Source organism: Duganella sp. AC237 (genome assembly GCF_979254035.1).
Genome location: NZ_CEEDEW010000003.1, coordinates 342439 through 571017 on the forward strand (window position 1 = coordinate 342439; position 228579 = coordinate 571017).

Sequence of the window (228579 nt, forward strand, 5' to 3'; positions counted from 1 at the left end):
GCTGGTGATCGACAAGGTGCTCACGCACCAGAGCGTGACGACCCTGCAGGTGCTGGCCGTGGGCATCATCATGGCGCTGGTGTTCGACGCCACCTTCGGCTTCCTGCGCCAGACCCTGACCCTGGCCGCGTCCAACAAGATCGACATGCGCCTGACGCGGCGCGTGTTCGCCCACCTGCTGTCGCTGCCGATCGACTTCTTCGAGACCACCAGCGCCGGCGTGGTCACGCGCCACATGCAGCAGCTGGAAAAGATCCGCAGCTTCCTGACCGGGCGCCTGTTCTTCACCGCGCTCGACCTGATCGCGCTGCTGGTGTTCGTGCCTATCCTGTTCAGCTATTCCTTCAAGCTGGCGATGATCGTGCTGCTATTTGCGGCCATGATCGGCGGCATCGTGCTGGCCATGGTGCCGACCTTCCAGCGCCGCCTCAACGCGCTGTACTCGGCCGAGGGCCAGCGCCAGGGCATGCTGGTCGAGACCATCCACGGCATGCGCACGGTCAAGGCGCTGGCGATCGAGCCGTCGCAGCGCCGCATCTGGGACCAGCGCTCGGCCGAGGCCATCACCATGCACTTCCGCGTCGGCCAGATCTCGATCGCCGGCAACGCCGTCACCGATTTCCTCGGCAAGCTGCTGCCGGTCACCCTGATCGTGGTCGGCGCCGCCGACGTGTTCGACTCGACCCTGTCGGTCGGCGGCCTGATCGCCTTCCAGATGCTGGCCGGACGCGTCACCGGTCCGCTGATCTCGCTCGTCGGCCTGGTCAACGAGTACCAGGAGACGGCGCTGTCGGTCAAGATGCTGGGCGAAGTCATGAACCGCGCGCCGGAAGGCCGCGCCGGCGCCAACGGCCTGCGCCCGGTGCTGGACGGCGAAATCAAGTTCGACGCCGTCACCTTCCGCTATCCGGGCGCGCAGGCGATGGCGCTCAACAAGGCCAGCTTCACCATCGAGCAGGGCACCGTGGTCGGCATCGTCGGCCGCAGCGGCTCGGGCAAGACCACCCTGACCAAGTTGATCCAGGGCTTGTATCCGGTGCAGGAGGGGATCGTCCGCTTCGACGGCATCGACGCCCGCGAGATCGAGTTGTCGCACCTGCGCCGCCAGATCGGCGTGGTGTTGCAGGAGAACTTCCTGTTCCGCGGCACCGTGCGCGAGAACCTGTCCGTCACCAAGCCCGACGCCACGTTCGAGGAACTGGTGGCGGCGGCGGTGGCGGCTGGCGCCGACGAATTCATCGAACGCCTGCCGATGGGCTACGACACCGTATTGGAAGAGAACGCGTCGAACCTGTCGGGCGGCCAAAAGCAGCGCCTGTCGATCGCCCGTACCCTGGTGGCGCGGCCGCGCATCCTGATCCTCGACGAGGCGGCCAGCGCGCTGGACCCGGAAAGCGAGGCCATTTTCATCGGCAACCTGTCGAAGATCGCCGTCGGCCGCACGGTGGTGATGATTTCGCACCGCCTGTCGACCTTGGTCAACGCCGACAAAATCATGGTCATGCAGCAGGGTAGCCTGATGGATGCGGGCCGTCACGAAGAACTGCTTACACGTAGCGAAACTTACCAGCACCTATGGAACCAGCAAACAAGTCACCTTTAAGCTTCAAGCGCCGCAAGGACGAGACCGAGATCGAGTTCCTGCCGGACGCGGACGCCATCGAGCGCGGTCCGCTGCCGCGGTTCGTGCGCGTCACCCTGCACGTGCTGCTGCTGGCCTTCGTCTCGTTCATCCTGTGGGCCTGCTTCTCGCCGGTCGAGAAGATCGTCGTCGCCCACGGCCGGCTGGTCAACCCGCTGCCCAACATCGTGGTGCAGCCGCTCGAGACGTCCATCATCCAGAGCATCGACGTGCGCGTCGGCCAGATCGTCAAGAAGGGCCAGGTGCTGGCCACGCTGGACCCGACCTTCAGCGCCGCCGACGAGTCGCAGCTGCGCATCCGGCTGCAAAGCCTGGACACCCAGGCCGCCGGCCTGCGCGCCGAGCTGTCGGGCCAGGCCGGCGCCGACGTCGCCAGCGGCGCGAGCGCCGATACACAGCTGCAGTCGCAGTTGTCGAGCGAGCGCAAGGCCAACTTCGCGGCGCAAAAAACCAAGATGGACCAGAACATCGCGCGCCTGCGCGCCGGCCTGGAGACCAACAAGCACGACCAGGTGATCCTGGCCCAGCGCGTCAAGGCGCTGCGCGAGGTCGAGGCCATGCAGGAGCAGTTGATGGCCGAGCAGTTCGGCGCCAAGATGCACCTGCTGGAGGCGCGCGACCGCCGCCTCGGCGTCGAGCGCGACATGGACATGCAGCGCAACAAGGCAATCGAGATGGCCAGCGAGCTGGCCTCGGCCGAAGCCGAGCGCTCGGCCTTCGACAAGAGCTGGCGGCAGAAGGCGATGGAGGATTTGCTGACCGCCTCGCGCGACCGCGACGGCATCAACGAGCAGCTGGCCAAGGCCGACAAGCGGCTGAAGATGATCCAGATGGTGGCGCCGGCCGACGGCGTGGTGCTGGAGATCGGCAAGCTGTCGGTGGGTTCCATCGTACGCGAGGCCGAGGCGCTGTTCACCCTGGTGCCGCTGGGCGCCGAGCTGGAGGCCGAAGTGCAGATCGATTCGCTCGACATCGGCTACATCAAGCCGGGCGCCGTCACCCATTTGAAGGTCGATGCCTTCTCGTTCATGAAACACGGCATGTTGGAGGGCAAAGTACGCACCATCAGCCAGGATTCGTTCAAGCGCGACGCGGCCGACAAGAACGGCGGCGGCATGGACGCCTACTACCTGAGCCGCATCCAGTACAAGGGCGAGCTGAAGAAAATGACCGAGGGCACGCGCCTGCTGCCCGGCATGACCGTTTCGGCCGAGATCGTCGTCGGCCACCGCACGGTGATGTCCTACCTGCTGTATCCGCTCACGCGCGCGCTGGACGAATCGATCCGCGAACCCTGACGCCGGCGCTTTTCTTCTTCGCCAATAAAAACGGGCGGCACGCGCCGCCCGTTTTCACTTCCCGAGCACTACATCAGAAGCGGTAACCGACACCGACGCCCAGCATCAGCGGATCGGCCTTGACGCGGCTGGCCTTGACGCCGCCGATCATGACATCGCTGCGGATCTGCACTTTCTTGATGTCGAAGTTGAGCGACCAGTTCTTGTTGATCGCGTAGTCGACACCCGCCTGCAGCGCCAGGCCGACGCTGTCGTGTTCCAGGTCGGCGCCGCCGTTGAGCAGCTTGACCTTCGAGAATACCGTGTAGTTCAAGCCGGCGCCGAGATACGGCTTGAACGGCGAATCCAGCACAAAGTGGTACTGGACCATCAGCGTCGGCGGCAGGTGCTTGAAGCTGCCGATGTTGCGGCCGTCGAGCATGACGTCGTGCTTTTGCGGATAGGTCAACACCAGCTCGGCCGCCCAGTTCGGCGTGAAGAAATAGGAGACGTCGAATTCCGGAATGGTCTTGTCGCTGATGGTGAGGCGGTCCGACGCGCCGGCGCCGCCGATCGGATCGGACTTGTTGGCCAGGTCCAGGTTGACGGCGCGCGCGCGCACCAGCCACGGCGTTTCCTGCGCCACGGCGTTGCCGGCGACGGCGCCCATGCTACCGATTGCTGCGAATATCAATGCTGCCAGATGCTTGCTCATTTCACTTCCTTGTGTCGTGGTGGTGTCCCGGATGTCTGCGAATTTTCTCGGCGCTGGGGGATGACGCGAGGTGCGCAGTGTGCCTTGGCGCGCTGGCGCCCGCTATCGGGAGAACTTGATTGTTTGGTAGGGCAATCCCTACCGGACGGCGACACGGGGTGGCCGGGGATGGCGGCGGCGTCCCGCCCTACGGCAGTTTCAGGATTTCCTGAGGGTTAACAGCACGCTTTCCTGATGGTGCCGTTGACTGTTAGCAATGATACTTCGGTCCATCGCCATACGTCTTGGCGCCCTATCTCTCTATTGGACTACGTAATGAAAAAATTCCTGACCCTCGCAGCGCTGGTAATCTGCATGCCCCTGACCACCCTGGCGGCCAACAAGACAAACGTCAACGGCACCCCGGCGACCGCCGACGCCGGCGCCCGCGTCATCAATATCCTGGCCAAGACCAAGCACGTCAACGTCACCCAGGGCGAGACCGTGAAGTTCGTCATCGGCGACAAATCGTTCGCATGGCACTTCGACACCCTGCGCGGCAGCACCAGCTTCGCGCTGTCGAAGATCGCTCCGAAAGAGATCGATACCCACCGCGTGCGCGTGTTCGTCGCGCCGAATCCGCTGTACCACGGCGGCTAAGCACGGCCGGGCCAAGATCGTCCCATCCATCCCTTATCAAGGAATACCATGCGCAACTGGACCATCCTGCCACTCGCTTGCCTCGTCCTGGCGGGCAATACCTACGCCGCCGGCAGCGAAGACTGCCACCCATCGTCGGAAAAAGAAATCGCCGGCCTGTTCGACCGCTGGAACGCGTCGCTGCAAACCGGCGATCCGGACAAGGTCGTCGCCAACTACGCCGAAAACTCGGTGCTGCTGCCGACCGTGTCGAACACGCCGCGCATGACGGTGGACGAAAAGAAGGATTACTTCGAGCACTTCCTGAAGAGCAAGCCGGTCGGCACCATCAACAGCCGCCGCATCCAGATCAAGTGTAACAGCGCGGTCGATGCCGGCCTGTACACGTTTAAATTTGCGGATGGCAAGCAAGTCAAGGCGCGCTATACCTACACCTACAAGTGGTACGGTACCGAATGGCTGATCACCAGCCACCACTCGTCGGCCATGCCTGAAAAAGAGTAAGCGCGGTTGGCTTGCTTCAAGAATCCGACCCGGGCGACCAGGTCGGATTTTTTTTGTTCAGCCGCCCATCAGGCTGGCGATGACGGCGTCGACGTTGTCGGCCGTCAGCGGCTGATACAGCACCTCGCGATGCCGCACGAGGGCCTCGTCGGTGACCTTCGAATAGTCCAGCTTGACCATCTTCTCCACCACTTCCGGCGCGTAGCGCTGCTTGATCACCTTCGCCGGATTGCCGCCGACGATGGTGTACGGCGCCACGTTCTTGGTCACCACGCTGCCGGCCGCGATCACCGCGCCCTGGCCGATGGTGATGCCCGACATGATCAGCACCTGCATGCCGATCCAGACATCGTCGCCGACCACGATCGCGCCCTTGGTGGTCGATTCCAGCGCCTCGCCGAAAAACTTGACCCGGAACGGGAAGGTGGACACGCCCTCGTAAGGATGGTTGCCGCCCAACATGAACGTGACCTCGTCGGCCAGCGAGACGAAGCTGCCGATGCTCAGGCTTTCGTCCGGGTGGCCGTAGGCGATCACGCGCAGCGGACCGTAGCTGCGCCGTCCCACCGTCACCTTGCTGAAATCGAACGGGCCGGCCGACAGCGTCAGGTCGGTGTGGTTGTGCGGATTGAGCGCGCGCCAGTAGGCGCGCTTCTGGTCTTCATAGGACGGCTGCGGGGCTGGCGGCGCGGCCGGCGCGGGCGCCGGGGCAGGTGCAGGTGCAGGGGCTGTCCTCGGCGGCACGTCGTGCGGCACGTTGCGGATTGCCTCGTAGAAGTAATCGTCGTCGACGTAGTCCTGCATGTGCTCGAAGAAACCGGTCTTCTGGTAGTCGTTCTCGGGGTCGAAATAGTAGGGGATGATATGCTGGATCAGCAGCGCCTTCTTTTCGTGCTCGTAGACCATGCGGTCGAGCTGGCCGGCGACCACGTAGGGCTTGAGCAGGGTCAGGTAATTTTTGCCGAACACCTCGGCGATGTTGTAGCCGCCCTTTTTGTAGCCGCCCTTGCGGCCGGTGGGCACGCCGCTGAAATACGGCTGGAACAGCACGATGGCGCGCTTGCCCGTGCTGAGCAAGCGCAGCAGCACGTCGGTCTGCACCAGCCGCAGGTGCTGGTTGCGGGCGAAGTCGGGTAGCGCCAGGAACTCGGCGCGCCACATGCCGAAGCCGCCGATCCAGGTCGAGATGAACGACACGCGGCGCACGAAATCGCTCATGCTGGTGATCACCTCGAGCGCGTTGCCCTGGAAGTGGTTGCCGTTGGTGAAGAACACGATCGGCATCTCGGCGGCGGTGGCGCTGTAGACCTTGAGCATCTCCGGCAGGCTGCCAGGATTGAACATCAAGTTGTCGTTGTGCAGCTTCAGGTACAGCCCGCGCCCCTGTTCCATGACGAATTTGAAGTTCATGTCCGGCGAGATGGTCTCGGCGTGGCGGTGGTAGCGGATCTTGCCCGGATGGGCGGCGACGAACTGCGCGGCGACCTGCTCGGTGTCGTCCTCCGAACCGTTGTCGGAGATGACGACTTCGACCTCGCCGCCGTCGCTGAAGGCGGGCTGGCTTACGATGCTGTCGAGCGTCTGCCGCAGGAACGGCGCGCGGTTGTATGTCGGGATGCAGATCGACAGGATGACCTGGTTGGATTCCATAGGTGTGGTGTGGGTTCCGTGTTCGCGGTGGTCGGGCGCTCAGGCGCGGCGGTAGCGGCGCAGCTGCTCGGCGTGCGCCTCCGGGTGCAGGAAGAAGTAGTTGGTCGGGATGGTGTTTTCGTCCATCTCGCCGAACTCCACCAGGCGGCCTTCCTCGGCCGTGTAGACCTGGTAGCCGACGCCGCGGAACAGCGCGAAGATCTCGTTCGGGTTGTAACCGAATTTAGCCGACCATTTGCGCAGGATTTCCGACAGCACGATCGGCTTGTCGCGGGTGATGGTGTCGATGCCGCCCTTGAACACCAGCAGCTCGGCGCCCTCGACGTCGCACTTGATGAAGTCCACCCGCACGCCGGTTTCGGCGGTGTAGGCGTCCAGCGTGCGCACTTCGCACTGCGCGGTGCGCACGTCGTCGCGCCCGGTCAGGTTGACGGCCGAGGCGTTGCCCGAGCCCTCCGGCGGGTAGTAGAAGGTGAACTCGCCCGCCTGTTCGGACAGGCCGAAGTTGTGCGGCTTGATGTTGGCGCTGGCGTTGAGCGCCAGGTTGGTCGTCAGGTGGCCGTAGGTGGTAGGAATCGGCTCGAACGCGTATACCGTCGTGGCGCGGCGCGAGGCGGCGATGTTGAGCGCGTACCAGCCGATGTTGGCGCCGATGTCGAAGAAGTTGTCGCCGTCGGCCACCAGGTTTTCCATCATGGTCGCCTCTTCCTTCTCGTAGTCGAAGAAGTTGAGCGTTTCCATCGGCGCCACGCGGTAGTCGCCCGGCGTGCAGGCGATGCGGATGCCGCGGTCGCGCGAGGTCATGACGACCTTGCCGTCTTCGACTTCGATCTTGCGCACGTTGGTGCGGCCGATGTAGGCGGCGTAGTCGAAAAACACCGCGTGGTGCTCTTCGTACATGGTCTTGATGAAGCTTGGCTTGTCGATCGCGCCCTGCTCGAATTGCGCCAGCGTCGTTTGGATGGAAATCATGTCAGCACTTTCGGTAAGGTTTCAGGACAGGGTGGCGTGCCAGTCGTCCAGACGCAGGCCCATTTTCTCGCGCAGGAATTCCTGCGAGCCGGCGCTGCTGACGAAGGCGTTGGGGATGGCGATGCGGCGCACCGCCGGCAGCCTGGCCAGCGCGCCGTCGGACAGCAGGTCGTGCAGCCGCTCCAGGATGGCCGAGCCGAAGCCGCCGTTGGCCTGGTGTTCCTCGATGGTGGCGACGTGCGTGTAGCGCACCGCCAGCGCAGCCAGCTGCGCGCTGTCGATCGGATTGACGAACGGGAAACTGTATAAATCGATGTGCGGCGCGGCCTGCTCCAGGTAGCGCGCGGCGTAGCCGACCATGTCGCCGGTGGCGAAGACGGCGGCGGTGCTTTCAGCATTGACGCGCACCGGCACGATGCCGCCCAGGGTCAGCGCCGGCGGCTGCGCGTGCAGGCGCGGTTCGCCGGCCTTGTTCAGGCGCATATAGCACGGGCCGCGGTGCTGCGCGATGAAGGCGGTCATGGCGTCCACCTCGGCCGGGTCGCCGGGCGCCGTCACCACCATGCCCGGGATGGTGCGCAGCATGCCCAGTTCCTCGGTGGTGTGGTGCGAGGTGCTCAGCGGGCCGTAGGCGTAGCCGCCGCCGACGGCGATGATCTTGACGTTGGCGTCGTGGTAGGCGACGTCGTAGCGGATCTGCTCCATCGCCCGCAAGGTCGGGAAGTTACCGATCGAGTAGCAGAACACCGTGTAGCCTTCGAGGCTCAGGCCCGCCGCAAGGCCGACCATGTTCTGTTCGGCGATGCCGACGTTGATAAAGCGGTCCGGGAAGGCTTCGGCGAACGGTTCCAGCACCGAGTAGCCAAGGTCACCGCACAGCAGGAAGATGCGCTCGTCCTGGCGCGCCTGCTCCATCAGGGTCTTGATAAAACTGTTTCTCATGCTTGATCCTTGGATTCTTGCAGCAGTTCGGCGCGCGCGGCGGCGAATTGCGCGGCGTCCGGCGACTTGTAGTGCCAGGCCAGCTGGTTTTCCATGAAGCTTACGCCCTTGCCCTTAACGGTGTGGGCGATCACCACGCGCGGCTTGCCGGCGCGGCCTTCCTTGGATAGCGCGGCCGCCAGCGCGGCGTGGTCGTGGCCATCGACTTCGATGGTCTCCCAGTTGAAGGCCTTGAACTTGTCGGCCAGCGGATCGAGATTGAGCACGTCGGCGGTGCTGCCGAAGCTCTGGATCTTGTTGTAGTCGACCACCAGGGTCAGGTTGTCGAGCCGGTGGTGCGGCGCGAACAGGATCGCCTCCCAATTGGAGCCTTCGTCAAGCTCGCCGTCGCTGACGATGGCGTAGGTGTGCCACGCGGCCTTGCGGCGCTTGCCGGCCAGCGCGACGCCGGCGGCCACCGACAGCGCGTGTCCCAGGCTGCCGGTCGACAGTTCGACGCCCGGCACCTTGTGGTTGACGTGCGAGGTGAAGTCGCTGCCGTTGTCGGTGAAGGTGTCAAGCGCGGCGCGGTCGTAGTAGCCGGTTTCGGCCAGGGTCGCGTACAGCGCGGTGCAGGCGTGGCCCTTGCTGTAGAACAGGCGGTCGCGGTCGGGCGACTTCGGTTGCGCCGGGTCGGCCGTCATCAGGCCGCCGTACAGCACCGCCAGCACGTCGGCCACGGAGAAGGCGCCGCCCAGGTGCGAGGCGCGCTTCGTGTGGCACATGTGCAGGCATTGCAGCCGGATGCGGCGCGCCAGCGCGGTGGTGGAGGCGGCGTCGAAGGTGTCGGCGATTTTGTCGATCATCACAAATAGCTTTCTATGGTGCGGCGGAAGCCGTCGGCCAGGCTCGTGGCCGGGGTCCAGCCCAGTGCTTGCGCCTTGGCGATGTCGGGGGCGCCGCGCTGGACGGCGCTGGCCAGGTAGTTGTCGCCTTGCGGGCGCTCGACGTAGCTCAGGGTCAGGCCTTTTTCAGGATACATCCCGACCAGCAGCTGGCCCAGGCCGCGCATGCTGATCTCGCCGTCCGGGTTGCCGATGTTGTAGGCCTGGCCGTCGGCGCCGTCGAACAGCACTTTCCAGAAGCCGGCGACGGCGTCGGCCGAATAGCAGAACGAGCGCGTGGCCAGGCCGTCGCTTTTGAGCGCGATCGGCTCGCCGCGCAGGATGCAGGCGACGAAGTCGGCGTAGACGCGACCGTCGTCGAGCAGCATGCGCGGGCCGTAGGTGTGGAACGGGCGCACGATCTTGACCGGCACGCCGTACTGGTGGCTCCACGACACGCACATGTTTTCGCCCATCCGTTTGCTCTCGGCGTAGCAGGCGCGCACCGAGGTTGGATCGACTACGCCGTAGTCGCCTTCGGCCGTCGGCACCTTGGCGGCGGCGCCATACACTTCGCTGCTGCTGAAGTACAGGAAGCCCAGGCTCCCGCTGGCGCGGGCCAGCTGCAGCAGGGCGGCCGTGCCCAGGGTGTTGGCGCTGAGCGTGCCGACCGGATCGGTCGCGTAGTATTTGGGGCTGGCCTGGCTGGCCGCGTGGATGATGTAGTGCGGCTGTTCGTCAAGCGTGAACGGCGCGTTGATGTCCTGATCGATGCAGACCAGGTCGGGCCGGCCGCCATCGCCCAAGTGGTGGGCGTAGCGGCGCTCGAAGCCGGCGCGGTTGCGCACCATGGCGAGCACGCGAATATTTAAGTCGCGCGTTTCGTTCAGGTACAGCATGGTCTCGACCATGTACGACGGCAGGAAGCCGGAGGCGCCGGTGATGCAGACGGTGCGTCCGCGCAGCAGCTCCCAGTTCAGTCCCGGCGTGGCCACGATCGCCGCCATGTCGGCGGTTTCGATCGGGTGGCGGCTTGCGTTGGTCATGGCGCGCCTCAGAAACCGACGCCGAAGAATTCCTCCAGCTTGGCGACGGTGAAGTCCAGCATTTCACGGGTCAGGCCCGGGAAGACGCCGATCCAGAAGGTGTCGTTCATCACGCGGTCGGTGTTGGTCAGGTCCCCCGAGACGCGGTAGTTACGGCCGATCATGTACGGCTGGCGCGTCAGGTTACCGGCGAACAGCAGGCGGGTGCCTATCTTGTGCTGGTCCAGGTAGGTCAGCAAATCGACCCGCGCGACGTTGGCCTCCGGCTTGAGCGTCATCGGGAAGCCGAACCACGACGGGTCGGAATTCTCGGTCGCCACCGGCAGGATCAGGAACTCGGCGCACGACTGCAGCCGCTCCGTCAGATACGCGAAGTTGTCCTTGCGGGCCTGGATGAAACCTGCCGCGCGGTCGATCTGCGCGAGGCCGCAGGCGGCCTGCATGTCGGTGATCTTCAGGTTGTAGCCCAGGTGGCTGTAGGTGTACTTGTGGTCATAGCCGGCCGGCAGGGTGCCGAAGCACTGGCAGAAACGCTTGCCGCAGGTGTTGTCCTTGCCCGGCGGGCAGTAGCAATCGCGGCCCCAGTCGCGGAACGACTCGGCGATCATTTTCAGTTCGGCGTTGTTGGTGAAGACGGCGCCGCCTTCGCCCATCGTGATGTGGTGGGCCGGGTAGAACGACATGGTGCCGATGTCGCCGAAGGTGCCGACCATCTTGCCGTCGTAGGTGGAGCCGAGGGCGTCGCAGCAATCCTCGATCAGCCACAGGTTGTGCTTTTTGCAGATCGCGACGATCACGTCCAGGTTGTACGGATTGCCCAAGGTGTGGGCCAGCATGATCGCTTTGGTTTTAGGCGAGATCGCCGCTTCCAGCTTGGTGACGTCGATGTTGTAGGTGCCCAGCTCCACGTCCACGAACACCGGAATCGCGCCGAACTGGATGATCGGGTTGACGGTGGTGGGGAAGCCGGCGGCCACGCCGATCACTTCATCGCCCGGCTGGATCGCGCGCGGTCCCAGCTTCGGCGAGGTCAGCGTGTTGAACGCCACCAGGTTGGCCGAGGAGCCGGAATTGACGGTGATGAGGAATTCCACGCCGATCATCTTGGCCAGCTTGGCCTCGAACTGGTCGTTGAAGCGGCCCGTGGTCAGCCAGGCGTCGAGCGAAGCTTCGACCATCAGTTCCATTTCCGGCGCGCCGACCACTTTGCCGGCCGGCGGGATCACCGTCACGCCGGGCTCGAAGGCCTTCGGCACGCTGGCCAGCGCGCCGTATTCGGCCACCAGCTTGTTGATCTCCGCGCGGAGTTGTTCTTTGGTTTTTGCTTCGCTCATGGTTGCTGCCTTAGATGTGTGCGGTGTTTTGATAGGTGTCGATTTGCGCCAGCGTGAAGGCGCGCATGTCGGCTTTGGCGGCGTGCGCCTTGTGCCAGCCGACGATCATGTCGATGGTGTGGCCCAGGTGCCAGCGCGGTTGCCAATGCAGACGGCCGCGCGCCTTGGAGCAATCGAGCTTGAGGTAGTGCGCCTCGTGCGGTTGCGGCGCCTGGTCCAGCTCCCAGCCGGCGCCATCGCCCCAGCTCTCGCACAGGCGCGAGATGATCCATTCGACCGGGCGGGCGTCGATGTCGTGCGGCCCGAAGTTGAAGCCTTCGGCGTAGGCCGTGCCGTGCGAGTAGAGGTGTTCGGCCAGCGCCAGGTAGCCCGACAACGGCTCCAGCACGTGCTGCCACGGGCGGATCGCGTGCGGGCTGCGGATGCGCACCGGCTTGCCGGCGGCGATGGCGCGCACCATGTCGGGGATCAAACGGTCCTCGGCCCAGTCGCCACCGCCGATCACATTGCCGGCGCGGCCCGAGGCCAGCGCCACGCCATGCTCGGCGTATTTTTCGGGATTGAAGAACGACGAGCGGTAGCCGGCCGTCACCAGTTCGGCGCAGGCCTTGCTGTTGCTGTATGGGTCGTAGCCGCCGAAGGCTTCGTTCTCGCGGTAGCCCCAGGCCCACTCCTTGTTTTCGTAGCACTTGTCGCTGGTGACGTTGACCACCGCCTTGATGCCCGGCGTGTTGCGCACCGCTTCGAAGAAGTTCACCAGGCCCATGACGTTGGTGGCGTAGGTCTCGACCGGATTGGCGTACGAGTAGCGCACCAGCGCCTGCGCCGCCATGTGGATGACGATCTCCGGCCGCGCTTCCAGCATGGCGTCGCGCAGCGCGGCGCCGTCGCGGATGTCGCCGATGATGGAGGTCATGCCGGCGCCCACCTGGGCGGTGTCGAACAGGCTCGGTCGGCTCGGCGCCAGCGCGAAGCCGGTGACGTGCGCGCCCAGTTGCTGGAGCCACAGGCTAAGCCAGCTGCCTTTGAAGCCGGTGTGACCGGTCAGGAATACCCGTTTGCCCTGCCAGAAGGACGGGGTCATGGCCACCGCTTCCACGGCGCCTTACCGCTTTGCCACAGGTCTTCGAGCAGCACCTTGTCGCGCAGCGTGTCCATCGGCTGCCAGAAGCCGTGGTGGTGGAAGGCGTCCAGCTGGCCTTCGCCGGCCAGCTGCTCCATCGGTTCTTTTTCCCAGGTGGTGCTGTCGCCGTCGATGTAGTCGATGACTTTCGGCGAGAGCACGAAGTAGCCGCCGTTGATCCAGGCGCCGTCGCCTTGCGGTTTTTCCTTGAAGCTCACGATGCGCTGGCCGTCGATGTCGATGGCGCCGAAGCGGCCGGGCGGCTGCACCGCCGTCATGGTGGCCAGCTTGCCGTGCTTTTTGTGGAAGGCGACCGAGGCGCCGATGTCGATGTCGGACACGCCGTCGCCGTAGGTGAAGCAGAACGCCTCGTCGTGTTCGACGTGCTGGCGCACGCGCTTCAGGCGGCCGCCGGTCAGGGTGTCGCTGCCGGTGTCGATCAGGGTGACCTTCCATGGCTCGGCGTGGCGCTCGTGCACTTCCATGCTGTTCTTTTGCAGGTCGAACGTGACGTCCGAGGTGTGCAGGAAGTAGTTGGCGAAGAATTCCTTGATCACGTAGCCGCGATAGCCGCAGCAGATGACGAAGTCGTTGATGCCGTGGGCGGAATAGCTTTTCAGGATATGCCAGAGGATCGGCTTGCCGCCGACTTCGACCATCGGCTTCGGCTTGACAGTCGTCTCTTCGCTGAGCCGTGTGCCCAGCCCGCCCGCCAATATGACTGCTTTCATGCTATCCCCGAATTGTTATGTTGACGCAGATCATATTATCTATTGCGCCCGGGCTATTTTAAAGGAAAAGAACAGGCATTTTGCTGCCGCAGACTCAGCGATGGAGGATTTACCACACTATGGCGTGAGCAAAAGTTGGTAGCCGATTCGCATGGTGCGCTGCACCGCATCGAGACGGTGTGCGGCGCTTGTCGCAAGGTGTAGATGATGTGTGGAAATGAGTGTGTTCATTTCGGAAAGACGTGCCGACAACAGTTGTTTGAAGGCGCCGGGCGCGCCGAAGTTGTGGCCCTGCTCGTGGGCTTGATACAGCAGTTGCAGGCCTTCGAGCGCGGCGTCCAGCGCGGCCGCCGGCGCCGTTGGCGCAGCCGGTGCGAGGCGGAAGCTGGACAGCGCGCGGGGCAGATAAACGTAATGGCCCGCCTGCAGCGCGGTGAGGGCTGTGGCGACGTTGGCGCGTTCGGGGAAGGCGCGGTCGCGGTAGCGGCCGAACGCGAGGCCCAGCGTGGCGCGTTTGAGCAGCAGCGCGCCGGGCGCGCACATGGCCGCCGCACCACCACCGTCGCCGCCCAGCAGCATGTTGGCCAGCGAGACGCCGTCGATCACGATGTCGGAGGCGAACAGCGGCGCCGCCGGCAGCGCCTGGCCATCCGGTGCGAGCGGCTGGCGCCAGCAGGCCACCACGCCGATGTGCGGATGGTCGACAAAGCAGGGCAGCATGACGGCGATTTTTTCCGGCGCCAGCGTGTCGCCGGGCGGGGCGACGGCGATGTATTCGCCCAGGGCCAGGGCCAGGCAGTGATTCAGGTTGTCGAGCGCGCCGAGGCCGGGCGCGTGGCTGTAGCGCAGGCGCCGGTGGGCTTTCAGATAGGGCTTGAGCAGCGCGCGGCAGGCGCCGTGCGGGCTGGCGTCGCTAACGATCACTTCGCAGTTGGCGTGGGTTTGCGCCAGCGCGCTGGCCAGGGTGGCTTCCAGCGGCGCCGGATCGTCGGCCGGGATCAGTATGCTCACCAGCGGCGGGGCGGCGTGGGCGGCTTGCGTTGGCGCGAGTTGCAGGGTTTTGCGGCGGCCGCGTTTCAGCGTGCCGCGCGCCACGCGCAGGTAAAGCAGTTCCAGGTCGCGCGCCAGCGTCGGGGTGTCGAACAGCGGCGCGCTGGCGCGGTTTTTCACGAGGCGGTTGCGCAGGCGGGCCAGCTCCTTCGGGTGCGTGGCGAGGCGGATCGCCTTGGTGGCGTACTGTTTTTCCGTGCTCGCGATCAGCTCCGGCAAGCCTGCCGCCTGCAGCAGGCTGCCGCATACCCGGCTGGCGAAGGTCGGGCCGGCGCGGGTCAGCAGCGGCAGGCCGGCCCACAGCACGTCGCCGGCGACGGCGCCGGCGTTGTGCGGGCCGGTGTCGAGGAACAGGTCGGCCGCCTGGTAGCGGTCCATCGCCGGGTCGCCCGCTGCGGCGGTGTTCATGGCGGCGAAGCACAGCCGGTCGCTGGCGATGTCGTGCCGCAGCGCGGCCAGGCGCAGGTTGTCGCGTACCTGTTCGCTGTCGGTTTGCAGCCACAGTACGCTGCCCGGCACCGCGTGCAAAATACCCATCCAGGTCGCGAAGCGCTCCGGGACGATGTGGCCGGCGGCGGCGAAGCAGCAGAACACGAAGGCGTCGTCGGGCAGGCCGAATTCGGCGCGCGCGCCAGCCGCCGGCACGGGGAGGGCGCGCCGGCGGTCCTGCGGCTGGAAGCAGTGCGGAAGATACAGCGGTTTTTCGGTGTGGTAGCCGGCCAGTTCGGGTGGCAACACGAAACTGTCGGCCAAAACGTAATCGATGCGGCTGTTGCCGCTGGTGCCGGCCTGTCCGAGCCAGCCGATTTGCACCGGCGCGGGACGATGGCCCAGGATGCCGGGCCGTCCGCCCGGCAGCACGCCGTGCAGGTCGACCAGGATGTCGATTTCGTGGGCGCGGATCGCCTGCGCCGCCTGCAAATCGCTTAGTGGGCCGATCGGCACGTGCAGGTCGAAGGCGCGCAGCAGGCGTTGGCGCAGGGCCGAGTTGTCCTCTCCGCTCCAGCAGAAGCCATACACTTCCACCTGGCCGCGGTCGTGCAGCTCCAGCAGCTCGGCGATCATGCGGCCGGTCGGCTGCGCGCCGAAACCGCACGACAGGTAGCCGACGCGAAGCTTGCGGTGGGCATAGCCATCCTGGTCGGACAGCGCGGTGGACGGCGGCGGGAAGTGCAGCGCCGCCTCGCGCCGCGCGCAGGCCAGCTGGCGCGCCGGATCTTCGCCCAAACTAAGCATCGCCAGCGCCGACGTGTGGTGCTGCAAGGCCGTTTCGCTGAGGCCCGGCACGAAGCCGTGAACCGGCCACGCGCACAACTTCAGGCGCAGGTCGAGCCAGCGCGGCACGATCAGTTTTTGTTTGGGATCGAGTTGGAGGCTGCGCAGCAGCGCGTCCTCGGCTTGCGCGGGATCGCCCTGCGCCTCCGCCAGCCTGCCGATGTTGTTCAGCAGGCGGACCTGCAGCGAAGCCGCCGCCGGCGGTGCGCCCGGCGGCACCGTCTCCAGCAGATCGAGCGCCTCGCGCCACAGGGCCAGCGCCGCTTCCGGTTGGCGTTTGCGCTCCAGCAGCACGCCAAGTCCGAGTTGGCTTTCGGTGAAACCGGGTCGCAGCTTGAGCGATTTGCGGTAGGCGCTTTCGGCGCCGGCGTCGTCCTGCCCCTGTACCTGCACCACGGCCAGGTTGTACCAGGCGACATATTCGAGGGGGAGTCGCAGTGTTTCAGCCACAGCGAATACAAGGCGATGGTCTGTTCGGTCTTGCCTTGCGCCGCCAGCAGGCCGGCCACGCCGATCAAATCCATGACGGACAGTTCGCCCAGTCCCGCCAGCGCCATCGCCAGGGTGCCAGCTTCCGACAGGTTACCGGCGGCCATGGCTGCGTGAAGTGGGCGGGTCATGGGCGTCCGTTCGGTGGTGGGCTAGGCCGAGGGACCTGCGTCCCAGCCGTCGGTGATATCCGCCGGGTAGCCCCGTTTGAAGTGGGTGGTCCACGGATAGGCCGGCGCGCCGGTGCCGTCCTTGAGCCGTATTTTGCTGGCGTCGCACAGGAAGGCGGCCGGATTGCCGGCGACGACGGTGCCGGTGGCGACGTCACGGTGCACCTTGCTGTGCGCCGCCACCAGCGCGCGTTCGCCGACCTTCACGCCCGGCAGGATCACCGACATGGCGGCGATGCCCGCGTAATCGCCGATCTCGACGCCCATCAACACGTTGCTGGGCGGGTGGGGATCGTTGGTCAGCACCACATACGGCAGCAGCCAGACGAAGTTGCCGACCTTGGACATTTTGCCGATGAAGACATTCGACTGGCAGCGCACGTAGTCACCGATCTGGCAGTCGCCCTGGATGTCGTTCATGGTACCGATCTGGAAGGCGATACCGGCCACGGTTTTTTCGCGCACCACCACGCGGTGGCCCGTCACCAGCTTGTCGCCGAAGCGCGAACCCTCGTAGAACACCGAGTGGGATCGGATGCGCGCGCCCTTGCCGAACACCAGCGGCTGGCCGTCGGCAAGCGGCGTTGGATAGCCGATCTCGCAGTAACCGTCTATGACCGAGCCGTCGCCGATCTCCACGTTGTCGTGAATGATGGTGAAGGGGCCGACGCTGACGTCTGCGCCCAGTCTGGCTTTCGGAGAAATGATGGCGCTGGGATGGATCATACGGTGCAGAATTTACGCACGGCGGCCGCCACTTCGAGCGCCTGCTCGTCGCTCATCGTCGGGCCGATCGGCAGGCTCAGAACCTCGCGGTGGATCGCCTCGGCCAGCGGGAACGCGCCCTCGGCGTAACCCAGGTCGGCGTACGCCGGCTGCAGATGCGGCGGCACCGGATAATGCACGATGGTGCCGATGCCTTGTTCGGCCAGCGCCTTGGCCAGCGCGTCGCGCTGCGCGTGGCGCACCACGTACAGATGCCATACCGGTTCCGCCCAATCCGGGACGAACGGCAGCGCCAGTCCGGCGATGCCGGCCAGTTCGCGGTCGTAGATGGCGGCGATGGCGCGGCGGCGGGCGTTGTCCGCGTTCAGCTTGGGCAGCTTGACGCTCAACAGCGCCGACTGCACCTCGTCCAGGCGCGAGTTATAGCCGGGCACCTCGTTGTAGTATTTGACCTTGGAGCCGTAGTTGCGCAAGGTGCGGATCTTGTCGGCCAGGTCGTCGTCGCTGGTGGTGACGGCGCCGCCATCACCCAGCGCGCCCAGGTTTTTGCCTGGGTAGAAGCTGAAGGCCGCCGCGTCGCCCAACTGGCCGGCCACGCCGCGGCGATACAGCGCGCCGTGCGCCTGCGCGGCGTCTTCGATCAGTTTCAGATTGTGTTTAGCCGCCAGCGCCTTGAGCGGATCCATGTCGGCGGTCTGGCCGTACAGGTGGACCGCCAGAATGGCTTTGGTGCGCGGCGTGATGGCCGCTTCCACCAGCGCTGGATCGATATTGAAACCGTCGGCGGTCGGCTCGACCGGAATCGGCACGGCGCCGCAATCGCTGACCGCCAGCCAGGTGGCGATGAAGGTATTGGACGGCACGATCACCTCGTCGCCGGGACCGACGCCGTAGGCCTTGAGGATCATGAAGATCGCATCGAGGCCATTGGCCACGCCGATGGCGTGCTTGCTCTTGCAGTAGGTGGCGAAGCTGGCTTCGAAGGCCGACGTCTCGGCGCCCAGCACATACCAGCCGGAGTGCAGCACGCGCTTGAACGCCGCTTCCAGTTCGTCGGCTTGCGACAGGTTGATGGCTTTTAGGTCGAGGAAGGGGACGCTCATGGTGAGACTCGCTTATGGTGGTTTGCCGCGGCCACGAATTCGTCGTAGTCGTGATAGTAGTCCTTGGGGTCATACAGCGTCGAGGCCATCACCACGCACACCGCGCCGGAGGAGAAGTTCTCGACTTCGCGCCACATCATGCCGGGCACGTACAGACCGTAATAGGATCGGTTGAGCTGGAATTTCTTGCGCTCGAAGCCATCGTCGACGATGACGTCGAAGCTCCCCGACATGGCCACGAACAGCTGCTGCAGCTCGATGTGGCCATGGCCGGCGCGCGCCGATCCGCCCGGCACGTCGTACAGGTAGTAAACACGCTTGATATCGAACGGGATATGCACGCCGCCCTCGATCACCGACAGGTTGCCGCGAACGTCGTGGTGTGGCGGCAGGTCGATCATCCGGCACTGGTCCATCATGACGGCGTCCCCTTGCGGTTGGCCGCCACCGCCGCGTGGAAGCGTTGCTGCGACGTGGCCATCATCGGGAACACGCCGCCCAGGCGCGCCGCCACGTCATCGACGGTCGGCGCCATCACCTCCAGCTCCTCCGGACCGACGATGCCGATGTCGGCCGACTCGATCAGCAGGTCGATGTAGTCCGAGAAGCAGTAGCCGAAGTTCGGATTGCTGTTCGGGTTGGAGTTCGATTCCAGCCGGCGGTCGTGGCGGAAGTAGGACAGCTCTTCGTCGATATAAAACACCTTGCCGTCGCGCGCCAGGTTGAAATAGGCGGCGACATCGGCCAGCCCCAGCGTGCAATCGTGGTTGTGGTATTTGAACAGGTGGCGGCCGATTTCCCACAGCCGCTCGCGGCGGAACATGATCGAGCTGAATTCGCCGACGAAATTGCGCATGCCCAGCACCATGCTGCGCTGCATATCGCGCGCCGGCATGCTGCCGCTGGCCTCATACGGGCGGCGCGTTTCGGTGCGCTCGTTGTCGACGTTGATCACCTGCGAGGCCGAGAACACCAGCTGGATCTCCGGGTCCATGTTCATGGTCGCGACCATCCGCTCGATGCAGAACGGGTGCAGCACGTCGTCGTCGAACAGCGGCTTGATCAACTTGCCCTTGGCCGCGAACAGCGCGGTCAGCACGTTCTGCTCGCGGATCGCCGAATTGCGCTGGTAGATCAGGTGGCCGGCGTACCTGGCGCAGATCTCCTTGATCGCCTCGGTCGGGCAGTTGTCGCTGACGAGGATCTCGATGTTCGGATAGCTCTGGCCCAGCGCGGAGCGCAGGCAGGTCTCGAAATGGCCGGTCTTGTACGACGGGATGACGATGCTAACTAATGGCAAACTCATAGTGCGTTCCCTGCTCAGGCGGCGACTGCCGTTACGATGTACTGCCACGGCAGCGCGTCTTCGACCGCCACCACCGGATCGATGCCGCTGGCGCCGGCCATCAGGCGGATCGCCGGCAGGTATTTTTCACGCGCCGGTTCGTCGACGATGCGCGCGCTGCCGCCGCTGATCTGGAAGCCGGCCTGCTGGAACATCTCCAGCATGGCGCCGCGCGTGAAAATGCGCTTGCGCGATTTCTCCAGGCCCGCCGGGCCGTAGCGCAGGTCGCCGGCGTTCATGCGCGCCTGGATGCTCCAGTGCTGGAAGTTGCGGATGGTGGCCACGATCTTGCCGCCCGGCGCGATGCTGGTGCGGATTTTCTGCAGCAGGGTCCATGGATCGTCGATCATCTCCAGCGCCTCGTCGAGCACCCAGCAATCGGCGCCGCGCACGTGGTCCCACAAATCCGGGCCGGCGTGTTCGATCTCCACGTTGAAGACGAAATCGCAATGCGGGCGTGCCGCCTGGGCCGGCGCCGGATCGGCCTCGATGCCGGTGTAGTCGACGATGGCGTTGCGCGCCTTGTAGGCCTTGGCGAAGGCGCCGTCGCGGCAGTGCACCTCGACGATCTTGCGCGCCTCGGACGGCACGAACTGCAGCAGGTCGGTGTTGACCACGGTGGTGGCGCTGGGGAGGTCGTAGTGATAGCCGCCGGTGCGGATCACGGTGCCCTGCCAGTCGTGCTTGATGTAGTTGCGCTTGGGCGGCTTGGGCGCGAAGTCCTCGCGCACCCACTCGATGCTCTCGATCAGATGGTGGGCGCCGGCCTGGTGGATCGCCAGCATGGTGGAGATCATCGGCGCGCCGTGCTTGATCGGCATCGGCCACTGGCGCACCACCTCGATATTGGTCAGCATGCAGGCCGGATGCAGGTAGCGCACGGCGCCGTCGGCGCGGTCGTAGCCTTGCTCGTTGACCGGCTGGATGGTGCCGACGCCGTACATGCCGGGACGCAGATGGCTGTGCAGCGATTCGATGAAACCGCCCTTGAGGATCTCGACGTCGGAGTCGAGGAACAGCACCTCGCCGGACAGGCCCAGATGGTTGATCGCCCAGCTCAGGCCCGGACCGTGGTGGATGTTGTAGCCGAACGGGATGAACTCGACGTTCTCGAAGCCGTCGGTGATGGCGCGGATCTTCTCGGCCACGTCCGGGTTGGAGCCGTCGATGATGTAGACGCGGTTGGTGTAGAACTGGCGCAGGGTGCGCAGCAGCGCCTCGATCAGGTCCGGCGAATTGTAGGACACGCTGACGATCGGGATCTGGTCGATGCGCACCGGTTCTGTCGGCGGTTCGTCTGAAGGGCGCACCGCGTGCTGCGGCGCGGGCATGCGCGGCGCGGCCGGCTTGGCCACCTGCTGCAGCACCGTCTCCAGGTTGCGCACAAAGCGCGGCGTGTCGAACAGCGCGCAGGTCATGCGGTTGGCCACCAGCTGGCGCTTCATCGACGCGATGCGGTTAGGATCGTTGGCCAGCGCCACCGCCTTCTCTTCGTAATCGGCGAAGTTATAGGTGATCAGCTGCGGCAGGTCGACCGCGCGCAGCAGGCTGCCGGCCATGCGCGACGAGAAGGTGTGGCCGGCGCAGGTGAGCAGCGGCAGGCCGGCCCACAGCGCGTCGCTGGCGGTGGTGCCGGCGTTGAACGGGAAGGTGTCGAGGAACAGGTCGGCCAGCTGGTAGCGCGCCAGGTACTCGGCCGGCACGGCGCGGGTATTGAAGATCAGACGGTTGCGGTCGATGCCCGCTTGCTCGGCGTAGCGGTAAAGGTTTTCGCGCACTTCCGGATAATCGGCCACCAGCCACAGGACGCTGTTCGGCACGCGGCGCAGGATGTTCATCCAGGTGCCGAACATGTCGGGCGTGAACTTGAAGTTGTTATTGAACGAGCAGAAGACGAAGGCGTCGTCCGGCAGATTGACGCTGGCGCGGGTCGGCTTGGCGGCGATGGCGCGCTGGCGGTCGTTGATCTGGAAGGTGTCGGGCAGGTACAGCGGCTTCTCGGTGAAGTCCTTGGTCATCTCGGGCGTGATGAGGAATTCGTCGGCCAGCACGTAATCGACGCCGGGCAGGCCGGTGCTGCCCGGGAAACCGAGATAGGTCAGCTGCACCGGCGCCGGACGGTAGGCCAGGATGTTCGGACGCGCGCCCAGGGTCAGGCCGTGCAGGTCGACCAGGATATCGATTTCGTGGGCGCGGATGGTGCGCGCGGCCTGTTCGTCGGTCTGCGCGTCGATGCGGATGTAATGGTCCATCGCCTTGACCACGCGGGCGCGGATCGGCGAGCCGTCCTCGCGGCTCCAGCTGAAGGCATAGACTTCGAACTTGCTGCGGTCGTGCAGCTCATACAGTTCGGCGGTCAGGATCGAGACCGCGTGCGAGCAGAAGTCGGACGACAGGTAGCCGATGCGCAGGCGGCTGTGGCCATAGCCATGGGCGCCGGTCAGCGGCGCGACGGCGGCGTTGACCTTCTCGTTGACGAAGCGCCGCGCGGCGGCCAGCTGCTGCGCGGGATCGTCGGAGGCGCTCAACATCGCCAGCGCCGAGGTGCCGTCGATCATGGTGGTAACCGAGATGTGTTCCAGGCCGCTGTAGACGGGCCACTCGCACTGCTTCTGGCGCAGGTGGACCCAATGGGTCATCACATTGGCCTGCTGCGGATCGACGCCCAGGCTCAGGGCCAGCATCTTCTCGGCCTCGGGGTAGCGTTTGCGGATCTCCAGCAGGCGACCGAGGTTGTTCAGGGTCTGCACGTGCAGGGTTGGATTGGTCTTGATATCCGGCTGGACGTCGGTCAGCACCGAGTTCCACATCGCCAGCGCCTCCTCGGGGCGGCCGACCCGTTCGAGCAAGGTGCCCAGATTGAGGCGGGCCTCGACGAAGTTGGGATTTTGCGCGATCGCCTGGCGCAGCACTTTCTCGGCGCCGGCATCGTCGCCGCTATTGGACAGCACCACGGCCAGGTTGAAGCAGGCCGCGTAGACCAGCGGCGACGGCGTGTTCAGGATCCAGGCTTGATACAGGCCGATGGCGGCGGGCAGCTGGCCGCTTTCCTGCAGCACGGCGGCGGCGCCGAACAGATCGCCGATGGAAAGCGACCCGCTGGCGGCCAGCGCCATCACATTGCCCAGCGGGCTGGTATCGGAGGGAGCGGATGCGGCGGGAGCTTGAGCGGTCATGGCTGGGCTTAAAGTTGGGTCGATCCGGCACGCGGCGAACGGCCCGCGGAGCCACAAAAGGTAGGCACCATCATACCTTTTGTCGCTGGCTACGGGGCAACTTTTGGCTCAGGAGCAAGAATGTAAAACCACCTCTGCTCAAGCGATCACAACCCTCGGGGTCAGTGCCGACATTCGGACACAAGCCCTTCCGTATCATGCAGATACGGTTGTGAGCGTGTCCGAATGACAGACTTGACCCCGGGTTGGGTTAGCGGTTGGGGACGCTAAACCAGCTGGTGGCGCTGTGGCCGGCCTGCTCGCGGTGGGTGCCGATGAGCGCGCCGGCGGCGCCTCGCAGACCCTGCCCGGCGTGGTATTGCTTGAGCGCGTCGGTCATCGCTTGCACGCTGTTTTCGCCGGCCAAACCGGTGGCTTGCAATGCGGTCAGCTGTTGCGTTTGTGCCGCATTGTTGACGCCGGTCGTTGCCGGATTGGCAGCGGTAAAGCTCGACAGGGCGTTGCTCAGGCCACTGACTTGCTGTTGCAAGGAGGTCGCTGGCGCTGCCGATGCCGTCGCTTTTTGCGCCAGGAACCAGACGTCGGCGCTGTCGTGCACGCTGCCGTCGGTGCCCGTGTAGCTCGATGTCAAACCGATCATGTTGCCATTTTGTTGCGTCAGCGCGCTGCCGGCGCCGGTGGCGATCGTGGCAATGCCCAGTTGCGCCAAGGTCTTGAGCTCGCCGGCCTGGCTGACGCCGTCCGAGTTGCCGTCGACCCAGACGCGCAGCGCGCCGAACGCGTCGTCGGCATCGCTGATGCGGCCGTCGCCGTTGCTGTCGAGCGCGGCCAGCGCGGCGTAACCGTCGGCCGCTTTGCTGCCGTCGGCCAGGGTCGTGGCGCTGCCGAACAGCTCGCCGCCGTCGTTGATGACGCCGTCGCCGTTGCGGTCCAGGGCCAGCAGGCCGTCCTTGCTGTCGACCCAGCCGGTGTTGACGGCCTGGCCGTCGCCGCGGATGTCGAACCGGACGCCCGCCGCGATACTGAGGGTGCGCACGCCGTTGCCGTCGAGGTCGAGCACCAGCGGCGTGGCGTAGTTGACCGACGCGGCGTTGAGCGCCATCGTTTGCGTGACCGACATGGACGCCACCTGGGCGCCGGTGAAGGCGTTCGCCTGCGCGACGCTGAGCGCGGTCAGGCCGGTGGTGGTCAGCGACGGGATCTGCCCGGCCGTGAACGCGGCGATCTGGTCGGTGGTGAAGACCTGCAACTGGCTCGCCTTGAGGCCGGTCACCTGCGTGTTGGTCAGGCCGGCGATCTGCGTGGTCGACAGGTAGCCGATCTGCGTCACCGTCAGCGAACCGAGCTGGCTGGTGGTCCAGGCCGCCAGTTGCGTCGGCGTAAAGGCGTTGATCTGGTCGATCGTCAGCGCGGCGATCTGGGCGTTTTTCAGCGCGGCCATCTGCACCGTGGTCAGCGCGGCGGCCTGGTTGCCGGTCAGCGCGTTCAGTTGCGTCGACGTCAGCGCCTGGATTTGCGCCGTGGTCAGCGCTTGCAGCTGGCTGGTGTCGAAGGCGGCGACCTGGTCGACCGTCAGCGCGGTGACCTGGCTGAGCTTGATGCTGGCGACCTGCTCCGTCGTGAGGGCCTGGATCTGGCCGTTCGATAGCGCCGACAGTTGCGTGGTGTTGAGGTAACCGATCTGCGCGGTGCGCAGGGCGCTGATCTGGCCGGTGCTCAGGGCGAAAAGCTGGTCGGCCGTCAGCGCGCCGAGCTGGGCGCTGGTGAGCGCCTGCACCTGGGTGGTGTTCAGGCCCGGCAGTTGCGTGACTTCGAGGCTGGCAATTTGCAAGGTGCCCAGCGCGGCGACGCTGGCGGTGGCGAGCGCGCCGAGCTGTCCGGTCGACAGCGCGAGCACGGCGGTGACGCCGAGCGCGGCCGCTTGCGCGGTACCCAACGCGGCGATCTGGTCGGTGCTGAAGACGGTGATCTGGGCGCCGTCGATGGCGGCGACCTGCGCCGTCTTCAGGCCGCGCACCTGGCTGGTGGTCAGCGCCACCGTCTGGGCGGTGCTCAGGCAGATGAACTGGCCGGCCGTCAACGCGGCGACGTCCTGGGTGTCGAGCGCGGCGACCTGGGCGGTGCTGAGCGCGGCCAGCTGGTCGGCGGTCAGCCACTGCATTTGCGCGGTGGACAGGCCGGTCATTTGCGCCGTGGCCAGCGCGGCGATCTGGTCGGTGCTCAGGCTGCTGGCCTGGGCGGTGGTCAGGGCGGCGAGCTGGGTGGTGCCCAGCGCGCGGATCTGGTCGGTGGTCAGGGCCAGCAGGTTGTCGGTGCTCAGGCCGAGGGCCAGCTGGGCGGTGGTCAGCGCGGCGATGTGGGCGCTGTCGAGCGCGGCCACCTGCACCGTTTGCAGGCCGTTGGCCAGCTGGCTGGTGCCGAAGGCGGCCAGTTGCGCCAGGGTCAGCGAATTGAGCTGCCCTGCGGCCAGCGCGGCGACCTGCGCCGTGTTGATGGCGGCGATCTGGCGTGTGCTCAGCGCGACCAGGTCGTCCGTTTCCATGGCGACGATCTGATCCGTCGTCAACGCGGTGACTTGCTGCGTGGTCAGGGTCGACGCTTGCGCGGTGCTCAGCGCGACGATCTGGTCGGTGGTCAACGCCTGCACCTGATTGCTGCCCAGGACGGAGGTCTGCGCGGTGCGCAATGCCAGTAACTGGCTGGTGGTCAGCGCGGCGATGCTGTCGCTGCTCAGGCCATGGACCAGTTGCGCGGTGGTCAGGGAACTGACGTGGTCGGCGTCCAGCGCGGCCAGTTGGGCCGTGTTCAGGCCGCTGCTGAGTTGGCTGGTGGTCAAGGCCGCCAATTGGGTGGTGGCGAGGCCGTTGAGCTGGTCGCTGTTGAGTGCGCCGATCTGGTCGTTGGTGAGCGCGACCATCTGGCGCGTGGTGAAGGACGACAGGTCGGCCGTTTCCAGCGCGACGATCTGGTCCGTCGTCAGCGCCGCCACCTGTTTGGTGGCCAGCGACGCGGCTTGCGCCGTGGTCAACGCGGCGATCTGGTCGGTGTTGAGGCCGGCGGCGATCTGGTCGGTGGTCAGCGCGGCGATTTGCCCCGTGCCCAGCGAGGCCAGCTGGTCGGTCAGCAGGGCTTGCAACTGGTCCGTGCCCAGCACCGCCACTTGCGCGGTGGACAGCGCGGCCAGGTCGACCGTCTCCAGCGCGGCCACCTGATCGCTGCCCAGCGCGGTCAGCTGCGTGCTGCCGAGCGCGCGCATCTGGGCGGTGGTCAGGGCGACGATCTGGTCGGTGGTCAACGCGGCGAATTGCGCGGCTTGCAAGTTCTTGAGGGCGACGGTGTTGATCGCGGCGAACTGGTCGGTGTTCAACGCGGCGAGCTGGGCCGTGCTCAGCGATGGCAGCTGGACCGAGGTCAAGGCCGCCACGTGGGCGGTTTCGAGCAGGCTCAATTGCAAGGTCGTCAGCGCGCCCAGCAGTTGCGTGGTCAGGCCGGTGACGGCGCTGGTCGACAGCGCGTTGAGCTGCTCGGCGGTCAACGCGCCGAGCTGGTCGGTGTTGAAGGCGGCTAGCTGGTTGCTGTGCAGGGCGACGAAGTCCATTGTGCTGAGTGCGGCGATCTGGTCGGTGCTGAGCACGCCGATCTGCGCGGTGTTCAGCACGCCGACCTGCGCCGTGCCCAGCGCCATGATCTGGTCGGTGTTGAAGGCGGCGATCTGATCGGTGCTGAGGCCGCCGATTTGCGCGGTGCCCAGGGTACTAATCAGGCCGGTTGTCAGCGCGGCGACGTTGGCGGTGGTCAGGGCGGCGATCTGCGCCGTCCTGAGCGCTGCGAAGTCGGCCGTCTCCAGCGCGTTGAGCTGGTCGCTGCCGAGCGCGGCCACTTGCGCGGTGCCCAGCGCGGCCGTTTGCGCGCTGCTCAGCGCGACGATCTGGTCGGTCGTGATCGCCGCGAACTGGGCGGCATTGAGCGCGGCCAGTTGCGTGCTCGACAGGGTGGCGAAGTTGTCGGTGCCGATGGCGGCGATCTGGTCGCTGCCGAGCGCGCCCAACTGGCGGGTGGCCAGGTTGTCCATCTGCAAGGTGGTCAGCGCGGCGATCTGGTCCGTGGTCAGCGAGGCCGCCTGCGCCGACGTCAATGCGTCGAGCTGGGCGGTGGTCAGGTTTTGCAGCTGGTCGATGGTCAGCGCGGTCAGCTGGACGGTGGTCAGCGCCTGCACCTGCGACGTTTTGAGCGCTTGCAGGTCGTCGGTGGCGATCGCCCGCAGCTGGTCGGTGCCGAGCGCGACCAGCTGGTTGCTGGTCAGCGCGGCCACTTGCGCGGTGGTCAGGTTGTCGATCTGGGTCAGGCCGAGTAGGCTGACTTGCAAGGTGCCCAGCGCGGCGATCTGGTTGCCCACCAGCGCGGCCAGGTCTTCCAATTCCATCGCGTTCAGCTGGGCGGTGCCCAGCGCGGCGATCTGGGCGGTCGCCAGTTGCGAGAATTGCAGCGTCGTCAACTGGATGATCTGGTCGTTGCTGAGCGACTGGAACTGGGCCGGGGTCAGCGCGTTCAGTTGCGCCGAGCCCAGGCTTTGCCACTGGTCGGCCAGCAGCGCGTTGAGCTGGTCGGTGCCGAGGGCGGCGATTTGCGAGCTCTTGAGGGCGAGCAATTCGTCGGTGGTCAGCGCCTGGATTTGCGTCGTGGTCAGGGCCAGCAATTGATTGCTGCTGAGCGCCTGGGTCTGCGCGGTGGTCAGCGCGGCGATGCGGTCGACCGTCAGCGACTGGATCTGGTCGGTGCCGAGCGCGGCGATTTGCGCGGTCTTGAGCGCGGCCAGGTCTTCCAGTTCGATGGCGCCCAGCTGGTCCGTGCTGAGGGCGGCCACTTGCGCCGTGGCCAGCTGCGCGTATTGTTGCGTGGTGAGCTGGATGATCTGGTCGGCGGTCAGCGCGCGCAGCTGCGCGCTGCCGAGGGCGTTGAGCTGGCCGGAGCTCAGCACCTGCACCTGGTCGATGACGAGGGCGTTGAGCTGGTCGCTGCCGAGCGCGGCGATTTGCGCGGTTTTGAGCGACAGCACTTCGGCGGTGGTCAGCGCCTGCACTTGCGCGGTGGTCAGCGCGGCGATCTGGGCGGTCGCCAGGCTGCCGAGCTGCGCGGTGGTGAGCGACATGATCTGGTCGTTGGTCAGCTGGGTGACCTGCTCGGTGCTCAGCGCGGCGAGCTGCTGCACTTTCAACTGGGCCACGTCTTCCAGTTCGATCGCGCGCAACTGGTCGCTGCTCAAGGCGGCGATGCCGGCGGTGCTGAGGCTGCCGATCTGGCGCGTGGTCAGCGCGACGATCTGGTCGGTGGTGAGCGCGGCCACTTGCGCCGTGCTCAGGCCGCCGATCTGGTTCTGGGTCAGTGCCTGGATCTGGTCGGTGCCGAGGTTGGTCAGGCCGCCAAGCGCGGTCAATTGGGCGGCGCTCAGGGCGGCGAAATCTTCCGAGCTCAGCGCGTGGATCTGGTCCGAGTTCAGCGACGACAGCTGGCCGGTCGACATCGAGGCGACCTGCGGGCTGGTCAGCGCGGTGACCTGGTCGGTGCTCAGCAGCGAGATATGGCCGGTGTTGAACGCGGCGATCTGGGCGGCCTTGAGCGCCACGATCTCATCGGTGCTGAGCGCGGCCAGTTGATCGTTGGTCAGACTGGCGATCTGGCCGGTGGCCAGCGCGGCGACCTGCTGCGTGGTCAGCGAGGTGATCTGCGCGGTTAGCAGGCTCTGGAATTGCGAGGTGCTCAGCGACGCCAGCTGGGCGGCGGTCATGCCTTGCAGCTGGTCGGTGGTGATTGCGCCGAGCTGGTCGCTGCTAAACGTCTGCAATTGGGCGGTCCGCAACGCGGCCAGGTCGCGCGTTTCCAGCGCGACGATTTGGTCGGTGACCAGCGCGGCAAGGTGCTGGCTGGTCAGGTTGGCCACTTGGGGGACGGTCAGGCCGGCGATCTGGTCGCTGTTGAGCAGCACGAATTGGTCGGTGCTCAGCGCCGCCACTTGCTGGGTCTTGAGCGCGGCCAGGTCTTGCGTTTCCAGCGCGGCCAACTGGCCGGCGGTCAGCGCGCGCACCTGGACGGTGGTCAGGTTGCCCGCTTGCAGCATGCTCAGCGCGGCGATCTGGTCGCTGCCGAGCGCGCGGAACTGGTCGCTGGTGAGCGCCGCCATCTGGGCGGCGGTCAGCGAACGGAACTGGTCGCTGGTCAGCGCGGCGACCTGGTCGGTGGTCAGCGCCACGATCTGCACGGTTCTCAGCGCGGCGACGTCGCCGGTGGCGAAGGCTTGCAACTGGTCGGTGCCGAGCGCGACGAGCTGGGCCGTGCCCAGGCCGGCGACCTGGACGCTGGTTAGCGCGGCGGCCTGCGCGGTGCTCAGGCTGGCGATCATGGCGGTGCCCAGCGCGGCGATCTGCACCGTTCTGAGGGCGGCGAAGTCCTGGCTTTCCAGCGCGTTCAACTGGTCGCTGCCGAGGGCGGCGATTTGCTGCGTGGACAGGCCGCTCACTTGCGCGGTGGTCAGCGCGGTCAGCTGGTCGCTGTCCAGGGCGGCGATCTGGGCGGTTTTGATGGCGGCGATTTGCGCCGTTTTCATCCGCGCCAGCGCGTCCGTGCCGAGGGCCAGCAATTGCTCGCTGCTCAGCAAGGCGACTTGCACGGTGGACAGGCTGGCCACCTGCGCCGTGCTGAGGGCGGCGATTTGCGTGGTGTTCAGCGATTGCAGCTGGGCGCTGCCCAGGCCGTTCAATTGGGGACCGCTCAGCGCCCGGATCTGGTCGGCGCTCAGCGCGTTCAGGTTGGCGGTGCCCAGGGCGGCCACCTGCACGGTCCTCAGCGCGGCCAGGTCGCGCGTTTCCATCGCGGCGATCTGGTCGCTGGTCAACGCCTGCAGCTGGCGCGTGCCCAGGTTGTTGACCTGCTGGGTGGTCAGCGCGACGATCTGGTCGGTGCTCAGCAGGCTAATTTGCTCGGTGCCCAGCGCGGCCAGTTGTGCCGTCTTCAGCGCGGCCACGTCGGCGGTCTCGAGCGCGAGCAACTGGTCGCTCGACAAGGCGACCATCTGAGCGGTGCCCAGGTTGGCCGCTTGCGCGGTGGTCAGCGCGACGATCTGGTCGGTGGTCAGCGCCGCCAGCTGCTTGCTGGTCAAGGCGGCGATCTGCTGGGTTTTCAGCGCTTGCAGCTGGGCGGTGGTCAGCGCGGCGACATGCGAGGTGTCGAGGCCGGCGATTTGTTGCGTTCTGAGGGCGATCAGGTCGCGGGTTTCCATCGCCACCAGCTGGTCGGTCGACAGCAGCGCCAGTTGTTGGGTGGACAGCGCGCCGGTCTGCGCCGTGGTCAATGCGACGATCTGGTCGGTGGTGACGGCTGCCAGCTGGCTCGCGCTCAAGGCGTTGAGCTGCGACGATTTCAGCGCGGCCCAGTCGGCGGTGGTCAGCACGGCGATTTGCGCGGTCAGCAGGTAGCCGATCTGGACGGTGCTGAAGGCGTTCACTTGCGCCGTGGTCAGCGCGCCCAGCTGGGCCGAGTTCATGATCTGGATCTGGCCCGAAGTCAGCTGGGCGATTTGCGCGGTTTGCAGCCCGGCGACCTGGGTGGGGGTCAAGGTGGCGATGGCCTTGGTGCCCAGGCTGAGCAGCTGGCTGGTTTTGAGCGCGGCAAAGTCCTGTATTTCCATCGCTCCGAGCTGGTCGGTGGTGAGCGCCTGCAGCTGCAGGCCGGTCAAGGCGGCGGCCTGCTGGGTCGTCAGTGCGACGATCAGGTCGGTGTTGAGCGCGGCCACCTGGGACGGGGTCAGGGCGGCGATCTGCACGGTTTTCAGTGCGGCGAAATCGGCCGTTTGCAGCGCGTTGAGCTGGTCGGTCGACAGGGTGGCGATGGCGCGGGTGCTCAGCGCGGCGGCCTGGGCGGTGGTCAGTGCGACGATCTGGTCCGTCGTCAGCGCGGCGAGCTGGCTGTTGGTGAAATTGCTCAGCTGGGTGCTGGCCAGCGCGGCGAACTGGGTGGTCGTCAGGGCGGCGACGGCGTCGCTCGACAGCGCGGCCGCTTGTTGCGATTTGAGCGCCACCAGGTCCTGGGTTTCCATCGCGACGACCTGGGCGGTGCTGAGCGCCGCCACTTGCTGCGTCAGCAGCGATGCCGCCTGCAGCGAGGTCAGGCCTGCGACCTGTTCCGTGGTCAGCGCGCCGAACTGCCCGGTGCCGATGGCGGCGAGCTGGCTGGTTTTCATGACGGCCAGGTCGCGCGTTTCGATGGCGGCGATCTGATCGCTGCTGAGCGCGCCGATCTGGCGGCTGGTCAGCGCGGCGGCCTGGCCGCTGGTCAGGCCGGCGATCTGGGCCGTGCCGAGGGCGGCGATGTGGCCGGTCGACAGGGCCGCGACCTGGGCGGTGGTCAGCGCCTCGGCCAGGGCGGGGGCCAGCGCGGCGATATTGGCGGTGCCCAGGCCGGCGAGCTGCTGCGTGCGCAGCGCGGCCAGGTCCTGGGTATCCATGGCGTTCAGCTGATCGCTCGACAAGGCCGACAGCTGGAGAGAGCTCAGGGCCTGGGCCTGCGCGGTTTTCAGCGCGACGATCTGGTCGGTGCCGAGCGCTGCGATCAGGGCCGTGCCCATCGCGGCGATCTGCTGGGTCTTGAGCGAGGCCAGGTTGGCCGTGCTGAGCGCGCTCAACTGCAAGGTCGACAATGCGGCCACGTTTTGCGTGCTCAGTCCGTTGGCCTGGGCGGTGCCCAGCGCGGCGAACTGCGCCGTGTCCAGCGCCGCCAGTTGTGCGGTTTTCAGTGCGGCGATCTGCGCCGTCGTCATCGCGGCCACCTGGCCGGTTCCCAGCGCGGCGATGCCCTGGCTGGAGATCGCGGCGATTTGTTGGGTGCGCAGCGCGGCCAGGTCCTGGGTTTCCAGCGCGGCAAGCAGCGCGGTGCCCAGCGACGCCATCTGCGCCGTGGTCAGGCCGGCCGCTTGCGCGGTGGTCAGCGCGGCCAGCTGGTCGGCGCTCAGCGCGTTCAGCTGCGCGGTGGTGAAGGCGGCGACCTGCGCCGTTTTCATCGCGGCGATGTCGCGCGTTTCGATCGCGGCGACCTGGTCCGGGGTCAGCACGGCGACTTGCGCGGTGGTCAGGGCGGCCACTTGCTGGGTACCCAGCGCGACGATCTGGTCGGTGCTCAGGCCGCGCAACTGGGCGCTGCGCAGCGCCGTCACCTGGGCTGTCGTCAAGGCGGCGATCTGGTCGGTGCTGAGGACGCTGAAGGTGGCCGTGCCGAGCGCGGCCAGTTGCAGGCTCCTGAGCGCGGCGAAATCCTGGGTTTCCAGCGCGGCCAATTGGGCCGAGCTCATCTGGCCCAGTTGCAGCGTGGTCAGCGCGGCGGTTTGCGCGGTCGTCAATGCGACGATCTGGTCGGTGCTGAGCGCGGCGAACTGTTTGGTGGTCAGCGCGGCGATCTGCGCGGTTTTGAGCGTGGCGAAGCCGGCGGTGCCGAGCGCGGCCAGCTGTTCGCTGGCGAGGGCGCCGATTTGCGCGGTCGACAGGCTGCTGCTTTGCGCGGTGCGCAGCGCGGCGATCTGGTCGGTGCTCAGCGCGCCGAGCGCGGCGGTGCCGAGCGAGACCAGCTGTTGCGTGGTCATGGCGCCGATGTCGTCGGTGTCGATGCTGGCCAACTGGGTGGTGGTCAGCGCGGCCAGCTGGCGGGTCTGCAGGGCGGCGGTCTGGCTGGAAGTCAATGCGACGATCTGGGCGGTGCTGAGCGCGCGCAGTTGCGCCGTGTTCAGCGCGGCCACCTGGCGGGTTTGCAGCGCGGCGATGTCGTCGGCCTCGACCAGCGCGATCTGCGCGGTGGTCAGCGCGGCGACCTGCACCGTTGCCAGCGCGGCGAACTGGTCGGTGGTCAAGCCGTGGACCAATTGATCATTCGTCAGGCTGATCATTTGTCCGGTGGTCAGCGCCTGGATTTGCTTGGTGGTCAAGCCCTGGCCGATCTGGTCGGTGCTGAGCACGCGCAGATTTTGCGTCGATAGCGCCCGTAACTGGCTGGTGCCGATCGCGGCCAACTGCGCGCTCGACAGCACACTCATGTGCGTAGTCGTCAGCGCGGCGACGTCCGCCGTCGTCAGCAGTGCAATCTGGCTGGGTTGCAGGCTGATGATTTGGTCGGTGGTGAATCCAGGTACTATCGATGGCATAATTTATCTCCTGACGGAAATATATCTTACCGGCAATTAGTCTGATTGAGTGAGAAGACGCCTAAAAGCAGCGTAAATCTTGGTCTAAAAACAATCGCTTGGTGTTGCTTGTGTCATCACCTTGTCAAGACCGCGTGCCAGGCAAAAGAAGCAAATAAGAAACACTGTAAGATAAGGGTTCGCGCGTAACCTTTCTCGTTCCCTCTATGCTGCTCACGCCCGCCACATTTATTCCCCTGATTAATCCCGAACAGCACGACCGTGCGCTCACTTTCGTGTTCCATCGCGGTGAGTTGCTATTGCACAACGCCACCTTGGGCTTGCCGGACCCGGACAAGGTCGCGGCGCTCGATCTGCCGGCCGAACGCATCCACTCGCTGGGAACGTGGGAGGGGCGTTACTATCAGTTGGCATGGCTGGACCAGCCGCTGCCGGTGGATGCGGAGCACGGTTATCACGGGCTGCGCTCGCTGTTCGGCGCGGTCGACGATGGCTTCCTGGGGCTGGCGGGCAGGGCGTTCCAGCTGGCCGAATGGGCGCGCACGCATCGCTTTTGCGGCGCTTGCGGCACGCCGATGCAACGGCTCACGGGCGAGCGCTGCTACAAGTGCCTGAACTGCGGCATGACCGCGTATCCGCGCATCTCGCCGGCGATGATGGTGCTGATCCGCAAGGGCGACTCGGTGCTGCTGGCGATGCACACCAATTCGCCGGCCAAGCGTTACACGGCGCTGGCCGGCTTCCTGGAAGCGGGAGAATCGATCGAGGAGGCCATCCACCGCGAGGTGTTCGAGGAGGTCGGGCTGCGCGTGCACAACCTGCAGTACTTCGGCAGCCAGTCGTGGCCGTTCCCGCACTCGCTGATGATCGCCTACACCGCCGAGTATCTGGACGGCGAGATCCGCGTCGATCAAACGGAGATCTCCGACGCCCGCTGGTTCGGGCCGGATGATGTGTGGCCCGATTCGCCGGTGACCGTGTCGATCGCGGCCAAATTATTGAATACCTACCGTCCTAAAGCATGACCATCGCATGGAATGAAGTCCGGCACGCCGGCGAACTGGAGGCCGCCTTCGCGCTGGCGCGCTCGCAACAACGTCCGTTGTTCCTGTATTGGGGCGCGGTTTGGTGTCCGCCGTGCAATCGCGTAAAGGCCGAAATCTTTGCGCGCGATGAATTCGTGCGGCGCTCGGCGTCGGTGTTGTGTTGCCACCTTGACGGCGACACGCCCGGCGCCCAGGCGCTGGCCGCGCGTTACGGGCTGCGCAGCTATCCAACCCTGGTGCTGTTTGCGCCCGACGGCGGCGAGATCACGCGCCTGCCGTGCGAGCTCGATGGCGAACTGTTCGTTGCCGCCTTCGACACGGCGCTGGCAGTGCATGCATCCGGTTCCAGCGCCGCGATTGCGCTGGCGGCGGCGCTGGAACCGGACGGCGCGCGCAAGCCCGGCGCGGACGAGTGGTCGTTGCTGAGTCATTATTCCTGGGATACCGACGAGGGGCGTTTGCTGGGCGGGCGCGATCTGGCAGGCACCCTGCTGGCGCTGGTGCGCCTTTGCGACGATGCCGACGCGGCCGCGCGCCTGGGCCTGCATGCGCAGCTGGCCACTGCCGGCAAAGGCGCCGACGCTGCGGCCAACGCCGAAGTGTTGATGGCGATTTTTTCGGATGCGCGCCTGGCGCGCGCCAACATGGATATCCTGAGCAATAGCGGCGTCAATCTGATCAAGTTCGCCGGCCGCCGCGAGGAGTTGGCCGCGGTGCTCAGCGGCGCGGCTGCGCAATGGGCCGACGATTTCTGGCTCGGCGCGCCGGACCGCCTGGCGGCGGTGCGGCTGCAGATGCGGCTGACGCGCTTGCTCTCGTCGACGCAGGGCTTGCAGCAGCAGGTGCGCGATCGCGTGGAAGCGGCGCTGGCCGAATCGACCGATCCGTATGAGCGGCACACGCTGGTCAACACTGCGGTCAGCGCGTTGAACGACGCCGGGTTGTCGGCGCAGGCGGAGCAGGTGTTGCTGGCGGAGTTGCCGCGTTCGCATTCGCCCTACTATTTCATGCTGAGCCTGGCGACAGGAGCGAAGCGGCGCGGCGACATGACGGGCGCGCTCGACTGGTATGAAAAGGCGTGGAACGCGGCGGCCGGACCGGCGACGCGATTGCAATGGGCCGTGACGTATCTGAACAGTTTGATGGAGTTGTCGCCGCAGGACACCGCGCGCATCGATCAGGCCAGGCAAGGCCTGCGGGCGGATATCGCCGCGGCCGGCCCCGACGCCTTTAAGCAGCGCAACCACGCGCAGCTACAAAAGCTGGGCGCCGAATTTAATCAGGCAGCGTCGCGCAACTGAATTTCAACCTTTAGACCAGCCGCAGCCGCCATATTCACCAACGCATCGATGGCGAATAGGTTGATTTTGCCGCGCATCAGATCGGAGACACGCGGCTGGGTGACGTTGAAGAGCTTAGCTGCTTCGGTTTGATTGAGATCGGCACGCGCGATATAGTCTTGAAGTTGGACCATGAGGTGTGAGCGCAATTTCATGTTCTCGGCCTCAACAGGAGTGTCCTCTATGGCGTCCCAAACGCTAGCAAATTGTTGCTTGGTCATCTTCCCAACTCCGTTTTGAGTTCGCGGTAGCGTTGCGCCGCCAGATCGATATCCTGTTTGCGTATTTGCTGTGTTTTTTTCTGAAAGCAATGCAACACGTAGATGGCCTCCGCGAACTTCGCCACATAAATGACGCGGAAAGCGCCTGCGGCATCCCGAATCCGAATTTCTTTCACGCCCGGACCTATGCTCGTCATGGACTTCCAGTCGTTTGGATCATGTCCCTGTTGAACTCGATCTATCTGGTAGCCTGCTTCACGCCGCGCATCGACAGGGAACGCACGCAGATCGTCTAGGGAACTTCCTCGAAACTCCACAGGCTTTAGATCGCTCATCCCACTAATATACAAAAATTTGTATAGAGGTTCAAGTACGAAGTGTCATCACCCGCTAGGTTTTAACGGGAGCCTTGTTTGCGCCGGAACTCGGCGTTCGGCTTCCATTGCGGCACGTCCTTGTTTTGCGCGATGTGGTAGCCGGTCTGGAACAACAGCGCGATGTCCTCCACCGCGCCGCGCGTGTCCCACTTTGGATCGACCACATCGTTGACTGTGTGGTATTGCTGCGCGCTGTAGCGCATCAGCTTTTCGCGGCCGTAGCCGGCCGGCTTGCCGATGAAGTCGAGGCTGTCGCTGAGATACACCACCGGCACGCCGGCCTTGGCAAATTCGATCTGGTCGCCGCGGTAGAAATTGCCGTACTCGCCGTTGCTGTCCGGACGCACCGTGCGGCCCTGGCCGCGCGCCACTTTCACCACCACATCATCGGCCGTCGACTGGCCCATGCCGCGCAACTCCACGGTGCGCGTGCGGCCCCAGACGTTCATGCCCTGCAGGTTGATGTTGACCAGCGTTTTGTCGATCGGATACAGCGGGTTGCGCGTGTAGTATTTGGCGCCCAGCTGGCCGCGCTCCTTGCCGGTGGTCGCCAGGAACACGATGGTGCGCTTGGGGGCGAGCGGCAACGCCTTGTAGGCCTTGGCGATCTCCAGCAAGGTGGCGACGCCGGCGGCGTTGTCGAGCGCGCCATGGAAGATCTGCTGCGTGCGCGGACCGGGCAAGGTTTCATCGATGCCGAAATGGTCCCAGTGCGCGCTGTAGACGATGACTTCGTCCTTCAGCTGCGGGTCGGAGCCGGCGATCTTCGCCACGACATTGTGCGAGGCGATGTCGCGCCAGGCGTTGAGTTCGCTCACACTGATTTTGACACCCAGCGGAACCGGCTTGAATTCGCGCGCCAACGCCTGCTTTTTCAGCGCCTCGAAATCGAAGCCGCCGGCCTTGAAGACGTCGCGCGCGCGGTCGATCTGCAGCCATCCGGGCACGGCCGGGAAGTCCGGGTCCGGCGCCTTGTCGAAGATGGCGAAGTTTTCCCGGCTCCAGCTGTTGCGCACGACTTCGTACGGATAGGCGGCGGCCTTGGCTTCGTGCACGATCAGCGCGCCGGCCGCGCCCATCTTCGCGGCCATTTCATATTTGTAGGCCCAGCGGCCGTAGTAGGTCATCGCGGCGCCGCCGAACACGGCCGGGTCCAGCCGCTTGGGTTGCTTGGGGTCCGGCAACGGCGGGTCGTTGATCAGCATGACCAGGGTCTTGCCTTTCAGGTCCGCGCCCTTGTAGTCGTCCCAGCGATATTCCGGCGCCTGCACGCCGTAGCCGACGAACACCAGTTCAGAGTCGGTGACGTCGATTTGCCGTTCGGCACGCGCCGACCAGGCGACGTAGTCGTCGCCGAAGATCAGCTGGGTGGCCGGTCCGTCCTTGGCCACGTAGCTCATCGTCGGGTGGCTGGAGATGCCGACCGTCGGCACCTGCTGCAAATACGTGCCGTCCGGATTGCCCGGCTCCAGGCCCAGCTTCCTGAACTGCTGTTGCAAATAGTCGATGGTGAGCTGCTCGCCGCGCGTGCCGGGCGCGCGCCCCTCGAAGTCGTCCGACGAGAGCGTGGTGACGTGCTCGAGCCAACTGGCGGCGTCGATCCGCTGCTGGGCGCTGTGCAGCATCTTGGCCGTGGCCGTGCCGGGCGCTTGGGGCGCGGCCGCAACGCTGGCGCACGAGTAGGCAGCCAGCAGCGCCGTCGACAGGAGCAGTTTCATGAAAATAACTTTTGTTAAGGGACGATGGCCTCATTCTGACACATTTTGTTGCTCAATGACACTAATTAACCAGTCTACAAACATCCGCACCCTTGGCGACAGGTGGCGGTTGTGCGAATAGACGATGTTGATGGGCATCGGCGCGGGCCGCCACGCCGGCAGCACTTCCTCCAGCGCACCCGACGCGAGCAGCGGGATGATGGTCTGGCTTGGCAGCTGGATCAGGCCCAGGCCGGCGACACAGGCGGCGATATACGCCTCGGTACCGCTGACGGAGACCTGGCTGCGCATCGCCAGCGTGCGTCCGGCGCCGTCCGCGTCGACGTATTCCCAGTCCATGTCGCGGCCGGTCTGGCTGGAGAAGAAATTAACCGCGTAGTGGTGTTGTAAATCGTCCAGTGTTTGTGGTCGGCCGTGGCGTTGCAGATAGGCCGGGGAGGCCAGGTTGACCTGTTGCAGATGGCCGATGCGCCGCGCCACCAGGGTGGAGTCGCGCAAGGTGCCGCCGCGCACGGCGCAATCGATGCCTTCGCCGACCAGGTCGGCAAAGCGGTCGCCGGAGCCGAGCCGCACCTGGATGCCCGGGTGGCGCTGGAGGAAATCCGGCAGCGCGGGAATGACGATCAGGTGCGCCAACCGTTCCGGCAGGTCGACCCGCACCGTGCCGCTGAGCAGGCGGCCGTCGCCGGCGAACAGGCCGTTCATGTCCTCCAGGTCGTTGAGCAGGGCGGTGCAGCGCTCCAGATATTGCGCGCCCTCGGCCGTGAGGCTGACCTTGCGCGTGGTGCGCTGGAGCAGTCGCACGCCCAGTTGCTGTTCGATGGCCTGCACGGCGTTGGTGACGGTGGGCTTGGGCAGGTTGAGCCGCTCGGCCGCCTGCGTGAAGCTTTTGCAGTCGGCCACCGCCCGGAAGATCTGCATCACTTTGAACTGATCCATGATTGTTATCGTTTTTCGAATGAAGTAATGAATTTGCGCATATTTATTACTGCGATCGATAATAGCATAATGATTGCTCCGCTTACTCCCTCTGGAGCTTCATCATGCAAACACGCAAACTTGGCCGCACCGGCCCGCAAGTCTCGCAACTGGGCCTGGGACTGATGGGCATGTCCGATCTGTACGGCCCGGCCGACCGCGCCGAAAGCTTGGCCACCATCCACGCCGCGCTGGACGCCGGGGTCACCCTGCTCGACACCGGCGATTTCTACGGCATGGGCCACAACGAGTTGCTGCTGAGCGAGGCGCTGCAAGCCGGCGGCCGCGACAACGTCAATATCAGCGTCAAATTCGGCGCGATGCGCGATCCTGCCGGCAACTGGATCGGCTACGATGCGCGGCCGGCGGCCGTGAAGAGCTTTGCCGCCTACAGCCTCAAGCGGCTGGGTGTGGAGCACATCGACATTTACCGCCCGGCGCGGCTGGACCCGGCGGTGCCGATCGAGGACACCGTCGGCGCCATCGCCGAGCTGGTCAAAGCGGGCCACGTGCGCCACATCGGCCTGTCCGAAGTCGGCAGCGAGACCCTGCGCCGCGCCCACGCCGTCCATCCGATCAGCGATCTGCAAATCGAATATTCGATGATCTCGCGCGGCCTCGAGGACGGCATCCTGCAAACCTGCCGCGAACTGGGCATCGGCATCACCGCCTATGGCGTGTTGTCGCGCGGCCTGATCAGCGGGCATTGGAGCAAGCAGCGCGCCGGGGAGGCCGATTTCCGCGGCCTGGCCAGCCCGCGCTTCCAGGGCGAGAACCTGGACCACAACCTGGGGCTGGTGGAGAAAGTGCGCGCCATCGCCGACGAACTGGGCGTGTCGGTGGCGCAGGTGGCGATCGCGTGGGTGGCGGCGCAGGGCGAGGACATCGTGCCGCTGGTGGGCGCCCGCACCCGCGCCCGCTTCACGGAGGCGCTGGGCGCCAACGCGGTGCGGCTGTCGCCGGCCGACCTGGCCCGGCTGGCCGAGGCGGTGCCCGCCGATGCGGCCGCCGGCGACCGCTACAACGCCCATGCGTCCGTTGCGCTAGACAGCGAAAAGCGCTGATTCCGGCGTCGAGATCGGATAATCGGATGGATTTGACCGGAAAATTGAACTTTTTTATCTGAATTTTTAATACTAAGATGACTTATCGACAAACAACGCAGCACCAGCCGATAAGCCGCTCTCCGGAGCATTACGCTAATCAGATAAGGAGCAATAAAATGAACGTCAAATCCATCATCGCATCGGTTTCCCTGCTGGTTGCCGCCGGCGCCGCCTTCGCCCAAGGACCATCGGGCCAGCTGACCCGCGAAAAAGTCATCGCCGAGACCGTCGCCGCCCGCGCCGCCGGCCAGCTGGACCAGAACGAAGCCACCCTGAACGCCGCGCTGTTCAACGCACCGGCCAGCACGCTGACCAGGGAAGAAGTGAAAGCCCAGACCCTTGCCGCCCGCAACGCCGGTGAGCTGGACCGCAACGAGGCTTATGACGACGCCGCCTATATGGCGCCGCGCGCCAAAAACGCCAACGTAAAGGCGCAAATGGCTGCGAAAACCGTCAAAGGCGGCACCACGCAATAAGCACCCGCTCCATAAGGTGTCGGTCCGGCCACCGGCCGCCGGCACCATCAGTCAGCCAACGGGCGCGGCGATAAAGATCGCCGCGCCCGTTTTTTATTGTCGAGCTTACTATTGCCCATTCCCAAATAAACAACAGGGTAGCGTTATCACACCCGGAATTTAACATTTTTCGGTATAGTTTCCTGTAGCAAACAGGAGACCTCCATGAACAAATTGTCTTTCCAGCAGAAGCTTTGGGTGCCGCTCATTTGCAGCCTGCTCTGCATCACCGCGATTTTCCTGTATGAGACGATCCAGGCGCGCACGCTGCGCATCGAAGAACGCAGCAACGAATTGCGCCACATCGACGACGCCGGCCTGAGCATCGTCAAGCAGTTCGGCGACAAGGCCGCCAACGGCAGCATGACCAAGGAAGAGGCGCAAAAGCAAGCGATGGCGCTGATCAAGGGCCTGCGCTACGGCAAGGACGGCTACATCACCATCACCAGCGGCACCGTGTCCCTGATGAATCCGTTCAAGGCGGAAAACGACGGCAAGGACATGGTCGATTTCAAGGACCCGAACGGTACCTATCTGTACCGCGACATCCAGGCCGCCGGCGCCTCGCCGGACGGCGCGGGCTTCGTGCGCTACTGGTGGATACGGCCGAACACCACCACGCCGGTGCCCAAGCTGAGCCGCGTGGTGCACTACGCGCCGTGGAACTGGGACTTGACCACCGGCGTCTACATCGATGACGTCGACGCCGCCTTCCGCGCCTCGCTGCTCAAATCGGCGGGTTTGCTGGCCGGCGTGTGCCTGTTACTCTGGACCATCGTCAGCCTGGTCAACAAGAGCCTGCGCCACACCATCGGCGGCGACCCCGACTACGTCAGCAAGGTGGCGCTGCAGATCGCTGGCGGCGACCTGAGCTCGCCGATCAAGACCCATGCCACCGACGACGCCAGCATCCTGTTCGCGATGAAGTCGATGCAGGAGCGGCTGGCCGAGACCATCGGCGAGATCCGCCGCAGCGCCGACACCATCGCCACCGCGTCGGGCGAGATCGCCTCGGGCAATATGGATTTGTCGGCCCGCACCGAATCGCAGGCCAGCTCGCTGGAGGAGACGGCCGCGTCGATGGAGGAATTGACCTCGACCGTGACCCAGAACGCCGACAACGCGGTGCAGGCCAACCAGCTGGTCATGTCGGCCTCGGCGGTCGCGGAAAAAGGCGGCAAGGTGGTCTCGCAGGTGGTGCAGACGATGGACACGATCAACGCCTCGGCGACGCGGATCGTCGACATCATCAGCGTGATCGACGGCATCGCGTTCCAGACCAACATCCTGGCGTTGAACGCGGCGGTCGAAGCGGCGCGCGCGGGCGAGCAGGGCCGCGGCTTCGCGGTGGTGGCGTCCGAGGTGCGCAACCTGGCGCAGCGCTCGGCCGGCGCGGCCAAGGAGATCAAGGAGCTGATCAACGCGTCGGTCGACAGCATCAGCGCCGGCAGCGCGCTGGTGGCCGAAGCCGGCACGACGATGGACCAGGTGGTGGCCAGCGTCTCGCGCGTGACGCAGATCATGTCGGCGATCACGGCCGCGTCGAGCGAGCAGAGCACGGGGATCGGCCATGTGAACACGGCGATCACGGAGATGGATTCGGTCACGCAGCAGAACGCGGCGCTGGTGGAGCAGGCGGCCGCCGCGGCGGGCAGCATGCAGGAGCAGGCCGGCAATCTGGCCGAGCTGGTGAGCCGGTTCAAGTTGAGCGGCGATCAACCGCAGAGCGTGGCCAGCCATCAGCCGCGTCCGGCGGCCAGGCCGGCGCCGCGCCGGATGGCGCTGTCACGCTGAGATCGGCTCAGGGAGATACGTGTTTCATCCCCCGGGACAGACACGTTAATCCCCCGGGGAGATACGTAGGGCGGATTAGCGAAGCGTAATCCGCCATTGCATGCGCCGCTGGCGGCTCGTCGATGGCGGATTACGGCGTTCCGCCTAATCCGCCCTACGTGGATCCGTTGATATTCTTATTTCGCCGGTTCCAGCACGGCTTCTTCAAACACCAGCTTGTCCCCGTCCACGCGGAACACGCCGATCAATTCCCCGCCATCGCCTTTGACATCCGGATACCGGGTGCAGGTTTGCGTTTCGATCTGCCACATCTCGCTGCCGGCGCGCAAAGTCCACACATTATCCCCGCCCGACAGCAGCTCGATTTCGACATCGTCGGCCGGCATGTCCGACAGCTCGATCCTGCGCAGACACTGCGGCAGATGCTGCATGATCAATTCCACGCTGCTGTCGCTGCTCCAGAAATACTTCTGCGTCCGGTGCACGGTGATCACATGCTCGCTGTTGCCGCTCTGCGGGTAGTACGAGGCGCTATCGTCGACACACGCCGTCAGCATCAGGGACATCAGTACTATCGGTATCTTGCGCATGGGCGGGCTTCCGGTCGGTGCTATCGGGTTTGCAACATTATAGCCGTCCCCGGCGCCGCCACGCGCATGGCCGGCGCCGCCGCGCCCGTTTTGAAGAAACCGACCACCCTGGCCAGCGCCTCCGCCTGCTCCTGCATGCTCTGCGACGCGGCCGCCGCCTGCTCGACCAGCGCGGCGTTCTGCTGCGTGACCTCGTCCATCTGCGTGATGGCGACGTTGATTTGTTCGATGCCCATCGTCTGCTCCTGGCTGGCCGAGGTGATCTCGCCCATGATGTCGGTCACGCGCTGGATGCTGTCGACGATGTCGCCCATGGTTTGCCCGGCCTCGTTGACCAGCTTGGAGCCGTCGTCGACGTTGGCCACCGAGGCCGAGATCAATTCCTTGATTTCCCTGGCCGCCGCCGCCGAGCGTTGCGCCAGGTTGCGCACCTCCGACGCCACGACCGCGAAGCCGCGACCCTGCTCGCCGGCGCGCGCCGCCTCCACCGCCGCGTTGAGCGCGAGGATGTTGGTCTGGAAGGCGATGCCGTCGATGACCGAGATGATGTCGACGATCTTGCGCGACGAGGCGTTGATGGAGCCCATGGTGTCGACCACCTGCGCGACGATGGCGCCGCCCTTGCTGGCCACCTCGGACGCGCTGCGCGCCAGGGTGTTGGCCTGGCGCGCGTTGTCGGCGTTCTGCTTGACGGTGGAGGTGAGCTCCTCCATCGACGACGCGGTTTCCTCCAGCGAGCTGGCTTGCTGCTCGGTGCGCGAGGACAGGTCCATGTTACCGGCGGCGATTTCGTTGGAGGCGACGGTGATGGTGTCCGTGCCTTGCCGTACCTGGCCGACGACGTTGAGCAGGCTGTCGTTCATGGCCTTGAGCGCGTTAAGCAGGCGGCCCGTTTCGTCGGTGGCGGTGACTTCGATACGCGTCGACAGGTCGCCGGCGGCCACCGTCTCGGCCAGGTCGACGGCGGCGTAGAGCGGCACCGTGATCGAGCGCGTGATGAACCAGGCCACCGCCGCGCCCAGCGCCACGGCCAGCACGCCCAGGCCCACCAGCAGCAGCTTCGATGAGCGCAGCACCGCCGCCACTTCTTCGCCGGCCTGTTTGGCCTCCGCGCTTTCGTGGGCGACGATGTCGTTCAGTATTTTGAGCACGGCTTGCAGGCTTGGACCGGCCGTCTGCGTCAGATAGGCGGTGGCGTCCTGGATCTCGCCTTCCTTGCGTAGCTCGATCACCTTGTTGTTTTTTGCCGCGCCGTCGGCGATCAGCGCATCCAGCCTGGCCAGCATGGCCTTTTCCTTTTCGTCGCCGGCGCGGTCGGACAGGATTTTTTTCGATACGCCGTACTTCTGGCGCGCGTCGGCGATTTTCTGCAGCTCGGCGTTGACTTCCGGCGTGCTCGGGACGACCACGATATTGGTGAGATGTAGCGTGATGTCGCGGACGCTGTCGACCATGTGGTTGGCCGCCGCCATCTTGACGTTCTTGTCTTCGATGATGTCTTGCGTGCTGCTGCCAATGCGGCTCATTGAGCTCAGCCCCAGCACCAGAACTGCCACCAGGAGCGCCAGAACGATGGCGAAACCGGCGCCGAGGCGCGTTCCGATTTTTACGTGGTCGAGGCTCATGGCGGCATTCCTTTGATTCACATAGGCAAGTATCTCAATATACCCGTCCGTGCCGTTTAAAGGAATGCGCTGTCGTGGTGCCGCAACGTTAGCCGAATTTGACCAGGTTCAGCACCGGCAGCGGACCGCCGGGGAACTGCGCCAGACGTCCACCGCCATCGAGGGTGCCCAGATCGACGCCGGCGAATCCCAGTTGGTCGATCAACTGGCCGACGGTTTTCTTGGCGTCGGCGTCGTCGCCCGAGTAGAACAGCACGCGGCGCCCGCCCTCCGATTGCGGATCGCTTTGCAGCAGCGCGGCGCCCAGATGGTTGAAGGCTTTGACGACGCGGGCGCCGGGCAGCAGGTCGGCGATCACCAGGCTCGATGCGCGGCCCCCCAGGTCCACCGCTTTGAACGACGGCGCTTCGATCGCGTTGTTGGCGTCGACGACGATGCGGCCGTTCCAGGCGGGCAGATTGCGCACCGCCTCCGGGATGCGGCTCCACTGCACGGCGAGGAAGACCACGTCGGCCTTGGCCGCTTCCTCGATGGTGACGGGGCGGACGTTCGGCAGCTCCGCGTGCAGGGCGGCCAGCGATTCCGGGCCGCGGCTGTTGGCGATGGTGGCGGCGATGCCGGCCTTGGACAGGTTGCGTGCGATGGCGGAACCGATGGCGCCTGCGCCGATGATGGAGATGTTCATGATGTGTTTCCTTTCGTTGATTGGGTGTCGATGAGTTCAGTATGGCCGCCCGCACTTGCTACGGGTAGTCATAGCTTGGTAGTATCAGCTTCAAGCAAACGTTGAAAGCATCGCATTGGAAACCCTGTCCAACCTTGAGTCTTTCGTCCGCAGCGCGGAGTCGTCCAGCTTTTCGGCGGCGGCGCGTCGCCTGGCGCTGACGCCGGCCGCCGTCAGCCGCAATGTGGCGCAGCTGGAGCGCAACCTCGGCGTGCGGCTGTTCCAGCGCACCACGCGCGGGCTGACTCTGACCGAAGCCGGCGAGCGGTTCCTCAATTCCGTCGGCGCGGGTCTGGACGGCATCCAGGGCGCGATCGCGGAGGTCACTGCCAAGGCGGGCGAGCCGGCCGGCGTGCTGAAACTGAGCATGGCGCCGGGCTTCGGGTGCCGTCACGTGTTGCCGCTGATGCCGGCGTTTATGGCGCGCTATCCGGCGCTGACCCTGGACGTCCATGTGGAAAACCGGCGCGTCGATCTGGTGGCCGGCGGCTTCGATGCGGCGATCGGCGGCGGCTTCGAGCTGGCGCCGGGTGTGGTGGCGCGCGGGCTGATGCCGGTGCACGGCGTGCTGGTGGCATCGCCCGCGTATCTGAAGGGATGCAAGCCGCCGGTGACGCCGGCGGACCTGGCGGACCTCGACGCGATCGTCATGCGCTCGCCGCAGAGCGGCAGGGCCAAGACGTGGCAGATGCGCAATCGCGCCGGAGACGGCATGTCGGCGGTGCTGCGGCCGCGCGTGTTCCTGAACGATCCCGATGCGATCCGCACCGCTGCCTTGCTGGGCATGGGCGTGGCGATGCTGGCGATGACCGATCTGGGGACGCATCTGGACAGCGGCGAGCTGCAACGCGTGCTGCCCGACTGGTATCTTGATATCGGCGCGATCTCGCTATACTTCACCAGCCAAAAACTGATGCCCGCGAAGACGCGGGCGTTCGTGGATTTTATGACGGAAGCGTTCCGCGAACAGAAAATGGCGGAACGCTATTCGGCGGTTTAGAACCGCGTTTTAAAACCGATAGCCGACACCCACGCCGATCATCAGCGGATCGACCTTGACGCGGCTGGCCTTGGCGCCACCGATCATAACGTCGCTGCGGATCTGCGCTTTCTTGACGTCGAAGTTGAGCGACCATTGTTTGTCGATGGCGTAGTCGACGCCCGCCTGCACCACCAGTCCGACGCTGTCGTGTTCCAGGCTGGCCTGGCCGTTAAGCAGGCGCACCTTCGACAAGGTGGTGTAGTTGACGCCCGCGCCGAGATAGGGTTTGAGCGGCGCGTCCGGCGTGAAGTGGTACTGCAACAGCAGCGACGGCGGCAGGTGCTTGAAGGTGCCGATGTTGGACCCGTCAAGATAGACGTTATGCTTTTGCGGATAGGTCAGCACCAGCTCCGCCGCCAGGTTGGCGGTGAAGAAGTAGGCGACGTCGAATTCGGGGATGGTCTTGTCGCTGACGGTGATGCGGTCCGACGCGCCGACGCCGCCGACCGGGTCCGACTTGTCGGCCGTGTTCAGGTTCACCGCGCGCACGCGCACCAGCCATGGCGCTTTTGGCGACTCCTGCGCCACGGCGGTATCGATTGCGGCACCCGTCAGGCCCAGGGTGGCCATTACTGCTGCTGCGATTGCTTTGGTCTTGCTCATTTCACTTCCTCTTTGATGTCGTCATGGTTTAGTCACTCGGTAACGATTCAAAGTCTATTGATCTGGAGCACGAAAAACTTTGATCCAAGTCAAGAATGGAAATATTCCATACATGCTGCAGAGTTAATGTAGTGGGTGTAGTATCACCAGCGGTGTAATCGGCAACCAGAATCCAGGAGAAGTGCATGGCTAAATTGAACGTCAACGGCGCGGTGCGCGAATTCGAGGCGGAGGATGACACGCCGTTGTTGTGGGTCATACGCGAACAACTGGGGCTGACCGGCACCAAGTACGGCTGCGGCGTGGCGCAATGCGGCGCCTGCACCGTGCATATCGACGGCGAACCGACGCGCAGCTGCGTGCGGCCGGTGTCCACCGTCACCGCCGAACAAAAGATCACCACCATCGAGGGCTTGTCCAAGGACGGCTCGCACGCGATCCAGAAGGCCTGGGCCGCGCTGGACGTGCCGCAGTGCGGCTTCTGCCAGTCCGGCATGATCATGGCCGCCGCCGCGCTGATACGCGACAAGCCGAAGGCCACCGACGCCGACATCGATATGGCGATGACCAATATCTGCCGATGCGGCACTTACAACCGGGTGAGGGCGGCGATCCATGTGGTGGTCAAGGGCGGCGATCCGAAAAGCGCCGGCCTGAATATCCAGCACGTGGAAGGAGGCAAGGTATGAGCGGCGCACCTGTAAGTTCGGTCTCGCGTCGCGGCTTCCTCAAGGGCGCGGCCGTCGGCAGCCTGGTGGTGGCGTTTCATATTCCATTCGAGGCGGTGGCGCAGGGCGCGCCGGCCTCCAAGGGCACGCCCGAGGTCAACGCCTGGGTGGTCGTCAAGCCGGACGACACGATCGTGATCCGCATCGCCCGCTCCGAGATGGGCCAGGGCACGCTGACCGGCCTGGCGCAACTGGTGGCCGAGGAGCTGGACGCCGACTGGAGCAAAGTCACCACCGAATATCCGACCCCGGGGCAGAACCTGGCGCGCAAACGCGTCTGGGGCAGCTTCTCCACCGGCGGCAGCCGTGGCATCCGCGAATCGCACGACCTGGTACGCAAGGGCGGCGCCACCGCGCGCACCTTGTTGGTGCAGGCGGCCGCCGATGCGTGGAAGGTGCCCTCGTCCGAATGCGTGGCGGCCGTCAGCGTGATCACGCACGAGGCGAGCGGACGCTCCATCAGCTACGGCAAGGTGGCGGAGGCGGCGTCGAAGCTGAGCCCTCCGGCGGAGGTGATGCTGAAGGATCCGAAGGACTGGAAGCTGGTCGGCAAGCGCCTGGCGCGCCTGGACACGGTGGACAAGACCACCGGGGCGCAAATCTACGGCATGGACATCAAGATGCCCGGCCTGCTCAACGCGGCCATCAAGGATTGTCCGGTGTTCGGCGGCACCGTCAAGAGCTTCGACGCGAGCGCGATCGAAAAGCGTCCCGGCGTGAAGAAGGTGTTCAAGGTCGGCGACAGCGCGGTCGCGGTGGTGGCCGACACATGGTGGCGCGCCAAGTCGGCTTTGGATGCCTTGCCCATCGAATGGGACAAGGGGCCGAACGCGAATTTGTCGAGCAAGGACGTGGCGGCGACGTTGAAGGCGGCGCTCGACGCGCCCGACGCCGTGGTCGGCAATTCGAACGGCGACGCCAGGGCTGCGATCAAGTCGGCCGCGCGCACCATCGAGGCGGTGTATTCGTACCCGTGGCAGAACCACGCGACGATGGAGACCATGAACGCAACCGCGCTCTGGACGCCGGAGCGTTGCGAAGTGTGGACGCCGACGCAAAACGGCGAGGCCGCGCTGGCCGCGACGTCCGAGGCGGCCGGTCTGCCGGCGGCCAAGTGCGACGTCTACAAGATGCACCTGGGCGGCGGCTTCGGACGGCGCGGCGCCTCGCACGACTGGGTGACGCAGGCGGTGAAGATCGCCAGGGAGATGCCGGGCGTACCGGTGAAGCTGATCTGGACGCGCGAAGAGGACATGCTGCATGGCCGCTACCATCCGATCACGCAGTGCAAGCTGACCGCCGGCCTGGATGCCAAGGGCAATATCACCGGCCTGCACATGCGCATCGCCGGCCAGTCGATCCTCGCTTCGCTGGGCATGGCCATCAAGAATGGCAAGGACCCTGTGGTGTTCCAGGGGCTTAACGCGCCGGGGCCGGAGGCGTCGATCGGCTATTCGTTCCCGAATCTGCTGATCGATCACGCGATGCGCAATCCGCCGGTGCCTGCGGGCTTCTGGCGCGGCGTGAACCTGAACCAGAATACGATTTACCTGGAATGCTTCCTCGACGAGATAGCCTTCGCCACCAAGCAGGACCCGCTGGCGCTGCGCCGCAAGCTGATGGCCGAGCATCCCAAGCATCTGGCGGTGCTGAACGCGGTGGCCGAGAAGGCCGGCTGGGGCAAGCCGGCGAAAAAGGGCGTGTATCGCGGCCTGGCGCAGACGATGGGCTTCGGCAGCTACGTTGCCGCATGTGCCGAGGTGTCGGTCGATGCAAAAACCGGCAAGGTCAGGATTTTGCGCATCGTCGCCGCGACCGATCCGGGCTACGCGGTCAATCCGCAGCAGATCGAGGCGCAGATCGAAGGCTCGTTTGTGTATGGGTTGTCGGCGTCGTTGTACGGCGAGTGCACCTTGAAGGATGGGCAGATCGAGCAGTCCAACTTCGATACCTACCAGGTGCTCAAGCTCGACGAGATGCCGAAGGTGGAGACCATCATCATGCCGTCCGGTGGATTCTGGGGCGGCGTGGGCGAGCCGACCATCGCGGTGGCCGCGCCGGCCGTGCTGAATGCGATCTTCGCCGCCACCGGCAAGCGGATACGCGACCTGCCGCTGAAGAACCATAGCTTGAAGAAGGCGTAGGAAGAATGGCGGCGTGGCTGGCGCTGGCGGCCTGCATCGCCTTGGCGGCGGTTGCCGTCGCGCCGCCTGCCGCCGCCGATCCCGGTTACGTGATCTCCGGCGACGGCATCGCCGCGCCGCTGGCCGGCGCTGTCGCCGGCGATGCGGTGCGCGGCCGCGCGCTGGTGGCCAGCCGGCAGGCCAGCCTTTGTCTGTTGTGCCATACCGGTCCGATTCCCGAAGAACGCTTCCAGGGCAATCTGGCGCCCGACCTGCAAGGCGCGGGCCGTCGCTGGAACGAGGCACAGCTTCGCTTGCGCATCGTGGATGCCAGCCATTTCAACCCCGAGACGATCATGCCTTCCTATTACAAGCCCGCTGGCCTGAACCGCGTGGCGCCGGCCTTCCGGGACAAGACGATATTGACCGCGCAGCAGATCGAGGACGTCGTGGCCTGGCTGCTGACGCTGAAGGAGCAAACACCATGAAGCGTCGCGATATGCTGGCCGCCGCAGGAACCGGGCTGGCGATGCTGGCGCTGGTGCGCCCGGCCTTCGCCACCACCGAGGAGATGGCGGCGGCGATCGATACCTTCACCGGCGGCGCCAAGCCGACGGAGGGCAAGGTGACGTTCGAGATCGCGCAGCTGATCGATAACGGCAATGCGGTGCCGGTGACGATCGCCGTCGACAGCGCGATGACGGCCGCCGACCATGTCAGCGCGATCGCCATTTTCAACGAGCGCAATCCACAGACCGACGTGGCGGTGTTTACGCTTGGTCCGCGCGCCGGCAAGGCGCAGGTGTCGACGCGCATTCGGCTGGCGACCTCGCAGAAGCTGACGGCGGTGGCGCGCATGAGCGACGGCAGCTATCGGTCCAAATCCGTGAGCGTGATCGTGGCGCTGGCGGCCTGTATCGAAGGGGAGGCTCCCTGATGGCGCGAGCGTTGATCCATATGCCGGCAACGGCCAGGCGCGGCGAAGTGATCGAGATCCGCGCGCTGATCGGACATCCGATGGAGACCGGTTACCGTCCCGGCGCCGACGGCAAGCTTATCCCGCGCGACATCATCCGCAAGTTTGCATGCCGCTACAACGGTGAACAGGTCTTCGGCGCCGAGCTGCATCAGGCGGTGTCCGCCAATCCGTATATCAGCTTCTTCACGGTCGCCATGGAGACTGGGACCCTGGAGTTCACGTGGGAGGGCGATAACGGCTTCGCCCAGACGGAGAAGATGAATTTGACGGTGGGACCGGCATGAGCCGCAGGCTGGGCGGCGCGTTGTGCTGCCTCGCCGGGGCGTTGATGTTGGGCGCTGTCAGCGCCGACGATGCGCGCCGCTCCGGCAGTGAGTTCATGAGCGCTTCCACGCAGGCGATGCAGCGCGACGACACGCTCAATCCCGCGATGTTGTGGATCAGCGGTGGCGAGGCGCAGTGGGGCGCCGCGGCAGGCAAGAGCGGCAAGTCCTGCGCCAGCTGCCATGGCGAGGCGAATCAGAGCATGCGCGGCGTGGCGGCGCGTTATCCGGCCTTTCACGCCGGGAGCAAGATGACGATCAATCTCGGTCAGCGCATCAATGTATGCCGCCAGGAGAAGCAGCAGGCGCCGGCGCTGCGCGCCGAGAGCGAGGAGCTGCTTGGGCTGGAGGCGTATGTGGCGATGCAGTCGCGCGGCATGCCGGTGGAGCCGCCGCAGGATGCGGGGACCAAGGCGTCGGCCGCGCGCGGCAAGGAGCTGTATGTGCAGCGCATCGGGCAGTTGAATTTGTCGTGCGCGCAGTGTCACGATCAGCGAGCGGGCGGACGTTTGGCCGGCAGCATGATACCGCAGGCGCATGCCGCCGCGTATCCGATCTACCGGCTGGAGTGGCAGGCGATGGGATCTTTACAGCGTCGGCTGCGCAACTGCATGAGCGGCGTGCGCGCCGAGGTGCCGGCGTTCGGCGCGCAGGAGCTGGTGGATCTGGAAGCCTGGCTGGCCGTGCGCGACAAGGGTATGAAGATGGAGACGCCAGGCGTAAGGCCGTAGGACCCATTATTTTAAGGAGAGTGCCGATGCTATTGAAGATTCTCACGCTGGCGGGGCTGTCGCTGGTTGCCGCCGGTGCCGGCGCGACGACCATTTCCCCCGGCGCGCGCCTCGCCGCCAACTGCGCCGCATGCCACGGCACCAATGGCGACACCAAGAACGCGCCGAATTTCGCAACCCTGCCCGGCCTGGCCGGGCAGCCCCGCGAAAATCTGGCCGCCAGCCTGCGGGCCTTTAAATCCGGCGCCCGCCCGTCGACCATCATGACGCAAATCGCCAAGGGCTACACCGACGAACAGATCGAACTGCTGGCGGCCTTCTTCGCCGCGCAGAAGAAGGCGACGCCATGAAGCGCCGTCAATTCATCCAGGCCGCCGGCGCAGGCGCCTTGCTGGCATCGACGGCCGGTTGCGCCGGCATCGGCGGCAAGGCCAGGCCGCAGGTGGTGGTGGTCGGCGGCGGCTACGGCGGCGCCACCGCCGCCCGCTATGTGCGCATGTGGAGCGAAGGCGCGATCGACGTCACGCTGATCGAGCCGGATGCCGGCTTCATCTCTTGTCCGCTATCGAACCTGGTGCTGGGCGGATCGCGCGGCATCGCCGATTTGTCGCTGTCATATGACGCGCTGGCCGGCAAACACGGCGTGCGCATCCTGCGAGATACCGTGACGGCAATCGACGCCGACAAACGCACGCTGGCGCTGGCCGGCGGGCAGACGCTGTCCTACGACCGCTTGATCGTGTCGCCGGGCGTGGAGTTCATGTGGGACCAGCTGCCCGGCATGCTGAAGCCGGGCGCGCGCCAGACGGTGCTGCATGCGTGGAAGGCCGGGGCGCAAACTGTCGCGCTGCGAGCGCAGTTGGAGGCGATGCCCGACGGCGGCGTGTTCGCGATGACCATTCCGCCTGCGCCGTATCGCTGTCCTCCGGGACCGTATGAGCGCGCGTCGCAGATCGCCTTCTACTTCAGCCGCCACAAGCCGAAATCGAAGTTGCTGATCCTGGACGCCAATGACGATGTGGTGTCCAAGGGGCCGCTGTTCAAGAAGGTGTGGAAGGAGCGTTATGGCGGCATTATCGAATACCGGCCGTCCTTCAGAACCGCCGATATCGATGCGGCATCACGCACGGCGGTGTCGGAACTGGGGGATCGGGTGCGGGCGGATGTGCTCAATGTGATTCCGCCGCAGCGGGCCGGGGCGATCGCGGTGCAGAGTGGTTTGGCCAATGCCAACGGCCGATGGTGTGGCGTGGACTTCCTCGGTTTTGAATCGACGCAGGCGAAGAATATCCACGTGCTGGGGGATGCGATTCAGGTGTCGCCGTTGATGCCCAAGTCGGCGCACATGGCCAACCAGCATGCCAAGGTGTGCGCGGCGGCGGTGGTGGATTTGCTCAACGGCCGCGCGCCCGATCCGCATCCGATGCTGACCAATACCTGCTACAGCTTCGTGTCGGACAAGGACGTGATTCATGTCGCTTCCGTTCACGCGTACAACGCGGAGCAGAAGACGTTGCTGGTGGTGTCGGGCTCGGGAGGCGTATCGACGGGACCGAGCGCGCTGGAGGGCGAATATGCGATGAACTGGGCGCGCAACATCTGGGCCGATACCCTGGGCGCGTGATCGCTTACCGGTACCGCGCCAAAATCTGCTCGACGCTGCCATCCTTGAGCATGGTCTCTATGACACTATTGACCTGCTCGAAAGGCACCTGCGATTTGCGCGAGAATGCGCATTGCGCCTTGAAATTGATAAAAACCAGCTCCGGACGTAAATGCAGCGCCGGATACTGGCGCTGCAGGTAGGACATCGTGGTCTCGCCGATCACCGCATACTGCGTCTTGCCGGCCAAAATCTGCTGGACATTTTGATCGATCGTGAGCGCATCGACACGCGCGAATCCCTTGCCCAGCACCTGCTCGAGACGCGGATAGCGGTACCCCGTCACCGTGCCCACCGGCTTGTTGCGCAAGCCCCGCAACGAGCCGACCTGCGGCGCGTCGCCGCGCGCGACCACCATTTCGGTGTCCGGCAGCAGCGGCGTGCTCCAGTTGTAGTCGCCATCGATCCAGAACGGCATCACATAGCACATGCCGTCGGCGCGGCCGCTGGTCAGCACCTGCTTGACGTCCGGCACGTCGACGCTGATATAGACTGCGCGCCGCCCCAGTCGCCTGGCCATGGCGTCGCCCAGGTCCTTGAGGATGCCGCCCGTCAGGATGCCGTTCTCGAAGCGCACGATCGGCATGGCCTGGTCCAGCGGCGCGATCATGATGTATTCCCCCGGCGCGGCGTGCGCGGTGGTCGAGGCGCATAGCGGCAAGATCGTCAGCAACGTGGCCGCTATGCGCAGGGCGGTTTTCAGCATGTCCGGTTATCCTGAAGGAGGGTATTCCCCCATTATAAGGCGGACGAGGCCGCCTCAGGACGTCATGCGATCCCAGCCTTCGCGGACGGCCGCCTTGAACTTCTCCCATCCCGATTGCGGATAGCTGCTTTCCCAGTTGCTGCGCAGCTCGGGTTCGACGTCGTTCCACTGCCGGCCCCGGTAAGAGTCGTGGGACGCCATCGACGAACCGTAGCGGTAGGCCGGGTCGTAGTCCTCGTAGCTGCCGCCGCCGCTGGCGTAGTTGCTTTGCCAGTGGGTGCGGAAGTGGGTGTCGAGGTCGGGCGCGATTTGTTCGACCTCGACGCCGGTGCTGCGCACGGTGTCGCTGATCTGCTCCTGCCGCTGCGAGACCTCCTTGCCGACGACGACCTCCTCGACCACGCGCGCGGTCTTTTGCACCACCGCCTCCTCGGCGCTTTCGCGCAGTTCGAAGGATTTTTCCTGGAACGCCGGCACCTGGTCCGGCGCGATGGCCTGGTCCACCGGATGACGCTCGATCGTCACGTGTTCCTCGCGCAGGGTGACGTCTTCCCGCACCGGCGTTTCGATCACGCGCTGGTAGACGCGCACGCCGCCGCGCTGCACGGTGCGCTTGCCCACCTTGAGCTCCTCCTGGATGACGGGGATCGCCTGCTCCTCGGTGGTGGTGCGCTGCATCGAGGCGGCCTCGGCCGACGTGGCGCCGCCTTGCATGCCGCCCATGGCGCCTTGCATGGTGGCGGTGGTTGCCGACGGCGCGCCTTGCATCGAACCGGGGATGGCCGCCTGCGCGTCCTGCATCGAGCTGGAGGCGCTCGCCATGCCGCCCTGCTGCGCGCCCTGGTAGGCTTGCGGCGGCACTTGTCCCGACAAGCCCTGCTGCTCGTCGATGTCGAGCGGGCCGAAGCCTTCGAGGATGTCGGCGGCGCGTTCGATGTCGCCTTCGGTGCCGGCGTCCACCGTCAGCACGGTGTGGCCCCGGTTGATGGCGCTGCTGTAGGCCTGTTTATCGGCGTGCTCGTCGTTGCCGAATATGCTGCTGAAGAAATGCATGATGCTGCCGCCGATGCTGTCGTCGGTGCCCGCTGCCGTGCCCGTTTGAGTGCTCGCTTGTGTAAGCGTGCCGGTGCCCGAGGCCAGCCGTACTGCGCTGCTGCTAAAACCTGCGTTGAGCAGCTCTGCCTTGGCGCGGTCGGCATCGCCGCGTTGTTCGAATACTGCCGCCAGTGTGTGTGCCATGGTTGCTTCCTTGGTGAGTGTGAATGAAGGTTGCCCGCCGTCCCCGTTGTCGAAACGCTCGACCGTCACGTGCTCCGCGCGCAGTGGCACCGTTTCCTGGTGCCGGCTGGCGTGGCGCAGCCGCGTAATGTGCAGTTCCTCCTTGATCCGGTAGCGCTTTTCCACCACCAGTACTTCTTCCAGGACCGGAACGATGAAGGTGTCGCCCTCATAGCGCGCGGCGGGAGGCGCGCTGACGACGCGGTCGACCGGCACATGCCGGACGTCGATTTCGTCATGCCACAAGGTCTGATCGACTTGCTGCCGATGGCTGCGCACCCGCTTGTGCACTCGCACGCCACGGCCGGTGTCGGCCAGACGCGTGTCCACGTGCAGCTGCTCCTGGAACACGGGCAGCGTGACCGTCTCGCCTTCGGCGGCGTGCTGCGGTGGAATGTCGGATTCGTTGGCCATTTGGAGGTGCGCCGGCGCTAGCAACGGGATAGCCAGTCTACGTCCGCGCCGCGCGGGTGAGCGCCCGTTTGCCCGCTAGAAAAAAGGACGATTGGTTTTCCTGCAGGCAAGCGAGCGCTGAGTTTGCTGCTTACCACGTAGACTAATTTTTCGTATCGACCCCATCCGTTTAACCGAAGGAGCCCATCATGACCCACACACTGGCAGCCGTATTTGAAACCCGCGCCGAGGCCACCCAGGCTCAGGAAGAACTGATCTTGAATGGCTTCGATCGCGGCAGCATCCGGATCAGCGATTCCGGCAGCGCCGCCGGGCGCGCCCGCATCGACGACGACGCATCGATCCTTGGCAACGTCAAGCAGATGTTCAGCGAGCTGATCGGCCGCGAGCACGCCGACCGCCATGTCTACGCCGAAGCGCTGAATCGCGGGCACACCGTGCTGACCGTCGAATCCGAGGACCTGGCCAAGGCCGACCTGGCCGCCGACATCGTCGAAGATTTCAACCCGATCGACATCGACGAGCATGAAACGATGTGGCGCGCCAGCGGCTGGACCGGCGCGGAAATCCTGCGCAGCGGCACCGGCATGCAGCAAACCTCGATGGGCGCGCTGCAAAGCACCCCCGAGCCGGCGCTGCAAAGCGCACCCGAGCCGCACGGCATCCGTCCGCGCGAGGAGGCGGTCGAGTTCGTCCGCTCCGAGCAGGGCATGCTGACGCAGGGCTCGCTGCAGCGCGGCGAGATGATCTCGCCGGACGGCCCGTTCGCCGGCGATCCGCTGGCCGAGGGGCAGCGCACGGTGCAGCGCAGCGGCATGCGCATCTATCCGCGCGATGTCGCCGCCGGCGCCAACGAGGACAGCCTGAATATCCTGCGCGGCGAGCGCGTGGATGAGCTTGATAGCGGGGCGAACCAGGATAGTTTGAACATCCTGCGTGGCGACAGCGACGGCGATGAGTATTTCCGCTCGCACTGGGAGAAGACTTATACCGGCGGCACGTACCAGGAATACAACCCGGCGTATCAATATGGCGAGTCGATGGCCGGCAGCCCGGCGTATCAGGACAAGCCGTGGGAGCACGCCGAGCCCGAGCTGCGCACGACCTGGGAGAACACCTATCCGCAGTCGAACTGGGAAAAGTTCAAGGAGGCGGTGCGGGCCGGTTGGGATCGTGTGACGAAGTAAGTGTTATTGGGGCGCTTGGCGGATTACGGCGTGCCGCCTAATCCGCCCTACGTGGATCACGAACGGATCGACGGTCAACGGTCATCGCGATCGCCACCGCTTGTCACCGCCAAACGTTGGCCGTACCCACGAATGAACCACGGAGACACGTAGGGCGGATTAGCGTAGCGTAATCCGCCATGCTTGCGTTTCGGCGACGGCGTCTTTCAACGTCGGCCAAGCGAAATCCCAACCGATGCGCTCCTGCTCCAGCCGCGGCTTTTGCCCCCACGCATTTTCTGCAGCGCGGCATAAACGGCACGCTCTTCCATCGTCAACTCGGCAAAGTCATCCACCGCGTGCTGCGATCGTTCCTCCGTCCAATGCGTCGAAAATCGCAACATTGTTGTTTCATCCATCATCACCGACACCAGATGCGGAAACCGCTTGCGCGCTTGATGCAAAATGGCGTAGCCGTGCGTGTCGATGTCGCCCCAATAGATGCAAGCCGCGTTATTGATCCAATGTACCGCCGCCAGCGCCTCAACTGCATAACCCAGCCCCATGAAGGCCACCGCGCCAGGCAGATCCTCCAACGCCAGCCCGGTCTGCAGATTTTCCACGATGATCACGGTCGATGGCCGCCACGGAATACCGGCCAGAGATTCCACCGGTGCGCTGATGTCGCCCAAGCCACCGGCCATCGCCCTCAAAGTCGGATCGAGCACCCGCATGCGCACCAGCGACGGCGCGCGCTTGAGCCCGCACAACTGGTGGAAATCCTTGCCGCCGGCGTCGCCGTCCGCCGACGCGGCGACCAGCTCCGCCACCACACTCTTGCGCGGCTCCAGCCATTTGCTTTTAAGGCAAGCGGTGGGAGGTGGCGTGGCCGGGTGCTTGACCCGCTTCGTAGAGCGCAATACCGTCATCGATCATCGCTTGTTTGCGGGCCGGGTTGGTGGCCTGATGCCATAGCTCCACATCCAGTCTGAAGAGGATGGGCAGGTCGTCCAGCGCCATCCATACGATGGAGAATTCGCGGTCCGACATGGTTGGCGCGATAACGGCAAGGTCGATGTCCGACTGCGGGCGATACCTGCCCGCCGCGCGTGAGCCCTAGATCAGGACTCGTTCGATCTTTGGGAACCGGGCAAAAACCTCGCATAGCGAGTCGCGGATCGTTTCGCTCAGGCCGAAGAGGAGTTTTTCGGTAGTCCGCTTATTCATGTTTGCAGCTGGCGTGCGTTTTATCCTCGATACGTTTCCTTTAGCAGTGTTCCTAAAGTGTTCATTGCGAGCGGTAGTCGCCATGGTGGGAGTAGGTCAGGTCTGTCCTTCCTTCGGTGTAGCGGTCTTCTTTCCGTAATTTCCGCCCATAGTCCAGTAGATCTGTTGGGTAGACTATATGGCTGATCTGGCTGTCGTCCAGGTCGAGTATGTAGACGGCCGCAGCCGCTTCGAATGCCCAGTACCCGTAATAGCCTAGCTTGCTCTCTGTCAGATGTTCGTTGTACCAGCGCAAATGATCTTTCATGGCGGGATACCACTGCTTTAGATATGTTTGGAGAAGGCCGAGTGTCTTTTGTTCGTCCAGTTCGTAGAAAACTTGCAGCAGTGTGTCGTACGGTTCACCAAGCACGCAAGAATCAAGCGCCATTTCATCGTCGATGTACCCGCCGATTAGTTGCTCGACAAGGGCGTCTTCACCTCGATGGCTGCGCAGTATGTGGATTATGCGCATGACTGAGCGGCGGTCGCGCAGCAATATAGCAATGCTCAGGAGCTGGAGAGTGTTTTCGTAATCGCCCAAGGTCTTGAAATCCGGTGCCGCCGAGTACTCATATGGGCCGTATTCGGGGAATTCTAGTGAGGCCTCCTGTTGAAAGGTTTGCTCGACATCATTCCAGGTCTCAAAGGCGTCAACGATGTCGGCGATACGAGGCGCCAATTCATCAATAGGCGCCCCGGCCGTGTAATCGAGCATCCAAAGCCATAAAGCCTCTAAATGCAAGAAACGATGCACAGAGGAATTCTCGTGGGTTGAATCGGCCATTTCCTTGTTTTTGAGCTGACCATCAATCAACGCGAGTTGATTTGCGCGCGTCTTCTGATACATGTCTTCGTTAAGAAACTGCTGGCGGCGGCGCTCATGAAATGGCAAATTCTTCATAGTTGACTGTCCGCTAAAGGACGCCTGTTTTGCGCGGGATGCCGCGTGCGTAATCGACCAGATATTTAGGATATACCAGCTCGTCACGATAGCTGGAGTCATCGATGTCGTAGAGGTAAGTGAAGGCGCCAGCGCACATCGCCCAGTAGCCGTCGTAGGGAGTAAACGCTGGCTTGATTTTTTCATGCTGCCCCCAGAAGTGGGCCTGCCCTTCCATATCGGGGTACCAGCTTTGTACGTAGCTCTTCATTGCTGCTCGCATCTCGTCTTGCGTCTCGCTATCGATGGCATCGAGCAGTTTGCGGTATGGCTTCTCCCACAGCCATTGATCCAATTCGGGCCGACCCGGCAGGAAGAATTTGAACAGTTCCTCCAGCACTGCGTCGACGCCGTCAAAGTCTGTTCCTTCGTTCAACGCACATATCCTGCCTATCAGGTCCTCGCGCCTCAACAGAATAGCCACAGCGACGATGTTCAAGTAGCGCACATATGTATTGATGAGATCGTTCATGATGAAGGGCGGATGGTATTGGCTCTCCGGCAGCTGTCCGAGAGCGTCGACGTAGCGTTCGTAAGCCACTACCACCTCTTCGAGCGAGCTTGCGAGTATTGCTGGACTCTCGCCGGCTGTATACCTCAACTTGAATATGACCCAACTGTCAAACGCTCTCGCTCGCAGGTTTCTGCATAGCTCCTCTTGCGATAGGCCAGGAACTAAGGTCCCGCTGGTTTCAGCCTCAAGCTGAGCAATAGTGTTGTGGTAGCTCTCTTCATCGAGAAAGATTTGACGCCGCCTCTGTTTGAATTCTGAATTTTTCATTCGCGAAGTCCTGATCCTGGCCAGGGCTGGCCTTCCTCGCCGGGGGGCGGACTGAGACGCGGGATACCGGCTGGTGTAGCGCTCCTCCTCCCGCAATTTACGGCCATAGTCCAGCAGGTCTTTTGGATAGACCAAGTGGTTGATCTGACTGTCGTCCAAGTCCAGGAGGTAGACCGCCGCAGCCGCCTCGAATGCCCAGTAGCCGTAATAGCCGGCGTAGCCCTCCTTGCTGACATTCAGGTGCTCGTCATACCAGCGCGGATGATCCTTCATGGAGGGATACCGTTCCTTGAGATACTGCTGAACAAGGTCGAGCGTTTTCTGTTCGTCCTCTTCATAGAAGACTTGCAGCAGGATATTGTACGGGTCCTCAAGCACGCACGACGACAGCGCCATGCCATCTTCGATGTATCCGCCAATTAATTGTTCAAAGAGCCCATCTTCACCTCGGTGGCTTCGCAGTATGTGAATGATGCGTTTGACCGAGTGGAGATCACGCAGCAATATGGCGATGCTCACTAGCTGAAGGGTGTCCTCATAATCAAACAGGATTGAAAAGTCCGGTGCGGCGCGGTATTTGTACGGTCCGTATTCCGGGAACTCCAGCGCGGCCTCTTTTTGGAACGCTTGTTCGATATCGTTCCATTCCTCAAACGCGTCGACTATGCAAGCTATCCGTGGCGCTAATTCCGCAACCGGAACGCCTGCTGTGTAGTCGATCATCCAGATCCAGAAAGCTTCCAAATAGAGAAAGCGATGAGCGATGGACTGGTCCTCGGCCATTTCTGGAAATTGCTTGTTTTTAAGTTGGCCTTCAATCAGCAATATCTGATTCGCACGTGTTTTCTCATAAAGATCTTCGTTAAGAAACTGCTGACGGCGACGTTCATGAAATGGCAAATTCTTCATAGTTGATTTCGTTACAGGACGTCTGTTTTGCGCGGGATGCTGCGTGCGTAATCGACCAGGTCTTTGGGATATACCAACTCGTCACGGTAGCTGGAGTCATCTATGTCGTAAAGCTAGGTGAAGGCGCCAGCGCACATCGCCCAGTACCCGAAATACGGCGTGAATTCCGGTTTGATCTTTTCATGCTTCCCCCAGAAGTGAACTTTTCCTTTCATATGGCGACGGCTACCATGTTCAGATAGTCGACATAGGTGTCGATCATGTCGTTCATGATGAACGGAGGGTAGTCGTCGTCGTCTGGAACCTCATCCAGACAGGAAATCCAGCGCTCATAAGCGATCACGATGGTGTCCAGGGAATCCGCTAGCGCCGTTAGGCTTTCGCCAGCCGTATATTGCAGCTGGAAAATTATCCAGCTATCCAGGGCGGCGAATCGCATATCTTTACACCTGTCAATCAGAGGCAAATTTTGTGGGGACGCGAAAGCGTCCTCGGCCACCAACTGGGCGACCGTATTTCGGTAGCTCTGTTCGTCGAGGTAAATTTGGCGTCGATGATTGAAGTCGATCGGGGTCAGCACTTGTAGGCTATCGTCAACTATTAACCCTCTAGCCATTGCCAAATGGTCAGGCCGTACTCCGTATCGGGAAAGACTGGCATGACTGCCCCCTTGGAGAAGTGCGCCTGGCTTCCCGCTTTTGCCGGCGAAAACCACTGGCCGGACTTTGGACAGGGTTCACCACCCGCTACGCGTAACGGCTTAGTATTGGTCTGTTGCGTTGCATCGTTGCTCGGGATGCTGCGGGCGTAATCGACGAGGTCTTTGGGATACACCATCTCATTTCGGTATGACGCGTCGTCAATATTGTAGAGATAGGTGAAGGCTCCCGCGCACATGGCCCAATAGCCATTGTAAGGGGTAAATTCGGGCTTAATTTTTTCATGTTTGCCCCAGAAGATAGCCTGTCCCTTCATGTCGGCATACCATGTTTTTACGTAGGTTTTCATTTCCGCCGCCATCTCAGCCGCGTTATCGCTGTCGATGGCGTCGAGTAGTTTACGGTAAGGTTTATCCCACAGCCATTGGTCCAAATCGGGGCGGTCCGGAATGTAGAACTTGAACAGTTCTTCTAGCACAGCGTCGACTTCGTCAAAGTCCGTGCCTTCGTTCAACGCGCAGATTCTCCCGACCAAGTCTTCACGTCGCAATAAGATGGCGGTCGAAACGAGACTTAAGTAATCCACATATGTGTCAATGAGATCGTTCATGACGAACGGCGGATAATAATCTTCATCTGGTAGATTGTTCAATGCATCGACCCAACGTTCATACGCAACGACGATCTCGTCAAGGGTATTTGCCAAGTCCGTGAGGGACTCCCCTGCGGTATATTTGAGTTTGAATATCGTCCATGTGTCAATTGCGGTTAATTGTAGATCCCTACATGCATCAACCGCGGCCAGCCCTGGGCTGGACTCGACTGAATTTTCAGCTATAAGTTGGGCGACCGTATTACGATAGCTCTCTTCATCGAGATAGATTTGACGGCGTTTAGCTCTGAATTCTGAATTTTTCATTACTTGTTCTTTCTCATTTTTTTGGCTTTTTAGGTTTGCTCGGCTTGCCGCTAATCTTGTATTGGGCCTCTGCGGCATCAAGATCTTGTTCGCCAAACTCCTTCTGAATGTCGTGCCGGCTATGCTCGGGAGCGTATTTTTGGGCCGCAGCGGGCTTGCTGATCAGCCCTTCGCTAACAATCTTTTCCATCGCCATCATATGATCCGACGCTTGTAGCGGTGACACCAAGAACACATGTCGAGAATAGTTAGCGCCGCCTCTGGTCATCCTGGTTTTATATTGGCTGAATTCGTTATCGATGCGGTCTAGGATCCACTTCCTGCTCATTTGCATCACCATGCCCGGTTTGGCACTGGTACTACTGGGCTTAGAAGCGCCCGACGACTGATATTTCTTTCGACCCGTGCCGACTGGGGAAGATCCGCCTGCGCCCTTCGCTTCGCCCAACATCCCAAGGAGCTTCGCGGCCGGATTCATGTTGGCCTTTGCCTCGACGACGGCGAACTGATGCGGTCGCGCGCGATTGGTCAGCCATAACGAGTCTATCCCGTTGGTCAGTACATGCACGCTAGGCGTGCACAGATACAGCGGTACCTCATCGTCGTTCAATTTTTTGAATTCGCTTTGCCAACCGGCGGTCTTTTTTCCGGGGCCGCCGATCATGTCATGTCGGTTCCAGTCTAGACCCCAGCCTTTTTGTTCAATGATGTGATGATCTACAATATGCTCGCCCAGCAAACCTTTGGCGGCCTGATTTAGCCCCTGATAGGTCGCAAACGCAGTACGCTGCACCACGCTAGCAATTTTACCGGTGGTCGTGCGTCCATTCAGTCGCGGCTTGTCGGCCACCCGCAAATGGCTATTGGCGCTGGCGCCCCTGGCTCCCCTCGCCCCGGCACTCTGATGCCCACCACGCGGAATACTCCCGGCATTACTAGCCACCGTCATCACCACCGCCGCCGCATGCTCCCCCAACAGATCGGTGATGAACGCCTTGATGTACCCCGACGCCTCCCGTATCGGCGCAGCCAGCTGCCCGCGCATTTTCTTGATGCCCGGAGAAACGTCGCGCGCCAATTGCTCCAGGTGGTCCGGGCACCACCAATGCCCTTGGCCGATGTAGTCGAGCAGCGCGATGCAGCTCTCCAGCGCCATGTTCGCCTGCACGATCGCCGCCTGGGTGTTGCCGGCCCAGTCGAGCGCCTTGACCCACGCCAGCGCGCCGCCTTTTTTCTTCGACAGCATGCGCTCGATCATCGCCACGCCGCTGTTGACCGCGCCCTTGAGCGCCTTGCGTTCCTTGTAGAGCGGCTTGAACACGGTCTTGAACGCGCTGCCCACCTCCGGCACCACGCCAAAGGCGGCGAAGCCCAGATAAATCTTTTGATCGATGGTCGCCTTGGCAAAGCCGCCTTGCTTGTTGATCCGGTACAGGCTGCCTGAAACATCGCGCACGTCCATCACCTGGTCGACCACGGGGATCAACGAGATCAGGCCGCCGATGATCTGGGCCGATACCATCTGGTCCTCGTTGAAGTCGCCCATGATCAGGTCTTCGAGGAATTTCATGCAATCGTCGACGAGACTCATACCCACCCCTGACTTTGCTCGCGCAATTTGCGCTCGCGTTCCATCTCCGCGTCCATCGCGGCCTTGAAGTCCGGCTTTTTATACTCCGGCGTTTCTTCCTCAGGCGGCTTCCACGGACGCGGATCGTCGCCATACTCCACCACATACTCGCCCGGCGGCGTACCGGTCAGCAAGGCGTGCCCTTTGTCATCGAGCTTGCCTTCGCGCACGGTGCCATTATCGAACGTGACCTTGTAGGCGGCGCCGGGGATGGGCGCCAGATCGTCGTAATGGAACAAGATCTCGATCGAGTTATCGAGATCGGCCGCCTGCGGCAAGGCCGGCAGCGACGGTGTCGCACTCATCGGCCCCGCCAACTCCTTCATGCTGGCCTTGAACTCGATCTTGCCCGGTCCGTGCAGCTCGATGTTGCCGCCCTCAAGCTTGAGATGCGCGCCTTGCGCGGTCAGCCGCACATGCTCTTTGCCGGCCACGGTGAGGCCCTTGGCCGTGCTGGCGACGGTGAGCGCCTTGTCGGCCGTGAGCCTGGTCTCGTCGGCCTGGCTCTGGCTGCTGACCTTGCCGCTGGCCGCGTGCAGGCGGATGCCGACCTCCTGGTTCGGCTTCTGCGCATTGGTCGCCTTGCCGTAGGTGAATAACTTGATGCCGTCCTTCACGCTCGCGTAGCTGTTGCGTTGCGACGCCAAGTTGATATCGTGGCCGGCGGTCAAACTGGTGCCTGCTGCGCCTAGCACCGCGTTGGCCGGCGTGTTGGCCGCGATGCCCGCCGGCGAACTCAATTGCAGATGCGGCTCGCCGTAGGCCGGCACGTCCGATTCCACCGCGCCCAGAACGTCCATGCTGCGCTTGAGCTGGGCGATGGCGGGCAGCGGCGTTGCCTGCCCGGTTGCGGGGGCCTTGCCGCCGACCGTCAGCGTGCTGTGCTTCTGCGCCATCTCGTCGAGATCGGTTTGCAGCTGCACACTTTCCTCCAGCTGCGTGATGGCCTCTTTCGAATCCATCTGGCTGCCGGTGGCGCTGCCGCGCGCGTCGGTCGATAGCAGAACACCTTTGCCGGCCCGCACGGCGATGCTGTGCTCGGTCTTAAGCTCGGCGCCGAAGCCGGCCGCCTTCAGCCGCTGGTTGTCGCTTTGGTGTAGCAGGTGGCCGAGGTTCAACTCGGCCGTGCCTTGGTGCGCGGTCGCATGTCTCTGCAGACCAAGGCGCGATTGCCCCGGGCTGTCGTCGAACACCAGCTGGTTGTACGCGCCGCTGCCGCCCTGGCTGGACTGGATCGCCTGCGTCTTGATGCCCGATAGCGCCGCCGGGTGTGCGTGGCCGCCGGCCTCGCCGGGGAACCAGGCGGGCGCGTTGCCGGTCGCCGCGCCGGCGCCGCCGGCCACCTGATTGTGCTGCGCGTCGGCCTGGCCGCGACCGTTGTAGACGGTGCCGAGAATGACCGGCCGGTCGATGTTTCCTTCCAGGAAATCGATCAGCACTTCCTGGCCGATGCGGGGAAGGGCGCTGCTGCCCCAGTTGGCGCCGGCCACCGGCGCCATCGGCGTGGCCACGCGTACCCACGTGCCGGCCTGGTCGTCACCGGGCGCGCCGGTGTGACCGTCGGGCATCGGATGCGCCAAGCGGCTGTGGCTTTGCGCGCCGCGCTGCCAGTGGAACTGCACTTTCACGCGGTGGTCGCGGTCGGTGTGAATCGGCGCGCCGGGCGGGCCAACCACGATGGCGGTCTGCTGGCCGTGGATGGTCGGGCGCGGATGCAGCAATTGGCCGTGCGCGTCCGTCCCACTCGAACGATAAGGAATATTGCTGCGGATCGCATCGATACGGACGCGATACAAAGGCCGCTCGCCCATCGCTTTGCCTACCGCGTGCAGGCTGGTCTTCTCCTCTTTGCCGATCAGCGCGTCGAGTGCGCCTTCGCCAAACCGCTGCATCAGGGTCGACTTCAGCTCCGCGCTGAGATTGTTGTGCATCAGGTGCACGGTGCGCACCACCAGGAAGCTGCGCTCGTCGTCGCTGCCGGCCAGATCGAACTGGGCCTGGCCGGTGAGGGCGAACGTGGTGCCGGGCGCAAGCGTGCGCACGGTGCCGGCACCGACGTGGACTTCCTTGCTGGCCTCGAACGCCTGCAACTGGTTGTAGGCGATGCGCTGGCCTTGTTCGCGCGACTGGTAGGCGTAGGCGCCGGGCGCGTCGCGGCTGACCAGCGGAGATCCGTCGCCGCCGTCCGCGCTGGCGGCGCTGACGGCGCGCGTGTCGAGCGATCGGTAGTCCCAGCTGCTCAGTTCGACAGCGTTGGTTTGCAGGCGCAGCTCGGTGCGCCAGCGGTCCAGCGTGTCCTGTTTCATGGTCGCGCCGGGCTGGCTGAAGGCGATGCTGGCCTGTGCGTTGGGCTTGAAGCTGCCATTGTGGTCGGCGATGACCATCGTGTGGCTGCCCAGGCCGGGGCTGGCGGCATCGCCGCTGTGCTCGAAATAATCGAACAGGCCTTCCTCGTGCATCAGGCGTTTGGCGAAGGCGAGGTCGCTTTCCTGGTACTGGGTGGTGATGCTGCGCTTGGGATAGACGGCGCGGTCGAGGATGTCGAAGCGCCACGCCGGCACCAGCTTGCCCTGGCCCTGGTAGGCGTTAAAGACGGTGTCGAGAATGTCGAACACCGTCATGTCCTGGAAGATGCGGCTGTCGCGTCCGCGCGCGAGGAAGGCGGTCCAGGGTTCGACGGTGAGGTTGTAGCGGGCGAAGCCGCCGTTGGCGCCGGCCATGTCGATGGCGGTGACGTGGCCATGGAACGGCCGCAGCTGGTCGCGGCTGGCGGCGGTCATCAACTCCAGCAGCACCGGCTGGCCGATCAGCGACTTGAGCGAAATGGCGGCGTCGGTCGATAGCGCGGCGATCTTGAAGCTGAAGCCCGTGCCGATGCCTTCCTCGCCGCGCACGCATTCGGCCAGCAGCACGTCGCCGCCGAGCGGCGTGGTGAGCTTGAGCAGCCGCGTGCCCTGCGAAAAACCGGCGAGCAAGGCGAGCGGGTCGGACTCGCCTGACTGTGATGGAATCGGTTCTGACATGTGACTCACACTCCGATGCATGGCGCTGGGGAAACAGCGACTGACGTGATGCAATCCAAACAAGATTACACCCTAGAATTTGCATATTTACAAGAGTGATTTGAATCGTGCTCAGCTGTGCCTCGACGCTGGCGTGTTGCGTTTCCGCCGTTGACTCCGGCACATTGCGGCACCTCAAAAACTCCCCCTCGGCGCCATGACATGATCGACATCCTGTGCAGTCTGCTCGTTGCCTTCAGGCATTGAAGCTGCCCACTTTGCGATGGATGCCGCGATGGAAAAACTACTGCCGTACTTCGAACGGGAACTGAGCCAGCTGCGCCGCGCCGGCGCCGAGTTTGCCGGCCGTTATCCCCAACTGGCCGGCAGCCTGCAGATACGCGGCGAGACCTGCGCCGATCCCCAGGTGGAACGCCTGATCCAGTCCTCCGCCTTCCTCAACGCCAGCGTCGCCAAGCGGCTGGACGACGGCCACTCCGGCTTCACCGAAGCGCTGCTCGGCATGCTGTACCCGCACCACCTTCGGCCGATGCCATCGTGCTCGATCGCCCGCATCGACTACAGCGGCGCGCCGAAAAACTCGGTCAGCAGCGTTGCCGTGCTGCCGCGCGGCGCCGCCATGAAATCGCTGGCGCCCAACGCCGTCAGCTGCGGCTTTCGCACCGTCTACGACGCCACGGTCGCCCCGGTCGCCATCGGCGCGGCATGGTTCGAACCGCACATCCAGGTGCCGTCGACGATGGCGCTGCCGCCCGACGCCGGCGCCGCCATCTGCATCACGATCGACAGCACGGGCGTCGCGCGCGGCTTGGCGCTAGAGGGCCTGAGCACCCTACGCGTCTTCATCGACGCCGCTGCCACGCTGCGCGCCACCTTGCGCGACGCGCTGTTCATGCGCACCGCCTGCGCCTGCGTGGAGGCCTCCGGCCAATGGCGCATGCTGGCCAAGCCGCCCATCGCACCGGTGGGCTTTGCCGACGAAGAAGCGTTGCTGCCGGCCGCGCCGTCCGAACACGGCGCGTATCGTCTGCTTAGCGAGTACTTCGCCTTCCCCGAAAAATTCGACTTCTTCGACATCGACCTTGGCGCCCTGACCACCGCCATCCCCATCGACTGCACCCGGCTGACACTGCGCCTGGCGCTGGCCGGCGTCGGTCCCGCCACACAAGCCGCGCGCGTGCTGCGCACACTGACCGATGCGAATCTGGTGCTCGGCTGCACACCGATCGTCAACCTGTTCGACAAGGCGGCCAGGCCCATGTTGATCCGCGCTGTGGCCGCGCGCCGCAGCTACCCGGTGGTGCTGGACGCGGTACCGCCCGGCGACTGCGAGATTTACAGCGTCGACGCGGTGCAGCTGGTGAGGAAACTGCAGCAGGGCAGCAGCATCCAGGACTTCTCGCCGTACTACTCACTGCGCCAGGGATCGTCCAGCGGGAAAGGCCACTACTGGCTCGAGCAGCGTGACGATCTTGGCGGCGGTACCGACCACGGTGTATCGCTGACGCTGGTCGACCAGGAACTGGCGCCACTGCGGATGGAAGACGGCACGGCATCGGTACAAGTCACCTGCACCAACCGCAACCTGCCGCAAAATCTCCAGTACGGACGGACCGACGGCGACCTGCGCGCCGTCAAATCCACTGGCAACTTCCCGATCCGCATGCTGCGCCGCCCGACCATGTCGCATCCGCAGGCATCGCACGACAACAGGCTATGGGGACTGATCGCCCATCTGGCGCCGAACCACCGCACGCTCACGCAGGATGGCCTGCCCGCGCTGGCCGCGACGCTGCGGCTTTACGCGCAGCGCGACAACGCCATCGCGCAGCGTCAGATCGACGGCATCGCCGGCCTGTCGCACCGTCCGTCCTCGGCCTGGATGCGGACGGCCAGCGACAGCGCCTACCTGCGCGGGATCGAAGTGACGGTCACCCTGGACGAAGCGGCGTACCTGGACACCGGCGTCCACGTCTTCGCCCAGGTACTGGACCACCTGTTTAGCCTGACCGTCCACTTGAACAGCTACACCCAGCTGGTGATCGTCTCCCAAGCCAGCGGCAAGGAAGTGCTGCGATGCCCACCGCGCAGCGGCGCCTTGCCGCTGGCCTGACCTTCCGCCACATCCGCCGCATACCAGAGGAGCAAACGTGGAACGCGATAAAGACTTTTTCAGCTTCATGAGCATGCCCAAGGAGCTGGTCACCTTCAACCGGCCGATCCGGCTCAAGCTCGATCTGCCGGGTGGCGTCAACGACGACATGCTGCTGCCGCAGCGCGTGTTCGGCACCGAGACGCTGTGCGGCGGCATCGACTACCGGGTGCTGTGCGTCTCGTCCAACGCCACGCTGCCATTGAAGCAGCTGATCGCCGTGCCGGCCGCACTGCAATTCGTCACCGACCAGGGAGATTTGCGCAGCGTCTGCGGCATCGTCACCGAAGCCAGCTCCGGCGACAGCGACGGCGGCCTGGCCAGCTACCAGCTGGTGCTGCGCGACGCCCTGGCGATCCTGGAAAAGCGCATCAACACGCGCGTGTTCCGCCAAATGGATGAAGTTGAGATCGTGCGGCAGATTCTCCAGGAATGGCGGCAAAAAAGCTCCACGCTCGGCGTCTGCTTCATGGACGAAGTGGACGAGGCTTTCCATCTGCAGCAATACCCCAAGCGCGAATTCACCATGCAGCACAACGAATCGGACGCCGCTTTCATCCGGCGCCTGCTCAAGCGCAGCGGCATCGGCTGGTACGTGCGGGCCGAGGCCAATGGCGAGGTGCCGACGCACACGCTGGTGCTTTTCAATAGCGCCGACAGCCTGCGCCAGAACGTCGCCGGCACCATCCGCTACCACCGCGACGCCGGCACCGAGCAGCGCGACACGATCACCTCTTGGGGTGCGGTGCGCACCCTGCAACCGGGCGTGGTGACGCGGCATAGCTGGGACTACCGCCACCCCCAGGGATCGGACTACATGATGGCGCAGACCAGCAGCGGCGTCGATCAGGGCGTCAGCGGCAACGAGCTGGCCGCCAGCCTGGATGATTATCAGGTGATGATGCCGCACGCGGGCGACGACGTCGACGACTTGTGCCGCCTTGGCCGACTGCACATGACGCGCCACGATCTCGAATCGAAGTGCTTCCACGGCGAAGGCAGCGTGCGCGATCTGTGCGCCGGCGAGTACTTCACCTTGAGCGGGCATTCGGAGGTGGACCAGCACCCGCGCGAGGAACGCGACTTCGTCGTTACGGCCTTGCAGGTGAACGCGCAGAACAACCTGCCCAAGGCGTTGGCCGAACGCGTGGAACGCCTGTTCTCGCGCAGCCGCTGGACGCAGGGCGCGCAGGAGCCGCAGATGCAGAAGGACATAGCGGACAGGATGGCGTCGGGCGCGCTGCGCATGCACGTCCAGTTCACGGCGGTGCGGCGCGGCGTGAGAATCGTGCCGGCGTACGACGCGCGCACCGACCTGCCGCAGGCGCTGATGCAAAGCGCGATCGTCGTCGGGCCGAAGGGCGAGGAGGTGTATTGCGATCAGATGGGGAGGGTGAAGATCCGTTTTCCCGGTACGCGGGCGGCGGATCATGTGCATGCGGATGGTTCGGGGGTGTCGAATGACGATAGCGACTCGGCCTGGGTGCGCGTGGCGTCGAATTGGGCGGGGAACGGGCCGGGTAGCGTGGATCAGTGCGGGACCATCGGCCTACCGCGCGTGGGGACGGAGGTGCTGGTCAACTTCTTGGGTGGGGATCCAGACAAGCCGGTAATTGTGGGGCAGCTTTACAACCAACAGGCGCAGCCGCCGGCGCTAAGCAACCTTGATGACTTGCCTGGCAACAGGCATTTGTCAGGTATTAAAAGTCGGGAAATCAAAGGAGCTCGCGCAAATCAGCTGCGCCTCGACGACACGAATGGTCAGATCAGTGCGCAGCTGTCGAGTGACCACGCAAATAGTCAGGTAAATCTAGGATTTCTTACTGAATCTAAAACACACGGTCATGGAAGATTTCGCGGCGAGGGAGCTGAGCTACGCAGCGATATGCAGACTACGGTACGGGGTGGGCAAGGAGTATTGATTACCGCCGAGGCTACAGATGCCGACAAGGGGGTGCATCTGGAACGCAACGGACTCAACAATGTCTTGATGAGTCTGGAAAAGCTGGTCCAGGAACTGAATCAGGAGGCCACCAAGCACGCGGACGACAACACTCATGGTCCGGAGCTGGCCGCACTAGTTGAAAAACTTAAGAAGATGGACACCAGCGGCGCTCCAATCGTAGCCATCAGCGGGCCAGCAGGCTTAGTCGCGGGCAGCAAGCAGAACATAGCGATCGGTGCCGACAAGACGATCGACATTGTTAGCGTTGGTGCCACCTGCCTTTCATCCGGAGAAACAACATCGGTACGTGCTGCACAAGGTATGAGCCTTTTCGCTAACGAAGGCGGGTTGAAGGCTACCGCAGCTAGCGGCCAGGTCATGATCAAAGCCCATGATGATCAGATGATGCTCTTAGCTAAAAAGGTTTTAGAGATCATCAGTACGACTGACTGGATCACTATCAAGGCGAAGAAAGGCGTGCGAATAAACGGGGGCGGGACCGAGTTGGAGCTGAGTGCCAGCGGTATCAAGGGGTATACGGATGGCAAGCATGAAATGTATGCCGCAGACCATCAGACCTTTGGCGCGAAAGCGCGTCCAACCGGGTTTTCCGCAGATCCACAGCTCCACAAAATATGCATTCCCTGCCTGCTTATTGCAGCCGAGGCGCATAGCCCATTCGCAATTTCAAAGTGAGGTGTTCATGGATTCGACTTACGTACTTATCGATACGACCCTGTTGGGAGACCTGAAAACCAAGCCTTGGTTGCAGAAAAATCGCCGGCCAAGTTGGATTGCCGCGATCTACGGCCGCTACGCCGCTGATGTCAGCCCAGTCGTGGTTGATGTTGAGCGTGCGGTTCAGTGCACACGGATTCCCTCTCTGATGAATATTGTGAACGCGCGACGGCCACAATTGGGGGTCTCGTTTATTGAGACGAATCTGACACTCGAGAAGTTAGTCGAGCATCTGCGGCAATTTATCTGTGTGCTTACTCGAGGCAATGGAGAACTTACGCTGCGATTTGCAGATGGTGCTGTTCTTCCTAATCTTGCCTCTATTCTGACGCCGGATCAGTGGACTTTAATGACCGCGCCGTTCAAAAGTTGGAAGGTTCATGGCCGGGACGGAAACTTACTTTCATTGCCAATCGGGAATTCGCCTGGCTCGATAAAGCCTCCGTTGATGCTGTCCGCCGCTCAAATCCGCGCCCTGAAGGACGCCATGGGCGCAGATCAGTTATTGGTCAACCTTCGCATGTACCGCAGCGCGCCTCCGTCCACGTATCTCACTGCGAAGGCTTTGGCACATGCTACCCAAGCTCGCCGCATGTGGCATGCCGCTGGCCATTCTGATGATCAGGATCTCGTCCTTTTCGCGGCCGGGGTATTTGATACCGACGGCAGGTTGCTGAGTGTGCCAGGGCTCGAGGACGCATTGGCTGGATCAGATCGTGTGAAAACCCGCGAGAGCTTGCGTCGGTTGGTTGAACTCAACGCTACCGTTTGAACGAGTGAAACTTTGCAATGGAGGCTAGATGAAAAATAGTAAAGGTTTGGGTGTCATTCGCTTGGGCGACAAGACTTCTCATGGCGGCAAAGTGATCTCGGCACAGGCCACTTTCAAAGCCCTTGGCATAGCCGTGGCGGTGAATGGAGATTTAACCACTTGCCCTAAGTGCAAAGGAACATTTCCAATTCAGGTAGCTACGAGTGATCGCATCCATCAAGGGAAAGTAGTGGCTTATCACGGCGACAAGACTGCGTGTGGCGCCAAGTTGGTTTCATCGATTTAACTATAGTGGAACATCAAAATTAAAAATAAATTTCTTCGAAAGATGATTGGTTGAAGTGTAATGTTCGTCACGAACGTATGGATTAGCCGATGGCGATTGAAATTTTTTCGAAATGAAAAGGAATATTTTTGAAAATGGAAACTCCATTCTTTCGCGTTCTGCAGTCCTCGCCAAGACAACGATGGTATTTATTCATTGTCATAGTTGCGAGCATGCTTGTATTAATTTGTTTAGTAGCATACGGGAAAATAGGTTCTTTAAATGAGTCGAAAGACTCCCTTCCTGTTGGCCTAACAGGCGTGCAACATATGGGTCAATATTTCAACATATCAGAGTTTTACGTCGATGGTGCTAGCGGTGGCAACGTGGGAAGGAATGGTGGTGGTAGTGTTTTTTGTTGTGTCATGCTTCCTAAAGAATGGCGGCCAGGCCTGAGGGCAGAAGTGCGATGGTCCGTTACAAACTGGTCGATGGAAAATAAAGATGAAATTAAAATCGGCAACTATAAAAGTCTAACTTTTCGTAATTATAAAGCTGTTGTCCCAGTAGAAAAATATGATGAGCCTGGTGAGGTATATGTCCACTTTTTTAAGGATGGTCAAGTACGTATTGCAGTAAGTCTTTTTGGACCCAGTGGCAATAGCCACCCTATTAAAAAAAATGAGGCCTCTTCAACGAAAAATGCCACCGTAGGCATATTGGTGCCATCGCTGTTTTCACAGGCGGAACTTGATGAGATGCGAAAAAAATACTATGAAGATAGATCAAGCCGGGGGGTAAATTGGAAATGATGAATGTCAGTAAAATAGTTATAGCGCCAACCTTGACGGCGCCCGTAAAACTGATTCGATTCGTACGGCCAAAACACATCGCGGAACTTGTTAAATGCGAGTGTTATATCAACGCCGGATTTTTTTTCGATGGAACTAGAAATAATGTGGGTGTGGATAAACCGCTGTTCAAACATAGTAATATCGCTAGATTGTCAGCAGCATATAAAGACGATCCGGATCGTTGGTTTTACAATACTTATGTGGCGGGGGTTGGAACCAAGTTTGCATCCATTCGCGAGCCCAGTGACAGTTACTTAGGTTCAGGCTTTGGCGTAGGTTGCGAAGCCAGGGTTCTGTATGCGATGCTTAGATTTTTTAACATTCTTCACGCTACCGCGTTTGATAAGCAGTCATATTTTTCTCCGTCACAGGTTGAAGCGCTATGTTCGGTTCGCAATAGTGGAAGCGCGAATGACTACCTTGGGTTACGTGATTTAGGACTAGACTCTGGTTTACTATTACCGCACTTTTTTGGAGCAGGAATGAGGGAAGATTTTTTCCGGGATCATGTACAACGACTCAAATCAAAGTTGGCAGTAGCAGCAAAACCAAGGATAAAGGAGTGCTTCATTGATGTGTTTGGATTTTCACGCGGCGCAGCAGAAGCCAGGGTATTTTGTAATTGGCTTAGCCGTTTGATGCCTACTGGAAAATTTGCAGGGATTCCGGTTAGATTCAGATTTGTAGGGCTATTCGACACTGTTGCATCTGGGGGCTTCTGGTCTAGCGTTTCGGGCGCTATGCAAAAAGGCCCCACGGGGCACAGTGGTTGGGCTGCAAGTGAGTATCTGAGGGTACCACAGACTCTAGAGAACTGTATTCACATGGTAGCTATGCATGAGTTACGTCGAAATTTTCCTATAGATGGAATCAGCCTTGACGGGGTGCTGCCTCCAAACACATGGGAATTTGCGTATCCGGGGTCACATAGTGATGTAGGGGGAGGATACCTCCCAAATGAGCTCGGAGTCTCCTACAGCAACGACATGCAGGAGAGCGATTCTTTAAAGCTTTCACAAATTCCTTTGAATCATATGTTTGATTGTGCTGTCGCCGCTGGCGCCCCTTTGGACAAGAATTTAGCTTTCGATTTACAGAAAGGTGATCCGTTTCGGACTTCGCCGATTGTGACCGATGCTTACCAAAAGTTCTTGACTGCTTCGACCTTGGCACCACGTCCCATACACGCTTGGCTACAACCATATCTGAATTGGCGTTGGCAAAATCGTATAGGGTTTACTAAACTCAATCATGTTAATAAATCAGGTAAAGAAGATCGTGAAATTCTCGTAAAATTTAATGATATGCTTATGGCCGATGCAATGCTCATTAAAAGGATGACTGGGGTTAAAAAGAGCCGGCGTCCGCTGTTTGCCCTACCCAGCCCGCCCACTCGAGATGAAATAGCTTTTGGAGCGCTGGATTTGGAGGCTCGCACAGTTCTCAATGAAGCCGAATTAGCAGCTAAGTCTAAAGATGAATTAGCGAGTTTTTTTGATGGATTCGTGCACGACTCCCTTGCCGGTTTCGACGCAGCTTCGATCGAATTTACTGGCTATTGGCGGTATCGTAAGGGATTTGTTGGCAACGACGCCGGAGGAATTGTTTTTAACGAATCGGAGCAAAATGACGTGCAGTCAGTTTAGCCCTGCTCGTATTGACGACGGAGGACTTGGCGCCGGCGATGCTACTTCGTCCTGCCGGAACAATTCGAAATTCACGCTCGACCAAGACTCGGCTGCGGACGATCGCTGTCTATAAAGTGGTGAACCAAGCGAGCCGGCGCCATGCACGCTCCGGTGTGAGGTGAAACGACACTAGCCACGCGGCGATGAAGGCAAAGAAAAGCTGGAGCTTTCGCAGGATCATGCGCAGGTTGCGGCCGCATCCACTCAGCGGTGCGTTGAACGCGTCGCCATCAGTGTCTTCGAGTCAATTGCGTCGTAGTCTGCCGTCGTTCTCCATATGCCCAATCGCAGTCGCCCGGTGATGTCGCGCTTGAGCTTGTGGTGGTGGGACGCTGGTTCCGGCTTGCACGTCGGCGCCGCGATAGTCCAGGTCCACAAACACTTTCTTGGGCTGGTGCTCGGTGAGGATCGCCACCTGCTCCATGGTTTCCCCCGGCGAAGACCTCCGCGCCGGCAACAACTGCACCTCGGCCTCGAGCAAGTCACCGCCCAGCTGAAAAACGTCACCAACAAGCTCGAACCGGTGCTACGCCCGACGCCATATTCGACCCTACCGATCCGAACGCCTCCGGCTGCGTCGTCGCGCTCACCCTGGTCGCCCAAACGAGGCACCCGCTATCGAAGATCCCGAATTCTATGGCGCCGGCGTCTACGCCATCTACTACCGCCGCGACTTCGGCCCCTACGCGCCGCTCAAGGGCATGGACCATCCGGTCTACGTCGGCAAGGGCGATCCCGACAACCGAGCCGCTAAGGACGCGGTCAGCCAGGGCACCAAGTTGTCGGCCTGGCTCAACGAGCAAGCGCGTAACATCCGCAAAGCCGTCACCACGCTCGACATCGACGACGTTCGAATGTCGCTTCCTCATCGTGCAGACGAGCTTCCAGAAATCGGCCGAGGACTACCTGATTAACTTCTTCAAGTCGATCTGGAATTCGGAAACGTAGATACGCTTCGGCTTGGCCACGCACGGCGAGAGCTCGGAAACCCCGGTCCCCAAGCGTTCCCGGGCGGACACGCCGCATCTCGACCGCGAGTGGGCCGACGCGACTACGGACAACCAAAAGCCGCCGGCGACGATCATCGAACAGATCGGCGCCCACTTGGCGACGCACCGGCCTTTGCCAACTTCTACAGATCTTCGAGCGCTTCACCGAAGACGTGCATCAACTGAAGCTGAAGAGCTTCTCCACGCGGCGGGCGCAATGTCCAACTGGAGTTTGTCGGCGACGTTAGTCCTGAGCAGCTCGCATGCGTGATCGGTGATCATCGAGGCCAAGTCCATTGGCACAGCGTTACCATCGCTGTAGAAGGGCTATCTGAAACCACACGGAGTCGTTTGCGGCCAGAAGCGTAAGTGCAATTGCTGGGCCAGCTTGGTAAGCATTTTTTCGAAACAAAAGATTTTTTTTAGTTGAACTAAGGTCTAACCGATTTTGCTCTGCAAGGTAAAAGGTTGCCGATGTGGGGTCGCTGTCTCGGGAATCGTAGGTCACTAGGCCTTGGTTGTCCGCGATAGCGGCGCTACGTCATGTACCTTGCCTTCTCGGCTCATACATGGAGCAACTGATGACCAAGACCTGTATGCCCAAGTTGTGTTTAAACCACGATGAATTGTTAGCCATCGCTCTCCACGTCATGACGTCCCAAGCGGCAATCAAATACGAGCGCTTGTCAGGTGGGCAACTGCGCATCACAATTGATCAAAATGGTGTCGCATTGCTGAAAGAAAAATCAACGCCATCGTATGCCTACGTCCAGGAAGGCGGTTCGGCGTCGGAATTGTATTTGCACGAATATGAGACCAAGGTAGACGCGATGGCCGGTCGAGTTAAGTGCGCGTCAGCTGGGGCATACAAGACGGGTGGGATTGTCGAAATATCCCCATGTTTACGGTTATTTGGAGACGTTTTTCTCGCTACAGCGGAAGCGCTCGTCGGAACGGTCCCGGGCCTGTCTCTCTATGGAGGCGGGGAGGTCGGCGGCATTTGATCTCGACGTCCTCGGGCCGGGGCGACCGGTGGCGTGCGGCCACCTTGTGCCGCTCGCAATATTCCCCAGATGCCCATTGCGACCACAACAGCGCGTCGGCGCTGTGCGTCTCGGCGGGCGGCGTCCACAGCTTGTCCTTGTCCACGCGGAGGCCGACAAAGAACACGCGCATGCGCTTCTGCGGCACGCCGTAGTTGGCCGCGTTCACCAGCTTGAAGGTGACCCGCTACTCGCTCACGGCGCCCGGCTTGTTCTTCCATTTGCGCAAGCGGGCCAGATGGTCGCCCCATTGCTCCATCGGCTTGGCGGTCAGCGACGGAAACTCCAGCTGCAGCAGGATATAGTCGAAGTAGTCGGCGAAGGCGGCGCGGGTGAGGCCCTGCACGTTCTCGAAGACGAACGCGCGCGGACGGGCCTCGCGCACGGCGCGCACCGCCTCCGGAAACATGTCGCGCTCGTCCAGGAAGCCGCCGTGCTTGCCGCCCATGGAAAAGGGCTGAAAGGCTTGCTTGAGGGCGTTATTGCTGAAGGAAATGGAAACGCTTACGATCGCAATCAACGATATGATTGATTCTTTTGTTTAGCGCCTTTGCTGTTGTAAATCGATCTAATCAATTTCTGTCGAAACCACAGGTCAGCATTGAAGTGGTCCATCGTATGCTGCCATCCGAAATAGATTGATTTTAGTCAGGACAAGGTAACCACGCGCCGACGCGGACGCTGGCGAGACCAACACCCTTTTGCTTGCTAACTGAGTCATAGGCATCCGAGACAACATGATGAGCTTAAATCTGCTTGAGCTCATTGACGATCAGGCTGGCGGCGAGCCAGTCATGCGGCATCCTTAAGCGGGGTTGCTGGCTCGGACCGCGAGGCTTGTTCATACAGGCCCAATAGATCGCCTACGATTTCGCCGAGCGCAAGTCCCAGCAGTGGCGGGACCGCGTTGCCGACCTGTGTATATTGGGGTACCTCGTACTTTCGCTTTTTTCCTCCCGTCGTGGTCTTTGAGCGAAATACGAAGTTATCGGGGAAAGACTGGATTCTTGCCATTTCTCGAACCGTTAGCGTACGCAGGCACTTCGACCCCGGACTATCATCGTCGTGGTAATGGCACATATCGTCCGGTATCGATAGTGCCGCCGGTGCCGGCTCGCCAGATTTAAGTGCACGCTGCGACCGCTTGCCGGTCCGGTTCTCGACTAAGGATTTTTCGAGATCGTTCTTATGGTGAAATGAATAGAATTGACCGCCCTCGTTCATGTAAAACGCCTGTCGCGAAAGTTCTTGCCATGCCGTGTCTGAGAGAGTATGGCTCTTGCCTTTCAATATCGCGCGGGCCGACCCGGCCGCTTCACTCGACACGTTGTTGAGTACCTGATATATGCGAAACCTCCTTTGGACCTCGAAGCCATGTTCGCGGTAGACATGGTTTTTGGCCCCGCCGGAGCTGGACGCCCCTGGAGCGATTGGCTGTCCAAAGGGACCGAGTCGCGCATTGATCCGTTGCACATAGCTTGACTTACTTCTCCCCTCGTACAGGAGGTCGTCGATCGCCTCCTTGACGGAAGGGGTATGGTTCCCAACCAGGCGTGAAAGGAAAGTGCTTTCGAAGGCAGCTGCATTCTTTTCCGGGTCGTGGACTGGTAAGTCTTCCCGTCCTACGCTTTCCCCGACCTCGTCCGGTGGTAAAAGGCCTCTGAACGAATTAAGAGCTCGAGATCCTTGCCACCCAGACTTACCTTTAAGCGCTGAAGGACATCGTAGCGTATGGAGAGCATGACGAAGCGGCGGCGGTTTTGCGCCACGCCAGCGTGCTTGGCGTTGACATGCAGGCAGATCGGCACATAACCGTGCCTGGACGTACCCCGTTCATCCTTTTCGTTCAGGCCGAGCTCGACGAAGGCCTTGGCCACTTCAAGCCAGGCGAACACTTCCTTCCCGTCCACCTTGAACGGTCGAAGTATCCCGGTGACGTTCTCGAGCAGCGCGAATCTGGGCTGGACGAGGTCAACGAAGCGAGCGAATTCCCAGGGTAGGACGTTGCGCGAATTCGTGTATTCGCGCATACCCGCCATGCTAAAGCTTTGGCATGGCGGTCCGCCAGAGACCAAGTCGACGTGCCCGTGACCGAACCCGTTCTTCAGCTGCTCGAGTACGCTCATGTTACGCCCCTCTCCTAGCCAATGGTTCAGCTGTACGATGCTGCCAATGACGAGCGAGCGTTCGAGCACCAGGCCGTCCACCTCGAGGTCGCAGGTTGCTTTAACGGATAGGCACGCATGGGGGTTTTCCGTCAATCTGGCCGAGAGCGCATTTGTTCCATGCTGGCTCGACAGCCATTTGGTTTTGAGTTGGAGCGGTGTGGGTTGGAGCCCGTCTGCCATGGCCCGCAGGTCCTCGCCAAGGAGATTGTAGGCAAACGTTTCCCCGGCCATTGGCGAAAGCTCATTTGCAAGTAATAATTTCCCACCAGCAGCCCGAAGGCCCAACGATAGCCCCCCGCATCCCGCGAATAATTCTATATATTTCATATCTTTTGAAGGCTGATCGGCTTGTAACGCCGAGGCTGCATTTTAGCAAGGACAAGCTTACCTAGCGTTATTTTCTTTTCATCTTGCATGCCATACCCTTATAGTTACACATGAGGCCGCTAGCTTTTGGCAATAGTCCTGCCAACTCGTTTGCTGTGGCGGCCGGCTTGCCCCCGAATAGGCTGCATAACGGTGGCACAGCCGTGCTGCTCAATGCAATGTCGCGGTGGAGGGGCGCGCCCAACTACGATAGGGACGAAGATGCATCCATTTCATGTAGGTCGGGAATACCCCAGACGGGAGCTTCTCGAGTTCCTCGGCAGCAGGCAACAACAAGCAGGTGTGCTGTGGGGCGAACGCTCGCCCGGCTGCATGATCGTTACTTCCGGTGGCCGGCACGGTGCTAAGGTAGGATATTTCGACGAGCGCCGGAAGGATGGCTCGTGGTGGTATTTCGGGCAAGGCCGTTCGGGCGACCATGTCCTTACGAATGGCGCGAACCGGAGACTCGCTGCCGGTCGTCATACCATCCTGCTCTTTACCACGAGGGAGCCCACGGCTCAGGAGGTTCGGGAGCGCGGGAACTACCAAAAGCTTTTTTGCTTCGAAGGCATGTATAACACATGCAGCCACGAGGCCAAAGTCGCTGGACAGGGAGCAAGGGAGTCGGATGTGCTGCTGCGATTCTTGCTCACGCCAGTGGAGGATACCGCCTTGGACTCCGTCCCTGACGGAGAAGTGCCGGCTAGCCTGGCAGTGCTGCGCGAACGCGCTCTTGCAGCAGCCCAATCTGATTGCCCCGAGGTTAGGTTCTCTATTGCCCAGTACCGTCAGCGATGCAGACTCGTCAAGCAATACGCTATGGCGCGCGCAGCGGGCAGATGTGAGGCATGCGGCAATCCGCCGCCGTTCGTGAACGACGCAGGCAATGGATTCCTTGAAGTCCATCACATCCTCAGGTTGGCCGACGACGGGTTGGACGCATCGGAAAACGTCGCAGCGGTTTGCCCCAATTGCCATAGGCGTGCACACTATTCGGCCGATCGAGTCGCATTCCAGGCGAAGCTGCTCGCCGACATATGCGCGATTGAGCAGACCTTGTCCGCATTGAAGTGAGACGAGGACTGGTTGATCGAGAGCGAGGGCGCGCATTATGCCCCGGCTGGCCGTTTGATACGTGTCTGGAACCACTCTCTCGCTTCATCGCTCTTGGTTAGGACGGCAAGGCGCGCCGTGGGACGCGTGCATGCCACGTATAGGTCTTCCATCTGGAACGCAGAGTCCGGTTCGGCCGACGGGATGCCGGCATCGACCAGAATGATTGCTGGTGCCTCGATTCCCTTGAAACTGCGGATTGTCGAGAAGCAGACCTGACCGACGCCACCCATATTTAGTAGGTCTTCGGACAGGAACATCCCGTTTCCCTTTAGATGCTCGCTCATGCATGAATTCTTAAGCGCATACGGAGATAGGACGACGACGCCTCGCTCGTTGCTCCACTGGCGGGCGAGTTCCCAAGCCTTATTGGCCATAGCCTTTCGGTCGGTGCAGGAAACGACTAGCGGGACCTCGCCCTCGGGCATTCCTGGCATCGACAGGATGTCGCCGGCGCCGAGGAACCCATTGGTCGCGTTGTTGACCTTCATTGTATTTCGGCAATTATGGTAGAGCTTGAATATCACGTCGGCGCCGAACGCATCGCCGACACCTGCCCTAAAAAGATCCTGGCGCCGATCTGTGAAGATGGTCCACCCGGATCTAGGCTCGCGTAGGAGTTCGTGCAAAGCGTACAGCCGGAGTTCGTTGAAATCCTGCGCCTCGTCTACGATGATGGCGTCGTATTTCTCATCGTGGCCGCACTCCGCCGCTCGTCCGAAGGCTAGTTCAGGCAAGGTCTCCTTAAAATATTGGTCAAGTTCGCCGACAATCGCTGGTTGGCCGCACAGATCAATGAAGAGCTTGTCCACGCTTGCGATGCTTTCCGCAAGGCTTGGGTGACGTTTTCGCAGTGAACTGGCGAGCTTCTTGTTGAAGCATACATATAAGGCCCTTCTCCCTGACTCAACGAGCGCCTGTAGCCGCCACATGGCGAGCAATGTTTTGCCCGATCCCGCCGGACCCGTTACCGCCACCGTCGGGAATTCGAATACTCCACGCAGCGCCGCGAACTGCTGGCGCGTCAGCTTGTCGATGAGTTCCAAGTCCTGCTGGACGTCGACTTGCGTGTCCGCCTTAACGACGGTAAAGGGTTGGCTCGTCAAGATTGCTGCGATCGCCTCAATGGTTTGCATAGTAAAGTACTCAGACTTTCCATCCGAGCCCCGTTGCGTGAGTGCGTGCCGGATCCTCGATTCTAGTTCGTGCATGTTGCGACTAGTGACCATGGTGGAGGCGTCGAACATTGCGGGTACATTGCTCGCCACGCCGTTCGGATAAGCGACAAGCCAGGAATAGCGACCGGGGAATCTGGGCCACGCGCCTTTTTGCTCGACGATTCTGGCTAGCTTGTACATGTTCTTCATCGCTTGCTCGGGTGGGGATGGCGACACTAGGCTCGCCAAGCCATCCTGACCGCGTCGGTACCACAAGCCGTCTTCGCCGATAAATATTTCTCGCGATCCCTTTACCTCGACGATGACCATTCCAGCGCCGGGTACCAACACAACGAAGTCGCACTGGCCATCAGCTACCAATCCGCTTTCCTCTCGAATTGCCCAGGTTACGTTGACTAGTACTGTCCACGTGGCCGGCAGTTGCGCCTGTAACTTTTGCAGCATCATTCTTTCCGAGAAATCCGCGGGAATAGGGCCTAGTACGCGCGCCATTTAAGTGCCTCCTTTACTGCCGCTCGCTAGCCTTGCAATGACGATCAGGGCCGCAGCCTCGGCGTCCGCGAGCCTCCCCACGCCCACCATATGGACGAGAGGGGCGCTCGCCCCTGGGAGGCGTCGCACGATGACTTGTTGTTTCCGCCCGTCGCTCGTCTCGGCCAGCCAGGCACCTGGGCCTGCATCGTAGACGGGCATTGTTGCGATCTTTTGGTAGCGCGTACCCGCGTGCTCGAATTGTCCCACCGGCAGCACCTGGGTTAGGATAGGCGGGCCGCTGCCAGTCTCGCTAGCGGATGCCGACGATATTTCCAGCGTTACGAACTCATTCAGGTTCGCTCGTACCCATGCCATCCGGCGCGATAGATTAAACGAATCGACCAGCCGGATCGCCCTCACGTCGTTTTGCAGAGCCCACTGCTTGCATGCGGCGATCACGTTCTTTTCGCCGGGCTCATCTTCACACAGCGGATGGACAACTAAGCAGACGACACGTGCGTCGCCGGGCTCGCCCCAGCCTGGTAGCGGGGCGACCGAAGGTAGCGGAGAGCTCGGGAATGCTTCCCTGTAGCGCAGCGCGACTTCTTCGGCGAGATCCATCCATTCAGGCATAGGGGCGCTATTCCCTCTAGTGCCGACAATTACGGTGTCTAGGCCAGGGCGGTATGCCTTCCCATGCATCGTCGCCAGCATCTCCAGCCCCAGTTGCCAATCTAGCAGACCGTGGAGTGGACGATTGCGGTACCCGCGAAGCAGTGTTTCTGGGCCCCTCCAAGGCTCTTTCGTCGACCGCTCCCATGCGGCCCGAAGGTTGCCCCCCATTCTGGACGCCGGTCCATCGCCTAGAATGCAGCCTTCCAACAAATCTTCCCACTTATCATTTGCCCATTCGACCAGCCCCGCTCCGTTCGGATGGGCATCGGCTAGGTAGAGTTCTGCGCCGATCTCGGGGCCGCTCGTGTACCGGTGTACCGATGCGATCTCGATGTCTAGCGAATCGATGTCAAGTTCGAGCGCGATTGCACGTTGCAGGATCGTGGCGGCTGAATACCAGGCGGCGCGGCGCCGCACCAAGACATGCGAATCGTCGACGAACGACAGGCCGAGGTCGTCAGCCATGCGGATGCCGAGGACATCCGTCGTCTTTGGCGATGTTATTGCAACACGCCGATCTGTCGAAGCGGAATCGCTACGCCAAATCTGCCCGCCCAAGCCTTGGCTACCCGGTTTTTTTGAAAGCCAACCTGTTTCGGAAAAACCGAAGAGCTTGGAATTGTTGGTGTTCGTCCTGAATACTCTTGCCTGTCTGCCGAGTGCAACTTTGCTGTTTAGCCGGCTGGCATAGGTGGCGTCTCCTCCAAGCTCTGGGGACATCGTCGTGGGGAACCCCGGGCGATTTCGTGTTTCCTCCCATCGCTTGGCGCTTTTGGTGGTATCGAGGTCTGACACGAAGGCGCGCGGCGCTACCGCCATGTATGGCTGCGCCTTGTCGTAGCTACAACTGGGGCACACAACGAGGGCAGAGCCTTTGAGGAATTGAGAGTTCCACCAAGCAGTACTTGCTGTAGGTTCTAATGTGCTTGCAGATACGACCTGAACCTGCAATTGGCGGCAATCGGGACAGAACAATTGAACATAAGCGGTCCCGACCGGTGGCCCGCTCGCTTCCCAGCAGTTCTTCACACGATTGTATCTTGCCTCACCGCAGATGCCGTCTGGGGTGATCTGTCGCTTGTCCCAGGTCCGGTGGGACCCGGGCACGAATTCTGCGACTGCCTGATCGAACGGCCGGTCCAGCGTTTTTGCCTCCTGGCTATCGGGGAACGAAAAGTAGAGGTTACGGACGTTTGTCGGCATGCCATACATGGGCAGAATACCTGCCTCCGCCAGGCGCAGTGCGAGCGTCGTCTCGACGAAGACGGGGTCCGCTAGAGCGAACTCGATTCGATCTGGCAAATTGTTCGTTGCGGCGGCCAACATGCTGGCGGCGATGCGCGTTCCCACCGCGATTGCGCTTGCCACCTCGTTAACTTCGTGTTGGTGGCTGGAAAACCAGTCACGGATGCCAGCCATACGTGCTGGAGCCTGCTCCACCGTCCCGAATTCGCCGTGAATGTCTGGCCTGCCAGTGTCGGCCCAAGTCGTGCCCGCTTTGCGAAAGGCCCTGCGTAGTACTTCCTTGGCGACCAGACGCTCGGCAAGAATCCTTTGCTCCCTCCCAACAGCAACGCTGGGTTGGGGAGGGACTCCACCAGTCATCTCTGCTGGGTACTCAAAATGTATGCGATCGTGCGATTGTCCGCGGCAGAAAGTTAGCGCCGCCGAGAATGGCTGGTTCTTCCGACCGGCACGGCCGGCTCGCTGCTGGTAGTTGAATCGCTCCGGTGGCATATTGGCCTGCAGAATCGATTCCAACGAACCGATGTCGACGCCAACCTCCATCGTCGTGGTGACCGACAACAGGTCGATGGCGTCTACGTTTCGATACGCGGGTCGCGGTGCTATGTCGTGGATTTCGTCGTCCTCGAAAAAGATTCCGCGGAAGTGCCGTTGCCGCTGCGCCTGATTAATAGTTTGTCCGGTAAGTTCTTCCGCGTGGATCCGGAATTTTGCGCGCGAGTCTCCCGCCTCGTGCGCGTAGTAATGGTCGCTCGCGATCGCTGATGCGTTCCTGGACGCGTCGGCGTCCCTTGGCAGTCGCCGGTAGCATCGGCAGCAGACACCCGCTGAAGCATGCCAGTGGACTTGATTGCAGCCTGCGCACCTCCACGGATGTGATTCGGGCGAAACGACCCTGACCCAAAGCTGTTCTAACCTTACGATGCCCCATTCGCCACCACAATGGTGTTGTGCTGTTTTCAGCGCATCGCGCACGTTGCAGCGCAAAACCTCGGGGTCCACGGCGAATGTTTTGGCTACCGCTTCTATGTATCGAAATACGCGCTTCTTGGCGATACTCTTGGAATTAGCATTTGGCTGGTCATCGGCCCATCCAACGACCGCGAATGATCCCTGCGCGGGATCGGTCCGGCGTTCTTCGGTCAAGATACGAAGCACTGAATTACATGCATCCCGTAAGGCGGGTCCCATTGTGGGGATCATCCCATTTCTGGTTCCAGGCTCGATGCATAGGTACCCGAGGCCCTGAGCCTCGATATCGTACAGGAGACGGCCCGATAATGCGCGCCATGCAGCCGTCCTGAGGGCCAGCCCGAGCGCCGCGAGGTCGGCCAAATTAGACTCTGACTTGTCCGTAACGCAGGATAGCAGAGTGCCATTCCGCTTATCGAGGACCTGAGTCCAATCGCGCTGGTCCTTACCCGGCCGCACGGTACGCTGCTCGACCGATGGTCCGCCCGGATTTACGCCAGTCTCCACGAAGGCGCGCCACAGTGGCGTTAGCTCCTGACCTCCCCGTGGATCAGGGGTGCGGAGGATGTCGTCGATACGTACATAGCCTGAGCTGTGCTCCCGCGCTTCTTTGATCGCCTGGCGGGCCTCTAAGGTACTAAATTCATTGTCCTGTAACGCATCTTTCACTGAAAGGAGGAATGCTCGAGCGTGTCCGAACGATATCTCGTCGAGGTGCGCCCGACGTTCGAGTAGGATTTGCCTAGCACCTACTTCGTCGTCGGCCTCCATTGCGGCTAGCATTTCTTGCTTAAGTGCGCCCATGTCGGATAGGTTCGCCCGGCGTAGTTCCTCGTGGAGGAACACGCGCAATAGGTGGTTCCATTGTTGGTCCTCGACGCCCACCGCTAGGCTCGCGGCGGCTTCTCGGCTGTCGGAGAATGCGACGAGGCGTTTAGACTCGCCTTCCAGTGCGCCCATTAGGTGCTTTGCGAGCAGATGCGACATCACGCCAAGGCCTGTGACGAACGAACGGATCGGAGACCTCCGGCCAATTCTGTCGGAATAGTTGATCTGGCAGGCAGGGCACCTTTGCGGCATCGCTGAGTACTCCTCCTTAGCATCGCCGTCGGTCGCTGCCGCGAGGGAGAACCATAGGCATCGTACCTCATCGTTGCCCAGCTTTGGTCTGATGTGGACGATCCCAGTACGTGGGTTGATCACGGCGTGCGTCCAAGCGGCGCTGCGCTTCGCCTTCGGCTTTCTATTGTCGTCAAGTTCCTCCGACCCATGCTTCCAAACATAATCGTCTGGGTTATCCAACTTAAAATCAGGTGGCACCAGCCAGATTACGCCTAGATCCTTGTAGCGTTGGCTATCAGTTCGGTTTGCATGGCTCGACTCGGGCAGCCCTTGGATTTGGGTCGGTAGCGCGGTCAGCTCGTAGGCAACGGGTTGAGACGGGCGCCCGGGGAGCTGGCTTGGCGCCCGTACTCCCATGTCGGAAATTGCGATTGGTATCTTGTTACCACAGAGCAGTTGCGTCCCGCAGCACTCGCAGTAAAGGACCTCAAGCAGGCGTTGCCCACCCGCCGAAAGTGCCAGATCGGGATGCAAAGAACCTACTCGTCGTCGCTCGTCGCTAGGCTGTAAGGCTGGCGTGGCCCATAATCCATCGATGTTCTTGGCCATCCAGTGGAACCGAAGTCGCGGCAGACCGAGGTCCCTCGCTTCAGTCGCCCCCATCGCAAAGAACAAGCCTCGGGTGGCCAGCTTAGCATCTTCGGGATTAGCGAGTGTTGGGAACCACCGGCGCGTCAGAGTGGATAAGGACGTCGCCCTTACGCGGTCTGCTCGAAATCCGGCGACGATTTGGTCGCTGACGCTAGCGCGCGCCTTAAGAAGGGAGATCACGAATCGCGGGTCGGCCTCGGCCCTAGCACTCGCTGCGGCGAGCGTAGTTCCCAGCTGGAGGCATGCGTTGGACAGCTCGTCGTCCATGGACGCGGTAGCGTCATCGTCCCGGTGAAGCATTTTCCCTTCCTCGATGTGAAAGCGCTCTTTCGCTTGTTCTGGGGTGAGCCCGAAGAACCCGCCCAGGAATTCGAAGCTCTTGTCACCGCCGTCTAGCGAGGCGCTCGATGCCAGGATTTGCAGCTGGGGGCTGTCGGCGCGTAAGTTCAACCGAAGCAGCAATAGGCGAATGAGGTAAGCCACTTCCGTGCCGGAGGCGCCGCGGTACAGGTGGAGCTCGTCTATGACGAGCTGGAACACGCGTGACTCATCGCCTTCGAGCCATTCGCGAGTAATGTCAAACATCTGCGAGTCAGCGGTGTCCTGGGCCAAGGACGGATGCACGTGGCGCATGAGCATGATCGAGAGCATGCTCACGTTCGTGATCAGTAGGTCTGGCGGGGCGGTCTGCATCTCCCATCGGTGGAATAGCTCGCATGCGCCAGGTTCAAGGCGCGGAATGAAGCTGGCCTGCTCGAGGGCCTTCTCGAGGTCCTTTGTCAGTGCCTCGACCCCGACTCCGTTGCCGTCCGCCTTGGCAAGGTCGATGTCTTTATTAAGCTTTCTGATACGCTCGATGATCCCGTTAGACTCGCCGATGGCGTCGGAGAGCGTTCTCTTAAGCCGGTCATGTGCGTCGGCGCGTCGCGACCCGTCGACGTCGAAGGGATGGCCTGCAATTGGAGTCGTTCCATTGTAGCGGCCGAAGCGAATGCGATTGCCCGCAAGCGCGTCGTTCTGCGCCTCGTGCGCGCCATCAGTGTCAAGCGCGCTTCGTAGCCGCGAAAGTTGGTCTTCGACCAGCGCGTTCATGGGATAAAGCACCAAGGTGCGAAGGGCTGCGGGACGGGTCTCGCCCCGCAACTTGCGGTGTGTATCGTTCCAGCGAGGAGGGCTAGCCTTGGTCCAGGTAGTATTGCTCGGCTTAGCAGCTGGCCACCCCCTATAGGGCGCTTTCGCTTCCTTAATGAGGTTGGCAAGCACTGGCAATAGAAACGATTCCGTCTTGCCGGAACCCGTGCCAGTCACGACAACGCAATGCTTTCCCTCCAGCGCACGGCGCAACATGCGTTGCTGGTGGATGTACAGGGGATGGTCACCATTGAACAACCCCGCGCCGACGACCGCTTGAAAGGCTTCCACTGCCGCCGGTGACATTCCTGGCAAGTCCGCTCCCGAGAGCTCGTCGAGTGCTTTCCCGGACTCGTACGAGGGAATCGGTTCGACGTACGGCTCCTGGAACAGCACTGCATCCTTGTCGAGCAGCTGCTTCCGGTCGTGCTCAAAGGTTGGCGAGTTGGTCGCGAAGGCCGAAGTTATGTAGCGCTTGATTCCGGCCTGGATTTGCTCGAATGATTCTATTGGATCTCTCATATTGTTCTCGTCGATACCGGAAAAGTGCAACCTGCGACAGCCGCTTTCCGTGTTTGTGTCATGTTGTGGCCAGACTGGCGCCTAGTTTGCTAGCAATCATCTGCGCCACCTCCGGTGGCACAGATCGATATAGGAGCCATTTGCCAGCCGCCATACCGTTGTAAACCTGGCTGACTGCAGCGATACTTTTACCGTCTGCCTGCCGGACGATTACGCATCGCCCGTCGACTATACGCTCGGTGGTCTGAACAACCTCGGGGGCCACGCCACTACACAGCACTAAGGCGCGTTCGAGGACGATCGGTAAGCTCATGCGTGCTGGCAGAAATAGGACTCGCTCCCTAGCGGAATATGGGAGCGGCCAAGGACAAGCATCGTTGATATAGTGGTGCTGCTTCACCCAGCGGGCAAAAGCCTGCATTGCGATCCAGATACCCCACCGCGAGTCGCGTATAAATCCGTAGCGTGACTTGCCTTCTTTTCGCGTGGACAGCATGTAGACACGCCCACCTTCAATGTCCCGATCGTCCATGCGGAATAGGTCGCAGTCCGAACGTGGTGCCAGGCGCTCCATGGTGTGGAAGCATCCCGTGCCTGGGTGGAACCTTTGCGGATGATGTTCGAGGGCCCCAACGCTTTCAACCGCACCTTGTTCGACATCGACGCGCACTTCGTCGCAGGTTGCGGCCCAGGTAGCGACGCAATGCGCCTGCGCACCCAAGGAATGCATGTTGCAGGCAGCGGCGATACGTTCGATATCAGTGGGAGTACACCCCACGATCCTCCAAGCAGGAAGTAGCCCCGTAGTAGATGCAGGCTGATGAATGGCCCTTACTCCAACCCTTTCGTAAAGGGAGCGCCATTGTGATCGGGACAATGAGCCGAGAATGGTATGGACTGCCACGCCAGCGCGCGACATTGGCAGTGCGTAGATTGCCGGATGCACGGCATGAATGCGCGTGAAGTGACCTCTCGAATTGGTCTCTATTTCTAGATGCCCACGGCAGCGGAGATCCAGCAGGACCTTGTCGGCTTGCATGGTTCCCCCGACGCGGGCCAGCAGTCGCGCCACCTGCTCCTTTGCCGTGCCCCATGCCATGGAGCCATGCCTAGCCAAGCTATCTAGGAATAGGGTGGCGGGGTTCGAATCCATCTTCAGCACGCCTAGTGGATGAAGCTTATCTCCAAGAAGGTCGACCTCGACGGGGGGGGGCACGAGTGCAGTCGCCTTGGCTTCTAGTACATCTTCGGCCAGGCTTCCTCGCAGGCCGGCGCCTGTTCCTTGTGGATGACCTTGTCTGTCCAGACTAAACTCCCGGCCCAGCGAGATGTGCTGCCCGTTGTCTGGTGCGATCCTCAACGTCACGCTCGCGAGCTCGCGGATACCTTCAAATGCTGCTATCCGAAATGACTTTTGCGTTGTGTCCCGCAGCGATACCCTAAAGCGCCGCACCCCCGGCTTTCTTCCTTCTTGAAACGACGCAGTTTCCGCGAGGTCTACCATTGCGTCGGCGCGCAGGATTGTGCCTGGAGGAGCATCGAGCTCGAGTGACGGTAGGTCGTAGGATAGGTATTGCCGCTTACTAGCGCGCCGAACCGATCGCCCGCCAACGATGGCTAGTATGCGGCCGGTTCCGTCGGACGGAACGATGCCCGGCAAGGTATCGATCTTGGCCTTGCTCAGGCCCCCGCAGTCGGTGACGCAGGCCATAACCCAGCTAGGTGGCAAGCCGCTTGTGCCTACCAGCTGGTGCTCGACCTCATCAAGCCAACTCAGCAGCCGCTGAGCGAAACGCGGCGTTGCGAGAAGATATGCACATCCATATTTCGGCAGTGGATGCTCCTGGAGCTCCTCGCGTTGTGTAGCGTAGTCGAACCCCCAGACGAGGATCCGTAGGTCTGCCTTTGCCAACGCGAACTTGCCTAGATCTTCCGCCTCGCTGCCTTCCTCCTCCAGCCTCGCGTTGAATAATACGTCGTGCGCTGCGGAGTCGAGCAAGGCAGCGCGGGATGCCGCGATGGAGATATCGTTGGTAGCGGGTACAGTAGTGCACCGCTCGGTGCCCCACGCAGGTGCCCGCCATTGGTCTAGCCCCCGATGCAGCACGACCTCACTCCCTTCTCGAAATGGAGGAACCCGCCAGTGGACCTGCCAATTGAGTGCGGGTTCGACAGGCACCAGAGCGAGCTCGACGATTCCGCGGATCACATCCTCGCTCTGGTCCTTGCCGGCGCTGCGCAGGGCGCTAGCCGGCAAAGGGCCGTCCCATTCCTCGAACAGAGCCTTTAGGTTGGCCTGGATTGGGCCGCGTAGTTCTTTATACCCAACAGCGTCCCTGAAGCTCTTGGATAATTCTTCTGAGGCATAGGCGAGGACGTCGCTTTCGACCTGCCGGGACCAGACCTGACCCCGCCTTAACCCAGCAAGCTCGAATACGCTACCAATTGCCTCGCGATCCTGCCTGGACAAGAAGCATTGGGCACGCGGGAGGCCAACGTGCGCATGGCCGCCAAGGGTGCGCGGGACGAAGCGTCCGAATCGACCTTTCGTCTCGCTTGTCCACGACCCGAGGTCATACCATGCCGGGTCGAGCTGTGCGAGCTGTGTGCTGTTCCAGTGTTCTGGCAGGGAAAGCGCCTTGCGCAAGTGCTTATAGTAACCTTCCTTGTACAACGCAGAGGAGCGTACAAGAGCGGCAAGGTAGGGAAGGTATGTCGGGGCCTTGCAACCGTGGTAGGCCGGGCTTAGGGTGCCAGGGTCGACGTAATTACCAGGTTTGTCGGCAGGGTATAGGCGTTGGCGAACAAGTGCAGTTAACTTGGATACAAGTTCTGTTTGGTACGGGTGGTTCAGGCCTCCGCGCTTTGAGGACATCCAGACCGGCCCGATGCGCACCGCTTTGAGGAAACCTTCGTCACCCCCAAGCTCGGGACCAATAAGATCAAGCTCAGCGCTGTCGATTTGCAGCCAGACCTCGTCGCCTTGACCTGCACCCGAGAAGAATGTTTCGAGTAGCTTGATGTTCCAAAGGCTGAATTGGTCGACGCTAGCGGTTGTCGCGGTTACATCCAACGGGGACATCATCAATTTACTTTCGCTCAGTAGTCGGCCATTCGCCGAACCCATGTTGCCAAAAATTTAAATTTACCCATTTTATTATTGTTAGTCAACATATTTTGCTTGTTAATAAGCAGCGCAACGTCATAGAGACACATCGGTGAAGAGCAGTTCGAAGGTGTAATAATGCTGGAGAACTCACCTATATTAGCGATGGGGCCGCTCTGAGCAACAACTTATTGTGACAGCCGGTCCAGAATTTAGGAGCGTCGTCGATAGGCGAAACGGCAAGATTGATGACTAGAGGATGCGGGCGGGTCCGTCAAGCTAAATTTTCCTTAGCCACTTTGATCAATTCGATCCTATCGATCGAGACGTGAGGGCTGGCGGGAGACAATCCTTCGTCCTTCCTCTTTGGAAGAAAGATGGAGAATAGTACGTAGCACTTGGTCGACATCCACTTTCGAACCTCATCGTTAATCTCGATACGGGTCAATTTCCCGCGAATCTGCCTAATAGGCAAATGGGAGGAGGCTGAGTTATAGGGGGATGAATGAATTCCTAAATTTTTCCTAAATCCGCAAGTAACCTTAAATAAAAAGCGGCCCTAAGTTCGGGCCGCCATCCTGTCATATATTGCGATTCATTTCATGTATTTTGTAGTACCTAAAAACCTACGAAAATCAAACGTCAATATTCCCGGCCCGCAGCGCATTATTCTCAATAAAAGCCCGACGCGGCTCAACATCATCCCCCATCAACGTCGTGAAGATCTGATCCGCAGCAATCGCGTCCTCGATCTGCACCTTCAGCAAGCGCCGCACGGTTGGATCCATGGTGGTCTCCCACAGCTGATCTGGATTCATCTCACCCAGACCTTTGTAGCGCTGCTTCGACACCACCCGTTCCGCCTCGTCGCGCAGCCACTGCATCGCGTGGTGGAAGTCGACCACGGCCGATTCCTTGGTCCGCTCGCCTTCGCCACGGCTGACGACCGCGCCTTCGCCGATCAAGCCTTTGAACGTGGCCGCCGCACTGGCCAGCACGTTGTAGTCCGCGCCCTGCACGAAGTCGGCGTCGATCGAGCTGACCTTCACGTTACCGTGATGCATACGCTCGATGCGCAGCGCGTGCTTCTCCGACAGCTCGTCCGAAATCACCGTAACCTTGACGGCGATATCGTTGATCTCCTTCGACAGCGCGGCCGCCGACACCTCGGCCAGCTCCTGCGTGCTCAGATCCAGCGTCACGCCGGTCATGATGGCGGTCAGCGCGGCGCGGTCGATCACGCGCGTCAGGCGCATCATGATGACGTTGGCCAGGTTGAACTGACGCACCAGCTCGGCCAGCGGTTCGCCGACGATCGGGTCCGCACCCTCGCGCGGCGTCAGCACGGCGGTGTTGAGCGCGACGTTCATCATGTAGGTCGCTTCCTCGGCGTCATCCTTCAGATAACGCTCGTCGCGGCCGGCCTTGACCTTGTACAGCGGCGGTTGCGCGATGTAGATGTGGCCGCGCTCGACCAGTTGCGGCATCTGGCGGTAGAACAGGGTCAGCAGCAGCGTGCGGATGTGGGCGCCGTCGACGTCCGCATCGGTCATGATGATGATGCGGTGGTAGCGCAGCTTTTCGACGTTGAATTCGTCCGGGCCGATCGAGGTGCCGAGCGTGGCGATCAGGGTGGTGATCTGCTCCGACGACAGCATCTTTTCAAAGCGCGCCTTTTCCACGTTCAAGACCTTACCGCGCAGCGGTAAAATAGCCTGGAACTTGCGGTCGCGGCCCTGCTTGGCGGAGCCGCCTGCGGAGTCACCCTCGACGATGTACAGTTCGCACAGGGCCGGGTCTTTTTCCTGGCAGTCGGCCAGCTTGGCCGACAGGCCCAGGCCGTCCATGATGCCTTTGCGGCGGGTCAGGTCGCGGGCCTTGCGGGCCGCTTCGCGCGCGCGCGCCGCTTCGACGATCTTGCCGCAGATGATTTTGGCGTCGTTCGGTTTTTCCTGCAGGTAGTCGGCCAGGGTCTTGGCGACGATCTCTTCGACCGGGCCGCGCACTTCGGACGACACCAGCTTGTCCTTGGTCTGCGACGAGAATTTCGGCTCGGGCACCTTGACCGACAGCACGCAGGTCAGGCCTTCGCGCATGTCGTCGCCGGTGATTTCTACCTTGGCTTTCTTGGCGAATTCCTGCTCGTCGATGTATTTGTTGATGACGCGGGTCATCGCCGCGCGCAGCCCGGTCAGGTGGGTGCCGCCGTCGCGCTGCGGGATGTTGTTGGTGAAGCACAGCACCTGTTCGTTGTAGGCGTCGTTCCATTGCATCGAGACGTCGACCGAGATGTTGGTGTTCTGGTCCGACATGCGTTCGCCGGTGGCCTGGAACACGGTCGGGTGCAGCACCGTCTTGGCTTTGTTGATGTATTCGACGAAGCCGCGCGTGCCGCCTTCGAAGGCGAAGATTTCTTCCTTGCCGCTGCGTTGGTCGGTGAGCTTGATGTTGACGCCGTTATTCAGGAACGACAGCTCGCGGATGCGCTTGGCCAGGATTTCGTAGTGGAATTCAACGTGGTTGAAGATGGTTTCGTCGGCCCAGAAGTGGACGTCGGTGCCGCGCTTGTCGGTGTCGCCGATGACCTTGATCGGCGAGACGGCCACGCCGTCCACCATTTCCAGTTCGCGGTTTTGCGGCACGCCGCGGACGAATTCCATGTAGTGCACTTTGCCGTTGCGACGGATGGTCAGCTTGAGCAGCTTCGACAGCGCGTTGACGCACGATACGCCCACGCCGTGCAAACCGCCCGAGACCTTGTACGAGTTCTGGTCGAACTTGCCGCCGGCGTGCAGTTCGGTCATGACGATTTCGGCGGCCGAGCGCTTCGGCTCGTGCTTGTCGTCCATCTTCAGGCCGGTCGGTACGCCGCGGCCGTTGTCGGTGATCGAGATCGAGTTGTCCGAGTGGATGGTGACGTGGATTTCCGTGCAGTGCCCGGCCAGCGATTCGTCGATCGAGTTGTCCAGCACTTCGAACACCAGGTGGTGCAGGCCCGTGCCGTCCGAGGTGTCGCCGATGTACATGCCGGGACGTTTGCGTACTGCTTCCAGACCTTCGAGGATCTGGATCGATGCTGCGCCGTATTCTTCGGTCGGTACCACTGGGGCTGGATTCTCTGCTGGGATGGCGGACATGGACTGCTTTCTCTGATTATCTGTTGCTGGTGTTGATTGGGGCCTGCTGGTTTGGCGGATTACGCGCTTTGCGCTAATCCGCCCTACGTGGATCCGAGGTAGCTCGGCCGGAGTATTCCCCGCATGCCTTGCGACATCTGGCGGCTTGGTACGGCGGCGTGATCCGGAAAAACGTAGGGCGGATTAGCCGTCAGGCGTAATCCGCCACCTCTTAGATCCGCATCGGCATAACGACGTACTTGAAATCGGTGTTATCCGGGATCGAGATCAGCGCCGACGAGTTCGAATCGCCCAGGGCGACGTTGATCTGGTCGCACTTGAGGTTGTTGAGCACGTCGAGCAAATAGGTGACGTTGAAGCCGATGTCGACGCTGTCGCCGCCGTAGTCGATCTCCAGTTCCTCGACCGCTTCTTCCTGGTCGGCGTTGGTCGAGCTGATCTTCATGCTGCCCGGCGTGATGATGCAGCGCACGCCTTTGAACTTGTCGCTGGTCATGATGGCGGCGCGTTGCAGCGAACGCAGCAGCTCATCGCGGCCGATCGTGAATTCGTTCTTGTAGCCCTTCGGGATCACGCGCGTGTAGTCGGGGAACTTGCCCTCGACCAGCTTCGAGATCAGCTCGATGTCGGCAAAGGTGAGCTTGACCTGGTTGGCGGCGATGTCCAGTTGAACGGTCTCGTCGTTTTCTTCCAGCAGGCGCTGCAGTTCGATGATGGTCTTGCGCGGGATGATCACTTCCTGGCGCTCGAACGATTGCTCGGTCTCCACCTGGCAGAACGCCAGGCGGTGGCCGTCGGTGGCCACGGCGATGACGTTGTTGCCGTCCAGGACCAGCAGCAGGCCGTTCAGGTAGTAGCGGATGTCCTGCTGCGCCATCGAGAAGTGCACCATGTTGAACAGGTGCTTCAGGGTTTTTTGCGGCAGGGTCACGCTGGCGCTGTAGCTGTCGGCTTGCTGGACGGTCGGGAATTCCTCGGCGGCCAGGGTTTGCAGCGCGAAGCGCGATTTGCCCGTTTGCACTGTCAGGCGCTTGTTCAGCAGGGTCATCGTGACGTCGCCCGATTCCGGCAGCGCGCGCAGGATGTCGAGCAGCTTGCGGGCGGCGACGGTGGTGCCGGCCACTTCGGCGCCGGAGCCGATCTGGGCGTTCGTGGTGATCTGCACTTCGGTGTCGGTGGACAGGAAGGATACGTTTTCGCCGTCTTTGCGGATGAGGATATTGGCCAGAATCGGCATAGTGTGCCGACGCTCGACAATACCACTCACGATCTGCAGTGGCCGGAGAAGGGTATCTCGGGTGGTTTTGACCAATTGCATAGATTATCCTCAGTAGTAAAGATTAACGATATTTCAATATTAACTTGTGTGCAGCTCTGCAGTTCGACCAATCATAATGGCAAAACTAGCGTCCCGCTAGCCCTTCAGCGTTTGTTCCAGCACGTGCAGTTCGTGGTTGCATTCCGGGTTCTTGGTGCGGTCCAAAGCGATCTTGCGCACGGCATGCAAAACGGTCGTGTGGTCGCGTCCGCCGAACAGTTCGCCGATTTCCGGCAAGCTCTTTTGCGTCAGTTCCTTGGCCAGGTACATGGCGATCTGGCGCGGCCGGGCGATGTTGGCCGGACGGCGCTTGGAGTACATGTCGGCGACCTTGATGTTGAAGAAGTCGGCCACGGTCTTCTGGATGTTTTCCACGGAAATCTGGCGGTTCTGCACCGACAGCAAGTCCTTCAGCGCTTCCTTGACGATGTCGATCGTGATGTCCTTGCCGTGGAAGCGCGAGTACGCCAGGATCTTGCGCAGCGCGCCTTCCAGCTCGCGCACGTTCGAGCGCAGGTGCTTGGCGACGAAGAAGGCGACGTCGTCCGAGAAGGTGACGCCTTCCTGCTTGGCCTTCTTCAACAGAATGGCGACCCGCATTTCCAGCTCCGGCGGTTCGATCGCGACCGTGAGGCCCGAGTCGAAGCGCGAGATCAGGCGGTCGTCCATGCCGGTGATTTCCTTCGGATACGTGTCCGAGGTGATGATGATCTGCTTCTTGGCGGCGATCAGCGCTTCAAACGCGTAGAAGAACTCTTCCTGCGTGCGGCTTTTGCCCCCGAAGAATTGAATATCATCGATCAGCAGCATGTCGAGCGAGTGATAGTAATGCTTGAAGTCGTCGAAGCCCTTGCGCTGGTACGCCGTCACCACGTCGCGCACGTACTGCTCGGCGTGGATGTAGCGAATCTTGGCGCCCGGCTGGTCGGCCATGACCTGGTTGCCGATGGCGTGGATCAAGTGGGTCTTACCCAGGCCGACGCCGCCGTAGAAGAACAGCGGGTTGTACGACACGCCCGGGTTGTTGGCGACCTGGATGGCGGCGGCGCGCGCCAGCTGGTTGGCCTTACCGGTGACGAAACTGTCGAACGTCAGATCGGTGTTGATGCGGCTCTGCTCGCGGCGCGGCGCGGCCGAGGCCGGCAGCTCGGGCACCGAAGGCACCGGATCGGAATTGCGCGGGTGGTTGTTCGGGTTGCCGTCGTTGTAGTCCGGCGCCGGCACCACGGTGGCCGGCTTGCGCGGCATCGACAGGCGCGGGTCGAGCACGAACTGCACTTCGGTCGGCGCTTCCCAGTACTGGCTGGCCAGCGCAGTGATGCGGCTGGCGAACTGCGACTTGACCCAGTCCAGCTTGAAGCGGTTCGGTGCGGCCACACGCAACTTGCCCGCCTCGTAATCGAGTGGGATGAGCGGTTTTATCCACGCGCTAAATTGTTGCGGCGTCAGTTCCAACTCCAACTGTGCGGAGCAGGTCTGCCAGAAATTTTCCATGAATCTTATCTATTCTCTACTGCTGATGAGGGTGTGGACCGCGGCTGTTGCGCCGCGGGTTCGCCACACGTAACGCGCTATTCTACTCTCGCTCGCTAAAGTTATCCACAGGCACGCCGCTTATTTTCGTACTTTCGGCTGAGCTGGAATCGCCGGCAATCCGGATCTGTTGTTGACAAGCAGGGCCGAAATGCTGATAATTCAGGGTTCCCCGCCCGTATTCCGTGTTTATTCACTTGAACGTCAATATGGAGTAAGCGTGGATTAGCGGGCGATGAGATGGACCCAGCTGTGCCGGTAGCGTTGGCATGGGTGCGCGAAGTGTCATTGGCACCAAAAATTGACGGGCGCTGGCCCGATTTTGTATTTTTTTCTGCTTTTAGCGAGACCAACATGAAACGTACTTACCAACCTTCCGTCGTGCGTCGTAAACGCACCCACGGCTTCCGCGCTCGTATGGCTACCCGTGGTGGCCGTGATGTGCTCAACGCACGTCGCGCAAAAGGCCGCAAGCGTCTGGCTGTATAAGCCACCTGCTTGTTAGCTGATCGCGTGGAAAGCTGTATTTCAAGCGGCTCGACAGGCGAAGGTTCCCACGACTTCGCGCGCGTTCGGCGTATCGTTAAAACGGATGAATTTTCATCCGTTTTTCGTTTGCGCCCCACGCAAAAAAGCGCGCATTTCGTGCTCTACACCCGTCTGAACGAATTGCCGCATGCGCGGCTGGGCGTCGTGGTGGCCAAGCGCTTTGCGCCCCGGGCCGTCACGCGCAACACGATCAAGCGCGTCACCCGCGAGCTGTTCCGCGTGACCGGCCTGCCCGCCATCGATTGCGTGGTGCGCCTGGCCAAGCCGGTCAACAGCAAGGACGGTCCCGCCACCACTGCGGCGCTCAAGCGGGCGCTGCGGGTGGAATTGGCACGCCTGTTCGCCGCGCAGGCCAAATTGTCCGGCCGTCAGGCGGCGCAGGCGCAGACCTCCGCGCCCGCGCAGTCAGTTTCGGCGGCAGCGCCGACGGCGGCCTTGCCTTCGGTGGCCACGCCTCCACTTACGGCGTCATGACCAAAGTGCTCCGCTTCCTGCTGCGCGCCTACCAGCTGACCATCAGTCCGCTGCTGGGGCCGCGTTGCCGCTTCTATCCGAGCTGCTCGAATTACGCGCTGGAAGCGTTGCAGGTGCATGGGGCGGGCAAGGGCAGCTGGCTGGCCGCCAAACGCGTGTGCCGCTGCCATCCGTTCAACGACGGCGGCTTCGATCCGGTGCCTCCCAAGGATGCGCCGGATGCCAAGAATTCCTCTTCAACGACCGCTTGCGGTTGCAACCACTCCTGATAAATACCCTAATGGATATCAATAAACGTACCATCCTGTGGATCGTGTTTGCCGTGTCGCTGGTAGTTCTATGGAACAACTGGATGGTCTCGACCGGCCAGCCTTCCATGTTCGCCCCGGCACCGGCCCAAACCGCCAAGGCGCCCGAGGCGAAGAAATCGGAACTGCCGACCGCCGCCACAGCGACGACCGCCGGCGCCGCCGCATTGCCGGGCGCGCCCGCAGCCGACGCGCCGTTCAAGAGTGAGCGCATCACCGTAACGACCGACCTGTTCAAGGTCGACATCGACACCCTGGGCGGCACCATCCGCCGCCTTGAGCTGCTCAACTACAAAGACGGCGTCGACACCCACAAGAACCAGGTGCTGTTCGACGTCGACAGCGCCACCGGCAAAACCTATCTGGGCCAGACCGGCCTGATCGGCGCGGCCGGCCTGCCGAACCACACGACCGGCTTCGTCGCCCGTCCAGGTCCGCGCGTGCTCGACGGTTCGAACCAGATCCAGCTGGTGCTCGATTCGGAGCAGGGCGGCGTCAAGCTGACCAAGACCTACACGTTCAAGCGCGGCGACTACGTCATCGATGTGCGCCACGACGTCACCAACGTCGGCACCGCGCCGGTCAAGCCCGAGCTGTACATGCAGCTGGTCCACGACGGCAACAAGCCGGCCGGCGACTCGTTCTTCAACAGCAGCTACACCGGCCCGACCCTGTACACGGCGGCCGACAAGTACCACAAGCTGAAGTTCGAAACCCTGGAGAAGGACGCCGAGTCCGCCGCCAAGTCGGGCAAGGACGTGATCCAGGAGCATCCGACCAAGGCCGACAACGGCTGGGTCGCGATCTCGCAGCACTTCTTCGTCTCCGCCTTCATCCCGCAGGACAAGACCCCGCGCACCATCTTCACCAAGAAAGTGACGACCAACCAGTACGCGATCGGCACCATCCAGCCGCTGGGCACCCTGGCGCCGGGCGCCACGGTCAGCAACAGCGCGCGCCTGTACTCGGGCCCGCAGGTTGAGAAGATCCTGGAAAAAGTCACCCCTGGCCTGGAACTGGTCAAGGACTACGGCATGCTGGCGGTGATCGCCAAGCCGATCTTCTGGGTCATGGACCACATCCACAGCGTGCTGGGCAACTGGGGCTGGACCATCATCGTCTTCACCATCCTGATCAAGCTGCTGTTCTTCCCGCTGTCGGCCGCCGGTTACAAGAGCATGGCCAAGGTCAAGCTGGTCACGCCGAAGATGCAGGCCATCCGCGAGCGCTACAAAGGCGATCCGGCCAAGATGAATCAGGCCACGATGGAACTGTACAAGGCCGAGAAGATCAATCCGCTGGGCGGCTGTCTGCCGATCCTGGTGCAGATGCCGGTTTTCATCGCCCTGTACTGGGTGCTGCAGGCGGCGATTGAAATCCGTGGCGCGCCATGGATCGGCTGGATCACCAACCTGGCCGCGCCGGACCCATGGTTCATCCTGCCGGTGCTGTACGCGATCTCGATGTACATCACCACCAAGCTGAACCCGGCGCCAGCCGACCCGATGCAAGCGAAGATCATGCTGTTCATGCCGCTGGCGTTCTCGGTCATGTTCTTCTTCTTCCCGTCCGGCCTGGTGCTGTACTGGGTGGTCAACAACGTGCTGTCGATTTGCCAGCAGTATGTGATCACCAAAAAATTTGCGACGCCGGAACCGGCCAAGGCGTAAACCTTAGCCGTTAGTGTTGCCAGGAAGCCCGTGTTGATCGCGGGCTTTTTTTATATCCTCTACAATTAGCTCATGAATATCGACTCCTCCCCCATCGCCGCCATCGCCACCGCACCAGGACGCGGCGGCATCGGCGTCGTGCGCGCCTCCGGCAAGAACTTGCAACCGCTGATCGCCGCGCTGTTCGGCGCCACCGCGTTGAAGCCGCGCCACGCCACCTACATTCCGTTCACGCAGGCCGACGGCGCCATCATCGACCAAGGCATCGCCATCTGGTTCAAGGGGCCGAACTCGTACACAGGTGAGGATGTGCTGGAGTTGCAGGGGCATGGCGGACCGATCGTGCTGCAACTGCTGCTGGCGCGCGTGCTGGAAGCTGGCGCCGAGCTGGGTTTGCGGCTGGCCGAGCCGGGCGAATTCACGCGCCGCGCGTATCTGAACGACAAGCTCGACCTGGCGCAAGCGGAGGCGGTGGCCGATCTGATCGACGCGTCGACCGAGGCGGCGGCCAAGTCGGCGTCGCAATCGTTGTCGGGGGTGTTTTCGAAGACGGTCAACAAGCTGGTTGAAGGCGTGACCGGGTTGCGCATGCTGGTCGAGGCGACCCTGGATTTCCCGGAGGAGGAGATCGACTTCCTGGAGAAATCGGATGCGCGTGGGCAGTTGGCGGGTATCGTCAGCGCGCTGGACCAGGTGTTCAAGCAGGCGGCGCAGGGCGCGCTGTTGCGCGAGGGGCTGAGCGTGGTGCTGGTTGGCCAGCCGAACGTTGGCAAATCGTCGCTGCTCAATTCGCTGGCCGGTTCCGATGTCGCCATCGTCACGCCAATTGCCGGCACCACGCGCGACAAGGTCACCGAAACGATCCAGATCGAAGGCATCCCACTGAATATCATCGACACGGCCGGCATCCGCCATGCGGACGAGACGGTGGATGTGGTCGAGCGCATCGGCATCGAGCGCACCTGGGGCGAGGTCGGCAAGGCCGACGTGATTCTGCACCTGCTGGACGCCGACCACGGCCCGTCGCGCGCGGATGAAAACATCGTCGCCGCCTTCCCGTCCGGCGTACCGGTGCTGCGCATCTGGAACAAGATCGATCTGTCGGGCCACAAGCCGAGCGTGGATACGATGCCGGACGCCACGCACGTGTATCTGTCGGCGCACGAGAACATCGGCATCGACCTGCTGCGCAAGGAACTGTTGCGCATCGCCGGCTGGCAGCAGACGGGCGAGTCGCTGTACCTTGCGCGTGAACGGCACCTGATCGCGCTGAAGAACGCCGGCGCGCATCTGGAGCGGGCAGGGGAGCACGCGGCGCAAAACGATCAGTCGCTGGATTTGTTCGCGGAAGAGTTGCGCCTGGCGCAAGCGCAGCTGTCGAGCATCACGGGCGCGTTCTCGTCGGATGATTTGCTGGGCGTTATCTTCAGCCGGTTCTGTATCGGAAAATGAGTAGTCGGCAAGCGATGTCAAAGTTTGCCAAATTCACGTTCACTATCCCATAAAAATCAACGGGTTATATGCAAAGTTTGCCAACGAACGCCAATTGACACCAAGACTTTTTAAGTACACACTTCAGTACACAACCCCTCATGCACCGAAAGCTGTGTACTTATCATGCCTAAAGCAGCCGTACCCCTGAACGACAAGCGCATCAAGGCCCTGAAGCCAAGGGCGAATCGCTATCTGGTCGCCGACGGCGGTGGCTTAGCGCTGGAGATCATGACGTCTGGTGCCAAGATCTGGCGCTATCGCTACTCATTGCACGGCAAGCAGCAGCCGCTGGTGACGATAGGAGAGTACCCGTCGATCAGCCTGCAGGATGCTCGGGAGCGGGCGCGCAAGTATGCCGAGACGGTGGCCGGCGGCGTCTCGCCGATCGCCGACGCAAAAAAAGACCGCGGTGCCACCAAAGCGCTTGATTCTGTCCGTGCTTTCGCGGATATGTGGTTTGAATCGGAGATCGCCAATAAATCCAAGTCGTACAGCACTGTGACGCGCCGCGCGCTGGACAAGGACATCTTTCCAGCGATCGGCGCCAAGCCGCTGGCCGACGTCAATGCAGGCGACGTGCTGGCCATTTGCGACAAGGTCAAGGGGCGTGGCGCCCCGCAGATGGCGCTGTTCACCCGCAACGTCGTCAAGCGCATGTACGAATACGCCATCTCCCGGCAGGCGGTGGCCATCAATCCCGCTCAGCAGTTGGTCGCCCGCTTCATCGCTACGCCGCAGAGCCGCACCCGCGTGCTGGCGCCGGATGAGATCGGCCGCCTGCTGCGCGCTATCTACGCCTCGAACATGAGCCGGGCCTATAAATTGGCGCTGCACCTGCTGGTGATCACCATGGTGCGCAAGTCCGAATTGATTGAGGCTGAATGGAGTGAGTTCGACCTCGACGCCGGCGTGTGGCGCATTCCCTCCACGCGCATGAAAAAGGACAACGAGCATTGGGTTTATCTATCCGTCCAAGCGGTCGAGATGGTCCGCGAGCTGCAGGCGATGTCGCACAGCCAGCGCTTCCTCTTCCCGATGCGGCGCGGCTACGAGGATCGGCCGATTGCTAAATCGACGCTGAACCAGGCCGTGCGCGCGATGAAGTCCGACTTGCAGCACTTCGTCATCCATGATTTTCGCCGCACCGCGTCGACGCACTTGCACGAGATGGGACTGTCGTCGGACGCGATTGAGAAGGCACTGGCCCACCAGATCCGAGGAATAAAAGGCGTGTACAACCGTGCCGAGTACGCGGACGAGCGCCGGAAGATTTTGCAGCTGTGGGCCACCTTCGTAGATGCGCAGATAGCGGAGGGCGCGAAGGTGGTCATTGGGCGGTTCGGCCAGGCCGCATAGCCGGCGCCGCGCCCACAGTGCCAGCAAAAGTTTAAAGCACCAGCCTAGGTTAGCTCCCGAAAAGCGGCTCTTCACCGCCTGGCTGGTGCCCCGATTCCTGAAGATAGCACCTTGAAGGGGTGTGTGAGATGAACAAGATTACTCCAGACTGGGGAGTGTGGAAGCACGTCCCTGACGTTGATGCTCGGGAAGCCGTCGCCCTGACCCTCAACCTCGAGCCGCGCGCGAACCGAGTGGCGACAGCGCCGCAATATGCCGACCGCCTGTTCCTGATTCAACGCGCCCTTGGCCGGAGTGTGAGGCTATCCTTGACAGCGTTAGCAAAGTGGGCCCAGTCCGTCGGCTGGAACATCCCCGTCGAATTAGGTGCGTTGGCACCGAGTCCTGCCGAGGTATTCTCCGCTGCGCCAGACGATGCCGTAGCCACAGCAATTGCATCGATCCTAGCGGCTGGTGCCGACGGCGCGGAATTGCGCAGTGCCCTTGAAAGCGAGGGTTGTCGTTTTGTGATCGGGCCGACCGGGGCGTCCATCCATGTGGCAGATGGAACTGTCAAAGGTGCTTTGCACGAACTCAAGCATCTATATTCCGTGGCGAGCAACATCTATTACATTACCAAGAACACACAGATCGGAAATCTGATGCGGGCCTCCGGCTCTTCTGGTGGAGGGGCTCAACAGTCCAATTTCAGGAAGGCAGTGCACCAGCCAAAGCCGACCGAACCCCCTCCGGTCGCTTCAAAAGATTTGCGCGAACAACTCATTGCTCTCGCAGATCAAATAGCAGAAGAGCAGCGTGGCGACAAAGCCAAGTTCTCGTTAAATGCGGTATGCACGCAGTTGCAGACAGATTCGATCCGTAAAAAAAATGAACAGCTTTTGACGACGACTCACGGCTGGGCGTCGAAATCGTGGTTACTCAGCAATGGATTGAAGGGTTGGACTGATCCAAAGACACGAAGACAGGAAAGTAGACCACTAAAACAGACCACCTAAAAAAGGCCGAGGGGCAGCATTGGCGGGACGCGCTGGGTGTAGCGTGCTCCTTTTAGCGAGAAAAACAATCCGGATAAACCATTAGCACCAGACTGATCAGACCATAACAATGAGTAGTACCCAATCACATGAGGTACTGCCAAATGTCGCACACTACAGCCGCACGCAACCTGTCGGGGCAAACTGATCTACCTGCGATGCTGACCACCGCGCAGGCAGCGGTGGCGCTCAACAGAAAGCCCGCTACTCTCAACAAGTGGGCGTTCACCAACAGCGGACCACTCCAACCTGTCCGGATCAATCGCCGCCTGGCTTGGCCGACTGAAGCCATTGTCGCCCTGTTGAACGGTGGCCAGCAATGAGCGCCGCCGCATCGGCATCCTTGCCGCTGGTCGGCATGTCCCGCTGGCTCCAGCTGCAACACATCATCCCCGTATCCCGCGAAAAATGGCGCCAGCTGGTCAATGCCGGCCGCGCGCCGGCACCTGTTCGGCTGAGCGAGCGCTGCAGCATGTACCCGAATGCCGAGGTGCATCGGTGGCTGGCTGATCCGATCGGCTACCGCGCGGCAGGAGGTGCGGCATGATGCATCCGTCCCGGAAGCCCAAAAAGACGAAAGGCGCAGCACCCCGCGAAGAGAACGCGCCTTCCAAAAAGCATAAAGCCAAAATAATCAACTGCGGTACTCATGCTATCAGCAAATTGCGCCGAGAGCTACAACGCGCTGGCTTGGCACTGCGCGATACTAGCGGCCACAGTCAGCGTGAGACGCTGATTGGTGTGCTGCAGTATTTGGGCGCGCGCGGTATCAATACCAAAGAGGCGGAGGGCTGCGGATATTACCGGATCGCCACGCGCATTCAGGAGCTTGAGGGCGCCGGCTGGCATATCGCCGTCCCTAAAGAAAGCATCATAGGTGTTGATGGCCTGATCCACAACGGGATCGCGCGCTACACGCTCATGGGACGGCAGCCCGATCCGCAAGGTCAATTGGACCTTGGCGAATGATGTTGATCACACTCCGCCTGCGCGCCGCCACTCTGCGCCCGTTGCCACCGCCACCGCCGGGCCTGTTCGCCCTGCTGGTGCTGCTGGCCAGCACGGTTCGGGGTTGCGCATGAAGGCCGGCTTCGCCCTCAACATCGAGCGCCTGTACGGCCCGTCCATCATCCGCGTCGCCGCCAAGCACCTGCTGCGCGAACTTGCGGCCGAGCTCGGCGCCGGCGGCCACATCGACGCTGCGCGCATCAAGGACAATGTCGTCTTGCGCGGCCCCGCTACGTCCGCCGGCGTGGCCGATCTGGCCAAGTCGCTGATGGAGGCCGCCGGCGTGACGAAGTGCCGCAAGGGCGCGGTGATGGGCCTGGAACTGCTGTTCACCTTGCCGGCGACAACCGCCGTCGACCCGCGCCAATACTTTGAACAGGCCACCAAATGGGCCGAGCAATATTTCGGCGTGCCGGTGCTGTCGTGCGTGCAGCACGCTGACGAAGGCTCTCCCCACGCCCACGCGCTGCTGTTGCCGCTGGTTGACGGTCGCATGGGCGGCTCCGACCTGCACGGCGGCAAGGCTAAGCTGGCGGCGATGCAAACGAGCTTCCACGAGGCGGTGGGCGCGCCGCACGGCCTCCCCAAGTACGTGCCGCAGAAGCGCCTCAGTGCCCCGGTGCGCACGGCGGCGATGGATCTGGCCCGCCGGTCGCTTCAGGCGAACGCAGCGCTTAACGACGACATCATCGACGTGCTGCTGGCCCCACATGCGAAAGACCCGGCGCCGCTGCTCCTGGCGCTCGGCATCGCCATGCCGACGACCCAGACGCCGGCCAAGGATTTCGTCAGCATGATGATATCGCCATGCAAAGCGGAGAAACGCAGCCATATAGGGGAAGCCGACTATCGCCATATAGGGAAAGCGGTTCAGTCCGCGCCGACGGTGTCGCTTCCCGATACCTGTGTCGGGGAGGGAATCGCCCCGCCCCCAAATCCAGCCCATGAACAGTCGCACCAGCCCGCCCAGGGTATGCAAAATTCTTTGCGTACCTCAGCACCGGCCGCCGACGAGGTCGCGGTAGGGGGGCTCCTGAAAGTTGAGGAGACCCCCTCCGCAAAGTTACGGAGGCCCGACCAGCCAGCACCTGACGGCCACGTCCAGACCATCAGTTTGACGGAGGGGGGTGTCCGCAAAATTTCCGACACTCCCACGGGTCTCCAAAAAATCATTGACATCCCCCAGGCCGTCCACCAGCTGGACACCCCCGCACCCGTCGACGTCCACCACCAGGCCGGCGCCAACGACCCGATCAGCCATTCCACCCAAATTCCGAGTGATTTGGCACAGGAATACTCAGCCGAAAGTTTGGCTCAGCTGGATGTGAGCAGTTTTGCGCGCATCTCCTCGCCGACCACCAGCCAGGCCAACGCGACGCAATACGTCGATCTGGTCCACCACCAGGCCGATGCCTGCGAGCCTTCGTGCACGCCGCGTCCGAAACTCGGCACCACCGCCCGGAGGATTACCAGAAAGTTTGTGTCGACGGTATTCGTCGCCACAAGCGCGCCTTGTGCGAACGGATCGCGTCCGCACAAAGATTTGTCCAAAAGTGGATGCATCTCCAAAGGGGGTGGCATTTCACCACCCCCTGCAGGCGCGCCCAACTTTGGGCAGACCTATGCGGAGGGTGTCCCCAGTTTTGGAGACACCCCCACGGCTGGCCGTAACCTGCTCAAAACTCAGCAGGTCGACCACCGCACCGCCGGCGACTACCAGCGCCAGCGCGACGACGAGCAGCCGGCGGAGGCGTGGTGTGCTGACCTGGGCGAGTTCGTGCAGGCCACCGGCCCGCCGCAAGGCCCCTGCCAGCGCCACCTATGACCACCAGCCGGCCCGGCGGCAACCGGGAGCGAAGTGGGATATTCACACTTCGGACAACTTGATAGAAAGAAACATATGAAATTGAAACTGAACAAAGACGGCTCGGCCGTCGTCCGCAACGGCGCGCCGGTCTACGTCATGGACAACGGCACCGAGCGGGAGATCGACGGCGCCGCCGCTTTCAAGCTGGCACTGAGCAAGCATTTCGAGGCGTCGCCTGTCATGTCGCGCTTGAAGCTCCCGGCTGACATCATTGCCGCGTCATTCGGCAGTCATTTCGATATCCAGGGCGGTAAGTTCGTGGCGTTGGACCAGCACGGCATCAAGGAGTATTCCAGCACCCGCCCCGGCGAAGTGGCGACGTTTGATGAGGCGCTGGGCCAGCTCATCGACCGCTACAAAAACAAAGACATGATCATGAGGGAGCCCGGCACGCCGGTGCCGGCATCGAGTCAAGCACCAGGCCAACAGGGGCAGAGCGGCGTGATTATCACGAGAGCGGAGTTTGATGCTATGCCGCCTGCGGGTCGTGGCAGGTTCATGAACGCGGGCGGCCGAATTGGCGATGTCGCAAGCGGCGTCACGCCGGCGCCAGCCCCATCGGCGCCACCAGCGGGCAGCATTACCCGCGCCTCCTTTGATACTTTAAACCCGCAACAGCGCGCCAATTACGTCACTGGTGGCGGCAAGGTGGCCGACTAAGCCAAACGGCCCGCTGAGCGGCGCGCGCTGCTCGGCTGGCCCAACAGCAGCCGGACCGGATCGCGTCGCTGTGGCGCGATTTGCAGCCCTGCTGACCATTTCAAGCATGGAGGGATAGATGGCAAATTTTAGTGCGGATATATCGAGGTTCATTACCCGGGCGAACGGGAATATGGACAAGGCCGTCGCGCAGGCCGCCGTGCTGGTGGCTCAGGGCGTGGTGCTGAAAAGTCCCGTGGACACTGGGCGCTTCAGGGCGAACTGGGTCTTCGGCAAGTACTTCCCGCAGGGCACGGTGTCGGCCCTCGATCCGTCGGGCGCCGCGACCATCGCCAAGATCGCCGGTCAGGTCACGGGCGCTAAAGCTGGTGGTGAAATCTGGCTCGTGAACAATCTCCCGTACGCGGGCAAGCTGGAATACGGCCACAGCCAGCAAGCGCCTTACGGGATGGTGCGCACCACGCTGGCGAACATTCCGGCGGCCATCGAGCAGTACATCCGAGGATTGCCATGAGTAGCGACCGCGAACTGATAAACGCCGCCCTGTTGTGGCATAGCGCTCACGCCCGGCGCTTAGCAGTCGGCACAGAGAAGCGCCGATTGGACAAGTTGCTGAAGGCCGAGGGCCTGTCGGTGTTTTCACCGGCATACACGCAGCAAGGCAATGCCGCGCGCCAGCTGACCGAGCTCAAGCGCAAGGAACTTGCTGCCCTCCGACAGCTGGCCAAGGCTTGCGCCCGGCAGCGCGGCAAGCTGGACATCGCCGACGTCATCGACCTGGATTGTCCTGTGCAAACCCTGACGTGCGACGAATCGCTGATCACCGCGACCACAGAAACGAACGCCCGAATGGGCTGAGGAAGATATGAAAAAGGTAAGAGATTTATTCGTGATGGTCGAAGAGGCCGAGCTGCTCACGCCGACCGGGATGTTTTTGATCGCGGCCAACGTCATCCACAGCGAAGACTACGTGGGCGAACCGTGCCAAGTGCAGAACGCAAAAGCCTTCATGGATGGGGTGCTCGCCGCAGCGCGGAAGGCGGGCGTACAGCAAACCGATCGGCTCGGCCGGCTGATGCGCACCGATCGCCTGAGCATCGTAGGCCTGGGGCTGGCGCAGCGTGCTTGCGACGCTATCCCATCTTGGAAAATGAATGATCTGCTGATGCGATCCCACCGGGCGGCAGAGGCGGGCGCGCCGTTGTATCCGGCGCACGGGATGCTGGACTGCTTCGTAGGTGCGCAAAATAGGATTGTCAGCACGCTTCCACCGACGCCGGCACCGGCGGCTCCGTCCACGGAAGCGCGAGGCTGACTTGACGTCTAGCAGCGCCCTGATGTCCGAGATCCTGGCGGCCCTGGAGAGGGTCGACGCGGACCCTGCCACGAAGCGAAAGTTTCGTGAGTCGGTGCGCCAGGTCGGCGTCGTCCACGGCTTGTGGTCGGCGAAGCGCGAGCAGCGCGTCGGCTTCGCTGCTGAGTTGCTGGGTCGCAGGGTGTCCAGGCCGACGGTGCGCGACCGCCTTATGGCGCTGTTCGGGGTATCGCGCGGGCAGGCGTACCGGATCATCGAGATGGCATTGAATCTGTCTCAACGGCCGCCAGAAAATGAGACGTAGGTGCGATGTAATGGGACATTCGAAATTTCCCTATTGTCCCATGCAACCAAATACTGACCCTGCGGCTTCGGCCGCGTTCAAGATGGCCACCGGCACCCTGCTGAAACTGGCGGAGGTCGGGGCTTTCCTCGACGTGGCGCCGGCCACCGTCCACGGCCTGCCACTGTCGAGCGTCCGGATTGGCCGCTCTCTGCGGTTCGACCCTCAGGATGTGCGCGCGTACATCGAATCGTGCAAAGAGCCGGCCTTGCCGAAGGAATGCGCCCATGACCGTTGATATCGCCACTCTTGCAATCCGGATCGATTCACTGGAGGCGCGCGAGGCTGCGCGCAATCTGGATCGAGTCGGCAGCGCCAGCCAGCGCGCGTCGCAGCAGGGCGAAGCCCTCACGGGAGTGATGGGCAAGCTGGCCGGTGTGTTCGCCACAATCAAACTCGTGGAGGGCGCAAACGCGCTTCTCGAATCGCAGCGCGCCTTCGACAAATTGAATGCGAGCCTGATCACGGCCACCGGCAGCGTGCAGGGTGCCACCAAGGCATTCGAGGCACTCCAGGATTTTGCCGCATCGACGCCGTACGGCTTGCAGGAGGTCACCAAGGCCTTTATCCAGCTGCGCAACCTGGGTTTGACTCCGTCCGAGCGCGCACTAAACTCGTACGGCAATACCGCTTCGGCCATGAGCAAAAGCCTGAACCAGATGGTGGAAGCCGTCGCCGACGCCGCCACCGGCGAGTTTGAGCGCCTGAAGGAGTTCGGCATCAAGGCAAAGCAGAATGGCGACCAGGTGAGCTTGACGTTCCAAGGCGTGACCACCAACATTGCCAACAACGCCGCTACCATCGAGAAATACCTGATCGAGCTGGGCGAAACCAAGTTCGGCGGCGGCATGGCGCTGCAGGCTAAGACGCTGGACGGGGCTATCAGCAACCTGGGCGATGCCTGGGAGGCGCTCAAGCGGACGATTTCACAGGCCGGCTTCGGCGAAGCGGCGCACGCGGCAGTGCTGCGCCTGAGTTCCGCACTGGCGGAGATGACAGCGCAGGTGAAAGAGGGCGGCCCGATGATCGAGGGGCTGAAGGTCGGGGCCAAAATTGCCGCCGCCTACTTCGCGATCTTCGTCGCGGCGCCTGTTGCGATTACGGCCGCGTCGACGGCGCTGGCTGTCTTGTACGGCATCGTCGGCACTGGCACGGCGCGACTGCTCGGCGCTGCTACTGCGACCCAGGCCCTAAACACTGCGCTGTACGGCACCTCCGTCGCCGCGCAGCTGGCCGCCGGCACGCTGACCAAATTGCAAGTGGCCGCCACCCTGCTGTTCGCGGCCTTTGCCGGCTGGGAGATCGGCAAATACATCGACGCGCAGTTTGTGCAGGCGCGCGTGGCGGGCGAGGTCTTCGCCGGGGCGATCATCGAGGGGTGGGAAAACATCCGCTACGGCGCGGTCATGTCCTGGGAGGCGGTGAAGTTCGCCTTCAACACGTCGATCGGCGCCATGAAGAACACCTTCGCCGACTTCCTGAGCTCGACCGCCAAGGGGCTCAACATGGTGGGCGCCACGGACACGGGCGACGCAATCGCCAAGTACGCCGAAGGCCTCCGAGATGCGGCAGGCTCGCAAACAGATTTCGCTCGCGGGACGGCGCTCATCACCGCCGGCCACAATGCGACCATTAAGAATATTCAGGACGAAACGACTGCCCGCGTGAATCAGGCGCTCGTAGAGGATCGCGTATCCCAAGCTGTGAAAAAAGAAACGGGCGACCGGCTCGCCGGCGAGGCCGTGAAGAAGGCCGCTGCAGCGCAGTCCGCCGAAGCGGCCAAGAAGGCGGCGGCAGAGTACGCGGCGTCGATCAAGGCGGCGAACGAGTTCATCAGCGGGTTGAAGAACGAAGCTTCCGAGGTCGGCTTGACGGCTGACCAAGTGAAGATGATGACCGCCGCGCGCGCCGCCGCCAAGGCGCCGACCGCTGAGTTGCGGATGCAGATCATGGAGGCCGCCCTGGCGCTCGACATTGAAACCAAGGCATTCGCCGCAAGCGAGGTCGCACGCAAATCAGTCGCAGACGCCACCCAAATGCTGACCGACAGCCGCACTGCTGAATATGCGGCCATCGCGGCAGAGGTCAAGGCCAACAACGACGCTATCGCAACGTACGGCCTGTCCAAAGCCGCAATCGAAGCGCTGACGCTGGCCCGGATGCAAGAGCGGCTTGCACGGCGCGGCCCGCAGGATCTCGACCTCGACGAGGCTGAGGTCAAGCACCTGGAGCGAATGATCGCTCTACAAAAGGAGAGGGCTGCCACCACGACCACACTGGGCGGCCTGGACACAGGCTCCAGCGTCACCCAAGCGAAGGAACTGCTCGACATACTGGTTGCCGTCGACAACGCTGCTAAATCCGCAGCGCAGGGCATGGCTGACTCGTTCGGTCGCGTTGGCTCGGCCATCGGCGGTCTGACGACAGCGCTGAGCGGCTACGCCGTCCAGCAGCAGGCAATCGCCGCGCAGCTGGCCGCCGTCAAGGCTGATCCCAAGAGCAGCGCACAAAAGATCGCGCAGGCTGAAATCACGGCGTCGAAGGCTTCGGCCCAAGCGCAAATCAAATCCTACGGCGACATGGCCGGCGCCGCAAAGGGCTTCTTCAAGGAAAATACGGCCGGTTACAAGATGCTTCAAACCACCGAGAAGGCCTTCCGCGCCTATGAGATGGCAATGGCCCTGGAATCGATGGTCAAGAAAATTTTCTTCAAAGAGGGTGAGGTCGCTGCAAACGTGGCCCTGAACGCCACGAAGATCACCGGCGAGGCGACCGCGACCGGCGCCTCCGTGGCGCTGGCTGGGACCGAGGCAAGCGCCTGGGGCATCACCGCGGTGGTTAAGGCGATGGCGTCTCTCCCGTTCCCGCTGAACCTGGCGGCCGGGGCTGTCACCCTGGCGGCAGTCCTGGCGCTGGGCGCGAAAGTGATGGGCGGTGGCGGCGGTGGTGGCTTTGATGTCGCGAAGGATCGCCAAGAGAAAGCCGGCACCGGCTCCGTCTTGGGTAATGAATCAGCCAAATCGGACTCCATCGGCCGCTCGATCGAGAACTTGGAGAAATACGCATCGGTCGAGCTGAGCCACACCCGCGACATGCTGTCTGCCCTCGTGAAGATCCGAGACACGATCGGCGTCGTTGCGGCGATGGCTTCGCAAACCGCAGGCCTCCGCGCCACCGCGCTCGACGAGAAGAAATACGGAGTGGGCAGTTCGTCCGGCGTGCTGGGCATCGGAGCCAGCAGCACCACGATTCAGGACTCGGGCATCAAGCTCAATGGCAGCCAGACCATCGGCAGCGCCATCGCTTCCGGCGTGGATGCCACTGGCTACGCCGACATCCTGAAGAAAAAGAGCGGCTTCTTCGGGATTGGCTCCAGCAGCAAAACGAGCCGTGACGTTATCCAGCTGGACGACGACCTGAAGAAACAGTTCGGGTTGTTGGTCGGCTCGATGCGCGATGGCGCGGTTGAAGCTGTGAAATTGCTGGGCGTGAGCACCGACGGCATCGTTGAGAAAATCAACGGGATGGCGCTCGGCATCGACGAGATCAGCTTCAAAGGCCTGACCGGCGAAGAGATCGAGGAGCAGCTCCAAGCGGTATTCAGCAAGGTCGGCGACGATATCGCCAAACTCGCCGCGCCGGAGCTGACCCAGTTCCAGCAGGTCGGAGAAGGCTACCTCGAAACCCTGACCCGCATCGCCACCAACTACGCGACCCTCGATTCCATCATGGAGTCGTCTGGCGTGAGTTTTGGCGCGGTCGGTCTTTCGAGTATCGCAGCCCGCGAGAACCTGATCAAGTTGACCGGCGGGCTCGACGCGCTGACCTCCCGCACCGAGTCGTTCAACGACAACTTCCTGAGCGAAGCTGAGCGCCTGGCACCGGTGCAAAAGTACGTCACCGACCAGCTCGCGGCCATGGGCTTGCAATCCCTGGACACCCGTGACAAGTTCAAGGACTACGTCCTGGGGCTGACGAAATCCGGAGCGCTTCTTGTTTCCGGCGACATCACTACGCGCAGCCAAGAGCAGTATGCCGCGCTGCTGGCCTTGTCCGAAGCGTTCGCGAAAACCCACGCTGCCACGGTCGACCTGACCAAATCGGAGCAGGGGATTGCGGACGAGCGCAAGGACTTGCAGGACAAGCTCGACGATCTGACGATGACGCAGGCCCAGTTGGCGGATAAGGCGCGCGCGGCGATCGATGGTCACAACCTGGCGCTGTACGACCAGGTGATCGCGGCGCAGGCGGCGAAGGATGCGCAGGTCGCGCAGGCCGCAGCAGCCAAAGCCGCAGAAGAGGCGCAGGTAGCCGCTGCTGCTGCGATCGTCAAGGCCCAGGAGGCTGCTCGGGCCACGATGTCGAGCTTCGGCAATGCGCTGGGCGACAGCATGACCAAGGCGAAGGAGGCCGCCAAAGCCTTCCGCGCGCTGAACGACGCGCTACTGGTCGGAGATTCCTCGACGCTCAATCCTGAGCAGAAGTACCTCGAGGCGAAGCGTCAGTTCGAAACCGCCGATCCTACCAACATCGCCGCTGCTGAGAAAACATTCCTCGACGCGTCGAAGGGATGGTTCGGCGGCAGCGCCGGCTACGCCAAAGACTTTGCTGCGGTGCTTGCGCTCAACTCGGCAATGGCTATGAAGAAAGACCAAGAGGCGGCGGCAATCGCCGACTTCTGGAAAAACTTCGTAGCCAGCGGCGGCTGGGCCGGGATGAACGGCTCACACAAGGACGGCTTGGACTTCGTGCCGTTCGATGGCTACCGCGCCGAGTTACACCGTGGCGAACGCGTGCAGACCGCTGCGGCTGTGCGGGATGGTGACGCTGCTGCCGAGCAGACGAACGAGCTGCTCCGCGAGCTCATCGACAAGCTGGACGCCAGCCTCGGGGCTGACAAAACCCAGCGCGGCGCCGTCGGCGTTGCGGTCCTGGAAAAGCTGGACGCCGTGGCCAATAAGCTCGACGACAACAAACGCGTGATGGCGAGAAAGGAGGCAACTGCATGATAGTGGCTTGCTTGACCTGGCTTGACGAGGAGGGCCCGTGCGAGGTCTGCCCACCGCCGTGAGGATGCACATCCTGACTGAGCTCGCATGCTTTGCGACGCCCAGCCAGGTGGCCGCCTCTGTCAAAGAGAAATTCGGCACCGATGTCTCCCGCCAGTGCGTTGAGGCGCACCATCCGGAGCGCAAGGCCGGCGCCAAGCTGAACCCTGCCTTGCGCGAGCTGTTCTATGAAACCCGGTCGAAGCTGGTTGCCGAACTGGACGACATCGGCATGGCCCACCAAGCGTGCCGTCTGCGAGGGCTGGAGCGCATGCTCGAGCAGGCCGAGCGGATGGGGAACCTTGCCCTGGCCGTGCAGCTCATCGAGCAGGCTGCGCGCGAGGTCGGCGGCATGTACTGCGGCCGCCGGATTTAGCCGAATAAGTTCGCAGATGGTTCTCGGATAGTGCGCAGTTTCGGCCCCTAGACGGCACGGCCGAAGAAAGCTGCTCCCCATAGGTAAAACAGGCGCTGTTCGGGGTGTAAAGCTGCGCTTTTTGGCGCTATTGCGGGGCTGATAAGTTCGCACTTTAGTGCGCGGTGGTGCGCGATAAAGCCGAACGGATGCCGGCGACGGCGACGGCGATGGTGGACATGTTAGGATTGCAGCACCATGACCGCCACCGACCAAACCGCTAATTGTGAGTTTTTCTCCGATGCCCCGCTGCGCTACCCGGCGGACGGCATGGGTGCGCTGAGTCCGGAGAGCGTCGCAATATGCGCTCGATGGGTCGGTCATGTGATCGTTGAGCGCAAGGGGCATCCGGTGTGGTGCGCCCGCGCTGACGTGCGCCCGGGCGACGCGCGATGCTTCTACGATGGTGACCTGGGCGACGTGCTCGAGCCTGACGACCCGCGCGTGAGCAACTAATGCTGCACATCGTTCCGCCCATCCCCAAGCCCGACGAGCCGGTCAACAACCGCGCCAAGCGGGCGAGCAAGCCGGCCGACATGATCCAATGTCCGCGCTGCCACGGGCGCGAGATCGTGGAAACGCTGCTCGGCGCCATGCTGGTAGTGGGCAAGCTGAAGGGTGGCACGAAGCAGATCGTTTGCTTCGGCTGCATGCTCAAGGGCGAAAGGGTGGTGCTGGGATAATGCTGGTTAGGTTTACCACCACATGGGGGAATATCAGCGGCATCTCCCACTTCGATGGCCACGCGGCGCTTACGGATAGGGGTTTCTACATTCAAGTACGCGCTACAGTTGGTGCGCAAGTGGCATGCCGGCTTCTACTATCATTAGCGCCACTTGAAATTCCCGTCATCATTGAAGGCAGAGCACACTGCGGCCTCCTAGTCTCGGCGACGAGATCCGAGCGATCCGGATTTTTCGACGTCATTATTGAACTGCCCACAGATTATTGAGTGCTGACCAGCTCCGGCGGGATGCCATCCACAATTTGTGGCCGGACCATCCGCCATTGACGGACGGGATGCCGATGATCCCCCAGTGGGGGACGGGATACTTCCACCACCGGCGGGAGACTCCCTCAATTTGAGGAGTTCGTTATCTACCGGATTTCCGGTATTTCGTCGCCGGCAGACGACTCCTTAATTTGAGGAATGCTTTAACTACAGGGTTTCCTGTAGTTTAGGCCGGCGGCCGGCGCCGTAATCGCCTAAATTCTCAGGCCATTGTCAAACTCCGGGATTTCCCGTAGTCATTAGAATGCAAAGCCGGAAATCCTGCTTAGACGCCGGAAAAATTTCGTTCGTCTCCAAATGCCGGCGAGAGCGGGAATACCAGTAGCGACATCTATCTCCTGCAATGCAGGACGTCACCCCTCGCCGGTCCGCTCCTAAATTTGAAGGAGCGCGCCAGGCCGCGACATCGCATTCAAACGAATTTGATCTGTCGGCGCAGCACCAGGTACATAAGGGAAAATCCCACATGTAGAATCGGCCTGCCGCAAATGCGGGAAAATCCCGTGTTTGGACCAGGGCCCCGGCGTTACTGGAAAATCTGGTAATGGGCGCGGTGCCCGGCTGTTCCAAACCTGTGAAAATCACATATTAAGGGCGCGCACTAGTCGCTTGGGCGGAATAAGAGGGTTACCGGGAAACCGGTAACGCGCGTGTGCCCAATTTCCGGCAGACGGTAGCGATGCGGCAAATCTCAGCATCGCTGAACCGTTCCGGGAAAATCCTGGATCGGCGGGCACTATGGCAGATCCCAGAACGGTGACGATGGCAAATCCTGCTATTTCTTACAAGGGAATGCGTCCTTTAAAGCCGCTGCAGCAAGCAAATCTGCGCCTTTACTCCACAGCTCAGGATGCTGCTGAAGATATTTTTTTACGACCGCAAGAATTTGACCTGCCTTCGCATTGTCCGGTGTACAAAAAACTACCCCGTCTAATGAGTCGTGAACCCCCATCACATAGCCGTAGAACTTACTGTTGGTAGGGTAATCTTCAGGCGTAGCTCGACCCGCCTCGATTCTCTCATGGGCCGCGCCCCATGTATTCAGGTCGAAACCCGATACATAACCGGCTTGAGCCGTGAGCGACCAAAGTAAAATGGCGAAGAGAAGAGGGTATCTTTTCATGGTTAAAGCCTATCCATTCTTAGTTTCGATGTTGTCATTGCTGATTATGTCAACGCGGCTCAGCGAAGCCCCACGACTCCTCGCCCGTCGCTTCGCCTGGAGCGTGGTTGGAGCGAAAATCAGGCTTTGACAGTCTGACCGCCATGATGATGTTTTCCATCTTACAACAGGTGGGGATGAGGTGTTAGAAAACGAACGATTACTAACATCACCAAAGATCAACACAAATCACTGTTGGAAATATAGGGCTTGCTATTTCTAACAGGTGAGGATATTCTAACAGTGTTTTCTAACAGTCCTCACCGGAGAATCACCATGGCAACCTTCGCATACGGCCGCGTCAGCACCACCGAACAGAGCGCAGATAATCAGAAGCTGGAAATCGAAGCCGCCGGCCATGTGGTTGATTACTGGTTCGCCGATACGATCAGCGGCAAGACTAGCGCCACGCAGCGCCCGCAGTTCGCGGCGCTGCTCGGCCAGATCCGGAACGGCGAAACGCTGGTGGTCGCCAAGCTTGACCGTCTGGGCCGCGACGCGCAGGACGTCGGCGCCACCGTCAAGCTGCTGGCCAGCCGCAAGATCAGCGTCATCGTGCTGCAACTCGGCAAGCTCGACCTGACGTCGCCGGCCGGCAAGATGATGCTGACCATGCTCGCCGCCGTGGCCGAGATGGAGCGCGACATGCTGGTTGAGCGCACGCACGCCGGCCTGGCCCGCGCCAAGAGCGAAGGCAAGACACTGGGCCGTCCGTCGAAGACTAGCGCCGAGCAGCGCGCCGATATCATCACCAAGTACGCCGCCGGCGAGAGCGTCAGCGCGCTGGCCCGCCTCTACAGCGTCTCGCGCGCAAACATCCTGGGCGTGGTCAAGCCGGCCTGAGTTGCCTAGGGCTGAAGTACACCGGCGGTGGGCATCGGCGCCACCGGCCAGCCCGCCCCGATACCGCTTCCCGCTGGCAACCTGACTGGCAACCGCCGCGCGCGTCGCCGGCGGTGTCGTTGCTGCGAACGATACCCCAGGCGAAACGGCGAATGACGGCTGAGCCTTAAGCAGTGTACGAGTTCAAAGTTTGAACTATTTGTTCTATCGGAATAGGCTTGACCAAATGTTCCCGGAAACCTGCGGCAGTAGTTCGGGCTAATGTGTCAGCGTCATTCCTGGCCGTAAGAGCTATCAAAGGTATGGTTTTCAATGCGGGAGATTGGGATAGCAAAGCGGCAACTGAAAACCCGTCCATCCCTGGCATGCTCAAATCCAGCAAAATCACATCTGGGATGAGGTCAGCGGCTCGCTGGATGCATTCTTGTCCACCATACGCCGCCAAGGCCATATGGCCATAAAATTTTAGAAGAGCGACTGTCATATCAGCCGCATCGCGGTTGTCATCGACAACCAAAACACGTTTGGGGGGAAATGCAGAGGCCATGATGTCCTAGCGAAAGGAGTGACTAAGCGCTATTTACGGCAGGTTTTAGGCCGGAGAAAGGAGGTGAGCAGGTGTGGCTCATTGCCTCGATGAAACTGATTATAACGGAGAATAATTGCACTTGCTTTTCCATGCCTCGTATCGAACTTAATATTTACGGGTCATTGTCGCCACGCCCGCTCTCATTGAACCGGACTTCAAACAGACAAAGGCATCTTGCTGGAAATTTTAGCTAGGCGCCCCTCGGTTACTTGATGCGGATAAATCCGAGGGAAGTGCCTAACACCACTGCGCCGAGCCCTGAACTCCTGGTAGCGGGCAAATATTCCGAGCTGAAACCATTGGCAAACTCTTTTCCTTCACGGCCTCGAATGGCGGTGATGTACATTACCGGGTCATCAAACCCACCGTCAACAGCCTCAACGACTATCTCTTGGTCGTCATCATATTCGGCCAAAACTTTCAAAAGCTCGCTTTTTTTCATCAGCATCCCCCGCAGTGTCGACGGCATATTTTGCCATGCGTTGCCACTGGAGGTTATCCCGTTTGAAACGCCGCCTGCGTAGCGGTGTGGGATTTCCCATAGCGCCAGGGCGAGGCAGGATTTCCGGTATCGGTACCGTATGCCGAAAACTGGGCGAACGGCGCCTATCCGTCCCGGCTCAGCGCCGCGCGCCCTAACGTGTGATTTTCACATGATTGGACCGGTCGGCAACCGCCTCGAAACACAGGATTTCCCCGTATTTGCGGCAGGCCGATTCTACATGTGGGATTTTCCCGTATGTACTTGGGCACCCCGACGGGCAACCTGCGAAAATTCCGGCGGCACATAGCACACCTCATTCGCTCGAACGCGATGTTGCGGCACAGCCTCGTACGTCGATTTCGCTCCTAGCAGATGGCTTGTGAGAGCTTGCCTGGTGATAAAATTCGTCTTCTTATGGAGACGTTTATGCAGTTTTTATGCGAAGTTCGGGGCCAACACCATTTGGTTCGGGCCGACAGGGTTGGCGGGTACACGATGGTCTATTTTGCACCGGCCGACAATCTGGAAACCATCGTCACCTATCAGCTTTTCCCTGCGGTGATAGATGAGACTTATGCGCCTGATAGCGCAGTTTTTCTTGAGTGTGTGACGCGCATTGCTCTCGCCCACTTCGAGCATGCAGCTACTCCGTTTCCCCTCATAAGTGTGATTGCCTACACGTCTGAGCTGCCGACATATACGGGTGATTTGGCTGTGACTCAATCGCACCATGATGCTCCGAGAAAGAGTACTCCCCGCAAGCTTCCTATCCAGGCCACCGACGCCTGATGTCCTGCGATGCAGGAGATTGACCTCCCTGTAGGTATTCCCATTTCGCCGGTATTGAGGGCTGAGCCGGATTTCCGGCTTTGAGCATACTCCGGGTTTCCCCGTAGTTTCCACTTTGACAAAACTACAGGAAATCCTGTAGATGGCGAACTCCTCAATCTGAGGAGTTACCGCCGTCAGCGCCGGGTCGCAGTAAATACCGGAAATCCGATGATTTCGAAATTTCGCATTTCCTCATTGGAACCGTGAAGTTAGTTCAAACCCAATCAGGCTAACATTTGTGATTAACAATATAAATTACTTAATTTTCCGCAACCATTATAATTGTGCACAGCAACAAACCTGCCATGCGCCAAGTTCTCCGCGCCTCCTCCGGCAGCCCCTCATTCCTCACCTCACCTTACCTTCGTGAGTATTTCTTGCACCTGTGTCCCACAGGCTGGTGAATATTTAAGGTAAAAAATGCAACCTAGAGTCAACCACCATTTAGCCCTTGCTTTCGAGCAAGCGGTTGTTATTGACGCCCTTAGTGGGGCAGCAGCCGCATGGGCTTTCTTGGCGGCGCTAGACGTCCCGAGAGAGACGATTTTCCGCGTGCTGATGAATGCATCGATTCGCCGCGATACCGATACGCCAACCGCTTCGACGATTGAAAAGTGTCGGTTTTCGCTAAGAAGGGAAGTCTGGGTGTGATCGCAGTTCACACCGAAGAGCGCACGAAGGGAGCGAAGGGCGCACTGTTTTTTTTGGGCTCCCTTCGCTCCCTTCGCGCTCCCTTCGGCCGGCGTGCTGCTGGCCTGATCCAGGACGTCGCCGCGAAGGTGCTCATTTTTCAGCGAAGGTGCTCACATAATTTAGTGAGCACCTTCGGCTTATTTTGAGCGTCTTCGGCCTCCCTTCAGCCGCCGTTGCCGCCGCCTTGATCCCGAACACCGCCACGAAGACCGCCACTTTCCGCGAAGACCGTCACACTATTTACCTGGCGGTCTTCGGCATTTTTGGCGGTCTTCGGTAAAAACCACTGCCATCCTTCCTTCATACCAGCTTTCGCCGCCTCAATGCCTAGGTCGCGCTTTGCCCGCTCAATCGTGCGCCACGCATACCCCGCGCCGGCCGCATCGGCTTTTACTTGCTTCGTGGATATCGGGCCGTCTGCCAGTAGGTCGCGCAGGAATTGCTCAGCGTCCATGCGCTCGTCGCCGCCCTCGCTGTCGTCATGCTCGACGTCGCCGAGGATCTCGCGCGCCGTCCCGTCGATGACGCCCTCCCATACTGCGTGCGTCGCCTCAATGCCGCCGTGGATCGTCACCAGCTCGAGCGAGTAGGCCACGCCGCCATCATCGGATGCGATGTTTGACTTCGCCCGCGCCATCACACGCCGGCTGCTGCCTTCCTCCTTGGCCGTGACCAGCACCATGCGCGCCAGCGCGCCGAATGCCTGCGAGCCTATCACCCGGTCCTGTGGCGCCTTGCCGGCGCCGCCCTTGGCAAAGTGCGTGATGCCGATTACCGCGCAGCCGTGGGCGTCGGCAAAGTCGACCACCGCCTGCAGGCTGCGGCGCACGTCGTTCGCGCGGTGCATGTCGCCGGCCACCGCCGACACGATCGGGTCTATCAGCAGCAGGCTGACGCCGCCGATAGCCTCGGCCGCGCGCCGCAGGTCCGGGATATCCTGCGACGGATCGAACGGCACGCTCTCGCCGTCCTGGGCGATCCCCTCGATGAAGTGACAGCGCGCCAGGTCGGCGCCGGAGGCGATCAGGCGCGGCACCAGCGTATCGTCGGCCACGTCCTCGCTCGACCAGATCAACACGTTGCCCAGGCCCGCGCACGCGCTGCCGTCCGGCCACCGGCCGCCGGAAGTCAGCACCGCCGCCAGCGCGAGGGCGAGCGTGGTCTTGCCGGTACCGGCGGCGCCGGCCAGGATGGTCAGCTTGCCGGCCGGCACCCATCCCGGCCACAGCCAGGTGATCGGCAACGGCTTGATGTCGGCGCCGCACCGGATTTTGACGACGCGCTCGCCGTGCTGCCGCGAGCGGTCGAACGAGCGCACCGTTTCGCCCAGGCGCTCCAGCTCGACGCGCGCGGCGCGGGCGTGGTCGTCCTCCGTGTCCAAAATAAAGCCGGCCAGCTGGCCGTCCATGTGTCCGTCTGCCATCATGATTCCGCTAGTTTAAGAAATGCTGTTCGGTTGTGGTCGCCGTCGACCAGCAGAAGCCGGCGCGGCCGGGCCTGATAGAGACGGTCCGACAGCGTGCGCAGCGCGCCGTACCGGGTCAGATTGCCCGGGAACACCAGCACCACGTCGAGCCCGGCCACGGCGCGGCACTCCAGCGCCGTGGGCAGGTTCGCTGGGTCGATCTGGATGGCGTTGTGCTTGGGCGGCAGCATGCCGACGCCCAGCCACAAGACGCCGCCCACGGGCGCTAGGCCGTACACGGCACGGATGCGCGCTAGCTCTGCGAGGGTCGTCATTCAGCGCCGCCGCGTGTCTGCATCGGCCACCAAGCGCAGGCCGGTCGCCGTCGGCGCGCTGTCTGGCGCGACCAATGGCTTACTGATCGACACATGGCGGACCACGTCTAACACGTGCCGGCGGACCTCGTGCGCAATGCCGTGGAAGTAGCTGAGTAGCTCCCTGTCCTCGGCGCTGAGGTTGTCCACCACCAGGCGCAGCGGTTGGGCGGCCGGCTTCTTCCGCGCGCGCGGCGGCTTGGTTGTGACCGCGGTCATTTCGCACCTCCGCCGACCAGGCGCAGCGCGGGCCGCTTGTGACGTGGGTACTCGTCTGCCAGATGCGCCGCTGAGCGCAAGAACGTGCCGCTGGCCTCGTCTGCCATGGATTGCTCCACCCGCCGCATCGCGGTGAAGTACAGCACCGCCCACGACATCTCCTCGGCGGTCAGCTCGCACGCGGGCGACTGGGCGTTGCCGGCGCCACCGGCGGCATCAGGTTTCTTCCGGCCGGTCACGATGCACCTCCGACCACGAGACGCAGGGCTGGCCGCTTGTGTCGCGCGCATCTCTCGGCTGCCAATGCCATCATCCGCAAAATGTGCTGCTGAGCCTCGTCGTCTATTTGCGAGTAGTAATTGAGGAGGAGTTGCTGGTCGGCGGTGAGCGGTGCCGCCGGCGCCGGCTTCGGGGTGGCCGCGCTGCGCGGCTTCTTCGGGCTGCTCATCGCGCACCTCCAACGATAAGGCGCAATATCGGCGCTGGACGGGTTGCTGCGGCCTCAGCCTCGCGCTTCGCCGCCAGTTTTTCCAGTATCACAGTCCAGCCTTCTTTATCCTTCAGCGGGAGCCTGCGTACCGCTAGCGCTGCACGGATTTCCAGGGCACTGAGCTCGGCGGCCGATACCGCCTTCGGCTGGGCGGCGCGGCGCGGGCGCTTCGGGACGGCCGGCTTGATTTCGGCGGGCGCGCTCATGCCTTCTCTCCCACCACGCCAGCGGTGCCGACATCGTCGCGCAGCAGGTCCAGATCGTTGGCAACTTCCCCAGCCTGGCCAGAGCCGTGTTTGCACAGGGTTTTGATGTCCCGGTTGTCGGTCATGATCGCAATGCCGCGCAACAGCGCGCCCAACGCCTCGATCCTGATGTTGGCGATCTCCAGCGCGTCCTCGATCTCGCTGGCGGAGACTGGCTTGGCGCTGGTGGCGGCCGGTCCCGACGTGGCCGCCTCGATTGCGGCGCGCCGCTCATGGTGGCGGCTCATGCCGTCGGCGACTACCCCGTCAGCCTCGAGCTTTTCCGCGACGCGGGCTTTCTGCTGGGCGGTCATTGCGTTGAGCATGGCCTTGATGATGGTGTCGGCATGGCGCAGCTCGGCCAGCAGGGTGACGGCGGCGCTCATTGGGCACCGCCTTCGACTTCTTCGAAGGTCAGGCTCATAGCCGCCGCCGATTCCTGGATGAGGATCGCGGCGCGGTATGCCGACTTCAACAGGGCGTCGAGCCGCGTGGCCGCCTGCAAAGTAGCAGGGTCGGTGATGTTCATCCCGTCGATGATCTCGAAGGCGATCTCGGCGAGCGTCTGCGCCGTCAGGGCCTGCTCCTCCACGTTGCTCACATGGGCTTGCAGACTGCCGAGCTGCAACAATGGCAGAGTGATATTTATCGCTTGTGCAGCGGCGGTGCTGGTGTTAACATCGGTTTTGTGGCTCATTATTGTCTTTCAAAAGGGTGTAGTGATCCATGCCGCATCCAGACGTTCTGAGCGTCTGTTTGCAACTTCCACTCGGTTCCGCCGAGTCGGTCTTGAGTGACCCGGGAGGACGGCCTGCCAGCCTTCCTCCCGCAAGTCATTTATCTACCTACGGAAATCCCGCAGTTTCTTTTCTCTTCAGTGTCATCTATTCCTGTTCGATTTCATTCGGCTTGTCTTTGTTCGCTTTCGCCGCGACAGCCACGCCGAGACGCAGCAGTTGGACCAGCTGGCCATTCAAGCTGCGATCCTGCGCTTTTGCCAATTCATCCGCCTCAGCGTGGAGCGACTTGGGCATGCGGATCGTGATGCGTACAATTTCCTCGTCCATACCGTTCCTTAGATGTGTCACTGTTTTAGTGACTCAGTGTCACTATACGCCACTTCCTCGTAGTGTCAATATAGTGACATGGAAGATTTATACCGAAGTCAGTTCAGGCTCCCTTATCCGCTCTATGAAAAGCTGAAGGCCCACGCCGACAAAGCGGGGCGGAGCGTCAACGCCGAACTTGTTGCGCGGTTGGAACAGTCCTTCTATGAGGCGCCAATGTCCGGGCTTTCCGTCGAGGATGTGGTGAAGGTCAGCCACCAAGTCATCAAAAGCCTGTACACCGATTTCATCCCGCGACCGGGCGCTGAACCCAAACCGACCACACCGGGCCCGACCAAGCGCCGCAAGTCGCCGCCCAAGGAATAGGCATCGCGGGATAGATCCTACGGTCCACTGCATCCAAAAGCCAGAATCTTCGTAGGGCCTAAGTTGGGCCCGCGCCGCGCACCGGCCACGCCCGAGGGGGTAACTCGATCACTCCGGAAGGTTCGGGATGCCGGCGACGCTGGCTAGGCGCTCGTCCATGTCGCGCATCAAGCGCGAGCACGCTTCAATCACCTCACGTTGCATGTACGGGCTGAGTCGCTCCAAGCTGGCTAGGGACTGCCCAACTACTCCAGCCTGAATTGAAATTCTTGCCGCAGCCGCCATCGCATTGTCATTCAAGTGTTTCCCAATCTTTCCTCTCGGTAGTGGGGTGTCGAACGCTCGATTAAAGCCTCGATCCCACTCGTTTCGCACTCTTTGGCTGCCGCGTTCTTGCTTTAACTTTTCCGCCCATTCCTGACGGAATTGCTCGGCTGACTCTGGACTTCCTGTACCGCCGGCATTGCGCTTAAGCCACATGTCCCCAACCAGTAAGCCGGTCGCGTACGCCATCACTTCGTTTATCTCGCTCAATACGTAGCCCATCATTTTCCTCATTCTGTCGTGTTCAAAACACTGCCAGCTTATTCTCGGCCACCCAAAAAAGCGAGGGCCCGCCACGGGCCTGTGGAGGGCCCACTCAGCTCTCGATGTCATCAAAATTTCACTTTTCTTCGTGCGCCGCGTGCCAGAATTACCCGGGCCAATAACTCACGCAATGAATCTACATGCACCGGTTTTTCAGTTTGTTTTTAGAGAAGATGAAAAGCAGCTTCCGCCGAATAGCGAGGGCCACGCGCCACGAAGTCACCGAGGGAGATTTGCAGAGCGATGCCTGGGTGGTTGCCCACGAAATCAGCGAGCGGCGCGGTCATCCTGTCGACTTTTCAGACCCTGCGGACCAAGACCTTGTGATACGAGGGGTGAACCTAAATAACGTGCGTCGCGGCGACTGGCACATGCGGAAATCAGTTCGCATCGATGAGGAACGGGAAGATGAGGACGGAGCGATTAAGTGGTCGGAGCGATTGGCCGCCACCAGCACTGCCGACCCATTGAAGTTCTTATTGAAGCGCGAGGCGGCGCAGGAAAATGACGCCAAGTTGGCCGCTAGCTATTCCCAGGCTGCGGCTTACGTCCGAATCTTTGCGCGGTTCAAATACAATCGGCAAGAGGTCTGCTCGCACCTAGCGATTTCGGACTCAACGCTCGTTTGCCGGGTGGCTATTGCAGAGGCTGTGGTCGCCGTCCAGCCGTCGCTGTTCGATGGCAAACATCGAATTGGGCCGAAGTTCTTGCCGCCGCCTGGCCGGGCCTGTGCTGCGCGTCCAGTACACCACCTCGGCTCCGTGCAGTGGGCGTGGAGCTTTGATGATGGCGACCGGCCTGTGCCAGCACTGGCGGCAGCCGGCGCAGACTGAATCGCACAGCATGATATGCTTGCTTTTCTTTCAATGGAGGCAATATGCTGAACGATCCTGATGTGCGAAACGTTGAAGAAATAACCGCTGGGGACTTTGTGTCGTTCGAGCTTTTCGACGCCGATCTGTGGCGTCAATTTCGTATCAGCGGCACTGCCCTGACGGTGCTCGCTGGTTGTGACGGTAGCACGCCGCTGGAATCGTTCGAGCGAAATATTGACCGGATCAAGGGCGTCGCGTTCGCTGAGCACAAGGTCGGAAATGGCTACACCGTGCTGACGTCTGACCACTTCGAGTAGTCCCGCTCACGCCGCCTTATGAGCAACGCACTGTAGCGCACCAGCGCTCCGCCGCTCGCCAGTAAAACCAGTGACAGGGTGCCGAATGTGGTTTCCGCGTTGATGGCGCAGTGGAGGCGTTCGGTGCGGCCAAGGCCATCATGATATGATTCCTTTTTGGCAACATCTGAGGTAGGAATGAAATTCGTGGAACGGGCGGTGATCGCGCTGCTATGCATCGCAATGCTCTTCGCGCTTCACCAGGTAATTGGAAGCGTCGTCACAGCACACCACTGGAAGGGATTGGACCCTTCCGATTGGGCGGCGTGGGTACAGGCGGTTGGCTCGATCGCTGCGATCTGGGGCGCCTACTCTTTCACGGCGAAGCAGCATAAAGACAGTATTCAGCGGGATGACCGGAACAGAAACGCTGAAAGGAGTCGGCGTGCCGAGACGATCCAATTTGTAATGTGCAACGCCGAAATACATTCTGTACGCCTGCGTAATTTCGTCGAAACCAACATGGCTCACGAGGCCGTCCATTTCGATCGAGCGATGCTCCGGGATTGTGCTGATGTGATGGAAGGCATACCGGTGCTGGACTACCCCGACGCCTCGCTCGCGGTCCATTGCCGTACTTACATCCGCCATTTCCGAGCGGTTGAGGAGTACTACGAGCGACGAGCGCAAGTCACGGACGTCGACTTCGACGAGATTGAGCAAATGCTGGCAAGCAGCTTGGACACAGAGATCGACCACATGGCGGTTGCGGCAAAATCCGCGTATGAGCAGGCGACTCACTTGATTGCGTTTCTTGCGCCGAAAATTTGATTGGATGGAACTTTTCACGCTACCCTCGCAATCTCAGCGAATTTCGGCGCCCAGCGCCGCATCGCCGCTCGCAAGCAAGCCTTCGTCGACGATGCGCTGCGTGTTCCAGTGGTAGTGGCCCAGTTCGCGCAGCGGCACGTTGATAGCTTTTCGATATCTGGCAGGGAACTTCGTCACCTCGCGGGCCTCGATGCGCTCGCCGCGCGCCCAAACGCCTTGAGCTTCATCGCGCGGTGCCGGGCTTCATGGGGCTGCGGTGCATCATGCTAAAATTTCCTTTTTGGAAAGATATTCATGGACAGCGGTATCGGAATACTCTACTGGATTGAAAAGCACCCGGGACTTGCCTCCTGGGTACAGGCGATCGGATCGATAATTGCAATCGGGATTGCTATCTGGGTGCCCTACTGGCAGAAGAAACAGGCGCACGAACAGGCTCGGCAAGCAGAAGCTGACCAAGTTCGACACCTGCTTAGAAATCTTTTGGACGAGATAATCGTCGTCTCGAGTGGCTTCAGAGAGCAAAACGGAAAACTCCTGCTCGAGACCTCGGACGGGAGCCCATTTATGTACGTCGTTCCGGTGATGGATAACCCATTTCCAATTTACAACGCCTCGACTGCAAAGCTTGGGCAGATACCGGATGACGAACTTCGCAGGCATCTCATAACCGGATACGGCTACGCGAGCGCATTTGTCTCCAGCATAAGATTCAATAACCTTCTTCTTCAACGCTTTGCGGAGGCGAAATATCTTGCCTCCATCCATGACGACGATATTCACAGGGATCTGCAGGAGTCCCAGCATAAGATCCTGGCTCAATACGGGCATGCTTTGAAGCGCTCCTACAACAGCGCGACTGAAAAGCTTCAGCTGGCTCAAGATGCCATGAAGGCGGCGCTTGGGATGAATTGAGCGGCAAGTCATGACGGTGAGCCTATATCGCGCGCCACCGCGCGCTCAACAAACGCCTCGCGCTGGTGCTCGCGCATCGCCGAGAAAGCCTTCAGCAAACGCACGAGTTGCTCCGAGACGGCGGGATGGATGTAGGCTATAGGATCTTTTGTCGCCATCGGAGCGGCGATATTGGTCGCTTATTTGCAGGCGCTCACGCAGGACCGACAAGCAGCGAAGCGTGACCAACAGGAAGTTGCCGGCATGCTGGATAGCCTTTATTGCGAGTTGCGCATGGTTCGCGAGTACACGAGCAAGCTTCTCGACCCACACATCGTCGGTACGACCAAGGGAGTCGCTATGATTTACCCAATAACGTCCGAACCCTTCAAAATATACGATCAGTTCACGCCAAGGCTCGGCGCTATTACTGACGCAACGCTCCGGGAACAGGTCGTTGAAACCTACACGTACCTCTCGAGCTTCGTAGCCACTATCCGCTATAACAATGACCTGGTCCTGGAGTGGGAAAGGGCGCAAAGCGTTGCTCGCAGAACCCAAAACGCCCTTGACGAGCAGGGGTGCGAACTTGCTTACGGAGCACTTTGCCGCTACGGGGATGGGGTGCGCTTCGCTTACCGCGAGTCCAATGAGCGAGCAAAGACCCTGCTGGTGTCGCTCGAAAATTTGCGCACTAGTTGATAGTTTCATGGCCGCTCTCTGACCGCGCGACGCACGGCGGAGCCGTTCAGTCACGCCAGCTTGCAACCGGCCGCCGTGGCGTGGAGTTAGCGACCGGGGCACTCCTCGCCATCTGCGGAGGTGCGCTGCAGGTCGCGGTGCCGGCGTTACCATCTCAGGTCAGGAAGCGGCGCTCTCAAGGCCAGCGGCATTCCAGACAGATCATTTTTTTAGTACACAGGTAAGTACACAAAAAGCGAATCTTAAAGCGGAGGTCTTTATCTAAGGCCGTGCTTCGAAGTGAGTCGCTTCTGTATCGGCAAATAAACTCCGGGGTCAGGTCCGCCATTGCTACACGGGCTCTGCATGGGGTGTGGATCTGGCTTGCCGAGGTACCTTGATCCAGCATAAGCCGCCGACGGAGCGTGGCCGATTACGCTGCGCTAATCCGCCCTACGTGGTTGTGTGGCTTAGCGTCGGTCAAGGTTGGTAAATACCTCCTGTGCCGGGACGGTGATCGCATCTCCACGTCCGACCGCCTCCAGGCGAGCTTCGGCTTCAATGCGCCAAGCCTCTTCGATATTATCGCGATCTGTAGATTCCAGTGATTCCAGCAAAAAGAACAAAAGATGCGCCTTGTCCGCATCGTTTAGCTGTGAGATGCGTTGTTCAAGTTCGCGGAGATCTTGCGACATCGTTGCACCTGTTTCGCCCCAATCTGAGAGCAATTATAAGCAGGTTCTAAATTACGTAGGGCGGATTAGCGAAGCGTAATCGGCCATGTATGAGTCGCCGACGACGCTGACTACATCCATTCTGCCAAATCCGCCCCCCACGAGATCAGTACGGCAAGCCGCTGACGTTCAACGCGATCTTCCACACCGACCCCGCACCGGTGATGAACAGCGTCTTGCCATCGGCACCGCCAAACGCGGCATTGGTAACATTCGCATCCACCTTGATCGTGGCGATGTGCTTGCCCTGCGGCGTGAATACGCGAATGCGCTGGTCCGTGTGCTCGGTGACGTAGACGTTGCCTTGACAGTCGACAGCCATGCCGTCCGGGATGCCCAGGCCATTGACCAGGTCGCGTCCCTTGCCGGGCTTGCCGCCGACGATAGGATACGCGCGCAGCACGCCTTTTTCGCCAACCATACCGTTCACATACAGTACGTCTCCTGCTGGCGACAGCGATACGCCGTTAGGATTGGTGAGCGTGTCGTCGACCACGGTCACCGTGCCGTCGGCCGCCACGCGGTAGACGCGCGTTTTGTCCTGCCCGCCCGGCGCGGCGTCGCGCTGGAAGGCCGGGTCGCTGAAGTACAAGGTGCCGTCGGCGGCCAGCGCCATGTCGTTCGGCGAGTTGAAGACGTTGCCGTTGTACTTGCTCACGACATCGCTGCGCTTGCCGTCCATCGTGTAGCGCGAGACGCTTTTGTATTTGTGCGTCGCCGCCAGGATGTTGCCCTGCGCGTCAACCGCCAGGCCGTTGCTGCCGCTGTCGGCGATCAGGGTGGTGACCTTGCCGCTCGAATCAAGTTTTTGAATGCGCGACGGGAAGCCCGGCCCGAAAGTGAAGTCCGAGAAATACAGCGCGTCCTTGATCCATACCGGACCTTCATACAGCCCCGGCTCGGAGCGCGTCGGGTTGGCGGCGACGATGCGCTGCGCGGTCAGCTCGCCGGACGGCGCGGTGCCGGTGCAGGCGGCCGGCGCACTGGAGGCTGAGGCGGCAAATGCGGCCGGGGTGCCAAAGGCCACCAACGCGGTGGCGACGGCGGCGGACAGAATCGATGCGAAGCTAAAGGCAGGGCGAATTTTCATGCGTTGGTTTCTTCCAGTTTGTGAACAATGACGCAATCGCGTCCGGCGTGTTTGGCGGCGTACAGGCAGCTGTCGGCGGCGGCCAGCATGGTTTCGGCGGTGCACAGCCGGTCCTTGACGAAGCTGGCCACGCCGATGCTCATTGTCACATACGGACGCATGGCGGCGGGCGCGTGCGTGACCTCCAGTGCGGCGATGCGCGCGCGGATGGTCTCTGCGACCAGCGCCGCCTGCTCCGATCCCGTGTCCGGCAGCACGGCGCCGAATTCCTCGCCGCCGTAGCGCGCGGCCAGGTCGGCCGGCCGCTGCAGCATGGCGGCGAACGCTTCCGCGACCAGGGTCAGGCAGGCGTCGCCCTGCTGGTGGCCGAAGTGGTCGTTATAGGCCTTGAACGAGTCGATATCCATCAGCAGCAGCGACAGTTGCCCGCCGTTGCGCTGGGCGCGCCGCAATTCCCGGTCGAGCGCGACGTCGAAATGGCGCCGGTTGGCGATGCCGGTCAGCCCGTCCACGTACGATTGCGCGCGCAGCGCTTCGGCCTGGCCGCGTAGCTGGCGCTCGCGCCCGACGGTGCTGCTGATGTCGCTCACCTGGATCAGGCAGAAGCGTTCCTTGCCTTCGGTGAACGGCGTCACCGACACCGACTGCTCGATGCGCTCGCCACCCCAAGTGCCGGTTGGGAACAGCGGGAAGGGCGAGCGGTTCAGCCCTGGCGACAGTTGCTGCGGCGTCTTGCTTTGCATCGCGCTGTGCACGGCCTGCTCGAGCCGCTGGCCGCGCAATTCTGGAAACACGTCGAACAGGTCGTTGCCCATCACGCGGTGCGCGGACTGGCCCGAGTGACTGGCCATCCACTGGTTCCACAAGACGATGCGCTGGCCGGCGTCGAGCACGATCAGGCCGAGGTCGGCGAGCGCCAGCGCGCGGGTGGAGAGATGCGAGTGCCCCGCAGTGGCAGGCGGGGAAGCATGAACAGTTTCAGGCATTCGAACTTTCCAGGCGGGAATGATAATGGTGTAATGATTATAAGCCGCCTGACTCGCCATGGGGACGCCGGGGATACCTTGAAGCCACAATTTCACGGCGACTCACTATCATTTTCGACTTTTCAATTAAAAAATATTTATCCCCTATGAGCGCCCCCGCAGGCGCGACAGGCGCCGCTGGAAAAGTGTCGTATGGGCGCATTTTTTGCCGATTCGGCGGCTGTGGCCGGTTGTCCGAACCTGCTATGATTGATTCGTCGCAAATGAGTGTTCGGTTTCCAACACATGGCTCAAAACCGGCGCGGCCTTGAGAATTCTCATGCTTGAGATATTCCGCTGAAGTAACCTTGCAACGTTGACTTGGGCACTGCCTGGAACGGAGGGGATCGTGGAACCGACACAAGAAAGCGTACCGGACGATGGCGCCGGCACGGCGCCGCCCGCGATGGCGGCGCCTGTCTCGCCGGCCCGCACGCGGCAAATGCTGCCGCCCAAGGGCTCGTGCTGGTATTGCGAGAAGCCGCTCGACAACGTCAAACGTTTCTGCGACAAGGAATGCGCCGACGCCTTCGACGAAGAGAAAGAATTTACGCGCTGAAGACTAGTTCTTCGCCGCCTGCAGCACCGCCAGCGCCGCCTCGAAGTCGAACTGATGCGCCGCCTCGGTCACCTCCTGAAACACCGCCACTCCCAAGCTCGCCGCGAGCACCGTCGCCGATTGCTCCAGCACATCGATGGCCGCGCCGTCGCCTTCTTCCAGCAGCCTGGCCAGATGCTGCACCAGCATGCGCGTCTCCGGCGGATGCTGGCCGCTGGACGCCGGCTCGGCCGTCGGTTGCTCGTCGGCCGCGTTCAACGCCGCGTCGATCGTGCCCATCAGGCAGCGCAGCGCGTGCTCCAGCTGCGCCAGCGGCCCCATACATAACGGCGCCGGCCCGGCGCAGGCTTGCTCCAGCGTGCCCGCCAACAGATAGACCTGCTGGGCGCCGATCATGCCGGCCGCCCCCTTGAGCGTGTGAATGATGCGTTGCGCGCCGGTGGCGTCGCCGGCCGTCAGTTCGTTGCGCGCCTGGTTGGCGCTGTCCTGGTAGCGTTGCCGGAAGCGGCGCAGGATTTGCAGGTAGAGGGCGCGGTCTCCCATCAACTGCTGCAAACCGGTTTCCACTTGCAGGATATGGCCCTCGGCGTGAACCGGTGAGGCTGGCGTGCTGGAAAGTGTCATGGGCAGGGCGTTATCGCGGATCGGTGGTTGGTCTAAGCCGTACGGAAACTGGAGTGTAGCCGTACGATAGCAGACCTTACCGGCCGCAACAACGCATGGGGTGTCCGCTCGGATGTTCAGCCGAGGGTCACTGCATGGTCGTGAACGACCAGGTGCGCGGTGCCGCCACCCCGTTCACCGTGCCGTCGAAGCTGACATCGTAGACGGTGCCGCGGCGAAGCGGCGCCAGCGGAATGATCGCCGCGCCTGCGGAAGAGGTGCGCGAATCGGTTGCGCTGCTGAGCAGAAGCGTGTTCAGCGCGCTGCCGCCGCGCGGCGCGATGGTGAAGCTGCGCACCACCACCCCGGCGCCGCCCCGGCCACTGTCGGCGTGGACGCTGACCGGGTAGCCGACCTCGTTCTGGTTCGGCACCGGATCGGGCGATTCGGTATTGCTGAAGAAGTTGGTCGGGACGTTGGTCTGGTTGCTGATCGGGTAACTCACCAGCCTGCCCGCGCCGATGCCGGCGCCCAGGCCGTTGGTTGCCGTGAGGTCGGCGGTGAAGTAGGTGTAGCCGCCGGAGACGGTGGTGGCGCCGGTGCCGACTTCTTTGAACACCGGCTCGAACATCACGAAGCGGTGATAAATCGCGGTGATCAGCTCCTCCACCTGGTAAAAGCCGGACGTGTTCGTCGTGGCGGAGATGACTTCGCCGATCGCGCGGCCGCCGACCAGGCCATAGCCGGCCGCGCTCAGGCGGTCGGTCAGGGTAACGCCGGTAAAGCCGGGCGCGCCAACGATTTGTTCGTGGGTGACGGTGTTGTTCAGGCGCAGATAGTTGGAATGTCCCAGCGCGGCCGTATCGACCTGGCTGTTACGCGACAGCACCGACAATCCCAGCTGCGCGCGCCGGTAATTGAGCCAGTTGTAGCCGTCCAAAGCGGTGTTGCCCGTCAGCGTGGGTGCGCCGGGTTCTTGCACCGGCGGAGTGGTCTGATTGTTCGATGTCGTTGGCGCGGTCTGGCTGCTGCTGCCGCCGCCTCCGCCGCCACAGCCCGCGAGCAGCGCGGCGATCAGCAGCATTGCCGCCGGCAACGGGGAGCGGGAGAGTTGCCGGTGCTTATGGTTTGCCATGTTGAAAACTCCTGTGCGTATGGGCTTTTCGCCCGGACTGGCTACAGCGATTCTAAGCCAGATTGGGCCGCCGCGGCACGCAATATGCTAGCCGGACCGGTTCGTACGGGACGGCTTGCGTAAAATGGTAAGCTAGCCCTTCAGCCAGCCATCCGCTGGCGCCGAGGGTATGCTTAACCTGGAAGTTGTCATTTGAAACCTATCAATCAAGCGCGCGTACGGCGCGCCAAGTTCGCTCTGCCCAGTATGGTGACGTTGATGTCGATCGCCTGCGGCTTCGGCAGTATCGTCATCTCGGTCGACAATGCCCTCGTCGGGTCCGCCGAGGACTACCGGCTGGCGGCCATTTTGCTGGTGCTGGCCGGCGTGTTCGACGCGCTCGACGGCTTTGTCGCGCGCGCCACCAACACCTCGTCCGAATTCGGCATGCAGCTCGACTCGATCGCCGACGTGATGAACTTCGGTTGCGCGCCGGGACTGCTGCTGTATTGCTATGGCTTCGTGCAACTGGGCGTGGACCATCCGACCCTGCTGCGGGCCGGCGGCATCGCCAGTTTCTTCTTTGTCGCCTGTGGAGCATTGCGGCTGGCGCGCTTCAATGTCAGTGTCGGCCGGACCGACCCGCGCTATTTCGTCGGCATGCCGATCACGGCCGGGGCGGCCTGCGTGGCGTCGGTGGTGGTGGCCTGGCCGGACCCGGCGGCCACCACATGGCATGCGATTCTGGTCGTGCTGCTGTTGTTTGTGGTCGGCACGCTGATGGTGTCGACCGTGCGCTTCCCGAGTTCCAAGCAGAAGAAGAGCTGGGGCGCGCTGGTGTTGTTGGTGGTGAATCTGGGCTTGCTGGCCTGGTTGCAGGCCGCGTATTTCGTGCTGTTCTTCGTGGTGTACATCGCCTTCACGCTGGCGCTGAACCTGGCCTGGAAGAAGGGCTGGAAGGGGATCGCGCCGCCGGTCGTCTATGACGACATTTGAACTCGGCACCTGACGTCTGCTCGATCCACGTAGGGCGGATTAGGCGGAACGCCGTAATCCGCCAATGCGTGAGCTGTCGAGACGCGTGCATTGGCGGATTACGCTGCGCTAATCCGCCCTACGTGTTTTAGATTTGAGCAAGATTTAGTGGCGGTAAACGTTCAGGTCACGCTACCTCATGTCCGCGCGCGGCGCGCAGGATCTCGAACCACTGGCTGCGGCTCAACGTGAACTGCGTCGCTTCGACCGCCTCCGCTACCGCCTGAATCCGCCCCGATCCGGTCAGCGGAATAGGACGGCTCGGCAACTGCATAATCCACGCAAACACCACGCTGCCGAACGGACGCCCCACTTCGTCGGCGATCTTCTGGATCACGGCGCTCACTCGCACGCCCGCCGCATCGTCCTTGCTGAACAGGCGGCCGCCGGCCAGCGGCGACCAGATCATTGGCGACACCCCCAGATCCTGCAAGCCGTCGAAAGTCTCGTCGAACATCGGCGCCACGCACAGCGGGGAGAACTCCACTTGGTTGGTGGCCAGCGCGATGCGGCGGTTCAGACTCTCGAACTGGTGGCGGCTGAAGTTGGACACGCCGAAATGCCGCACCTTGCCCTCCTGGCGCAGACGGCCGAACGCTTCGGCGATCTCGTCGAAATTCATCAGCGGATCGGGACGGTGGATCAGCAGCAGGTCCAGATGATCGGTGCCCAGCTGGCGCAGCGAGTTTTCCGCCGACGCGATGATATGGCTGGCGCTGGTGTCATAGTGCTGGATCGTGTGGTCCGGACGCGCCGCGTTGATGAGCTTGATGCCGCACTTGCTCACCAGCTGCATGCGCGCGCGCAGCGACGGTTGCAGCGCCAGCGCCTCGCCGAATACCGCTTCCACGCCGTAGCCGCCGTAAATGTCGGCGTGGTCGAAACTGGTCACGCCCATTTCCAGGCACTGCTCGATGAACGACACCCGTTGCTGCGGCGTCAGGTTCCATTCGTTCATGCGCCACATGCCGGCGACGATGCGCGACAAGGTCGGGCCACCCTTGCTGGTGACGATGGACGGGCAGGACAGGTCGGTCGGCGGAACGTAGCTCATGAGCGTGCTTTCACAGGTGGCGGGAGTGCGCAGATTATACGAGAACCCTGTATTTAAGTTACAGAGATTGCGTCGCACCGCCCCGGTTTTTTCGCCAAGCCAAATTGTGCGCCAACCATTCCACGGTATCATCGTTGCAGAAAACGCTTCCGCAGAGGAGTATGACGTGGGATTTTTGTCTTTTCTGAGGTCGAAGGCGCAGCCCGCCACACCTGCCGCTGGCGTGTCCGTCATGGCGCCGCCGTTGGAGTCGCCGCCGGAGCCGCCACCGGTGCCGGCGGCGGTCAAGCCTCCCGCCGGCGATCCGGATGCCATCGTCGTGCGCGCCGAGATCGTCGACACGCGCAGCCGCCTGCGGGGCTACCGGTTCTCGGTTCCCGTGGGCGCCAACGGGCTGCCATTGGCCGAGCCGCTGGCGATCGATACCCTGGCCGCCGCCCGCCTGCCCGAGTTCGCGCAGAACCGTCTGGCGCTGGTGCAGCTGAGCATGGATGCTGTGGCATCCCGACATTACCTGCCGCTGATCGCGCCGCACACCATATTTATGCTGGATCGCAAGGCGACCGACCTGCCGGTGACGCAGATCGCCGAGCGCATGGCCGCGCTGCGCCAGTCCGGCTGCAAGGTCGCGTTGCGCGGCGTGTCGCTGGACGCCGAAGACGTGCCGCTGCTGGCGCTGTGCGACTTGGCGATGCTGTACTTGAATGAACATGCGCTGGCGGATTTCCAGACGCTCGCCAAGCAGTTGCGCATGCGCTATCCGGACATGATGCTGGCGGTGGACGGCGTCGAGTCGTGGGACGAGCAGCGCATGTGCCTGTCGTGGGGCTGCGATTATTTCCTCGGCCACTACCTCACCACCAGCGACGAGGTCGATCCGGACGCCAAGATCGATCAAAGCCGGATGACGTCAATTGAGCTGCTGAACCTGCTGCGCACGGACGCCGAACTGCCCGCCATGATCGAGGTGGCCAAGCGCGACCCCGGCATGACGTTCCAGGTGCTGCAATGGGCCAATGCGCCGAGCAACGGCCAGACCACCAAGGTCACCAGCTTGCAGCAGGCGTTCATGGTGCTGGGGCGCAATCAGCTGTATCGCGGGTTGACGGTGTCGATGTTCCGGCTGGGCGGCGGCGCCAATCGGGAGCGCGACGCGTCGCTGCTGGAAGTGGCGCTGACGCGCGCGCGTTTCCTGGAGACGTGCAGTCCGCTGCCGTTGGCCAAGCGCGACGAATTGTTCCTGGTGGGGTTGTTGTCGCTGTTTGACGTGCTGCTGGGCGTGCCGATGGCCAATCTGGTCGGCAAGATGCATCTGTCGGACGAGATCCGCGATGTGCTGCTGGGCAGCGAGGGTGTTTACGGGCCGTATTTGATGATGGTGCTGCTGCTGGAGCGGGACAAGGTCGAGCGGGCATTGGAGATCGCGCGGACGCTGGGGATGGAGCCTGAGGGATTGGCGGAATGCGGACAAGCCGCCTTTCGATGGGCACAGGAATCGATGCGTTACACAGGAGACTCGGGAAACACGGGAAACACGTAGGGCGGATTAGGCGGCACGCCGTAATCCGCCAATGCATGCGCCGTCGAAACGCACGCAATGGCGGATTACGCTGCGCTAATCCGCCCTACGTGTCTCCACGTGTATTTGCACTTCCAGGGCCAAATCGGCTGTCTTAGTTCATCCAGAGACGGATCGAATCCCAGGCGCGGCCGAAGATCGACGCTTCTTCGACGTTTTCCAGCGCCACCACCGGCAGTTCCAGCAGCGGTTTGCCGTCCACCATCATCTTCAGCGAGCCGACGCGGGTGTTCAGCGGCAGCGGCGCGACCAGCGGGTCCTTACGCTCCAACACCGGCTTCATCTTGGCGGCGACACCCTTCGGCACCGTCACCATCACGTCGCTGGTGAAACCGATCTTGACCGCGCTTTGCGAGCCCTTCCAGATTTCCGGCGTCGCGATGGCCTGGCCCTTGGAGTACAGCTTGACCGTGTCGAAGTTCTGGAAGCCCCAGTTCAGCAGCTTCTGGCTTTCCTGCGTGCGCGTGTTGTCGGAATTGGTGCCCAGCACCACCGAGATCAGGCGGCGCTCGCTGGCGCCGTTCGGACGCCGCGCCGAGGCGATCATGCAATAGCCGGCCGCTTCGGTGTGGCCGGTCTTCATGCCGTCGACGGTCGGGTCCAGCCACAGCAGGCGGTTGCGGTTCGGCTGCGTGATCTTGTTGTAGGTGAAGCTCTTGACCGAGTCGATCTTGTAGAACTGCGGGAAGTCCAGGATCACGCGCTTGGCCAAGACCGACAGGTCTTGTGCCGTGGAGAAGTTATCCGGGCTCGGCAGGCCGTGCGGATTGGCGAAGCGGGTCGACTTCAAGCCCATGCGCTCGGCTTCCTTGTTCATCATGACGACGAAGGCCGATTCGTCGCCGGCGACCGCTTCGGCCAGCGCGACGGCGGCGTCATTGCCCGATTGAATCATCAGACCGTGCAGCAGGTCGTCGATGCTGACCGGCGTGGCCGGGTCGATGAACATCTTCGAGCTGGAAGCGTCGACCTTCCACGCCTTGGTCGAGACGTTGACCATCTGGTTCAGCGTGACCTTCTTGTCGCGCAGCGCGCCGAAGACGACATAGGCCGTCATGATCTTGGTCAGCGAGGCCGGCTCGACGCGGGCGTTGGGATCTTGCGAGGCGATCACCTGGCCGCTGGTGGCGTCCAGCAACAGCCAGGATTTGGCGGCGATGGTAGGGGGCGGCAGGGTTTGGGCCACAGCGGCGGACATCAACATCACACTGGTGGCCAGTGCCGCGATCAATTTTTTCATGGGCTAATATTCGGTGATAAGGTTAAGAAGTGCGTAAAAAAACAGCGGGGATTATAGAGCGTTAATCCGCCGCGGCGGTGTCCGTTTCAGTACCGGCAACGTCGCCGGGACGGCGCCACAGCTGGGTCACCCAGCTTTTTATGTGTTGCAACTTGCGGTGGAAGAAGTGGTCGGCGCCCGGGATGACGATCACCGGGATTTCCTGCGGACGCAGCCAGTCGAGCACGTCGATCAGCGGAATGGTGTCGTCGTTTTCGCCGTGGATCAGGATCGTGTCGGCTGGAATGTCGGCCATCTCCCATTTTTTGGCGGCGCTGCCGACCAGCACCAGGCGCTCGGCCGGCGTGCCGGCGGCGACCAGGCGCTGCGCCAGCTTCGATTGCACGAAGGTGCCGAACGAGAATCCGCCCAGCGCCACCGGCAGGCCCGGATATTTCTCGGTCATCCATGCGTGCAGGATGGCCATGTCGTCGGTCTCGCCGTGGCCGTGGTCGTGCACGCCCTCCGAGGCGCCGACGCCACGGAAGTTGATGCGCGCCACCACGTAGCCGAGGCTGGCGAAGGTGCGCGCCAGCGTGACGGCCACCTTGTTGTCCATCGTGCCGCCGTACAGCGGGTGCGGATGGGCCACCAGGGCGACGCCGACCGGCGTGTCGTTCTTCGGATAGTCGATCTGGCCTTCCATCAGGCCGGCGTTACCGGCCAGGGTGAATTTTTCGTTCTTGTTCATAGCTCTTTAGATTTTAAGACGGTCAACAATCTTGCCCTTTACCAGGTGGCTGTCGATGATTTCATCGATGTCGCTGGTGTCGACGTAGGTGTACCAGACGCCTTCGGGATAAACCACCAGCACCGGGCCTTCTTCGCAACGGTCCAGGCAGCCGGCCTGGTTGATGCGCACGCCGCCGTGGCCGTTGATGTCGAGCTGCTTGCAGCGTTTCTTGGCGTGCTTTTGGGCGGTTTCGGCGCCGTGGTCGCCGCAGCTGTTGCGGCCGTCGTCACGCTTGTTCATGCAGAAGAAGACGTGGTGTTTGAAATACGGAGTGTCGCTCATGGCTATCTCTCTCGGAAAAAGTTGTCAGCCGGCGAGGCCAATGCTTGAGGCGCTATGATACCCGCCCTTGGCCGGCGCCGGTGTTTGGGTCTCTGGGCTCCCTGGGTTCCTTGTTGAGCTTGTGCGATGGCAACCACAGGAACCAGACCGCGAAGAACGGCCACAGCAGCGACAGGAATTGTGCCGCGCCATTGAAGTTGAGGAACTTGCCCTGCACCCATGTTTGCAAAGTGGCCACGAAATACGGGTTGGCGGGGGTGGTGTTGATGATCACAAGGCTCAGCAGCAAGGTGACCGCGCCCAGCCGCCGCTGCGCCACCTGTGGCGCGAAGGTCAGGCCGGCCAGCATGATGGCGCCGATCAGGAAGCCGCCCTCGGCGCCCGGCGTCACCCAGGCGAAGGCGTTCTCCGGCGAAAACAGCAGCGCCGTCGCCAGCGCCTTGACGACGATGGCCGAGCCGATCATGGCCGCCACCAGCAGCGCGCGCGGGGCCGGCTTGCGCAGCAGGCATAGCAAGGTGAGCGCCGCGCCCACCATGCCGCAGGCGGTGATGATGGTCTCCGACAGCCAGTATTGTTCGACCGTCAGCACCATGTCCGGGCGCACGTAGCTGGCCAGGTCGATCTCCATGTCGAGCAGCTGCGACAGCCAGTCCGACAGGATCGGCAGCAGCTGGCCCAGGCCGAACAGGAAGCTTTGCGGATAGATCTGCGCCAGCGGCCACAGCGCCAGCAGCACCAGGCCCTGGCTGGCGTGCGGCGCGAACCAGGCGCGCCGCAGCCGTTGCAGCGGGCTTTCGTCGAGCAGGCGGCGCACCGTCAGCACGCCGATCAGCGCGCCGACCGCGCAGCCGGCGGCGTTGGTGTAGAAGTCCAGGTTGGACGAGACGCGGCTGGGCAGGTAGGTTTGCACCGCTTCCATCGTGCCGGACACCAGCAGCCCGCACACGGCGGCCAGCAGGAAGGCAAAGATGCCGCGGATGCGCGGGTACAGCGAGTAGACGATCAGCGCCCCCAAAGGCACGTAGCCGACCACGTTGATGATGGCGTCGAACTTGGTCCAGTAGCGCGGCATGCTCGAGGTTTCGAGGAAGATCAGCGGCGACAGGCCCTGGTTTTGCCAGCCGGAGAACGGGAACCAGCTGGCGTAGATGATCAGCAGCAGATAAGCCAGCAGCGCCGCGCGCGACAGCGGCGAGCCTTTGCGGACGTGCGCCGGAGCTGGCGGCGCCGATGCTGCCGGTTGTGTCATTGCCCCTGCGGCGGCAGCGCCGCCAGCCACACCAGCACGTCGGCGGCCAGCGCGTCGGAAGCGTCGGCCAGGGCGCGCGCGCCGCCGGCGGCGTCCGCGCTCGGCGCCGGGGCGCTGCGGGTGAAGGTCTTCTGGTCCACCAGGCGGTGGCTGCGGAACACCGAGGCGCGCAGGCTGATATTGCCGCTGCTTTGCGTGGCCGTCTCGAAGTTCTGGGCGAAGTCGTCGACCTCCAGCCGCAGCAGGTTGACGCTGGCGGCGGAGTCGGTGGTCGACAGCACCTTCACGCCGGCCTGCGCGATGCGCGCCTTCATGCGCTGCGTGACCAGCTGCAGCGGGGTGCTGGTCCACTGGTTGTAGGCGTAGGGGCGCGACTGGCGCGCGTCGGCGTACAGCAGGCGGTAATGCATGCGCTCCGTATCGAGCGACGCCGGGCCGGTGGCGTCCGCGACGATGATGGCGCCGATGCCGTTCGCGCCTGCCGTCTGGGGTGGCGGCGGCAGCGGGCCGAAGTCGTAGTTGGAATTGGTTGGGCCTTTGCTGGCGCAGGCGCTGAGCAAAACGGCGGCGATGAGGGCGGCGCTGATGGTGGCGCGAGCGCGCAGGGTCGTGGTCATCGGTGATCCTTATTTGGTCGGAGCGGTAAAGCCTTCTTCGCCCGGGCCGGGCGGGGTGCCGGGGGCGCCGAAGATCAGGCTTTGCGGACGATCGTTAATCTTGTTCATGGTCTTGCGCAGCGCGCGCATCGACGAGCGGGTGTCGTCGGCCAGCGAGTTCACTTGCGGCAGCGTGTCCAGTTCCAGGCCGCCGGCCACCGATTCGACCGACAGGCCAATGCGGTCGACGGTGCCGCTCACGCGCGCGATCGGGCCGTCCGGCGCTTGCAGGCCGGTGGTCAGGCGATTGACGTCGGTCGCCAGCGCGTTGACGGAGACCAGCGTCTTTTGCACTTCGTTGGCCAGCGCCGGCAGCTTGACGATCGTCGGTTCCAGCTTGGCCGGCAGGTCGCGGTATTTGTTGGCGGTCTCGCTGACGTCAGCGAACGCCGCCAGCATGATCTTCTGGTTCTCGGGGCTGAGCAGGGTGTTGAGGCGTTTGGTCACTTCCTCGGTCTGCGACAGGATCTCCTTGCCGCGTTTTTCCACCTGGTCCAGGAAGCCCTGGCGCAGCGGGATGACGGCCGGCGCCTCGTTGCTGGTGGCCAGCAGCGGCGAACCGGTTTGCTCGTCGTCGAGCTGGATGAAGGCGATGCCGGTCACGCCCTGGTAGCCCAGGGTGGCGTAGGTGGTCTTGGTGATCGGCGCGTCGGTGTTGATGTTGAGGGTGACGAGGATCTGGCCGGCCATCCTGGGATTGAAGGCGATGCCGCCAACCTTGCCTACTTCCAGGCCGCGGTAGCGCACCGGCGCCTGCGGATTCAGTCCCGGCACCGATTGCGTGGTGGCGATCACGTACGGCGCCCGCTCGACGCGGTCGCGGTTGAACCAGATGCCGAACAGGATCGCCGCGATCAGTAGCGTGATCGTGAAAAAGCCGGTGGTGAGTGCGTGTGATCTGTTTTCCATCAGTGATCCTTGTTGGTTTTTTCGTCCAGCGTTTTTTCGTCCAGCGCCTCCAGTGCGCGGCGTCCCCGGTCGCCCAGGAAGAACTCCTTGATGAACGGGTGGTCGACCTTCAGCACATCCTGCAGCGGGCCAAGGGCGATCACGTGTTTTTCCGCCAGTACGGCGATGCGCGTCGACAGCGCGAACAGCGTATCCAGATCGTGCGTGACCATGACGACCGTCAGCCCCAGCTCCCGGTGCAGCGATTTAATCAGGGATACAAACGCTTCCGACAGGTCGGGATCGAGGCCGGCGGTCGGCTCGTCGAGGAACAGCAGCTTCGGCTCCAGCGCCAGCGCGCGCGCCAGGGCCACGCGCTTGACCATGCCGCCGGACAGGTCGGACGGCATCTTGACCGCGTGCTCCGGTCCCAGGCCGACCATATTCATTTTCAGCAGCACGGCGTCGCGCACCAGGTCTTCCGGCAGCACCTGCAACTCGCGCATCGGCTGGGCGATGTTCTCGAACACCGTCAGCGCCGAATACAGCGCGCCTTGCTGGAACAGCATACCCCAATGGTTGCGCAGCTGCTGGAGCTGCGCCGGACCGATCTCGCTGATGTCTTCGCCGAACACGCGCACGCAGCCGCGCGCGGGACGTTCGAGGCCCAGCATCTGGCGCAGCAGGGTGGTCTTGCCGGTGCCGGAACCGCCGACGATCGACATGATCTCGCCCTGCTCGATCTCCAGGTTCAAGTCCTGGTGCACGACGGTGCGGCCGTATTTGGTCCACAGGCCGGTGATGTCGACGATCGGCACGCTGCCGTCGAGCGTCAGCTCACCGGTGCCTGCGCCCGGACCGCAGGCTTTTTCGGGGACGAGTGCAAGATCGGCCATCAGAACCCCACGCCGTTGAACAGGATGGCGAACACCGCGTCAGCCAGGATGACGACGGTGATGGCGGTGACCACCGAGGTGGTGGTGCCGCGTCCCAGGCTTTCCGTATTCGGCTTGATGCGCAGCCCGAAGTGGCACGATACCAGTGCGATCAGCATGCCGAACACCACGCCCTTGCCAAGGCCGATCATGTAGTTCGCCAGCGGCACCGCGTCCGGCAGCTTGGAGATGAAGTACTGCGGCGACAGGCCCAGTTCCACCTGCGCCGACAGCATGCCGCCGATCAGCGCCATCGAATCGGTCCAGATCACCAGCAGCGGCATCGAGATCGCCAGTGCCAGCACTTTCGGCATCACCAGGCGGAAGCCGTGCGAGATGCCCATCACCAGCATGGCGTCCAGTTCCTCGGTGACCCGCATCACGCCCAGTTGCGCGGTGATCGAGGAGCCCGAGCGGCCGGCGACGAGGATCGCCGCCAGCAGCGGTCCCAGTTCGCGGATGACGCTCATGCCGAGCAGGTTGACCAGGTAGATGTCGCCGCCGAAGGCGCGCAGCTGCTGCGCGGAGAGGAACGACAGCACCACGCCGATCAGGAATCCGACCAGCGCCGTGATGCCCAGCGCCTGGAAGCCGGCGTGGAAGATGTTGGCCGAGATTTCCTTCCACGGACCGCGTTGCGGCGCGCGGACGAAGCGCCACAGGTCCAGCGTCAGTTGGCCGATCAGCGCGATGAAGCCGGCCATGTGCTCGAAGAACAGCAGCATCGCGAAGCCGAGCTTCATCACCCACGTCAGGCGCGCCTGGCGTGGACGCGGCAGTTCGAGCTTGCCGGTGGTTTCGAGCCGGTTGAAGAATTCTTCCTGCCCGGGCGCCAGGTGCAGGTCGGGCGGGCGGGTTTTGCCCCAGGCGTTCCAGAACAGCTGGGCGCCGATATGGTCCATGCTGTCGATCGCCGACAGGTCCCAGCGGACTTTGTCGGCCTTGAGGGATTTCAGCAGCCCGGTGATGGTGGCCATCGCCTTGCCCTGCGCCAGAGCGTGCACTTGCCAGGTGCCGCCCGCCGCGACCGACGGGCCGTTGGCGGCACCAGGATTGAGGGTGAGGGTAGGCTCTTGGGCTGTAGGCATTACGTCAGTTTAAGGGAGTTTGGCCGGGTCCGCCATAGGTGTTCGCGGCGGCGGTGTGCTGCCGCCCTCTGGCATCAAGCGGCCAGCCTGCGCGCCTGCCGTTTGGGCGCCGGCGTCTCGGCCGGTTTCGGCTTGGCGCCGGCGTAATCGCTGGCCAGCAGCGCGTCGGCGTCGGCCTTGTCCATCCCGCGCTCCTGCAAATAGCGCGACACCATGGCCACCAGCCGTTCCAGCGCGATGCGGTGGGTGGCGTCGGTGTTCGCGTACAGCCAGTCCGAGAAGGCCATGAAGTGTTCGAACGCCGAATCCCCCAGCAGCACCGGCAGCGTATTGCCGAAGCGGCCGGAGTTGGCCACCAGGTCCCAGTAGCGGGCGAAGCGCACCAGCCGCTGCATGGTCGGGAAGTCGATATCGCGGTTGGCCAGGATGGTGTAGGGCGCATAGGGTTCGAACACCAGCCCGAATTCCTGCGTATGGCGGATGATCGGCGTGCCGCGCAGGCGTTTGAGGATGCCGAACTGGATCTCGTGCGGATCGAGCGCCCACAGCTTGTTGAAGCCTTCGGCGAAGCTCTCCACCGTCTCGCCGGGCAGGCCGGCGATCAGGTCGACGTGCATGTGGGCGTTGGAGTGGTCGGTCAGCCAGCGGATATTGTCGGCGGCCTTCTGGTTGTCCTGCTTGCGGCTGACCAGCGTCTGCACCGCCGGATTGAAGCTCTGAATGCCGATCTCGAACTGCAGCGCGCCGGGCGGGAACTTGCTGATGCCCTCTTTCAGTGCGTCGGGCAGGTGGTCCGGCACCAGCTCGAAGTGGGCGTAGACCGGATCGTCCGGGTTGGCCTCCAGCTTATCGAGGAAGAACTGCATGATCTTCAGGCTGGTCTTGATATTCAGGTTGAAGGTGCGGTCGACGAACTTGAACAGCCGCGCGCCGCGCGCGTGCAGCGATTCCATTTCCGCCAGGAAGCTCTCCAGCGCGAACGGCCAGGCCGTCTTGTCCAGCGCCGACAGGCAGAATTCGCACTTGAACGGGCAGCCGCGTGAGGCTTCCACGTAGATCGTGCGGTTTTTGATGTCGTCGTCTGTATAGAGGGAGTAGGGCAGCTTGATCTCGGCCATCGGCGGCTGCACGCCGGCGTGCACCTTCATCAGCGGTTTCGGGCCGTTGAGGATCTCGCCGCACAGCTTGGGGAAGGAGACGTCGCCCCAGCCGGTGATCAGGTAGTCGGAAAGCTTGACGATTTCCTGCTCGTTCGACTCGTAGGACACTTCAGGCCCGCCCAGCACCACCATCACGTGCGGCGCCACGCGCTTGAGCATGGCGATAACTTTGGTCGATTCCTCGACGTTCCATATATAGATACCGAAACCTACGATCTTCGGCGCGTGCGCCAGGATGCGTTCGACGATCTCGGTGGTCTTGGCGCCGATGACGAATTCCTGCAAGCGCGTTTGCTCCTGCAACTCTCCCATATTCGCTAATAGATAGCGCAATCCCAGCGAGGCGTGGGTATAGCGGGCGTTGAGGGTGGTGAGCAGGATGGACATGACGCACTTTGGATCGGTAAAAGCGACATTTTACGCTGTCGCTCTTGTCAGCAGTCGAACCCTTTGTTATAGTTCGCCTCCCCGCAAAACGGCGACGCAGAACAAGGTGTTGCAGAGTGAAGCGGGGCAAAAAATAGAGTTGACGAGATAAACGAAACAGTTCATAATCTTGCCTCTTCGCTGATGAACACAACGCTTCTTCAGCAGGCAGTACCAAGCAGTACCAAACAAGTTCTTTAAAAATTAACAGTCGATAAGTGTGGACGTTTGATGAAAGTGCACGCGGAACCTCGGTTCCGCGATACTTAAAATATCAAATGTTCACAAGAAGTAATGAAATAGGCGCTACGAAAGTAGTGGCCTGTCAGTATTTTGAGTGAGCGACCTCTTAGCAATAAGAGTGCCGGTAAAACGGCAAAAGTAACAGAGATTAAACTGAAGAGTTTGATCCTGGCTCAGATTGAACGCTGGCGGCATGCCTTACACATGCAAGTCGAACGGCAGCGCGGGGCAACCTGGCGGCGAGTGGCGAACGGGTGAGTAATATATCGGAACGTACCCTGGAGTGGGGGATAACGTAGCGAAAGTTACGCTAATACCGCATACGATCTAAGGATGAAAGTGGGGGATCGCAAGACCTCATGCTCCTGGAGCGGCCGATATCTGATTAGCTAGTTGGTAGGGTAAAAGCCTACCAAGGCATCGATCAGTAGCTGGTCTGAGAGGACGACCAGCCACACTGGAACTGAGACACGGTCCAGACTCCTACGGGAGGCAGCAGTGGGGAATTTTGGACAATGGGCGCAAGCCTGATCCAGCAATGCCGCGTGAGTGAAGAAGGCCTTCGGGTTGTAAAGCTCTTTTGTCAGGGAAGAAACGGACCTTTCTAATACAGGGGTCTAATGACGGTACCTGAAGAATAAGCACCGGCTAACTACGTGCCAGCAGCCGCGGTAATACGTAGGGTGCAAGCGTTAATCGGAATTACTGGGCGTAAAGCGTGCGCAGGCGGTTTTGTAAGTCTGTTGTGAAATCCCCGGGCTCAACCTGGGAATGGCAATGGAGACTGCAAGGCTAGAGTTTGGCAGAGGGGGGTAGAATTCCACGTGTAGCAGTGAAATGCGTAGATATGTGGAGGAACACCGATGGCGAAGGCAGCCCCCTGGGTCAAAACTGACGCTCATGCACGAAAGCGTGGGGAGCAAACAGGATTAGATACCCTGGTAGTCCACGCCCTAAACGATGTCTACTAGTTGTCGGGTCTTAATTGACTTGGTAACGCAGCTAACGCGTGAAGTAGACCGCCTGGGGAGTACGGTCGCAAGATTAAAACTCAAAGGAATTGACGGGGACCCGCACAAGCGGTGGATGATGTGGATTAATTCGATGCAACGCGAAAAACCTTACCTACCCTTGACATGGATGGAATCCCGGAGAGATTTGGGAGTGCTCGAAAGAGAACCATCACACAGGTGCTGCATGGCTGTCGTCAGCTCGTGTCGTGAGATGTTGGGTTAAGTCCCGCAACGAGCGCAACCCTTGTCATTAGTTGCTACGAAAGGGCACTCTAATGAGACTGCCGGTGACAAACCGGAGGAAGGTGGGGATGACGTCAAGTCCTCATGGCCCTTATGGGTAGGGCTTCACACGTCATACAATGGTACATACAGAGCGCCGCCAACCCGCGAGGGGGAGCTAATCGCAGAAAGTGTATCGTAGTCCGGATTGTAGTCTGCAACTCGACTGCATGAAGTTGGAATCGCTAGTAATCGCGGATCAGCATGTCGCGGTGAATACGTTCCCGGGTCTTGTACACACCGCCCGTCACACCATGGGAGCGGGTTTTACCAGAAGTAGGTAGCTTAACCGCAAGGAGGGCGCTTACCACGGTAGGATTCGTGACTGGGGTGAAGTCGTAACAAGGTAGCCGTATCGGAAGGTGCGGCTGGATCACCTCCTTTCTAGAGTGGCACTGAATCAGCAATGATTCGCCATCAAGCGTTCACACTTATCGACTGTCAATATAAAGAACAGCATTTGGGGCTGTAGCTCAGCTGGTTAGAGCACCGTGTTGATAACGCGGGGGTCGTTGGTTCGAGTCCAACCAGCCCTACCAGTCTTACCCAATGGGGGATTAGCTCAGCTGGGAGAGCACCTGCTTTGCAAGCAGGGGGTCGTCGGTTCGATCCCGTCATCCTCCACCAAAAAGTTCAAATGCAAGCAACGCGAATGCGTATGTTTATGTTTGATCTTTTAGAGATCAAGTGCTGTACGTTCTTTAACAATCTGGAAGAAGTAAGTAAATTTTTATTGATCGCGACACCGACAGGTGACGCGATGGGTAATGATTGTATGTATCAACAAACGCAACAACGTAGTACTTCTTATTCTTATAACCGACTCCTTTGTAGACGCGCGTAGCGGCGCAAGGGGCTAACGTTATAGGGACAAGTGAATAAGTGCACATGGTGGATGCCTTGGCGATTACAGGCGATGAAGGACGTAGTAGCTTGCGATAAGCTGCGGGGAGCTAGCAAACAAGCTTTGATCCGCAGATTTCCGAATGGGGAAACCCGGCCTTTTAGGTCATTGCATACTGAATACATAGGTATGCAAAGCGAACGCGGCGAACTGAAACATCTAAGTAGCTGCAGGAAAATAAATCAACCGAGATTCCCAAAGTAGTGGCGAGCGAAATGGGAAGAGCCTGCACGTTTTAGCATGACGCATAACAGAATCCTCTGGAAATAGGAGCCATAGCGGGTGATAGCCCCGTATGTGAAATGCGATGTGTGGAACTAAGCGTGCGACAAGTAGGGCGGGACACGAGAAATCCTGTCTGAATATGGGGGGACCATCCTCCAAGGCTAAATACTCGTAATCGACCGATAGTGAACCAGTACCGTGAGGGAAAGGCGAAAAGAACCCCGGGAGGGGAGTGAAATAGATCCTGAAACCGTGTGCATACAAACAGTAGGAGCGGACTTGTTCCGTGACTGCGTACCTTTTGTATAATGGGTCAGCGACTTACATTCAGTGGCAAGGTTAACCATATAGGGAAGCCGTAGAGAAATCGAGTCCGAACAGGGCGATAGTCGCTGGGTGTAGACCCGAAACCAAGTGATCTACTCATGGCCAGGATGAAGGTGCGGTAACACGCACTGGAGGTCCGAACCCACTAATGTTGAAAAATTAGGGGATGAGCTGTGGGTAGGGGTGAAAGGCTAAACAAACTTGGAAATAGCTGGTTCTCTCCGAAAACTATTTAGGTAGTGCCTCAAGTATCACCATCGGGGGTAGAGCACTGTTATGGCTAGGGGGTCATCGCGACTTACCAAACCATTGCAAACTCCGAATACCGATGAGTGCGAGCTTGGGAGACAGACGTCGGGTGCTAACGTCCGGCGTCAAGAGGGAAACAACCCAGACCGCCAGCTAAGGTCCCAAAGATTGGCTAAGTGGAAAACGAAGTGGGAAGGCTAAAACAGTCAGGATGTTGGCTTAGAAGCAGCCATCATTTAAAGAAAGCGTAATAGCTCACTGATCGAGTCGTCCTGCGCGGAAGATGTAACGGGGCTAAGCCAGTCACCGAAGCTGCGGATATCCGTAAGGATATGGTAGGAGAGCGTTCTGTAAGCCTGCGAAGGTGTCTTGTAAAGGATGCTGGAGGTATCAGAAGTGCGAATGCTGACATGAGTAGCGATAATGGGGGTGAAAAGCCCCCACGCCGTAAGCCCAAGGTTTCCTGTTCAACGTTCATCGGAGCAGGGTGAGTCGGCCCCTAAGGCGAGGCAGAGATGCGTAGCTGATGGGAAGCAGGTTAATATTCCTGCACCGTCGTATGATGCGATGGGGGGACGGATCGCGGAAGGTTGTCCAACTGTTGGAATAGTTGGTTGCTGCTTCATAGAAGGCGCTTAGGCAAATCCGGGCGCGTAATTCAAGGGAGTGGGACGAGAGACTTCGGTCTCGAAGCAATCGGAAGTGGTTCCAAGAAAAGCCTCTAAGCTTCAGTCATACGAGACCGTACCGCAAACCGACACAGGTGGGCGAGATGAGTATTCTAAGGCGCTTGAGAGAACTCGGGAGAAGGAACTCGGCAAATTGGTACCGTAACTTCGGGAAAAGGTACGCCCTTGTAGCTTGGCTGATTTACTTCAGTAGGGTGAACGGGTTGCAATAAACTGGTGGCTGCGACTGTTTAATAAAAACACAGCACTCTGCAAACACGAAAGTGGACGTATAGGGTGTGACGCCTGCCCGGTGCTGGAAGATTAAATGATGGGGTGCAAGCTCTTGATTGAAGTCCCAGTAAACGGCGGCCGTAACTATAACGGTCCTAAGGTAGCGAAATTCCTTGTCGGGTAAGTTCCGACCTGCACGAATGGCGTAACGATGGCCACACTGTCTCCTCCCGAGACTCAGCGAAGTTGAAGTGTTTGTGATGATGCAATCTACCCGCGGCTAGACGGAAAGACCCCATGAACCTTTACTGTAGCTTTGCATTGGACTTTGAATCAATCTGTGTAGGATAGGTGGGAGGCTTTGAAGCGGGGACGCCAGTTCTCGTGGAGCCAACCTTGAAATACCACCCTGGTTCATTTGAGGTTCTAACCTTGGCCCGTTATCCGGGTCGGGGACAGTGCATGGTAGGCAGTTTGACTGGGGCGGTCTCCTCCTAAAGTGTAACGGAGGAGTTCGAAGGTACGCTAGGTACGGTCGGACATCGTGCTAATAGTGCAATGGCATAAGCGTGCTTAACTGCGAGACTGACAAGTCGAGCAGGTACGAAAGTAGGACATAGTGATCCGGTGGTTCTGTATGGAAGGGCCATCGCTCAACGGATAAAAGGTACTCTGGGGATAACAGGCTGATTCCTCCCAAGAGTTCATATCGACGGGGGAGTTTGGCACCTCGATGTCGGCTCATCACATCCTGGGGCTGTAGCCGGTCCCAAGGGTATGGCTGTTCGCCATTTAAAGTGGTACGTGAGCTGGGTTTAAAACGTCGTGAGACAGTTTGGTCCCTATCTGCCGTGGGCGTTGGAAATTTGAAGGGGGCTGCTCCTAGTACGAGAGGACCGGAGTGGACAGACCTCTGGTGTACCGGTTGTCACGCCAGTGGCATTGCCGGGTAGCTAAGTCTGGAAGAGATAACCGCTGAAAGCATCTAAGCGGGAAACTTGCCTTAAGATGAGATTTCCCAGAGCCTTGAGCTCTTTGAAGGGTCGTTCGAGACCAGGACGTTGATAGGTCAGGTGTGGAAGTGCAGTAATGCATTAAGCTAACTGATACTAATTGCCCGTACGGCTTGTCCCTATAACCTTAGCAGGTTATGGTGAATAAGAAGTGCGTTGAGCGTTCGTTGATACACAACTTCATTACCCAGTATTGAGATACTGATTACTTACTACTTCCAGATTCAGGGCGACGCAATGCGCGCAGCCCGGTACAAGTCAATGCCTGATGACCATAGCAAGTTGGTCCCACCCCTTCCCATCCCGAACAGGACCGTGAAACAACTCTGCGCCGATGATAGTGCTGCAACCAGTGTGAAAGTAGGTTATCGTCAGGCTAGTTATATAGAAAAACCCCCATCCGCCTAAACGCGCTCAAGATCGCGTTTAGTGCAGGTGGGGGTTTTTTGCGTTTATAAACTCATTCCCAACCGCTTCCCAAGGCAAAGCAACGTCAACGTCGGCGGCAATCCCCACGGTCCGGGAATCACCGACGCATCACAAACAAACAGATTCCGCGTAGTCGTTTGCAAATTACCGTCCACCACATCGCCTATACGCAAACTCCCTCCGGGATGCGCGGCGAAATGCCAGCTTTTAAAGATCTTTTTCGCCCCCGCCGCGCGTAGAATCTCGCGCGCCATGCCAACCCCGGACGCCAACTTCGCCCGATCCCCAGCGGTCAGCGACTTATCCACCCATCGCGGCCCGACACCTCCGCCAATATCGTCGCGTATCTTCACCATCAAAGTCAGCGTTCGCGAGTGCGACATCAACCGGTCGAGCCGCCCGACCTGCGCCGCAAACGCCTGATACATCGGCTTCGGCAAAGTCATATCCGCCAGCGCGATCCCTTGCTCGTGCAAATACATCCCTGCCGCCATCGGCACTTCGGCGCCGCCGTCGATATCATCCACGACACCCATGACCGCGATCACCGGATCGCTGAAGAAAGCGCTGCTTTCCGCGTGCAGGCCAGAGCGATGCAGCAAACGCGGACTACCGATGCCGCCTCCGGCCAACACCACGTTCGCGCCAAATGCCTCGTGCATTTCACCAGCACGCCGATATCGCACGCCGACGGCACGGCCTTTCTCCACAATCACTTGTTCCACTTTGGCTTCGTCGAGCAGCACCGCGCCGAGCTGGACGGCCTCGTCGATGAAATCGCGCGCTGTCCACTTGGCGCCGAACGGGCAACCATAGACGCAACGCCAGCAACCGGTGCGGCAAGATTGTGGACGAATCAGTTTATCGAGCTTGCGCCACCCCAGCTTGCGCGCCAGGGCGCCTTGCTGGATGCGTTTGGCCATCGGGCCGATCAACTCGTCCGGCAGTGGTGCCATTGGCAATTCCGCGCGTAGCGATTCCAGCGCCGGCGCCAGATCGATGCCGTGGGCGGCGAACATGGACAACGGAGGCGGCGCGGCAGTGGCGAAATTGATGGTGGTGGTGCCGCCGGCCGCGATGCCGCTGACCAGCAGCGAAGCGTCGCGATGGATGAAAGCGCCTTTACCGGGAACGGCGGCGATGCCCGCCATTTGCGACAGTGTCCCTTGCAGCGGTGCGGCGCTCCCCTGTTCCAGTATCAGTACGCGTAATTGCCTGCGCGCCAGTTCTCGCGCGACGCTGGCGCCGCCGGGTCCGCTGCCGACAACGATCGCGTCATACGTCTGGGCTACTTGCTGGTTCATGGGGATATTCCTATATGAGGCGTTCACCTTAGCGCATTTCGGGCTCGCTTGCGCAAACACAGAACCCGTTTGCGTCAGCGGGTCACTATCCTGATTCCACAACTTTGCAGGAGCGTTGACATGAGCGATACCAGCGAGCACAACAGAATGGCCGAAAAATTGACCGGACCGGTTTCAGCGATATTGGATAAGCATCGCGCGACCATCATGCCCATGTTGGGCGGGGGCTCGGGATCGATCACGCAGGCGGCGCTGCGCAATGATGAGGCGGTGCGCAAGGTTGCGGGGTATTGTTATTTGATGCTGCCGGGGTTGGTGAGGCTGGCGGTGAAGGAGCCGGTGTTTGTCGATTTTGTGTTGAACAATCGGGAGCGGTTGCTGGATAAGTTGGTGGAGAAGGCCGCGTAATTTTCGGACGTCGCGGGCGGAGCATGCATGGCGGATTACGGCGTTGCCTAATCCGCCCTACGTGTCTCCGTGGTTTTTGAATTTCCCTGTCGTTAGAATTGGTATTGCGCGCTTGCGCCGACCAACCAGTTGCGTTGCGGGGCTGCTTCATAATAGCGCTTGTTGGTGTCGCCGACGATCACCGAGCCGACGTAGTTTTTATCCAGCAGGTTATTCAGCCGCACGAATTGTTTGAAGCGCCAGCCTCGCCACTGCTGCTTGGCGCTGACCCGCGCATTCAATATGCCGTAGCCTGGCGCCGGCTGATCGACGTTCCCATCGTCCGCGTAGATCTTGCTGCTGGCGATCGCTTCCAGGCCGGCGCCATAACGGTCGCCGGCATCCTTCCACGCCACTTCCGCGTAGGCGTTGGCGTTTGGCACGCCGGGCAGGCGGCTGCCTTCCAGCACCGCGCCATAGCTTTGATCGTAGATCGCTCGCAGGCTCGTCAGCGCGACGCGCGTGCTCAAACCATCGCGCCATGACGAGTCGAGCGACACTTCCAAACCCTGCCGCAAGGTCTTGCTGGCGTTGCGATAGCTGGTGCGGCCGCCGCCGCTGCTGTCGACCACCACCTCATCCGTCGTGCGGACCTGGAATACGGCGGCGTTAATGCTGGTGCGCTCGTCCAGTTTGCTCTTGATGCCCGCTTCCAGATGCGTGCTCTTGGCCGGCTGCAGGCCGAAGTTGAAGCCGCCGCCGGTGCCCGAGTAGAACAGTTCGTTGAGCGTCGGCGTTTCGAAACCGCGCGCGGCGCTGGCGTAGACGTTGAGCATCGGCGACACGCGGTACAGCACGCCCAGCACGGGCGTGGTGTGGCTGTACTCCAGGCTGCCGCTGTCGTTGCCATTGCTCAGGAATCGGTCGTCCACGGAAATCTTCACGGTGCTGCGGCGCAGGCCCGCGCTCAGCATCCAGGGACCTGATTGCCATTCGGCCTGCACATACGGATCGAGATTGGAGACCTTGTCCTGCTCGTCGCGGCGCAGCGCGCCCTTCACGCCCAGCTGGGCGCCGATGAAGTTCTCATAGCCCTCGCGGCCATCGGTGGAGCGGCCGTATTCCACGCCGACCGTCGTACTCAACTTGCCGCCGGCCAGCTGGCTGACGTGCATCCAGCTCAGGTCGGTGCCGTAGAAGTCGCGGTCGAAATTCACCACGCCGCCCGAGTGCGTCGGCGGCGCCTGGAAGCCACGCGAAAACGCCTGGTACTGGATGACTTCGCGATTGCCGCCGTAGGCCGTCACGCGCAGCCGGTCCTGGCCGAAGCGTTGCTCCCATGTCGCGCCAACCTGCGTGTGGTCGATGCTCTTGCGGGTGTTGTAGCGGTCGGCCACCGTGCGCTTCGGCACCTGGGTATCGGTGGCGTCGGTTTCGCCAGCGCGCGGGTCGCGCTGATAGGTGGCCCAAGTCACGCCCAAGGGATCTTGCGTGTCGTCCTGGCGCAGCGCGTTGGCGACGATGGTCAGCTTGGCGTTTTCCATTGGCTGCACGGTCAGCTTGGCAAACGCCTGGTCGCGCGTGGCGGCGCTGTGTGCGCGGTAGCCGTCGGTTTCGAAGCGGGAAGCGTCAAGCACGTAGCCGACACCGGCTTGCTTGCCCTGCGCGTTGACGTCGGCCTTGCGGGTGCCGTAGCTGCCGGCGGTGAGATTGGTTTCGATGGTGGGCGCGCCTTCGCCGTCGCGCGTGAACATCTGGATCACGCCGCCGGAGTGGTTGCCGTAAATGGCGGAGAACGGACCGCGCAATACTTCGATGCGTTCCGCCATGTCGAGATTGAAGGTGGCGGCCTGGCCTTGGCCATCGGGCATGCTGGCCGGAATGCCGTCGGCGATCAGCCGCACGCCGCGCACGCCGAAGGTCGATCGGGCGCCGAAGCCGCGCGACGAGATCTGCAAGTCCTGCGCATAGTTCTGGCGGTTCTGCGCCACCAGGCCGGGTACCGCCGCCAGCGCCTCGGAAGCGTTCACCCGCGCCTGCGATTCATGGATGCGCGCGGCGTCGACGACGTCGATCGCGGCGGGCATGTCGAAGACGGTGTGGCCGACGCGCGTGGCGCTGACAACAACGACCTCGACCGGCGCGTCTGCATTGTCCGCGTTGTCGGCGGCTGTGGCCAGGCTGGAAGCACCAAGCGCAAACAGCGCGGCGACGGCATTAAGTTGAATTGGGGAACGCTTCATGTTTTCTCCGAGTGGGCAGCCTGCAATATACCTGCCCGGCGCAAAAAGTGCGTCGCGGTTGCTCCAGCGGTGTGTCAAAACTGAACACTTTTACAGACGCGCAACGGGGAAATCCCCGGACCTGCCCGTCGAGGCGGCTGGCACGGTGTTTGCGAAAGAAAGATGGTCACCACACCACATCACCACAGCAGAAAGAGGACGACATGAATCTCGCAGACATCAGCAAACTGGGCGTAGCCAATCCATTCAAGCCACGGTACGACAACTACATCGGCGGCAAGTTCGTCGCGCCGGTCAAGGGCGAATATTTCGGCAACATCACGCCGATCACCGGCCAGGTGTTTTGCGAAGTGGCGCGCTCGACCGCTGAAGACATCGAGTTGGCGCTCGACGCCGCGCACGCCGCCAAGGAAGCCTGGGGCAAGACCTCGCAGACCGAACGCGCCAACATCCTCAACAAGATCGCCGACCGCATGGAGGCGAACCTGGCCTTGATCGCCACCGCCGAGACCATTGACAACGGCAAGCCGATCCGTGAGACCACCGCCGCCGACATTCCGCTGGCGATCGACCATTTCCGTTACTTCGCCGGCTGCATCCGCGCGCAGGAGGGTTCGGTGGCGCAGATCGATTCGGAAACCTACGCCTATCACTTCCATGAGCCGCTCGGGGTGGTCGGCCAGATCATTCCGTGGAACTTCCCGATCCTGATGGCGGTGTGGAAGCTGGCGCCCGCGTTGGCGGCAGGCAATTGCGTGGTGTTGAAACCGGCCGAGCAGACGCCGGCGTCGATCATGGTGCTGCTGGAAATCATCGCCGATCTGTTGCCGCCTGGCGTGTTGAACGTGGTCAACGGATTCGGGCTGGAAGCGGGCAAGCCGCTGGCGTCGAACAAGCGCATCTCCAAGATCGCTTTCACCGGTGAAACCGGCACCGGCCGCCTGATCATGCAATACGCCGCGCAGAACCTGATTCCGGTGACCCTGGAGCTGGGCGGCAAGTCGCCGAACATCTTCTTCGCCGATGTGATGGACGCCGACGACGCCTTCTTCGACAAGTGCCTGGAAGGGTTCGCCATGTTCGCGCTGAACCAGGGCGAGGTGTGCACCTGCCCGTCGCGCGTGCTGATCCAGGAATCGATCTACGAGAAATTCATTGAGCGCGCGCTGGCCCGCGTGGCCGCGATCAAGCAGGGCAATCCGCTCGACGCCTCCACCATGCTCGGCGCGCAGGCGTCGCAGGAGCAGCTGGAAAAAATTATGTCGTACATCGACATTGGCAAGCAGGAGGGCGCCGAGCTGCTGGCCGGCGGCGAGCGCAACATGCAGGGCGGCGACATGAAGGATGGCTACTATGTGCGTCCGACCGTGTTCAAGGGCGACAACAAGATGCGCATTTTCCAGGAGGAGATTTTCGGGCCGGTGGTGTCGGTCACGACCTTCAAGGACGAGGCCGACGCGCTGCGCATCGCCAACGACACGCTGTACGGGCTGGGCGCGGGGCTGTGGACGCGCGACGGTTCGCGCGCCTTCCGTGTCGGCCGCGCGATCCAGGCCGGCCGTGTCTGGACCAATTGCTACCACCTGTATCCGGCACATGCCGCGTTCGGTGGCTACAAGCAATCGGGCATCGGCCGCGAGAATCACAAGATGATGCTGGACCACTATCAGCAGACCAAGAACTTGCTGGTCAGCTATAGCCCCAACGCCTTGGGCTTCTTCTGACCATGGGCGCGGCCATCGCCCGTGTCACGGCCACGCCGGCGGCGCTCGAGCTGATCGCCGCGCTGGGCGACCGGCACGGGCCGCTGATGTTCTTCCAGTCCGGCGGCTGCTGCGACGGCAGCACACCGATGTGCTACCAGGCGGGCGAGTTCAACATCAGCGATACGGACGTGTTTCTGGGTGAACTGGATGGCACGCCGTTCTACATGGGGTGCGAGCAGTTCGCCTATTGGGAGCATACGCAGCTGATCATCGACGTCGTCGCCGGCAATGGCGGCATGTTCTCGCTCGACAACGGCACCGGCAAGCGCTTCCTGACGCGCTCGCGCTTGTTCAGCGACGAGGAGGTGTCGCTGTTGAAGCAACAGCCGTAGCGCTATTTGAGGTTCGGCACCTTACGGTAAATCGTGTTGCGCGAAATGCCGAGGGCGCGCGCGGCGGCGGAAACATTGCCGCCGTGCGCCGCCAACGCCTTGTTGATGGCGTGAATCTCCATCTCTCCCAGGTTGGCATCGGCGCCGTTGCCGCGCTGCTGTGGCGCCTGCTCGCCATCCTCTTCAATATCGTCCAGAAAGTCGTCGGGCATATGGCGCAGGCAGATCTCCTGTTCATCGCCGGCCATGACCACCGCCGTGCGCAGCAGGTTGGTCAACTGCCGAAAATTCCCCGGCCAGCGGTGGCGCCGGAACAGCCGAAGGATTTCCTCCGAAACACGATAGCGGCCACTCTCCGCCTCGGTCGCGAGAATCTTCTTGACCACGCTCTCCAGATCGGTCCGATCACGCAGCGGCGGCAGCTTGACCACCAGCCCGTTCAGCCGGTAATACAAGTCCTCGCGGAACAAACCTTTGGCGATGCGTTCGCGCAGATTGTGATTGGTCGCGCAGATCAGTTCCACATTGACCGGTATCGACTTGTCGCTGCCGAGCGGCGTGACCACGCGCTCCTGTAGTACGCGCAGCAACCTCGCCTGCAGGCTGTACGGCATGTCGCCGATCTCGTCGAGGAACAGCGTGCCGCCGTTAGCCTGCAATATCTTGCCGACAGCGCCTTTTTTGCGCGCGCCGGTGAAGGCGCCATCCTCATAGCCGAACAGTTCCGACTCGATCAGCGTCTCCGGGATCGACGCGCAGTTGACCGCCACGAAAGGGCTCATCGCACGCGGCGAATCGTTATGGATCGCTTGGGCCAGCAACTCCTTGCCGGTGCCGGTCTCGCCCATGATCATGATGGGAATGTCGTGGCCCAGCACGCGCGTGACCTTGTCGATCACCAACTCGAGTTGGGGATCGCCGGTGCGCAGGTAGCGCAGGCCGGACAGGCGGCGTTTGGCCGCCGCAGCCTGGGTGGCGCTGGGCCGCTCGGCGCGTTCCGTTTTGTCGTGCGTCAGCGATTGCTGGAATACACCGTTGCTCAGCCGAAGCTGGGCGCGGCCGGCCACGCGGACGCCGCTGTGCATGCACAGGTTCAGCAGGCCAGGCGACGCGGTGCGGTAGTGCTCGTACAGCGCCGACAACGGCAAGCCGAATAGCGAGCTGAAGGTGTGCGACTGCAATTCCGCCGGCGACAGGCCCAGCTGGAACTGGCCGTTGCGGTTGGCGGCGAGGAAGCGTCCGCCGGGGCTGAAGGACGCGATCCCTTCCATCAACGTGCCGATGAACTCCGGACGCGCGTGGAAGTGCAGCGTGATCGAGTCTTCATAGGTAGCGGAGAACAGCTGGTTCTCGATCATCAGCGCGGACATGCGCACCAGCGCCATGGTGTGCTTGTGAAAACTGCGCTGGTCGCCGGACACGTCGAGCACGCCGATGACGTTGCCCAGATGGTCGGCGATCGGCGCTGCCGAGCAGGTGAGGAAGTGATTGGCGGTCAGGTAGTGCTGTTCCGCGTGGACCAGCACCGGCGCCTGTTCCGCAATTGCGGTACCGATGGCGTTGGTGCCCTTGCTTTGCTCGGACCAGGCGGCGCCGGGCTGCAGCGCGACGCGATTGGCCTTTTCCAGGAAGTCGTCGTCGCCGAGGGAATGCACGATCACGCCATGGGCGTCGGTCAGGATCACCATGTTGTGGGTGTTGACGATCTGCTGGTACAGCGTTTCCATGGCCGGCACGGCGTGGGTGTGGAGCAGGCGGTTCTGCTCGAGCAGCAGCGAGAGGTCGACGGTGGGGACGCGGCTTAGGTCGGCGGCGGAGTCCGGACGCAGTCCGTACTGCCGGGAGCGGCGGTGCGAGGTTTCGATAATCAGCGGCATGGTGTCTTCCCATGCCGTGCTCAGATGTGGCGCGGTGTGGCGTTCCATTTGTCTCGGTCTCCGGTGGCCGTTGGCGGCTCTGGACCTTAATGTAGCACCCCGCGATGCGCACGCGGCGCTAGAGCAAAAATAAACCTTGTCAGTTCAATCCCGGCTTTGCTATAGTTCGCCCCCTCGCAGAACAACGCATGCAAATGCAGAGTGAAACGAGAAAAGAAGAAGTGGTTGAGGGGTTGACGAAATAAGCGAAACGCTTCATACTCTTTCTTCTGCGCTGACGAACAAAACGATTTGTCAAGCGTGCAAGCAGTACCAGTATCACCGAATACACGTTCTTTAAAAATTAACAGTCGATAAGTGTGGACGTTTGATGAAAGTGCACGCGGAGCTTCGGTTCCGCGATACTTAAAATATCAAATGTTCACAAGAAGTAATGAAATAGGCGCTACGAAAGTAGTGGCCTGTCAGTATTTTGAGTGAGCGACCTCTTAGCAATAAGAGTGCCGGTAAAACGGCAAAAGTAACAGAGATTAAACTGAAGAGTTTGATCCTGGCTCAGATTGAACGCTGGCGGCATGCCTTACACATGCAAGTCGAACGGCAGCGCGGGGCAACCTGGCGGCGAGTGGCGAACGGGTGAGTAATATATCGGAACGTACCCTGGAGTGGGGGATAACGTAGCGAAAGTTACGCTAATACCGCATACGATCTAAGGATGAAAGTGGGGGATCGCAAGACCTCATGCTCCTGGAGCGGCCGATATCTGATTAGCTAGTTGGTAGGGTAAAAGCCTACCAAGGCATCGATCAGTAGCTGGTCTGAGAGGACGACCAGCCACACTGGAACTGAGACACGGTCCAGACTCCTACGGGAGGCAGCAGTGGGGAATTTTGGACAATGGGCGCAAGCCTGATCCAGCAATGCCGCGTGAGTGAAGAAGGCCTTCGGGTTGTAAAGCTCTTTTGTCAGGGAAGAAACGGACCTTTCTAATACAGGGGTCTAATGACGGTACCTGAAGAATAAGCACCGGCTAACTACGTGCCAGCAGCCGCGGTAATACGTAGGGTGCAAGCGTTAATCGGAATTACTGGGCGTAAAGCGTGCGCAGGCGGTTTTGTAAGTCTGTTGTGAAATCCCCGGGCTCAACCTGGGAATGGCAATGGAGACTGCAAGGCTAGAGTTTGGCAGAGGGGGGTAGAATTCCACGTGTAGCAGTGAAATGCGTAGATATGTGGAGGAACACCGATGGCGAAGGCAGCCCCCTGGGTCAAAACTGACGCTCATGCACGAAAGCGTGGGGAGCAAACAGGATTAGATACCCTGGTAGTCCACGCCCTAAACGATGTCTACTAGTTGTCGGGTCTTAATTGACTTGGTAACGCAGCTAACGCGTGAAGTAGACCGCCTGGGGAGTACGGTCGCAAGATTAAAACTCAAAGGAATTGACGGGGACCCGCACAAGCGGTGGATGATGTGGATTAATTCGATGCAACGCGAAAAACCTTACCTACCCTTGACATGGATGGAATCCCGGAGAGATTTGGGAGTGCTCGAAAGAGAACCATCACACAGGTGCTGCATGGCTGTCGTCAGCTCGTGTCGTGAGATGTTGGGTTAAGTCCCGCAACGAGCGCAACCCTTGTCATTAGTTGCTACGAAAGGGCACTCTAATGAGACTGCCGGTGACAAACCGGAGGAAGGTGGGGATGACGTCAAGTCCTCATGGCCCTTATGGGTAGGGCTTCACACGTCATACAATGGTACATACAGAGCGCCGCCAACCCGCGAGGGGGAGCTAATCGCAGAAAGTGTATCGTAGTCCGGATTGTAGTCTGCAACTCGACTGCATGAAGTTGGAATCGCTAGTAATCGCGGATCAGCATGTCGCGGTGAATACGTTCCCGGGTCTTGTACACACCGCCCGTCACACCATGGGAGCGGGTTTTACCAGAAGTAGGTAGCTTAACCGCAAGGAGGGCGCTTACCACGGTAGGATTCGTGACTGGGGTGAAGTCGTAACAAGGTAGCCGTATCGGAAGGTGCGGCTGGATCACCTCCTTTCTAGAGTGGCACGAATCATGTAAATGATTCACTCATCAAGCGTTCACACTTATCGACTGTCAATATAAAGAACAGCATTTGGGGCTGTAGCTCAGCTGGTTAGAGCACCGTGTTGATAACGCGGGGGTCGTTGGTTCGAGTCCAACCAGCCCTACCAGTTTCTGCCTGTAGTACATCTCAGGGGGATTAGCTCAGCTGGGAGAGCACCTGCTTTGCAAGCAGGGGGTCGTCGGTTCGATCCCGTCATCCTCCACCAAGAGTTCAAATGTAAGCCACAAGGTTTAGATTTGATCTTTTAGAGATCAAGTGCTGTACGTTCTTTAACAATCTGGAAGAAGTAAGTAAATTTTTATTGATCGCATCACCGACAGGTGGCGCGATGGGTAATGATTGTATGTATCAACAAACGCAACAACGTAGTACTTCTTATTCTTATAACCGCTCCTTTGTTTAGTCGCAAGGGGCTAACGTTATAGGGACAAGTGAATAAGTGCACATGGTGGATGCCTTGGCGATTACAGGCGATGAAGGACGTAGTAGCTTGCGATAAGCTGCGGGGAGCTAGCAAACAAGCTTTGATCCGCAGATTTCCGAATGGGGAAACCCGGCCTTTTAGGTCATTGCATACTGAATACATAGGTATGCAAAGCGAACGCGGCGAACTGAAACATCTAAGTAGCTGCAGGAAAATAAATCAACCGAGATTCCCAAAGTAGTGGCGAGCGAAATGGGAAGAGCCTGCACGTTTTAGCATGACGCATAACAGAATCCTCTGGAAATAGGAGCCATAGCGGGTGATAGCCCCGTATGTGAAATGCGATGTGTGGAACTAAGCGTGCGACAAGTAGGGCGGGACACGAGAAATCCTGTCTGAATATGGGGGGACCATCCTCCAAGGCTAAATACTCGTAATCGACCGATAGTGAACCAGTACCGTGAGGGAAAGGCGAAAAGAACCCCGGGAGGGGAGTGAAATAGATCCTGAAACCGTGTGCATACAAACAGTAGGAGCGGACTTGTTCCGTGACTGCGTACCTTTTGTATAATGGGTCAGCGACTTACATTCAGTGGCAAGGTTAACCATATAGGGAAGCCGTAGAGAAATCGAGTCCGAACAGGGCGATAGTCGCTGGGTGTAGACCCGAAACCAAGTGATCTACTCATGGCCAGGATGAAGGTGCGGTAACACGCACTGGAGGTCCGAACCCACTAATGTTGAAAAATTAGGGGATGAGCTGTGGGTAGGGGTGAAAGGCTAAACAAACTTGGAAATAGCTGGTTCTCTCCGAAAACTATTTAGGTAGTGCCTCAAGTATCACCATCGGGGGTAGAGCACTGTTATGGCTAGGGGGTCATCGCGACTTACCAAACCATTGCAAACTCCGAATACCGATGAGTGCGAGCTTGGGAGACAGACGTCGGGTGCTAACGTCCGGCGTCAAGAGGGAAACAACCCAGACCGCCAGCTAAGGTCCCAAAGATTGGCTAAGTGGAAAACGAAGTGGGAAGGCTAAAACAGTCAGGATGTTGGCTTAGAAGCAGCCATCATTTAAAGAAAGCGTAATAGCTCACTGATCGAGTCGTCCTGCGCGGAAGATGTAACGGGGCTAAGCCAGTCACCGAAGCTGCGGATATCCGTAAGGATATGGTAGGAGAGCGTTCTGTAAGCCTGCGAAGGTGTCTTGTAAAGGATGCTGGAGGTATCAGAAGTGCGAATGCTGACATGAGTAGCGATAATGGGGGTGAAAAGCCCCCACGCCGTAAGCCCAAGGTTTCCTGTTCAACGTTCATCGGAGCAGGGTGAGTCGGCCCCTAAGGCGAGGCAGAGATGCGTAGCTGATGGGAAGCAGGTTAATATTCCTGCACCGTCGTATGATGCGATGGGGGGACGGATCGCGGAAGGTTGTCCAACTGTTGGAATAGTTGGTTGCTGCTTCATAGAAGGCGCTTAGGCAAATCCGGGCGCGTAATTCAAGGGAGTGGGACGAGAGACTTCGGTCTCGAAGCAATCGGAAGTGGTTCCAAGAAAAGCCTCTAAGCTTCAGTCATACGAGACCGTACCGCAAACCGACACAGGTGGGCGAGATGAGTATTCTAAGGCGCTTGAGAGAACTCGGGAGAAGGAACTCGGCAAATTGGTACCGTAACTTCGGGAAAAGGTACGCCCTTGTAGCTTGGCTGATTTACTTCAGTAGGGTGAACGGGTTGCAATAAACTGGTGGCTGCGACTGTTTAATAAAAACACAGCACTCTGCAAACACGAAAGTGGACGTATAGGGTGTGACGCCTGCCCGGTGCTGGAAGATTAAATGATGGGGTGCAAGCTCTTGATTGAAGTCCCAGTAAACGGCGGCCGTAACTATAACGGTCCTAAGGTAGCGAAATTCCTTGTCGGGTAAGTTCCGACCTGCACGAATGGCGTAACGATGGCCACACTGTCTCCTCCCGAGACTCAGCGAAGTTGAAGTGTTTGTGATGATGCAATCTACCCGCGGCTAGACGGAAAGACCCCATGAACCTTTACTGTAGCTTTGCATTGGACTTTGAATCAATCTGTGTAGGATAGGTGGGAGGCTTTGAAGCGGGGACGCCAGTTCTCGTGGAGCCAACCTTGAAATACCACCCTGGTTCATTTGAGGTTCTAACCTTGGCCCGTTATCCGGGTCGGGGACAGTGCATGGTAGGCAGTTTGACTGGGGCGGTCTCCTCCTAAAGTGTAACGGAGGAGTTCGAAGGTACGCTAGGTACGGTCGGACATCGTGCTAATAGTGCAATGGCATAAGCGTGCTTAACTGCGAGACTGACAAGTCGAGCAGGTACGAAAGTAGGACATAGTGATCCGGTGGTTCTGTATGGAAGGGCCATCGCTCAACGGATAAAAGGTACTCTGGGGATAACAGGCTGATTCCTCCCAAGAGTTCATATCGACGGGGGAGTTTGGCACCTCGATGTCGGCTCATCACATCCTGGGGCTGTAGCCGGTCCCAAGGGTATGGCTGTTCGCCATTTAAAGTGGTACGTGAGCTGGGTTTAAAACGTCGTGAGACAGTTTGGTCCCTATCTGCCGTGGGCGTTGGAAATTTGAAGGGGGCTGCTCCTAGTACGAGAGGACCGGAGTGGACAGACCTCTGGTGTACCGGTTGTCACGCCAGTGGCATTGCCGGGTAGCTAAGTCTGGAAGAGATAACCGCTGAAAGCATCTAAGCGGGAAACTTGCCTTAAGATGAGATTTCCCAGAGCCTTGAGCTCTTTGAAGGGTCGTTCGAGACCAGGACGTTGATAGGTCAGGTGTGGAAGTGCAGTAATGCATTAAGCTAACTGATACTAATTGCCCGTACGGCTTGTCCCTATAACCTTAGCAGGTTATGGTGAATGAGAAGTGCGTTGAGGCGTTCGTTGATACACAACTTCATTACCCCATTTACTTACTTCTCCAGATTCTGAGCAACGTTCACAAGAACGCGGCTCGTACAAGTCAATGCCTGATGACCATAGCAAGTTGGTCCCACCCCTTCCCATCCCGAACAGGACCGTGAAACAACTCTGCGCCGATGATAGTGCTGCAACCAGTGTGAAAGTAGGTTATCGTCAGGCTAGTTATATAGAGAAGCCCTCATCCGTCCGAATGCGCAAGAACGCGTTCGGTGCAGATGGGGTCTTTTCATCCCCAATTTTTAAGCGGCGCGGAAACGCGACGTCAGTAGTACCGGTCAATGCTTGATGACCATAGCAAGTCGGTCCCACCCCTTCCCATCCCGAACAGGACCGTGAAACGACTCTGCGCCGATGATAGTGCTGCAACCAGTGTGAAAGTAGGTTATCGTCAAGCTAGTTATACTTAAAAGCCCCACCGAGCGCGCAACGCTGGTGGGGCTTTTTTCATTGTGGCCGGCGTTACAGCTTTTCCAGCGCAGGGCCACGCAGATTGACCAGCAGCGCCCGCCCCGTATCATCAATCCGGAATTCCCCGTACTTCGCTTTTGACCAGCGCTGCGCTTCGCCTTCCTTGAAATACCAGGCATTGGTGGCGGGGCGCAGGCCGCTTCCCGTCTGCACCAGCTCGACGAGGATTTCGTCCTGCGCCAGCGTCTTGTTACTGACCAAACCCTGCATCACCGCCACGCCCCGGCCGTCGACTTTTGCGATAACCATGGCGCGCCGTAATGTCGCGATGTCTTCCCTGTCCAGGGCCGGCATCTGGAAATTGAGCGCCATATAGTCGCCCTGCATCAGCGAACGCGGATCGACGGGCGCCAGTTCGATAAATACAGGCCTGCCGCTGTTGATTAGCGCTTCCTTTTGCCAGATCGCGCCATTGGAGACCACCAAGGTCAACAACAGCGACGCGGCGATGCCCGCGCGCTGCGCCGGCGTGATGGCAGGGGACGGCCTGGGCGCCGACGTGGCGGGGGCGTCGCGCGCGCCTGCATTCCAGCTCAACCATGCGATCACGCCAAACGCCCCGCCCATGGCGACCATAATGGCGGCTTTGGTGGCCAAGGAAACGTCCAGCTGGTAGTAGAAGGTGCCGACAATCCACGACGCCGCAATCGCGCTGGCAACCGCCAGGCGCCAGCGGCCGCTGCCAACGCAAGCCGACAGTGCCAGCAGGGCCGCGCCCAGACCGGGTATCAGCCAGGACATCAACGCCAGCATCGCGGCCGCCGCCGTGTAGCGCGCAGCGCGCAGCGCGGGCCAGCAGCGGCCGAGCCAAGCGGCGCCGGCGGTTGCCAATAGAGCTGAGACCACCTTGGCCAGCGTATCTCGCTGCCCAACCACTTCGCTGGCGTCGTGCAAATGCCCCAGCGTAGCAGGGGAAAGGAATGTCGCTCCGGAATCGTAAACCAATGCCGCCAGGGTCAGCAGGATCCAGCCGTTGGACATGGCTTCGAGTAATATCATCTTGCGCGCACTCTGGCCCGACGGCGCGCGGGTGTCGGCGACGTACGTAACGATGAGCCACAGCACCAGCGCAATCAATGTGCCGCCCAAGAGGACGAAGACTGTGGCGGCGAGCGCGCCCAGAAGCACGCGCAACCAGTGCTGCGGAACCAGCCACGCCGTACCGACGATGACCAGGAGCAGCAACGCTTCGGCCGCTACATAGGGCAGATCGCGAAACAGTCCGTAAACGAGCAGGGCGCCGCCGACCAGCAGAACCGGCAAACCCAATTGCTCGACAAACGGCGATACGGTACGGGATCGTAAGACGTGAACGGCGCTATACAAGAAGACGCCACCAAATACGTAGCAGAGCACGCCTCGGTCCAGGGCGTCGCCGAAGATCATGAACAACACGCCCAGCAACGGCACGGCCGCCAGCCATGCGCCAAGCGCCGTCATGAGTATCACTGGCCATGGCCGTGCGGTTTCCTTTGGCGCCGTGTCGGGAGGTAGGATGCCTCGGGCGGTCGCGGCTTGTATCAACGCATGTAAGCGCTTGCTCATAAGATGTGCTCCCCGGTCTGCACGCGCGCCAAGTGGACGATCAGCTTGACGGTACCGGCCAGCATGCCGGCGGAGACGCATCCAATCAGCAGCAACGAGCCGATCGCATCGCCAGGTGCCCAGACCAGCAGTTGTATCAAGCCACACACGGCCAGTACGTTGGCGCCGAGGCCGAGCGCGCTGAGCACAAAAATATCAAACAACCTGTGCCTGCTGAAGACAAAGGCGAGGGTGGCGACGATAAGCAGCGAGATTGGATAGAAGCCACTGCCTGCGACGTAAAACAGGCTGCGCACGGACATTGCGACCAGGCCGATGATCGCGTAAATCATGCTTAAACGCACGGGCCAGGGGCCAGTCCCGGTCCCTTCTCCGACGCCGACCCAGGTGCGCGGTGCGAACCTGAACAAGAGGGCCAGCATCAAGGCCGGTACCCATGAGCCCAGGCTGCTTTGAAGGGATATCCCGGAGCTCCACCACCAGCCGTTGGTCCGCGCCTGGAAAAACAGCTGGACCGTCGTCAGGGCTACGATCACCCATGATACCCACAGCACGTCGTGCCGCACGCCCAGGCACAGGGGCAGGGTGAGCGCCGCCCATAGAGCGAAGAGTTGCCAAGGATCGGCGCCGGTTTGGTAGGTTTGGCCAAAGTAGGCGAACAGGCCACCGCAAGCGATAAAGCCCAGCAAGGAGAGCGGTACCCTCGCCACGGAGAAGTGCCAGGCGCCAACCAGTGTAGAGACCACGATCGCCTCTATCAAGATGAAGCGGAAAGTGCGCGGCAGCGCGTCCCAGTTGGCGGCCACCCAGAATACGATCCCGAGTCCAACCAGCACTGCGGCCAGCAGGGCCAAGACGAATGGCAAGTAGCGCAGCAGCGATGGCGGCGGCGCGTCCAGTGCGGCAAGTTGCCTGAGCTGCCGGCCGGCGTCAGGCGACAGGTTGTGCTTGTCGGCCAGGACGAGTATCGCGACGCGGAGATTCATGGGAACTCCATAAATTTATGATGCGCCAAGATTACTCTTTTTTTAACTTGAGTGATATTGCCGTGCGCCGCAGGGAAAAGTAACAAATAGACCTTGTCAGTACAGCGCCGCTTTGCTATAGTTCGCCTCCTCGCAAAACGGTGCACACAAAACAAGGTGTTGCAGAGTGAAGCGGGGCAAAAAAGAGGGTTGACGAAATGAGCGAAACGCTTCATACTCTTCCTTCTTCGCTGACAAACAAAACGATTTGTCAAGCGTGCAAGCAGTACCAAACAAAGTTCTTTAAAAATTAACAGTCGATAAGTGTGGACGTTTGATGAAAGTGCACGCGGAACCTCGGTTCCGCGATACTTAAAATATCAAATGTTCACAAGAAGTAATGAAATAGGCGCTACGAAAGTAGTGGCCTGTCAGTATTTTGAGTGAGCGACCTCTTAGTAATAAGAGTGCCGGTAAAACGGCAAAAGTAACAGAGATTAAACTGAAGAGTTTGATCCTGGCTCAGATTGAACGCTGGCGGCATGCCTTACACATGCAAGTCGAACGGCAGCGCGGGGCAACCTGGCGGCGAGTGGCGAACGGGTGAGTAATATATCGGAACGTACCCTGGAGTGGGGGATAACGTAGCGAAAGTTACGCTAATACCGCATACGATCTAAGGATGAAAGTGGGGGATCGCAAGACCTCATGCTCCTGGAGCGGCCGATATCTGATTAGCTAGTTGGTAGGGTAAAAGCCTACCAAGGCATCGATCAGTAGCTGGTCTGAGAGGACGACCAGCCACACTGGAACTGAGACACGGTCCAGACTCCTACGGGAGGCAGCAGTGGGGAATTTTGGACAATGGGCGCAAGCCTGATCCAGCAATGCCGCGTGAGTGAAGAAGGCCTTCGGGTTGTAAAGCTCTTTTGTCAGGGAAGAAACGGACCTTTCTAATACAGGGGTCTAATGACGGTACCTGAAGAATAAGCACCGGCTAACTACGTGCCAGCAGCCGCGGTAATACGTAGGGTGCAAGCGTTAATCGGAATTACTGGGCGTAAAGCGTGCGCAGGCGGTTTTGTAAGTCTGTTGTGAAATCCCCGGGCTCAACCTGGGAATGGCAATGGAGACTGCAAGGCTAGAGTTTGGCAGAGGGGGTAGATTTCACGTGTAGCAGTGAAATGCGTAGATATGTGGAGGAACACCGATGGCGAAGGCAGCCCCCTGGGTCAAAACTGACGCTCATGCACGAAAGCGTGGGGAGCAAACAGGATTAGATACCCTGGTAGTCCACGCCCTAAACGATGTCTACTAGTTGTCGGGTCTTAATTGACTTGGTAACGCAGCTAACGCGTGAAGTAGACCGCCTGGGGAGTACGGTCGCAAGATTAAAACTCAAAGGAATTGACGGGGACCCGCACAAGCGGTGGATGATGTGGATTAATTCGATGCAACGCGAAAAACCTTACCTACCCTTGACATGGATGGAATCCCGGAGAGATTTGGGAGTGCTCGAAAGAGAACCATCACACAGGTGCTGCATGGCTGTCGTCAGCTCGTGTCGTGAGATGTTGGGTTAAGTCCCGCAACGAGCGCAACCCTTGTCATTAGTTGCTACGAAAGGGCACTCTAATGAGACTGCCGGTGACAAACCGGAGGAAGGTGGGGATGACGTCAAGTCCTCATGGCCCTTATGGGTAGGGCTTCACACGTCATACAATGGTACATACAGAGCGCCGCCAACCCGCGAGGGGGAGCTAATCGCAGAAAGTGTATCGTAGTCCGGATTGTAGTCTGCAACTCGACTGCATGAAGTTGGAATCGCTAGTAATCGCGGATCAGCATGTCGCGGTGAATACGTTCCCGGGTCTTGTACACACCGCCCGTCACACCATGGGAGCGGGTTTTACCAGAAGTAGGTAGCTTAACCGCAAGGAGGGCGCTTACCACGGTAGGATTCGTGACTGGGGTGAAGTCGTAACAAGGTAGCCGTATCGGAAGGTGCGGCTGGATCACCTCCTTTCTAGAGTGGCACGAATCATGTAAATGATTCACTCATCAAGCGTTCACACTTATCGACTGTCAATATAAAGAACAGCATTTGGGGCTGTAGCTCAGCTGGTTAGAGCACCGTGTTGATAACGCGGGGGTCGTTGGTTCGAGTCCAACCAGCCCTACCAGTTTTACCCTAGTAGTAAATCTCAGGGGGATTAGCTCAGCTGGGAGAGCACCTGCTTTGCAAGCAGGGGGTCGTCGGTTCGATCCCGTCATCCTCCACCAAAAAGTTCAAATGCAAGCAACGCCAAGCGGCGTATGTTTATGTTTGATCTTTTAGAGATCAAGTGCTGTACGTTCTTTAACAATCTGGAAGAAGTAAGTAAATTTTTATTGATCGTGTCACCGACAGGTGGCGCGATGGGTAATGATTGTATGTATCAACAAACGCAACAACGTAGTACTTCTTATTCCTATAAACGCTCCTTGTAGACGCGCGGTCAGCGGCGCAGGGGCTAACGTTATAGGGACAAGTGAATAAGTGCACATGGTGGATGCCTTGGCGATTACAGGCGATGAAGGACGTAGTAGCTTGCGATAAGCTGCGGGGAGCTAGCAAACAAGCTTTGATCCGCAGATTTCCGAATGGGGAAACCCGGCCTTTTAGGTCATTGCATACTGAATACATAGGTATGCAAAGCGAACGCGGCGAACTGAAACATCTAAGTAGCTGCAGGAAAATAAATCAACCGAGATTCCCAAAGTAGTGGCGAGCGAAATGGGAAGAGCCTGCACGTTTTAGCACGACGCATAACAGAATCCTCTGGAAATAGGAGCCATAGCGGGTGATAGCCCCGTATGTGAAATGCGATGTGTGGAACTAAGCGTGCGACAAGTAGGGCGGGACACGAGAAATCCTGTCTGAATATGGGGGGACCATCCTCCAAGGCTAAATACTCGTAATCGACCGATAGTGAACCAGTACCGTGAGGGAAAGGCGAAAAGAACCCCGGGAGGGGAGTGAAATAGATCCTGAAACCGTGTGCATACAAACAGTAGGAGCGGACTTGTTCCGTGACTGCGTACCTTTTGTATAATGGGTCAGCGACTTACATTCAGTGGCAAGGTTAACCATATAGGGAAGCCGTAGAGAAATCGAGTCCGAACAGGGCGATAGTCGCTGGGTGTAGACCCGAAACCAAGTGATCTACTCATGGCCAGGATGAAGGTGCGGTAACACGCACTGGAGGTCCGAACCCACTAATGTTGAAAAATTAGGGGATGAGCTGTGGGTAGGGGTGAAAGGCTAAACAAACTTGGAAATAGCTGGTTCTCTCCGAAAACTATTTAGGTAGTGCCTCAAGTATCACCATCGGGGGTAGAGCACTGTTATGGCTAGGGGGTCATCGCGACTTACCAAACCATTGCAAACTCCGAATACCGATGAGTGCGAGCTTGGGAGACAGACGTCGGGTGCTAACGTCCGGCGTCAAGAGGGAAACAACCCAGACCGCCAGCTAAGGTCCCAAAGATTGGCTAAGTGGAAAACGAAGTGGGAAGGCTAAAACAGTCAGGATGTTGGCTTAGAAGCAGCCATCATTTAAAGAAAGCGTAATAGCTCACTGATCGAGTCGTCCTGCGCGGAAGATGTAACGGGGCTAAGCCAGTCACCGAAGCTGCGGATATGCGCAAGCATATGGTAGGAGAGCGTTCTGTAAGCCTGCGAAGGTGTCTTGTAAAGGATGCTGGAGGTATCAGAAGTGCGAATGCTGACATGAGTAGCGATAATGGGGGTGAAAAGCCCCCACGCCGTAAGCCCAAGGTTTCCTGTTCAACGTTCATCGGAGCAGGGTGAGTCGGCCCCTAAGGCGAGGCAGAGATGCGTAGCTGATGGGAAGCAGGTTAATATTCCTGCACCGTCGTATGATGCGATGGGGGGACGGATCGCGGAAGGTTGTCCAACTGTTGGAATAGTTGGTTGCTGCTTCATAGAAGGCGCTTAGGCAAATCCGGGCGCGTAATTCAAGGGGGCGGGACGAGAGACTTCGGTCTCGAAGCAATCGGAAGTGGTTCCAAGAAAAGCCTCTAAGCTTCAGTCATACGAGACCGTACCGCAAACCGACACAGGTGGGCGAGATGAGTATTCTAAGGCGCTTGAGAGAACTCGGGAGAAGGAACTCGGCAAATTGGTACCGTAACTTCGGGAAAAGGTACGCCCTTGTAGCTTGGCTGATTTACTTCAGTAGGGTGAACGGGTTGCAATAAACTGGTGGCTGCGACTGTTTAATAAAAACACAGCACTCTGCAAACACGAAAGTGGACGTATAGGGTGTGACGCCTGCCCGGTGCTGGAAGATTAAATGATGGGGTGCAAGCTCTTGATTGAAGTCCCAGTAAACGGCGGCCGTAACTATAACGGTCCTAAGGTAGCGAAATTCCTTGTCGGGTAAGTTCCGACCTGCACGAATGGCGTAACGATGGCCACACTGTCTCCTCCCGAGACTCAGCGAAGTTGAAGTGTTTGTGATGATGCAATCTACCCGCGGCTAGACGGAAAGACCCCATGAACCTTTACTGTAGCTTTGCATTGGACTTTGAATCAATCTGTGTAGGATAGGTGGGAGGCTTTGAAGCGGGGACGCCAGTTCTCGTGGAGCCAACCTTGAAATACCACCCTGGTTCATTCCGAGGTTCTAACCTTGGCCCGTTATCCGGGTCGGGGACAGTGCATGGTAGGCAGTTTGACTGGGGCGGTCTCCTCCTAAAGTGTAACGGAGGAGTTCGAAGGTACGCTAGGTACGGTCGGACATCGTGCTAATAGTGCAATGGCATAAGCGTGCTTAACTGCGAGACTGACAAGTCGAGCAGGTACGAAAGTAGGACATAGTGATCCGGTGGTTCTGTATGGAAGGGCCATCGCTCAACGGATAAAAGGTACTCTGGGGATAACAGGCTGATTCCTCCCAAGAGTTCATATCGACGGGGGAGTTTGGCACCTCGATGTCGGCTCATCACATCCTGGGGCTGTAGCCGGTCCCAAGGGTATGGCTGTTCGCCATTTAAAGTGGTACGTGAGCTGGGTTTAAAACGTCGTGAGACAGTTTGGTCCCTATCTGCCGTGGGCGTTGGAAATTTGAAGGGGGCTGCTCCTAGTACGAGAGGACCGGAGTGGACAGACCTCTGGTGTACCGGTTGTCACGCCAGTGGCATTGCCGGGTAGCTAAGTCTGGAAGAGATAACCGCTGAAAGCATCTAAGCGGGAAACTTGCCTTAAGATGAGATTTCCCAGAGCCTTGAGCTCTTTGAAGGGTCGTTCGAGACCAGGACGTTGATAGGTCAGGTGTGGAAGTGCAGTAATGCATTAAGCTAACTGATACTAATTGCCCGTACGGCTTGTCCCTATAACCTTAGCAGGTTGTGGTGAATGAGAAGTACGTTGTGCGAGCGTTGATACAACTTCATTACCCATATTACTTACTGATTCCAGATTAGAGTGCCGTTGCCCAACAGGGAACGACCACTCGGACAAGTCAATGCCTGATGACCATAGCAAGTTGGTCCCACCCCTTCCCATCCCGAACAGGACCGTGAAACAACTCTGCGCCGATGATAGTGCTGCAACCAGTGTGAAAGTAGGTTATCGTCAGGCTAGTTATATGAAAAAGCCCCTTCCAGTGATCTGGTCGGGGCTTTTTTTCGTCTATACGGTGTAGAATGCGAATGGTTCTCATTTCCAAGCTCTCCGTCCATGTTACTTCAGCAGAACGATACGCTCTACACAGACCATCATGGATGGCTCAAGGACTGGCTGCGCCGTAAGCTGGGGGACTCCCATACCGCCGCCGACTTGGCGCACGACACTTTCATGCGGCTGCTGAGCCGAGATCAAGTCGGGGTTCTCAATGAGCCGCGGGCATTTCTGACCACGGTGGCAAAGCGGGTACTGGCCAATCACTGGCGCCGGCAGCAGTTGGAGCAGGCTTATCTGGAGGCGTTGGCGATGGTGCCGGAGGCCTGCGCGCCATCCGAGGAGGACCGGGCGATCCTGCTCGAAACGCTGCATGAAATCGACCGCATGCTCGACGGCTTGCCGGCGCCCGTGCGGCGCGCGTTTCTGCTCACCCAGCTCGATGGTTTGAACCACGCCGATGTAGCCCGGGCCATGGACATCTCCATCACCACCGTGAAACGCTATCTGGTACGCGCCGCGCGGCAATGCTATTTCGCCGATGTCTTCGGTAGCTGAGCGGCTGCTGCCGCCCGAGGTGGCTCTGCGCGCGGTCGAGTGGCTGGTCGACCTGCAAGCGGAGAACATTTCTGCCGAATCCCTGGAGGCCTTGCGGCGCTGGCGCGCCGCCCATCCCGACCACGAACGGGCCTGGCAGCGCATCGAGTCGGTCAATGGCAAGTTCCAGCTGGCGGCGTCGGTGCAACGCGAGGTGGCCCATGCGGCCCTGACACCGCCGTCGTCGGCAGGGCGCCGCAAAGCGCTGGCCTCGCTGACGGTGCTCTTGTTCGCCGGCGGCGCCACTTGGACCGTGCGCGACCGAACCCGCTGGGCCGAGTGGACCGCCGACCAGCGCACCGCGACAGGCGAACGCCGAACCATCACGCTGGCCGACGGCGGCACGCTGGCGCTCAATTCCGGCAGTGCCGTCAATATCGCTTATACCGCCAGCGAGCGGCGCGTGCGCCTCATCGCCGGCGAGATTCTGGTCAGCACCGCCAAGGACGCCGGCGGCCGCCCCTTCCTGATTGAGACGGACCACGGCATAGCGCGGGCCTTGGGCACGCGCTATGCGGTCCGTCTACTGGAATCGTCGACCGATGTCGCCGTGTACGCCGGTGCGGTACGCGTCGAGCCGCGCGCGCCGGGCGCGCCATCGCGGCTGCTCGGTGCCGGCGCTCGAGCGCGGTTCACAGTTGACGCTGTCGGCGCGCAGACCGTCGCCAATCCCGATAGCATCGCCTGGACCGACGGCTTCATCGTTGCCAAGTCGATGCGACTGGGCGATTTCCTGTCGGAGCTGAGCCGGTATAGCGCGCTGTCGATGTCCTGCGCGCCGGAGGTCGCCGACTTGCGCGTCTCCGGCTCGTATCCTCTGGCCGACATTGACCGCGTGCTCGAGACCCTCGCCGCGTTGCTGTCGTTACGGATCGAAACGGTCGCGCGCTTCTGGGGCTTACAAACCGTAGGCGTCAGGTTTGATCGCATAGGGCGGATTAGCGAAGCGTAATCCGCCGTGCAAGCCGCCGGTGGCCAACGACGATGATGGACACGCTCGGTGCCCAAGTGGTCCGTTTTCCATTTTCGCGGGACAGACAAGATGAGAGCACTCATCTTTAATCGTCAGCGAAGGATTTGCAATGAATCGTCATCGTCCGCAAGGCCGGCCCCATCAGGTATCCATCATCGTCAACGCCGGCCTGGTCGCGCTGGCCGCCTGTGTGGTGGCCGCGCCCGCCACGGCGCAACAGCGCGCCTACAACATTCCGCCCTCCACGCTGGAGGACGCCTTGAGCAGCTTCGGCCGCGAGGCCGGCATCCTGCTGTCGTTCAGCCCCGATAGCACAGCCAGGCTGCGCAGCGCCGGTCTGCAGGGCAACCACACCATCGAGCAGGGGCTCGAGGCGCTGCTGGCCGGCACCGGCCTGCGGGCGACGCGCCAGCCCAACGGCAGCTATCTGTTGTCGAAGGCGCCGGCGCGGCCGCTGCCGGCCACCGCCACGCTGCCTGCCGTGACCGTCACAGGTGAACTGGAGCGGGAAACGGCCGCCGGCCCGGTCAACGGCTACGTTGCCACCCGTAGCGCCACCGGCACCAAGACCAACACGGCGCTGCGCGAGATTCCGCAGTCGATCTCGGTGATCGGCCGCGCCGAGATGGAGGCGCGCGGCGCGCTCGACATCATGGACGTGGTCGCGCAGACGCCGGGTATCGCGGTGGCCGCCTACGGCCCCGACAACCGTGGCTGGGAATACATTTCGCTGCGCGGCTTTCCCGGCAACTCCAGCAGCTACCGCGATGGCCTGCCGCAGACGCAATTCGGCGTGGTCTACCGCATGACCGAGCCGTGGGGACTGGAGCGGGTCGAAGTGTTGCGCGGACCGGCCTCGGTGCTGTTCGGCCAGGGCGACGCGGGCGGCGTCATCAACCGGGTCAGCAAGACGCCCGGCGCCGACCCCAGGCGCGAGATCGAGGTGCAATATGGCAGCTTCAACCGCAAGCAGGTCGCGGTCGATGTGGGCGGCGCGGTCGGCGACGACGGCGCGCTGGCCTACCGCGTGTTGGGCCTGGCGCTCGACAGCGACGACCAGGACCGCTATCCCGATGGCGACCGCATCAACCGTAGCCGCGCCTACCTGGCGCCGTCGCTGCGCTGGCAGGCCGACGCGTCCACCTCGCTGACGCTGCTGACCGAGTTCATCAAGGACAAATCCGACGAAGACCCGTATTACGTCAATTTCCCCGTGGCCGGCGGCATCCGCCACATCAAGTACGGCGACCCTTCGTTCAGCCGCTTCAAACAGGACCAGTACTCGGTCGGGTACCAGCTCGAGCACGCTTTCAACGACAGCTGGTCGCTGCGCCAGAACGCCCGCCACAGCGACATCGCTATCGAACGCAACGCCTTGTGGGGCGACGCGCTGGAGGCCGACGGCCACACGCTGTCGCGCAGCACGCGCTCGTGGGACGACCGGCTCAAGCAGACATCGCTTGATTCCCAGTTACATGGCGCGCTGCGCGCGGGCGGCGCCGAGCACGCCGTGCTGTTCGGCCTGGACTGGAATCATACCGACGGCACCGCGTACCGCTTTCGCGGCGCCGCGCCCGGGTTGGACCTGCTCAATCCGCTCTATGGCATGGCGATCCCCGCGCCGCGCACGCCGACCGCCGACTTCACGCAGAAAATGGACCAGGTCGGCCTCTATGCGCAGGACCAGATCCGCTTCGGCGGGCGCTGGGTCGCCACCGTCGGCGGCCGCCAGGACCACGTCGCCAGCGTGACGGCCAACCGCCTCAACGCCAGCCGCGCCACGCAGAGCGACGACGCCTTCAGCGGCCGGGCCGGCCTGAGCTATCTGATCGGACAGGGATGGGCGCCCTATGTCAGCTACGCCAGCTCGTTCCTGCCGGTCAGCGGCGCCGACGCCAGCAACAATCCGTTCAAGCCCAGCCGTGGCAAGCAGGTCGAGGCGGGCGTGAAGTACCAGCCGGACGGCGGCGCCAGCCTGTTCACGGTGGCGCTGTTCGATTTGCGCAAGACCAATGTCGTCACCTACGACAATATCACCGGCGACGCCCGCCAGATCGGCAAGCAGCGCTCGCGCGGACTGGAAGTTGAGGCCAAGGCGGCGTTGACCCGTCAACTGAGCGCCACCGCATCGTTCACCGCGCTGGACTTGAAAGTGCTTGAGAGCGCCGACGCCACCGAGGTCGGCAAGGTTCCGGCCACCGTCCCCGAGCGCACCGCCTCGGTGTGGCTGGACTACGCGCTGGGCGGCGGCTTCGGAGTCGGGGGAGGGCTCAACTATGTCGGCGAGCGGCCGAACGACGAGGTCAACAGCAATAACGAAAGCGCCTTTACGCTATTGAACGCCTCGCTGCGCTACGACACGGGACCGTGGCGTTTCGCGCTCACCGCCAGCAATGCGCTGGACAGGAAATACAACACGATCTGCTACCACGGCGAATGCTACATGGGGCGCGAGCGTACCGTCGTGGCATCCGCCAGGTACCACTGGTAACAAAAAAGCCCATGTGGGCATCGCGCACATGGGCTTTTTTGGCTGGAGCCGGCTTAGAAGTGGTAAGCGGCTTTGACTTCGAGGAAGTTCGCGCCGCCGTTCGGACTCTTGATGCTGCCGTTGGAGAAGTGCTGCAACTTGAGGGCGACTTCCCAATTGTTCTGCATGACATAGCCGATGCCAATGTGGTCGCCGAACTGGAAAGCGGTCGACAATTCCTTGCCGTCGTTCCTATACAGGCTCGACAACAGGTGGACACCGACGCCGGCCTCGTAGTAAATCCCCTTCTTGTTGTCATTCTGGAAGCGGAAAACCGGGGTAAAGCCGACGTCCCACAGGCTTTTTTCCTGGCCCGGCACGTTGCGGTATTGGTTCTGGCGCCAGTAGCCGGCGCTGCCTTCCCAGTAGCCGCTCAGGTGCGTGCCGTTCGACTGGAACCACCTGACGTCCCAATCCTTGGCCGCGCTCAGTCGAACCATACGTTGCTTCGACGCCGTGCCGTAGTCCACCGACACCGAGTCGACCAGTTGTTGGGCCGACGCGGCCTGGCTCATCAACAGCGCAACCGCTGCTGCCATCATTGTTTTCGCGAACATAGTATCCTTGTATTGAGTGCTGTATTCATGTGTATACGGCTGCCAAGATTGTACCGGTGTTCCGAAATTTCTTCCGGCGCACCGTTGTTTTGATTAGTCCAGGAGCGGAATTGTCTATGCGAATCACATTTCTCGGTATCGGCTTGATGGGAGACCCGATGGTACGCCGCCTGCTGGCGGCCGGCCATTCCGTTACGGCCTGGAACCGCACCTTTGCCAAGGCGGAAGCGCTGGCGCCGGCCGGCGCGCTGGCGGTGGCGAGCTTGGCGCAGGCCGTGCGCGATGCCGGCATCGTCATCTCCATGCTGGAGGCGGGGCCGATCGTGGCGCAAGTGATGCGCGACGCCTTGCCGGCTCTGGCGCCGAACGCATTGTGGGTGGACATGAGTTCGACGCAACAGGCGGAGGCGCAAGCGTTCCACGCGCTGTTGCGGGCCGAGGGCAAGCGTTTCGTCGATGCGCCGGTCTCGGGCGGCGTTGGCGGCGCGGCGGCCGGCACGCTGGCGATCATGGCCGGTGGCGATCGCGCCGACTTCGCCGAGGCGGAGCCGGTGTTGACGGCGATGGGACGGCCGACGCTGGTCGGCCCTGCCGGCAGCGGGCAGGTGGCCAAGCTGTGCAACCAATTGATAGTCGGCGCGACGATCAATATCGTGGCCGAGGCGATGTTGCTGGCGCAAGCGGCCGGCGCGGACCCGGCGGCGATGCGCGCGGCGATCCGTGGCGGTTTCGCCGAGAGCAAGATATTGGATGTGCATGGCCAGCGCATGCTGGAGCGAAATTTCGTCGCCGGCGGCAAGGTCGCCACGCAGTTGAAGGATCAGCGCAACATCCTGGCGGCGGCCGAAGCGGCCGGGGTGACACTGCCGGTGACCGAGTTGGTGACCGAGCGCTACAGGGTATTGGCCGAGACCATGCCGCAAGCCGACCATTCGGCGGCATTGGTGGGGTTGGAAGCGATCAACCCCGGGCAACGGGTAGGAACGGCTCGGGACCAGACCACGTAGGGCGGGTTAGGCGGCACGCCGTAATCCGCCAAGGCGCGCGCCGCGTCGTGATTTAATTCAACGGCAAACTCCGCTCCGCCAACCGCACCCAAAAGCTCGCCCCCACGGGCAGCAGATTGTCGTTGAAATCATAGCTACCGTTGTGCAGCACGCAAGGCCCCAGCCCATGGCCGCCATCGCGGTGATCGCCCTCGCCATTGCCGATGAAGATATAGCACCCCGGCTTAGCCTGCAGGAAGAACGCGAAATCCTCCGCCCCCATGGTCGGCTCGACATTGTCGTCCACCTTGTCGGCCCCCACGACCTCCTTCATGACCTCGACCGCGAAACGCGTCTCGGCCGCATGATTGACCAGCGGCGGATAATTTCGTCGGAACTTGTAGTCGACCTCGGCGCCGAACGCCGCCGCCGTGTGCTGCGCGATCTCGCCCATGCGCGTCTCGATCATGTCGAGCACCGGCGTGGTAAAGGTGCGCACGGTGCCGACCATCTTCGCCTCGTCCGGAATGACATTGGTGGCGCTGCCCGCATGGATCTGCGTAATCGACAGCACCGCCGTATCGAGCGGACTCTTTTGCCGCGAGATAATGGTCTGCCAGCTCTGCGCGATCTGCACCGCCACCATCACCGGATCGATGCCCTTGTGCGGTTGCGCCGCGTGGGCGCCTTTGCCCTTGATGGTCAGGTAAAACTCGTTACTGGAAGCCATCATCGGCCCTTCGACCACGCTCATGTGGCCGGACGCAATGCCGGGCCAGTTGTGCATGCCGTAAATCGCGTCCATCGGACATTGCTCGAACAGGCCGTCCTCGATCATGCGGCGCGCGCCGGCGCCGCCTTCCTCGGCCGGCTGGAACACCACATACACAGTGCCGTCGAAGTTGCGGTGCTCGGCCAGGTGTTTGGCCGCGCCCAGCAGCATGGCCGTGTGGCCGTCGTGGCCGCAGGCGTGCATCTTGCCGGCATGGCGCGACGCGTGCGCGAAGGTATTGACCTCCTGCATCGGCAGCGCGTCCATGTCGGCGCGCAGGCCGATCGCCCGCGGCGAGCTGCCGTTCTTGATGATCCCGACCACGCCGGTGAGCCCGAGGCCGCGAATCACGGGGATGCCCCATTCCGTCAGCTTGTCGGCGACCACGTCGGAGGTGCGCTGCTCTTCATAGCAAAGCTCCGGATGGGCGTGCAGGTCGCGCCGGATGTGCTGCAATTCGGATTGAAAGGCAATGATGGGATCAACTAGTTTCATGTGCTTCTCCAAAATGGGTTCGCTTGCCTTGTGAGTAGCGAGAATAGCCATTGTAGCCCTTGTCACGCGACTTGATCCAGAGCGGCCCCAAGCCGGACAGCGCCGCCCCGGAATGGTTTACGATACTGCTTTCAGTGTACGCTTTTTGGACTTTTGACAATGACAACCACACAAGTTCGCGCGGTCTGCCCGCACGACTGTCCCGACACCTGCGCCCTGCTGGTGACCGTGGAGGATGGCGTCGCGACCGCCGTCAAGGGCGATCCCGACCATCCCACCACCGCCGGCGTGCTGTGCACCAAGGTGGCGCGCTACACCGAGCGCACCTACCACGCCGAGCGCCTGCTACACCCGTTGCGCCGCATCGGCAAGAAGGGCGAGGGCAAGTTCGAGCGCATCAGCTGGGACGAGGCGCTCGCCGCCATCGCCGCCAGGCTGAAGCCGATCGCCGCGCGCGCGCCGGAAGCGATCCTGCCGTACAGCTACTGCGGCACCATGGGCCTGCTGCAGGGCGAATCGATGTCCTCGCGCTTCTTCAACAAGGTCGGCGCCTCGCTGCTGGACCGCACCGTCTGTGCGACCGCCGGGGCGACCGGTTACAAGTACACGATAGGCGCATCGGTCGGCACCGACATGGAGCAGTTCCAGAACGCCAAACTGATCATCATCTGGGGCGGCAATCCGATCGCCTCCAACCTGCACTTCTGGACGCGCGCGCAGGAAGCCAAGCGGAACGGCGCCAAGCTGATCGCCATCGACCCTTACCGCTCGCTGACGGCCGAAAAGTGCCACCAGCACATCGCGCCGCTGCCGGGCACCGACGCCGCGCTGGCGCTGGGCCTGATGCACGTGCTGATCGCCGAGGACTTGCTTGATCATGACTACATCGCGCAGCATACGCTCGGCTTCGAGCAGTTAAAAGGGCGCGTCGCCGAATGGACGCCGGAGCGCGTCGCCGAGACCTGCGGCATCACCGCCGCCGAGGTGGTCGACCTGGCGCGCCTGTACGGCGGCACGGCCAAGGCCGGCGAGCCGGTGGCGATTCGCGTCAACTACGGCGTGCAGCGCGTGCGTGGCGGCGGCACGGCCGTGCGCAACATCGCCTGCCTGCCGGCACTGGTGGGCGCGTGGCGCCACGCGGCCGGCGGCATCCAGCTGTCGTCCAGCGGCTCCTTCCCGTCGAACAAGGCGGCGCTGCAGCGGCCCGACCTGCTCAAATCGATGCCGCGCACCATCAACATGACCACCATCGGCGACGACCTGCTGCGCCCGGCCTCGCCGGAATTCGGACCGGCGGTGGAGGCCGTCATCGTCTACAACTCCAACCCGGTGGCGATCGCGCCGGATTCGTCGAAGGTGGCGGCGGGCTTCGCGCGCGAGGATCTGTTCACCGTCGTGCTGGAACACTTCCAGACCGACACTGTCGACTATGCCGACATCGTGCTGCCCGCCACCACGCAGCTCGAACACGTCGACGCGCATACCTCGTTCGGCCACTTGTACATGATGGCCAACAATGCCGCCATCGCGCCGCTGGGCGAATCCAAGCCCAACACCGAGATTTTCCGCCTGCTGGCGGCGGCCATGGGCTTTGACGATCCGTGCTTCCGCGACAGCGACGACGAGCTGGCATCGATCGCCTTCAACACCAAGGACGTGCGCGCCGTGCACTTCGATTGGGAGTCGTTGAAACTGAAGGGCTGGCAAAAGCTCAACATGCCGGAGGCCCCGTTCGCACAGGGCGGCTTCACGACGCCGTCCGGCAAATGCGAGTTCTATTCCGCCGCGATGGCAGCCGACGGACTCGATCCGTTGCCGACTTATCTACCTCCGTACGAATCTGTTGCTAGCAACCCTCAACTTGCGAAAAAATATCCGCTGGCGATGATTTCTCCGCCGGCGCGAAACTTTTTAAATTCGACATTTGTAAACGTCAAGAGTTTGCGCTCCGCGGAGGGCGAACCGCACCTCGACATCCACCCCGACGATGCGGCAAAACGCGGTATTTCGGACGCCGATATGGTGCGCATCCACAATGACAGAGGCAGTTTTATCGCCAAAGCGCGCGTCACGGACAAGGCCCGTCCGGGCCTGGTTGTCGGTTTGTCAGTGTGGTGGAAGAAGCTAGGCAGGGATGGCAAGAACGCCAATGAGGTCACCAGCCAGCGCCTCACCGACATGGGCCGCGCACCGACTTTTTACGATACACTCGTAGAGATTGAAAGAGTCGTTGCTTGAAGGTAGCATATGCGCAATTTTCTCCGCCGTGCCATGCGGGCCAAGTACTGGCTCGCGACGGCATGCTCCGTACTTCTGCTGGCCGGTTGCGCCCAGTTGCGGTACTACGTGCAGGCCGCGCAAGGCCAGTACGCGCTGTGGTCGGACGCCCGTCCGATCGACGATTGGCTGGGTGATCCGAACACCGATCCCCGCCTCAAGGCCCGCCTTGAAAAGGCCCTGTTGATACGCCGCTTCGCGGTGCAGGAACTGGGCCTTCCCAACAACGCCAGCTACAAGAATTACGCCGCGCTGTCGCGTCCGTTTGTGCTGTGGAATGTGGTCGCCACGCCGGAGCTGTCGCTGCGGCCGATCCAGTGGTGCTTCCCGATCGCCGGCTGCGTCAGCTATCGCGGCTACTACAGCAAGGCCGACGCCACCGCCTACGCCGACGAGCTGCGCGACGAGGGCAACGATGTCCAGGTCGGCGGCGTGCCGGCGTACTCCACCCTCGGCTGGTTCAGCGATCCGCTGCTGTCGACCTTCATCAATTACTCCGACGCCGAGCTGGCGCGCATGGTGTTCCATGAGTTGTCGCACCAGGTCGTGTACGTGCAGGGCGATACCCAGTTCAACGAGAGCTTCGCCACCGCCGTCGAGGAGGCCGGCGTGCAGCGCTGGCTGGAACTGTACGGTACGCCCGAGATGCGCGAGAGCTATGTGCGCAACAATGCGCGCCGCCAGGACTTTTTGGCGCTGCTGGTCAAGCACCGCCAGATGCTGGCGGATAATTACGCCAGCAAAACCAGCACACGCCACCGCCGCGCCGAGAAGACGCGCATCTTCGCCCACCTCAAATCGGACTACCAAAAGCTCAAGGAAAGCTGGGGCGGCTACGCCGGCTACGACCGCTGGTTTGCCGAGCCGCTGACCAACGCCCACCTCAGCGCGGTGGGAACTTACCACGATTATCTGCCCGCCTTCCGCGAGCTGATGAAACAAGAAAGAACGTTCGTGCGATTTTATGGTGCAGCGCAAAAATTGGCTTTGCTTGATTTCGCTCAACGTCAACAGCAGCTCGACCAACTCACCCGCCTCGCAACGCTCGACGCCGAGCGGATTGCCAGCCCGCAGCAACAAGCTGCCATCGCTGAAGGCGTCCGCTGATGCTGCTCTGCAGCATAAATAGCCGTTAGAAGCGATGTTCTAATTATGCTTAAATGCGCTTGCGTCCGGGCTGAGTGCCCGATAGCATCGCATCTTAAGCAGGCTCATACTGATCGCGCAGACGATCCCCACCTGCTCGGAGCGGCACTGTGCGCCGCGACTATAATGATAATGAGACGAGAGGCACAGGATGGAGAAAATCTGGTTGAAGTCCTATCCGCCGGGCATGCCGACGGAGGTCGACACGACGCAGTACCGATCGCTGGTGCAGTTGCTGGAGGAGTCGTTTCATAAGTTCGCGGACCGCAACGCTTACGTCTGCATGGACAAGTTCCTGACCTACGCCGAGCTCGACGCCCACTCCAAACGCATCGGCGCCTGGCTGCAAAGCCGCGCCATGAAGAAGGGCGCGCGCGTCGGCATCATGATGCCCAACGTGCTGCAATACCCGATCGCCATCGCCGCCATCCTGCGCGCCGGCTACACGGTGGTCAACATCAATCCGCTGTACACGCCGCGCGAACTAGAGCACCAGCTCAACGACTCCGGCTGCGAAGCCATCATCATCCTGGAGAATTTCGCCAACACGCTCGAGCAGGTGCTGGGCCGGACCCAGGTGCGGCATATCCTGGTCGGCAGCATCGGCGAGATGCTGGGCGCACCGAAAGGCATGCTGGTCAACTTCGTCGTGCGCAACGTCAAGCGGCTGGTGCCGCCGTTCTCGTTGCCGAACGCGGTACGCTTCAAGGACGCGCTGTCGCAGGGCGGCGGCATGAAGCTGACCCCGGTCGACGTGAACCAGGACGACCCGGCCTTCCTGCAATACACCGGCGGCACCACCGGCGTGGCCAAGGGCGCCGTGCTGACGCATAAGAACGTGATCGCCAACCTGCTGCAAACGGAAGCGTGGGGCCACCCGGCGATGGGCGGCCTGGCCGAGCAGAACGTCATCGTCGCGGCGCTGCCGCTGTACCACATCTTCGCGCTGACGGCCTGCGCCATGTGGGGCATGCGCGTCGGCGCGCTCAACGTCCTGATCCCGAATCCGCGCGACATCGGCGGCTTCATCAAGGAGCTGGCCAAGCACCGCTTCCACATGCTGCCGGCGGTCAACACGCTGTACAACGCGCTGCTGAACCATCCCGACTTCATGCACCTGGATTTCTCGGCGCTGAAGGTGTGCAACGGCGGCGGCATGGCGGTACAGCAATCGGTCAACGACCGCTGGCGCAAGATCACGGGCGTTCCCATCGTCGAAGGCTACGGCCTGTCCGAGACCGCCCCGGTGGCCACCTGCAACCGCACCGACATCGCCGACTTCACCGGCACCATCGGCTTGCCGATGCCGTCGACCGACATCGCCATCCTCGACGACGACGGCAACGAGGTGCCGCTCGGGCAGCCGGGCGAGATCGCCATTCGCGGCCCGCAGGTGATGGCCGGCTACTGGAACCGTCCGGACGAGACCGCGAAGGTGATGACCGCCGATGGCTTCTTCAAATCCGGCGACATCGGCGTGATGGACGAGAACGGCTACACCAGGATCGTCGACCGCAAGAAGGATATGATTCTGGTCTCCGGCTTCAACGTCTATCCGAACGAACTCGAGGGCGTGATCTCCGCCCACCCCGGCGTGCTGGAATGCGCGTGCATCGGCGTGCCGGACGAGCATTCGGGCGAAGCGGTCAAAGTATTCGTGGTGCGCAAGGATCCAGGCCTGACCGCCGACCAGTTGATGGCCTACTGCAAAGAGCAATTGACCGGCTACAAGAAACCGAAATACATAGAGTTCCGCGAGGAACTGCCAAAAACCAATGTCGGTAAGATCCTGCGGCGCGTGCTGCGGGACGAACATACCAACGAAAAGAAAAAGGCTGCATAAAGATGGAAAAAATCTGGCTCAAGTCCTACCCCGAAAACATGCCGGCGGAGATAGACCCGACGCAATACCGTTCGGTCACCCATCTGCTGGAGGAATCGTTCCGTAAATATGCCGACCGCAATGCCTACGTCTGCATGGATAAATTCCTCACCTACGGCGAGCTGGACAAGCTGTCGCTGCGCATGGGCGCCTGGCTGCAAAGCAAGGGCCTGCAGCCGGGCGCGCGCGTGGCGATCATGATGCCGAATGTGCTGCAATATCCGGTGGCGATGGCCGCCGTGATTCGCGCCGGCTACATGGTGGTCAACGTCAATCCGCTGTACACGCCGCGCGAGTTGCAGCACCAGCTGGTGGATTCGGGCTCGGAAGCGATCATCGTGCTGGAAAATTTCGCCACCACGCTGGAGCAGGTCATCTCGCATACCAAGGTCAAGCACGTGATCGTCGCCACCATGGGCGACATGCTCGGCACTCTCAAGGGCGCGATCGTCAACCTGGTGGTGCGCAAGGTCAAGAAGCTGGTGCCGGCGTTCTCGCTGCCCGGTTCGATTTCGTACAAGAAGATGCTGTCGGAGGCGGCCAACATGACCTTGCAGCCGTCCAAGCAAGGGCACGACGATATCGCCTTCCTGCAATACACGGGCGGCACCACCGGTGTCTCCAAAGGCGCGATGCTGCTGCACCGTAACATCATCGCCAACGTGCTGCAGAACGAGGCCTGGCTGCAGTTCAAGCAGCATAAAGAGCAGATCGTGTTCGTCGCCGCGCTGCCGCTGTACCACATTTACTCGCTGACCATCAGCGCCCTGATGGGCATGCGCATGGGCGGGCTGACCCTGCTGGTGCCGAACCCGCGCGACATCCCCGGCTTCATCAAGGAATTGTCCAAATACCGCGTGGCCGTTTTCCCCGCAGTGAACACCTTGTACAACGCGCTGCTGAACAATCCGGAGTTCTCCAAGCTCGACTTCTCCAGCTACTCGGTGTGCAACGGCGGCGGCATGGCCGTGCAAAAGGCCGTGGCCGACAAGTGGCTGAAGGTCACCGGCACGCCGATCATCGAAGGTTACGGCTTGTCGGAGACGTCTCCGGTGGCCACCGCCAACCGTGTCGACATCAAGGAATTCACCGGCACCATCGGCCTGCCGATTCCGTCGACCGAAGTGCAGATCCTGGACGACGACGGCAAACCGGTGCCGCTGGGCCAGACCGGCGAGATCGCGATTCGCGGTCCGCAAGTGATGGCCGGCTACTGGAACCGCGCTGACGAGACCGCCAAGACGATGACGGCCGACGGCTTCTTCAAGACGGGCGATATCGGCATCATGGACGAGCGCGGCTATACGCGGATTGTCGACCGCAAGAAGGACATGATCATCGTGTCCGGTTTCAACGTCTATCCGAACGAGGTCGAGGGCGTGGTGGCGGCGCATCCGGGCGTGCTGGAAGTGGCGTGCATCGGCGTGCCGGACCAGAACTCGGGCGAGGCGGTCAAGCTGTTCGTGGTGCGCAAGGACCCGAACCTGACGGCCGAGCAGCTGCTGGATTACTGCAAGCACGAGCTGACGGCGTACAAGAAGCCGAAGTTCATCGAGTTCCGCGACGAGCTGCCGAAGACCAACGTCGGCAAGATCCTGCGGCGCCAGCTGCGTGACGAGAAGCCGAAGGTGGTCGCGTAATTTCAAGAAATCGCCTGTTCGCAGGCGATTTTTTTACTTGTTCAATTGCGGCCGGCCGTTTTGCACGACGAAACTGGCGGCGGTCGCGATGCCGCTGGTCGCGTCGTGCACATCGTTCAAGCCGACGAAATGCGCGGTGGTGGCCGCCGGCGTGACGTTGAGCAGCATGAAGCCGCGCTTGTCGCTGCGGCCGTACTTGATGCCCGGATTCATCGCGACATACTGCTCGGTGCGCGACTGCGGGCGCGACGGCGATGTGATCGACGTGCCGCAAAATTCCGTTGCCAGCACCGCGTTCGCACCCGACCGGGGACGCGCCGGATCGCGGCAGATTTCCGCGGCGAAGAAGCTGTGCACGTCGCCGGACAAAATCAACGGATTGCTTGCCTTGCTGATTGCCAGGCCGTCGAGCAGGCGCCGGCGCGCCAGCGGATAGCCATCCCAGCCGTCGGTCCAGATGCGCGCATCGCCCTCGCTCTTGAACGGCACCTGGCTGTTGTGCGCCATCAGCGTTTGCTGCGCCAGGATGTTCCAGCGCGCCCGTGAAGACTTCAGGCCCTCGTCCAGCCAGCGCTGCTGCACCTCGCCCAGCATCGTGCGTTGGGTGTCGCCCAGCGCCGCGCACTGGCGCCGCGCCACCGACGACGAGCCGCCGCGTCCCGCAGGCGGGCAAGCCTGCCAGGCGCGGTACTCGCGGTCATCCAGCACATGGAAGCGCGCCAGCCTTCCCCAGTCGTAGCGCTGGTAGATGCGCATGTTGGCGAAGTCGCCCGGCTTGGGCAGCACCAGCCGCACCGGCATATGCTCATAGAACGCCTGGTAAGCCGCCGCGCGCCGCTGCAGGAACTTCGGATTCAGGCGCTCGTCGCGGTCGTTGGCGTAGTCGTTGGCGACTTCGTGGTCGTCCCACGTGACGATCCACGGCGCGGCGTGATGCGCGGCCTGCAGATCGCGGTCGCTCTTGTACTGGGCGTAGCGGCTGCGGTAGTCGGCCAGCGTAAAGCACTCGGAGGACCGTACGGCCTTTTGCGGGTGGCGCAGCTGGTACGGCCCCCATTCGTAGATGTAATCGCCCAAGAAGGCCACCAGATCGGGCGAGGCGGCGGCGATGTGGCGATGCGCGGCATAGGTGCCGAACTCCCAGTGCTGGCACGAGGCCACGGCCAGCTTGAGCTGGTCGGCCATCGTGTCGGCGGCGGGCGCGGTGCGGGTGCGGCCGATCGGGCTGACGGCGTCGCCCAGCATGAAGCGATACCAGTACCAGCGCGCCGGCGACAGCCCGGTGACATCGACATGGACGCTGTGCGCCAGCTGCGGCGCCGCGCTGGCCGTGCCCTTGGCGACGATGCGGCTGAAGCGCTCATCCTCGGCCACCTCCCAGCGCACGGCGAAGGCCACCGGCGGCATAGCGGCCGCGTTGAGTGGATCGTGCAGGATGCGGGTCCAGATAACGACCGCGTTGGGCAGGGGAGAACCGGAGGCGACGCCAAGGCTGAACGGATAGCCGGCTTTGCCGGCGCCCGCCTGCACGACGGCGAGGGCGTTGGCGCTTGCCGATGCCGCCAGCGCGGCGAGGAAGATGCGGCGTTGCGCGTCCACCGGGCCGATCGCCGATTACGGATGCATCAGCGTTTCGATCGGCGGCACCTTGCGCGGCTTGCGGTCCGAATCGGTCGCCACATAGGTCAGCACCGCCTCGGTCACCTTGACGGTATCGGCCTGCAGCCGATTGCGCTCCGCGTACACCTCGACGTTGACGGTAATGGACGTATTGCCAACCTTGACAATATCAGCATAGAACGACAGCAGGTCTCCGACGAACACGGGATTTTTAAACAGGAACGAGTTCACGGCGATGGTCGCCACGCGGCCGTTGGCGCGGCGGGTGGCCGGCAGCGAGCCGGCGATATCGACCTGCGACATGATCCAGCCGCCGAAGACATCGCCGTAGACATTGGCGTCGGACGGCGACGGCATCATGCGCAGTTCCGGCATTTTGCCGGCCGGCAGGCCGCGATTGACCGTGGTGACGGCGATGGGTGTTGGATTTTTGGGCGTGGTCATCGTGAATTCTCTTCAGGGGCTACAATTACCGGGATTGAACCATAAAAAGCCGACATCCGCCATGCGCCGTTACCCGAATTCCCCGCCAGACCCGGTCGGCACAGCCGCTGCCTCCGCTCCCACCCGCAGCGACACCGCCACCCTGAAGACACTGATTCCCTACCTGTGGGTCTACAAATGGCGCGTGCTGCTGGCGCTGTGCTGCCTGGTCGGCGCCAAGCTGGCCAACGTCGGCGTGCCGGTGGTGATGAAAAAACTGATCGATTCGCTGACCATCACGCCATCGCATCCGCAGGCGCTGCTGGTGCTGCCGGTCGCCGCGCTGGTGGCCTACGGCGTGCTGCGCGTCTCGACCACGCTGTTCACCGAGTTGCGCGAATTCCTGTTCGCGCGCGTCACGCAGCGCGCCGTGCGCACCATCGCGCTGCAAGTGTTCCGCCACCTTCACGCGTTGTCGCTGCGCTTCCACCTGAACCGCCAGACCGGCGGCATGACGCGCGATATCGAACGCGGCACGCGCGCGGTCGGCTCGCTGATCTCGTACACGCTGTTCAACATCCTGCCTACTTTGGTGGAGATCACGCTGGTGCTGGGCTATCTGGTTCTGCACTACGACATCTGGTTCTCGGTGATCACCTTCGTCGCGCTGGTGTTGTACATCACCTTCACCGTCGTCGTCACCAACTGGCGCACGCACTTCCGCCGCACGATGAACGATCTCGATTCGAAGGCCAACACCAAGGCCATCGATTCGTTGATCAACTACGAGACCGTCAAATACTTCGGCAACGAGGACTACGAGGCCAGACGCTACGACGAGGGCCTGCAAAACTACGAATCGGCGGCCGTCAAATCGCAGACATCGTTGTCGCTGCTGAACACCGGGCAGTCGATGATCATCGCGATTGCCGTCACCTTGATCCTGTGGCGCGCCACGGTGGGCGTCATCAACGGCACCATGACACTGGGCGATCTGGTGCTGGTCAACTCGTTCATGATCCAGCTTTATATTCCGCTCAACTTCCTGGGCGTGATCTACCGCGAGATCAAGCAAAGCCTGGCCGACATGGAGAAGCTGTTCTCGCTGCTGGACCAGAACCGCGAGATCGCCGACGCCAAGGACGCACAGCCGCTGGTCACGCACGGCGCGCAGGTGCGCTTCAACCACGTCGACTTCAGCTACGAATCGAAGCGCCAGATCCTGTTCGACGTCGACTTCACCATCGCCCCGGGCACCACGACGGCGGTGGTGGGGCACAGCGGCTCGGGCAAATCGACCTTGTCGCGATTGCTGTTCCGCTTTTACGAAGTCAACGCCGGCGGAATCACCATCGACGGCCAGGACCTGCGTTCGCTGACGCAGGACTCGGTGCGCCACGCGATTGGCATCGTGCCGCAGGATACGGTGCTGTTCAACGACACCATCGAATACAACATCGCCTACGGCAAGCCGGGCGCCAGCAAGGAGCAGATCGTCGCGGCCGCGCGCGCGGCATCGATCCACGACTTCATCGAAAGCCTGCCGGACGGTTACGGAACGATGGTCGGCGAGCGGGGGCTGAAGCTGTCGGGCGGCGAAAAGCAGCGCGTGGCGATCGCCCGCACCTTGCTGAAGAATCCAGCGATTTTGATCTTCGACGAAGCCACGTCCGCGCTGGACTCGAAGGCCGAGCAAGCGATCCAGGCGCAGCTCAAGGAAATCGCCAAGAGCCGCACCACGATGGTCATCGCGCACCGCCTCTCGACGGTGGCCGACGCGCAGCAGATCCTGGTGCTCGACCACGGCCGCATCGTCGAACGCGGCACGCACCAATCGCTGCTCGCGGCCGACGGCCTGTACGCGCAGATGTGGCAGCGCCAGCAGGCCAAGGCCGACGAGGAATTAACCGACTTGCCCGAGTAAACAACTGGGGTCAAGTCTAACAACTGGGGTCAAGTCTAACATTCGTACACGTGCTGGACGGTATCGCCGATGAGGCCGTGTCGGAATGTCAGACTTGACCCCCAATGATTTTTTTCACTTGATAAGGAATCGACCATGAAGTCTCGCTTTGTCCTGGGTGCTGTCACCGCGCTGGTGGCGTGCATGCAAAATGCCTACGCCGACCCCACAGAACAGCAATTCCGCGCCCTCTACAAGGAGCTGGTCGAAACCAACACCACCTTATCGTCGGGCAGCTGCACGCTGGCGGCCGAACGCATCGCCACGCGCCTGAAAGCGGCCGGCTTCCCGGACTCGGACCTGCACCCCTTCGCCGATCCGAAGTTCCCGAAAGAGGGCGGTCTGGTCGCCATCCTGCCGGGCAGCGATCCGAAGGCCAAGGCCATCCTGCTGCTGGCGCACATCGACGTGGTCGAGGCCAAGCGCGAGGACTGGGTCCGCGACCCGTTCGCGTTGATCGAGGAGGACGGCAAGTTCTACGCGCGCGGTGCGCTGGACGACAAGGCGCAGGCGGCCATCTGGGCCGACTCGCTGATCCGCTTCAAGGCGGAAGGCTTCAAGCCGCGCCACACCTTGAAGATGGCGCTGACCTGCGGCGAGGAGACGGCCGGCGCCTTCAACGGCGCCGAGTGGCTGACCAAGAACAAGCGCGATTTGATCGACGCCGGCTACGCGCTGAACGAAGGCGCGGGCGGCGAGCTCAATACGGCAGGCAAGCGCGTCTCGATGACGGTGCAGGCGGGCGAGAAGGTCGCGCAGAACTACCGGCTGGAAGTGACCAATCGCGGCGGCCACAGTTCGCGTCCGCAAAAGGATAACGCCATCTACCGGTTGGCGTCCGCGCTGAAGAAGGTCGAAGGCTACGAGTTCCCGATCCAGCTGGCCGACGGCAGCCGTGGTTACCTGAACGGCATGTCGAAGATCCAGGCGGCGGCCGGCCACAAGGACGTCGCCGACGCCATGCTCGCCGTGGTCAAGAACCCGGGCGACGCCAAAGCCGTCGCGCTGGTGTCGTCGACCGATTCCAGCTGGGGCGCGATGCTGCACACCACCTGCGTCGCTACCCTGCTCGATGCCGGCCACGCCACCAACGCGCTGCCGCAGCGCGCCCGCGCCAACATCAACTGCCGCATCTTCCCCGGCGTGACGCAGGAGGAAGTGCGCCAGACCCTGGTCAAAGCGATCGACGATCCGGCGGTCAAGGTGGAAACGCTGGAAATCCGAGGCGAGAACTCCGCCCCGCCGGCGTTGACGAAGGCGATCCTGGAGCCGGTCGAGCGCATGACGGCCAAGATGTGGCCGGGCGTGCCGGTGATGCCGATTTTGCAGTCCGGCGCCACGGACGGCCAGTTCCTCAACGCCGCCGGCATTCCGACGTACGGCATCAGCGGCATCTTCCTTACGCCCGACCTCGGCAACATCCACGGCCTGAACGAATACATCGGCGTGCAATCGCTGATGGAAGGCCGCACCTTCTTGCACGAGCTGGTAAAAATCTACGCCAACCAGTAACTCAATAAAAAAAGCAGCTCCGGGGTCAGGTCCACCATTTCTACACGGGCTCGATCTTGGGGCAGGCTAGGGCAGAGCTCCTGTAGAAATGGTGGACCTGACCCCGGATGAAAAAAGGCCACCTGAACTGACGGTGGCCTTTGCTTTTGCAGTGCGCGTTTTACGCGGCGTTTTTGACCATCTCATCTTCCTGGCCCGGCTCGAGCAGCTCGCCTTCCCACTTGGCGACGACCGCCGTGGCGACGCCGTTGCCGATGACGTTGGTCGCGGAACGCGCCATGTCGAGGAAGTGGTCGATGCCGAGCAGCAGCAACATGCCCGCTTCGGGGATGTTGAACTGGCTCAAGGTGGCGGCGATCACCACCAGCGAGGCGCGCGGCACGCCGGCCATGCCCTTGGAAGTGAGCATCAGCACCATCATCATCGTCATTTGCTGCCCCAGCGACATTTCGATGCCGTAGGCCTGGGCAATGAACACGGTGGCGAAGGTGCAGTACATCATCGAGCCGTCCAGGTTGAACGAGTAGCCGATCGGCAGCACGAACGAGGCGATCCGGTTGCGCACGCCGAAGCGCTCCAGGCCTTCCAGCGTTTTCGGGTAGGCCGCTTCGCTCGAGGCGGTCGAGAACGCCAGCAGGGCCGGGCCGCGCAGCTCCTTCATCAGGCCGAACACGCGGCCCTTGAGGAACAGGAAGCCGGCGAAGATCAGCAGGCACCACAGCAGGATGATGCCGAAGTAGAACTCGGCCATGAACACGCCATAGGTCGACAGCACGCCCAGGCCGCTTTTAGCGATGACGCCGGCGACGGCGGCGAACACGGCAATCGGCGCGAACTTCATCACATAGCCGGTGACCTTGAGCATCACGTGGGCGACGCCGTCGAGCGCGTCGACCATGATCTCGGCCTTTTTGCCGACGGCGGCGGCGGCCGAACCGAAGAACAGCGAGAAGATAACGATCTGCAAGATCTCGTTCTTGGCCATGCCGTCGACAATCGACGCCGGCACCAGGTGGGTGACGAAGTCCTTCAACGTCAGGCTGGACGTGGCCAGTTCGACCTTGGCCGAGGCGGTGGCGGCCATGTGGCCCAGCAGCGCGTCGCCCGGACGGAACAGGTTGACCAGCACCAGGCCCAGGCTCAGCGACATGACCGAGGCGATGAAGAACCAGCCCATGGTCTTGATGCCGATGCGGCCCACTTCGCTGGCGTCGCCCATGCGCGCGATGCCGACAACAAGGGTCGAGAACACCAGCGGGGCGATGATCATTTTAATCAGGCGCAGGAACAAGGTCGTGATCAGCGACATCGTGTCGGCAAAACTGACGGGGTTCGCCATGTTGGCGTGAACGATGTAGCCGGTAAGAATACCGAGCGCCAGTGCGATCAGGATGTAAGTGGTCAAACGACTTTGTTTAGGCATGTTCTCTGTTTTCCATGGTAGTGTCTCTATGGACGCCGGCTGGGGCGGGATTGGTCCGCCAAAGCGCAGTCTCGTACAAAATAATGTCATTACCCCGCAATGTGGAGGTATGATCCAGCCAATGCAGCTTTGTAAGCTGATGAAACATTGAGCAAGTTCCGCAGTATCCTTGTGGTCAAGGGTACTGTCAAGTTCGCGTGGACGCAGGCCCACACGCCTGTCGCGGGCACTCTCACTTCGCCAAAAATATGATAGCGATAAATAATCTGAGCAAATGGTATGGCCAGTTCCAGGTATTGGCCGAATGCACCACCAGCGTCGCCAAAGGGGACGTGATGGTCATTTGCGGGCCGTCCGGTTCGGGCAAGTCGACCTTGATCAAGACCGTCAACGGCCTGGAGCCGTTTCAGCAGGGCGAAATCGTCGTCGACGGCATCTCGGTCGGCGCCAAGGGCACCGACCTGCCCAAGCTGCGCGCGCGCATCGGCATGGTGTTCCAGAATTTCGAGCTGTTCCCGCATCTGTCGGTGCGCCAGAACCTGACGCTGGGCCAGGTCAAGGTGCTGGGACGCAGCGAGGACGAGGCCAACGCGCGCGGCCTGCAGTACCTGGACCGCGTCGGCCTGCTGTCGCAGCAGGACAAATATCCGAACCAGCTGTCCGGCGGCCAGCAGCAGCGCGTGGCGATCGCCCGCGCGCTGTCGATGGACCCGATCGCGATGCTGTTCGACGAGCCCACCTCCGCGCTGGACCCGGAGATGATCAACGAGGTGCTCGACGTGATGGTCGGCCTGGCGCAAGAGGGCATGACGATGATGGTGGTCACGCACGAGATGGGATTCGCCAGGAAGGTAGCCAACCGGGTCGTCTTCATGGACAAGGGGCGGATACTGGAGGACTGCGGCAAGGATGAATTCTTCGGCGCGCCGCGTTCCGAGCGCGCCCGCGATTTCCTGGCGCGGATTATTCACTAGCTTAGCTTCAGTTCCACCCGCATCACAGATAGCATGCGCCGGCACTGCCGGCAGATCGTTTTTGACGTTCATTGTATTTTTCTTAGGAGGAATCATGTCGTTACCGCGAGTGCTCTATCGTTTTGCCATCGTCGCCGCCAGCGCGGTCCTCGCCACCGGTCCCGCCGCCGCCCAGGAAGCCGGCGGCACGCTCGCCAAGATCAAGCGCACCGGCACCATCACGCTCGGTGTGCGCGACGGCTCCATCCCCTTCTCCTACCTCGACGACAAGCAGCAGTACCAGGGCTACTCGGTCGATTTGTGCCTGAAGGCGGTGGCGGCGATCGAGAAGCACCTGGGCATGTCCGGTGTGAAGGTGGTGATGAATCCCGTCACCGCCGCCAACCGCATTCCGCTCATGGCCAACGGCACCATCGATCTCGAATGCGGCTCGACCACCAACAACGCCGAGCGGCAGAGGCAGGTGGCGTTCGCGCCGACCATGTTCGTCATCTCCAACCGGCTGCTGGTCAAGAAGGCGTCCAACATCCGCAGCCTGGCCGACATGAAGGGCAAGACGCTGGTGGCCACCGCCGGCACCACGACGCTCAAGCAGATGACGATGCTGAACAACGAGCGCAAACTGGGCATGACCATCGCCGTCGGCAAGGACCATCCCGAATCGTTCCTGATGCTGGAGACCGGGCGCGCCGCGGCCGAGGCCAACGACGACATCCTGCTGGCCAGCCAGGTCGCCACCGCGCGCAATCCGGGCGAGTACACGATCCTGCCGGAGGCGCTGTCGATCGAGCCGTATGCGATCATGATGCGGCGCGGCGACACGGCCTTCAAGGCGGTGGTCGATAAGGCGCTGACGCAGTTCTACCAGTCGCCCGAATTCTCCAAGACCTACGACAAGTGGTTTGCCAGCGCCATCCCGCCGCGCGGCATCAACCTGAACTTCCCGATGCCGGCCACGCTCAAGGCGGTCATCGCCAAGCCGACCGATTCGCCCGATCCGGCGGCTTACGCGGTAACGGCGGCGCCGGCGCCCGCGCAGAAGACCGACGCCAAGAAATAAGCGGCGCCGTCGCGATGAACTACCAATGGAACTGGAACATCTTCCGGGAGATGTCGCCGGACGGCGTGCAAACGTACTGGGAGACGCTGTTTTCCGGCCTGGCCTGGACGATGGCGACATCGCTGGCAGGCTGGGTGATCGCGCTGGCGCTGGGCTTCGCCGTTGGCGCCATGCGCACCTTGCCCAACCGCTGGCTGCGGATGGTGGGCACCGCCTACGTCGAGCTATTCCGCAACGTGCCACTGCTGGTGCAGATGTTCCTGTGGTTCTTCGTGATGCCGGAGTTGCTGCCAAAGGCCGGCGGCGACTGGCTCAAGTCCCTGCCCAACGCGCCCTTCGTGACGGCGGTGCTGTGCCTCGGCTTCTTCACGTCGGCGCGGGTGGCGGTGCAGGTCACCGCCGGCATCGAGGCACTGGCCGGTGGTCAGCGCCTGGCCGCGCTGGCGCTGGGCCTCGATCTGCCGCAGGCCTACCGCTTCGTGCTGCTGCCGCTGGCGGTGCGCATGATCGTGCCGCCGCTGACCAGCGAATTCCTCAACATCAGCAAGAACAGCTCCGTGGCGCTGACCATCGGCTTGATGGAGCTGACCGCCAGCGCCCGCGCGATCCAGGAGTTTTCCTTCCAGGTGTTTGAAGCCTTCACCGCCGCCACGCTGATATATGTGGTGGTCAACCTGGTGGTGATCGCCGCCATGCGCTGGCTGGAGCAGCGCCTCGCGCTGCCCGGCACATTGGGAGGCCGCTGATGTTCGCCCAGTTCGACTTCAGCGTCATCGCCAACTCCTGGATCTACCTGTTCCAGGTCGGCATGGCGTTCACCCTGGAGCTGACGGTGCTGTCGATGATCGGCGGCGTGGCGCTGGGCACCTTGCTGGCGCTGGGGCGCATGTCCAGCTTCAAGCCGCTGGCGCTGGTGGCCGCCGCCTACGTCAACCTGATACGCGCGGTGCCGCTGGTGCTGGTGATCTTCTGGTTCTATTTCCTGGTGCCGTACATGGCTGCATGGGTGATCGGTGCGCAGGAGCCCGTCAAGGTCGGCACGTTCTGGTCGGCGCTGATCACGTTCACCTTGTTCCAGGCGGCGTACTACTGCGAGATCATGCGCGGCGGCATACAGGCGATCCCGCGCGGGCAGGTGCTGGCGGCGCAGGCGTTGGGATTGCGCTACTGGCAGACGATGGGACGGATCGTGCTGCCGCAGGCCTTCCGCAACATGCTGCCGGTGCTGCTGACGCAGACCATTGTGTTGTTTCAGGACGTGTCGCTGGTCTACGTGCTGTCGGTACCGGACTTCGTCGGCGCCGCCAGCAAGGTGGCGCAGCGCGACGGCCGCCTGGTGGAAATGTACACCTTTGTGGCGCTGGTTTACTTCGTTCTGTGCTGCCTGTTGTCGTGGCTCGCGCGGCAGCTACACAAGCGTGTGGCGATCGTGCGCTGAGTAATCCTTCAGCGCGGCCTGCATGAAGTCGATGAACAGCCGCACGCGCGACGGGATCAGGCGCGATTCGATGATCGCGTGGACCGGCGCCGGCCAGACGTCCCATTCGGGCAGCACGCGCTTCAGCGAGTCACGTAAGGCGTCGTCGCGCATCTCCGGCCCCGCCGAGATGGCGACGCCTACGCCGAGCGTCGCCAAGGTGCGGCACATGCTGACGTTGTTGGCACAATAGCGGCCGGAGACGTCGACCGTGGTGGTTTGTTTTCCGGACGTTAGCGTCCACCGCGATTGCTTTCCCGATGCCGCCTGGATCACGCACTGGTGGTGTGCCAGGTCTTGCGGGTGATTTAGTGGCGGGGCATCGCGCAGGTACTCCGGCGCGGCGAACAGATAGCGCGGCAGCAGCCCGATCTGCCTGGAGATCAATGTGGACGGCGTCGGTGGCGGCGTGCCAATGCGGATCGCGCAGTCGAAACCGTCCGCCACCAGGTCGATGCGGCGCGGTGTCAGATCCATTTCGAAATCGATTAGCGGATACAGCTCGCCGAAGCGCCTGATCGCCGGTGCGAGATAGCTGATCGCCAGGTCGACCGGCATCGATACCCTGAGAAGGCCGCTGGGCCGCTCGGCCAGTTCCATCAGCGATTCGTGCGCGATGCGGGCCTCGGCGACGATGCCCTGGCAGCGCCGGAAGTACGCCTGGCCCGCTTCCGTCAATTCCACTTTACGGGTGGAGCGGTGAAACAGGCGCACGCCGATTTCCTTTTCCAGATCGGAGATGCGGCGCGAAAGCGTCGAATTGGGCATGTCCAATTGCTCGGCGGCGCGACGGAAGCCCTTGGCGTTCGCCACCGCCACAAACAACTCCATACTCGCCAGCAGTGTCATTGCGATTGCTCCATCTGTGGATCAGTGATTTCATTCTAAGCTATTTATCCACAGGGTGAAACAATGGATGATGGCTTCATTGTCATCCACTTCCCGAGGAACCTGAAATGAACCAGCTCTCCACCGCAATCAAGATCGGCCCTTACGACCTCCGCAACCGCATCTTCATGGCGCCGATGACCCGCTCGCGCGCCAACGACGCCGACGGCGTCCAGTCCGACCTGGCCGTCACCTACTACCGCCAGCGCGCCGGCGCGGGCCTGATCATCACCGAAGGCACTTTTCCGAGCGCGATGGGCAAGGGCTATGTCGCCACGCCCGGCATTTACAGCGATGCCCAGGTCGAGGCCTGGAAGCGCGTCACCGACGCGGTCCACGCCGAGGGCGGACGGATCTTCCTGCAGTTGATGCACACCGGCCGCATCTCCCATCCGTCGATGCTGCCGCAAGGCGCGCTGCCGGTGGCGCCGTCGGCGATCAAGGCGGCCGGCCAGGCGTACACGATGTCCGGCATGGCCGATTTCGTTACGCCGCGCGCGCTGGAGACGGCGGAAGTGGCGGGCGTGGTGGACGAGTACCGCATGGCGACGCGCCGCGCGCTGGAAGCGGGCTTCGATGGCGTCGAGCTGCACGCGGCGTCGGGCTATTTGCCGGAGCAGTTTCTGTCGTCCGGCACCAACCTGCGCACAGACCAATATGGCGGCTCGATAGCGAACCGCGCGCGCTTCATCCTGGAGGTATTGCAAGCGATGGTCGTGGAGGCGGGAGCGGACCGCGTCGGCATCAAGATCTCGCCCGAGATGGGTTTTAATGACATCGTCGACGCGAACCCGGTCGAGACCTACACCTATCTGGTGGGCCAGTTGGCGCATTTGAAGCTGGCCTACCTGCATGTGGCGCTGTTCAAAGCGAACTACGATTACCACGCCGCGTTGAAGCCGTTGTTCGGCGGCGTCTATCTGCTCGGTGGTGGCCAAAGCCGTGAATCCGGCGAGCAGCGCATCGCCGCCGGTGAGGCCGATGCGGTGGCCTATGGCAGCACCTTCCTGGCCAACCCCGATCTGCCGCGCCGCTTCGAACTGAATGCTCCGCTCAACGCACCGAATCCCGCACTGTTCTACGTTCCAGGTCCACAAGGGTATATCGACTATCCGGCGCTCGATGATGAACGTGCCAATCGCGCGCTGCGCGTCCATGCATATGGCGGCCCGGAGGTTTTGGGATGGGACGAGGTGCCGGTGCCGCAGCCAGGGGACGGCGAGGTGCTGGTGCGGGTGACCGCCGCCGGTGTCAACGGCCTCGATTGGAAGATTCGCGACGGCTTGGTGCAGGACGCTTTTCCATTGCCGTTGCCCGCCACGCTGGGGATTGAGCTGGCCGGCGAGGTTGCCGCTGTCGGTGCGGGCGTCGAAAACTACGCCATCGGCGACCGGGTACACGGCGCGCTCGGTGCGTTGGGCGCATATGTCGACCATGTGGTGGTCGGGGCCGCCAAGCTGGCGCGGATTCCAGCGGCCATCGACGACGCCACGGCCGCCGCCATCCCGGTCGCATCGCTGACGGCCTGGCAGTCGCTGTTCGAAGCGGGCCAGCTTGAGCGCGGCGAGACGGTGCTGATTCACGGCGGCGCCGGCGCGATCGGCAGTTTAGCGGTGCAGTTCGCGAAGCAGGCCGGCGCCCGGGTGGTGACCACCGCGCGCAGCCGCAATGCCGATCTGCTGCGCCGCCTTGGCGCCGACGAGGTGATCGACTATCAGGTCGTCCGGTTTGAGGAAGTCGCCAAGGACATCGACCTGGTGCTCGACTTTGTCGGCGGCGAGACCTTGGCCCGGTCCTGGCAAGTGCTGTCGCCGAAGGGCCGCATTTTCACCACTGCGGCGCCGGAGATCGCCGCGCAATTGTCGGAGGGAAGGCGCGGCGGCTGGTTCCGCATGCGTGCGGACGGCGCCCAGTTGGCCGAGATCACGGCCAAAGTCGCCGCTGGCGACCTCACCGTGGTGATCGACGAAGTCGTGACGGTGGAGCAGGCAGGCGAAGCCATCGAACGCAACAAGCAAGGCCACGGCGCCGGCAAGACCGTGATCCGGTTCTAAAAAACTGCGGGGTCAAGTCTGACATTCGGACACGGCCTGAGCGCTAATATGATGGCAAAATATCATTTCTAGCGTTAGCAGTGGTGGGCTGTAGATGGGGTCGTGTCCGAATGTCAGACTTGACCCCGGCGTTCTGGATGCGGGAGCTGCCCGGCAACAGGTAAAATGGCGGTATCCGCATTTTGATAGCCAGAAAGCCCGCCGCCATGTCCGACTTCGAAAACACCCCCGACAGCATCACCATCGCCCGTCCAGACGACTGGCACCTGCACCTGCGCGACGGCGCAACCCTGGCCAGCGTGCTGCCGCACAGCGCGCGCCAGTTCGCCCGCGCCATCGTGATGCCCAACCTGAAGCCGCCCGTGACCACCACCGCCGCCGCCGAAGCCTATCGCAGCCGCATCATGGCCGCGCTGCCGGAAGGCATGAAGTTTGAGCCGCTGATGACGCTCTACCTGACCAACAACACGCCGCCCGACGAAATCCTGCGCGCGCAGGAGAGCGGCATCGTGCACGCCGTCAAACTGTACCCGGCCGGCGCCACCACCAATTCCGACGCCGGCGTGACCGACCTGTCGAACTGCTATAAAACGCTGGAGATGATGCAGGAAGTCGGCATGCCGTTCCTGGTGCACGGCGAAGTGACGGACCAGGACATCGACCTGTTCGACCGCGAGGCCGTCTTCATCGAACGCGTCATGCGACCGCTGCGCCGCGATTTCCCGGCGCTGAACATCGTCTTTGAACATATCACCACCAAGCACGCCGCCCAGTACGTGGCCGAAGCCGAAGGCCCGATCGCCGCGACCATCACCGCGCATCACCTGCTGTACAACCGTAACGACATCTTCAAGGGCGGCATCCGTCCCCACTATTACTGCCTGCCGGTCCTCAAGCGCGAAGAACACCGCCTGGCGCTGGTTACCGCCGCCACCAGCGGCGACGAGCGCTTCTTCCTCGGCACCGACTCGGCGCCGCACGCGCAGGGCGCCAAGGAAGCGGCCTGCGGCTGCGCCGGTTGCTACACCGCGCTGCACGCCATGGAACTGTATACCGAGGCGTTCGAACGCGCCGGCGCGTTGGACAAGCTGGAAGCCTTTGCCAGCTTCAACGGCCCGGCCTTCTACAACCTGCCGCGCAACACCGACACCATCACCCTCAAACGCGAGCAGTGGACCTTGCCCGAAACGCTGCCGATGGCCGACCAGCAGGTGGTGCCGCTCAACGCCGGTGAAACCATCAACTGGAAAATGGTATAAGCAGTGCTGCAATCGATCGACTTGTCGCGCCCCTGGTATGAGTCGGTACGGGGCGCGGCCGGCAAGCTGGTAGCGGACGTTCATTTCAGGGACGCCTTCAGCGCGCAAGCCGCCGCGCTGGGCCTGCGCAATCATCTCGGCTTGCCGCTCTCCTTCGTGCCGCAGGAGGCGCTGCCCGACGGCACCGCGTACGAAACCTTCATCGGCGCCACCGGTGGCGTGCCCACACGCGATAATCTCCACGACTTCTTTAACGGCCTGGTATGGCTTAGCTTCCCGCTGATCAAAGTGCGGCTGAATGCCTTGCAGGCCGCGCAGATCGCGCAGGACGGCATTGGCAAATCGCGCGGCCCGGCGCGCGACGCCGCCACCATCTTCGACGAGAACGCGGCGCTGCTGGTGGTGCGCGATGGCGACAGTGGTCATCGCCTGACCGAGGCGCTGCGCGAGCATCGCTGGCACGACGCCTTCGTCGGCCAGCGCGCCAGCTTCGGTCCGGACGCGCAGGTGTGGCTGTTCGGTCACGCGCTGATGGAGAAGTTGGTTGCACCTCGCAAGGCAATCACCGCCCACACGCGGGTGGTGGTGGCGGGCGACGATTTCTTCACGATGGAGCACGACGCCCGGCGCGCGTGGTTGGACCGCAAAGTGGCGCGGGAGCTGGAGGACAACGCCCTCAGCACGGCCGACTTCACGCCGATGCAAGCGCTGGGCGTGCCCGGATGGTGGCCAGACCAGGACGAAGCCTTCTATGCGGATGCAACGGTGTTCCGTGCCAAACGCCCAGTCGCAGTAAAATAACATCTCGACATCACAACCAACATCGCCGCCGACGCGGCAGAAAGATCACGCCATGACGCAGGTAATTCGCTGGGGCATACTCGGAACGGGCAAAATCGCCAAGGCCTTCGCCACCGCTTTGCAGGACACGCCCGGCGCAAAACTGGCGGCCATAGGTTCGCGCTCCGTAGATAGCGCTACCAAATTCGGCGCGGAGTTCGGCGCCGAGCGTTTCCACGGCAGCTACCAGGCGCTGGCCGACGATCCGGAGGTCGATGTCATCTACATCGGCACCCCGCATCCCATGCACCACGAGAACGCGCTGATGTGCCTTAACGGCGGCAAGGCGGTGCTGGTGGAGAAGTCGTTCACGATGAACCGCCGCCAGGCCGAGGACATCATCGCGCTGGCGCGCGAGAAAAAACTGTTCGTCATGGAGGCGATGTGGACCCGCTTTATGCCGGCCGTGGTAGAGGCCAAGCGCATCGTCGACAGCGGCGAGATCGGCAAGCCGGCGCACGTCACCGCCGATTTCGGCTTCACGTCCGACGCGGGGCCGGAACACCGCCTGTTCAATCCTGAACTGGGCGGCGGCGCGCTGCTGGACTTGGGCATCTACCCGCTGTCGATGTCGTCGTTCTTCCTCGGCACGGTCACCGGGGTGAAGGCGCAGGCCGAGATGGCGCCTACCGGCGTCGATATGCAGACTGCGTTCACGCTCACGCACGAAGGCGGCGGCGTGTCGGCCTGCGCGTGCAGCCTGCGTTCGCGCACGCCGACCGAGCTGACGATCTCCGGCACCAAGGGCTTTGTGCGCCTGAGCGACCGTTTTCATAATACCGAAACCATCACCGTCACCCTGGTCGATGGCGCCTCGCGCAGCGAGCGCACCATGACGATCGCGCGCAGCGGCAACGGCTACACCCACGAAGCGCAGGAAGTGGGCCGCTGCATCCGCGAAGGCCTGATCGAAAGCCCGGTCATGCCGCACGCGGAAACGCTCAACATCATGGGCACGCTGGACTCGATCCGCCAGCAAATCGGCCTGCGCTACAGCGCCGACAACTAATAGTTCGAGCGCGGTTGGCGCGAACTGGTTAAAATCGACAGATGTCGTTTCGATAATCGGGAAAACCATGTTCGTCGCCAGCCGCGCACCCTCGCTCAAAACCGTGTTGATCGCCACCGGCGTCGTCCTGACCTTGGCGATGGGCGTGCGCCACGGCTTCGGCTTCTGGATGCAGCCGATCTCCCAGGCCAACGGCTGGACGCGCGAGACCTATTCGCTGGCGCAGGCCTTGCAGAACCTGATGTGGGGCGCCTTCGGCCCGTTCGCCGGCATGGCGGCGGACCGCTTCGGCACCATGCGTGTGGTGCTGGTTGGCGCGCTCAGTTATGCGGCGGGCCTGGTCTGGATGGCGGTGGTGACCGATCCGACGATGTTCGTCATCGGCACCGGGGTGCTGATCGGCCTTGGACTGTCCTGCACCGCGTTCGGCGCCGTCAGCGGCATCATCGGCCGCGTGGCGCCGGCCGAAAAGCGCTCGTGGGCCTTCGGCATCTCCGGCGCCGCCAGTTCGTTCGGCCAGTTCCTGATGATGCCGGTCGAGCAGCAGCTGATCTCCGCGATCGGCTGGCAAAACGCCTTCTATGTGCTGGCCGCGCTGGTGCTGCTGCTGATGATACCGATGACCTTTTATCTGCGCGAGCCGGCGGCCGACCATGGCCACGGTCCTCAGCAAAGCATCCGCGAGGCGATGGGCGAGGCGCTTCGCAACCGTTCCTTCCTGTTCCTGGTGGCGGGGTATTTTGTTTGCGGCTTCCAGGTGGTGTTCATCGGCGTGCACCTGCCGGCCTATTTGAAGGACAAGGGAATTGGTGATCCAAGCGTGGCGGTGATGGCGCTGGCGCTGATTGGCTTGTTTAATATCGTCGGCTCCTATTACGCGGGTAAATTGGGTGGACGCTTGCCGAAGCGGTATTTGCTGTCGTCGATTTACTTCACGCGGTCGGTCGTGATCTCGCTGTTCCTGCTGGCGCCTTTGACGCCGTTTTCGGTGTACGTGTTCGCGGCGGCGATGGGGTTGATCTGGCTGTCGACGGTGCCGCTGACGAACGGGATCATCGCGGGGATTTTCGGCGTCAAGCATATGTCGATGCTGGCCGGCGTGGTGTTCTTCTCGCACCAGGTGGGCAGCTTCCTGGGCGTGTGGATGGGCGGGTTCCTGTTCGCCAAGCAGGGTAGTTATGACATCGTCTGGGGAATATCGATTGCGCTGGGCGTCATGGCGGGGCTGATCAATCTGCCGATCAACGAGCGGCCGGTGGTGCGCAGCGTGTTGAAGGCGGCGTAGCGATGAAAACGTGGGCGCTTCGGGGGGCGGCTGTTGTGGTGGTGGCGCTGGTGTTCATGGCGTATCTGCAGCCGGAGTTCGTGGTCGACCTGGCGAACCGCTTTTACATGTGCTTTTGACGTGTGAAGGTCGAGTCCGTGTAGAAATGGTGGACCTGACCCCGGATTAGACTTTGAGAAACTCTTCGCGGCCGCCCAGCCAGCGGGCCAGGTGCGCTTCCACCGTGGCGGCTTTTTCGGCGCTGTCGGCGTGCAGCAGGTCGTGCGCGACGTCGCGCGCCTGATCCACCAGCCAGCCGTCCGTCTCCAGATCCGCGAACCGCAGCATCGCTTGCCCCGATTGCCGCGCGCCGAGGAATTCGCCCGGGCCGCGTATCTCCAGGTCGCGCCGGGCGATCTCGAAGCCGTCGGTCGTTTCTCGCATCGTCATCAGCCGCTGCTTGGCGACGCCGCCCAGCGGGCTTTGATACAGCAGCAGACACACGCTGGCCGCCGAACCCCGCCCCACGCGCCCGCGCAGCTGGTGCAGCTGCGACAGCCCGAATCGTTCCGCGTGCTCGATCACCATCAGCGAGGCGTTCGGCACGTCGACGCCCACTTCGATCACCGTCGTCGCCACCAGCACTTGCATGTCGTTGGCGATGAACGATTCCATCACCGCCTGCTTTTCCGCCGGCTTCAGGCGCCCGTGCACCAGGCCCACGCTCAGATCCGGCAATGCTTCGGCCAGCAGCGCGTGAGTGTCGGTCGCCGTTTGCAGTTGCAGCGCTTCCGATTCTTCGATCAGCGGGCAGACCCAGTAAATCTGCCGGCCTTCCAGCGCCGCCGCGTGCACCCGTTCGATCACTTCGTCGCGCCGGTTCTGGTCGATCGCGCGCGTGACGATCGGGCTGCGCCCCGGTGGCAGCTCGTCGATGACCGATACTTCCAGGTCGGCGTAGTAGGTCATTGCCAACGTGCGCGGGATCGGCGTGGCCGACATCATCAGCTGGTGCGGGATGGCGCCTTCGTTGCCCTTATTGCGCAAGGTGAGCCGCTGGCCGACGCCGAAGCGGTGCTGCTCGTCGACGATCACCAGCCCCAGATTGGCGAAGATCACCGCTTCCTGGATCAGCGCGTGCGTGCCGATCACCAGTTGCGCTTCGCCCGATTCGATCAGTTCATACGCGGCCAGCTTGTCCTTTTTCTTCAGGCTGCCCGTCAGCCACGCGACCTTGACGCCCAACGGCTCCATCCACGCGGCGATCTTGCGGAAGTGCTGGTCGGCGAGGATTTCGGTCGGCGCCATCAGCGCTGCCTGGAAGCCGCTGTCGATCGCTTGCGCGGCCGCCAGCGCGGACACCACCGTCTTGCCGCTGCCGACGTCGCCCTGCAACAGCCGCTGCATCGGATACGGGTGGCGCAGGTCGGCGCGGATTTCGTTAAGCACGCGCTGCTGCGCGCCGGTCAGCTTGAACGGCAGCGCGGCCTGGAAGCGCTCCGACAGCGCGCCGACCACCTTGAGCGCGGCGGCGCCCTTGGAGCGGCGCGCGCGTTGTGCGCGTTTCAGCGACAGCTGCTGCGCCAGCAGTTCGTCGAACTTTACGCGGGTCCACGCGGGATGTGAGCGATCCGCGAGCGCGTGCTCGTCCACCTGTTGCGGCGGATAGTGCAGCAGCCGGACCGCCGGTTCGAAGTCCGACAGCTGCATCTCGGCGCGCAGTTCGGCCGGCAGAGTGTCGGTCCAGTCGACCCGTTTCATGGCGTCGCCGATGGCGCGCCGCAGGATCGGCTGCGACAGGCCTTCGCCCGACGGATACACTGGCGTCAGGGAGGTCGGCAGCGGGGCGCCTTCGTTGATGACCTTATAGGCCGGATGCACCATCTCGGCGCCGAAGAAGCCGTGCTTGAGCTCCCCGCGCGCGCGCACCCGCGTGCCTTCGGCCAGCTGCTTGACCTGGCTGCCGTAGAAGTTCATGAAGCGCAGTTGCAGGTCGCCCGTTTCGTCGGCGATGTGCACCAGCAGCTGCTTGCGCGGCTTGTAGCTGATTTCGTTCTTGACCACCACGCCCTCGACCTGCGAGGTGTCGCCGCCGTGCAGGCGCGCTTCTTCGATGGTGATGACCTGGGTTTCGTCCTCGTAGCGCATCGGCAGGTGCAGCACCAGATCCATGTCCGTGTGCAGGCCGAGCTTGGCCAGCTTGGCTTCGGGGCTGACGGGCTTCCTGGCAGGTTTTGAAGCGGGCTTTGACGCGGGCTTTGATGGAATCACAGGCATATTCGGGCGTTTTTCGGGCACTAGCGTAAAATAGAGGGTTGCCCGTGACAAATCAATGGCAATAACGCCGGTATTGTAAGGCTACCCACATGATGTGGCGTAGCCGATTTTCCTCAACAGTTTCCAGAAGTCCGCAAAATGTACTCGCTTTCCGATTTCGATTTTAACCTGCCGCAAGAGCGTATTGCGCAATTCCCGCTGCCGGACCGCAGTGCCTCCCGCCTGCTGCACCTGGACGGCGAGACCATCGTCGACCGTCAGTTCGCCGATATCGTCGGCCTGCTGCAGGCCGGCGACCTGCTGGTGATGAACGATACCCGCGTGCTGAAGGCGCGTTTCTTCGGCGTCAAGGAAAGCGGCGGCAAGATCGAGGCGCTGGTCGAGCGCGTGCTCGACGACCGCACCGTGCTGGCCCAGCTGCGCGCTTCCAAGTCGCCCGGCCCCGGCGTCAAGATCCGCCTGGCCGACGCCTTCGATGTCACCGTCGGCGAGCGCGCCGGCGAATTCTTCACCTTGCATTTCGACGCCGACGTGTTCGAGCTGATCGAGGCGCACGGCCGCCTGCCGCTGCCGCCCTATATCGAGCACGACGCCGATTCCTTCGACGAGACGCGCTACCAGACCGTGTTCAACAAGGTGCCGGGCGCCGTCGCCGCGCCGACCGCCGGCCTGCATTTCGACGAAAAGCTGCTTGCCGAGCTCAAAGCCAAGGGCGTCAACTTCGCCTATGTGACCCTGCACGTGGGCGCCGGCACTTTCCAGCCGGTGCGCGCCGAGGTGTTGTCCGAGCACAAGATGCACACCGAGTGGTACACCATGCCGCAGGAAACCGTGGACGCGGTGCGCGCGACCCGCGCCGCCGGGCGCGACGTGGTGGCCGTGGGCACCACCAGCCTGCGGGCGCTGGAGTCGGCCTCGCAGGGCGGCCAGCTGGAGGCCGGCAGCGCCGACACCGCGCTGTTCATCACGCCAGGCTACCAGTTCAAGACGGTCACGCGCCTGATCACCAATTTCCACCTGCCCAAGTCGACGCTGCTGATGCTGGTGTCGGCCTTCGCCGGTTTTGAACCGATCCGCGCGGCCTACGCCCACGCGATCGCCAATGAATACCGCTTCTTCAGCTATGGCGACGCCATGCTGCTGACGACGCAAGCCCGAGCATAATAAGGAATCTTCAATGTTGGAATTTACGCTACACAAGACCGATAGCAGCGGCCTGACCAAGGCCCGCCGCGGCGAAGTGAAACTGAACCACGGCGTGGTGCAGACCCCGATCTTCATGCCGGTCGGCACCTACGGCTCGGTCAAGGCGATGTCGCCGCTGGAGTTGAAGGAAATAGACGCCCAGATCATCCTGGGCAATACCTTCCACCTGTGGCTGCGCCCGGGCAACGATGTCATCTCCAAGTTCGGCGGCCTGCACGACTTCATGGCATGGGACAAGCCGATCCTGACCGATTCCGGCGGCTTCCAGGTGTTTTCGCTGGGCGCGATGCGCAAGATCACGGAAGAGGGCGTCCATTTCAATTCGCCGATCAACGGCGACAAGCTGTTCCTGTCGCCGGAAGTGTCGATGCAGGTGCAGCGCGTGCTCAATTCCGACATCGTCATGCAGTTCGACGAGTGCACGCCGTATGAAATCGACAACCGCCCGGCCACCCTTGACGAGGCGGCGAAGTCGATGCGCATGTCCTTGCGCTGGGCGCAACGGTCGAATGACGAGTTCCATCGCGGCGAAAACCCGAACGCGCTGTTCGGCATCGTCCAGGGCGGCATGTTCGAGAACCTGCGCGACGAGTCGCTGGCCGGCCTCGAAGAGATCGATTTCCCGGGGCTGGCCATCGGCGGCCTGTCGGTCGGCGAGCCGAAGGAGGACATGATGCGCATCCTGGCGCACGTCGGCCCGAGGTTGCCGGCCAACAAGCCGCACTACCTGATGGGCGTGGGCACGCCGGAGGACCTGGTGGCGGGCGTGTCGAACGGCGTCGACATGTTCGATTGCGTCATGCCCACCCGGAATGCCCGCAACGGCTGGCTGTTCACCCGCTTTGGCGACATCAAGATCAAGAACGCGCGGTACAAGGATGACAAGGAGCCGCTCGACAGCACCTGCTCGTGCTACGCCTGCCGCAACTTCTCGCGCGCCTACCTGCACCACCTGAACCGCACCCAGGAAATCCTCGGCGCGCGCCTGAACACCATCCACAACCTGCACTACTACCTGGACATCATGCGCCAGATGCGCGAGGCGCTGGATGACGACCGTTTCCACGCCTGGACCCTGCAATTCCACGCGGAGCGGGCGCGCGGCATCTAATTGTTTTAACAACTGTTGCAAGTCTTGTAAAAAGAATTCAACCACCCATATACCCGGAAGTCCTTTCGGCTTCCGGCCAATGCTAGAATACAGCGCTGTTTTTTCAAACTATTATCGGAGTCACCTGTGTTTATATCCAATGCGTATGCCCAAAATCCACTCGACGCCCTCGGCGCGACCGGCGGCTTCCTGGGCCAGTACGGTTTTCTGATTCTGATGTTCGTGGCGATGTACTTCCTGATGATTCGTCCCCAGCAGAAGCGCGCCAAGGAACAAAAGGCCATGATGGAAGCACTGGCCAAGGGTGACGAAGTGGTCACCGCCGGCGGCGTCCTCGGTCGCATCTCGAAGATTTCCGATTTGTACATCACGCTGGAAATCTCCAGCGGCGCCGAACTGGTGGTGCAAAAGAATTCCGTGACCATGGTCCTGCCGAAAGGCACGCTCAAGGCGCTGTAACCGGCCCCGGCCCCGGCCCGCTTGTCCCAGGATAAGCGGGCCGTATTGCATCCGACGCCTAACCCTGATCGTTGAACAATATGAATCGCTATCCCGTCTGGAAATACATCCTCATTGCCGTCTCCATCCTGCTGGGTGCGCTGTACGCCGCGCCCAACTACTTCGGCGAATCGCCGGCGGTGCAGGTGACGAGCGGCAAATCGACGCTCAAGCTGACGTCGGACATGATCGCCAAGGTCGATGACGTGCTGACCCGGGAAAAAATCCCGCACAGCGAGCTGACCTTCGACGGCACCGGCACCTACGCTTCAGTGCGCGTGCGCTTCCCCGATCCGGACACCCAGTTCCGCGCCAAGGCCCTGCTGGAAAAAGGCTTGAACGCCGACCCGGCCGATCCGGCGTATTTGGTCGCGCTGAACCTGCAGCCGGACACGCCGAAATGGATGCAGGCGCTGCGCGCGGCGCCGATGCACCTGGGCCTGGACTTGCGCGGCGGCGTGCACTTCCTGATGCAGGTCGACACCAAGGCCGTGCTGGCCAAGCGTGTGCAAGGCATGCAGGCGTCGGCCCGCAGCCTGCTGCGCGACAAGAACGTGCGCCACGCCGGCATCGAGCGCGTCGGCGACACCGTCGTCATCAACTTCCGCGACGACGCCACCCGCCAGAAGGCCAAGGCCGTGCTGGGCGACCAGCTGGCCGACGTGGCGTTTGCCGACACCGGCGCCGACACCGACCTGAAGACCGTCATGAGCATGAAGCCGGCGGCCATCAAGCGCACCACGGATGAAGGCGTCAAGCAAAACATCGCGACGCTGTCCAAGCGCGTCAACGAGCTGGGCGTGGCCGAGCCGCTGATCCAGCAGCAGGGCCCGGACCGCATCATCGTCCAATTGCCCGGCGTGCAGGACGTGGCGCGCGCGCGCGCCGTCATCGGCCGCACCGCCACCCTGGAAATCCGCCTGGTCGACGAATCGATCACCCCGGGCACGGAACTGACGTCGTCGATTCCGCTGAACTCGGAACTGTTCACCGTCGGCAAAGGCGTGCCGGTCGTGCTGAGCAAGGACGTGATCCTGACCGGCGACTACATCTCCAGCGCCACCGCGCGCCAGGACCAGAACGGCCAGCCTGCCGTGAGCATCGACCTCAACGGCGACGGCGGCCGCCGCATGCGCGACGCCACCCGCGACCGCATCGGCAAGAAAATGTCGATCGTGCTGTTTGAAAAAGGCAAGCCGGAAGTGCTGTCGGTCGCCACCATCCAGGCCGAACTGGGCAGCAGCTTCCAGATCACCGGCATGGGCACGCTGGAGAATTCGGCCGAGCTGGCGCTGCTGCTGCGCTCGGGCGCGCTGGCCGCGCCGATGGAAGTGATCGAGGAACGCACCATCGGGCCGCAACTGGGCGCCGAGAACGTGGACAAGGGCCGCCATTCGACGATGTACGGCTTTGCCGCCGTGGCCGTGTTCATGATCGTCTACTACATGATGTTCGGCCTGTTCAGCGTGTTCGCGCTGGCGTGCAACCTGTTGCTGCTGGTAGCCTTGTTGTCGCTGTTGGGTGTGACCTTGACGCTGCCGGGCATGGCCGCTATCGCGCTCGCGCTCGGTATGGCGATCGACTCGAACGTGCTGATCAACGAGCGGGTGCGGGAAGAGCTGCGCGCCGGCGCCTCGCCGCAGTCCGCCATCTCGGCCGGCTTCGACCACGCGTGGGCGACGATTATCGACTCCAACGTTACCACCCTGATCGTCGGCCTGGCGTTGCTGGTGTTCGGTTCCGGTCCGATCCGCGGTTTCGCCGTGGTGCACACGCTCGGCATCCTGACCTCGATGTTCTCCGCCGTGTTCATCATGCGTGGCGTGGTCAACCTCTGGTACGGCCGCAAGAAGAAGCTGCAATCGATCGCCATCGGCACCATCTGGCGGCCGGACAACGCGGTCGACGCGACGGTCGGCGGCAAGGTCGCCAAGCGTCCCGACACCAAATAATTCGAGGCATATCACATGGAATTTTTCCGCATTAAAAAAGACATACCGTTCATGCGGCATGCATTGGTGTTCAACGTCGTTTCGGCGCTGACCTTTGTCGCGGCCGTGTTCTTCCTGTTCCATCGCGGCCTGAACCTGTCGGTCGAGTTCACCGGCGGCACCGTGATGGAGTTGCGGTACGCGCAGCCGGCCAATCTCGAGGCGATACGGGCCTCGCTGCGGGGCATCGGCTACGAGCATCCGGAAGCGGCCGGCTTCGGCACCGCGCACGACGTGCTACTGCGTCTGCCCGTGGTGAAGAACATCACCGCCAAGGACGCCTCGCAACAGGTCTACGAGACCTTATGCAAGGCCGAGAAGGGCGCTCTGACCCAGGTCGACAACGTCAACGCCAAGGGCGAGCACGTCGTCAAGCAGGCGTGCATGGGGCCCAACAACGTAGAGCAGGTCGAGCTGCGCAAGGTGGAGTTCGTCGGCCCGCAGGTGGGCGACGAGCTGACCCAGAACGGCCTGAACGCGCTGGTGATGGTGGTCATCGGCGTGATGATCTACCTGGCCATCCGCTTCGAGTGGAAGTACGCCGTCTCGGCGATCATCGCCAACTTGCACGACGTGGTGATCATCCTCGGCTTCTTCGCCTTCTTCCAGTGGGAATTCTCGCTGACGGTGCTGGCCGGCGTGCTGGCGGTGCTGGGCTACTCGGTCAACGAATCGGTGGTGATTTTCGACCGGATCCGCGAGAACTTCCGCAAGCAGCGCAAGGCCAGCGTGCATGAAGTGATCGACAGTGCGATCACGTCGACCATCTCGCGTACCATCATCACGCACGGCAGCACGCAGATGATGGTGCTGGCGATGCTGTTCTTCGGCGGTCCGACCCTGCACTACTTCGCCATGGCGCTGACCATCGGTATCTGCTTCGGTATCTACTCGTCGGTGTTCGTCGCCGCCGCCATCGCCATGTGGCTGGGCGTCAAGCGTGAAGACCTGATCAAGCCGGTCAAGGAAAAAGACGAAACGGATGGCGCGGTCGTGTAATCGCCGCCGCTCCGTCAAAACCCTCCCCGCGCTCGCGCCGGGAGGGTTTTTTACGCCCTGTCGGAAAATCGGAGGGCGGTGAGGGCGGTGAGCGTATTCCGCTCCCTGTGGTAAACCCTCTCTTTTGACTTCTCTTTTCTTCTATTTTTATCTCGTTTCCCCGATTTTTTAGATTAGCGATCGAAATAGAAGAAAAGAGAAGAAAAGAGAGGCGGAAATAGAAGGTTTACCACACGACCGCGCTAGCTCTCTACTCCCACCTGCTGGTCATGCGGATGTGATCATGTCGTACAACGCCCTCGCCGCCGGCGACAGGTGGCCGGCCTTGCGGGTGATCAGCGCCAGCTGGCGCGAGATGGTCGGCTCTTTCAGCTTGATCACGCGCAGGCGCGGATACGTGCCTTTCTCGATCGCCAGGTTCGGCACGATCGCCGCCGCCACGCCCGCCGCCACCAGCCCGATGGCGGTGGAGCTGCGCTGCACCTCGTACTGGAACTGCAGGCTCAGATTCATGCTCTTGTCGCCCAGGTAGCTGTCGAGCAGCGCGCGGTTGCCATTGACGTCGCCGGAGAAGATCAGCGGGTAGGGCTGGATCTGCACCCACGTCAGCGAGCGCCGTTTCGCCAGCGCGTGGTCGTCGCGGCACAGCAGCACGAATTCGTCCTGCACCACCGGCACCGACACCAGGTCAGGGTGCGTGCTGCCGGACAGGTTGATGCCGAATTCCGCCTCGCGGCTCAGGACCGCCTCCATCACGCGGGCGGACGCGTGGTCGAGTATCTTGACGCGGTTGCCCGGAAAGCGCGCCGAGTATGCGCGGATAATCTCGGGCAGGAATTGAATGCCGGCGGTCGGCACGCTGGCCATCGTGATGTCGCCGCGCTGCGCCTTGCCGGTCTCGCGGATGTCGGTCAGCGTCGACGACAGCTCCAGCAGCAGCCTGCGCGCCTGCGGCAGGAAGTCCTTGCCGATGTTGGTCAGCGCGATGGTGCGCGTGGTGCGCTCGACCAGCATCACGCCGAGGAAATCCTCCAGGTTGCGCAACCGCTGCGTCACCGCCGTTTGCGTCACGTGCAGCGTGTCGGCCGCCTTTTGAAAACCGCCGAAGTCCGCGATCGCCACAAACGCCTGCACGCCGAGAATATCAATCTTCATCAAAGGCTTCCATCAATAAAATGAATGAATGGTCTAAATAAATTCATTGTACTTATATTTGCTGGAGGAGGAAAATTCCGCCATCGAGTCCAGGAGTACACATCATGCACAGCCAGACAGGCGCGCTGACCGAGCGCGCAGACCAACCATCGCCGTCGACGATTTTCTTTGTCTTCTCCAGGATGGCGTTGACGGGCTTTGGCGGCGTGATGCCGTTCGCGTACCGCGCCCTGGTCGAGCAGCACAAATGGCTGACGGCCGAGGAGTTCGCCAGATGCATGGCGATGAGCCAGATGCTGCCCGGACCGACCGTCTGCAACGTCGGCCTGATGGTCGGCAATCGCTATGCCGGCATCGCCGGCGCGCTGGCGGCGGTGTGCGGCTTGATCCTGGGCCCGTTCTTCGTCGTGATCGGGCTGGGCGTGGTGTACCAGCAGTTCGGCGACCTGCCAATCATACGGCGCGCGATCGGCGGCATGGCGGCCGTCGCGGCGGGGCTGATCCTGGCCACGGCTGCCAAGATGGCGCTGGCGATGTTCGCCAAGGCCCACTGGCGGCGCAAGCACGATCAACTGAAGCTGGTGATGATGGTGCTGGCCTTTATCGCGCTCGGGCTGTTGAAGTGGCAGCTGGCGCTGGTCTTCTGCGTGCTGGCGCCGCTGGGCACCGCCGCCGCTTATCTGCTGGGAGAAAAACATGAATGAGCCATCGCCCGTTGGCGAACTGTCGCTGCATATCGCGCTGATGTCGATGATGGCGGTGGGCGGCGGCGTGGTGTTGCTGGCGCCGCAGGTGGGACAGTACGTGGTCGAAGGCCAGCACTGGCTGACCAACGAACAGTTCTCCGCCGCCTACGCCATCGCCCAAGCGGCGCCTGGTCCCAACCTGCTGTTCATCTCCCTGGTGGGATGGCTGATCGGCGGCTGGTCCGGCGCCGTCATGACCACCATCGCCGTCATCGTGCCGTCCACCTTGTTGACCTTGACCGCCGTCCGCTGGCACGCCGGCCGCGCTGGCAGCAGGTTGTCGCGCGCGCTGGGCGAGGCGTTCGGCCCGATGTCGATCGGGATGATGGCCGCCACCGCGTGGCTGTTCACCGGCATATCGAACACCGACTGGCGCGCCGATGTCGTCACCTTGTTGTCGGCGCTGATCCTGCTGCGCACCAAACTCAATCCTGTGGTGCTGATCGCGCTGGGCGCCGCCGCCGGCGCGCTGCAAATCATCTGACCAGAGCGGGAAGTTATTTGGATTTCGTAGGGCGGATTAGGCGGCACGCCGTAATCCGCCATGAGCCGCCGACGGTGCGTGGCGGATTACGCTGCGCTAATCCGCCCTACGTGATTCAGATAAGCGCGCGCGCCTTGAGTGTCGCTGACGGACACAAACCGAACAGCTTGCGGTAGTCGCTGGAGAACTGGCTGAAGTTACTCAGCCCCCAGGCATCGGCGACATCGCCGATGGCCACCTCGCCCGGCGCGCCATCGTTCAACTGCCGGCGTACGCCGTTGAGCCGCATCATGCGCAGATACAGCATGGGACTCATGCCCAGCACATCCTCGAAACAGTACTGCAAGGTGCGGCGGCTCACGTGCACCTGCTCGCACAGCTCTGGCACGGTGATCGCCTCGCTGCGATGCGTATGAATATACTCGCGCGCCAGCGCCACCACGCGCCGCCGCCGTTGCAGGCTCGCCGCCAGCTCCGGCTCCACGCAGCGGTGGTCCAGCATATCCAGCAACGCCAATAAAACGCCTTGCTGCCACTGCGGCTCCGCCGCGCCGCCGGCCGGCTGCGTTTGGTCCGGCAGCAACCGCGCCAAGGTGCGCAGGAAGGCCGCGCGCTCGCCGGCGTCGACCTGCAGCAGGTCGGCCGACTGCACGCGCTGCCAGTCGATCTCGCAGCCATGCGCCCGCGCGGTATCGGTCAGCAACTGCCTGCTGGCGACGATGCCGTAGATACTGTAGTCACTCGGCGTGACCAACTCAAACTCAACATTGCCCGGCTGCACCATGATCGAATCGGCCTCGGTCTGGCGGCCGTTGATGCGCGTGGCCGCCGCGTGGTCGGGCAGGCCGAACCAGATGGCGTCCGGCCACACGCGGCACGACTGCCGCACCGACTGGCTCAGGCGTTCGCGGAATACTTGCAGCTGCGGTAACTGACGTTCCGTCAGCGCACCGCGAAACAGGCCAGAGCTGATCTGGTCGTAGCGCTGCTGCCAGTTGGTCAGCTCGCAAGCGAGCGCGTCGGCGTCGTGCGCCAGCACCGTGCGCACATCGCGCGCATGGTGCAACAACTGTGTTGCAGTCTGGTGCATATCCATTCCCCCCGCTGTTGTATTTTCCGATAGCGCCCGTAGAGTGGCCGCAAGTTTGCCGATTTTCGATAACGGCCGGCTTTGCCCCGCTTCTATACTGAAATTCGCAGCAACTTCCATACCCGCCCGGACCAGGCGTCCATCCGGGCCTCAGACGCGGCTAAATTAGGGGAAAAATATGAACGCAAAAACAGCGGCCGGCAAGCCCGCGCTGCAGCAGACGCTAAGCACCTTCCAGCTATGGGGCATCGCCGTCGGGCTGGTCATCTCCGGCGAATACTTCGGCTGGAGCTATGGCTGGGCCTCGGCCGGCACCCTGGGCTTCACCATCACCGCGCTGTTCGTCGCGGCCATGTACACCACCTTCATCTTCAGCTTCACCGAGCTGACCACGTCGATCCCGCACGCCGGCGGACCGTTCGCCTACAGCAAGCGCGCCTTCGGCCCGACCGGCGGTTACCTGGCCGGCGCCGCCACGTTGATCGAGTTCGTGTTCGCCCCGCCGGCCATCGCGCTGGCGATCGGCGCCTACCTCAATGTGCAGTTCCCGCAGATCGACCCCAAGCTGGCCGCCGTTGGCGCCTACCTGGTGTTCATGACGCTCAACATCGTCGGCGTGCAGGTGGCCGCCACCTTCGAGCTGCTGATGGCCTTGCTGGCGATCTTCGAACTGCTGGTGTTCATGGGTGTGGTCGCGCCGGGCTTCTCGATGGCCAACTTCACCAAGGGCGGCTGGTCCGGCTCGGACAGCTTCAGCCTGGCCTCGGTGCCCGGCATGTTCGCCGCGATCCCGTTCGCCATCTGGTTCTTCCTGGCGATCGAAGGCGTGGCGATGGCGGCCGAGGAAGCCAAGGACCCCAAGCGCTCGATTCCGATCGCCTACATCACCGGCATCATCACCCTGGTGCTGCTGGCAATCGGCGTGATGGTGTTCGCCGGCGGCGCCGGCGACTGGACCAAGCTGGCCAACATCAACGACCCGCTGCCGCAGGCGATGAAGCTGATCGTCGGCGAGAACAGCGGCTGGCTGCACATGCTGGTGTGGCTCGGGCTGTTCGGCCTGATCGCCTCCTTCCACGGCATCATCCTCGGCTACTCGCGCCAGATCTACGCGCTGGCGCGGGAAGCCTACCTGCCGCATTACTTCGCCAAGATCCACCCGCGCTTCAAGACGCCGCACCGTGCCGTGCTGGCCGGCGGGGTGGTCGGTATCGCCGCCATCTACAGCGATGAGCTGATCAAGATCGGCGGGCTGACGCTGACGGCCAACATCGTCACCATGTCGGTGTTCGGCGCCATCACGATGTACATCATCAGCATGCTGAGCCTGTTCAAGCTGCGCCGCGCCGAGCCGCATATGGTGCGCCCGTTCCGCGCGCCGTTCTATCCGCTGTTCCCGGCCATCGCGCTGGCCGGCGCCGTGGTCTGCATGGGGACGATGATCTACTACAACCCGCTGATCTTCGCGCTGTTCGTCGGCTTCCTGGCCGCCGGTTATGTGTTCTTCCTGTTCACCAAGGACAGCCGCCAGCAGCACGCCGCGTTGGACCCTATCTAACCACTGGAGTATATTGAATGACAAAAACTATCCTCATGCTGGCGTGCGCGGCCTTGTTTTCCGGCGCCGCGCTGGCCGCCGACCCCGCGCCGGCTGCCCCCGCTCCCGACTGGACCGATAGCGGCAACGTCACCATCGTCTCCGACTACCTGTTCCGCGGCATTTCGCAAACGCAGGCCAAGCCGACCATTCAGGCCACCCTGGACTTCACGCACGCGAGCGGCTTTTATCTTGGCCTGTTCGGCTCCGGCGTCTCGCACGCGGCGTACAACAACGGCGCCGGCACCGAGATCGACGTCTACGGCGGCTACCGCCACAGCCTGAACGCCGACACCGTCATCGACGCCGGCCTGGTCACGTATTGGTTCCCCGGCGCGCATTACGCGACGGGCGGCAAGGACATCAAGTACCATACGCAGGAAGCCAAGCTGGGCGTGAACATCGGCGCCTTCAACGCCTACGGCTGGGTGTCCTTGAACAAGCGCTGGTTCGGCTTCACGGTCCAGCCCACCACCGGCGAGCTGGTCGACACGCGCGGCACCTTGTACGGCGAAGTGAACTGGAACCCGGAACTGGCGGCGGGCCTGGTATTGAACCTGCACGCGGGCAAGCAGAACGTGCGCCACATGAGCGAGTTCAATTTTTATGACGTCAAGGCGGGCGTGACGAAGACGATGGACAAGTGGGCGTTCTCGGCGGCGGCGGTCTACAACAGCGGCGACACCAGCAAGAACGGCACGCCGCTGTGGACCTTCTTCAACGCCGATGGCAGCAGCAAGAACGTGGTACAAAAGCGCTTGCTGGTCACCGCCACGCGCACGTTCTAATATATAGGCATTGGCTTTCGCATCGGAGACGACATGAGCAGCTTCTCGCACACGGTGGGCAGCAAAACCTACCAGTTCCGCGATCTCAAGGACCTGATGGCGAAGGCCACGCCGGCCCGCTCCGGCGACTACCTCGCCGGGCTGGCGGCCGCCAGCGCCGAAGAGCGCGTCGCCGCTCAAATGGCGCTGGCCGGGCTGCCGCTGACGCTCTTCCTGAACGAACTCGTCATCCCCTACGAACAGGACGAAGTCACGCGCCTGATCATCGACGACCACGACCAAGCCGCCTTCACCCGCATCGCCCACCTGACCGTCGGCGACTTCCGCAACTGGCTGCTCGGCGACGCCGCCGATGAAGCGACCCTGGCCGCAGTCTCCCCCGGCATCACGCCCGAGATGGCCGCCGCCGTCTCCAAGATCATGCGCGTCCAGGACCTGATCCTGGTCGCGAAAAAATGCCGCGTCGTCACCCGCTTCCGCAACACCATTGGCCTGGCAGGGCGCATGGCGACGCGCCTGCAACCCAACCACCCGACCGACGACGCCACCGGCATCGCCGCCAGCGTGCTTGACGGTCTGCTGTACGGCAGCGGCGACGCCGTCATCGGCATCAACCCCGCCACCGACAACGTGCCGCAGGTGATCAAGATCGTCACCATGCTTGACGAAATCATCGCCCGCTACGGCATCCCGACCCAATCGTGCGTGCTCACCCACGTCACCAACACCATCGCCGCCATCGAGCGCGGCGCCCCGGTCGACCTGGTGTTCCAGTCGATCGCCGGCACCGAGGCGGCCAACGCCAGCTTCGGCATCAACCTCGCGCTGCTCGACGAGGCGCGCCACGCCGCGCTGTCGCTGCAACGGGGCACGGTCGGCAACAACGTCATGTATTTTGAAACGGGGCAGGGCAGCGCGCTGTCGGCCAACGCCCACCACGGCGTCGACCAGCAAACCTGCGAAACGCGCGCCTACGCGGTCGCGCGCAAGTTCCAGCCGCTGCTGGTGAACTCGGTGGTCGGCTTCATCGGCCCCGAGTATCTGTACGACGGCAAGCAGATCATCCGCGCCGGGCTGGAGGACCACTTCTGCGCCAAGCTGCTGGGCCTGCCGATGGGCTGCGACGTCTGCTACACCAACCACGCCGAGGCCGACCAGGACGACATGGACATGCTGCTGACCCTGCTGGGCGCGGCCGGCTGCACCTTCGTCATGGGCATTCCGGGCTCGGACGATATCATGCTCAACTATCAAACCACGTCCTTCCACGATGCCTTGTACGCGCGGCGCGTGCTGGGACTGAAGACCGCGCCGGAATTCGAGGCGTGGCTGAAAGCGATGCACATCTTCACCGACGACGAGCGCGCCACATTGGGCAACGGCATGCCGGTGGCATTCCAGCGCGCGCTGGCGAGTTTGACGTAAAGCACAGGAATTTTATGGACGATGCCGAGAGCAACATCATTGTCGGCCAGCCGGCTGCGGAAGACGACGGCAACGGCGTGGTGACCGCCAACCCCTGGCAGTCGCTGCGGCGCTTCACGGCCGCGCGCATCGCGCTGGGCCGCAGTGGCGTGAGCCAGCCGACGGCGCCGCAGCTGGCGTTCCAGCTGGCGCACGCGCGCGCCCGCGACGCGGTCCACCTGGCGCTGGACCAGGCTGCGCTGGGCGAGGCGCTGCTGGCCGCCTGCGGCCTGCGCTGTCTGTCGCTGCACAGCGCGGCGGCCAGCCGCGACATCTATCTGCAACGCCCCGACCTCGGCCGCCGCCTCGACGACGCCTCGCGCGGGGCCTTGTTGCAGCGACGCGCGGCCGAACCCGGCGCCTACGACCTGGCGCTCGTCATCGCCGACGGTCTGTCCGCCCTGGCCATCGAACAAAACGCCGTCCCTTTTATCAAGATCCTGACGGCGCGGCTGGCCGATGACGGCTGGTCGCTGGCGCCGCCGGCCATCGTCGGCCAGGGGCGGGTAGCGGTCGGCGACGAAGTGGGCGAGCTGCTTGGCGCGCGCGCCGTGGTGGTGCTGATCGGCGAGCGCCCCGGCCTGAGCTCGCCGGACAGCATGGGCCTGTACCTGACGTGGGCGCCGAAGACCGGCTTGACCGACGCCAGCCGCAATTGCATCTCGAATGTGCGTCCGGCGGGCTTGACCTACGACGACGCAGCGTTCAAGCTTCACTATCTGTTGTCCGAAGCGCGCAAACGGCAATTGTCCGGCGTCGCGCTCAAGGATGAAACGGCCACCGACAACCACGCACTGGACGCGCCACCGCGCAACTTCCTGCTCGACCACGACTAAAACATGAGCCGATCCGGCCGACTTTTCCTGCTGATGGACGCGATGCGCGGCTACCGCCGTCCCGTCACCGCCGCCCGCCTGGCCGAACAGCTGGGCGTCTCCGAACGCACGATCTACCGCGACATCCAAACCCTGTCGAGCCTGGGCGCGCCGCTGCAGGGCGAAGCCGGCGTCGGCTACATGCTGAAAGCCGGCAGCTTCCTGCCGCCGCTGATGTTTGGCCCGGACGAACTGGAGGCGCTGGTGCTGGGCGCACGCTGGGTGCGCCGCCAGGGCGACGAGGGCCTGGCGGCGGCCGCCACCAGCGCGCTGGCCAAGATCGCCACCGCCACGCCCAAGGACCTGCGCGACGACATGGCCGAAACCAGCCTGTGGGTACCGATGGGAAAAACCGCGCCCGACGCCAGCGACGTCCATGTGCGGCCGGTGCGCGAAGCGATCCGCTACCAGCACCGGCTGCGGCTGGGCTACCGCGACGAAAAGGGCGCGCCGTCGGAGCGCATGGTGTGGCCGTTCGCGCTGGCGTTCTTCGAAGGCAGCCGCATGCTCGCCGCGTGGTGCGAGCTGCGCATGGCGTTCCGCCACTTCCGCATCGACCGCATCGCCGCGGTGCACACGACGGGCGAACGCTATCCCGCGCGCCGCCACGACCTGTTGCGCACGTGGCGCAAGGAGCACGCGATCCCCGAAGACTCCTGACAAAAACTGTCGCGGGATGCCCGTACGATGCAGTCCTCACCCACTCATCGGAGCAAGCCATGCGACTCTACCACCACTCGATCTCCTCCAACTCGCGCCGCGTGATGCTGGCCGCCGAATACATGGGCACGCCGCTGGACCTGACGGAGGTCAGCCTGATGAATCCGGACGACCGGCGCCGGCTGACCGAACTCAATCCCAACTGCAAGCTGCCGGTGTTACAGGACGGCGACTTCACCTTGTGGGAATCGTGCGCCATCATGCAATACCTGGCCGACCGCACCCTGGGCCAGACGCTGTATCCCGACAACATCCTGGTGCGGGCCGACGTCAACCGCTGGATGCTGTGGGCCTGCCAGCACTGGTCGCCGGCGATCGGCTACCTGACGTTCGAGCGGATCTGGAAGGGCCTGATCGGCCAGGGCGGCCCGGACGCCGACGTCGTGGCCCGCGCCGAAAGCGAGCTGGCGAGGTTCGCGGCGGTGCTGGACGCCCATCTGGCGGGCCGCGCATGGCTGGTCGGCGATAAGCTGAGCCTGGCTGATTTCGCGCTCGCGCCGCCGCTGATGTACTCCGAGCAAGCCCGGCTGCCGGTCAAGCACTATCCCCACATCATGGCGTGGTACGAGCGCGTGCGCCAGCTCGAGGTCTGGAAACACACCGAGCCGGTCTGGTGATCAATATGTCCGCTATGTGAAATGGCGCACAGAGCGATGAGGCGGTGGCAGGTATTCTTGAACTGTCTCCTCTGGAGGAGATCCCTAGTTTTGGACTTTGCCCGCTACCAAGCGGGCTTTTTTTTGCCCGCAATTCCGGCAACTCCGGGGTCAGGTCCACCATTTCTACACGAACTCGACGCTAGACACGCGTCACAGCATCAGCACCGCATACAGGGACCGCACCTCGTGCGCCGATTCGACCATGATCGCATGCAAGGTGCCTTCACCGACGATGAAGTCGATGGTGCGCGCGCCCGGCAACGTGGTGGCCCCGGGCCGCTGATACAGCGGCGACTGCACCGGCGACAAATCGTTGGCCAGCAGCAGCGTGTCACCCAAGGTTTCCGGCGGCAAGGCGCGCAAGCCCAGCCACATCGCCTCGATCGATTTATACACGCCGTCCGGCACGCCCAGCTTGGTCAGCACGCCACGGCCGATGGCGACCTCGCCATGCTCGACCCAATCCTCGGGCTCGCCTTCCATCACTTCCGGATACTCGGCCGCACACGACAACATGTAAAAACCCGCCACCTCGTGCACGATGCCGGCAAACAGCGCCGTATCGGGATCGACATGCGTGACACGCCGCGCGATCACCTGCGACAGCGCGGCCACGTGCGCCGTGTGTTCCCACAATTGGTTGATTTTGGCCTGGAGCACCGGCTCGGTGACCTGACTGCCGATCTGGCGCACGATCAACGCCGCCACCAGCGATTGCAAGGTGCGCACGCCGAGCCGCTGGACGGCCGCGCGCACGCTGGAGATTTCGGTACCGGAACGGTTGTAGGCGACCGAGTTGGCGATGGCGACGCTGCGCGCGGCCAGCAACGGGTCTGCCTGGATGAGTTTGGCCGCCGCTTCGACGTGGCAGTCCGGGTCGCTCAGCGCCTGCTGCAGCCGCAGCGAGGCGTTGACATTGGCCGGGAACGTCAGTTCCCCCGGCTCGCTTGAGCGGCGATAGCTTTGAAGGCGTCGAGTCTGTCCATCACAAAAATTATACTCCCGAATATTGCCTTGGAGCACTTATCCGAAAAATACTTTCCTGCCGCGCCACACCCGCCACACCCGCCGACACCGCGCCGCCGCCAGGGCGGCTGCGGGATTACTGCTGTTCGCTGAAGATGGCGTCGCAGCCTTCGACGATGTCGTCGGAATCCTGCAGTTCGTCGGTCAGGCCGAGGTCGAACAGCTCCTCGACGGCGTTCATGAAGCTATTGTGCTTGGTGGCGCCGATCAGGCGGTAGATCTCGCCGTCTTCGTTGCGCACGCCGATCAGCAGTTTTTCCTTGCGCACCTCGTCCGGGGTGTCGACGTTGAGCAGCAGGTTGCCGATGATGTGTTTGTCGAATTTGGCTGGCTTTTTGCCTTCGAGCAGAGTCGTTTTCAAATGTTTTCCTTGGTTGGGTCGGGGGTGGACGGGCATCCGGGATGGCCGGCCATAATCACAGTTTTGAGCTTGGACAGGTGTTTTTCAAGGGCCGCGAGATCTTCCTCGCGGTAGTCCGTGAACAGATTCCTGCCCATCTCCATCATCTTGGGAAAGGCGGCGTTGAACGTCGCCTCGCCGTCGGCCGTCAGGCGGACAAAGAAAGAACGCTTGTCGCAGTCGTTGCGCTGACGCTCCACCAGCCCTTTCTGTTCCAGCCGTTCGATCACGCCGGTCAGCGTGCCCTTGGTGATCAGCGTTTTCTCGCCCAGTTCCTTATACGACATGCCGGGCGTGTTGCCCAGCGTGGCGATAATGTCGAACTGCGGATGCGTCAGACCGCTCTGGCGTGCCCGTTCGCTCGAGAGCCGTTCAAAGCCCTGCATGCACTCGGCCAGCAACCGGATACTTTTCAGATATCGTTCACCCATAGACCGTGATTATAGCTGGTTCGCAATTTGCGGCTTGGCCGGGTACACTATGCGCCACAGTAATTTCTAACATAGTTGATAATAAAAACCATGCCACACCACTTGCGCGGCGTCGCCGCGTTGCTCATCGTGACCCTGGTCTGGGGCACCACCTTTCCGGCGATGAAGGACATGACCGGCTATCTGTCCGCCAGCTGGATCGTGCTGAGCCGCTTCGCCATCGCCAGCCTGTTGCTGCTGCCCTTCCTGTGGCGCGCCAAATGGAACGATGTGCGCTGGGGCATGCTGGCCGGCGCCGTGTTGTTTCTGTGCTACGTCTTTCAAATTGAAGGCCTGGCGCTGACCACCTCCAACCGCAACGCCTTTGTCACCGGCCTGAACGTCCTGGTGCCGCCGCTGATCGGCGTGCTGATGGGGAAAATGCTGGAGCGCCGCATTGTCATCGCGCTGGTGCTGGCGCTGGCCGGCCTGTTCGCGCTGTGCTGGGAGGGCGGTTTCATCTGGGGGCGCGGCGACACGCTGGCGCTGCTGTGCGCGGTGTTTTTCGGCATTTATGTGGTGCTGATGGCGTCGACCACGCGCAAGGTCGAGAAGCTGATGGTGCTGACGGCGTCGCAAATCGTCACGGTCGCGGTGTGCTCGGCCATATGGCTGCTGCTGCGCGAGGTGCCGCTGGGCGCGGCCGAGCGGGCCGAGGACCTGCCCAACTACCTGAGCTACATCGGCACCGGGCTGGAGACGTACGCCGTCAACATCGTCTACCTGGGCGTGGTGGCCACGGCAGCGATCATCTCGCTGCAAACCTGGGGCCAGCGCCACAGCAGCGCCAACGAGGCGGCCGTGATCTACGCCTTCGAGCCCGGCTGCGCGGCGATCTTCGCCTATTTCTGGCTGGGCGAGACGCTGGCGTGGAACGGCCTGCTCGGCGCGGTGCTGTTGATCTCCGGTATGATCGTCAGCCAGTGGAGCACCGAGCGTCCGGCCGCCGCGCTGGCGCCCGAATAGCCACCCGACCATGACGATGCCAGATGTCCTTCGCTAACCTTACTCCGCTCGCCCAGCAACGGCCGCTGCGCATGCTGCTGGTGAACGCGGGCGAGGCCGACGCCATCACCTGGGCCGGGCTGGTGCAGCCGCTGCGGCTGGCCGCGACCATCCTCGGCAAGGACGCCTTGCATCTGGAAACCCTGACACCGGCGCAACTGGCACCGGCCCAGCCCGGCCAACACCACCTGGCGCTGCTGGTGGCCGACGAGAACCAGGCGCCGATGGCGCCAGAGCTGAGCCGCGCCGTGATCGAGCGCTGCCGCGCGGCCGACTACTGGGGCGGCGTCGGCGCCGGCGTGCTGTGGCTGGCCGAGGCGGGCGTGATGGCGGGCGTGCGCGTGGCGCTGCCGTGGGCCTTGTACGCCGATACCGAGCACATCAACGACCGCGCGATCCTGACCCCGCACTTGTTCGAGCTCGACGGGCGCCACCTGAGTTGTTGCGGCGGCGCCGCCAGCATCGATTTCTCGCTGACCCTGATCGAAAGCCTGTTCGGCGCGACGGTGCAGGCGGCCATCAAGGAGGCGCTGTGCATCGAGCGCGTGCGTGGCCACGAGGAGCGCCAGCGGGTGGCGTTGCAGGCCCGCTTCGGCGCGCTGCAGCCGCGCCTGTCCGAGGCGGTGACGTTGATGGAAACGAATATCGAGGAGCCGCTGTCGACCGACGACATCGCCAACCTGGTCGGGCTGTCGCGCCGCCAGCTCGAGCGCCTGTTCAAGCAATACCTGAACAGCCTGCCGTCGCGCTACTACCTGGAACTCCGGCTGCAACGCGCGCGGCAACTGCTCCTTGAGACCAATCACTCGATCGTCCAGGTCGGACTGATGTGCGGCTTTTCGTCCGGCTCGCATTTTTCGACCGCTTTCGGCGCGCTGTTCGGCAACACCCCGCGCGAGGAGCGCCAGCGCAAGCTGGCCAACCGGCCGGGCTGAGCGGCTCGTCCTTACTCCCCTTGCCAAAAATCTTTGAAGGTGGCGTTCCGGAACTTGATATCGGAGAACTGCGCGCTGAAGCCGTCGCCGGCCGGCGATTGCGAGGAGAAACCGACCTTGGCAGTGGCCGCTCCCGGCAGGCCGAAGCTGCGCACCATGCTCCAGTCGCGCCCGTCCTGCGAGGCGTAGAACACAAACATGTCCTTACGCCGCAGCACCTTCAGGTAGACCGCGTCGCCAGTGCGCACGCCATGGTGCGCGTCGTCGCCGACGCCCTTGGCCACGGTGGACGAGATGCCCGCCGCGCCGGTCTTGGCGAATTCGAACAGCAGCTTGGCCCAGTTGGCCTTGTCGTTGTAGACGATCAGCGCGCCGCCGTTGAAGGCATGGTTGACGCCGGCGGTGACCTTGGCCGAAAAGATGAAGTCGCCGACCGGCTGGAACAGCACGCGCGGCGTTTTGTCGGCGATCTCGGTGCCGTCCGTGTTGGCGTACAAGTCAGTGCCTTTTTTGGCCTGCAACACCAGCGCCTTGTCCTTGACGCTGGCCGCGCCCAGGTCGAGCTGCGATTCGAGCGCGAACGGCAGCGTGTCGATCGCCAGCTTGCCGTCCTTGAGCGTGGCCTCGCTGGCCCGGGCTTGCGCCGCCATCAGCGCCGCCGCGATGGCAAACGCGCCAAATGTGAATTTCTTGTTTTGAAACATGAAGATGTCTTCCGTGGTGGTTGGCGTCCGCACGCCTTGGGCCGCCCGCCGGAATGGAAGCGCTCCCATTATTGTTAAAAGAAAAATAACATGCAGAGTGTCGCGATGTCAACAAATATGGCCGCCTTCCCTATGGCGCAGCGGTGGCGGCGTGACGAATTTGAAAATGCCTGTCGCGTATCCGAAAGATGGGTTTTGCGGTGATGCCTATA

At 61.8% G+C, this 228579-nt stretch carries 185 protein-coding genes, 6 tRNA genes, 10 rRNA genes and 3 pseudogenes (1 of these 204 only partly in view); 113 read left to right on the top strand and 91 right to left on the bottom strand.

From position 1 onward, the window contains the following. Nucleotides 1–1603 carry the 3' portion of a peptidase domain-containing ABC transporter gene (locus AC0IYS_RS01840; protein ID WP_471703576.1) on the top strand. It extends 560 nt beyond the left edge of the window, so 1603 of the gene's 2163 nt are visible here — the last part of the coding sequence; its start codon lies beyond the left edge, outside the window; the stop codon is at nucleotides 1601–1603. Continuing rightward, nucleotides 1576–2940, top strand: coding sequence for an HlyD family type I secretion periplasmic adaptor subunit (locus AC0IYS_RS01845; RefSeq protein ID WP_471703577.1), 1365 nt, complete (start codon nucleotides 1576–1578; stop codon nucleotides 2938–2940). The genes AC0IYS_RS01840 and AC0IYS_RS01845 overlap by 28 nt, the downstream gene beginning before the upstream one ends. A 73-nt stretch (nucleotides 2941–3013) precedes the next feature. Here AC0IYS_RS01845 and AC0IYS_RS01850 read toward each other — a convergent pair whose 3' ends face one another. Next, a complete protein-coding gene (locus AC0IYS_RS01850; protein WP_471703578.1) occupies nucleotides 3014–3634 on the bottom strand; it encodes an OmpW/AlkL family protein in 621 nt (206 codons plus the stop codon). A gap of 315 nt (nucleotides 3635–3949) precedes the next feature. Here AC0IYS_RS01850 and AC0IYS_RS01855 point away from each other — a divergent pair, with 315 nt between their 5' ends. Both AC0IYS_RS01855 and AC0IYS_RS01860 read left to right on the top strand, forming a co-directional pair. Continuing rightward, on the top strand, nucleotides 3950–4273 hold the full coding sequence (locus AC0IYS_RS01855; RefSeq protein WP_471703580.1) for a CzcE family metal-binding protein: 324 nt from the start codon (nucleotides 3950–3952) through the stop codon (nucleotides 4271–4273). 48 nt (nucleotides 4274–4321) lie between these two features. Next, complete coding sequence (locus AC0IYS_RS01860; RefSeq protein ID WP_471703581.1) at nucleotides 4322–4777, top strand: SgcJ/EcaC family oxidoreductase; 456 nt, start codon at nucleotides 4322–4324, stop codon at nucleotides 4775–4777. Between the two features lie 57 nt (nucleotides 4778–4834). Here the strand turns inward: AC0IYS_RS01860 and AC0IYS_RS01865 are convergent, their stop codons facing one another. The 15 genes from AC0IYS_RS01865 to AC0IYS_RS01935 form a co-directional block, all read right to left on the bottom strand. Beyond that, nucleotides 4835–6427 carry a glycosyltransferase gene (locus AC0IYS_RS01865; protein ID WP_471703582.1) on the bottom strand — a complete coding sequence of 531 codons (1593 nt, stop codon included), beginning with the start codon at nucleotides 6425–6427 and terminating at the stop codon, nucleotides 4835–4837. A 39-nt stretch (nucleotides 6428–6466) separates the two neighbouring features. Then, nucleotides 6467–7399, bottom strand: a complete 933-nt coding sequence (locus AC0IYS_RS01870) for an FkbM family methyltransferase (protein WP_471703583.1) — start codon at nucleotides 7397–7399, stop codon at nucleotides 6467–6469. A 21-nt stretch (nucleotides 7400–7420) separates the two neighbouring features. Continuing rightward, entirely contained in the window at nucleotides 7421–8341 is a 921-nt protein-coding gene (locus AC0IYS_RS01875; protein WP_471703584.1) for a transketolase family protein, read from the bottom strand. After that, nucleotides 8338–9186, bottom strand: coding sequence for a transketolase (locus AC0IYS_RS01880; protein WP_471708780.1), 849 nt, complete (start codon nucleotides 9184–9186; stop codon nucleotides 8338–8340). Before AC0IYS_RS01880 ends, AC0IYS_RS01875 begins: the two co-directional genes overlap by 4 nt. Next, nucleotides 9186–10250, bottom strand: a complete 1065-nt coding sequence (locus AC0IYS_RS01885) for an NAD-dependent epimerase/dehydratase family protein (protein WP_471703585.1) — start codon at nucleotides 10248–10250, stop codon at nucleotides 9186–9188. The genes AC0IYS_RS01880 and AC0IYS_RS01885 overlap by 1 nt, the downstream gene beginning before the upstream one ends. Nucleotides 10251–10258: 8 nt before the next feature. Continuing rightward, on the bottom strand, nucleotides 10259–11584 hold the full coding sequence (rfbH, locus tag AC0IYS_RS01890) for a lipopolysaccharide biosynthesis protein RfbH (protein WP_471703586.1): 1326 nt from the start codon (nucleotides 11582–11584) through the stop codon (nucleotides 10259–10261). Nucleotides 11585–11594: 10 nt separating this feature from the next. Beyond that, nucleotides 11595–12668, bottom strand: coding sequence for a CDP-glucose 4,6-dehydratase (rfbG, locus tag AC0IYS_RS01895; protein WP_471703587.1), 1074 nt, complete (start codon nucleotides 12666–12668; stop codon nucleotides 11595–11597). Continuing rightward, nucleotides 12665–13438 (bottom strand): glucose-1-phosphate cytidylyltransferase, encoded by a 774-nt coding sequence (gene rfbF / locus AC0IYS_RS01900; RefSeq protein WP_471703588.1) that lies wholly within the window; start codon nucleotides 13436–13438, stop codon nucleotides 12665–12667. The genes rfbG and rfbF overlap by 4 nt, the downstream gene beginning before the upstream one ends. Nucleotides 13439–13555: 117 nt before the next feature. After that, complete coding sequence (locus AC0IYS_RS01905; RefSeq protein WP_471703589.1) at nucleotides 13556–16213, bottom strand: O-linked N-acetylglucosamine transferase family protein; 2658 nt, start codon at nucleotides 16211–16213, stop codon at nucleotides 13556–13558. Between the two features lie 191 nt (nucleotides 16214–16404). Next, nucleotides 16405–17148, bottom strand: a complete 744-nt coding sequence (locus AC0IYS_RS01910) for an acyltransferase (RefSeq protein WP_471703590.1) — start codon at nucleotides 17146–17148, stop codon at nucleotides 16405–16407. After that, on the bottom strand, nucleotides 17145–18251 hold the full coding sequence (locus tag AC0IYS_RS01915; protein WP_471703591.1) for a DegT/DnrJ/EryC1/StrS family aminotransferase: 1107 nt from the start codon (nucleotides 18249–18251) through the stop codon (nucleotides 17145–17147). The genes AC0IYS_RS01910 and AC0IYS_RS01915 overlap by 4 nt, the downstream gene beginning before the upstream one ends. Then, nucleotides 18248–18670: a sugar 3,4-ketoisomerase gene (locus AC0IYS_RS01920; RefSeq protein ID WP_471703592.1), complete on the bottom strand. Its 423-nt coding sequence runs from the start codon at nucleotides 18668–18670 to the stop codon at nucleotides 18248–18250. Before AC0IYS_RS01920 ends, AC0IYS_RS01915 begins: the two co-directional genes overlap by 4 nt. Beyond that, nucleotides 18667–19557: a glycosyltransferase gene (locus AC0IYS_RS01925; protein ID WP_471703593.1), complete on the bottom strand. Its 891-nt coding sequence runs from the start codon at nucleotides 19555–19557 to the stop codon at nucleotides 18667–18669. Before AC0IYS_RS01925 ends, AC0IYS_RS01920 begins: the two co-directional genes overlap by 4 nt. A gap of 14 nt (nucleotides 19558–19571) precedes the next feature. Further along, on the bottom strand, nucleotides 19572–22772 hold the full coding sequence (locus AC0IYS_RS01930; RefSeq protein WP_471703594.1) for an O-linked N-acetylglucosamine transferase family protein: 3201 nt from the start codon (nucleotides 22770–22772) through the stop codon (nucleotides 19572–19574). A gap of 250 nt (nucleotides 22773–23022) precedes the next feature. After that, nucleotides 23023–32952, bottom strand: a complete 9930-nt coding sequence (locus tag AC0IYS_RS01935) for a hypothetical protein (RefSeq protein WP_471703595.1) — start codon at nucleotides 32950–32952, stop codon at nucleotides 23023–23025. Between the two features lie 206 nt (nucleotides 32953–33158). Between AC0IYS_RS01935 and nudC the strand changes: the two genes are divergently transcribed. Both nudC and AC0IYS_RS01945 read left to right on the top strand, forming a co-directional pair. Continuing rightward, nucleotides 33159–33977, top strand: coding sequence for an NAD(+) diphosphatase (nudC, locus tag AC0IYS_RS01940; protein ID WP_471703596.1), 819 nt, complete (start codon nucleotides 33159–33161; stop codon nucleotides 33975–33977). Further along, the gene (locus AC0IYS_RS01945) at nucleotides 33974–35299 is read left to right on the top strand and encodes a thioredoxin family protein (RefSeq protein ID WP_471703597.1); all 1326 of its coding nucleotides are present in this window, start codon (nucleotides 33974–33976) and stop codon (nucleotides 35297–35299) included. Before nudC ends, AC0IYS_RS01945 begins: the two co-directional genes overlap by 4 nt. Here the strand turns inward: AC0IYS_RS01945 and AC0IYS_RS01950 are convergent. The 4 genes from AC0IYS_RS01950 to AC0IYS_RS01965 all read right to left on the bottom strand — a co-directional run bounded on the left by AC0IYS_RS01950 (nucleotide 35278) and on the right by AC0IYS_RS01965 (nucleotide 38593). Further along, entirely contained in the window at nucleotides 35278–35559 is a 282-nt protein-coding gene (locus AC0IYS_RS01950; RefSeq protein ID WP_471703598.1) for a helix-turn-helix domain-containing protein, read from the bottom strand. The two genes, AC0IYS_RS01945 and AC0IYS_RS01950, sit on opposite strands and share 22 nt — an antisense overlap. Then, nucleotides 35556–35894: a type II toxin-antitoxin system RelE/ParE family toxin gene (locus AC0IYS_RS01955; RefSeq protein WP_471703599.1), complete on the bottom strand. Its 339-nt coding sequence runs from the start codon at nucleotides 35892–35894 to the stop codon at nucleotides 35556–35558. Before AC0IYS_RS01955 ends, AC0IYS_RS01950 begins: the two co-directional genes overlap by 4 nt. A gap of 62 nt (nucleotides 35895–35956) precedes the next feature. After that, nucleotides 35957–37654, bottom strand: a complete 1698-nt coding sequence (locus tag AC0IYS_RS01960) for a M28 family peptidase (RefSeq protein ID WP_471703600.1) — start codon at nucleotides 37652–37654, stop codon at nucleotides 35957–35959. 30 nt (nucleotides 37655–37684) lie between these two features. Next, nucleotides 37685–38593 carry a LysR family transcriptional regulator gene (locus tag AC0IYS_RS01965; protein WP_471703601.1) on the bottom strand — a complete coding sequence of 303 codons (909 nt, stop codon included), beginning with the start codon at nucleotides 38591–38593 and terminating at the stop codon, nucleotides 37685–37687. A gap of 104 nt (nucleotides 38594–38697) precedes the next feature. On the opposite strand from AC0IYS_RS01965, the gene AC0IYS_RS01970 reads away from it, so the two are divergent. From AC0IYS_RS01970 to AC0IYS_RS01980, 3 genes are all read left to right on the top strand, one after another. Next, nucleotides 38698–39696 (top strand): aldo/keto reductase, encoded by a 999-nt coding sequence (locus AC0IYS_RS01970; protein WP_471703602.1) that lies wholly within the window; start codon nucleotides 38698–38700, stop codon nucleotides 39694–39696. Between the two features lie 158 nt (nucleotides 39697–39854). Further along, nucleotides 39855–40214, top strand: coding sequence for a DUF4148 domain-containing protein (locus AC0IYS_RS01975; protein WP_471703603.1), 360 nt, complete (start codon nucleotides 39855–39857; stop codon nucleotides 40212–40214). A gap of 204 nt (nucleotides 40215–40418) precedes the next feature. After that, the gene (locus AC0IYS_RS01980) at nucleotides 40419–42047 is read left to right on the top strand and encodes a methyl-accepting chemotaxis protein (protein WP_471703604.1); all 1629 of its coding nucleotides are present in this window, start codon (nucleotides 40419–40421) and stop codon (nucleotides 42045–42047) included. A 176-nt stretch (nucleotides 42048–42223) separates the two neighbouring features. Here the strand turns inward: AC0IYS_RS01980 and AC0IYS_RS01985 are convergent, their stop codons facing one another. The 3 genes from AC0IYS_RS01985 to AC0IYS_RS01995 all read right to left on the bottom strand — a co-directional run bounded on the left by AC0IYS_RS01985 (nucleotide 42224) and on the right by AC0IYS_RS01995 (nucleotide 44947). Further along, on the bottom strand, nucleotides 42224–42637 hold the full coding sequence (locus AC0IYS_RS01985) for a hypothetical protein (protein WP_471703605.1): 414 nt from the start codon (nucleotides 42635–42637) through the stop codon (nucleotides 42224–42226). A 20-nt stretch (nucleotides 42638–42657) separates the two neighbouring features. After that, nucleotides 42658–44262, bottom strand: coding sequence for a methyl-accepting chemotaxis protein (locus AC0IYS_RS01990; protein ID WP_471703606.1), 1605 nt, complete (start codon nucleotides 44260–44262; stop codon nucleotides 42658–42660). 88 nt (nucleotides 44263–44350) lie between these two features. Continuing rightward, nucleotides 44351–44947: an NADPH-dependent F420 reductase gene (locus AC0IYS_RS01995; protein ID WP_471703607.1), complete on the bottom strand. Its 597-nt coding sequence runs from the start codon at nucleotides 44945–44947 to the stop codon at nucleotides 44351–44353. 115 nt (nucleotides 44948–45062) lie between these two features. Here AC0IYS_RS01995 and AC0IYS_RS02000 point away from each other — a divergent pair, with 115 nt between their 5' ends. Continuing rightward, a complete protein-coding gene (locus AC0IYS_RS02000) occupies nucleotides 45063–45986 on the top strand; it encodes a LysR family transcriptional regulator (RefSeq protein WP_471703608.1) in 924 nt (307 codons plus the stop codon). A 9-nt stretch (nucleotides 45987–45995) separates the two neighbouring features. On the opposite strand, the gene AC0IYS_RS02005 is transcribed toward AC0IYS_RS02000, so the two are convergent. Beyond that, the gene (locus AC0IYS_RS02005; protein WP_471703609.1) at nucleotides 45996–46631 is read right to left on the bottom strand and encodes an OmpW/AlkL family protein; all 636 of its coding nucleotides are present in this window, start codon (nucleotides 46629–46631) and stop codon (nucleotides 45996–45998) included. Between the two features lie 185 nt (nucleotides 46632–46816). Between AC0IYS_RS02005 and AC0IYS_RS02010 the strand changes: the two genes are divergently transcribed. From AC0IYS_RS02010 to AC0IYS_RS02045, 8 genes are read left to right on the top strand one after another with little or no spacing between them, the layout of a single operon-like run. Next, the gene (locus AC0IYS_RS02010; protein ID WP_471703610.1) at nucleotides 46817–47320 is read left to right on the top strand and encodes a (2Fe-2S)-binding protein; all 504 of its coding nucleotides are present in this window, start codon (nucleotides 46817–46819) and stop codon (nucleotides 47318–47320) included. Then, nucleotides 47317–49503, top strand: a complete 2187-nt coding sequence (locus AC0IYS_RS02015; protein ID WP_471703611.1) for a xanthine dehydrogenase family protein molybdopterin-binding subunit — start codon at nucleotides 47317–47319, stop codon at nucleotides 49501–49503. Before AC0IYS_RS02010 ends, AC0IYS_RS02015 begins: the two co-directional genes overlap by 4 nt. A 5-nt stretch (nucleotides 49504–49508) precedes the next feature. Beyond that, a complete protein-coding gene (gene soxX, locus AC0IYS_RS02020; protein WP_471703612.1) occupies nucleotides 49509–49970 on the top strand; it encodes a sulfur oxidation c-type cytochrome SoxX in 462 nt (153 codons plus the stop codon). Next, entirely contained in the window at nucleotides 49967–50419 is a 453-nt protein-coding gene (locus AC0IYS_RS02025) for a SoxY-related AACIE arm protein (protein ID WP_471703613.1), read from the top strand. Before soxX ends, AC0IYS_RS02025 begins: the two co-directional genes overlap by 4 nt. Further along, nucleotides 50419–50745, top strand: a complete 327-nt coding sequence (soxZ, locus tag AC0IYS_RS02030; RefSeq protein ID WP_471703614.1) for a thiosulfate oxidation carrier complex protein SoxZ — start codon at nucleotides 50419–50421, stop codon at nucleotides 50743–50745. The genes AC0IYS_RS02025 and soxZ overlap by 1 nt, the downstream gene beginning before the upstream one ends. After that, nucleotides 50742–51515 carry a sulfur oxidation c-type cytochrome SoxA gene (soxA, locus tag AC0IYS_RS02035; protein WP_471703615.1) on the top strand — a complete coding sequence of 258 codons (774 nt, stop codon included), beginning with the start codon at nucleotides 50742–50744 and terminating at the stop codon, nucleotides 51513–51515. The genes soxZ and soxA overlap by 4 nt, the downstream gene beginning before the upstream one ends. A 26-nt stretch (nucleotides 51516–51541) precedes the next feature. Next, nucleotides 51542–51865, top strand: a complete 324-nt coding sequence (locus AC0IYS_RS02040) for a c-type cytochrome (protein ID WP_471703616.1) — start codon at nucleotides 51542–51544, stop codon at nucleotides 51863–51865. Continuing rightward, on the top strand, nucleotides 51862–53139 hold the full coding sequence (locus tag AC0IYS_RS02045; protein ID WP_471703617.1) for an FCSD flavin-binding domain-containing protein: 1278 nt from the start codon (nucleotides 51862–51864) through the stop codon (nucleotides 53137–53139). Before AC0IYS_RS02040 ends, AC0IYS_RS02045 begins: the two co-directional genes overlap by 4 nt. A gap of 4 nt (nucleotides 53140–53143) precedes the next feature. Here the strand turns inward: AC0IYS_RS02045 and AC0IYS_RS02050 are convergent, their stop codons facing one another. Both AC0IYS_RS02050 and AC0IYS_RS02055 read right to left on the bottom strand, forming a co-directional pair. Next, nucleotides 53144–53884: a substrate-binding periplasmic protein gene (locus AC0IYS_RS02050; RefSeq protein WP_471703618.1), complete on the bottom strand. Its 741-nt coding sequence runs from the start codon at nucleotides 53882–53884 to the stop codon at nucleotides 53144–53146. Between the two features lie 54 nt (nucleotides 53885–53938). Continuing rightward, nucleotides 53939–55576: a YsnF/AvaK domain-containing protein gene (locus AC0IYS_RS02055; RefSeq protein WP_471703619.1), complete on the bottom strand. Its 1638-nt coding sequence runs from the start codon at nucleotides 55574–55576 to the stop codon at nucleotides 53939–53941. 188 nt (nucleotides 55577–55764) lie between these two features. Between AC0IYS_RS02055 and AC0IYS_RS02060 the strand changes: the two genes are divergently transcribed. Then, nucleotides 55765–56763: a hypothetical protein gene (locus tag AC0IYS_RS02060; RefSeq protein WP_471703620.1), complete on the top strand. Its 999-nt coding sequence runs from the start codon at nucleotides 55765–55767 to the stop codon at nucleotides 56761–56763. 206 nt (nucleotides 56764–56969) lie between these two features. Here the strand turns inward: AC0IYS_RS02060 and AC0IYS_RS02065 are convergent, their stop codons facing one another. From AC0IYS_RS02065 to tssI, 8 genes and pseudogenes are all read right to left on the bottom strand, one after another. After that, the gene (locus AC0IYS_RS02065) at nucleotides 56970–57572 is read right to left on the bottom strand and encodes a Wadjet anti-phage system protein JetD domain-containing protein (protein WP_471703621.1); all 603 of its coding nucleotides are present in this window, start codon (nucleotides 57570–57572) and stop codon (nucleotides 56970–56972) included. A gap of 31 nt (nucleotides 57573–57603) precedes the next feature. Next, nucleotides 57604–57846, bottom strand: a pseudogene (locus AC0IYS_RS02070) (nucleotidyltransferase domain-containing protein); the annotation flags it as partial. A gap of 184 nt (nucleotides 57847–58030) precedes the next feature. Beyond that, nucleotides 58031–58912, bottom strand: coding sequence for a PoNe immunity protein domain-containing protein (locus AC0IYS_RS02075; protein WP_471703622.1), 882 nt, complete (start codon nucleotides 58910–58912; stop codon nucleotides 58031–58033). Between the two features lie 13 nt (nucleotides 58913–58925). Further along, the gene (locus tag AC0IYS_RS02080) at nucleotides 58926–60641 is read right to left on the bottom strand and encodes a PoNe immunity protein domain-containing protein (RefSeq protein WP_471703623.1); all 1716 of its coding nucleotides are present in this window, start codon (nucleotides 60639–60641) and stop codon (nucleotides 58926–58928) included. 211 nt (nucleotides 60642–60852) lie between these two features. After that, complete coding sequence (locus AC0IYS_RS02085; protein WP_471703624.1) at nucleotides 60853–61221, bottom strand: hypothetical protein; 369 nt, start codon at nucleotides 61219–61221, stop codon at nucleotides 60853–60855. 20 nt (nucleotides 61222–61241) lie between these two features. After that, the gene (locus AC0IYS_RS02090; protein ID WP_471703625.1) at nucleotides 61242–62219 is read right to left on the bottom strand and encodes a PoNe immunity protein domain-containing protein; all 978 of its coding nucleotides are present in this window, start codon (nucleotides 62217–62219) and stop codon (nucleotides 61242–61244) included. Between the two features lie 13 nt (nucleotides 62220–62232). Then, nucleotides 62233–63810 (bottom strand): hypothetical protein, encoded by a 1578-nt coding sequence (locus AC0IYS_RS02095; protein ID WP_471703626.1) that lies wholly within the window; start codon nucleotides 63808–63810, stop codon nucleotides 62233–62235. Further along, nucleotides 63807–66872 carry a type VI secretion system tip protein TssI/VgrG gene (gene tssI, locus AC0IYS_RS02100; RefSeq protein ID WP_471703627.1) on the bottom strand — a complete coding sequence of 1022 codons (3066 nt, stop codon included), beginning with the start codon at nucleotides 66870–66872 and terminating at the stop codon, nucleotides 63807–63809. Before tssI ends, AC0IYS_RS02095 begins: the two co-directional genes overlap by 4 nt. Before the next feature lie 274 nt (nucleotides 66873–67146). Between tssI and tssF the strand changes: the two genes are divergently transcribed. The 6 genes from tssF (at nucleotide 67147) to AC0IYS_RS02130 (ending at nucleotide 75244) form a co-directional block, all read left to right on the top strand. Then, nucleotides 67147–68985: a type VI secretion system baseplate subunit TssF gene (gene tssF / locus AC0IYS_RS02105; protein WP_471703628.1), complete on the top strand. Its 1839-nt coding sequence runs from the start codon at nucleotides 67147–67149 to the stop codon at nucleotides 68983–68985. A gap of 37 nt (nucleotides 68986–69022) precedes the next feature. Next, nucleotides 69023–71665, top strand: a complete 2643-nt coding sequence (locus AC0IYS_RS02110; protein ID WP_471703629.1) for a type VI secretion system Vgr family protein — start codon at nucleotides 69023–69025, stop codon at nucleotides 71663–71665. 7 nt (nucleotides 71666–71672) lie between these two features. Further along, nucleotides 71673–72479 (top strand): DUF4123 domain-containing protein, encoded by an 807-nt coding sequence (locus AC0IYS_RS02115; protein WP_471703630.1) that lies wholly within the window; start codon nucleotides 71673–71675, stop codon nucleotides 72477–72479. 28 nt (nucleotides 72480–72507) lie between these two features. Further along, nucleotides 72508–72765 (top strand): PAAR domain-containing protein, encoded by a 258-nt coding sequence (locus AC0IYS_RS02120; protein ID WP_471703631.1) that lies wholly within the window; start codon nucleotides 72508–72510, stop codon nucleotides 72763–72765. A gap of 134 nt (nucleotides 72766–72899) precedes the next feature. Further along, entirely contained in the window at nucleotides 72900–73556 is a 657-nt protein-coding gene (locus AC0IYS_RS02125) for a DUF3304 domain-containing protein (RefSeq protein ID WP_471703632.1), read from the top strand. Further along, nucleotides 73553–75244 (top strand): T6SS phospholipase effector Tle1-like catalytic domain-containing protein, encoded by a 1692-nt coding sequence (locus AC0IYS_RS02130; protein WP_471708781.1) that lies wholly within the window; start codon nucleotides 73553–73555, stop codon nucleotides 75242–75244. Before AC0IYS_RS02125 ends, AC0IYS_RS02130 begins: the two co-directional genes overlap by 4 nt. Nucleotides 75245–75530: 286 nt before the next feature. Here AC0IYS_RS02130 and AC0IYS_RS02135 read toward each other — a convergent pair whose 3' ends face one another. Then, a complete protein-coding gene (locus AC0IYS_RS02135) occupies nucleotides 75531–75767 on the bottom strand; it encodes a hypothetical protein (RefSeq protein WP_471703633.1) in 237 nt (78 codons plus the stop codon). Between the two features lie 136 nt (nucleotides 75768–75903). Between AC0IYS_RS02135 and AC0IYS_RS02140 the strand changes: the two genes are divergently transcribed. Both AC0IYS_RS02140 and AC0IYS_RS02145 read left to right on the top strand, forming a co-directional pair. After that, nucleotides 75904–76200 (top strand): Eco29kI family restriction endonuclease, encoded by a 297-nt coding sequence (locus AC0IYS_RS02140; protein ID WP_471708782.1) that lies wholly within the window; start codon nucleotides 75904–75906, stop codon nucleotides 76198–76200. 656 nt (nucleotides 76201–76856) lie between these two features. After that, a complete protein-coding gene (locus AC0IYS_RS02145) occupies nucleotides 76857–77279 on the top strand; it encodes a hypothetical protein (protein ID WP_471708962.1) in 423 nt (140 codons plus the stop codon). Here AC0IYS_RS02145 and AC0IYS_RS02150 read toward each other — a convergent pair. The 3 genes and pseudogenes from AC0IYS_RS02150 to AC0IYS_RS02160 all read right to left on the bottom strand — a co-directional run bounded on the left by AC0IYS_RS02150 (nucleotide 77206) and on the right by AC0IYS_RS02160 (nucleotide 79813). Then, nucleotides 77206–77766: pseudogene (locus tag AC0IYS_RS02150) on the bottom strand (DNA cytosine methyltransferase). The gene AC0IYS_RS02145 and the pseudogene AC0IYS_RS02150 overlap by 74 nt on opposite strands. A gap of 344 nt (nucleotides 77767–78110) precedes the next feature. After that, nucleotides 78111–78791 carry a DNA cytosine methyltransferase gene (locus tag AC0IYS_RS02155; RefSeq protein ID WP_471703634.1) on the bottom strand — a complete coding sequence of 227 codons (681 nt, stop codon included), beginning with the start codon at nucleotides 78789–78791 and terminating at the stop codon, nucleotides 78111–78113. Nucleotides 78792–78940: 149 nt separating this feature from the next. Further along, the gene (locus tag AC0IYS_RS02160) at nucleotides 78941–79813 is read right to left on the bottom strand and encodes a DNA cytosine methyltransferase (protein ID WP_471703635.1); all 873 of its coding nucleotides are present in this window, start codon (nucleotides 79811–79813) and stop codon (nucleotides 78941–78943) included. A 261-nt stretch (nucleotides 79814–80074) separates the two neighbouring features. On the opposite strand from AC0IYS_RS02160, the gene AC0IYS_RS02165 reads away from it, so the two are divergent. Further along, nucleotides 80075–80929: an HNH endonuclease gene (locus AC0IYS_RS02165; protein ID WP_471703636.1), complete on the top strand. Its 855-nt coding sequence runs from the start codon at nucleotides 80075–80077 to the stop codon at nucleotides 80927–80929. Nucleotides 80930–80964: 35 nt separating this feature from the next. Here AC0IYS_RS02165 and AC0IYS_RS02170 read toward each other — a convergent pair whose 3' ends face one another. The 6 genes from AC0IYS_RS02170 to dnaA form a co-directional block, all read right to left on the bottom strand. Continuing rightward, nucleotides 80965–82638: a nuclease-related domain-containing DEAD/DEAH box helicase gene (locus tag AC0IYS_RS02170; protein WP_471703637.1), complete on the bottom strand. Its 1674-nt coding sequence runs from the start codon at nucleotides 82636–82638 to the stop codon at nucleotides 80965–80967. Beyond that, a complete protein-coding gene (locus AC0IYS_RS02175; protein WP_471703638.1) occupies nucleotides 82639–88878 on the bottom strand; it encodes a DEAD/DEAH box helicase in 6240 nt (2079 codons plus the stop codon). A 58-nt stretch (nucleotides 88879–88936) separates the two neighbouring features. Beyond that, nucleotides 88937–91963 carry a hypothetical protein gene (locus tag AC0IYS_RS02180; RefSeq protein WP_471703639.1) on the bottom strand — a complete coding sequence of 1009 codons (3027 nt, stop codon included), beginning with the start codon at nucleotides 91961–91963 and terminating at the stop codon, nucleotides 88937–88939. Between the two features lie 656 nt (nucleotides 91964–92619). Then, nucleotides 92620–95121, bottom strand: a complete 2502-nt coding sequence (gene gyrB / locus AC0IYS_RS02185) for a DNA topoisomerase (ATP-hydrolyzing) subunit B (protein WP_471703640.1) — start codon at nucleotides 95119–95121, stop codon at nucleotides 92620–92622. 211 nt (nucleotides 95122–95332) lie between these two features. Beyond that, nucleotides 95333–96439: a DNA polymerase III subunit beta gene (gene dnaN, locus AC0IYS_RS02190; RefSeq protein ID WP_471703641.1), complete on the bottom strand. Its 1107-nt coding sequence runs from the start codon at nucleotides 96437–96439 to the stop codon at nucleotides 95333–95335. A 96-nt stretch (nucleotides 96440–96535) separates the two neighbouring features. Next, nucleotides 96536–97933, bottom strand: a complete 1398-nt coding sequence (dnaA, locus tag AC0IYS_RS02195) for a chromosomal replication initiator protein DnaA (RefSeq protein WP_463453152.1) — start codon at nucleotides 97931–97933, stop codon at nucleotides 96536–96538. Between the two features lie 393 nt (nucleotides 97934–98326). Between dnaA and rpmH the strand changes: the two genes are divergently transcribed. From rpmH to AC0IYS_RS02300, 21 genes are all read left to right on the top strand, one after another. After that, nucleotides 98327–98461, top strand: coding sequence for a 50S ribosomal protein L34 (gene rpmH, locus AC0IYS_RS02200; protein WP_010401996.1), 135 nt, complete (start codon nucleotides 98327–98329; stop codon nucleotides 98459–98461). 126 nt (nucleotides 98462–98587) lie between these two features. Then, a complete protein-coding gene (rnpA, locus tag AC0IYS_RS02205; protein ID WP_471703642.1) occupies nucleotides 98588–98995 on the top strand; it encodes a ribonuclease P protein component in 408 nt (135 codons plus the stop codon). Next, the gene (yidD, locus tag AC0IYS_RS02210) at nucleotides 98992–99264 is read left to right on the top strand and encodes a membrane protein insertion efficiency factor YidD (protein ID WP_315222741.1); all 273 of its coding nucleotides are present in this window, start codon (nucleotides 98992–98994) and stop codon (nucleotides 99262–99264) included. Before rnpA ends, yidD begins: the two co-directional genes overlap by 4 nt. 11 nt (nucleotides 99265–99275) lie before the next feature. Further along, complete coding sequence (yidC, locus tag AC0IYS_RS02215) at nucleotides 99276–100973, top strand: membrane protein insertase YidC (RefSeq protein WP_471703643.1); 1698 nt, start codon at nucleotides 99276–99278, stop codon at nucleotides 100971–100973. A 72-nt stretch (nucleotides 100974–101045) separates the two neighbouring features. After that, entirely contained in the window at nucleotides 101046–102425 is a 1380-nt protein-coding gene (gene mnmE, locus AC0IYS_RS02220; protein ID WP_471703644.1) for a tRNA uridine-5-carboxymethylaminomethyl(34) synthesis GTPase MnmE, read from the top strand. A gap of 165 nt (nucleotides 102426–102590) precedes the next feature. Continuing rightward, nucleotides 102591–103823, top strand: a complete 1233-nt coding sequence (locus AC0IYS_RS02225) for a tyrosine-type recombinase/integrase (protein ID WP_471703645.1) — start codon at nucleotides 102591–102593, stop codon at nucleotides 103821–103823. Between the two features lie 128 nt (nucleotides 103824–103951). Next, nucleotides 103952–104818 carry a hypothetical protein gene (locus AC0IYS_RS02230; RefSeq protein WP_471703646.1) on the top strand — a complete coding sequence of 289 codons (867 nt, stop codon included), beginning with the start codon at nucleotides 103952–103954 and terminating at the stop codon, nucleotides 104816–104818. Nucleotides 104819–104961: 143 nt separating this feature from the next. Then, complete coding sequence (locus tag AC0IYS_RS02235; protein WP_471703647.1) at nucleotides 104962–105180, top strand: helix-turn-helix domain-containing protein; 219 nt, start codon at nucleotides 104962–104964, stop codon at nucleotides 105178–105180. Then, nucleotides 105177–105404 carry a helix-turn-helix transcriptional regulator gene (locus AC0IYS_RS02240; protein WP_471703648.1) on the top strand — a complete coding sequence of 76 codons (228 nt, stop codon included), beginning with the start codon at nucleotides 105177–105179 and terminating at the stop codon, nucleotides 105402–105404. Before AC0IYS_RS02235 ends, AC0IYS_RS02240 begins: the two co-directional genes overlap by 4 nt. Beyond that, nucleotides 105401–105826, top strand: coding sequence for a helix-turn-helix domain-containing protein (locus AC0IYS_RS02245; protein ID WP_471703649.1), 426 nt, complete (start codon nucleotides 105401–105403; stop codon nucleotides 105824–105826). Before AC0IYS_RS02240 ends, AC0IYS_RS02245 begins: the two co-directional genes overlap by 4 nt. Before the next feature lie 109 nt (nucleotides 105827–105935). Next, nucleotides 105936–107690, top strand: a complete 1755-nt coding sequence (locus AC0IYS_RS02250; protein ID WP_471703650.1) for a plasmid recombination protein — start codon at nucleotides 105936–105938, stop codon at nucleotides 107688–107690. 75 nt (nucleotides 107691–107765) lie between these two features. After that, nucleotides 107766–108392 carry a DUF6651 domain-containing protein gene (locus AC0IYS_RS02255; RefSeq protein ID WP_471703651.1) on the top strand — a complete coding sequence of 209 codons (627 nt, stop codon included), beginning with the start codon at nucleotides 107766–107768 and terminating at the stop codon, nucleotides 108390–108392. A gap of 172 nt (nucleotides 108393–108564) precedes the next feature. Beyond that, nucleotides 108565–108906 (top strand): HK97 gp10 family phage protein, encoded by a 342-nt coding sequence (locus AC0IYS_RS02260; protein ID WP_471703652.1) that lies wholly within the window; start codon nucleotides 108565–108567, stop codon nucleotides 108904–108906. Between the two features lie 86 nt (nucleotides 108907–108992). Beyond that, entirely contained in the window at nucleotides 108993–109250 is a 258-nt protein-coding gene (locus AC0IYS_RS02265; RefSeq protein ID WP_471703653.1) for a hypothetical protein, read from the top strand. 7 nt (nucleotides 109251–109257) lie between these two features. Then, nucleotides 109258–109707: a hypothetical protein gene (locus tag AC0IYS_RS02270; RefSeq protein ID WP_471703654.1), complete on the top strand. Its 450-nt coding sequence runs from the start codon at nucleotides 109258–109260 to the stop codon at nucleotides 109705–109707. 22 nt (nucleotides 109708–109729) lie between these two features. Continuing rightward, entirely contained in the window at nucleotides 109730–110011 is a 282-nt protein-coding gene (locus AC0IYS_RS02275; RefSeq protein ID WP_471703655.1) for a hypothetical protein, read from the top strand. Nucleotides 110012–110051: 40 nt separating this feature from the next. Next, entirely contained in the window at nucleotides 110052–110288 is a 237-nt protein-coding gene (locus AC0IYS_RS02280; protein WP_471703656.1) for a helix-turn-helix domain-containing protein, read from the top strand. Further along, the gene (locus AC0IYS_RS02285) at nucleotides 110278–115059 is read left to right on the top strand and encodes a tape measure protein (RefSeq protein WP_471703657.1); all 4782 of its coding nucleotides are present in this window, start codon (nucleotides 110278–110280) and stop codon (nucleotides 115057–115059) included. Before AC0IYS_RS02280 ends, AC0IYS_RS02285 begins: the two co-directional genes overlap by 11 nt. A gap of 58 nt (nucleotides 115060–115117) precedes the next feature. Further along, entirely contained in the window at nucleotides 115118–115474 is a 357-nt protein-coding gene (locus AC0IYS_RS02290) for a DUF2280 domain-containing protein (RefSeq protein WP_471708783.1), read from the top strand. Between the two features lie 237 nt (nucleotides 115475–115711). Further along, on the top strand, nucleotides 115712–115969 hold the full coding sequence (locus AC0IYS_RS02295) for a hypothetical protein (RefSeq protein ID WP_471703658.1): 258 nt from the start codon (nucleotides 115712–115714) through the stop codon (nucleotides 115967–115969). Further along, nucleotides 115969–116196 (top strand): hypothetical protein, encoded by a 228-nt coding sequence (locus AC0IYS_RS02300; RefSeq protein WP_471703659.1) that lies wholly within the window; start codon nucleotides 115969–115971, stop codon nucleotides 116194–116196. Before AC0IYS_RS02295 ends, AC0IYS_RS02300 begins: the two co-directional genes overlap by 1 nt. Nucleotides 116197–117300: 1104 nt before the next feature. Here AC0IYS_RS02300 and AC0IYS_RS02305 read toward each other — a convergent pair. Then, nucleotides 117301–117648, bottom strand: a complete 348-nt coding sequence (locus AC0IYS_RS02305; RefSeq protein ID WP_471703660.1) for a Rap1a/Tai family immunity protein — start codon at nucleotides 117646–117648, stop codon at nucleotides 117301–117303. Between the two features lie 315 nt (nucleotides 117649–117963). Here AC0IYS_RS02305 and AC0IYS_RS02310 point away from each other — a divergent pair, with 315 nt between their 5' ends. Beyond that, the gene (locus tag AC0IYS_RS02310; RefSeq protein WP_471703661.1) at nucleotides 117964–118530 is read left to right on the top strand and encodes a recombinase family protein; all 567 of its coding nucleotides are present in this window, start codon (nucleotides 117964–117966) and stop codon (nucleotides 118528–118530) included. 166 nt (nucleotides 118531–118696) lie between these two features. Here AC0IYS_RS02310 and AC0IYS_RS02315 read toward each other — a convergent pair whose 3' ends face one another. Both AC0IYS_RS02315 and AC0IYS_RS02320 read right to left on the bottom strand, forming a co-directional pair. Continuing rightward, nucleotides 118697–119077, bottom strand: coding sequence for a response regulator (locus tag AC0IYS_RS02315; RefSeq protein ID WP_463453135.1), 381 nt, complete (start codon nucleotides 119075–119077; stop codon nucleotides 118697–118699). 247 nt (nucleotides 119078–119324) lie between these two features. Further along, entirely contained in the window at nucleotides 119325–119561 is a 237-nt protein-coding gene (locus AC0IYS_RS02320; protein WP_463453134.1) for a hypothetical protein, read from the bottom strand. A 468-nt stretch (nucleotides 119562–120029) separates the two neighbouring features. Here AC0IYS_RS02320 and AC0IYS_RS02325 point away from each other — a divergent pair, with 468 nt between their 5' ends. Continuing rightward, nucleotides 120030–120392, top strand: coding sequence for a hypothetical protein (locus AC0IYS_RS02325; RefSeq protein WP_471703662.1), 363 nt, complete (start codon nucleotides 120030–120032; stop codon nucleotides 120390–120392). Between the two features lie 898 nt (nucleotides 120393–121290). Here the strand turns inward: AC0IYS_RS02325 and AC0IYS_RS02330 are convergent. The 9 genes from AC0IYS_RS02330 to AC0IYS_RS02370 form a co-directional block, all read right to left on the bottom strand. Next, nucleotides 121291–122550 (bottom strand): AAA family ATPase, encoded by a 1260-nt coding sequence (locus AC0IYS_RS02330; protein ID WP_471703663.1) that lies wholly within the window; start codon nucleotides 122548–122550, stop codon nucleotides 121291–121293. Next, nucleotides 122550–122867, bottom strand: coding sequence for a hypothetical protein (locus tag AC0IYS_RS02335; RefSeq protein WP_471703664.1), 318 nt, complete (start codon nucleotides 122865–122867; stop codon nucleotides 122550–122552). Before AC0IYS_RS02335 ends, AC0IYS_RS02330 begins: the two co-directional genes overlap by 1 nt. Continuing rightward, nucleotides 122868–123125, bottom strand: coding sequence for a hypothetical protein (locus tag AC0IYS_RS02340; protein WP_471703665.1), 258 nt, complete (start codon nucleotides 123123–123125; stop codon nucleotides 122868–122870). Then, on the bottom strand, nucleotides 123122–123364 hold the full coding sequence (locus AC0IYS_RS02345; protein WP_471703666.1) for a hypothetical protein: 243 nt from the start codon (nucleotides 123362–123364) through the stop codon (nucleotides 123122–123124). The genes AC0IYS_RS02340 and AC0IYS_RS02345 overlap by 4 nt, the downstream gene beginning before the upstream one ends. Further along, nucleotides 123361–123573, bottom strand: coding sequence for a hypothetical protein (locus AC0IYS_RS02350; protein ID WP_471703667.1), 213 nt, complete (start codon nucleotides 123571–123573; stop codon nucleotides 123361–123363). The genes AC0IYS_RS02345 and AC0IYS_RS02350 overlap by 4 nt, the downstream gene beginning before the upstream one ends. Then, nucleotides 123570–123821, bottom strand: coding sequence for a hypothetical protein (locus tag AC0IYS_RS02355; protein WP_471703668.1), 252 nt, complete (start codon nucleotides 123819–123821; stop codon nucleotides 123570–123572). Before AC0IYS_RS02355 ends, AC0IYS_RS02350 begins: the two co-directional genes overlap by 4 nt. Then, the gene (locus AC0IYS_RS02360) at nucleotides 123818–124246 is read right to left on the bottom strand and encodes a hypothetical protein (protein ID WP_471703669.1); all 429 of its coding nucleotides are present in this window, start codon (nucleotides 124244–124246) and stop codon (nucleotides 123818–123820) included. The genes AC0IYS_RS02355 and AC0IYS_RS02360 overlap by 4 nt, the downstream gene beginning before the upstream one ends. After that, nucleotides 124243–124557 carry a hypothetical protein gene (locus AC0IYS_RS02365; protein WP_471703670.1) on the bottom strand — a complete coding sequence of 105 codons (315 nt, stop codon included), beginning with the start codon at nucleotides 124555–124557 and terminating at the stop codon, nucleotides 124243–124245. Before AC0IYS_RS02365 ends, AC0IYS_RS02360 begins: the two co-directional genes overlap by 4 nt. A gap of 187 nt (nucleotides 124558–124744) precedes the next feature. Then, complete coding sequence (locus AC0IYS_RS02370; RefSeq protein ID WP_471703671.1) at nucleotides 124745–124927, bottom strand: toxin-antitoxin system HicB family antitoxin; 183 nt, start codon at nucleotides 124925–124927, stop codon at nucleotides 124745–124747. 78 nt (nucleotides 124928–125005) lie between these two features. Here AC0IYS_RS02370 and AC0IYS_RS02375 point away from each other — a divergent pair, with 78 nt between their 5' ends. Continuing rightward, a complete protein-coding gene (locus AC0IYS_RS02375) occupies nucleotides 125006–125293 on the top strand; it encodes an Arc family DNA-binding protein (protein WP_471703672.1) in 288 nt (95 codons plus the stop codon). 108 nt (nucleotides 125294–125401) lie between these two features. Here AC0IYS_RS02375 and AC0IYS_RS02380 read toward each other — a convergent pair whose 3' ends face one another. Next, nucleotides 125402–125842: a hypothetical protein gene (locus tag AC0IYS_RS02380; protein ID WP_471703673.1), complete on the bottom strand. Its 441-nt coding sequence runs from the start codon at nucleotides 125840–125842 to the stop codon at nucleotides 125402–125404. 179 nt (nucleotides 125843–126021) lie between these two features. Between AC0IYS_RS02380 and AC0IYS_RS02385 the strand changes: the two genes are divergently transcribed. The 3 genes from AC0IYS_RS02385 (at nucleotide 126022) to AC0IYS_RS02395 (ending at nucleotide 127823) form a co-directional block, all read left to right on the top strand. Continuing rightward, a complete protein-coding gene (locus AC0IYS_RS02385; RefSeq protein ID WP_471703674.1) occupies nucleotides 126022–126714 on the top strand; it encodes a hypothetical protein in 693 nt (230 codons plus the stop codon). 44 nt (nucleotides 126715–126758) lie between these two features. Next, on the top strand, nucleotides 126759–127013 hold the full coding sequence (locus tag AC0IYS_RS02390; protein WP_471703675.1) for a hypothetical protein: 255 nt from the start codon (nucleotides 126759–126761) through the stop codon (nucleotides 127011–127013). A gap of 177 nt (nucleotides 127014–127190) precedes the next feature. Further along, nucleotides 127191–127823, top strand: a complete 633-nt coding sequence (locus AC0IYS_RS02395; protein ID WP_471703676.1) for a hypothetical protein — start codon at nucleotides 127191–127193, stop codon at nucleotides 127821–127823. 33 nt (nucleotides 127824–127856) lie between these two features. Here AC0IYS_RS02395 and AC0IYS_RS02400 read toward each other — a convergent pair whose 3' ends face one another. Further along, a complete protein-coding gene (locus tag AC0IYS_RS02400) occupies nucleotides 127857–128000 on the bottom strand; it encodes a hypothetical protein (RefSeq protein ID WP_471703677.1) in 144 nt (47 codons plus the stop codon). Between the two features lie 117 nt (nucleotides 128001–128117). Here AC0IYS_RS02400 and AC0IYS_RS02405 point away from each other — a divergent pair, with 117 nt between their 5' ends. Both AC0IYS_RS02405 and AC0IYS_RS02410 read left to right on the top strand, forming a co-directional pair. Continuing rightward, nucleotides 128118–128738 (top strand): hypothetical protein, encoded by a 621-nt coding sequence (locus tag AC0IYS_RS02405; protein WP_471703678.1) that lies wholly within the window; start codon nucleotides 128118–128120, stop codon nucleotides 128736–128738. Nucleotides 128739–128909: 171 nt separating this feature from the next. Next, nucleotides 128910–129419, top strand: a complete 510-nt coding sequence (locus AC0IYS_RS02410) for a hypothetical protein (RefSeq protein ID WP_471703679.1) — start codon at nucleotides 128910–128912, stop codon at nucleotides 129417–129419. Nucleotides 129420–129868: 449 nt separating this feature from the next. Here AC0IYS_RS02410 and AC0IYS_RS02415 read toward each other — a convergent pair whose 3' ends face one another. The 3 genes from AC0IYS_RS02415 to AC0IYS_RS02425 form a co-directional block, all read right to left on the bottom strand. After that, a complete protein-coding gene (locus AC0IYS_RS02415) occupies nucleotides 129869–130093 on the bottom strand; it encodes an addiction module protein (protein ID WP_471703680.1) in 225 nt (74 codons plus the stop codon). Between the two features lie 145 nt (nucleotides 130094–130238). Next, nucleotides 130239–131222, bottom strand: a complete 984-nt coding sequence (locus AC0IYS_RS02420) for an SMP-30/gluconolactonase/LRE family protein (protein ID WP_471703681.1) — start codon at nucleotides 131220–131222, stop codon at nucleotides 130239–130241. Then, complete coding sequence (locus AC0IYS_RS02425; RefSeq protein WP_471703682.1) at nucleotides 131219–132208, bottom strand: diguanylate cyclase domain-containing protein; 990 nt, start codon at nucleotides 132206–132208, stop codon at nucleotides 131219–131221. Before AC0IYS_RS02425 ends, AC0IYS_RS02420 begins: the two co-directional genes overlap by 4 nt. A 388-nt stretch (nucleotides 132209–132596) precedes the next feature. On the opposite strand from AC0IYS_RS02425, the gene AC0IYS_RS02430 reads away from it, so the two are divergent. After that, nucleotides 132597–132806, top strand: a complete 210-nt coding sequence (locus tag AC0IYS_RS02430; RefSeq protein WP_471703683.1) for a hypothetical protein — start codon at nucleotides 132597–132599, stop codon at nucleotides 132804–132806. Nucleotides 132807–132809: 3 nt separating this feature from the next. Here the strand turns inward: AC0IYS_RS02430 and AC0IYS_RS02435 are convergent, their stop codons facing one another. Together AC0IYS_RS02435 and AC0IYS_RS02440 are read right to left on the bottom strand one after the other, a co-directional pair. After that, nucleotides 132810–133430, bottom strand: coding sequence for an Hpt domain-containing protein (locus AC0IYS_RS02435; protein WP_471703684.1), 621 nt, complete (start codon nucleotides 133428–133430; stop codon nucleotides 132810–132812). Between the two features lie 127 nt (nucleotides 133431–133557). Next, nucleotides 133558–134544, bottom strand: a complete 987-nt coding sequence (locus AC0IYS_RS02440; protein ID WP_471703685.1) for a CAP domain-containing protein — start codon at nucleotides 134542–134544, stop codon at nucleotides 133558–133560. 192 nt (nucleotides 134545–134736) lie between these two features. Here AC0IYS_RS02440 and pssA point away from each other — a divergent pair, with 192 nt between their 5' ends. Further along, nucleotides 134737–135519, top strand: coding sequence for a CDP-diacylglycerol--serine O-phosphatidyltransferase (pssA, locus tag AC0IYS_RS02445; protein ID WP_471703686.1), 783 nt, complete (start codon nucleotides 134737–134739; stop codon nucleotides 135517–135519). 166 nt (nucleotides 135520–135685) lie between these two features. Here the strand turns inward: pssA and AC0IYS_RS02450 are convergent, their stop codons facing one another. Further along, on the bottom strand, nucleotides 135686–136612 hold the full coding sequence (locus AC0IYS_RS02450; protein WP_471703687.1) for an aldo/keto reductase: 927 nt from the start codon (nucleotides 136610–136612) through the stop codon (nucleotides 135686–135688). Between the two features lie 232 nt (nucleotides 136613–136844). On the opposite strand from AC0IYS_RS02450, the gene AC0IYS_RS02455 reads away from it, so the two are divergent. Continuing rightward, nucleotides 136845–138152, top strand: coding sequence for an EAL and HDOD domain-containing protein (locus tag AC0IYS_RS02455; protein WP_471703688.1), 1308 nt, complete (start codon nucleotides 136845–136847; stop codon nucleotides 138150–138152). A 133-nt stretch (nucleotides 138153–138285) separates the two neighbouring features. Here AC0IYS_RS02455 and AC0IYS_RS02460 read toward each other — a convergent pair whose 3' ends face one another. The 9 genes from AC0IYS_RS02460 to AC0IYS_RS02500 all read right to left on the bottom strand — a co-directional run bounded on the left by AC0IYS_RS02460 (nucleotide 138286) and on the right by AC0IYS_RS02500 (nucleotide 146851). Beyond that, complete coding sequence (locus tag AC0IYS_RS02460; protein ID WP_471703689.1) at nucleotides 138286–139431, bottom strand: D-alanyl-D-alanine carboxypeptidase family protein; 1146 nt, start codon at nucleotides 139429–139431, stop codon at nucleotides 138286–138288. A gap of 61 nt (nucleotides 139432–139492) precedes the next feature. After that, complete coding sequence (locus AC0IYS_RS02465) at nucleotides 139493–140161, bottom strand: alpha/beta hydrolase (protein ID WP_471703690.1); 669 nt, start codon at nucleotides 140159–140161, stop codon at nucleotides 139493–139495. A 6-nt stretch (nucleotides 140162–140167) separates the two neighbouring features. Further along, nucleotides 140168–140485 (bottom strand): (2Fe-2S) ferredoxin domain-containing protein, encoded by a 318-nt coding sequence (locus AC0IYS_RS02470; RefSeq protein WP_471703691.1) that lies wholly within the window; start codon nucleotides 140483–140485, stop codon nucleotides 140168–140170. A 52-nt stretch (nucleotides 140486–140537) separates the two neighbouring features. Continuing rightward, nucleotides 140538–141737, bottom strand: coding sequence for a VanZ family protein (locus AC0IYS_RS02475; RefSeq protein WP_471703692.1), 1200 nt, complete (start codon nucleotides 141735–141737; stop codon nucleotides 140538–140540). Then, nucleotides 141734–142354 carry an ABC-type transport auxiliary lipoprotein family protein gene (locus AC0IYS_RS02480; protein ID WP_471703693.1) on the bottom strand — a complete coding sequence of 207 codons (621 nt, stop codon included), beginning with the start codon at nucleotides 142352–142354 and terminating at the stop codon, nucleotides 141734–141736. Before AC0IYS_RS02480 ends, AC0IYS_RS02475 begins: the two co-directional genes overlap by 4 nt. A gap of 9 nt (nucleotides 142355–142363) precedes the next feature. Next, nucleotides 142364–143302: an MlaD family protein gene (locus AC0IYS_RS02485; protein ID WP_471703694.1), complete on the bottom strand. Its 939-nt coding sequence runs from the start codon at nucleotides 143300–143302 to the stop codon at nucleotides 142364–142366. Further along, nucleotides 143302–144177, bottom strand: a complete 876-nt coding sequence (locus AC0IYS_RS02490; protein WP_471703695.1) for an ABC transporter ATP-binding protein — start codon at nucleotides 144175–144177, stop codon at nucleotides 143302–143304. The genes AC0IYS_RS02485 and AC0IYS_RS02490 overlap by 1 nt, the downstream gene beginning before the upstream one ends. Next, entirely contained in the window at nucleotides 144177–145304 is a 1128-nt protein-coding gene (locus AC0IYS_RS02495; RefSeq protein ID WP_471703696.1) for an MlaE family ABC transporter permease, read from the bottom strand. Before AC0IYS_RS02495 ends, AC0IYS_RS02490 begins: the two co-directional genes overlap by 1 nt. Before the next feature lie 74 nt (nucleotides 145305–145378). Next, entirely contained in the window at nucleotides 145379–146851 is a 1473-nt protein-coding gene (locus AC0IYS_RS02500) for a B12-binding domain-containing radical SAM protein (RefSeq protein WP_471703697.1), read from the bottom strand. A 432-nt stretch (nucleotides 146852–147283) separates the two neighbouring features. Between AC0IYS_RS02500 and AC0IYS_RS02505 the strand changes: the two genes are divergently transcribed. The 5 genes from AC0IYS_RS02505 (at nucleotide 147284) to rrf (AC0IYS_RS02525) (ending at nucleotide 152425) form a co-directional block, all read left to right on the top strand. Beyond that, nucleotides 147284–148812, top strand: a 16S ribosomal RNA gene (locus AC0IYS_RS02505). 78 nt (nucleotides 148813–148890) lie between these two features. Beyond that, a tRNA-Ile gene (locus tag AC0IYS_RS02510) sits at nucleotides 148891–148967 on the top strand. 12 nt (nucleotides 148968–148979) lie between these two features. Continuing rightward, a tRNA-Ala gene (locus AC0IYS_RS02515) sits at nucleotides 148980–149055 on the top strand. A 241-nt stretch (nucleotides 149056–149296) separates the two neighbouring features. Continuing rightward, nucleotides 149297–152169, top strand: a 23S ribosomal RNA gene (locus tag AC0IYS_RS02520). A 143-nt stretch (nucleotides 152170–152312) separates the two neighbouring features. Next, a 5S ribosomal RNA gene (rrf, locus tag AC0IYS_RS02525) occupies nucleotides 152313–152425 on the top strand. The 16S, 23S and 5S rRNA genes sit together here with 2 tRNA genes alongside, the layout of an rRNA operon. A 75-nt stretch (nucleotides 152426–152500) precedes the next feature. On the opposite strand, the gene AC0IYS_RS02530 is transcribed toward rrf (AC0IYS_RS02525), so the two are convergent. Continuing rightward, on the bottom strand, nucleotides 152501–153781 hold the full coding sequence (locus tag AC0IYS_RS02530) for a GMC family oxidoreductase N-terminal domain-containing protein (protein WP_471703698.1): 1281 nt from the start codon (nucleotides 153779–153781) through the stop codon (nucleotides 152501–152503). 120 nt (nucleotides 153782–153901) lie between these two features. On the opposite strand from AC0IYS_RS02530, the gene AC0IYS_RS02535 reads away from it, so the two are divergent. Then, on the top strand, nucleotides 153902–154189 hold the full coding sequence (locus AC0IYS_RS02535) for a hypothetical protein (RefSeq protein WP_471703699.1): 288 nt from the start codon (nucleotides 153902–153904) through the stop codon (nucleotides 154187–154189). Nucleotides 154190–154281: 92 nt separating this feature from the next. On the opposite strand, the gene AC0IYS_RS02540 is transcribed toward AC0IYS_RS02535, so the two are convergent. Then, nucleotides 154282–156411: a TonB-dependent receptor family protein gene (locus AC0IYS_RS02540; RefSeq protein WP_471703700.1), complete on the bottom strand. Its 2130-nt coding sequence runs from the start codon at nucleotides 156409–156411 to the stop codon at nucleotides 154282–154284. Nucleotides 156412–156614: 203 nt separating this feature from the next. Here AC0IYS_RS02540 and adh point away from each other — a divergent pair, with 203 nt between their 5' ends. Both adh and AC0IYS_RS02550 read left to right on the top strand, forming a co-directional pair. Beyond that, a complete protein-coding gene (gene adh, locus AC0IYS_RS02545) occupies nucleotides 156615–158135 on the top strand; it encodes an aldehyde dehydrogenase (protein ID WP_471703701.1) in 1521 nt (506 codons plus the stop codon). 2 nt (nucleotides 158136–158137) lie between these two features. After that, nucleotides 158138–158509, top strand: coding sequence for a DUF779 domain-containing protein (locus tag AC0IYS_RS02550; RefSeq protein ID WP_471703702.1), 372 nt, complete (start codon nucleotides 158138–158140; stop codon nucleotides 158507–158509). Between the two features lie 2 nt (nucleotides 158510–158511). Here AC0IYS_RS02550 and AC0IYS_RS02555 read toward each other — a convergent pair whose 3' ends face one another. After that, a complete protein-coding gene (locus tag AC0IYS_RS02555) occupies nucleotides 158512–160434 on the bottom strand; it encodes a sigma-54-dependent Fis family transcriptional regulator (protein WP_471703703.1) in 1923 nt (640 codons plus the stop codon). A gap of 484 nt (nucleotides 160435–160918) precedes the next feature. On the opposite strand from AC0IYS_RS02555, the gene AC0IYS_RS02560 reads away from it, so the two are divergent. From AC0IYS_RS02560 to rrf (AC0IYS_RS02585), 6 genes are all read left to right on the top strand, one after another. Beyond that, nucleotides 160919–162447, top strand: a 16S ribosomal RNA gene (locus AC0IYS_RS02560). A gap of 80 nt (nucleotides 162448–162527) precedes the next feature. After that, a tRNA-Ile gene (locus AC0IYS_RS02565) sits at nucleotides 162528–162604 on the top strand. 23 nt (nucleotides 162605–162627) lie between these two features. Continuing rightward, nucleotides 162628–162703 (top strand) — tRNA-Ala (locus AC0IYS_RS02570). A 220-nt stretch (nucleotides 162704–162923) separates the two neighbouring features. Continuing rightward, a 23S ribosomal RNA gene (locus AC0IYS_RS02575) occupies nucleotides 162924–165796 on the top strand. A 132-nt stretch (nucleotides 165797–165928) separates the two neighbouring features. After that, nucleotides 165929–166041: ribosomal RNA gene (gene rrf, locus AC0IYS_RS02580) — 5S ribosomal RNA — on the top strand. A 122-nt stretch (nucleotides 166042–166163) separates the two neighbouring features. Beyond that, nucleotides 166164–166276, top strand: a 5S ribosomal RNA gene (gene rrf / locus AC0IYS_RS02585). 65 nt (nucleotides 166277–166341) lie between these two features. Here the strand turns inward: rrf (AC0IYS_RS02585) and AC0IYS_RS02590 are convergent. Together AC0IYS_RS02590 and AC0IYS_RS02595 are read right to left on the bottom strand one after the other, a co-directional pair. Then, nucleotides 166342–167976 carry a GDYXXLXY domain-containing protein gene (locus AC0IYS_RS02590; RefSeq protein ID WP_471703704.1) on the bottom strand — a complete coding sequence of 545 codons (1635 nt, stop codon included), beginning with the start codon at nucleotides 167974–167976 and terminating at the stop codon, nucleotides 166342–166344. Further along, nucleotides 167892–168881: a DUF2157 domain-containing protein gene (locus tag AC0IYS_RS02595; protein WP_471703705.1), complete on the bottom strand. Its 990-nt coding sequence runs from the start codon at nucleotides 168879–168881 to the stop codon at nucleotides 167892–167894. Before AC0IYS_RS02595 ends, AC0IYS_RS02590 begins: the two co-directional genes overlap by 85 nt. A gap of 478 nt (nucleotides 168882–169359) precedes the next feature. Here AC0IYS_RS02595 and AC0IYS_RS02600 point away from each other — a divergent pair. The 8 genes from AC0IYS_RS02600 to AC0IYS_RS02635 all read left to right on the top strand — a co-directional run bounded on the left by AC0IYS_RS02600 (nucleotide 169360) and on the right by AC0IYS_RS02635 (nucleotide 178607). Beyond that, nucleotides 169360–170886, top strand: a 16S ribosomal RNA gene (locus AC0IYS_RS02600). An 80-nt stretch (nucleotides 170887–170966) separates the two neighbouring features. Then, nucleotides 170967–171043: transfer RNA gene (locus AC0IYS_RS02605), tRNA-Ile, on the top strand. A 24-nt stretch (nucleotides 171044–171067) separates the two neighbouring features. Continuing rightward, nucleotides 171068–171143, top strand: a tRNA-Ala gene (locus AC0IYS_RS02610). Nucleotides 171144–171385: 242 nt separating this feature from the next. Further along, nucleotides 171386–174259, top strand: a 23S ribosomal RNA gene (locus tag AC0IYS_RS02615). A gap of 135 nt (nucleotides 174260–174394) precedes the next feature. After that, nucleotides 174395–174507: ribosomal RNA gene (gene rrf, locus AC0IYS_RS02620) — 5S ribosomal RNA — on the top strand. 99 nt (nucleotides 174508–174606) lie between these two features. After that, nucleotides 174607–175104 carry a sigma-70 family RNA polymerase sigma factor gene (locus tag AC0IYS_RS02625; RefSeq protein WP_471703706.1) on the top strand — a complete coding sequence of 166 codons (498 nt, stop codon included), beginning with the start codon at nucleotides 174607–174609 and terminating at the stop codon, nucleotides 175102–175104. Then, nucleotides 175088–176095, top strand: coding sequence for a FecR domain-containing protein (locus AC0IYS_RS02630; protein WP_471703707.1), 1008 nt, complete (start codon nucleotides 175088–175090; stop codon nucleotides 176093–176095). Before AC0IYS_RS02625 ends, AC0IYS_RS02630 begins: the two co-directional genes overlap by 17 nt. A gap of 130 nt (nucleotides 176096–176225) precedes the next feature. Then, nucleotides 176226–178607 (top strand): TonB-dependent siderophore receptor, encoded by a 2382-nt coding sequence (locus AC0IYS_RS02635; protein WP_471703708.1) that lies wholly within the window; start codon nucleotides 176226–176228, stop codon nucleotides 178605–178607. Between the two features lie 53 nt (nucleotides 178608–178660). On the opposite strand, the gene AC0IYS_RS02640 is transcribed toward AC0IYS_RS02635, so the two are convergent. Next, the gene (locus AC0IYS_RS02640) at nucleotides 178661–179203 is read right to left on the bottom strand and encodes an acyloxyacyl hydrolase (RefSeq protein ID WP_471703709.1); all 543 of its coding nucleotides are present in this window, start codon (nucleotides 179201–179203) and stop codon (nucleotides 178661–178663) included. Nucleotides 179204–179319: 116 nt separating this feature from the next. Between AC0IYS_RS02640 and AC0IYS_RS02645 the strand changes: the two genes are divergently transcribed. Next, nucleotides 179320–180210, top strand: a complete 891-nt coding sequence (locus AC0IYS_RS02645) for an NAD(P)-dependent oxidoreductase (protein WP_315400049.1) — start codon at nucleotides 179320–179322, stop codon at nucleotides 180208–180210. 52 nt (nucleotides 180211–180262) lie between these two features. On the opposite strand, the gene AC0IYS_RS02650 is transcribed toward AC0IYS_RS02645, so the two are convergent. Continuing rightward, complete coding sequence (locus AC0IYS_RS02650; protein WP_315400047.1) at nucleotides 180263–181456, bottom strand: M20 aminoacylase family protein; 1194 nt, start codon at nucleotides 181454–181456, stop codon at nucleotides 180263–180265. A gap of 159 nt (nucleotides 181457–181615) precedes the next feature. Here AC0IYS_RS02650 and AC0IYS_RS02655 point away from each other — a divergent pair, with 159 nt between their 5' ends. The 4 genes from AC0IYS_RS02655 (at nucleotide 181616) to AC0IYS_RS02670 (ending at nucleotide 188401) form a co-directional block, all read left to right on the top strand. Beyond that, nucleotides 181616–183694 (top strand): molybdopterin-containing oxidoreductase family protein, encoded by a 2079-nt coding sequence (locus AC0IYS_RS02655; protein WP_471703710.1) that lies wholly within the window; start codon nucleotides 181616–181618, stop codon nucleotides 183692–183694. A gap of 9 nt (nucleotides 183695–183703) precedes the next feature. Then, nucleotides 183704–184840, top strand: a complete 1137-nt coding sequence (locus tag AC0IYS_RS02660; RefSeq protein WP_471703711.1) for an aminopeptidase — start codon at nucleotides 183704–183706, stop codon at nucleotides 184838–184840. Between the two features lie 190 nt (nucleotides 184841–185030). Further along, nucleotides 185031–186722: a long-chain-fatty-acid--CoA ligase gene (locus tag AC0IYS_RS02665; RefSeq protein ID WP_471703712.1), complete on the top strand. Its 1692-nt coding sequence runs from the start codon at nucleotides 185031–185033 to the stop codon at nucleotides 186720–186722. A 2-nt stretch (nucleotides 186723–186724) separates the two neighbouring features. Further along, a complete protein-coding gene (locus AC0IYS_RS02670; RefSeq protein WP_471703713.1) occupies nucleotides 186725–188401 on the top strand; it encodes a long-chain-fatty-acid--CoA ligase in 1677 nt (558 codons plus the stop codon). 33 nt (nucleotides 188402–188434) lie between these two features. Here AC0IYS_RS02670 and AC0IYS_RS02675 read toward each other — a convergent pair whose 3' ends face one another. Both AC0IYS_RS02675 and AC0IYS_RS02680 read right to left on the bottom strand, forming a co-directional pair. Beyond that, nucleotides 188435–190000, bottom strand: a complete 1566-nt coding sequence (locus AC0IYS_RS02675; protein WP_471703714.1) for an alkaline phosphatase D family protein — start codon at nucleotides 189998–190000, stop codon at nucleotides 188435–188437. Between the two features lie 15 nt (nucleotides 190001–190015). Then, a complete protein-coding gene (locus tag AC0IYS_RS02680) occupies nucleotides 190016–190465 on the bottom strand; it encodes an acyl-CoA thioesterase (protein WP_471703715.1) in 450 nt (149 codons plus the stop codon). Between the two features lie 61 nt (nucleotides 190466–190526). Here AC0IYS_RS02680 and AC0IYS_RS02685 point away from each other — a divergent pair, with 61 nt between their 5' ends. Together AC0IYS_RS02685 and AC0IYS_RS02690 are read left to right on the top strand one after the other, a co-directional pair. Further along, on the top strand, nucleotides 190527–192368 hold the full coding sequence (locus tag AC0IYS_RS02685; protein ID WP_471703716.1) for an ABCB family ABC transporter ATP-binding protein/permease: 1842 nt from the start codon (nucleotides 190527–190529) through the stop codon (nucleotides 192366–192368). A 135-nt stretch (nucleotides 192369–192503) separates the two neighbouring features. Beyond that, nucleotides 192504–193919, top strand: a complete 1416-nt coding sequence (locus AC0IYS_RS02690) for a M20/M25/M40 family metallo-hydrolase (RefSeq protein WP_471703717.1) — start codon at nucleotides 192504–192506, stop codon at nucleotides 193917–193919. A gap of 160 nt (nucleotides 193920–194079) precedes the next feature. On the opposite strand, the gene AC0IYS_RS02695 is transcribed toward AC0IYS_RS02690, so the two are convergent. Then, nucleotides 194080–195342, bottom strand: a complete 1263-nt coding sequence (locus tag AC0IYS_RS02695; protein ID WP_471703718.1) for a dicarboxylate/amino acid:cation symporter — start codon at nucleotides 195340–195342, stop codon at nucleotides 194080–194082. 248 nt (nucleotides 195343–195590) lie between these two features. Here AC0IYS_RS02695 and AC0IYS_RS02700 point away from each other — a divergent pair, with 248 nt between their 5' ends. From AC0IYS_RS02700 to AC0IYS_RS02715, 4 genes are all read left to right on the top strand, one after another. Continuing rightward, nucleotides 195591–196316, top strand: a complete 726-nt coding sequence (locus AC0IYS_RS02700; protein WP_471703719.1) for an amino acid ABC transporter ATP-binding protein — start codon at nucleotides 195591–195593, stop codon at nucleotides 196314–196316. A gap of 94 nt (nucleotides 196317–196410) precedes the next feature. Then, nucleotides 196411–197376 (top strand): amino acid ABC transporter substrate-binding protein, encoded by a 966-nt coding sequence (locus tag AC0IYS_RS02705; protein WP_471703720.1) that lies wholly within the window; start codon nucleotides 196411–196413, stop codon nucleotides 197374–197376. Between the two features lie 14 nt (nucleotides 197377–197390). After that, the gene (locus AC0IYS_RS02710; RefSeq protein WP_471703721.1) at nucleotides 197391–198122 is read left to right on the top strand and encodes an amino acid ABC transporter permease; all 732 of its coding nucleotides are present in this window, start codon (nucleotides 197391–197393) and stop codon (nucleotides 198120–198122) included. Further along, nucleotides 198122–198814 (top strand): amino acid ABC transporter permease, encoded by a 693-nt coding sequence (locus AC0IYS_RS02715; protein WP_471703722.1) that lies wholly within the window; start codon nucleotides 198122–198124, stop codon nucleotides 198812–198814. Before AC0IYS_RS02710 ends, AC0IYS_RS02715 begins: the two co-directional genes overlap by 1 nt. Here the strand turns inward: AC0IYS_RS02715 and AC0IYS_RS02720 are convergent. Beyond that, a complete protein-coding gene (locus AC0IYS_RS02720) occupies nucleotides 198785–199702 on the bottom strand; it encodes a LysR family transcriptional regulator (protein WP_471703723.1) in 918 nt (305 codons plus the stop codon). The two genes, AC0IYS_RS02715 and AC0IYS_RS02720, sit on opposite strands and share 30 nt — an antisense overlap. A gap of 107 nt (nucleotides 199703–199809) precedes the next feature. On the opposite strand from AC0IYS_RS02720, the gene AC0IYS_RS02725 reads away from it, so the two are divergent. From AC0IYS_RS02725 to AC0IYS_RS02745, 5 genes are all read left to right on the top strand, one after another. Beyond that, entirely contained in the window at nucleotides 199810–201795 is a 1986-nt protein-coding gene (locus AC0IYS_RS02725) for an oxidoreductase (RefSeq protein WP_471703724.1), read from the top strand. A gap of 206 nt (nucleotides 201796–202001) precedes the next feature. After that, entirely contained in the window at nucleotides 202002–203054 is a 1053-nt protein-coding gene (gene pyrC / locus AC0IYS_RS02730) for a dihydroorotase (protein ID WP_471703725.1), read from the top strand. 3 nt (nucleotides 203055–203057) lie between these two features. Next, nucleotides 203058–203855 carry a DUF3025 domain-containing protein gene (locus AC0IYS_RS02735; RefSeq protein ID WP_471703726.1) on the top strand — a complete coding sequence of 266 codons (798 nt, stop codon included), beginning with the start codon at nucleotides 203058–203060 and terminating at the stop codon, nucleotides 203853–203855. Between the two features lie 52 nt (nucleotides 203856–203907). Further along, the gene (locus AC0IYS_RS02740; RefSeq protein ID WP_471703727.1) at nucleotides 203908–204903 is read left to right on the top strand and encodes a Gfo/Idh/MocA family protein; all 996 of its coding nucleotides are present in this window, start codon (nucleotides 203908–203910) and stop codon (nucleotides 204901–204903) included. A gap of 67 nt (nucleotides 204904–204970) precedes the next feature. Further along, nucleotides 204971–206188: an MFS transporter gene (locus AC0IYS_RS02745; protein ID WP_471703728.1), complete on the top strand. Its 1218-nt coding sequence runs from the start codon at nucleotides 204971–204973 to the stop codon at nucleotides 206186–206188. A gap of 165 nt (nucleotides 206189–206353) precedes the next feature. Here AC0IYS_RS02745 and recG read toward each other — a convergent pair whose 3' ends face one another. Beyond that, complete coding sequence (gene recG / locus AC0IYS_RS02750; RefSeq protein ID WP_471703729.1) at nucleotides 206354–208444, bottom strand: ATP-dependent DNA helicase RecG; 2091 nt, start codon at nucleotides 208442–208444, stop codon at nucleotides 206354–206356. 138 nt (nucleotides 208445–208582) lie between these two features. Here recG and queA point away from each other — a divergent pair, with 138 nt between their 5' ends. From queA to secF, 5 genes are all read left to right on the top strand, one after another. Continuing rightward, nucleotides 208583–209608, top strand: a complete 1026-nt coding sequence (gene queA, locus AC0IYS_RS02755) for a tRNA preQ1(34) S-adenosylmethionine ribosyltransferase-isomerase QueA (protein WP_471703730.1) — start codon at nucleotides 208583–208585, stop codon at nucleotides 209606–209608. 13 nt (nucleotides 209609–209621) lie between these two features. Then, the gene (gene tgt, locus AC0IYS_RS02760) at nucleotides 209622–210761 is read left to right on the top strand and encodes a tRNA guanosine(34) transglycosylase Tgt (protein ID WP_471703731.1); all 1140 of its coding nucleotides are present in this window, start codon (nucleotides 209622–209624) and stop codon (nucleotides 210759–210761) included. Nucleotides 210762–210887: 126 nt separating this feature from the next. Further along, entirely contained in the window at nucleotides 210888–211220 is a 333-nt protein-coding gene (yajC, locus tag AC0IYS_RS02765; protein WP_090324870.1) for a preprotein translocase subunit YajC, read from the top strand. 80 nt (nucleotides 211221–211300) lie between these two features. Next, nucleotides 211301–213211, top strand: coding sequence for a protein translocase subunit SecD (gene secD, locus AC0IYS_RS02770; protein ID WP_471703732.1), 1911 nt, complete (start codon nucleotides 211301–211303; stop codon nucleotides 213209–213211). A 15-nt stretch (nucleotides 213212–213226) separates the two neighbouring features. Next, a complete protein-coding gene (secF, locus tag AC0IYS_RS02775; protein WP_471703733.1) occupies nucleotides 213227–214249 on the top strand; it encodes a protein translocase subunit SecF in 1023 nt (340 codons plus the stop codon). 267 nt (nucleotides 214250–214516) lie between these two features. On the opposite strand, the gene AC0IYS_RS02780 is transcribed toward secF, so the two are convergent. Then, the gene (locus tag AC0IYS_RS02780; protein ID WP_471703734.1) at nucleotides 214517–215404 is read right to left on the bottom strand and encodes a LysR family transcriptional regulator; all 888 of its coding nucleotides are present in this window, start codon (nucleotides 215402–215404) and stop codon (nucleotides 214517–214519) included. A 104-nt stretch (nucleotides 215405–215508) separates the two neighbouring features. On the opposite strand from AC0IYS_RS02780, the gene AC0IYS_RS02785 reads away from it, so the two are divergent. Next, nucleotides 215509–216108 (top strand): chromate transporter, encoded by a 600-nt coding sequence (locus AC0IYS_RS02785; protein ID WP_471703735.1) that lies wholly within the window; start codon nucleotides 215509–215511, stop codon nucleotides 216106–216108. Next, a complete protein-coding gene (locus AC0IYS_RS02790) occupies nucleotides 216101–216634 on the top strand; it encodes a chromate transporter (RefSeq protein WP_471703736.1) in 534 nt (177 codons plus the stop codon). The genes AC0IYS_RS02785 and AC0IYS_RS02790 overlap by 8 nt, the downstream gene beginning before the upstream one ends. A 115-nt stretch (nucleotides 216635–216749) precedes the next feature. On the opposite strand, the gene AC0IYS_RS02795 is transcribed toward AC0IYS_RS02790, so the two are convergent. Next, nucleotides 216750–217724 carry a helix-turn-helix domain-containing protein gene (locus AC0IYS_RS02795; RefSeq protein WP_471703737.1) on the bottom strand — a complete coding sequence of 325 codons (975 nt, stop codon included), beginning with the start codon at nucleotides 217722–217724 and terminating at the stop codon, nucleotides 216750–216752. Nucleotides 217725–217902: 178 nt separating this feature from the next. Here AC0IYS_RS02795 and eat point away from each other — a divergent pair, with 178 nt between their 5' ends. The 6 genes from eat to AC0IYS_RS02825 are packed head-to-tail and all read left to right on the top strand — an operon-like array spanning nucleotide 217903 to nucleotide 223785. Continuing rightward, complete coding sequence (gene eat / locus AC0IYS_RS02800) at nucleotides 217903–219282, top strand: ethanolamine permease (RefSeq protein ID WP_471703738.1); 1380 nt, start codon at nucleotides 217903–217905, stop codon at nucleotides 219280–219282. A 17-nt stretch (nucleotides 219283–219299) separates the two neighbouring features. Further along, on the top strand, nucleotides 219300–220109 hold the full coding sequence (locus tag AC0IYS_RS02805) for a TorF family putative porin (protein WP_471703739.1): 810 nt from the start codon (nucleotides 219300–219302) through the stop codon (nucleotides 220107–220109). A 33-nt stretch (nucleotides 220110–220142) separates the two neighbouring features. Beyond that, a complete protein-coding gene (locus AC0IYS_RS02810; RefSeq protein ID WP_471703740.1) occupies nucleotides 220143–221534 on the top strand; it encodes an ethanolamine ammonia-lyase subunit EutB in 1392 nt (463 codons plus the stop codon). 14 nt (nucleotides 221535–221548) lie between these two features. Then, on the top strand, nucleotides 221549–222409 hold the full coding sequence (gene eutC / locus AC0IYS_RS02815; RefSeq protein WP_471703741.1) for an ethanolamine ammonia-lyase subunit EutC: 861 nt from the start codon (nucleotides 221549–221551) through the stop codon (nucleotides 222407–222409). Between the two features lie 3 nt (nucleotides 222410–222412). Then, the gene (locus AC0IYS_RS02820; protein WP_471703742.1) at nucleotides 222413–223108 is read left to right on the top strand and encodes a helix-turn-helix transcriptional regulator; all 696 of its coding nucleotides are present in this window, start codon (nucleotides 222413–222415) and stop codon (nucleotides 223106–223108) included. A gap of 59 nt (nucleotides 223109–223167) precedes the next feature. Next, nucleotides 223168–223785: a glutathione S-transferase family protein gene (locus AC0IYS_RS02825; RefSeq protein ID WP_471703743.1), complete on the top strand. Its 618-nt coding sequence runs from the start codon at nucleotides 223168–223170 to the stop codon at nucleotides 223783–223785. A 192-nt stretch (nucleotides 223786–223977) separates the two neighbouring features. Here AC0IYS_RS02825 and AC0IYS_RS02830 read toward each other — a convergent pair. From AC0IYS_RS02830 to AC0IYS_RS02840, 3 genes and pseudogenes are all read right to left on the bottom strand, one after another. Then, nucleotides 223978–224813, bottom strand: a pseudogene (locus tag AC0IYS_RS02830) (HDOD domain-containing protein). Nucleotides 224814–224929: 116 nt separating this feature from the next. Continuing rightward, the gene (locus tag AC0IYS_RS02835) at nucleotides 224930–225214 is read right to left on the bottom strand and encodes a hypothetical protein (protein WP_471703744.1); all 285 of its coding nucleotides are present in this window, start codon (nucleotides 225212–225214) and stop codon (nucleotides 224930–224932) included. Then, complete coding sequence (locus AC0IYS_RS02840; protein WP_471703745.1) at nucleotides 225211–225639, bottom strand: MarR family winged helix-turn-helix transcriptional regulator; 429 nt, start codon at nucleotides 225637–225639, stop codon at nucleotides 225211–225213. The genes AC0IYS_RS02835 and AC0IYS_RS02840 overlap by 4 nt, the downstream gene beginning before the upstream one ends. Before the next feature lie 135 nt (nucleotides 225640–225774). Between AC0IYS_RS02840 and AC0IYS_RS02845 the strand changes: the two genes are divergently transcribed. After that, nucleotides 225775–226689, top strand: a complete 915-nt coding sequence (locus AC0IYS_RS02845; RefSeq protein ID WP_471703746.1) for a DMT family transporter — start codon at nucleotides 225775–225777, stop codon at nucleotides 226687–226689. A gap of 23 nt (nucleotides 226690–226712) precedes the next feature. Further along, nucleotides 226713–227663 (top strand): GlxA family transcriptional regulator, encoded by a 951-nt coding sequence (locus tag AC0IYS_RS02850; protein WP_471703747.1) that lies wholly within the window; start codon nucleotides 226713–226715, stop codon nucleotides 227661–227663. 11 nt (nucleotides 227664–227674) lie between these two features. On the opposite strand, the gene AC0IYS_RS02855 is transcribed toward AC0IYS_RS02850, so the two are convergent. Then, a complete protein-coding gene (locus tag AC0IYS_RS02855) occupies nucleotides 227675–228367 on the bottom strand; it encodes a DUF1349 domain-containing protein (RefSeq protein WP_471703748.1) in 693 nt (230 codons plus the stop codon). Between the last annotated feature and the right edge of the window lie 212 nt (nucleotides 228368–228579).

What these genes read in the sequence shown, in the direction of transcription:
- AC0IYS_RS02660 (WP_471703711.1), top strand. Translation starts at nt 183,704, where the DNA reads ATGCGCAATTTTCTCCGCCGTGCCATGCGGGCCAAGTACTGGCTCGCG.
- AC0IYS_RS02115 (WP_471703630.1), top strand. Translation starts at nt 71,673, where the DNA reads ATGGATTCGACTTACGTACTTATCGATACGACCCTGTTGGGAGACCTG.
- AC0IYS_RS01950 (WP_471703598.1), bottom strand. Translation starts at nt 35,559, where the DNA reads ATGACCAAGCAACAATTTGCTAGCGTTTGGGACGCCATAGAGGACACT.
- AC0IYS_RS02350 (WP_471703667.1), bottom strand. Translation starts at nt 123,573, where the DNA reads ATGAGCAGCCCGAAGAAGCCGCGCAGCGCGGCCACCCCGAAGCCGGCG.
- AC0IYS_RS02250 (WP_471703650.1), top strand. Translation starts at nt 105,936, where the DNA reads ATGAAGGCCGGCTTCGCCCTCAACATCGAGCGCCTGTACGGCCCGTCC.
- AC0IYS_RS01845 (WP_471703577.1), top strand. Translation starts at nt 1,576, where the DNA reads ATGGAACCAGCAAACAAGTCACCTTTAAGCTTCAAGCGCCGCAAGGAC.
- AC0IYS_RS01965 (WP_471703601.1), bottom strand. Translation starts at nt 38,593, where the DNA reads ATGGATCAGTTCAAAGTGATGCAGATCTTCCGGGCGGTGGCCGACTGC.
- AC0IYS_RS02550 (WP_471703702.1), top strand. Translation starts at nt 158,138, where the DNA reads ATGGGCGCGGCCATCGCCCGTGTCACGGCCACGCCGGCGGCGCTCGAG.
- AC0IYS_RS02125 (WP_471703632.1), top strand. Translation starts at nt 72,900, where the DNA reads ATGGAAACTCCATTCTTTCGCGTTCTGCAGTCCTCGCCAAGACAACGA.
- soxZ (WP_471703614.1), top strand. Translation starts at nt 50,419, where the DNA reads ATGGCGCGAGCGTTGATCCATATGCCGGCAACGGCCAGGCGCGGCGAA.
- AC0IYS_RS02690 (WP_471703717.1), top strand. Translation starts at nt 192,504, where the DNA reads ATGAAGTCTCGCTTTGTCCTGGGTGCTGTCACCGCGCTGGTGGCGTGC.
- AC0IYS_RS02390 (WP_471703675.1), top strand. Translation starts at nt 126,759, where the DNA reads ATGCTGAACGATCCTGATGTGCGAAACGTTGAAGAAATAACCGCTGGG.
- AC0IYS_RS01875 (WP_471703584.1), bottom strand. Translation starts at nt 8,341, where the DNA reads ATGAGAAACAGTTTTATCAAGACCCTGATGGAGCAGGCGCGCCAGGAC.
- adh (WP_471703701.1), top strand. Translation starts at nt 156,615, where the DNA reads ATGAATCTCGCAGACATCAGCAAACTGGGCGTAGCCAATCCATTCAAG.
- AC0IYS_RS02335 (WP_471703664.1), bottom strand. Translation starts at nt 122,867, where the DNA reads ATGACGACCCTCGCAGAGCTAGCGCGCATCCGTGCCGTGTACGGCCTA.
- tssI (WP_471703627.1), bottom strand. Translation starts at nt 66,872, where the DNA reads ATGTCAGAACCGATTCCATCACAGTCAGGCGAGTCCGACCCGCTCGCC.
- mnmE (WP_471703644.1), top strand. Translation starts at nt 101,046, where the DNA reads ATGAATATCGACTCCTCCCCCATCGCCGCCATCGCCACCGCACCAGGA.
- AC0IYS_RS02245 (WP_471703649.1), top strand. Translation starts at nt 105,401, where the DNA reads ATGATGCATCCGTCCCGGAAGCCCAAAAAGACGAAAGGCGCAGCACCC.
- AC0IYS_RS02655 (WP_471703710.1), top strand. Translation starts at nt 181,616, where the DNA reads ATGACAACCACACAAGTTCGCGCGGTCTGCCCGCACGACTGTCCCGAC.
- AC0IYS_RS02045 (WP_471703617.1), top strand. Translation starts at nt 51,862, where the DNA reads ATGAAGCGCCGTCAATTCATCCAGGCCGCCGGCGCAGGCGCCTTGCTG.
- AC0IYS_RS02650 (WP_315400047.1), bottom strand. Translation starts at nt 181,456, where the DNA reads ATGAAACTAGTTGATCCCATCATTGCCTTTCAATCCGAATTGCAGCAC.
- AC0IYS_RS02080 (WP_471703623.1), bottom strand. Translation starts at nt 60,641, where the DNA reads ATGAAGAATTTGCCATTTCATGAACGTCGCCGTCAGCAGTTTCTTAAC.
- AC0IYS_RS02320 (WP_463453134.1), bottom strand. Translation starts at nt 119,561, where the DNA reads ATGAAAAAAAGCGAGCTTTTGAAAGTTTTGGCCGAATATGATGACGAC.
- AC0IYS_RS01870 (WP_471703583.1), bottom strand. Translation starts at nt 7,399, where the DNA reads ATGATTTCCATCCAAACGACGCTGGCGCAATTCGAGCAGGGCGCGATC.
- tgt (WP_471703731.1), top strand. Translation starts at nt 209,622, where the DNA reads ATGTTGGAATTTACGCTACACAAGACCGATAGCAGCGGCCTGACCAAG.
- AC0IYS_RS02055 (WP_471703619.1), bottom strand. Translation starts at nt 55,576, where the DNA reads ATGGCCAACGAATCCGACATTCCACCGCAGCACGCCGCCGAAGGCGAG.
- AC0IYS_RS02500 (WP_471703697.1), bottom strand. Translation starts at nt 146,851, where the DNA reads ATGTCCATCCTGCTCACCACCCTCAACGCCCGCTATACCCACGCCTCG.
- eat (WP_471703738.1), top strand. Translation starts at nt 217,903, where the DNA reads ATGAACGCAAAAACAGCGGCCGGCAAGCCCGCGCTGCAGCAGACGCTA.
- AC0IYS_RS02075 (WP_471703622.1), bottom strand. Translation starts at nt 58,912, where the DNA reads ATGAAGAATTTGCCATTTCATGAGCGCCGCCGCCAGCAGTTTCTTAAC.
- AC0IYS_RS01990 (WP_471703606.1), bottom strand. Translation starts at nt 44,262, where the DNA reads ATGAGCCTCGACCACGTAAAAATCGGAACGCGCCTCGGCGCCGGTTTC.
- AC0IYS_RS02720 (WP_471703723.1), bottom strand. Translation starts at nt 199,702, where the DNA reads ATGACACTGCTGGCGAGTATGGAGTTGTTTGTGGCGGTGGCGAACGCC.
- AC0IYS_RS02780 (WP_471703734.1), bottom strand. Translation starts at nt 215,404, where the DNA reads ATGAAGATTGATATTCTCGGCGTGCAGGCGTTTGTGGCGATCGCGGAC.
- rfbH (WP_471703586.1), bottom strand. Translation starts at nt 11,584, where the DNA reads ATGAGCGAAGCAAAAACCAAAGAACAACTCCGCGCGGAGATCAACAAG.
- AC0IYS_RS02725 (WP_471703724.1), top strand. Translation starts at nt 199,810, where the DNA reads ATGAACCAGCTCTCCACCGCAATCAAGATCGGCCCTTACGACCTCCGC.
- AC0IYS_RS02785 (WP_471703735.1), top strand. Translation starts at nt 215,509, where the DNA reads ATGCACAGCCAGACAGGCGCGCTGACCGAGCGCGCAGACCAACCATCG.
- AC0IYS_RS02715 (WP_471703722.1), top strand. Translation starts at nt 198,122, where the DNA reads ATGTTCGCCCAGTTCGACTTCAGCGTCATCGCCAACTCCTGGATCTAC.
- soxX (WP_471703612.1), top strand. Translation starts at nt 49,509, where the DNA reads ATGGCGGCGTGGCTGGCGCTGGCGGCCTGCATCGCCTTGGCGGCGGTT.
- AC0IYS_RS01945 (WP_471703597.1), top strand. Translation starts at nt 33,974, where the DNA reads ATGACCATCGCATGGAATGAAGTCCGGCACGCCGGCGAACTGGAGGCC.
- AC0IYS_RS02850 (WP_471703747.1), top strand. Translation starts at nt 226,713, where the DNA reads ATGTCCTTCGCTAACCTTACTCCGCTCGCCCAGCAACGGCCGCTGCGC.
- AC0IYS_RS02285 (WP_471703657.1), top strand. Translation starts at nt 110,278, where the DNA reads ATGACCGTTGATATCGCCACTCTTGCAATCCGGATCGATTCACTGGAG.
- AC0IYS_RS02375 (WP_471703672.1), top strand. Translation starts at nt 125,006, where the DNA reads ATGGAAGATTTATACCGAAGTCAGTTCAGGCTCCCTTATCCGCTCTAT.
- AC0IYS_RS02095 (WP_471703626.1), bottom strand. Translation starts at nt 63,810, where the DNA reads ATGAGTCTCGTCGACGATTGCATGAAATTCCTCGAAGACCTGATCATG.
- rfbF (WP_471703588.1), bottom strand. Translation starts at nt 13,438, where the DNA reads ATGAAAGCAGTCATATTGGCGGGCGGGCTGGGCACACGGCTCAGCGAA.
- AC0IYS_RS01980 (WP_471703604.1), top strand. Translation starts at nt 40,419, where the DNA reads ATGAACAAATTGTCTTTCCAGCAGAAGCTTTGGGTGCCGCTCATTTGC.
- AC0IYS_RS02810 (WP_471703740.1), top strand. Translation starts at nt 220,143, where the DNA reads ATGAGCAGCTTCTCGCACACGGTGGGCAGCAAAACCTACCAGTTCCGC.
- AC0IYS_RS02425 (WP_471703682.1), bottom strand. Translation starts at nt 132,208, where the DNA reads ATGCCTGAAACTGTTCATGCTTCCCCGCCTGCCACTGCGGGGCACTCG.
- AC0IYS_RS02225 (WP_471703645.1), top strand. Translation starts at nt 102,591, where the DNA reads ATGCCTAAAGCAGCCGTACCCCTGAACGACAAGCGCATCAAGGCCCTG.
- AC0IYS_RS02260 (WP_471703652.1), top strand. Translation starts at nt 108,565, where the DNA reads ATGGACAAGGCCGTCGCGCAGGCCGCCGTGCTGGTGGCTCAGGGCGTG.
- rfbG (WP_471703587.1), bottom strand. Translation starts at nt 12,668, where the DNA reads ATGACCCCGTCCTTCTGGCAGGGCAAACGGGTATTCCTGACCGGTCAC.
- AC0IYS_RS02330 (WP_471703663.1), bottom strand. Translation starts at nt 122,550, where the DNA reads ATGGCAGACGGACACATGGACGGCCAGCTGGCCGGCTTTATTTTGGAC.
- AC0IYS_RS02825 (WP_471703743.1), top strand. Translation starts at nt 223,168, where the DNA reads ATGCGACTCTACCACCACTCGATCTCCTCCAACTCGCGCCGCGTGATG.
- AC0IYS_RS02340 (WP_471703665.1), bottom strand. Translation starts at nt 123,125, where the DNA reads ATGACCGCGGTCACAACCAAGCCGCCGCGCGCGCGGAAGAAGCCGGCC.
- AC0IYS_RS02060 (WP_471703620.1), top strand. Translation starts at nt 55,765, where the DNA reads ATGACCCACACACTGGCAGCCGTATTTGAAACCCGCGCCGAGGCCACC.
- AC0IYS_RS02795 (WP_471703737.1), bottom strand. Translation starts at nt 217,724, where the DNA reads ATGCACCAGACTGCAACACAGTTGTTGCACCATGCGCGCGATGTGCGC.
- AC0IYS_RS02530 (WP_471703698.1), bottom strand. Translation starts at nt 153,781, where the DNA reads ATGAACCAGCAAGTAGCCCAGACGTATGACGCGATCGTTGTCGGCAGC.
- AC0IYS_RS02590 (WP_471703704.1), bottom strand. Translation starts at nt 167,976, where the DNA reads ATGCGTCTCCGCCGGCATGCTGGCCGGTACCGTCAAGCTGATCGTCCA.
- eutC (WP_471703741.1), top strand. Translation starts at nt 221,549, where the DNA reads ATGGACGATGCCGAGAGCAACATCATTGTCGGCCAGCCGGCTGCGGAA.
- AC0IYS_RS02175 (WP_471703638.1), bottom strand. Translation starts at nt 88,878, where the DNA reads ATGAGAGATCCAATAGAATCATTCGAGCAAATCCAGGCCGGAATCAAG.
- AC0IYS_RS02270 (WP_471703654.1), top strand. Translation starts at nt 109,258, where the DNA reads ATGAAAAAGGTAAGAGATTTATTCGTGATGGTCGAAGAGGCCGAGCTG.
- AC0IYS_RS02855 (WP_471703748.1), bottom strand. Translation starts at nt 228,367, where the DNA reads ATGTTTCAAAACAAGAAATTCACATTTGGCGCGTTTGCCATCGCGGCG.
- AC0IYS_RS02630 (WP_471703707.1), top strand. Translation starts at nt 175,088, where the DNA reads ATGTCTTCGGTAGCTGAGCGGCTGCTGCCGCCCGAGGTGGCTCTGCGC.
- AC0IYS_RS01985 (WP_471703605.1), bottom strand. Translation starts at nt 42,637, where the DNA reads ATGCGCAAGATACCGATAGTACTGATGTCCCTGATGCTGACGGCGTGT.
- AC0IYS_RS02170 (WP_471703637.1), bottom strand. Translation starts at nt 82,638, where the DNA reads ATGGCGCGCGTACTAGGCCCTATTCCCGCGGATTTCTCGGAAAGAATG.
- AC0IYS_RS02405 (WP_471703678.1), top strand. Translation starts at nt 128,118, where the DNA reads ATGGACAGCGGTATCGGAATACTCTACTGGATTGAAAAGCACCCGGGA.
- AC0IYS_RS02050 (WP_471703618.1), bottom strand. Translation starts at nt 53,884, where the DNA reads ATGCTGAAAACCGCCCTGCGCATAGCGGCCACGTTGCTGACGATCTTG.
- AC0IYS_RS02415 (WP_471703680.1), bottom strand. Translation starts at nt 130,093, where the DNA reads ATGTCGCAAGATCTCCGCGAACTTGAACAACGCATCTCACAGCTAAAC.
- AC0IYS_RS02025 (WP_471703613.1), top strand. Translation starts at nt 49,967, where the DNA reads ATGAAGCGTCGCGATATGCTGGCCGCCGCAGGAACCGGGCTGGCGATG.
- AC0IYS_RS02670 (WP_471703713.1), top strand. Translation starts at nt 186,725, where the DNA reads ATGGAAAAAATCTGGCTCAAGTCCTACCCCGAAAACATGCCGGCGGAG.
- AC0IYS_RS02435 (WP_471703684.1), bottom strand. Translation starts at nt 133,430, where the DNA reads ATGACACTTTCCAGCACGCCAGCCTCACCGGTTCACGCCGAGGGCCAT.
- soxA (WP_471703615.1), top strand. Translation starts at nt 50,742, where the DNA reads ATGAGCCGCAGGCTGGGCGGCGCGTTGTGCTGCCTCGCCGGGGCGTTG.
- AC0IYS_RS02845 (WP_471703746.1), top strand. Translation starts at nt 225,775, where the DNA reads ATGCCACACCACTTGCGCGGCGTCGCCGCGTTGCTCATCGTGACCCTG.
- AC0IYS_RS02465 (WP_471703690.1), bottom strand. Translation starts at nt 140,161, where the DNA reads ATGAACAAGAACGAAAAATTCACCCTGGCCGGTAACGCCGGCCTGATG.
- AC0IYS_RS02685 (WP_471703716.1), top strand. Translation starts at nt 190,527, where the DNA reads ATGCGCCGTTACCCGAATTCCCCGCCAGACCCGGTCGGCACAGCCGCT.
- AC0IYS_RS02315 (WP_463453135.1), bottom strand. Translation starts at nt 119,077, where the DNA reads ATGGCCTCTGCATTTCCCCCCAAACGTGTTTTGGTTGTCGATGACAAC.
- yidD (WP_315222741.1), top strand. Translation starts at nt 98,992, where the DNA reads ATGACCAAAGTGCTCCGCTTCCTGCTGCGCGCCTACCAGCTGACCATC.
- AC0IYS_RS02395 (WP_471703676.1), top strand. Translation starts at nt 127,191, where the DNA reads ATGAAATTCGTGGAACGGGCGGTGATCGCGCTGCTATGCATCGCAATG.
- AC0IYS_RS02310 (WP_471703661.1), top strand. Translation starts at nt 117,964, where the DNA reads ATGGCAACCTTCGCATACGGCCGCGTCAGCACCACCGAACAGAGCGCA.
- AC0IYS_RS01885 (WP_471703585.1), bottom strand. Translation starts at nt 10,250, where the DNA reads ATGACCAACGCAAGCCGCCACCCGATCGAAACCGCCGACATGGCGGCG.
- AC0IYS_RS02665 (WP_471703712.1), top strand. Translation starts at nt 185,031, where the DNA reads ATGGAGAAAATCTGGTTGAAGTCCTATCCGCCGGGCATGCCGACGGAG.
- AC0IYS_RS02235 (WP_471703647.1), top strand. Translation starts at nt 104,962, where the DNA reads ATGTCGCACACTACAGCCGCACGCAACCTGTCGGGGCAAACTGATCTA.
- AC0IYS_RS02635 (WP_471703708.1), top strand. Translation starts at nt 176,226, where the DNA reads ATGAATCGTCATCGTCCGCAAGGCCGGCCCCATCAGGTATCCATCATC.
- AC0IYS_RS01860 (WP_471703581.1), top strand. Translation starts at nt 4,322, where the DNA reads ATGCGCAACTGGACCATCCTGCCACTCGCTTGCCTCGTCCTGGCGGGC.
- AC0IYS_RS01935 (WP_471703595.1), bottom strand. Translation starts at nt 32,952, where the DNA reads ATGCCATCGATAGTACCTGGATTCACCACCGACCAAATCATCAGCCTG.
- AC0IYS_RS02010 (WP_471703610.1), top strand. Translation starts at nt 46,817, where the DNA reads ATGGCTAAATTGAACGTCAACGGCGCGGTGCGCGAATTCGAGGCGGAG.
- AC0IYS_RS01855 (WP_471703580.1), top strand. Translation starts at nt 3,950, where the DNA reads ATGAAAAAATTCCTGACCCTCGCAGCGCTGGTAATCTGCATGCCCCTG.
- AC0IYS_RS02805 (WP_471703739.1), top strand. Translation starts at nt 219,300, where the DNA reads ATGACAAAAACTATCCTCATGCTGGCGTGCGCGGCCTTGTTTTCCGGC.
- AC0IYS_RS02595 (WP_471703705.1), bottom strand. Translation starts at nt 168,881, where the DNA reads ATGAATCTCCGCGTCGCGATACTCGTCCTGGCCGACAAGCACAACCTG.
- AC0IYS_RS02090 (WP_471703625.1), bottom strand. Translation starts at nt 62,219, where the DNA reads ATGAAAAATTCAGAATTCAGAGCTAAACGCCGTCAAATCTATCTCGAT.
- AC0IYS_RS02555 (WP_471703703.1), bottom strand. Translation starts at nt 160,434, where the DNA reads ATGGAACGCCACACCGCGCCACATCTGAGCACGGCATGGGAAGACACC.
- AC0IYS_RS02535 (WP_471703699.1), top strand. Translation starts at nt 153,902, where the DNA reads ATGAGCGATACCAGCGAGCACAACAGAATGGCCGAAAAATTGACCGGA.
- AC0IYS_RS02040 (WP_471703616.1), top strand. Translation starts at nt 51,542, where the DNA reads ATGCTATTGAAGATTCTCACGCTGGCGGGGCTGTCGCTGGTTGCCGCC.
- secD (WP_471703732.1), top strand. Translation starts at nt 211,301, where the DNA reads ATGAATCGCTATCCCGTCTGGAAATACATCCTCATTGCCGTCTCCATC.
- AC0IYS_RS02300 (WP_471703659.1), top strand. Translation starts at nt 115,969, where the DNA reads ATGCTGCACATCGTTCCGCCCATCCCCAAGCCCGACGAGCCGGTCAAC.
- AC0IYS_RS02840 (WP_471703745.1), bottom strand. Translation starts at nt 225,639, where the DNA reads ATGCAGGGCTTTGAACGGCTCTCGAGCGAACGGGCACGCCAGAGCGGT.
- AC0IYS_RS02280 (WP_471703656.1), top strand. Translation starts at nt 110,052, where the DNA reads ATGCAACCAAATACTGACCCTGCGGCTTCGGCCGCGTTCAAGATGGCC.
- AC0IYS_RS02440 (WP_471703685.1), bottom strand. Translation starts at nt 134,544, where the DNA reads ATGGCAAACCATAAGCACCGGCAACTCTCCCGCTCCCCGTTGCCGGCG.
- tssF (WP_471703628.1), top strand. Translation starts at nt 67,147, where the DNA reads ATGGAAAAACTACTGCCGTACTTCGAACGGGAACTGAGCCAGCTGCGC.
- recG (WP_471703729.1), bottom strand. Translation starts at nt 208,444, where the DNA reads ATGCCTGTGATTCCATCAAAGCCCGCGTCAAAGCCCGCTTCAAAACCT.
- AC0IYS_RS02490 (WP_471703695.1), bottom strand. Translation starts at nt 144,177, where the DNA reads ATGGCCGATCTTGCACTCGTCCCCGAAAAAGCCTGCGGTCCGGGCGCA.
- AC0IYS_RS01925 (WP_471703593.1), bottom strand. Translation starts at nt 19,557, where the DNA reads ATGAGTTTGCCATTAGTTAGCATCGTCATCCCGTCGTACAAGACCGGC.
- AC0IYS_RS02625 (WP_471703706.1), top strand. Translation starts at nt 174,607, where the DNA reads ATGTTACTTCAGCAGAACGATACGCTCTACACAGACCATCATGGATGG.
- AC0IYS_RS02255 (WP_471703651.1), top strand. Translation starts at nt 107,766, where the DNA reads ATGAAATTGAAACTGAACAAAGACGGCTCGGCCGTCGTCCGCAACGGC.
- AC0IYS_RS02460 (WP_471703689.1), bottom strand. Translation starts at nt 139,431, where the DNA reads ATGAAAAAATTGATCGCGGCACTGGCCACCAGTGTGATGTTGATGTCC.
- AC0IYS_RS01995 (WP_471703607.1), bottom strand. Translation starts at nt 44,947, where the DNA reads ATGAACATCTCCATCATCGGCGCAGGCGCCATCGGTTCCGCCATCGCA.
- AC0IYS_RS02295 (WP_471703658.1), top strand. Translation starts at nt 115,712, where the DNA reads ATGACCGCCACCGACCAAACCGCTAATTGTGAGTTTTTCTCCGATGCC.
- AC0IYS_RS02745 (WP_471703728.1), top strand. Translation starts at nt 204,971, where the DNA reads ATGTTCGTCGCCAGCCGCGCACCCTCGCTCAAAACCGTGTTGATCGCC.
- AC0IYS_RS02695 (WP_471703718.1), bottom strand. Translation starts at nt 195,342, where the DNA reads ATGCCTAAACAAAGTCGTTTGACCACTTACATCCTGATCGCACTGGCG.
- AC0IYS_RS02180 (WP_471703639.1), bottom strand. Translation starts at nt 91,963, where the DNA reads ATGATGTCCCCGTTGGATGTAACCGCGACAACCGCTAGCGTCGACCAA.
- AC0IYS_RS02710 (WP_471703721.1), top strand. Translation starts at nt 197,391, where the DNA reads ATGAACTACCAATGGAACTGGAACATCTTCCGGGAGATGTCGCCGGAC.
- secF (WP_471703733.1), top strand. Translation starts at nt 213,227, where the DNA reads ATGGAATTTTTCCGCATTAAAAAAGACATACCGTTCATGCGGCATGCA.
- AC0IYS_RS02005 (WP_471703609.1), bottom strand. Translation starts at nt 46,631, where the DNA reads ATGAGCAAGACCAAAGCAATCGCAGCAGCAGTAATGGCCACCCTGGGC.
- AC0IYS_RS02360 (WP_471703669.1), bottom strand. Translation starts at nt 124,246, where the DNA reads ATGAGCGCCGCCGTCACCCTGCTGGCCGAGCTGCGCCATGCCGACACC.
- AC0IYS_RS02790 (WP_471703736.1), top strand. Translation starts at nt 216,101, where the DNA reads ATGAATGAGCCATCGCCCGTTGGCGAACTGTCGCTGCATATCGCGCTG.
- AC0IYS_RS02365 (WP_471703670.1), bottom strand. Translation starts at nt 124,557, where the DNA reads ATGAGCCACAAAACCGATGTTAACACCAGCACCGCCGCTGCACAAGCG.
- AC0IYS_RS02275 (WP_471703655.1), top strand. Translation starts at nt 109,730, where the DNA reads ATGTCCGAGATCCTGGCGGCCCTGGAGAGGGTCGACGCGGACCCTGCC.
- AC0IYS_RS02450 (WP_471703687.1), bottom strand. Translation starts at nt 136,612, where the DNA reads ATGAGCTACGTTCCGCCGACCGACCTGTCCTGCCCGTCCATCGTCACC.
- AC0IYS_RS01970 (WP_471703602.1), top strand. Translation starts at nt 38,698, where the DNA reads ATGCAAACACGCAAACTTGGCCGCACCGGCCCGCAAGTCTCGCAACTG.
- AC0IYS_RS02130 (WP_471708781.1), top strand. Translation starts at nt 73,553, where the DNA reads ATGATGAATGTCAGTAAAATAGTTATAGCGCCAACCTTGACGGCGCCC.
- AC0IYS_RS02305 (WP_471703660.1), bottom strand. Translation starts at nt 117,648, where the DNA reads ATGAAAAGATACCCTCTTCTCTTCGCCATTTTACTTTGGTCGCTCACG.
- AC0IYS_RS02700 (WP_471703719.1), top strand. Translation starts at nt 195,591, where the DNA reads ATGATAGCGATAAATAATCTGAGCAAATGGTATGGCCAGTTCCAGGTA.
- AC0IYS_RS02645 (WP_315400049.1), top strand. Translation starts at nt 179,320, where the DNA reads ATGCGAATCACATTTCTCGGTATCGGCTTGATGGGAGACCCGATGGTA.
- AC0IYS_RS02355 (WP_471703668.1), bottom strand. Translation starts at nt 123,821, where the DNA reads ATGAGCGCGCCCGCCGAAATCAAGCCGGCCGTCCCGAAGCGCCCGCGC.
- AC0IYS_RS02380 (WP_471703673.1), bottom strand. Translation starts at nt 125,842, where the DNA reads ATGATGGGCTACGTATTGAGCGAGATAAACGAAGTGATGGCGTACGCG.
- AC0IYS_RS02640 (WP_471703709.1), bottom strand. Translation starts at nt 179,203, where the DNA reads ATGTTCGCGAAAACAATGATGGCAGCAGCGGTTGCGCTGTTGATGAGC.
- AC0IYS_RS02015 (WP_471703611.1), top strand. Translation starts at nt 47,317, where the DNA reads ATGAGCGGCGCACCTGTAAGTTCGGTCTCGCGTCGCGGCTTCCTCAAG.
- AC0IYS_RS02420 (WP_471703681.1), bottom strand. Translation starts at nt 131,222, where the DNA reads ATGAAAATTCGCCCTGCCTTTAGCTTCGCATCGATTCTGTCCGCCGCC.
- pyrC (WP_471703725.1), top strand. Translation starts at nt 202,002, where the DNA reads ATGTCCGACTTCGAAAACACCCCCGACAGCATCACCATCGCCCGTCCA.
- AC0IYS_RS01850 (WP_471703578.1), bottom strand. Translation starts at nt 3,634, where the DNA reads ATGAGCAAGCATCTGGCAGCATTGATATTCGCAGCAATCGGTAGCATG.
- AC0IYS_RS01955 (WP_471703599.1), bottom strand. Translation starts at nt 35,894, where the DNA reads ATGAGCGATCTAAAGCCTGTGGAGTTTCGAGGAAGTTCCCTAGACGAT.
- AC0IYS_RS02120 (WP_471703631.1), top strand. Translation starts at nt 72,508, where the DNA reads ATGAAAAATAGTAAAGGTTTGGGTGTCATTCGCTTGGGCGACAAGACT.
- AC0IYS_RS02485 (WP_471703694.1), bottom strand. Translation starts at nt 143,302, where the DNA reads ATGGAAAACAGATCACACGCACTCACCACCGGCTTTTTCACGATCACG.
- AC0IYS_RS01975 (WP_471703603.1), top strand. Translation starts at nt 39,855, where the DNA reads ATGAACGTCAAATCCATCATCGCATCGGTTTCCCTGCTGGTTGCCGCC.
- AC0IYS_RS02240 (WP_471703648.1), top strand. Translation starts at nt 105,177, where the DNA reads ATGAGCGCCGCCGCATCGGCATCCTTGCCGCTGGTCGGCATGTCCCGC.
- AC0IYS_RS02165 (WP_471703636.1), top strand. Translation starts at nt 80,075, where the DNA reads ATGCATCCATTTCATGTAGGTCGGGAATACCCCAGACGGGAGCTTCTC.
- AC0IYS_RS02820 (WP_471703742.1), top strand. Translation starts at nt 222,413, where the DNA reads ATGAGCCGATCCGGCCGACTTTTCCTGCTGATGGACGCGATGCGCGGC.
- yidC (WP_471703643.1), top strand. Translation starts at nt 99,276, where the DNA reads ATGGATATCAATAAACGTACCATCCTGTGGATCGTGTTTGCCGTGTCG.
- AC0IYS_RS02680 (WP_471703715.1), bottom strand. Translation starts at nt 190,465, where the DNA reads ATGACCACGCCCAAAAATCCAACACCCATCGCCGTCACCACGGTCAAT.
- AC0IYS_RS01915 (WP_471703591.1), bottom strand. Translation starts at nt 18,251, where the DNA reads ATGAGCGTCCCCTTCCTCGACCTAAAAGCCATCAACCTGTCGCAAGCC.
- AC0IYS_RS02230 (WP_471703646.1), top strand. Translation starts at nt 103,952, where the DNA reads ATGAACAAGATTACTCCAGACTGGGGAGTGTGGAAGCACGTCCCTGAC.
- AC0IYS_RS02540 (WP_471703700.1), bottom strand. Translation starts at nt 156,411, where the DNA reads ATGAAGCGTTCCCCAATTCAACTTAATGCCGTCGCCGCGCTGTTTGCG.
- rpmH (WP_010401996.1), top strand. Translation starts at nt 98,327, where the DNA reads ATGAAACGTACTTACCAACCTTCCGTCGTGCGTCGTAAACGCACCCAC.
- AC0IYS_RS02325 (WP_471703662.1), top strand. Translation starts at nt 120,030, where the DNA reads ATGCAGTTTTTATGCGAAGTTCGGGGCCAACACCATTTGGTTCGGGCC.
- AC0IYS_RS02475 (WP_471703692.1), bottom strand. Translation starts at nt 141,737, where the DNA reads ATGACACAACCGGCAGCATCGGCGCCGCCAGCTCCGGCGCACGTCCGC.
- AC0IYS_RS02495 (WP_471703696.1), bottom strand. Translation starts at nt 145,304, where the DNA reads ATGCCTACAGCCCAAGAGCCTACCCTCACCCTCAATCCTGGTGCCGCC.
- dnaN (WP_471703641.1), bottom strand. Translation starts at nt 96,439, where the DNA reads ATGCAATTGGTCAAAACCACCCGAGATACCCTTCTCCGGCCACTGCAG.
- AC0IYS_RS02145 (WP_471708962.1), top strand. Translation starts at nt 76,857, where the DNA reads ATGACCAAGACCTGTATGCCCAAGTTGTGTTTAAACCACGATGAATTG.
- AC0IYS_RS02370 (WP_471703671.1), bottom strand. Translation starts at nt 124,927, where the DNA reads ATGGACGAGGAAATTGTACGCATCACGATCCGCATGCCCAAGTCGCTC.
- AC0IYS_RS02160 (WP_471703635.1), bottom strand. Translation starts at nt 79,813, where the DNA reads ATGAAATATATAGAATTATTCGCGGGATGCGGGGGGCTATCGTTGGGC.
- AC0IYS_RS01960 (WP_471703600.1), bottom strand. Translation starts at nt 37,654, where the DNA reads ATGAAACTGCTCCTGTCGACGGCGCTGCTGGCTGCCTACTCGTGCGCC.
- queA (WP_471703730.1), top strand. Translation starts at nt 208,583, where the DNA reads ATGTACTCGCTTTCCGATTTCGATTTTAACCTGCCGCAAGAGCGTATT.
- AC0IYS_RS01880 (WP_471708780.1), bottom strand. Translation starts at nt 9,186, where the DNA reads ATGATCGACAAAATCGCCGACACCTTCGACGCCGCCTCCACCACCGCG.
- gyrB (WP_471703640.1), bottom strand. Translation starts at nt 95,121, where the DNA reads ATGTCCGCCATCCCAGCAGAGAATCCAGCCCCAGTGGTACCGACCGAA.
- AC0IYS_RS02455 (WP_471703688.1), top strand. Translation starts at nt 136,845, where the DNA reads ATGGCGCCGCCGTTGGAGTCGCCGCCGGAGCCGCCACCGGTGCCGGCG.
- AC0IYS_RS01910 (WP_471703590.1), bottom strand. Translation starts at nt 17,148, where the DNA reads ATGATCCATCCCAGCGCCATCATTTCTCCGAAAGCCAGACTGGGCGCA.
- AC0IYS_RS01865 (WP_471703582.1), bottom strand. Translation starts at nt 6,427, where the DNA reads ATGGAATCCAACCAGGTCATCCTGTCGATCTGCATCCCGACATACAAC.
- AC0IYS_RS01920 (WP_471703592.1), bottom strand. Translation starts at nt 18,670, where the DNA reads ATGATGGACCAGTGCCGGATGATCGACCTGCCGCCACACCACGACGTT.
- nudC (WP_471703596.1), top strand. Translation starts at nt 33,159, where the DNA reads ATGCTGCTCACGCCCGCCACATTTATTCCCCTGATTAATCCCGAACAG.
- AC0IYS_RS01930 (WP_471703594.1), bottom strand. Translation starts at nt 22,772, where the DNA reads ATGACCGCTCAAGCTCCCGCCGCATCCGCTCCCTCCGATACCAGCCCG.
- AC0IYS_RS02705 (WP_471703720.1), top strand. Translation starts at nt 196,411, where the DNA reads ATGTCGTTACCGCGAGTGCTCTATCGTTTTGCCATCGTCGCCGCCAGC.
- AC0IYS_RS02740 (WP_471703727.1), top strand. Translation starts at nt 203,908, where the DNA reads ATGACGCAGGTAATTCGCTGGGGCATACTCGGAACGGGCAAAATCGCC.
- dnaA (WP_463453152.1), bottom strand. Translation starts at nt 97,933, where the DNA reads ATGGAAAATTTCTGGCAGACCTGCTCCGCACAGTTGGAGTTGGAACTG.
- AC0IYS_RS02470 (WP_471703691.1), bottom strand. Translation starts at nt 140,485, where the DNA reads ATGAGCGACACTCCGTATTTCAAACACCACGTCTTCTTCTGCATGAAC.
- AC0IYS_RS02480 (WP_471703693.1), bottom strand. Translation starts at nt 142,354, where the DNA reads ATGACCACGACCCTGCGCGCTCGCGCCACCATCAGCGCCGCCCTCATC.
- AC0IYS_RS02385 (WP_471703674.1), top strand. Translation starts at nt 126,022, where the DNA reads ATGCACCGGTTTTTCAGTTTGTTTTTAGAGAAGATGAAAAGCAGCTTC.